We start from the raw sequence: 230,686 nt of genomic DNA, 5'->3' as shown, positions 1-230,686 counted from the left end.
CGCACGGACAGGTCGGCGGCGATGACCTCGACGTCGACCCCGTGCTCGGCCCGCAGCGCGGCCGCGGTCGACTCCAGCCGGGTCTCGTCGCGCGCGACGATCACCAGGTCGTGACCACGGCGGGCCAGTGAGTGCGCGAACCCCGCCCCCAGACCGGCGGTCGCCCCCGTGACGAGGGCGGTCGGACGCGGAGCGCGGGCAGGCGTGGAGCTGGTCACGAGGGGGGAGCCTACGGGGCGACGGCGACCGGGCGCCGACCCCACACGCGTTGCGCCGCCAGGCAGACCACCGCCGCCGTGAGCACCGCGCAGGAGGCCGTGGTGAGCGCTTCCCGCGGGCCCGCGGCGTCCAGGATCAGGCCGGCGGCGGCGTTGCCCAGCGCCGCGCCCGCGGTGATCGCCGTGGACAGCCACGCCTGCGCCTCCCCGAGCCGGTGGGCCGGTGCCAGCTGGTCCACCAACCCCTGAGCGGCGATGAGGTTCGGGGAGATGAAGAGCCCGGCGAAGAAGAGGACCACCATCAGGACGACGAGCGGCACGTCCGCCCCGGCACTCGTCGCGACGGCCAGGAGCAGGACCCCGAACAGGGCCAGGGTCACCAGCAGCCGACGCCGGTCCGGACTGCGCCAGTCCCGGCTGCCGTAGAGCAGACCGCCGATGGCCGAGCCGCCGGCGATCGGCGCGAACAGCACGCCCAGCCGGTCGGCCGATCCCAGCAGGTGCTCGGCCAGCCCGGCGATCGAGACGTCGAGGATGCCGAAGCCGATGCTCATGACGGCCATCACGACCAGCAGCAGGACGAACCCGGGGCTGTGCAGCAGCGCCGCTCCCGCACCGTGCGACCCGCCCTCCTCGAGGGTGGCCGGTGGCCGCCGCGCGCCGGGGGAGCGGACGTAGGCCATCGTCCCGCCGAACAGCAGCAGCACCGTCACCAGCAGGGGCAGCGCGGCGACCCCGAGCAGCAGCAACCCGCTGAGTAGCAAGGGGCCACCGACGAAGATCGTCTCCACCGCCGCCGCGTCGAGGGCGTACCCGCGCCGGCGCGGTCGTTCCTCCAGGACCACCACCCGCCAGGTCGAACGCATCGCCGGGCTCAGGGGCGGGAACGCGATCCCGGCGAGCAGGGCCAGCACGGGCAGGACCGGCTCCGGGACCGCCTGCCACACCGTGGCTCCGGTCAGGAGCAGCAGCAGCCCCCCACTCGCCGCCGCGGTGGGGACCAGGACGCGCGGTTGTCCCAGCCGGTCCAGCGCCCGACCCCAGAACGGCGAACCGAGCGCCAGCCCGACCGCGAACAGCCCCGTGACGATCCCGGCGAGGGAGTAGGAGTCGCGCTGGTCGCGCACCAGCAGCACCAGCCCCAGCGGGGCCGTGGCGATGGGGATGCGGGCCACCACCGAGGAGATGAACGGACGTGCCACCAACGGATCGCGCAACAGCGCGAAGTACCCCGACATCCCCACCAAGTTCCTTCTCGGCGCTCGCTGCACCGCGACCGCACCAGCCTTGGGGTCGAGCTTGTCAGACGGGCCAGATGCGCGCGCAGTGCCCACCGGCACGTCGGGCCGCGTCCAGCGCCGCGACGGCCTGCCGCTGCGCCTCCGCACCCGTGGCGGCCCGCGTCGGGGCGAGGCTCGCGCCGATGCTCACCGACACGTCGGGGTGGGTGTCCATCGACGTCTCCACCGCCATGAGCAGGGCGTCGGCGACGCGTTCGACGACACCCTCGCTGCCCGCCCGCGGCAACCCGGTCAGGAGGACGGCGAAGAGGTCGGGGCCGACCGGGATCCACCGGTCCACGGAGCGGACCGCCCGGCGCATCCGGGCCACGACCGTGGCGCGCGACGCCGTCGAGGAGCCTTCGGAGCCGTCGACGCCGACCACCAGCAGACCCGTCCCGGTGCCGACCCGCCGGTCGTCGTCGATCGCCTGCGACACCGTGGTCACCAGGTCCCGTTGCCCGGCCGGGGCCAGGTCCACGACCGCGGGGGACGCCGCGGGGGTCCGCTCCGGTGCCTGCTCCAGCAGCCCCGCCAGGACCGAGACCACGAGGTCACGGTCGTGGGAGACGACGAGGTCGAACTCCGCGCCCACGGGCCGGGCCAGCACGATCGAGGCGAAGTGCGGCCCCAGCACGACCGCGCCCACCTCGTCGGCGCCGGGCAGGGACAGCGAGAACCCGGCGCGCCGGGCCAGTTGCTCGTGCCGGGCGACGCGCTCGGCCGACGCCGTCCCGAGGCTGACGACCGCGGTGGGTTCGACGCTGCGCAGTGCGTGCCGTTCCAGGTGCCGGAGGGTGTCCTCCACGACGTCCTCGTCGACGCGTCGCGCGTCCCGTCGGCACGAGACCGCCGCGAAGGGCGACCCGGTGAGGGGCGCCGGTCGCGCGCCCGGCCGCAGCGGCTCGCGGGCCGCAGCCGTGGGGTCCTCGCTCGGCCGGCCGAAGAACCACCCCTGCCCCAGCGTGGCGCCCAGGGCGCGAGCGGTCCGCAGGTCCGCGGCGTTCTCGATCCGCTCGGCGAGCACGACCGAGCCGTCCCGTTCGGCCTGGGCGCCGACGGCCTGGACGATCGCGGCGACCTCGGCCTCGGGTCGGGCGGCCAGCAGGCGCAGGTCCAGCTTGAGGACGTCGGGACGCAGCACGGGCAGCAGGGCCAGCGCCGCCGGGTCCGCACCCAGGTCGTCCAGGGCGATCCCCCACCCGCGCTCGCGCAGGCGGGCCGCGAGCCGGAAGACGTCGCCCGGGCGCGTGGTGAGGGCCCGCTCGGTCAGGTCCGCCACGACGTGGGCGTGGCCTCCGGACGGGACGTCCACCAGGTCCGTGGAGACGTTGACGAAGACGGTGGCCGCGCCCGTCGAAGTGCTCAGCGCCGTGCGCAGGCAGGCGGCGTCCAGGTCGGCGAGCCGGCCGGCGTCCGCGGCCGCCGTGAACAACTGCTCCGGGGAGGCGAGGGCGGAACCGTGCGGACCGCGGACCAGGGCCTCCACGGCGACGGGTTCGCCGGTGGCCAGGTCGACCACGGTCTGGAACACCGAGCGGAGGGCGTTCTCGCGCAGCACCTGCCCGAGCGCAGGGCCGGGCGCGCTCGTGGGGTCGGTGCGCAGCGGGGTCACCCGGTCGACGTCGGCACGTTGGGCCACGAGCTTGAGCCCGAACGGGTGAACGGTGACGCACCGTCCGCTACCGGCGCAGATCGTTCGACATGGTCGAACCGGACGCGTTGACGCGGATCCTGCCCCCTCCTACCTTCCAGACCACGGCAACTTCGCCGTCTGCACGCCCGACTCAACGTGGAGTTCCCATGTCCCACAGTTCTTCGACGGAGTCCGCCGCGCCCGCGGCGACGATCCGTCGCAAACCCACGCTCGCGGGTGAGCTCCTCGCCGAGTTCGCCGGTACCGCGATCCTCATCCTCTTCGGCGTCGGTGTCGTCGCCCAGGTCGTGGCCGGCAAGAACGGCGGCGCCGACTCGATCCACTGGGCCTGGGGCCTCGGGGTCACCTTCGGCATCTACGTCGCCGGCCGCACGACCGGCGCCCACCTGAACCCCGCGGTCACCATCGCGCTCGCCGTGTTCCAGGGCTTCTCCTGGAAGAAGGTCCTGCCCTACAGCGTGGCGCAGTTCCTCGGGGCGTTCGTGGCCGCACTGCTGGTCCGCTGGGTCTACGCCGGCCCGATCGACGCGCTCGACCCGGGTCACACGTACACCAGCCAGGGCATCTTCTCCACCCTGCCCGGCGCCGACGTCAGCGTCGGTGGCGCGTTCCTCGACCAGGTCCTCGGCACCGCGATCCTCGTGTTCCTGATCTTCGCGGTCTCCCAGGCGAAGGCCATGCCCCCGGGCGCGAACCTCGCGCCGTTCATCGTCGGCCTCATCGTGGTCGGCATCGGGATGGCGTGGGGCAGCAACGCCGGCTACGCCATCAACCCGGCCCGCGACTTCGGCCCCCGGCTCGCCTCGTTCGTGACCGGGTACTCCACCGCCATGCGCGAACCCGGTGGGGCGTTCTACTTCTGGGTCCCGATCGTCGCCCCGATCCTCGGTGGTCTCATCGGCGGTGCGCTGTACAAGGTGCTCGTCGAGCGCCACCTGCCCGACGAGGACGCCCCGGAGCCCGAGGGCCGCGTCCTCACCGAAGACTGACCCGACCACTCAACGCAGAGAGACGGACGAGAAGACATGACGGACACCAGCGGACCTCAGTACGTCGGCGCGGTCGACCAGGGCACCACCTCCAGCCGTTTCATGGTCTTCGACCACGGCGGCAACGAGATCGCCAAGTACCAGCTCGAGCACACCCAGATCATGCCCAAGCCCGGCTGGGTCGAGCACGACCCGATCGAGATCTGGGAGCGCACCAGCTCGGTCATCCAGTCCGGTCTGCGCCAGGCCAACCTGACGTACAAGGACCTCGCCGCCCTGGGCATCACCAACCAGCGCGAGACCGCCGTCGTCTGGAACAAGACCACCGGTCGCCCGTACTACAACGCGATCGTCTGGCAGGACACCCGCACCGACCGGATCGCCTCCGCGCTGGACCGCGACGAGCGCGGCCAGAAGATCCGCCAGAAGACCGGGCTGCCGCCCGCCACGTACTTCTCCGGCGGCAAGATCCAGTGGATCCTCGAGAACGTCGACGGGGTGCGCGAGGCCGCGGAGAAGGGTGACGCCATCTTCGGCAACACCGACTCCTGGCTCATCTGGAACCTCACCGGCGGCCCGCGCGGCGGTGCCCACGTCACCGACGTCACCAACGCCAGCCGCACGATGCTGATGGACCTCGAGACCCTCGACTGGGACGACGAGCTGCTCGCGATCTTCGGCATCCCCCGCCAGATGCTGCCCGAGATCAAGCCGTCCTCCTACACCGAGGGCTACGGCGAGACCCTGGAGACCGGACCCCTGGGCGGCAAGGTCAAGCTGACCGGCATCCTCGGCGACCAGCAGGCCGCCATGGTCGGGCAGGTCTGCTTCGACCCCGGCATGGCCAAGAACACCTACGGCACCGGCAACTTCATGCTGCTGAACACCGGTGAGGAGCTCGTGCGCTCCAAGGCCGGGCTGCTGACCACGGTCTGCTACCAGTTCAACGACGAGAAGCCGGTCTACGCCCTCGAGGGGTCGATCGCCGTCACCGGTTCGGCCATCCAGTGGCTGCGCGACCAGCTCGGCATCATCTCCGGCGCCGGGGAGTCGGAGTCGCTGGCCCGCCAGGTGGAGGACTCCGGCGGCTGCTACTTCGTGCCGGCCTTCTCCGGGTTGTTCGCGCCGTACTGGCGCTCCGACGCCCGCGGCGCCATCGTCGGGCTCTCGCGCTACAACACCAACGCGCACATCGCCCGGGCCGCGCTGGAGGCGATCTGCTACCAGAGCCGCGACGTCACCGAGGCCATGACCGCCGACTCCGGCGTCGAGGTCGAGGTGCTCAAGGTCGACGGCGGCATCACCGCCAACCAGCTCTGCATGCAGCTGCAGGCCGACATCCTCGGCGTCCCCGTCTCCAAGCCCGTCGTGGCCGAGACGACGGCGCTGGGCGCGGCCTACGCCGCCGGCCTGGCCGTCGGGTTCTGGAAGAACCTCGACGAGCTGCGCGAGAACTGGAACGAGGGCGCGCGCTGGGAGCCGACCTGGAACGAGGAGCAGCGCAAGGACGGCTACACCGGCTGGAAGAAGGCTGTGGAGCGCACGCTGAACTGGGTCGACGTCGACTGACCCACCCCTGAACGCGTCGGGCGCGCGCGATGCGCGCCCGGCGCACACCATGGAGCAGAACCCGCAAGAAGAGGTTGAGGAGCAGGACGTGGAGATCAAGGCACTGTCACCGCAGGCACGGGAAGACGCGCTGCGCGAGATGGCAGAAGGTGAACTCGACGTCCTCGTCATCGGTGGCGGCGTCGTCGGGACGGGAGCCGCGCTCGACGCGGTGACCCGCGGTCTGCGCACCGCGATGGTCGAGGCACGGGACTGGGCGTCGGGTACCTCGAGCCGGTCCTCGAAGCTGATCCACGGTGGCCTGCGCTACCTGGAGATGCTGGACTTCGCGCTGGTGCACGAGGCGCTGAGCGAGCGCGGTCTGCTGCGCAACAAGCTCGCCCCGCACCTGGTGAAGCCGGTGCCGTTCCTCTACCCGCTGTCCAAGCGCCTCGTGGAGCGCCCCTACATCGGCTCGGGCATCGCGCTCTACGACGGCATGGCGATCTCGGGGGGCAACAACAAGGGCTTCCCGCTGCACCGCCACCTCACGCGGCGCGGTGTCGCCAAGGAGGCCCCCGGTCTGCGCAAGGACGCCATGGTCGGCGCGATCCAGTACTACGACGGCCAGGTCGACGACGCCCGCCACACCATGATGATCGCCCGCACCGCGGCGACCTACGGGGCCATGATCGCCAACCGCACCCGGGTGAAGGAGTTCATCCGCGAGGGTGAGCGCGTCATCGGTGCGGTGCTCGTGGACCTCGAGACCGGGGCCGAGATCAAGGTCCGCTCCAAGCAGGTCATCAACGCGACGGGGGTCTGGACCGACGAGACGCAGGAACTGGTGAACGCCCGCGGGCAGTTCAAGGTCCGCGCGTCCAAGGGCATCCACCTCGTCGTCCCGCGCGACCGCATCCAGTCCAAGACCGGTGTGATCCTGCGGACCGAGAAGTCCGTCCTCTTCATCATCCCCTGGGGCCGGCACTGGATCATCGGGACGACCGACACCGACTGGACGATGGACAAGGCCCACCCGGCCGCGACCAGCGCCGACATCGACTACGTCCTCGAGCACGCGAACTCGGTGCTGAAGTCCCCGCTGACCCGCAAGGACGTCCAGGGTGTCTTCGCGGGCCTCCGTCCGCTGCTGTCGGGGGAGTCGGAGTCGACCTCCAAGCTCTCCCGCGAGCACGTCGTCGGCCACCCCGTCCCGGGTCTCGTCGTCGTCGCGGGCGGCAAGTACACGACCTACCGCGTCATGGCCAAGGACGCCGTGGACGTGGCCGTCGACGGTCTCGACGGGAAGATCCCGGTCTCCACGACCGAGAACGTCCCGCTCGTCGGGGCCGAGGGGTACCACGCGATGTGGAACCGTCGTCACGCCCTGGCAGCGCAGGCCGGCATCCACGTCGACCACGTCGAGCACCTGCTGAACCGCTACGGCTCGGCGATCGACGAGGTCCTCGCGCTCATCGCGGCGGACCCGACGCTGGGTGAGGCCCTGCCGCACGCGGACGACTACCTGAAGGCCGAGGTCGTCTACGCGGTGACCCACGAGGGCGCCCGTCACCTCGACGACGTCCTCGCCCGCCGCACCCGGATCTCGATCGAGACCTACGACCGCGGCACCGAGACCGCGGAACTCGCGGCCGATCTGATGGCCGGGCCGCTGGGCTGGGACGACGAACGTCGTTCCACCGAGGTCAAGACCTACCAGCAGCGCGTGGCCGCCGAACGCGCCTCGCAGGAACAGCCGGACGACGCCTCCGCCGACGCCGTCCGGCTGCAGGCGCCGGAGATCGTCCCCGTCTGATCCGCTGAGCCCGCAGGCCCTCACCCCAACGGGGTGGGGGCCTGCGGCGTTCACCCTGCGGGGGCCGGGTGCGCGATCTAGGGTCACGTCCGTGAGACCGTTCCTGCTGCTGGCGACCCGTGCCGACGACGCCGTCGCGGCGTCGGAGTACGAGGCGTTCCTGCGCTACGGGGAGTTCGGGCCGGGGGAGTTGCGGCGGGTCCGGTTGGAACGCGACCCGCTGCCGGAGCTGGACCTGACGGAGTTCTCCGGGATCCTCCTCGGCGGCAGCCCGTTCTGCACGAGCGACCCGGAGGAGACGAAGTCCCCGGTCCAGCGGCGGGTGGAGCGCGAACTCTCCGGGCTGATGGACCGGGTGGTCGAGGAGGACGTGCCGTTCCTCGGCGCCTGCTACGGCGTGGGGACCCTGGGGGTGCACCAGGGTGGGACCGTCGACCACACCCACGGCGAACCCATCGGCACGGTCCCGGTGACGCTCACCGCGGCCGGTCGGGCCGACCCCCTCTTCGGTTCCCTGCCGTCGACGTTCGACGCCTTCGTCGGCCACAAGGAGGCGGTCCGGGACCTGCCCCCGCACGCCGTCGTCCTGGCGTCCTCCCCGACGTGTCCGGTGCAGGCCTTCCGCGTCGGGGACCACCAGTACGCCACCCAGTTCCACCCCGAACTCGACGTCGAGGGCATCCTGGAGCGGGTCGCGGTCTACCGGCACGAGGGGTACTTCGACCCGGCGGAGTACGACGAGGTCGTCGCGCAGTTGCGCCGCTCCGACGCCACGGCGGCGACGGCGCTGCTCCGGTGCTTCGTGCGGCGCTACCGGCGCGACGAGCGGGAGCTCAAGGCCACGTAGTAGGGCCGCAGGACGTCGGCGATCCCCGCGGCGCCGGGACCGAGGACGAGGTCGTCGAGGTCGTCGACCACGGTCCGGCCCGGGATCCGACGTGCGACCCCCAGCTCGGGCAGTGGCCCGCCGCTGCGGTGGAACGTCGCGACGTGGCGGGACAGGTCCTCCACGGGTTCGGAGGGTCCGGAGGCGGCGGTGGTGATGCGACGCACGAGGTCCCCGAGTTCCACCCCGCGCAGGGTCAGCGTCGTGGCGGGTTCGGCGTCGAGCCGTTCGGCCAGGGCGTAGACGACGGCCGCGGCGTGCTTGCAGGGTTCCCCGTCGTCGGGGCAGCTGCAGTCGTACTCGACCTCGGCGTCCTCGGGCAGGAGCTCGATGCCGATGCCGGACAGCAGGTCCACCAGTCCTGGCGGGACGTCACCCTCGAACAGCGGGGCCAGCAGCAGCGGGTTCTCGACGACGGTCGCGACGACGGCCTCGACCTCGGAGGCCGACCACCGGCGGACGAGGATCTCGACCAGGTAGGGCCGGGGCCGGGACCCCTGCACCCGGGCGCCGACCGCCCCTGGTCGCGGGGTCAGTTCGACGACCTGCCCCGCCCGCGCGTAGGTCCGGCCCCGGGCCAGCCTCCCGGCGTCACCGGTGCGTTCGAGCGCGGCGGTGAACCGCTGGGACCACCAGTTCTGCGCGATCCGGCCGCGTTGCGACCGCAGCTTCGGGCCCCCGCCCGCGCGGCGCCGGCCGTACTGCTCCCAGTCGGGCATCAGTCGCCCACCGCGTCGTCGCCGAGGCTGATGAGTTCGCGCAGGGCGTCCCCGTCGAGTTCGGTGATCCAGCCCTCGCCGCTGCCGACGACGGAGTCGGCCAGGTCCCGTTTCCGCGTGATGATGGCGTCCACCCGTTCCTCCACCGTTCCGACGCTGACGAGCTTGCGCACCTGGACCTGGCGGTGCTGCCCGATCCGGTAGGCCCGGTCGGTGGCCTGGTCCTCGACGGCGGGGTTCCACCAGCGGTCGACGTGCACGACGTGGTTGGCCGCCGTGAGGTTCAGCCCGGTGCCGCCCGCCTTGAGGGAGAGCAGCATGACCCCCGGACCGCCGGACTCGGAGAACTCCGCGACCATCCGGTCGCGGCCACGTCGCGAGACGCCGCCGTGCAGGAACGGCACGGGTTCCCCGGTGCGATCGGCGAGGTGCGGACCGAGCATGTGGCCGAACTCGGCGAACTGGGTGAAGCAGAGGACCTTCTCACCCTCGGACCGCGCCGACGTGACGATGTCGTCGAGCAGTTCCAGCTTCCCCGACCGGTGCCGCCCGCGGTGCAGGACCCCGGAGGAGTCGCCGAGGTAGTGCGCGGGGTGGTTGCAGATCTGCTTCAACCGGGTCAGCGTGGCGAGGAGCAACCCGCGACGGGACATCCCGCCCGGGTCGGAGTCCTTGTCCGCCAGACGTTTCACGAGTTCGTCGACGACACGCCGGTACAGCGCTGCCTGCTCCGGGGTGAGGTTGGCCCGGACGGTCATCTCGATCTTCTCGGGCAGGTCGCCGGCGACGGTGGGGTCGGTCTTGACCCGGCGCAGCACGAACGGGCGGGTGACGACGGCGAGCCGGCGGGCCGGTTCCTGCTGGCCGAGCTTCTCGATGGGGACGGCGAAGGTGTCCCGGAAGCTCGCGGCGCTGCCCAGTAGTCCGGGGTTCGTCGCGTCGAGCACGGCCCGCAGGTCCTCCAGCCGGTTCTCCACAGGGGTCCCGGTGAGGGCGACCCGGTGCGCGGCCGGGATCGCGCGCACGGCGCGAGCCTGTCGGGTGTTGGCGTTCTTCACGTACTGGGCCTCGTCGAGGGCGACCCGGTGCCACGTCGCCGCGGCGAGGTCGGGCACGTCGCGGACCAGCAGCCCGTACGTCGTGACGACCAGGTCGTGCTGCGCCGCGACCGCGGCGAACTCCGCGCCCCGGGGTCGTCCCGTCCCGTGCTGGACGTGCACCCGCAGCCCCGGCGCGAACCGGGATGCCTCCGCGGCCCAGTTCCCGACGACCGACATCGGGCAGACCAGCAGGGTCGGTCCCGGTTCGCGGGGTTTCTCGTGCAGCAGCAACGCGATCAGCTGCAACGTCTTGCCGAGCCCCATGTCGTCGGCGAGGACGGCACCGAGGCCGAGGTCGGACATCGTCGCGAGCCAGGTCAGACCGCGGCGCTGGTAGGGCCGAAGGACCGCGCGCAGCCCCTGTGGGTCGGGGAGTTCCGGCAACCGCTGGGCGGCGTCACCCGAGAGCACGTCCCCGAGGATCCCGCGGGCGTCGACTCCCGTGACCGGGGCCGGCAGGTCACGTCCGGCGCCGACCATGGCGAGGACGTCCAGCACCGACGCCTTGCCGTTGCCCCGGGTGCGGAGGAACGTCGCGCTGCGTCGCAACGTCTCGAGGTCGACCTGGACCCACTCGCCCCGGAACTGGACGAGCGAGGCCTTGGAGGCGGCCAGGGCCAGGAGTTCGGCCTCGGTGATCGGGGAGTCGCCGAGGGCGACCTGCCACCGGAAGGCGATGAGGTCGTCCTTGCGCACCTGCGGATCGGTGATCGCACCGGGTTGGGTGGCGGAGGCGTTGAGGGACAGCGACAGCGCCTTCTTGGTCCAGTGCCGTGGGAGCTGCAGCGCGATCCCCGCGGCGGCGAGCTTCGGACCACCGTTCTCGACGAGGTCGAGCAGTTCCTCGATCGAGAGTTCCACCCCGGCCTCGGCGGCCGCGTCCCCGCGTCCCGCCGTCCCGCCGAGGATGCGCCGCAACGGCGGGTGGACGGCACCGGCGCGGGCGGTCCCCGTGAGCATCAGCAGCAACGGGTCCTCGCCGTCGGGGGAACTCGCACCCTCGGCCCGCGCCTGGTCCAGGGTGAGGGTCAGACTCGGGTCGTCCAAGGGGCGCAGCCGGGTCTGGATCCGCCAGTTCAGGTCCGCGACCTGGTCGGACTCGCGGGTGTCGAGCTTCCCGTCGGCCAGTTCCTCGGGAACGTCCTCCCACGGTTCGGGTTCCACGACGCGCAGGACGACGTCGTAACCGGCGTCGTCACCGCTGCGGTGCCACTCGCGGACCCGCCGCGACAGCGCCCGCAGGTTCCCGCCGTCCGGGACGGGTTCCCCCCGCTGCAGTGCCCCGATCCACGCCTGCACGCTCGGGCCCTCCGGCACCTCGTGCAGCCGGACCCGCTCGGTGCGCTCGGCGGTGAGGACGTCGACGACGAGCGTGCAGACGTCGTCGAGCACCGCGGTGGCGGCCGGCGGTCCGTCGTGGCGTCCCGGTCCGGGCTCGGCGCGCAGCACCGGCGGGCAGGCTTCGGCGACGGCGGCGCGCCAGCGGTGGAACGCGCGGTCCGGGAGGGGGATCCAGTGGGCGGTGAACCGCTCACCGTCGCCGCTGAGGTCGGGGACGACGTGCCCCGCGTCGACGGCCGCCCGGGCGCCCCCCGCGACGTGCGCGATCCAGCGCAACCCGTCGGAGACGGGCGGCTGCTGCGCGGTGACCTCGGTGAGGACCTCGACGGCCCGGGCCCCCGGGAGTTCCACGACGTCCACCTCCACCGGGGCGAGCCGCAGGTCCTCGCGCGCTCGCCCCGTGGAGGCGGCCGGACGCCCCGCCGGGGTGCACGGGAGCAGCAGCGTCACCGTCCGGCTGGCCGGGCGGGAGAGGGCGTCGGCCAGCGCCGTGGCGCGGGGTGCGAGCGAGGCCAGGGCCGCCAGGTCGGCGGGCCGGGCGGTGCCGGGACGCCGGCGCGGCACCTCGACCCAGAGGGCGAGCGTCTGCGCGCGGGTCCAGAGCCCGTGGACGACCAGCACCGGGGCAGCCTACGGGCACGGCAGGTCCGCGACGGCTGGACGAGTTCTGTGGAAGTCACCCGTTCGGCCTAGTGGACGTGGCAGGCTGTTCGCCACGGCCACCGCCGGGGGGAGTGGTCGCCTGTCGTCCACACGTCTCTGGTTCCGGGGGGAATCTCATGTACCGCAAGGTCTTCGCCGCGCTCGCGGCCACGTTCGTCCTGCTCGTCGGGGTGGCGCCGGTGGCGTCCGCCGGCCCACGGTCCGGTCTCACGCTGTCGGCCGTGGACGTCGGCGTCTACGGTCCGGCCACCAACCCGGTCTTCTTCGGCTGCCAGTCGATCCACCCGCCGTCCTCGGACTGCGGCTACGTCTACGTCACCGCGACGGTCTCCGGTTTCGACGCCTACGGCGGCCTCAGCGACGACCCGTCGAGCCAGAACCAGCTCGGCGGCTTCGGCGGTCCCGGTTCCTCGGCCCGCCTCACCGAGCGCTACACGTGCGGGACGAGCACGCGGGTCCGGTGGCTGAGCACCATCCTCGCCCCGTCCACGATCTGGGGCGGCTACGGCGGCACCACGAACCGCTACACCCGGCAGGGCACGAACGCCGCCAGGCTGAACGCCGGCTTCCAGTTCCCGAACCCCCGCAGCACCTGCGACGACCTGAAGATCCGGGCCGCCTGGGTGAGCGACGTCCGCCTCGGCTTCGACGGGACCAACGGCGTCCCCGACCGGGTGTTCCGTCTGCGCGGGACGCACCGGGTTCCGCTGCCCGCCTGATCGCGCAGCGGGTCCAGGACGAACCACACGTCCTTGACCCGCGAACGCCAGAACGACGGGTCGGACCGCGTTGACGGGGAAACCCGTGGCGTCGGTGAACGGAGTGCTCATGCTCGGTCTTCCTGGCTGTTCCTGGAGAGGGGCCGCTCACCTGGGTCGGGCGGATCGCCGGCTCGGGGGGCGCAGGAGTTCCTCGCCCAGTTTCCACAGACGGTCCGCGGCCCGCGGGTCGATGGCGTGCGAGGCGACCTCCGACGGGATGCTGTCGGCCGTGACGGGCAGCGGTTGGTCGTTCACCGCCGAGACGTCGTTGTCCTTCAGGTAGACGCCGCCGACGTCGTGCAGCATCGGACTGGTCGCGGCGAAGGCGATGGTGCTGGCTCCTTGTTCCGGGGTCTTCTTGCCGACCACGGGATCGATGACCGGCCGACCGGCTCCATCGATGAGACCCATCACCCGCAGTGCGTCGTCCCCGACCGCGGCGTTCAGGTCGGTCCCGACGACGACCCCGGGGTGCACGGCGTAGCCGCGGATCCCCTCCGCGGCCCACCGACGGTCCAGCCCCACGGCGAGCAGCACCAGGGCGGTCTTGGACTGGGCGTAGGCGACGCCCGGGTCGTACCCGGCGGTGGCGTGCACGTCGTCCCAGCGGATGCCGGAGAACCGGTGCGCCCCGGACGTCACGTTGACGACACGCGCGCCGCGCGCCGCGCGCAGCGCGGGGTGCAGGGCCAGGGTCAGCTGGAAGTGGCCGAGGTAGTTGGTCGCGAACTGCGCCTCGTGACCCCGGTCGTCCTGCACGCGTTCCGCGGGCGCAGGCAGTCCGGCGTTGTTGACCAGGACGTGCAGGGGGCGACCCGAGTCGTTCCAGCGCTGCGCGAACGACGCGACGGAGGCGGGGTCCAGCAGGTCGAGCCGGTCGACCTGCACCCGCTCCACGCCCGGCAACGCAGCCGCGGCGCGCTGCGGATCGCGCGCCCCCACGGTGACCGAGGCCCCCGCGGCGGCCAACGCCCGCGTGAGGACGGCGCCGAGCCCGGTGTGCCCGGCGGTGACGATGACGTTCTGGCCGCTCAGGTCGATCCCGCGGAGGACGTCGTCGATCGTGGACGCGGCGTCGAACCCCGAACCCAGGGGACGCTGCCGGCGGCCGACCTCCTCGCCGGAACCGGTGCCGGTCACGCCGGCTGCCGCGAGATCGAGATGTTGAACGTCGCGGTGCCCAGCGCCCGGACGGTCGCGAAGAACAGCGGGGCGGCGTGTTCGGTGGCCAACGCGGTGTCCACGCCGCCCAGGTCCAGGACGCTGTCGTCCGGCCACCCGAGGTCGCCGAGCAGGGCGGTGACGACGGCCTTGGCTGCTGCGTCGTCTCCGCTGACGAAGGCGGTCACCTGCGTCAGCGACGCCGTCGGGTCGACCATGACGGTGTGGTTCATCGTGTTCAGCGTCTTGACCACTCGCAGTCGCGGGAACCGCTGCTGCACCTGCTGGGCCACGCTGTCACCGGGGTAGGCCATCGTCATCTGCGGGGTGAACGCCGCGGACGGGTCGAGCACGACCCGTTCTCCCAGGACGTCGTCACCGATCGCCTCCAGAGTGGCGACGACGTCGGTCCCGGGGACGGCGGTGATGACGACGTCGGCGTCGGCGACGGCCTGGCGGTGGGTCAGGAACCCGTCCTCACCGGCACGCGTGCGCGAGCCGTGGTGGACGGTGTGGCCGGCGGCGGCCAGGTGGGTGCCGAGAGCGGTACCGACCTTGCCGGTGCCGAGGACTGCGATGTTCACGCGTTTCTTCCTGTCGAGGTGGTGGACGGTTCGTGGCGGGGCCCGCTCACCAGGGGATGACGCCCGCGTCCTCGAAGAACCCACCGGTGGGCCCGCCGTCGGGCAGGGTGGCCAGACGGATCGCCGTCGCGGCGCCCTCCTGGGGGGTGCGCACCCCGCGGAAACCGTTGAGGTCGGTCGCCACGAAACCCGGGCAGGCGCAGTTGACGAGGATGTTCGTGCCGACCAGTTCCTGCACGTACTGCAGCGTGACCGCGTTGAGGAAGGTCTTGGAGGGGGCGTAGGCGACGGCGACGGGACCGGTCGTGGTCTCACCGCCGGGTCCGGACTGACGCGTCAGGGAACCGACGCTGCTGGACACGTTCACGATCCGCGGGGACGGCGCGTCGCGCAGCAGCGGCAGCATGGCGTTGGTGACCCGGACGACGCCGATGACGTTCGTCTCCACGACCGCGCGGATGACCGCGGGATCGACCGAACTCGGCTGCTGGGGGTGTCCTCCGGTGATGCCGGCGTTGTTCACGAGCACGTCCAGGCGGCCGTACCGCGCGGCGATGAAGTCGGCGGCCTCGCCGACGCTGGTGTCGTCGGTGACGTCGAGGGCCACACCGAAGGCGTCGACACCGGCCTCGTTCAGGGCCGCGACAGCCGCCTCGCGCCGTGTCTCGTCGCGGGCGCCGACGCCGACACGGTAACCCTGGGCACCGAGCCCGGCGGCGATCTCGTAGCCGATCCCCTTGTTCGCCCCGGTCACCAGGGCGATCTTGCTGGTGGTGCTCGTCGTGGTCATGGGTTCGATCGTGCGCCGGCACCGGCACTGGCGTCCAAGACCACCGAGGTCTCGAACGATACCGCAGCGGTATGGATCGGGATGGCCGTGGGCGTACCCTGGGGCGGTGGAGACCCGGGAGCTGCGCTACTTCATCGCTGTCGCGGAAGAACTGCACTTCGGGCGCGCGGCGCAACGCCTGGGCATCGCGCAACCGCCCCTGTCACGGGCCGTCGGCCAGCTCGAGCGCCGGTTGGGCTACGGGCTGTTCCAGCGCACCAGTCGTTCGGTGGTTCTCACCGAAGCCGGTGCGGTCCTGCTGCGCGAGGGACGCGCAGCGCTCGACGCGATGGAGGCCGCGGAGCACCGCGCCCGGCGTGCGGCCCTGGCCGCAGCAGGCCGGCCGAGCGTCGTCCTGGCCACCAAGGCCGGCGCCTCCAGCGAACTGCTGGCGAAACTCCTGCAGGCCTACGCCGCGGAACCCGGTTCCCTCGACGTCGACGTCGTGCTCTGCGGACCCGGGGAACAGGCACGCCTCCTGCGCAACGGCCGCGTGGACGTCGCGGTACTGCACCGGCCCTTCGACGACACCACGGGTTTCGACACCGAGGAACTCCTGACGGAGGGCCAGGTCGCCGTGCTGCCCGCCGGACACCCGCTGACCACCAGCCGGGGGCTCCGCCTGGCCGACCTGACGAACCTGCCAGACCTGCCGGTACCCCGCTGGCCCGCGGCGGACGGGACCTACGCAGCCGGTCCGGGCCCGGAGGTGCAGAGCCACAGCCAGCTGCTGCAACTCATCTCGCTGGGACGCACCCTGATGGTCGCGCCGGACTCCTGCCGCTCGCAGCTTCACGAGGACGTCGTCGCCGTGCCGGTCGTGGACGCGCCGACCGTCACCACCGTGATCGCCTGGCCGCCGCGCAGTCGTTCCCTCGCCGTCGCGGACCTCGTGCGAACTGCGTCGCGTCTCTGAGCCCGATCGCCCGGTGAGCACTCCTCGGCAGCGGAGCAGAGAACTCGGCCCTACCTCTCCGAGGCGGACCCCCCACCCGGATGCTCGCCCGGTCGCCGGCGGAGGAGGGGGTGGTGAGCACCGCCGTGTCGGCGACACTGTCGGGATGGACGAGAACCGCCGGGGACGACTCCGGGTCTTCCTCGGCGCGGCGCCGGGCGTGGGCAAGACCTACGCCGCGCTCGACGAGGCGCACCGCCGCGTCGCGCGGGGGACGGACGTCGTCGTCGCCCTCGTCGAGAGCCACGGCCGCGAGCACACCGCGGCGGCGGTGCGCGGCCTGGAGGTCCTGCCCCGCCGGACCGTCGTGCACCGCGGTGTCGAGTGCGGGGAACTCGACGTCGACGCCGTCCTGCGCCGCGACCCGCAGGTCGCGGTCGTCGACGAACTGGCCCACACGAACGCCCCCGGCTCGCGGAACCCGAAACGGTGGCAGGACGTCCAGGAACTCCTGGAGGCGGGGATCGACGTCGTCTCCACCGTGAACATCCAGCACCTCGAGTCCCTCAACGACGTCGTCGAGAACATCACGGGGATCCAGCAGCGCGAGACCCTGCCCGACGCGGTCCTGCGTGCCGCGGAACAGGTCCAGCTGGTCGACATGACCCCCGAGGCGTTGCAGCGCAGGCTCTCGCACGGCAACGTCTACGCCCCGGCCCGGGTCGACGCGGCGCTGTCGAACTACTTCCGCACGGGGAACCTCACCGCGCTGCGCGAGCTCGCGCTCCTCTGGCTGGCCGACCGGGTCGACGAGGGGCTGGAACGTTACCGGGCTCAGCAGGGGATCGAGGCGACGTGGTCCGCTCGCGAACGGGTCGTCGTGGCCCTCACGGGCGGGGCCGAGGGGGCCACGCTGGTACGGCGGGCCGCACGGATCGCGGGCCGGGGCGCCGGTGGGGAACTGCACGCCGTCCACGTCGCGAGCGGTGACGGACTCGTGCGGACCTCGCCGGCGCGCCTCGCCGACCAGCGGACCCTCGTCGAGAGCCTCGGCGGCACCTACCACCAGGTCGTCGGGGACGACGTCGCCGCGTCCCTGCTGGAGTTCGCCCGCGGCGTCAACGCGTCCCAGCTCGTCGTGGGGGCCAGTCGGCACCGGCCGATCGCCTCCCTCGTCCGCCGCGGGGTCGGGGACGCCGTCGTGCGCGGTTCGGGGGCGATCGACGTGCTCGTCGTGACCCACGAGGCGCAGGCCCGCCCGCTGCGGTTGCCCGGACGCTCTCGCGCGACGCTGCCCGCGGGGCGGCGGGCGTGGGGGTGGGTGCTCGCCGTGGCCGGGCCCGTGGTGGTCACCGGGTTGTTGCTCGCCGTCCCCGCGCAGGACCTCGCGACGGACCTGCTGGGTTTCCTGGTCGTCGTGGTCGCCGCGGCCCTGGTCGGCGGGTTGCTGCCCGCGCTGGCCGCGGCCCTGCTGGGGAGCTTCGCGGTGAACTGGTTCTTCACCCCGCCCTACCACCAGCTCGCGATCGCCCAGCCCACCAACGCGGTGGCCCTCGTCGTCTTCCTGCTGGTCGCCGTCGCCGTGTCCAGCACGGTCGACACGGCCGCGCGCCGCACGCGGGACGCGACCCGCAGCCGGGCGGAGTCGGAGGCGTTGTCCGTGCTCACCCGCACCGCGCTGCTCGCGGCCGACCCGCTGACCGAGGCCCTGCGCCACACCCGCGAGACGTTCGCCGTCGACTCGGTGTCGCTGCTCGAACGCGAGGGACCCACGTCCGCCTGGCGCCTCGTCGCCTCCGAGGGGGACCCGGTCTGCCTGCGCCCCAGCGACTCCGACGCCGAGGTCGTCGTCGACGACCTGACGTGCCTGGCGTTGCGGGGGCGGTTGCTCTCCGCCGACGACCGCCGGGTGCTGGAGGGTTTCGCCACCCAGGTCGCGGCCGTCCGCCAACGGCAGCGGTTGCGGGCCGAGGCCGCCCAGGTGCGGCGCCTGGAGGAGGGGGACGCCGTCCGGGGGGCGTTGCTGACCGCGGTCTCGCACGACCTGCGGACCCCCCTGGCCACGTTGAAGGCGTCGCTGGACAGCCTGCGGGCCACGGACATCGACCTCTCGCAGGACCTGCGGGACGAGCTCCTCGCCGAGGTGGGGAACTCCGCGGACCGGTTGCAGGCGCTGATCGACGACCTGCTGGACCTGACCCGGGTCCGCAGCGGGGTCGTCGAGGCCCTGGTCGTGGACGTGGACCTCGAGGAGGTCGTGGGTGCGGCGCTGCGCGACGTCGAACCCGGCCGGGTCCGCCTCGACCTGCCCGCGGACCTGCCGCCGATCGCGACGGACCCCGGGCTGCTGCAGCGGGTCGTGGCGAACCTGGTGCAGAACGCGGTGCGTCACGGCGGGGGCGTGGTCGCCCTCGGCGCGGCCGTGGCCACCGAGGACGCCCGCAGCGTGGTGCGGTTGCTCGTGGTCGACCACGGCCCGGGGTTGCCGGGCGCGGCGAAGGAACGGGCGTTCACCCCGTTCCAGCGGCTGGGCGACCGCTCCGGGGCCGGCCTCGGTCTGGGACTCGCCGTGGCCCGGGGACTGACCGAGGCCGTCGGGGGCAGACTCGAAGCGGTCGACACCCCCGGGGGTGGCCTGACGATGGTCCTCGACCTCCCCCTGGCAGGATCGCCGTCGTGAGCAGGGTGCTGGTGGTCGACGACGAACCGGGTCTGCGGCGGGCGTTGTCGATCAACCTGACCGCCCGCGGCTGGGACGTGACGGTCGCCGCCGACGGCGGGTCGGCCTTGGAGGCCGCCGCGAGCACCCACCCCGACGTGGTGCTGCTCGACCTCGGTCTGCCCGACCTCGACGGCCTCGAGGTCATCGCCGGGATCCGCGGCTGGAGCCGGGTCCCGATCATCGTCCTCACCGCGCGGACCGCGGCCGCGGACGCCGTGGACGCCCTCGACGCGGGGGCCGACGACTACGTGACGAAACCGTTCGCGATGGACGTGCTGCTGGCCCGGTTGCGCGCGGCGGTCCGGCGCGGGGAGGTGCCCGGTGGTGGTGCGGAGGAGGTGGTCGACGTCGACGACCTGCACATCGACCTGGCCCGGCGCACCGTGACCCGCGACGGCGTTCCGGTGAAGCTGACCCCGACCGAGTGGCACCTGCTGCAGGTCCTGGTCGGCAACGCCGGCCGGCTGGTCACCCAGACCCAGTTGCTGAAGGAGGTCTGGGGACCGGCCTACGGTCGTGAGACGAACTACCTGCGGGTCTACGTCGGGCAGTTGCGCCGCAAGCTGGAGAAGGTGCCGGGTTCTCCCGTGCACCTCATCACCGAACCGGGGATGGGCTACCGGTTCGAGGTCTGAACGGACCTACCGGTGCGCGTTCCGAACGAGCCCGCGGCGCCGAAGGCGACGAGCATCAGCACGGCGATGAGCCACAGCGCGGGCAGCAGACCCGTCGACTGGGCGAGGAAACCGACCCCGGGGGGCCCGGCGAGGTTGGCGAAGTAGCCGATCGCGGCGACGACGCTGACCCGGGCCGCCGGGTTCGGGCCGCTCTGGGCCGCGGCGGTCATGCCGAGCGGGAACCCCATCGACACCCCGACCGCCCACAGGAGCACGCCGACGAGGACGACGACCGGGTTGTCGACGAGGATGAACAGGACGACACCGACGACGCCGAGCGCGATGGTCGCGCGGGTGGTGGCGACCCGGCCGAACCGGTCGACGAGCGGGCCGCCCGCGATGCGGGTCAGCATCTCGGAGACGGCGAAGACGGTGAAGAACAACGCGGCCAGCGCGGGGTCGAGACCGTGCCCGTCCTCCGCGGCGAGCGTCAACCAGTTGTTCGCCGAACCCTCGCCGAGTTCCGCACCCAGCATGACGACGCCGATCATCAGCAGACGCACGTCCGTCCAGCCCCGCAGCCAGGCGCGGAGGCGTTGCGAGGCAGGTCCTTGCGGTGCCTCCTGCCCGGCGCGGACGCCGTCGGGGAGGTTGCGGGCCACGAAGGCCGCGGCCGCGGCGATGAGGACGGCCTCGCCGAGGAACTGCTTCGACGGGGAGACGTCGAGCGCGGCGCAGGCGGCCCCGATCCCGGAGCCGACCGCCGCCCCACCGGACCAGGCGGCGTGCATCAGCGGCATGAGGGTGCGCCCGGCGGCCTCCTCGGCCGCCGCTCCGTCGATGTTGATCATCACGTCGAGCGAGCCGATGCAGAACCCGGCCACGACGAAACCCACGCCGACGACGGGGACCGAGGGCAGGGCCGCGCCGAGGCCGACGAGGGCGATGCTCGCCGCCACGAGGACGATGACGGCGGGGATCGCCCGGCGGGCCCCGAACCGGGTGATCACCGGTGCGGCGCAGAGCAGGCCGGCGACGGAGCCGACGGTGACCCCGGCGAGCAGGACCCCCAGTCCGCCGGTGTCCAGCTGCAGGTCGGCCTTCAGGGCGGGCAGCCGCGGTCCCCAGGTGGAGAGGGCGATGCCGCCGAGGCCGAAGGAGACGGTGATGGCGTTGCGCCACCGGGAGATCGAGCTGGGCATCGCGTCCTGAACCTCGTTGTGATCGTTGTTGATGACCATTCGATCACAGATGAGGTACTTTGTGAACATGGATGTCGGAACCAGGCACCGCGTGATCCTCGACCTGCTGCACACCCGCGGCCGGGTCGAGGTGCCCGACCTGGCGCAACGGCTCGAGACCTCCACCATCACGGTGCGCCGCGACCTCGACGTCCTCGCCGGTCTCGGTGCCCTGCGCCGGGTCCGGGGCGGGGCGGTGCCCTCGACGTTGCGCGGCGAGGGGTTGCCCTTCGAGGTCCGGGCGGTCGACGAGGCACCGCTCAAGGCGCGCCTCGCGGCCGTCGTCGCCGGTCTGATCGGCGACGGGGAGGCCGTGGTGCTCGACAGCGGGACGACGGGTGCGGCCACCGCGCAGGCCCTGGCCGGTCGCCGGCTGACGGTGATGCCGTTGTCCGTGCAGGGCATCGCCGCCCTCGCCGGCAGCCCCAGCGTCTCCCTGCTGCTGCCCGGGGGCACCGTGCGCCACCCCGAGGGCAGCATCGTCGGCCCGCTCGCCGAACGGGCGCTGGCCGAACTCCGCTTCGACACGGCCGTGCTGACCTGCTGCGCGGCCGACCCCGACGCGGGGGTCACGGCGCACGACCTGGCCGACGCGGCGGTGAAGAAGGCGCTGCGCCGCAGTGCGCAGCGGACCGTCCTCGTCGCCGAAGGGGTCAAGTTCCACCGGACCGCCCTCGCCGTCGTCTGCGGTCTCGAGGAGGTCGACGTGCTGGTGACGGACTCCTCCGCCCCGGCCGAGGTCGTCGCGGGACTGGTGGCGGCCGGGGTCCGGGTGGAGGTCGTCCCGGCGTAAGGAACGCGTCAAGATCCGCGGCAGGAGGTGCGTCCTGGTTGCTCTCGTCGGCGCCCCCTGCGCTGATGGGAGCGTGCGTGCCGCTGAGGTCTGTCGTTCGTGGTTGATGTCGGGATCGGAGGAACGGGCGAGCCGCCACCCCGGACCGCACGGGAAGGGGCGCGTCGAGCACCCGGGTCACCCGTGGTGGAAGGTCGTCTGCCTCACCGGGGTCGACTACTTCTCCACCCTCGGCTACCAGCCGGCCATCGCCTTCCTCGCCGCGGGCGTCATCTCCCCGATCGCGACCCTCGTCCTGGTGGTCGTGACCCTCCTCGGTGCGCTCCCGGTGTACCGGCGCGTGGCGGAGGAGAGCCCGAACGGCGAGGGGTCCATCGCCATGCTGGAGAAGGTCCTGCCCTGGTGGGGCGGCAAGTTGTTCGTGCTCGTGCTCCTGGGTTTCGCGGCCACCGACTTCCTCATCACCATGACGCTGAGCGCCGCCGACGCGACGAAGCACGCCCTGCAGAACCCCTACGTCCCGCAGTTCCTCGAGGGGCACCAGGTGCTGGTGACCCTGGTGCTGCTCGCCGCGCTGGGGGCGGTGTTCCTGCGGGGTTTCTCGGAGGCGATCGGGGTCGCGGTGGTCCTCGTCGTGGCCTTCCTGGCGCTGAACGCCGTCGTCGTGGTCGACGCCCTCACGCACGTCGTGGGACACCCCGTGTCGGTGCAGGACTGGTGGAACGCCGTGCTGAACCAGGGGTCGTCGCCCTGGGCGGTGATCGGCGCGGCCCTCGTCGTCTTCCCGCAGCTCGCGCTCGGGTTGTCGGGTTTCGAGACCGGTGTCCTGGTGATGCCGCAGATCAGCGGTGACCGGATCGCCGGGGCGAAACGCCTGCTGACCGTCGCGGCCATCGTCATGAGCGTGTTCCTGCTCGCGTCCAGCTTCGCGACGAGCGTGCTCATCCCGGCCGCGGAGTTCCAGCCCGGCGGCGAGGCGAACGGCCGCGCCCTGGCCTACCTCGCCCACGAGTACCTCGGGGGAGCCTTCGGCACGGCCTACGACGTCAGCACCATCGCCATCCTCTGGTTCGCCGGTGCCTCGGCCATGGCCGGTCTGCTGAACCTCGTCCCGCGCTACCTGCCCCGCTACGGGATGGCCCCGCAGTGGGCCCGTGCGGTGCGCCCCCTCGTCCTCGTGTTCACGGCGATCGCCTTCCTGGTGACCTGGTTGTTCGACGCCGACGTCGACGCCCAGGGTGGTGCCTACGCCACCGGCGTCCTCGTCCTCATCACCTCCGCCACCGTCGCGGTGACGCTGTCCGCGCACCGCCGGGGCCGACGCGGGGCGACGGTGGCGTTCTCGGCCATCACCGTGGTGTTCCTCTACACCACCGTGGCCAACGTCATCGAACGTCCCGAAGGGGTGCAGATCGCCGGTTGCTTCATCACGGCGATCATCGTGGTCTCGCTGGTCTCCCGGGCCCGTCGCGCGTTCGAGCTCCGGGCCACCGGGGTCGAGTTCGACGAGGTGGCCCGGAGGTTCCTGGACGAGGCCGCGGCCCGGGGGGCGCTGAACATCATCGCCAACGAACCCGACGCCCGGGACGAGGCCGAGTACGCCGAGAAGATGTACGACGAACGCCGCGACCAGCACATCCCCTCCGACGAGCCCGCCGTGTTCCTCGAGGTCACCGTCACCGACGCCTCGGAGTTCGAGACCGAACTGGAGGTCCGCGGGGAGGAACGCTTCGGCCACCGCGTCCTGACCGTCCGGAGTTCGGCCGTCGCGAACTCCGTCGCCGCGGTCTCGCTCGCCGTCCGCGACCGGACCGGGGTCCTGCCCGACGTCTGGTTCGAGTGGTCGGAGGGGAACCCGCTGGTCAACTTCGCCCGCTTCCTGCTGCTGGGCCTCGGCGAGGTCGCACCCGTCACCCGCGAGGTCGTGCGCCGTGCCGTCCCGGAACCCGCGCAGCGTCCCCGGATCCACGCGGGCTGAGCGAGGTGCCGGACGTCAGCGCCGGACGTCAGTGCCGGACGTCAGCGCTGGACGTCAGCGCTGGACGTCAGTGCCGGATCCAGTCGAACGTCCGCTGGACGGCCTGCTGCCAGTACTCCCACCCGAGTTCACGTTCCTCCGGCGCCATCGACGGTGTCCACTGCCCGGCCCGGTGCCAACGTCGGCGCAGGGCGTCGAGGTCGGGCCAGAAACCCACGGCCAGCCCGGCCGCGTAGGCCGCACCCAGCGACACCGTCTCGCTGACCATCGGCCGGACCACGGGGGCGTCCAGGACGTCGGCCACGGTCTGCATCAGCAGGTTGTTCGACGTCATGCCCCCGTCCACCCGCAACGACGCCAGCCGCAGACCCGAGTCCGCGTCCATCGCCTCGACGACCTCGCGGGTCTGCCAGGCCGTGGACTCCAGCGCCGCGCGGGCGATGTGGCCCTTGGTCACGAACGAGGTGAGACCGATGACCAGACCCCGCGCCTCCGAGCGCCAGTGCGGCGCGAACAACCCCGAGAACGCCGGCACGAAGTAGCACCCCCCGTTGTCCTCGACGGTGCGGGCGAGGGTCTCGATCTCCGGTGCGGTCGAGATGAGACCGAGGTTGTCGCGCAACCACTGCACCAGGGCACCGGTGATCGCGATGGAACCCTCCAGCGCGTAGACCGGGGGTTCGTCGCCGATCCGGTGCGCGACGGTTGTCAGCAACCCGTGGGTCGACCGGGTGATCTCCGTACCGGTGTTCATCAGCAGGAAACTGCCCGTCCCGTACGTGCACTTCGCCTCCCCGGGGGAGAAGCAGGTCTGCCCGAACAGGGCGGCCTGCTGGTCGCCCAGGGCCGCGCCGATGAGGGCCCCCGGCACCACCGTGGTCGCCTTCCCGTAGACCTGCGAACTCGACACGATGTCCGGCAGCGCCCGGCGCGGGACGTCGAAGACCTCCAGCATCTGCGGCGAGTAGTCGAGCGTCTCCAGGTCCATCAGCATCGTGCGGCTCGCGTTGGTCACGTCGGTGACGTGCCGCCCACCGTCGGGACCGCCGGTCAGGTTCCAGACCAGCCAGGAGTCGATCGTCCCGAACAGCACCTCACCGTGCTCGGCGCGGCGCCGAAGGGCCGGGTCGTGGGCGAGCATCCACCCGATGCGCGGCCCGGCGAAGTACGTCGTCAGCGGCAGACCGCAGACGTCGGTGTAGCGGTCGGACCCACCGTCGGCCGCCAGACCCTCGACGAGTTCCGTGGTGCGGGTGTCCTGCCACACGATCGCCGGGCTCACCGGATCACCCGTGCGCCGGTCCCACGCGACGACCGTCTCGCGCTGGTTCGCGATCCCGATCGCCACCACGTCGGCCGCGGTGGCCTCCACCTGGGCCATGGCCTGCGGGACCAGTCGCGCCACGTTGCGCCAGATCTCCGCCGCGTCGTGCTCCACCCAGCCGGGTCTCGGGTAGTGCTGACGGTGTTCCCGCTGGGCGATCGCCACCAGCCGGCCGGCGTGGTCGAAGAGGATGCAGCGGGTCGAGGTCGTGCCCTGGTCGATCGCGATGACGTAACCGCGGTGTTCCGGGCGCTGTTCGGTCACTCCGGTCATCCTGCCCGATGCCGCCCGTTCAGCGGTCACGCGCGCCGAGCCCCCGCGAGATGGACCGCGCGGCGTGGCGGACGGCCGGTACCAGCCCGGCCCGCGGTCGGCCCTGGGGGTCCACGAGGCGGTCGGCGTCGCCGTCGATCCCGATCGCCCCCACGACCAGCCCGCCGAGGTCGCGGACCGGGGCGGCGATGCCCGCGCCGCCGACCTCGAGCTCCTCCACGTCCAGCGCCCAGCCCTGTTCCCGGACCGCGGCCAGGGTGCGGCGCAGCGCCGCCGGGTCCGTCGTCGTCCGCGCCGTCATCGCCGTGAGCCGTCCCCGGGGGCGGACCGGGGCCGAGGCCAGCAGCACCTTGCCGAGCGCGCACGCGTGGGCCGGCAACGAGGCGCCCGTGCTGAGTTCCTGCGCGCTGTCGTCGGGCCGGAACACGTGGTGCACGACGAGCGCCCGCCCCTCCGCCAGCATCGCCAACCGCACCGATTCCCCCGTCCGGCTGGCCAGGGAGTCGGCCCAGTTCACCGCCCGGGCGCGCAGGTCGTTCGCGTCGATGCGGGGTCGGCCCAGGTCCGCCAGCCCGGGGGAGGCGCGGTAGTCGCCCGACTCGTCCTGCTCGACGAAACCCACGTCGACGAGGGTGCGGACGATCCCGTGCGCCGTCGTCTTCGCCAGGCCCAGCGCGTTGCCGATGTCGACGACCCCGAGACCCTGCCCGGCGCTCGCCAGCAACCGCAGCACGGCCGCTGCGCGTTCGATGGACTGGATGGGCCCCGGCACGGGCTCATCCTGCACCCCGGGAGCGTTCCAGCCGGTCCCACGACCGCGACCAGACCAGTTCCGCGGCCCCCACGAGCGGACCGTCCGCGCCGAAGGCCCCGCTGGTGAGCACGGGGGGCGTGCTGCGACGCAGGGTCATCGACCCCTCCTCGAGCGCGGCGCGCACGGTGTCGGGCGCCGCGTCGTGCAGGCGTGCGGCCAACCCGCCGACGGTGACCAGGTCCGCGTCGAGCGCGTTGACCAGACCCGCGATGCCGCGGCCGAGGTTCGTCGCGATCTCCGCGACCGCGCGCAGCGCCTCGACGTCACCGCGCCGGGCGCGGTCCAGGACGCGGTGGCTGAAGGCGACCGGGTCGTGGGGTTCGTCCTGCCGCAGCGACCGGGCGAAGGCGGCTCCGTCCAGGGCCGTGCCCCAGCAACCGCGGGCACCGCAACCGCAGGAGCGGGCGGGATCCCCGAAGGGCAGGTGACCGAACTCCCCGGCGCTGCCGTGGGCGCCGTCGACGAGTTCCCCGTCGGCGGTCAGGGCACCGCCGAGACCGGCGTCGAGGTGCAGGTGGAGGGCGAGCCTCGCCCCGACGGCCCGGCCGCGGACGGACTCCGCCGCGGCGGCGCACCGGGCGTCGTTGCCCGCGAGCACGGCCTCGGCGGGCAGGTCCGGGGAGCGCGGCCAGGCGGTCCGCAGGTCGACGTCGCGCCAGCCCAGCAGGGGCGCCTCGAGGAGGTGGCCGTCGCGGACGACGCCCGGAGCGGCCAGTCCCGCTCCGCGCACCCGGCGGGGGAAGCGGCGCAGCATCGTGCGCGCCGCCGCCCGGACCGCGGTGAGCACGGGGTCGGGGGAGTGCGAGGGGTGCGGACCGCCCGCCTCAGCCAGGGTCGCCCCGCCGAGTTCGACGACCCGCAGCCGCCAGTCCTCGTGGGTGATCTCCGCGGCCAGCACGAGCGGGCCGTCCGGGTGGGGGAGCAGGGGGCGGGTCGGTCGCCCGCGCCGGCCCTCCGAGGAGGCCTCGCCCTCGGACAGGAGGTGGTCGGCCAGCAACCGGACGACGATCTCGGCGGTCGTCCCCGTCCCGGTGCCGAGTTCCCGGGCGGCGTCGGCGCGGGTGAGGCCCGGACGCAGGTGGGTCAGCCGCAGCAGTTCGCTGCCCAGGTTCCGCCGGTTCGACATCCCTCTCCTTTTGCTCGGTGCGCGAGTATATTACGGGTCGTGCCGTCCCCGCAGCGACTCCCCGTCGCACCGCTCGCCCTCCTGACGGCCTCCCTCTTCGGGGCTGTGACCACGGAAGTTCTTCCCGTGGGCTTGCTGCCGCAACTCGCCGAGGCGTTCGACGTCGACCGGTCCCGCATCGGCTGGTGGGTCTCGGCGTACGCGATCGTGGTGGCCCTGGGTGCGATCCCGTTGACGGCGTGGCTGGCCCGGTTCCGGCGACGACGGGTGCTCATCGGCCTGCTGAGCCTCTACGCCCTGAGCAACGCGGCGATCCTGTTCGCCCCGGGATACGGCTGGGCGGTCGCCGTGCGACTGCTGGGCGGGGTCGCGCACGCCGGGATCTTCTCGGTCGTCGTGGGCACCACCGTCGCGCTGGTCGCCCCCGGGCGCCGGGGCCGGGCCCTGGCCGTCGTCAACGGTGGCGTCGCCCTGGCGCTGGCCGCCGGGGTTCCGCTCGGCACCGCGCTCGGGGAGGCCGTGGGGTGGCGGTGGGCCTTCGGTGCCGCGTCGATCCTGCTCGCAGGGTTCGCCCTCGCCGCGCTGGTGGTCCTGCCGCGCGACGACGCCCGGTTCGCCGGTGAACCACCGCCCTCGGTGCTGACGGCTCTGCGCGGACGCCGCCTGCGCACCGTCGCCCTCGGCGCCGCGGTCGTCGCTCTCGGGCACTTCACGGCCTACACGTACATCACCCCGATCGTCCTGGCCGCCGGCGTCTCGCAGGGCGGTGTCAGTACCGTGCTCTTCGGTTACGGCGCAGCGAGCTTCGCCGGGCTGATCGTGTCCGGGAACCTCGTCGACCGCTACCCCGGTCGCTCGCTGGCGGGAACCGTCCTCGTGGTGACCGCGTGCCTGTTGGCGGCCGCGGCCGCCCTGGGGTCGCACGGTGCCGTGGTGGTCGTCCTGGTCGTTGTCTGGGGAGCAGCCTTCGGTGGGTTGCCGACGTTGACGCAGACCGCCGCTCTGCGGGCCAGTCGTGACAGCGACGCGGCCCCGGCGGTCATCAACGCCACCTTCAACGTCGGGATCGCTGGTGGTGCCTGGCTGGGCGGACTCCTGCTCATGGTCGACCTGCGGGTGGCGATGGTGGTCGGGGGAGTCCTCGCGGCTTCCGGGTTGTTGGCGTTCCGGCAGCGGCGCATGATGCTCGCGTGATCAAAACGTGGTTCATCACCGGAACGTCCCGAGGTTTCGGCCGCGAGTGGGCCGTCGCGGCCCTCGAACGCGGCGACCAGGTGGTCGCCACCGCCCGCAACGCCGCCAGCCTCGACGACCTGGCGTCACAGTACCCCGACCGCCTGCTCGCCCTGACCCTGGACGTCGACGACAAGGGGGCCGTCGAGGCCGCCGTGACCCAGGCCCTCGAACGGTTCGGGCGCATCGACGTCGCCGTGAACAACGCCGGGTACGGCCAGTTCGGGATGGTCGAGGAGATCACCGAGGCCGAGGCCCGCGCGCAGTTCGAGACCAACGTGTTCGGGGCGCTCTGGGTGACCCAGGCCGTGCTGCCCGTCATGCGGACCCAGGGCGGCGGGCACGTCCTCCAGGTCTCCTCCATCGGGGGGATCTCGGCGTTCCCCAACATCGGCATCTACAACGCCTCCAAGTGGGCGCTCGAAGGTTTCAGTCAGGCGCTGGCGGCCGAGGTCGCCGACTTCGGCATCAAGGTGACGCTCGTCGAACCCGGTGGTTTCTCCACCGACTGGGGCGGATCTTCCGCCAAGCACTCCGCACCGCTCCCGGCCTACGACGAGTTCCGGGTCAAGGCGGCGGAGGCCCGCGAGCGCCGGGTCTCCTCGCCGGGCGATCCCGCCGCCAGTGCCGCCGCCGTCCTCGCCCTCGTCGACGACCCGAACCCGCCGCTGCGGGTGTTCTTCGGCACCGCCCCGATCGGGATCGCCACCGCCGACTACGAGTCGCGGCTGGCGGAGTGGAAGCGGTGGCAGCACCTCTCGGAGCTCTCGCAGGGGTGAGGTACCTCGTCGGGTTGATCGGCAGCGGCATCGGGCCGTCCCTCACCCCGGCCCTGCACGAACGCGAGGCGGCTGAACTCGGGATGCACTGCGAGTACCGTCGTCTCGACCTCGACGTCCTCCGGGTGCCCGCCCGGGACGTCGGGCGGCTGCTGGACCGGGTCCGCTCGCAGGGGTGGGCCGGGGTCAACGTCACCCACCCGTGCAAGCAGCTCGTCCTCGCCCACCTCGACGAGCTCGACCCCGACGCCCGGGAACTGGGCGCGGTGAACACCGTCGTCTTCGACGGGTCGCGAGCGGTCGGGCACAACACCGACACGACGGGTTTTCAGCGATCGTCGGCCCGGTTCCTGCCCGACGCCGAACTCGACCGGGTGGTTCTCGTCGGGGCTGGCGGCGCGGGTTCCGCGGTCGCGCACGCCCTGGGGCGCGCCGGGGTGTCCTCGCTGGCCGTCGTCGACGTGGACCCCGCCCGGGCGGCGGCCGTCGCCGCGGTGGTCGGTGGTTCCGCCCACGGCCCGGCCGACCTGCCGGAACTCCTGACCGACGCCACCGGGATCGTGCACGCGACGCCGACCGGGATGGCCGCGCACCCGGGAGTCCCGTTCGACGTGTCGCTGCTGCGCCCCGCGCAGTGGGTCGCGGAGGTCGTGTACCGACCGCTCGAGACGCCACTCGTCGTCGCGGCCCGGTCCCGCGGGTGCCGGGTGCTGACCGGGGGAGGGATGGCCGTCTTCCAGGCCGTCGACGCGTTCCGCTGGTTCACCGGGGTGGAACCCGACGCGGAGCGGATGCTCCGCCACTTCGAGGAGATGGTGCGGTGATGACACCCCAGGTCGCGGTCTTCGACGTCCTCGGGACCGTGCTCGACGAACGGGGAGGTTTCCGCGCCGCACTCGCCGCCGCGGGAGCGACCGGGGCGGAACTGACGGAACTCACCGACCGGTGGCTGGGGGAGGTCGACGGTGACATCGCGGCCATCGCCTCCGGCGCGGCGGCCTGGCGTCCCTGGGAACAGGTGATCGCCGAGGCCCTCGCCCGCACCGTGCCCGACGACGTCCGGGTGGAGGACCCCGAGGCGTTGCGCTTCGTCGGGCGCCGGCTACCAGCGTGGGGCGACAGTGCGGCCGGGATCCGCGCGCTGCGGTCTCGTTGCCGGGTCGTGGCCCTCTCCAACGCCGGGTTGCTGCCCCTGGTGGAGTGTTCCCGCGCCGCCGGCATCGAGTGGGACGCCGCCCTCTCGAGCGAGATGGTCCGATCGGCGAAACCCGACCCGCGGGTCTACGACTTCGTCCTGGACCTGCTCCGTCTCGATCCTGAGGACGTCGTCATGGTCGCCGCCCACCCCTGGGACCTGCGGGCCGCTGCGGAACGCGGCCTGCGGACGGCGTTCGTCGAGCGTGCGGGGGAAGGGGTGGCGACGGTCGCTGACGCCTTCGACTGGACCGTGGCCGATCTGAGGTCGCTGTCGACCGTCGTCGGTGCCTGATCACCACCGCTCGGCGAGCGCGTCAACCTGGGTGCACCGACCGTGGCGGCGGTTGAGTCCGCAGGCTCCGCCGGGCGACCACCCACACCAGCAACGCCACGCCGTAGGCGATCACCCCGGCCAGGGTCACCGCGTTCCACCCCCCGGCCCGCCACAGGACGCCGGCGACGGCGGAACCGCACGCGGCCCCGACGAAGTTCGCCGTCACCAGGGCGGTGTTCAACCGGCTGCGGGCCTCGGGCGCGGCGGCGAACAACCGGGTCTGGCTCAGCACGTTCGTACCCTGGACCGCGACGTCGAAGACCACGATGGTCACCAGCAACGCGATGACGTGGTGCCCGAACCGACCGGCCGCCGCCATCGACAGCAGGGCCAGGGTCAGGGTGAACCCGTTGGCCGGTACCGACCAGCCCCTGTCGTGGAGTCGGCCCACCCCGCGGGCGGCGAGAGCCCCGAGCAGGCCGGCCACACCGACCAGGCCGATCGTGCTCAGGGAGTACGAGTAGGGCTCCGCCGAGAGCAGGTAGGTCAGGGCCGTCCAGAACATCGTGAAGACCCCGAAGTTCACGACGCTGAGGACGATCGTGACCTGGGCCGACGGTCGCCGGCGGACCTGGGTGAAGACCGAGGCGATGAGGCGCGGGTAGGGAACGCCCGGGCGGGTCGGTAGTTCGGGGATGGCGCGGCGCAGGGCCACGGCCAGCAGCAGCGCGGCGACGGCGGCGACGGCGTAGATGCTGCGCCAGCCCGCCAGGTCGGCGACCACCCCCGCGATGGTGCGCGAGAGCAGGATGCCGATGAGCCCACCGGAGACGACCGTGCCCACGACACGGCCGCGCTGGTCGGGTTCGGCGAGGTCTCCGGCCAGCGGGCCGAGGATCTGGGCGGAGACCGTCGTGCAGCCGACCAGCCCCAGTGCCCCCAGCACGAGGGGGAAACCGGGGACGGCGGCGACCAGGCCCAGCGCGACCGCCGAGACGGTCAGCACGATCGGCACCAGGCCGCGTCGATCCAGGACGTCACCGAGGGGCACCACGAGCAGGATGCCCAGCGCGTACCCGACCTGGGTGACGGTGAGCAGCGTTCCCGCCTTCGCGTTCGAGACCCCGAGGGAGCGGCCGATCTCCTCCAGCAAGGGCTGGGACCAGTAGAGGTTCGCGACGGCGGTACCGCTGGCGATCGCGAACAGCAGGGTCCTGGCGGGGGTCATGCCTGGCGTGGAGGGTCCGCTCCCGGCCGGCGTCCGTGCCGTGCTGGACAAGGGAGGTTCTCCTGGGCGTGTCGGGTGCGGGTCGATCGGTGGGGTCAGGTGGTGCCGCCGTCGTCGGGCGACGTGCTGCGGCGACCCCTGCGGGCCGTCCTCCACGGTAGGAGACGCCGAGCCCGGCAGGGAGTCCCTGTCAGTACCCGTCTCCGCTGCATGCCGCCGCAGCGCCGGAGGGGAGCCGAGGCAGAGGAGGAACCCGGGTGCTGTCCCCCTCTGCCCGATCCCTTCGTCCATCAGCCGAGCGTTGCGTTGCCCGTCGCGTCGGCCGGCTTCGCGGCGGCGCGCCAGGAGGTCAGCGAGCCCTTCTGGGCGGCAGGGGCCTGGGCGACGACGTGGTCGGCCAGCAGGTCGTAGAACTCCCGGGTCGTCCAGGGTTCCCAGCCGTGGGGCTGGTTGCGGCCGAACCGGTACGTGACGTTGGACCCGGCGAGCTTGTCGACGCGTTCCTTGAACAGGTTGACGCCGTCGTTGAGGAAGTAGGTGTCGGCGTCGCCCACGTAGATGGTCAGCTGGCCGTCGAGCTTCTCGCGCAGGTCGTCCCAGTGCTTCTCGACGTAGGTCGCGAGGTCGAAGTGGTCCTGCCAGTAGGCGGCGACGTCGTGGTCGATCTCACCCGTCGTCTTGTCCCAGATCGGCTTCGGGTAGCCGTCGTCACCGCGGGGGGAGAACACCGCCTGCCAGACGTCCCACTGCCCGAGTCCGGAGCGGCCGCGGCTGCCGAGCGCGCGCTCCCAGCCGTTCTCCTGCCCCATCGTGTACTGCGACTTGCCGCTGACCTCGCGCGCCGACGGCACGGGCACGTCGAGGTAGGCGTGGTGCGTGACGTAGGCGTTGTCGTCGCCGTAGACGTCGACGAGCTGGTGGGCGTGGAAGTCCAGCGGGTCGGGGTAACCGGCCCAGGCGCCCTGGTAGAGGTCGGGGTAGAAGATCTGCGTGGCCGCGGCTTCCCAACCGCCCGTCGAGCCGCCGGAGAGCACGCGGGCCCACGGCGCGCCGATGGTGCGGAAGCGACGGTCGACCTCCGGCAGCAGTTCCGTGTTCAGCGCGGTGCCGTAGGGGCCGATGTTCGCGGTGTCGACGGCGTAGGAGTCGTCGTAGTAGGGGTTCTCGTGGCGGAAGGTCACGGTGATGAACTTCGGTGCGGTGCCGGAGAGCCAGTACGCGCTGAACGCGTTGCTCCCGTCCTCGGTGAACCTCCGCGGTGCGTCACCGGGGAAGTGACCGTGGTTCAGCTCCATCGGGTAGCGCACGGTCCGGTTCGCCGCCTCGTCGTAACCCAGCGGCAGCAGGACGTCGGCGGCCACGTAGGTGTCGCGGCCCCAGAACTCCGAGAGCACCGCGCTGCGGATCTTCACGTGCTTGACGTGCTGCGACTCCTCGGGGTTGCCCTGCTGCGACGTGCCGCCCGCGGGGACCGGTTCGGAGGGTTGCACGGCCGTGTCCAGCGTGAGGTGCACGGTTCCCCGGCCCCCGGTCGCGGGGACGGTGACCTCCACGACGGGGCCGTAGAGGTTTCCGGTGGAGGCGAAGACGTCGTGGCCGTCGCCGCCGGGCAGGTGCAGGTCGATCTCCGCACCGTCGGAGCGGGAGAAGTGCGTGTAGACGTTGAAGAACGCCTGTGCGCGGTAGGTGCCGGGGGGCAGCGACGAGGCGTCGGCGAGGGGGAACCCGACGGCCGGGGCCGCCAGGGGGACGGTGGTGCTGCGGCCCGGGGCGAGGCCGGTGACGTCGAGGCCCCAGAACGGCACCCCGTCGGCGACGTCGCCGGCCTGCTCGCGCGGCTCGCTGCCGGCGTCCGTGGTGAGGATGACGTAGACGCGGCCGGTGACGGCCTTCGGCGTCAGCCCCGGCGCGAGGGTGACGGACGCGGTCAGGGGCGGTCGGCGGCGCGCGGTGGTCTCCTCGGCTGCCGAGGCGGCAGGTGCGCCGCCCACAGCGGCGGCGGCGGCACCCACCCCCGCGACCGCGGCGACGAACGAACGACGGGACGGTGCGGTCACGACGGCTCCAGGTTGTGGTGGGGCGAGCACGTGCAGTCGTGCGGAACGTAGCAGCGGTGCTGGGACGACACCAGGATCGGCCCGTGACCGCGGGGTTCCTCGTCCGACGTGCGCTCGTCGCCGACGCGCGGGCCGTGGCGCGGGTCCACGTCGACTCTTGGCGGCAGACCTACCGGGGTCTCGTGGCGGACGCGGTGCTCGACGACGCGGGGCTGCTGAGTTCCCGGGAACGGTTCTGGATCGGCGCCCTCACCGACGAACGGTGGAGCGCGAACCGGATCGCGGTCGCCGAGGTCGACGACGTGGTGGTCAGCATCGCGATGTCCGGTCCGTCCGACGCCGACATCCAGCGGCTGCACCTGATCTACCTGGACGCGGCCCACCACGGTTCGGGCGCGGGGTCGGCTCTCCTCGACGCCGTCGTCCTGCCGGCCGAACCCGCGGTGTTGGAGGTCGCAGAGCCGAACCGCCGGGCGCAGGCGTTCTACCGCAAGCGGGGTTTCGCACCCACCGGGTCCGGAGAGGTGATCGACGGGGTGCGAGAGGTCACGTGGGTGCGGAACGGTCCACCGGGTGCAGCCGACGAGAGTCGATGAAGCCCGAGTCTCCCCGGGGTCGCGGAGTTCTCGCCGGTTTCGACAACTCCGCGGACCTCGGTGGACTGCCGCTGCCGGACGGGTCCACCTGTGCCCGACCGGCGGGTCGTCCGCGCGAACACCCCGCCGCACCTGTACCCGGGCGACCGGACGGCCGCGGAAGGGTTCGGGTCCAGCGCCGGGTACCTGCGCTCGATCGGGCTCGACGGCGATCAGGTGCGCGCGTTGCGGCGACGGGTGACCCCGTGACCCGTCAGGGGACCCGGGGCGGTTCCTCGGCGGTGGCGTCGGCGTCCACGACGAGTTCGATCGCCCCGGTCCGCACGTCGTAGATCCCGCCGGCGACGGGCATCTTCGGCGGCAGGAACGGCCACGACCGGATGCGCTGCACGTCGTGGACGAGCGTCGTGCGCTGGTCGGAGATCGTGCGGAAGTCGATGCTGCGCGAGTCCACGCCCTGGGCGAGGACCTTCGCGTGCACGTCGCTGTCGGTGTTCTTCGTCATGCCGCAGTCGGTGTGGGCGAGGACGAGGACGCGGTCCACGCCGAGCAGGTAGTGCGCGAGGACGAGGGTGCGCAGCACGTCCTCGGTCACCCGGGCGCCGGCGTTGCGGAGGATCTTCGCGTCCCCCTTGGCCAGGCCCAGCACCTCCAGCGGGGAGATGCGCGAGTCCATGCACGTCAGCACGGCGAGGCCGGAGCCGGCCACCCCGGGACGGCCGTCGTCGACGAAGGTCTTCGCGTACTCGGCGTTGGCGGTCAGGACGTCGGTGAAGGGATCCACACCGCACATCTCACCATCCCGGCTCGACCTGCGGAACGGGCCCGTCCACGTCGGCCTGCGAGCGGGTGCCGTCGGCCCACCTCACCCGCACCCGGGCGCCGTCGAGGACGACCTCCGGGGCCGGGCCGGGGTCGACCCCGGAGAGCGAGACCGCGACCACGACCAGGCCGTCACCGGCGTGGCCGCGCGCTCGGGGGACGAGGGCCCAGGCTCCGAAGGCGTTGCCCGCGGGCGCGCGGACGACGTCGAGGTCGGGAACGCCGCGGACGGCGAGCAACCGGCTGCTCGGACCGGGTGCGGTGAGGGTGATCGACGTCGTGTCCAGCTGCTGCTCCAGCAGACCGGGGTGGTCCGCGGCCACCGCCCAGCCCGTGACCGTCACGGTGGTCCCGGCGGGGACGGCGTCGAGGCGGAAGACCCGGACCTCCCACGCGCCGTGGGCGAGGACGAGGGAGAGGACCTCCGCCTGGGGGAGTTCGGTGCCGACGAACTCCGGGTGGTGCCGGCTCGCGGCCCAGCCGGGACCGGTCCCGGCGGGGGTGAAGGCGTGCCGGACCCCTTCGACCCCGCGCGCGCCGAGGACGACGGTGTTGTCGGCGACGTTGTGGGCCGACGTCGGGCCGGTCCTCGTGGAGTAGGCGAGTCGGGCGTAGAACGGGTCGGGGCGCCCGTCGGGGCCGCCCGGCCGGTGGTGGTCGGACCCGTGGTTGTGCACGCGGACCAGGCCGTCGGCGGTGTTCTGGACGAGCCAGCCGGCGGGGGCGACCGGGGTCGTCCGCGACGGGGCGAGCGCGGGAACGGGTTCTTCGGTGGCCGTCCACAGCGGGTGGTCGGGACCGGCGAGGAGCGCGGAGAACGCCTTGGACGACCAGTACGGGGAACCGGGTCCGGAGTAGCCCTGGACGCTCGCGGGGTGCGGGCCGTGGAACCCGCGGGTGAGGAGCCCGTCGGTGGTGGCGCCGCGGTCCAGGAAGTAGCGGACCCCGGAACTCAGCAGCGTCCGGCTGACGCCGGGGGCCCACGGGGTGTTCCCGGTGACCGCCCCGAGGGCCACCGAACTGACGGTGGCGAACCGGTAGGTCAGCGACCGGCCCTGGTGCAGGGGTGCGCCGTTGCCGTCGAAGGTCAGGGCGAACGTCGTGAGGAACTCCCGCAGTCGCGCGCCGAACCGCTTCCCGAGGTCCTCGTCGCGGCGCAGGTGGGAGTACAGCACCGGGTAGAGGTGCATGGCCCAGCCGACGTAGTGGTCGAACATCCGGCCGTCGCCGTCGGTGTACCACCCGTCCCCGCGGTACCAGCCCTCCAGCAGGTCGAGGGCGCGCGAGATCGCTGCCTCCGTCTCGGCGTCCCCGCGTCCGGCGCCGGTCAGGAACGAGGCGACCGCCATCGGGAACAGGTACCAGTTGTTGGGTGCGGGTTCGTGGCGCAGACTGCCTCGCAGCCACGCCTCGACCCGGTCCTGCTCATCGTCGGACAGCCTGTCCCACAACCACTCGCGGGTGAGGTCGAGCGCCAGGGCGATGGAGGCGGACTCCACCATCGGCTGCCCGCCGGACCGGACGGAGCGGATCACCGGCCAGGACTCGGCGTCGTCGGAACCCGGGTCCCGGGTTCCGGCGAGGAGCCCTCGGCGGTAGTTCCCGAGGTGCCCGTGCGGGTCTGCGCCCCCCTCGCCCGCGACCCGGAACGCCGCGGTCAGGAACGTCCGGGCGAAACCCTCCAGACCGTCGGAGACCCACCCCGCACGGGCGGGTTCCCCCGGCAGGTCGATGCGCCCGAACCCCGGGGTCGCCCACGGCCGGACGGCCAGCAGCAGGTCGTCGGCCACGGCGAGCCAGTGGGCGCGGGTCCAGCCGGTGAGCGGGGAGAGGACGCGGTCCTCGGGGACGTTCTCGAGGAGGGACACCAGCGGAACTCCTTCAGGCGGTGCGGGACAGGGCGGGGTGGGCGACGGGGTGGGCCAGCGGCAGGCCGTCCGCGAGACGTTCGACCTCGTCGGCGGCGGCGGCGGTGAGCCGGCGCATCTCGTTGCCCAGCGATCCGGCGACGTGCGGGGTCAGCAGGACGTTCGGGCACGACCACAGGGGCGAACCCGGCGGCAGGGGTTCCGGATCGGTGACGTCGAGGACGGCGCGGAGCCGGCCGCTGAGGAGTTCGCGGGTCAACGCCTCGGGGTCCACGACGGCACCCCGCGCGGTGTTGACCAGGGTCGCGCCGTCCCGCAGCGACGCGAGGACCCGGGCGTCCACCAGACCGCGGGTCTCGGGCAGCAGGGGGGTGTGGACGCTGAACACGTCGCTGCGCCGGGCGAGTTCCGCCAGGCTCACGGGCTCGGCGCCCAGTGCCCTGAGTTCGGAGTCCGGGACGAACGGGTCGTGGACGAGGACCTCGAGGTCGTGCGGTTGCAGGAGCTCCAGCACCCGGCGACCGACGAGGGAGGCGGAGAGGATCCCGACGGTCGAGCGGTAGTTCCCGGCCGACTCGCTGAACCGCATCGCGGTCCGGGCGCGCTCGACGCGGAAGGCGTCGGCGGCGGGCAGGACGGCCTTGCCGGCGAGCAGGACCATGGCGAGGGTGTACTCCGCGACGGGGACGGCGTTCGCGGCCGCGGCCGAGGACACCTGGATCCCGCGTTCCCAGCAGGCGGCGCTCACGTGGTGACGCACCGACCCCGCCGCGTGCACGACGGCGCGCAACCGGGGCGCGGCGTCGAGCACCTCCGCGTCCAGGACCGGGCACCCCCACCCGGTGACGAGGACGTCCACCCCGGTGAGGACCCCGAGCGCCCGCGGGCTGGTGAACTCACTCAGCAGGTTCTCGTCGAGGTCCACGACCGCACGCAGCCGGTCGAGGAAGGTCCGGTCCACGACCCGGTCGCGACTGGCGGCGCTCATGGCGAGCGCGGCCCGCATCTTCGCTGGCACGGGGTCACCGTCCCGGCGGTGGGCCGGACAGGTCAAGACCGTTCGATCAACGGTGATCGATCGCTCGGACGCTGTGCCGTTCCACGAGCCGGGGTGCGATCTCCAGGTGGCGGCAGGGGGCGTCGGAGGCCGTCGTGCGCCACCCCAGCAGGTCCACCGCGGCCCGGCCGACCTCGCGCTTGGGCGGTGCGACGGCGGTGAGGCGTACCTCGCCGAGTCCCGCCACGACGTCGTCGTAGGTCACGATGCTGAGGTCGTCCGGCACCCGGATCCCCGCGCCGGCGAACCGCGGGAGCATGGACAGGGCGTCCGGGTCGGCGTGCACGAGGATCGCCGTCGCCCCGTGGCGGCGCACCGCCTCGACCGGGTCGGGAGCCGTCAGCCGGTGCTGCTGGTCGGCGTGGTCGGCCGACAGCAGCGGCTCGGCGAGCACCGGCAGACCGAGGGAGCGCAGGGCGTCGGGCAGGCAGGCGCGCACGGTGCGCGAGGTCGGGGAGTCGTCGCGGCAGAAGGTCAGGATCCGCCGGTGGCCGTGGGCGCGCAGGTGCGACAGGGCCAGGTGGACCCCCGTGGCGTGGTCGCTGCGGACGGCGTCCCGTTGCGCGAGTGCGGATCCGCGGGGAGCGAACCGCTCGAGCAGGACGAGCGGGGGTGACGTCGGCCAGGACGGGACGCTCACGTCCTCGCTCACCTCCTCGGGGGAGTGCCACCGCGGGGCGTAGAGGATGCCGGACACCCCGCGGGTGCTCGCCGCCCGTTCGATGGCCGTCCGCGTCGCCACCGGCCCCCGGGCGACCTCGAGGACGTAGCGGCCGCCGTGCGCGGCGACGGCTTCGCGCGCGCCGTGCAGGATCTCGCCGAGGTAGGCCCCCGAGGAGGACGACACCGCCACGACGGTGCCCAGGACCGGACCCCCGGGCAACGCGGCGGTCACGATCCCGTGCCGCCGGGTGAGTCGACCCTGCTCGGCGAGCGCCTCGACGTCGCGACGGACGGTGACCGCCGCCATGCCCAGTTCGAGGGCGAGGTCGCTGACCCGGGCGCTGCCGCGGGACGTGACCAGGGCGGTGATCCGTTCACGCCTGGCCACCGGGCCGTCGACCGTCATGGGGCATCTCCCGCCTCGTCGCGATGATCGAACGATCCTCACCCGTCGGACCCGACGGCACAAGGGGCGCGTATCGTCGCCCTGTGTCGATCCTCGTCGTCCGTCACGGCCAGACCGAGTGGAGCCTCTCGGGGCAGCACACCGGCAGCACCGACGTCCCGCTCACCGCAGCGGGCGAGGTGCAGGCCCGTGGACTCGCCCCCGTCTTCGCCGACCGCAGCGTCTCGGCCGTCCTCGTCAGTCCCCGCCAGCGGGCCCGGCGCACCGCCGAACTCGCCGGACTGAGCGACGTGACGATCGACGACGACCTCGTCGAGTGGGACTACGGCGGCTACGAGGGCCGCACCACGGCCGAGATCTCGGCCGAGCTCGGACGCGAGTGGTCGGTCTGGCACGACGGTGTCGTCCCCGGGCAGACGCCGGGGGAGACCGTGCACGCGGTCTCCGCCCGCGCCCGCGCGGTCCTGGACCGGGCGCAGGCCGCCGAGGGCGAGGGTGACGTGGTGCTCGTCGCGCACGGGCACTTCCTGCGCATCCTGCTCGCGACCTGGCTGGGGCTCTCGCCCACCGCCGGTGCGTTGTTCGCCCTCGAGGCGGGCACCTGGGGAGAACTCGGCCGTGAGCACGGCCGGCCCGTGCTGGTCCGCTGGAGCGTTCCGCCGCTCGGCTGAACCGGACGGCTCAAGTCGTCACTGCGCGTGCCGATGGTGCTCGTGTGACAGCCGCCTCGATCGCCTGGACCACCTCGGTGCTCGTGATCGTGGTGGCCTCCGTCCTCCTCACCGTCCTCGTCCGCCAACGCGACCGGGCCCGTGACGAACTCGCCCGCACCGACCCGCTCACCGGGCTCGGCAACCGCCGCGCGCTCGTCGAGTCGGGTGAACCGCTGCTGGCCTCGGGGCGCGGTCTGGGGCTGCTGCTCCTCGACCTCGACGGGTTCAAGGACGTCAACGACACCCTCGGGCACGCGGCCGGGGACGAGGTCCTCGTCCAGGTCGCCCGGGTCCTCACCGCCACCGTCGGCGACCGGGGTCCGGTGACCCGCCTCGGTGGTGACGAGTTCGCCGTCCTCGTCCCCGCGCCCGGCCCGGGCGACGACCTCGAGGTCGTCGCGAAACGCCTCCTCGCCGCCCTCTCCGTCGGGAGCTTCCACGCCGGGGTCGTCCCGATCGACCTCCAGGGCAGCATCGGGATCGCCGTCGCGGGGGTCGACGGGAACTCCCTCGGGGAACTCCTGCAGCACGCCGACATCGCCATGTACGCGGCCAAGCGGAGCCGGGTCGGGGTCCTGCGCTACGACGCCGCGAGCGACCCGCACTCGGCCGGCGGCCTGGAACTCCTCGGGCAGCTGCGCGGGGCCATGGACGCCGACCAGCTCGAACTGCACTACCAGCCCAAGGTCTCCGGTGACGGTTCCCGGTTGGTGGGTTTCGAGGCGCTGGTGCGCTGGAACCACCCGACGCGGGGTTTCCTGCTGCCCGCCGACTTCCTGCCGTTCGTCGAACGCACCAACCTCATCCACCCGCTGACGCGCTGGGTGCTCATCACGGCGTTGCGCCAGGCCGCGACCTGGCGGGCCCAGGGCGTCGACGTCTCGATGTCGGTGAACATCTCCGCGGTCACCCTCGACGCGGGCCTGCTGGGTGTGGTCGAGGAGGCCCTGGCCCTCACCCGGTGGACCCCGTCCGCGCTGGTGCTCGAGATCACCGAGACGGCCATCATCAACGACCCCGAGGGCGCGCGGGCCACGGTCGCGAAGCTGCGCGAGCGCGGGATCCGCGTCTCCGTCGACGACTTCGGGGCGGGCTCGACGAGCCTCGGCCACCTGCGCGGTCTCGCCGTCCACGAACTCAAGATCGACCGGCAGTTCGTCTCCGAGATGGTGGCGCACCCGGAGGACGAGGTCATCGTGTCCTCGGTCATCGCCCTGGCCCACCAGCTCGGACTCGTCGTCGTCGCCGAGGGCGTGGAGACCCTCGCCTCCGCGGACCGGTTGTGCGCGTTGGGCTGTGACGAACTCCAGGGCTTCTTCTTCGCCCGTCCGCTGCCGGCCGAGAAGGCGCTGGCCTGGGCCCGCACCGAAGGGATGGCCGGCGCCGCCGTCGAACTGCGGTAGGTCGTGGTCGGCGGGTCAGCGCTCCCGGCGCCACCCCTGCGACTCTCGTCCTGGGTCCACGAGGGCGGGTTGCGGCCCGAGTTGCCGGCGAAGTCGAGTCCTCGGTCGTGGACGGGTCGATCGACGACGCCACCGGCCACGACTCCGGCACGACCGAGCGTGACGGTGAAGCCCAGCTCTCCATCACCCCAGGCCAGGCTGGAGGGCTCGTAGCCGGCGGCGCTGACGCAGTCGCGTTCTGCGGCGAGAGCTCGCTCGTACTCGCGGCCGCTCACCTGGCCGTCGTCGAGGATCGCCGCCTGTGGGGCGGGAGCGTCCTGGGCCAGCTGCGCGATGGCCGCGGGGTCGTCGACCGCCTCCAGGGCCAGGGCGGTGGGACTGTCCGGGTCCAGGCCGTGGGAGCACGCGGTGACGGGCAGGAAGGCCGCTGCGGTGAGCACGAGCACAGCGAGGTGTCGCCGGGCGTGTCGCACGAGTCCGCGCACCGCGGGATGACCGCGCGGTCATCCGGTCTCTGGTGGCCGCAGGTCACGGGGTACCAGGTGGTGCGAGGCTGCGTACGTCGTCGAGGAGGCTCGCGTGAGAGATGTCCGAGTGGTCGGTGCGCTCGTCGTCGTGGCGGTCGTGCTCGTACTCCTCCTGGGTCAGTGGCTCGGAGGTGAGTTGTGGCCCGTGCGGGATGCCACGAACTGAGATCCCGCCCTCCGCGTCCTTCCCACCCGGTCCACCGGTTCGAGAGCGAGCCCGCGGTGGTGGCCTCTCCGCGCCGAAGATCGAACTGAGTCCCCCCTCGCGGGATCATCGCTGGGCCGGCGTCGTCCGATCAGGTGATGTCCGCCTGCTCCGGTTCACCCAGGGGGAACTCGTCCCGAAAACAGGTGGATGCGCACGGGCCCCACCCAGAACTACGGCGAAGCGGCCGGGCGGACCTGGCGACCCCGTCCCGTCCTCGCCCGCAGTGTGCGAGCCGTTGCCGTGCTCGGACCGCTGGTCTTCGCCCTCGTCGTCGGGGCCGCGGCCGCGCGGTGGGCACCAGCCGAGCGCCTCCGGCTGAACGCTGCGGTCTGGCTCGTGCTCGTCGTGGCGCTGTCCTCGGCGGTCATGGTCGTGGCGAACCGGTGGCTGCGCCGGCTGCTGCCGTTGGCCTCCATGCTGCGGTTGAGCCTGGTGCTGCCCGACCACGTCCCCAACCGGTTCGCCGTCGCCCGTCGCCGGTGGTCACCGGAGAAGCTCGCAGGCAGCGGGGGCGCCGAGCACGGGAGCGCGCAACAGCTCCTGGCCCTGATCAGCGCGCTGGCCGCCCACGACGCATCGACTCGTGCCCACGGCGAACGGGTGCAGGCCTACGCGGCCCTCATCGGCCGGGAGCTGGGGTTGTCCGGGGAAGACGTCGACCGCTTGAGCTGGGTGGCGCTCCTGCACGACGTGGGCAAGATCCACGTGCCGACCGAGGTCATCAACGCCAAGGGGCGGCCGTCCGAGGAGGGGTGGGCCCGTCTGCAGTCCCATCCCGCTCACGGCGGTGAGCTCGTCGAACCCCTGAGGTCGTGGCTGGGGCCGTGGGTGGACGGGGTGGTCCAGCACCACGAGCGTTGGGACGGACAGGGGTACCCGCGGGGCCTGGCGGGGGCGGACATCTCGTTGGCGGCCCGGGTCATCGCCGTCGCCGACACCTACGACGTGATCACGTCAGCCCGTTCCTACAAGAAGCCCATGTCAGCGGAGCAAGCCCGAGCTGAGATCACGCGCTGTGCCGGGGACCAGTTCGATCCGGACGTCGTCCGCGCGTTCCTCTCGGTGGGCCTGGGTCGTCTGCGGATCGTCGCGGGGCCCGCGACCCTTCTCGCGGCCCTGCCGTGGATGGGGTCCATCCCGGCGCAGGCCGTGTCGACGGCTTCGGCGGCCGCCCAGACCGCCGGTGGCCAGGTCGCCACCGTCCTCCTCGCCACCGGGATCGGGGTGAGTTCGAGCGTGACAGCGACGCACGCCGTCGCTGACGTCCTCCCCACCAGTGCCGCCACCTCCGCTCCCACCTCCACACCGGTGGCCACGCCGACGAAGACACCGCACCCGGCAACAGCGCACGAGGGAACGGCGCATCCGACGAGCGGGCAGCGGTCCTCCACGAGCAGCGGCCCTGTCGATCTCCCCGTTCTCGAGCCCGTCCCCACCTCGTCTCCGACGTCCTCGCCGGCCGAGGCCGGCAGCCCGACCAATTCGACCAGCCCGACCAGCCCGGTCGACACGCCGGAGGCCGGACCGACCAGCGTGGCGACGTCCTCCGCCCCGGGGGAGCCCGACACGGCCGTGCGGCCCGAGCGCACGACGTCCACGGAGAACGGCCCCATCGCGCCCGCGCCGGCCAAACCTGCGCCGGCCAAACCTGCGCCGGCCAAACCTGCGCCGGCCAAACCTGCGCCGGCCAAACCTGCGCCTGCCAAACCTGCGCCTGCGCCCGCCAAACCTGCGCCTGAACCCGCGCCCGCGAAACCTGCGCCCGCGAAACCTGCGCCCGCGAAACCCGCGCCCGCGAAACCTGCGTCGCCGGAACCCGGCCCTGAGAAGGCTCCGCCGGCCAAGCCTGCGGAGCGCTCCCCTCTCCAACCCGCGGCCGGTAGGGCTGGATCTGCTGAGACTGCACCGACCAGGGCTGCGCCCCCTGAGCCTGCGCCTGCCCAGCCTGCACCGGAACGGCCCCGCTCCTGAAGGCGTTGTCGATGACGGTCCACCGGCCGCGCGCAGCTCGGCAGGTCCGTGACGTCGTGGGAGGCGGCTGATGTGGTCCTGAACGAAGTGCACGCCGCACCGGGTGACCGCGACGAGTCGCCGCGGTCGTGGGTGGTGGTCGGTTCGCGCGCCGGCAGGCCTAGGGCTGCCGGCCCGCGGCGGACAGGACCGCGTCCGCGACGGCCTGGGGGGCCAGTTCGGGCACCCAGTGGCCGGTGTCGAGCTCGACGTGGCGGTAGGGACCGCGGACGTGGTCGGCGGTCCGGTCCACGGCGGCGCGGGCGTAGAACGGGTCCCGTCGACCGTGGAGGTAGGTCGTGGCCACCTCGACGTCGCCGACGGGACGGGCGAACGGCAGGGCCCGGTACCAACCCAGCGCTGCGCGCAGGCTTCCCGGCGCGCTGTGCCGGCGGGCGTACCCGGCGGCGAGGTCTGCGGGCAACCCGCTGCGCTGCAGGGAAGCTGACAGGAGGCCACCGCCCCGGGCCAGCAGCAACCGCTCGGGCAGCAGCGGCAGCTGGAAGAAGCCGACGTAGGTCGAGCGCAGCCCCTGCGTCGAGGACGTCACCGCGCGCCGGTAGGCGGCCGGGTGGGCCTGGGAGAGGACGGTCAGGGACGCGAGCCGTTCCGGGTGCGTCGCGGCCAGGGCCCAGGCGACCACCCCGCCCCAGTCGTGGCCGACGAGGTGCACCGGCCGGGCCGGCCGGGTCGGCGTGGCCGCGTCCAGCAACGCGACGACGTCGGCGACGAGCTCGGGCAGCGCGTAGTCGCGGCGGTGCCGGGGCCGGGCGCGCGCGCCGTAACCCCGCTGTTCGGGCACGAGCACCCGCAGCCCGCCCGCCACGAGCCGGGGCACGACGGCGTCGTAGGCCTCCGGGCCCTGCGGGAACCCGTGCAGGCAGACGACCACGTCCCCGTCGGCGGGGCCGTGGTCGCCGGTGGAGAACTCCAGGCCGGCCCGGGTGAAGGAGTCCACCGACGTGCCGGTCAGCAGGCGGTGACGCGGGTCCAGCCGCCGTCGACCTGGCGCAGCGAGACGACGTTGTAGCTGCTGGTCAGGCCCAGCGCGTCGCGGGAACCGCGGGCGTAGGCGTAGCCGTACAGGCTCACGGCGCGGTCGGCGGCGACGTGGGCCCGGGTGCTGTCGCGCACGCACGTGGTCGGGGTGGGGGTCGGGGTGGGCGTGGTGGGCCCGCCCCCGGCGCGCACCAGACCCGCGGCGAACCGGGCCCCCTCCGTCGTGGCCCCGTTGCTGGGGTAGCTGAGGTGGCTACCCGTCCCGGTCTTGGGGGCGCTGCCGCAGACGGTGTCGCTGCTGTTGCAGTAGTCCTTCGACTTCGGCCCGTAGGTGGTGCTGGCGGTGGCGATGGTGCGTCCGCTCAGCCCCAGCGGGTTGCCGAACACGACGACCGCGGCGACGCGACCGGACAGCTCGGCGGGGACGGGCGTGCCGGTGGTGGTTCCCGTGCGGATGCCCACGGCGATGTCGGTGACGGTCGCGCCCTGGGAGTAGCCCCCGAGGACGAAGCGGGTCGAGGGGCAGGCCGCGGCCACCTCGCGCACGTGGGCGCTCATGTCGGTGGCACCGGGGCCGGCGCTGGTCTGGGAGGAGTTGGCGGCGTAGTCCACGGCGTAGGAGGTGACGGTCCGGTCCGACAGCTCGCTCGTGAGGGCCCGCACGAAGGGTGAGCCGACGATGCCGAGGCCGGGCGTCTCGCCGGTGCCGCGTGCGAAGACGACCTCGACGTCGGAACAGGTGGCGGCGGAGGCCGGTGCGGCGGCGCTCAGCAGGGCGCCACCGGTGGCGGCGAGCGCGGTGAGGGTGGCGACCAGCCGGCGGGACGAGGGGATGCGCAGCACGGGTTCTTCCTCCACGACGTCGGGGCGCGGCGGCGGGTCGCCGCTCAGCCGGTGCACAGCATGCCCGGCCCCGCGGTCACCGGCAAGCACCTAGCGCGGGGTCGCGAGCCCGTGCTCGGAAGGGGTTCCCCGAGGTCGGCGGTCTCCGGGGGTCAGGAACGCGGCAGGTCCCCGAGGTCGGCGACCGGCGTCCGGCCGCTGACGACGTCCTCGGCCACCTCCTCCAGCGTCTGATCGCGGGAGTGGGCGTGGGCGCGCAGCAACGCGAAGGCACTCGGGGTGTCGGTCTGGAGCGTCGAGTTGAGGATCCCGACGGCCAGCCACACCCGGTAGCGCCGGCTCGCCGCGTGCGTGTCCAGCCACTCGGCGGGGAGGGTGAGTTCGACCTCCTCGTCCTCGCCGTCGACGGTCGCCGCCCGGGTGTGACCTCGCAGGGTGGCCTGCAGCAGCACCGAACAGGCCATGCCCGCCACGGCCTGGGCGGAATCCACGTCGAAACCCGGGCGCACCTGGGCATCCGTGGAGTAGAGGTCGATCGCACCGATGCCGCTGCCGCCGCTCCCCAGCACCAGGGGCACGGCGACCACGGAGCGGTAGGGACTGTCCCGACGGACCCGCTGGTGCAGAGCCGGCCAGCGGCGGGCGAAGGACGGTTCGTCGGCCACGACCGGCGCGGAGTGCTGGAACGCGGCGATGCAGGGCCCTTCGCCGAGGGTGTACTGCCACTGCTCGGCGGCGGCGGCCTCGGGGGTGCTGGCCCCCAGCAGGACCCGGTGGTCACCGCCGAAGAAGCTGATGCTCGCGGCGTCGACCGCCAGCACGCTGGCGACGGTCCGGGCCAGGGTCGTGGGCACCAGGTCGGCGTCGTCCCAGCCGGCGTGGAAGACGTAGGCCTCGCGGAAGTGGTCGGCGAGGGTCATGCGGGCCTGCGAGCGCCGTGACGGTCACCGTTGAGGCCCGCCGGGACCGAGGGGCGGAAGTAGTCACGGGCCGCGTCGCGGGCGTGGAGACGTCGCACCTCCTCGTCCAGGGTGTGGTGGCCTCCGAGGCTGCGCCAGGCGTCGAACTCCTCGAACACGTCCTCGACGGCGCCGTGGACTCCGGCCGCGCGCACGGCGTCACCTCGACGACGTGCCCGGCGTTCCGCGTCGAGCAGCACCGAGAGACCCTCTTCGTCCAACGCGGTGGTGCGGCTGAGGTCGATCACCAGGGACCGGGTCGTGGGCAACGTGGTGTCGAGGCACGCGGAGAGCCGGTCCGTGGTCTCGGTGGTCAGGCTGCCCTGCAACGAGATGACCGCGAGGTCACCCTCGCGGTGCTGGTCGACGGAGAAGTCCATGCGTGCCCTCGAGGTGGGTGTGACGGCGCGCCCGCTGCTGGACCGGTGACTGCGGCCGGCCACCCGACAGGTGGCGAGGCCCTACCCCGGAACCTACCCCCACCCGACGTCTTGAACCACGAGGATCTGCGGCGACCACCGAGGTGGTCCGGGCCCCTAGTCGTCCAGGACGGCGAGCGCGTCGATCTCGACGAGCATCTCCTCGCGGGGCAGACCGGTCATGACGGTCGTGCGGGCGGGCAGGACACCGGAGGTGCAGTGCGCGCCGACGTACTCGCCGTAGGCCTCGTTCATCGCGGCGAAGTCGTCGCGCGTGGTGAGGTAGACGCGGAGCATGACGACGTCGTCGAAGCTCGCGCCACCCGCGCGGAGGATCGCGTCGACGTTGCGCAGGGTCCGCAGGGTCTGCGCCTTCACGTCACCGGGGTGCAGGTACTCGTTGGTCACCGGGTCCACCGGGCCCTGACCGGAGACCTGCAGCAGCGGTCCCTTGCGGACGCCCTGCGAGAACGTGTGCGCCGGGGCGGGGGCGTCGGTCGTGGTGACGGCGGTGCGGGTGGTCATCAGGAGTTCTCCTTCTCGTCGGGGTGGTCGAGGAACCCGCAGGAGCGGGAGATGTCCGCGGTCGCGGACAACAGGGCGGGCACGAGGTCGAGGACGGCCTCGTGGGGGAGCAGGACGTCGGGCACCGAGATCGAGACCGCGGCGAGGACGCGTCCGTCGGCGCCGCGGACCGGGGCGCCGACGCAGTTGACGAAGGTCTCGTTCTCCGCGTGGTCCTGCGCCCAGCCCGCCTCGGCGACGGTGGCGACCTCCGCGAGCAGTTCCTCGGGACCGGTGAGGGTCCTCGTCGTCAGGCGGGGGAACTCCAGGGTCGCCACGAGTTCCGCCCGGTCGGGGGGCCGCAGGTCGGCGAGGAACACCTTCCCGACGGCGGTGCAGTGCAGCGCGGCGGTGTTCCCGATGCGTGAGGCCATCCGGACGGCGGCGCTGCGGGGTTCGAGCTTGTCCACGTAGGTGGCGACGGAACCGTCGAAGGCGGCCAGGTGGACGGTCTGTCCGACGTCGTCGCGCAGGCGCCGCAACCGGGGGGCGGCCACGGCCCGGACGTCGAAGGAGTCCAGGGCCTGCTGGGCGAGGCGGAACAGGTGGGAGCCGAGGGCGTAGCGGTGCTGCTCGTCGTGGTGGACGTAGCCCGCGTCCTCGAGGACCCGCAGCAACCGCAGGACGGTGCTCTTGTGGGCCCCCGTCGCCTCGGCGAGTTCCCCCAGGCTCGCCGTACCGCCGGCGACGAGGTCGAGCAGCCCGAGGGCGCGCAGCAGCGACTGGCTCACCCCGTCAACGCCGGGACCTCGGCGGGGCGGTCGCCCCGGGTCACGAGAGCGGCTGCGGCGCAGCGGTGACCGAACCCGACGGCGGCGTCGACGGCGAACCCGTGGGCGCGGCCGGCGAGGTAGCCGGCGGCGAAGGCGTCGCCCGCGCCGACGGGTTCGACGACGTCGACCGTCAGGGCGGGGACGTGGCGGTCCGGGTTCCCCGGTTCGAGCACGAGCACGCCGTGCTCCTCCTGCTTCAGCAGGATCCGCCGGGCGTCCGGCAGGGCCGCGCGCAGCGCGGCCGGGTCGTCGGTCCCGAACACCACCCGCGCCTCGTCGGCGCCGAGCAGGACCTCGTCGGCCGCGGCGGCCAACCGGCGCAGCGGTTCCTCGCTGCGTCCGCGCCACAGCGCGGGGCGGTGGTTCAGGTCCACCGACAGCGTCGTGGCGCTGCCCCGCACCCGGTCGGCGAGTGCGGCGCAGAACGCGGCCGCGGACTCCGAGAGGCCGGGCGTGATCCCGCTGACGTGGACGGTGTCGGCCTCGGCCAGGGCCGCGCGCGCGGCGGGCCGGTCGAGGAACTCGGGGGAGAGGGCCGAGGCTGCCGACCCGCTGCGGTAGTAGTGCATGCGCGAGCGCCGGGACCCGTCGGCGGCGACCCCCGGAGCCTTGACGTAGAGGCCGGTCGGCCGGTCCGGGTCGAGTTCGACGGCGCCGACGTCCACGCCGACCCCGTCGGCGAGGGCCAGGACGTGCTCACCGAACCCGTCGTCGCCCAGGCGCGAGAGCCAGCTCACGTCCACGTCGAGGCGGGCGAGGGTCAGGGCCACGTTGAGTTCCGCGCCGCCGACGGTGCGGACGAAGAGGTCCGCCTCGGCCAGGGGGACGTCCTGGGCGGGCGTCAGCACGACCATCGCCTCGCCGACGCACAGGACCTTTGACCGGGACACGGCGCGATGCTAGAACGGCGTCGACCGCTGCTGCAACGTCCGTTGCACAGCGCGCAACGCAGTCACGACGCAGTGGAGGTCGGTGTGGTGTACGACGCCCCGGAGATCGGCGCGCTCCCGGCCGGGGGCAAGGCGGTGCCGGTCGACGCCTGGGGGGTTCTGGCCGACGAGTTCGTGGCGACCCGCCCCGGCCTGGCCGACCTCCCCACCCCGCTCGTCACCCTCGACGCCACCGCCCTGACCCGCAACGTCGCGACGATGGCCGCCTGGGCCGCCGCGGTCGGTGTCGACCTCGCCCCGCACGGCAAGACGACGATGGCCCCCTCGATCTGGCGGACCCAGCTCGAGGCCGGCGCGATCGGGATCACCGTCGCGACGGGGTGGCAGCTCACCGTCGCCCTGCGCGAGGGGCTGGACTGGGTCCTGGCGGCCTACCCCGTCCTCGACCCGCAGGTGCTGCGGTTCCTCGGCAGGCCCCGCACCGCCCGCGTCCTCACCTGGGTGGACGGGGTCGACGTCGTCGAGGCGATGGCCCCGCACGTCGCCGACGCCGTCGCACCCGTCGACGTCCTCGTCGAACTCGGGGCCACCGGGGGCCGGACCGGCGCCCGCTCCCGCGGCGCCGCGGTGGAGGTCGCCCGGGCGGTCGCCGCGACCCCCGGTCTGCGGTTGGCCGGGGTCGCGGGCTATGAGGGGGCGCTGGCCCATGACGCGAGCCCCGCGAGCCTCGTCGTGGTCCGCACCTACCTCTCCGACCTCGCCGCGCTGCACCGGACGCTGCTGGAGGAGGGTCTCCACGGGGACGTGCCCGGTGGCCTCGTCGTCAGCGCCGGCGGCAGCGCCTACTTCGACGCCGTGGCCGACGTGCTCGCCGCGGTGCACGACCCCGACGGGGTGCGCGGAGCCCCGACGCGCGTCGTCGTGCGCGCCGGCGCCTACGTCGCCCACGACGACGGGTTCTACCGCGGGATCACCCCGATGAACCGCGGCAGCGAGGGGGAGTTGCGCGCCGCCCTCCACGGGTGGGTCCGCATCGTCTCCCGCCCCGAACCGGGCCTCGCGCTCGGCGACGCGGGCAAGCGCGACCTCGCCTTCGACGAAGGGCTCCCCGAGGTGCAGGCGGTGCGCCGCGCGGCCACGGGCGACACCGAACCCCTCGAGGGAGCCACCGTCACCGCGATGAACGACCAGCACACGTTCCTGTCCCTGACCGGGGACGCCCGGGAACTGCGGGTCGGTGACGTCGTTCGCCTCGGTCTGTCCCACCCCTGCACGACGTTCGACAAGTGGCAGCTCCTGCCCGTCGTCGACGACGCCCTCGCCCCGCAACCCGTGCTCGTCGACTGGGTGCGCACGGTGTTCGGGTGAACCTCGTCGTCCGCGGCGCCACCATCGTCGACGGCACGGGGAGACCCGGCCGCCGCGGAGACGCCCTCGTCGTCGACGGCCGGATCGCGGAACTCGGGGACGTCGGGACGACCGCCGGGGCGCGGGAACTGCGGGCCGACGGACTCGTGCTGTCGCCGGGTTTCATCGACATGCACGCCCACTCCGACCTCGCCGTGCTCACCGACCCGCAGCACCTCGCGAAGACCACCCAGGGGGTCACGACCGAGGTCGTCGGCCAGGACGGGCTGAGCTACGCCCCCGTCGACGCCGCCGCCCTCGCCGTCCTGCGCGAACAGCTCGCGGGGTGGAACGGGATCCCCGACGACGACCTCGGGTGGCCCGGGGTCGGGGCCTACCTCGACCGCGTCGACCGCGGCGCCGCCGTCAACGTCTGCTACCTCGTCCCCCAGGGCACGGTGCGGATGGTCGTCGTCGGAACCACCGACCGCCCCGCCACCGCGGCGGAACTCCGGCGCATGCGGGAACTCGTGGGACTCGGCATGGCCGAAGGTGCCGTCGGGATGTCGAGCGGACTCACCTACACCCCCGGCATGTACGCCGACACCGCGGAACTCGTGGCGTTGTGCGAGGTCGTCGGCGCGGCCGGAGGTTTCTACGCCCCCCACCAGCGTTCCTACGGCAAGGGCGCCCTCGAGGCCTACGCCGAGGTCGTCGACGTCGCCCGCCGCGCCGGCTGCGCCCTGCACCTCACCCACGCCACGATGAACTTCGGCGTCAACGCCGGCCGCGGCGGGGAACTCCTCGACCTCGTCGACGCGGCGCTCGCCGACGGTGTCGACGTGACCCTGGACTCCTACCCCTACCTGCCCGGGTCCACCACCCTCGCGGCGGTGCTGCCGAGCTGGGCGAGCGAGGGTGGCCCGGAGGCGACCCTGCTCCGCCTCGAGGACCCGGAGGCGTTGCGGCGCATCCGGTACGCCCTCGAGGTCGAGGGGTCCGACGGCTGCCACGGCGTCACGGCCGACTGGGACACGGTGCAGGTCTCCGGGGTCCGGCACCCGGAACTCCCGGACCTCGCGGACCTCGTGGGGCGGAGGATCACCGGTTTCGAGATGTTCGTCGACGTCCTGCGTCGCGACCGCCTCGGCACGACGATCCTGCAGCACGTCGGCCACGAGGAGAACGTCCGCGCCATCATGGCCCACCCGCGCCACACCGTCGGCAGCGACGGCCTCCTCGTCGGTGCCCGCCCGCACCCCCGGGCCTGGGGGACGTTCCCGCACTACCTCGGGCACTACGTGCGGGAGGAGGGGGTCCTCGGGCTGGAGGAGTGCGTCGCCCGCATGACCTCCCGTCCGGCCCGGCGACTGGGGCTGCGGGACCGCGGAGTCCTGCGGCCGGGCGCGGTCGCTGACCTCGTCCTTTTCGACCCGACGACGGTGGCCGCCGGGGCCACCTTCGAGCACCCCCGACGCCAGGCCGTCGGGATCCCGCACGTCCTCCTCGGCGGCGAGCCCGTCGTCGCCGACGGGCGGCGCACCGACGCGCTGCCCGGGCGGGCGCTGCGCCACCACCCCTCGACAGGAGTCACCGCATGAGCCTCGAGCAGTTGTTCACCGACCGGGTGGTGGCCGTCGTCCGCGCGCCGGAGATCCCCGACGTCCGGGCCCTGTGCGCGGCGTTGGCCGCGGGCGGGATCCGCACCGTGGAACTGACGTTCACCACCCCCGACGTCCTGCGCCACCTGCGGGAGGCCGCCGGCGCCGAGGGGATCTCCCTCGGCGTCGGCACGGTCCTGGACGACGACGACGCGCGGGCCGCGATCGACGCCGGAGCCCGCTTCCTCGTCACCCCGGGCCTGCGGCCCGCGGTGGCGACGGCCGCGGTGGCGGCGGGGATCCCGTTCCTCATGGGCGCGTTCACCCCCAGCGAGGTCCTGGTCGCGCACGAGTCCGGAGCGGCCGCGGTCAAGGTGTTCCCCGCGGGCCGTCTCGGGCCGGGCTACCTGACCGACCTGCACGGCCCCTACCCCGACGTCCGGCTCGTCCCCTCCGGTGGGGTCAGCGCGGGCAACGCCGCCGAGTACCTCGCCGCCGGTGCGGCCGCCGTCACTGCGGGCACCGGAGTCGTTCCGCCGCAACTGGTCGCCGCCGCGGACTGGGCGGGCATCACCGAGCGGGCCGCCGCCTTCGTCGCCGCGATGGGCTGACGGGAGGCCCGCACCGCGTCCCCGGGTCAGTCCGAACGGCTCCGGCGGTGCCGGGCGAGGAGGGCGAACCCGGCGATGCACGCCGCGAGCCCGACGCCCCGCACCCACCACGGCCAGCGGTAGTAGCCGGCGAAGGCGGCGAAGGCGTAGTACGCGACGAACGCGAGGACCGCCCAGACCCAGAGAGGCAGACGGCGGCGTCCGCTGGGGGAGGGCATGTCGTCAGGCTACCGCCGGGGAGGGGAACGTTCCGCGGCTCCCGTGAGCTTTGCGAGCCGCGGAACGTTCCCCTCGAGGGCCGGGTTCAGCGTGGGAGGACGGTGATCGCCGCTTCGGGGCGGTGCACGCCGCGGGGGCGGTAGCGCAGGACGTCGGAACAGCCGGCGAGGTCGGCCAGCAACCACACGATGGCCAGCCACATCTCGGTCCCCTGCAGGCCCGGTTCGCGGCCGACCATGAACGAGAAACCCCTGCCGTCCTGCCAGGTGCGCAACGCGTCGGCGAGCAGCCCCCGGGCCGCCGTGACCACCTCCTCGCGGCGGTGGTGGGTCTGCTTGCCCGCGAGCCAGAGGGGGTGCGCCACGTCGAGGACGTTGCAGGCGTTGCGGCGTTCGGGGGCGAACAGCTTCTGGTCGGCGAGGTGGGTCAGGACGGTGTCGACGACGCGTTCGGGGTGGGGGAGCGGAACCCCGAACTGGGCGAAGGTCCCACGGCTCGCGCGGTAGAAACCGTTGACGACCTGCAGCACCCCCTCGCCCGGGGCGGGCGTTCCCCACATCCCGGTACCGGGCGCGGCGCGCGTCGTGAGCCACCCGAAGAGCGCCTCCAGGGTTCCGGGGACCCCGCGCTCCCCGCGCGCCAGGTTCCAGCGGAACGCGGTCCCCGCCGCGTCGACCCAGGCCCCGGATCCCCACGCCCGGCCGTTCCACGGGAGGCCGTCGAGGTTCTCCAGGAGTTCTGGTGCGGTCATCCGGGCGAAGTACCCGATCGGGTGCGGGAACTCCTCGCCGAACACGTCGAGGGCGTAGCCCACGGAGAGTGCGTGGTAGAGCACGTTGCCGTCGCTGGGGTCCGGGGTTCCCGGGACGGGGAGGCCGTCGGCGCCGAACAACGGCACCAACCCCGTCTCCGGGTCCTGGAGCGCCGTGAGCCGGGCCAACTGCTCGTCGCGGGGGAGTTGCGGCGGGGCGTCGTCGAGCAGGTAGGCGGCGATCTCGAGGGCGTCGGCCTGGGCGCGGACGGTGGGGCCGGCGCCGGGGGAGTCGGTGAACTGGCCACCGGGCAGCGACGGGTTCCAGCACCTCGCCAGGACGTCGCCGGCCTGGGACCTGGCCCGTTCCTCGAACTGCCCCAGCGCGGTCGCCAGGTCGTCGCTCGCCCCGGCCGGCGGAACCCGCCAGCGGATCCGGCGGGCCGGGTTCCCGCCGACGATCGCTCCGGCGGGGACGTCCCGGGTCACGACCGCGCCCGCGGCGAGGACGGCGTGGTCCCCGACGTGGACGCCGTCGAGCACGACGACGTTGGAGCCGATCCACACGTCGTCGCCGATGACGATCCCGCGCGAACTCAACGGTTGCCGGAACACCGGCGTCCCGGGTTCGATGCCGTGGTTGAACCCGAGGATCGACGTGTGGGCCCCGATCCGGACACCGTCCCCGCAGCGCACGTCGCCGCGGACCACGGTGAAGACGTTCACGGTGCAGTCGGCGCCGAAGCGGACGTCGTGGCTGAGGTAGGCGTTCGCCGCGACGTAGGAACGGTCACCCAGGACCAGGGAGTCGGTCTCGACGGCGGCCAGCCGGCTGACGAACGCGTCGACGCCGAGCGACCACTTCGGGTGCTCGTCGTGGAAGGCCTGCTGCTCCTCCCGCTCGGCCGCGGTCGCCTCGCGGCGGAAACCCCAGGGTTCGACGTCGAACCTGCTCACCGGTCGTCCTCCCGTCACTGGAAAGCGCTTGCTCACACGCTAGCACCGTCGTCGCTCCCTTGACAGGCAAGTGCGTACTTGCCAATGCTAGGAGGTGTGGACGACGTGTTCAAGGCGCTGGCGGATCCCACCCGGCGCGCGATCCTCGACGAGCTGACGGAGGCCGGTGGTCAGACGCTCTCCGGGCTGCGGGCCCGGTTGATCGAGCGGCACGGGTCGGGCTCGACCCGCCAGGCCGTCTCGCAGCACCTCGCGGTCCTCGAAGGGGTCGGGCTCGTCGTGCTGCGCCGGGAGGGGCGCTGCACGTTCCTGGACCTGGACCCCGCTTCGCTGCGCAGGTTCCTGAGTGGGATCGAGGAGAGGTGGCGACCGGCAGGAGGACCCCTGCAGATCCGGCCGGCGAACTCCTGACCGCTCACCCCTTCACTTCTGAGCCATAGCGATATATCGTTGAGGCATCGCGACAGCACGAGGCTGCGCGATGACCCGGAGGTGCAGACATGAGAGGCAACCGATTCGCCGGCCCGTGGGGCGGCGCGTGGGAAGGTCGCCACGACGGCCGGGGGCACCACCCCGGCGGCGGCGGCCCGTTCGGTGGACCCGGACGGGGTTTCGGCCCCGGGTTCGCCGCGTTCGGCGAGATGTTCGAGGGACGGGGCCCCGGACGCGGTTTCGGGGGGTTCGGCCGGGGTGGTGGCCGTCGCCCCCGCGGTGACGTGCGCGCCGCGGTGCTCGTGCTCCTGGCCGAAGGGCCGAGCAACGGCTACCGGATCATCGGGGAGGTCACCCGCCGCAGCGACGGCGAGTGGAAGCCGAGCCCGGGGTCGGTCTACCCGATCCTGCAGCAGTTGCAGGACGAGGGGCTCGTCGCGGCGGACCCCGCGGACGCCAAGCAGTTCACCCTGACCGACGAGGGTCGCGCCTACGTCGAGCAGGAGTACTCCGAGACCCCGCCGCCGTGGGAGAACCTCGACGGCGGACCCGACCGGGAGCGCGCGCACCAGGTGCGCAGGCAGCTCGGCTCGATCGCGATGACCTACCAGCAGATCGCGATGTCCGGTCGCCCCGGTGACCTCCAGCGGGCCGGCGACGTGCTGGAGAAGGCACGCCGGGAACTGCTGGGGATCCTCGCCGAGGACCTCAGGGAAACGCCCGGAGGATGACCTGCGGGGTCGCCACGACGGGGGTCACCGCGTGGACGAGGTGGACCTGCCGCCAGCCGTCGGGCGCGAGCGCGCCGGTGGGCAGCAGGTCCGCCCGGACGGCGAGGTTGGCGCCCGGTTCGTGCGGACCCTCGGACCCGCGGACCGGACCGGTGCTGGCCTTCGCGCCCGCCCGGTGGTGACGGACGTGCTCGGTGATCCACCCGACGCTCACGCCGACGTCGCAGGTGGTGGTCAGGACGACGACCTCTGCCGGGTCCACGACGAGGGCGGCCAGGGTGCGGGCCGTCAGCTCGCGCAGTTCCCCGCGGGAGCGCGTGTCGCCGGGGTGGTGGTCGACGGTCAGCTCCACGTCGTCCAGCAGGTCGACCAACGGGCCCCAGTCGCCGAGGACGGGGGCCAAGGTGCCGGCGTCGCAGCACGTCGCGAGCACCAGGGTCGTGGGGATGCCGGCCGCGGAGGCCTCGTCGGCCGCGGCCGCCAGGTGCTCCAGGCAGGCGTCCAGCGCGGGCAGGTCGCCCGCAGGGACCGGGAGCAGCACGACAGCCCGCGTGACACGCACGAGAAATCCTCCTCCGTCGGCCCTGGACGTTCCTGTCCACTGAGCGTTCGTGTCGTCACGAGACGGCGATCCCTTGAGTCCCGGGCTTGCAGTTGTCGTGGCGTCAACTCCTACCGTCGTCCCGTGCACGCGAGAACACGGGAGTGGACGATCCACGAGGTCGCCACGGCCACGGGGGCGACGGCTCGGACCCTGCGCCACTACGACGACGTCGGACTGCTGACCCCCAGCCGCACCGGGGCCAACGGCTACCGCTACTACGACGCCGTCGCCCTGCGCCGGTTGCAGCGGATCCTGCTGCTGCGCGAGCTGGGTCTGGGCCTGGCGGCCATCGCCGACGTCCTCGAGGCCCGGGTCGACGAGGTCGCCGCCCTGCGGACGCACCTCGCCCTGCTGGAGGAGCAGGCGGACCGGATCGCCCGGCTCGCCGCGAGCGTGCGCACCACGTTGTCCCAAGGTGCCGACGGGGAGGAGATCGAGGTGACTCGGATGTTCGACGGTTTCGACGCAGGACGGTACGAGGAGGAGGTCGTCGAGCGCTGGGGGCGCCTCGCCCACGACGACGCCGGCCGGACGTGGTCCCAGCTCGGGGCGCAGGGCCGCGCGGAGCACCAGCGCGAGCACGAGGCGATCGCCGCCGGCCTGGCCGCCGCCGTGGGGGAGGACCCGGGCGCCCCGGCCGTCCAGGACCTCGTGCGGCGCCACCACGCCTGGGTCTCGGTGTTCTGGACCCCCGACGCGGCCGCGTACCGCGGGTTGGTGCGGATGTACGTCGAGGACGGGCGGTTCCGCGCCGTCTACGACGCCGCCGGACCGGGCACGGCCGACTTCCTGGCCCGGGCGGCGGACGTGTTCGCGGACCGTGCGTTGAGCTGACACCCTCCCGTCACCCGCAGGACGGCCCTCGTGTCGGAGGTCGGGTGCACCCTCGGAGGATGAGCGAGACGCAGACGGCGCAGGGACTGCAACTTCTCGGCCGGGCGGGGTTCGACCCCCGGTTCCTGGCGCCGGGTCCGCTGATCCCGATGCCCGAACCCCTCGACGGGGCCGAGGTCGTCGTCCTGCCGTACACGCACTTCTCCATCGTGCAGCGGCCGGACCGGCGCCTCGCCGCCGCGACGGTCGTCGCCGTCGACGGCGCCTCCCTGGTGGACGTCGAACGGTCGGGGGACCAGTGGTTCCTCGACCCGCGGCTGGGCCCCGACGACCAGGCGGGCGCCGAGCTCTACGCGCGCAACGACTTCGACCGCGGACACCTGGTGCGCCGCCGCGACCCCGGCTGGGGGGCGGAGGCGGTGCGGGCCAACGCCGACACGTTCTCCTACGCCAACGCGGCCCCGCAGGCCTCGACGTTCAACCAGTCGCTGGAGCTGTGGCTCGGGCTGGAGGACCACGTCCTGGCCTACGCCAGGCAGTGGGACCAGCGCCTCGTCGTGGTGAGCGGACCGGTGTTCGCGGACGACGACCCCGAGTACCGCGGCGTGCGGATCCCGCGCCGCTTCTACAAGATCGCGGCGTACCTGCTGCCGCAACCCCTCGACCTCGACCCCTCCGAGGAGGTGTCGGTGCTCGCCAGCGCCGGTTTCGTCCTCGACCAGACCCCGCTGGTGGAGGAGATCGTCGGGTCGCCGCGTTCCCGGGAGGTCCCCGAACTGGGCGGGTTCCGGATGTTCCAGGTCCCCGTCGCGGACGTCACTGACCTCACCCGGCTCGACTTCGGGCCGCTCGTCGCGGCGGACCGGATGCCGGGGCTGGTCCCGGTCTCCAGCGCTGAGGGCGAGGTCCCGCTCTGGCGCCCCGTTGGCCGGCCCGCGGACCTGCTGCTGTAGTGGCCGGGTGACGGCGGAGTGGTGGGAGCGCGCCCGGGCGGCCGAGACCGTCCGGGCGCAGGAACTGCTGCGCGACTTCGTCGGCGAACTGCGCCGCCGGGGGATCGCACCGGAGGCGCTGCGGGCCCGCGCCGGCTCGGCGCGGTACCGGACCGACCTCGTGGGGTGGTACCTGCGCGCCAACGGTTCGCTCGGGGTCGGGCCGGCGGGGGAGTACTACGTCCTCGACGTGGCGCCGAGCCTGGCCGGGCGGTTCCGGGGGGTCGTGATCGGCCCCTCGGAACCGCCCTTGCAGGTCGGTCGCGGCGCACGCGACGGCGAGTCCGTGGAACTCGCCGAACTGCTGCGCCTGCGGTTGGACGAGCTGTAGGTCAGCCCTTGCGGAGCTGGACGACGGCCCAGGACAGCGGGGGCAGCACGATCGTCGCCTGCTCGGCGGTCACGGTGACCTCCTCGAGGGTGCGCAGACCGACGGCCTGGTGGTCGCCCTCGAGGTTGGTGGTGTGGCGGTCCTGCCCCTCGGTGGCTGCGAGGACCTTCGCCGACACGAGGCGGTCCACGTCGAACCCCCGCAGCGGGACCTCGACCGAGGCCGGTTCGGTCTGGTCGCGGTTGGCCAGGAACAGCGTGAGGAACTCGTCGTCGTAGGTCGCCGCGGCGTCCACGACGTCGACGTCGCCGAACTGGTCCGTCTCGTACTTCTCGCTGGTCGTGACGACCTGCAGGACGTCGCCCGTCGCGAGGCGGCGCATCTGCTCGAAGGGGTGGGCGATGGACTGCTTCCACGCCTCCTTGCCGGGTTCGCTGCGCAGCAGGCCGATGACGTTCACGAGCTGCGCCTGCGCGCCGATGTGCACGCGGTCGGAGTGGCGGAGCAGGGAGTTCAGCAGGGTTCCGACGACGACGGCGTCGGTGATCGAGTACTCGTCCTCGATGACGCGCGGGGCGACGTCCCAGGGTTCGACACCCTCGGCGTGGTGGGGCTTCGACTGGTACCAGACGTTCCACTCGTCGAAGCTCAGGTTGATGCGCTTGGAGTGCTTGCCCTTGGCGCGCACCGCGTCCGCCGTCGCGACGACCTGGTCGATGAAGAGGTCCATGTCGACCGCGGAGGCCAGGAAGCTGGCGGCGTCGCCGTCGTGCTCCTGGTAGTAGGCGTGCAGCGAGACGTAGTCGACCGCGTGGTAGGAGAGTTCCAGGACGGTCTGCTCCCACTCGCCGAACGTCGGCATCGCGCGGCTGGAGGAACCCACCGCGACGAGTTCGATGTCGGGGTCGATCGAGCGCATCGCCATGCCGGTCTCGGCGGCGAGCCGGCCGTACTCCGCGGCCGTCTTGTGGCCGGTCTGCCAGGGGCCGTCGAGCTCGTTGCCGAGGCACCAGAGCTTGATGTCGAACGGGTCCTTGCTGCCGTGCGCCTTGCGCAGGTCCGCGAACTTCGTCCCGGAGTTCAGGTTCGCGTACTCCAGCAGGTCGCAGGCCTCCTGCAGCCCGCGGGTGCCGAGGTTCACCGCCATCATCGTCTCGGTCTCGACCTTGCGGGCCCAGGCGTCGAACTCCGCGAGACCGAACTGGTTGGTCTCGACGGAACGCCAGGCGCGGTCGATGCGGCGCGGGCGGTCCTCGCGGGGGCCGACGGAGTCCTCCCAGTCGAAACCGGAGACGAAGTTCCCGCCGGGGTAGCGGACGACGGTCGGGCCGATCTCCTTGGTGAGTTCGAGCACGTCGGTCCGCAGGCCGTCCTCGTCCGCGCTCGGGTGGTCGGGTTCGAAGATGCCGGTGTAGACGCAGCGGCCCATGTGCTCGACGAACGAGCCGAACAGCCTGCGCGGGACGGGACCCACGGTGAAGGCGGGGTCGAGGGCGAGACGAGCGGTGCGCACGGTTGGTCTCCTGTTTTGACGGTCACGACTGTGTGATGGCCACGGCGGTGTGAAGGGTCGGTCAGCGCGATTGCAACGTTGGAAGGCAGTCAACGCGAAAGCTGCAGCGCCGTCAAGGTGCTCGGTGCAAGAATGCGCCGGTGCCTCCCCGAAACGGTTCGCGACCCACGACGCTGCGGGACGTGGCCGAGGCGGCCGGCGTGTCCATCAAGACGGTGTCCAACGTCGTCAACGACCACCCGCACGTGCGGCCGGAGATGCGCGAGCGCGTCAAGGTCGTCATCGAGCGGCTCGACTACCGCCCCAACGGGATCGGGCGTCAACTGCGGCAGGGCCGGACGGGACTCGTCGCGCTCGCGCTGCCCAACGTGACGAGCCCCTACTACGGCGAGCTGACCTCCGCCCTGGTGACCGCGGCCCGGGCCCGCGGGATCACGCTGCTCGTGGAGCAGACCGACGGCGACCTCGAACGCGAGCGCGAGGTCGCCAACGGCTTCCCCGTGCGCCTGGTCGACGGCCTGGTCTTCGTCCCGCTGACCATGCCCGGGGGGGAGCTGGCGCAGCGCCGCGACTCGACGCCGGCCGTCCTGATCGGCGAGCACGGCGAGGGGTCGGGCTACGACCGCGTCACCATCGACTCCGTCGACCTGGGGGACATCGCCGTCCGCCACCTGACCGAGGTCGGCCGCCACACCATCGCCTTCCTCGGGGACAAGCTCCAGACGTCGACGCGGCCACCGGTGGTGGCCCAGCGCATCGAGGGCTACCGCAGGGCCTTGCGCCGGGCGAAGCTGAAGTTCGACCCCTCGCTGCTGTGGCCGCTGCCCGAGTGGGACCGCGTGTACGGCTACGAGGGGACCCTGGCGCTGATGGCCGCCCGCCCCGACGTCGACGCGATCTTCGCGGCCAACGACCTGCTCGCCTTCGGGGCGATGCACGCGCTGCGCGGGCTGGGGCTGCGGGTGCCGCAGGACGTCGCCGTCATGGGGGTCGACGACGTCGAGCAGTCCCGCTACAGCGCGCCCACCCTGACCACGATCACGCTGGACCGCTCCGAGATGGCCGACCTGGCCATGGGCCTGCTGGCCGACCGCCTCGCCGGGCACGACGGCCCGGAACGGCTGCTCACGGTGACCGGCCGGCTCGTGGTCCGGGAGAGTTCCGGCGGCTGACACCGGCCGCGCCGCCACCGGGGCGGGGTGGCAGCATCGGCCCGTGCGAGCCGTGCAGATCGAACGGACCGGGGGACCCGAGGTCCTCACCGTCACCGAGCTGACCACCCCGGAACCCGGGTCCGGCCAGGTCCTCGTCGACGTGGAAGCGGCCGGTGTGAACTTCATCGACACCTACCGCCGGAGCGGGGTGTACCCGCTGCAGCTGCCGACGGTGCTCGGCAGTGAGGGCGCGGGGCGGGTGGCCCGGCTCGGCCCGGGGGTCGAGGGGTTCACCGTCGGGCAGCTCGTCGCCTGGAAGGAGGCGCCCGGGAGCTACGCGGAACAGGTCCTGGTGGCCCAGGAGGAACTCGTCCCGGTGCCCGAGGGGGTCGAGGCCACCACGGCGGCCGCGGTGATGCTCCAGGGCCTGACCGCGCACTACCTCTGCACCGACACCTTCGCCGTCACCGAGGGCACCTGGGCGTTGCTGCACGCCGGGGCCGGCGGGGTGGGGTTGCTGCTGACGCAGATGCTGAAGCTGCGCGGGGCGAAGGTCCTCACCACGGTGTCGACGCCGGAGAAGGCCGAGTTGTCGCGCGCGGCGGGCGCGGACGACGTCGTCGGCTACGACGGGGCGAGCGCGCGGGCCCGCGAACTGACCGGCGGGCGCGGGGTCGACGTCGTCTACGACAGCGTGGGCAAGGACACCTTCGACGCGAGCCTGGACGCCTTGCGCCCCAGGGGGTTGATGGTGCTCTTCGGTGGTTCGAGCGGTCAGGTCCCGCCCTTCGACGTCCAACGGCTCAACACCGGGGGATCGCTGTTCCTGACCCGTCCGACGCTGGGTTCCCACACCCGGGACCGGGCGGAGCTGGTGTCGCGGACCGAGGAGGTCTTCGGCTGGATCGCGGCCGGGGACCTCGACGTGCGGATCGGGCACACCTACCCCCTGGCCGACGCCCGCCGGGCCCACGAGGACCTCGAAGCGCGGCGCACCACGGGCAAGCTCCTGCTGATCCCCTAGTCGACGGTGCCGCTCAGGACGCAGAACTCGTTGCCCTCGGGATCGGCCAGGACGGTCCAGCCCGCACCGTCGCCCTGACCGACGTCGGCGTGGCGGGCCCCGGCCGCGAGGGCGTCGGCGATGACGCGTTCCCGGCCGGGGCCGGTCCGGGTGGCGCGGACGTCGAGGTGCCAGCGGTTCTTCACCGTGTGCGGGGTGGGGGAGGAGACGAACTCCAGGAACGGGCCGCGGTTCCCGGCCCGCAGCGCGGACACCTGCGGGCTGGAACGGACCACGCCGAAACCGGCGACGGGGGCCCAGAAGTCGGCGAGGCCCCGCGGGTCGCGGGCCTGGCAGACGACGGCGGCGACGGTGCCGGTCCCGTCGTACTCCGGTCTCGGGTCGAGGACGCAGAACTCGTTCCCCTCGGGGTCGGACAGGACCACCCAGGGCGCCTCCCCCTGGCCCACGTCCGCGCGACGGGCTCCGAGGTCGAGCAGGAACTCCACGGTCTCCCGCTGCTCGGCGGTCGAGGAGGTGTCCAGGTCGAGGTGCACGCGGTTGGGGCCGACCTTCTCGTCCTGCACGTGCAGGAACACGAGTTCCAGCCCGGGTTCACCCGCCGGTGGGACGACGTCGATCTCGTCCGCGTCGGAGTACCCGACGCGCCACGAGAGGGCCTGCGCCCACCAGCGGGAGAGGTGGCCGGGATCGAGGGCGTCCACGACCACGTTCACCAGGCGGCTGTCCACGTCCGCGAGGCTAGCCGTTCAGGAGTTCCCGCGGCCGGTCTCCTGCTGCAGCTCGTCGATCATCTCGGAGGCGCGGGCCTTGTCGAGGTCCTCGGGGACCTCGCGTCCGGCTTCGCGGGCCAGGGTCTGCAGGTAGCTCTTCTGCGGACCGGTCATGGGCTCGTCGCCGGTGACCCAGGTCTCGGGGTCCTTCTCGGCGTTCTGGGTGGGGTCGGGGGTTTCGCTCACCGGCTGACCGTACGACGCCTGTACGAAGTGCGCGCGCCGACGGGTGACGCGAGTTCCCGGCCCCGCCACCGGCCGATACGGTGTGCCCACCGAACTGTCGTGGAGGGGGAATCGTGGCGTACGACGCCGCGGCGGAACGGGCCGTGAGGTCCCTGGTCGCTGCACCGCCACCGCGCGTGGCCTGGCCCGACGCCGCGAAGGCCGTCTGCATCCTGCTGGTCGTCCTGGGGCACGTGACGTACCTGCACGTGGAGGAGTCGCGCTGGTACGCGGCGGCCGGCGCCCCACCGCTCTGGGACCTCCTCGACGTCGTCCTGCGACCCGTGCGCATGCCGCTGTTCTTCGCGGTGTCGGGGTTCTTCGCCGCCCGGGCGCTGACGCGGCCCTGGCGCGCGTCGGTCCGAGGCCGGGTCGTGCAGAACTTCTACCTGCACGTCCTGTGGATGCTGGTGGGCTTCGGGGTCGCGCTCGCGGTCGGGATCCCGACCTTCATGGCCCCCGAGCACGCCTCCGGTCTGCCGGGCGCGGCGCTGACCGCCTCGACGGGACTCTGGTACCTCTACGCCCTCGCCGTGTACTTCGTGCTCGCGCGGGCCACCCGGTCGTGGCCGGCGCCGGTCCCCGTCGCGCTGGCCGCGGTGCTGGCCGTCGCCTCCTTCTCGGGTGTCCTGCCCGGGGCGGGCGACACCCACTCCGTCCTGGAGAACCTCGTCTGGTTCCTGGCCGGGGCGCGGTTCCCCGAGCAGGTCCGGCGGCTGTCGCGACGTCCCCGGCCGGTGGCCCTCGTCGCGGTCGTCGTCGTCCTGGTGGCGGTGCTCGGCGCCGTCCGGGTCCTGGACCTCCCGCGGGTGCCGGCCGCGGTGCTGGAGATCCCCACCCGGGCCGGGGCCGTGGTCGCCGGGATGCTGCTGGCCGTCCTGTTCGTCACGTGGTTCCCGCGGGCGGCGTCCCCGCTGCTGCGGCTGGGGCGACGGACCCTGCCGGTCTACGCCCTGCACGGACTCGTCCTCATCGTGGTGCAGCGACCGCTGGCCGCCGTCACCGAACCCCTGTTCGGGGCGTTGCCGCACCCGGCGCAGCTGCTGCTGGTGCTGGTGTACCCGCTCGTGCTGACCCTCGCGATCGCGTGGTGCTGCCTGGCGGCGCAGACGCTGGCGCAGCGGGTCGGGGCCGGCTGGCTCTTCGCCCTGCCGACGCGGAAGAGGTCGCCCGCCCGGCTCGTCCCGCCCGCCTAGACTCCTGACCATGACCCACGTCCTCTCCGCGGTGGCCTGGCCCTACGCCAACGGGCCCCGGCACATCGGCCACGTCGCCGGCTTCGGCGTCCCCTCCGACGTGTTCAGCCGCTACATGCGGATGGCGGGTCACGACGTCCTCATGGTGTCGGGCACCGACGAGCACGGGACGCCGATCCTCGTCCAGGCCGAGCAGGAGGGCGTGACCCCGCAGCAGCTCGCCGACCGCTACAACCGCGTCATCGCCGAGGACCTGCACGGCCTCGGCCTGTCCTACGACCTGTTCACTCGGACCACGACCGCGAACCACTACTCCGTCGTGCAGGAGATGTTCCGCACGGTCCACCAGAACGGCTACATGGTCGCGCGGAAGGGGATGGGGGCCATCTCCCCGTCCACGGGGCGCACCCTGCCCGACCGCTACGTCGAGGGCACCTGCCCGATCTGCGGCTACGACGGTGCCCGCGGCGACCAGTGCGACAACTGCGGCAACCAGCTCGACGCGATCGAGCTGAAGAACCCGCGCAGCCGGATCAACGGCGAGACGCCCGTCTTCATCGAGACCGAGCACTTCTACCTCGACCTGCCCGCGCTGGCCGAGGCCCTCGGCTCGTGGTTGCAGACGCGCGCCGACACGGGGCGCTGGCGCCCCAACGTCCTGAAGTTCTCGCAGAACCTGCTCGCGGACATGAAGCCCCGGGCCATGACCCGTGACATCGACTGGGGCATCCCGATCCCGCTCGAGGGCTGGGAGGACAACCCCGCCAAGCGGCTCTACGTGTGGTTCGACGCCGTCATCGGCTACCTGTCCGCCTCGGTGGAGTGGGCCCGGCGCAGCGGCGACCCGGACGCGTGGAAGGCCTGGTGGACCGACCCGTCCGCGGAGTCGTACTACTTCATGGGCAAGGACAACATCACCTTCCACTCCCAGATCTGGCCGGCCGAGCTGCTGGCCTACGACGGGCGGGGGGCGAAGGGCGGGGCTCCGGGCAAGTTCGGGAACCTCAACCTGCCGACCGAGGTCGTGGCGAGCGAGTTCCTCACGATGGAGGGCAAGCAGTTCTCCTCCAGCCGGGGGGTCGTCATCTACGTCCGCGACGTGCTGGCCCGCTACCAGCCGGACGCGTTGCGCTACTTCATCTCCGCGGCCGGCCCGGAGAACAACGACTCCGACTTCACCTGGCAGGAGTTCGCCACCCGGACGAACTCCGAGCTCGTCGCCGGCTGGGGCAACCTGGTCAACCGGACGGCGTCCCTCATCGCCAAGAACGTGGGGGAGATCCCCGCCGCCGGTGAGCTCACCGACGCCGACCGCGACCTGCTCACCACCACCCGTGGCGGGTTCGGGACGGTCGGGGACCTCATCTCCCACCACCGCCAGCGCGCCGGGATCGGCGAGGCCATGCGCGTCGTCGGCGAGGTCAACAAGTACCTCACCGAGCAGGAACCCTGGAAGATCAAGAACTCCGACCCCGAGCGGATGAAGTCGGTGCTGCACGTCACGGCGCAGGCCGTCTCCGACTGCCGGACGCTGCTCTCACCCTTCCTGCCGCACTCGGCGCAGAAGGTGCACGAGGCCTTCGGCGGCACCGGCACCGTCTCGCCGATGCCGGAGCTGCGCGAGGTCACCGACCTCGACGACGGCCGCGACTACCCGATCCTCACGGGCGACTACCGCCGCGGGGAGACGCTGCCGGAGTGGGCCTCGCACCCGGTCGTCCCCGGGACGCCGGTGGCCACCCCGACGCCGGTCTTCACCAAGCTCGACGTCGCGGCCGTCGTCGAGGAGGAACTGGCCCGGTTGCAGAAGTGAGGGGCGAACGCCCGCCCGCGCCGCAACCGCTGGCCGTCGCGGTGGTCGACAACCACACCCACCTGGACTCGGAGACCCCCGAGGACGTCGCGGTGCTGTTGTCCGCCGCGGCGGCGGCCGGGGTGCCGCGCAGCGTCCAGATCGGCTGCGACCTCGCCGCCGCGCGCTGGACGGTCGCGGCCCTCGACCGCCACCCGGAGCTGCTCGGGGGGATCGCGTTGCACCCCAACGAGATTCCCGACCTCGTGGCCGCGGGGCAGTACGAGGCCGCCCTCGAGGAGATCCGCACCCTCGCCGCGCACCCGCGCGTCCGGGTCATCGGCGAGACGGGCCTGGACCACTTCCGCACCGGCCCCGAGGGCGCCGAGGTCCAGCAGGAGTCCTTCCGCGCCCACATCCGCCTCGCCAAGGAACTCGGCCTCGCGCTGCAGATCCACGACCGCGACGCCCACGACGACGTCCTGCGCGTCCTGCGCGAGGAGGGGGCCCCGGAGAGGACGGTGTTCCACTGCTTCTCCGGGGACGCCGCGATGGCGCGGGTCTGCGGCGACGCCGGGTACTACCTGTCGTTCGCGGGGACGGTCACGTTCAAGAACGCCGACCCGTTGCGGGAGGCCCTGCGGGCTGCTCCGCGGGACAGGATCATGGTCGAGACCGACGCCCCGTACCTGACCCCGACGCCCCACCGCGGCCGGCCCAACGCCGGCTACCTGGTGCCCCTGACGGTCCGCTCGATGGCCGCGACGCTGGACTGCGACCTCGACGAGCTGTGCGCCGCGATCACCGCCACGACGGAGGCGGTCTACGGCCCCTGGTGAGGGGCCGAAGGGGTTCCGGCGGCTCAAGCGGTCACGGGGACTTGTCGAGAAGGTCTCGGAGCGGTTACGGTCCGCTCCTGTCGGCCGGATCGAGGTGGCCGGACCGAACGGTTCGACGTGGGGACGGGGGTCCCTCCGCGCGAGCCTGCGTCCGGGAACTCGTGCCCGGGCACATCGTCGAAGGATCCCTCGTGCCGTTCCCCCTCGCCTCCGCGGTCCGCCGCTCCTCCCGAACCGTGCGCATCGCCGCGGGAGGCACCTGCCTCGCCGCCGTGGTCGGTGGCACCGTGGCCTTCACGGCCTTCGACAAGGACGTCGTCATCGACGCCGACGGACAGCGGACGCAGGCGAGCGCCTTCGGCGGCACCGTCGCCGACGTGCTCGAGAAGCAGGGCATCACCGTCGGGGAGCACGACCTCGTCGCCCCCGCCGCGACCACCGACGTCTCCGACGGCCAGACCATCGTGGTCCGCTACGGCCGCCAGCTGACCCTCACCGTCGACGGTCAGACCAAGACCTACTGGACCACCGCGCAGACCGTCGACGCGGCGCTGTCCGACCTCGACGTTCGCGCCGACGGGGCCAAGCTCTCCGCCTCCCGCTCCGAACCGCTGGGTCGTGCGGGCCTCGCCCTCGACGTCACCACCCCCAAGGCCGTGACCGTCCTCGCCGACGGCCAGACCAAGAACCTCACCAGCACCGCTGCCGACGTCAACGGCCTGCTCGCCGAGGCCGGCGTCACGATGCGCCCGGGCGACGAGATGTCCAACGCCGGCGCCGACGCGCTGAGCGCCGGCATGGTCGTCACCGTCGTCCGCGTCGACCGCTCCGCCAGCACCGAGACCGTGGCCATCGCCCACGGCAGCCGCACCGAGAACACCGACACCCTCTTCACGGGCGAGAAGAAGGTCGTCACGCCCGGCGTCGACGGGTCCAAGACCGTCAGCTACGCCGACGTCTTCCGCGACGGCGTCCGCAGCCAGCACGACGTGATCGGTGAGGTCGTCGACGCCGCTCCCGTCGAGGAGGTCGTCCAGGTCGGGACGAAGGCCAAGCCCAAGCCCGTCCCGGTCGCCGCGCCGGCCGCGGCCCCCAGCTCCTCGGGCGGGGGCGGGGGCGGGTCCGTGGGCGGCAGCGCCGACGGCCTCAACTGGGGCGCGCTGGCCCGCTGCGAGTCGGGCGGGAACCCCTCGATCGTCTCCAGCAACGGCAAGTACCACGGCCTCTACCAGTTCAGCGTCTCCACCTGGAAGGCCGTCGGCGGCAGCGGGCTGCCGAGCCAGGCCTCCGCCGGCGAGCAGACCTACCGCGCCAAGCTGCTCTACCAGCGCGCCGGTGCCGGACAATGGCCCGTGTGCGGCAAGAACCTCTGAGTTCCCTCTTGTCGGCCAGGGACGTTCGCGACCTGGCCGACAAGCTCGACATCCGTCCGACGAAGACCCTCGGTCAGAACTTCGTCGTCGACGCCAACACCGTCCGGAAGATCGTGCGGGTCGCGGACCTGAGGCCCGAGGACGTCGTCGTGGAGGTCGGTCCGGGGCTCGGTTCGCTGACCCTCGCCCTGCTCGAGGCCGTCGACCGCGTCGTCGCCGTCGAGATCGACCCGGTGCTCGCCGCCGAACTCCCGGCCACCGTCGCGGCCCGCGGCCGCGCGGGCGCCGAGTTCGAGGTCGTCCTCGCCGACGCGCTCCAGGTCGCGGAACTGCCCGGCCCCGCGCCCACCGCCCTCGTCGCGAACCTGCCCTACAACGTCGCCGTCCCCGTCCTGCTGACGATGCTCGCGCGCTTCCCGAGCCTGCGCAGCGGTCTCGTCATGGTCCAGTCCGAGGTCGCCGACCGGCTCGTCGCACCCCCCGGCAGCCGCACGTACGGCGTGCCCAGCGTCAAGACGGCCTGGTACGCCGAGGCCCGGCGCGCCGGGTCCGTCCCCCCGCCGGTGTTCTGGCCCGTGCCCCGCGTCGACTCCGGTCTCGTCGCCTTCACCGCGCGCCCCGCCCCGGAGACGACCGCCACCCGCGAAGAGGTCTTCGCCGTCGTCGACGCCGCCTTCGCCCAGCGCCGCAAGACGCTGCGCGCGGCGCTCGCCGGCTGGGCCGGATCGCCCGCGCTGGCCGAGGAGGCGCTGCGGGCGGCGGGGATCGAGCCGTCCGTGCGGGGCGAGCAGCTCCGCGTGGAGGACTTCGCCCGCATCGCCGCGCACCGCGTGGGCTGAGGGCACCGTCGCGGCGGGGGAGCGGTCCCGGACACCGTAGGGTCGGACCTCGTGTCCGGCAGTCCCCGCAACGCACCCCCCGAGCTCCCCTCGGTCACCGTGCGTGCCCCCGCGAAGGTCAACCTGCTCCTGCAGGTCGGCCCCCGACGCGACGACGGCTTCCACGACCTCGTCACGGTCTTCCAGGCCGTCTCGCTGCACGAGGAGGTGACCGTCACCCCCGCCGAGGAGTTCGCCGTCACCGTCGAGGGCGTGGGCGGCACCGACGTCGGCGGCGTGCCGCTGGACGACACCAACCTCGCGGTGCGGGCCGCGCGACTGCTGGCCGAGCGTGCCGGCGTCACCGGGGCGGTCCACCTGCACGTGCGCAAGGAGGTCCCGGTCGCCGGCGGCATGGCCGGGGGCTCCGCCGACGCCGCCGCGGCCCTGGTGGCCTGCGACGCGCTGTGGCGGTTGCGCTCCGGCCTCGACGCGCTCGCCGAACTCGGCGCCGAACTCGGGTCCGACGTCCCCTTCGGCCTGCACGGTCGCACCGCCGTCGGCACCGGCCGGGGCGAACACCTCGTCCCCGTCCTGACCAACGCCTCCTTCGCCTGGGTCTTCGTCCTCGGCGAGGAGGGGTTGTCCACCCCCACCGTCTTCGCCGAGTGCGACCGGCAGCGCGCGAGCGGGTACGAACCCCGCCCCGGCCGGCTCGAGGCCGTCGAGACGGCGCTGCGCAGCGGCGACGCCGACGCCCTCGGGGCGGCGCTGTCCAACGACCTGCAGGACGCCGCCTTCGCCCTGGCCCCCGGTCTCGCCGCGACGATCGCCGTCGGCCGTCGCGCCGGGGCGCTCGCCGGGATCGTCTCCGGGTCCGGACCCACCGTCGCCCTCCTCGCCCCCTCGGCCCCCGCCGCCCGCCGGCTCGCGCTCGACCTCGCCCCCGTCTTCGGGACCGAGCGTCTGCGCACCGCCACCGGACCGGTCCCCGGCGCCCGGGTCCTCGAAGCCGTCTCCACACCCACTCCCGGAGGGAGGTCCTGATGGCCAACCTCATCAGCGCCGAACAACTCACCGTCGTCCACGGCTCACGCACCCTGCTGGACGGGGTGTCGCTGGGGGTCTCCGACGGGGACCGCATCGGCGTCGTCGGCCGCAACGGCGACGGCAAGTCGACCCTGCTGCGCCTGCTCGCGAAGTCCCAGGAGGCCGACGGCGGTCGCGTCACCCACACCGGGGGGCTGCGGATGGGGATGCTGTCCCAGACCGACACCCTCGCGCCGGGGGCCACCGTCCGCGAGGCCGTCCTGGGCGACCAGCCGGCCCACGCCTGGGCCTCGCAGTCGCGCATCCGCGACGTCGTCGCCGGGCTGCTGGGCGACCTCGAGGCATCCGACGTCGGGGGCCTGGAGGCCGTCGTCTCCACGCTGTCCGGGGGGCAGCGCCGTCGCGTCGCGCTCGCCGCGCTGCTCGCCGACGACCACGACCTCGTCGTCCTCGACGAACCGACCAACCACCTCGACGTCGAGGGCGTGGCCTGGCTGGCCGAGCACCTGCGCACCCGCTGGCCGCTCGGGTCCGGCGCGCTGCTGGTCGTCACCCACGACCGGTGGTTCCTCGACGCCGTCTGCGAGCGCGTCTGGGAGGTCCACGACGGGGTCGTCGACCCCTACGAGGGCGGGTACGCCGCCTACGTCCTGACCCGGGCCGAACGCTCCCGCGTCGCCGCCGTGACGGAGGAGCGCCGGCAGAACCTGCTGCGCAAGGAACTCGCGTGGCTGCGCCGCGGGGCCCCGGCCCGCACGAGCAAACCGCGCTTCCGCATCGACGCCGCCAACGCCCTCATCGAGGACGTCCCGCCGCTGCGCGACAGCGTCGAGCTCGCGAAGATGGCCACCACCCGCCTCGGCAAGGACGTCGTCGACCTCGAGGACGTCACGCTCGCCTTCCGCGGCAAGACGCTGCTCGACAAGGTGACCTGGCGGTTGGGGCCGGGGGACCGGATCGGGATCGTCGGCGTCAACGGCGCCGGGAAGTCCTCGCTGCTGCGCCTGGTCAACGACACGCTGGAACCGGACTCCGGGCGGGTGAAGCGCGGGTCGACCGTCGTCGTCGCCACGCTCACCCAGGAGGTGCTCGAGCTCGACGAGGTCGGCGAGCTGCGGGCCCTGGAAGCCGTGGACAAGGTCGCCAGCCACGTCCGCCTCGGGGACCGCGACGTGCCGGCGGGACAGCTGCTGGAGCGGCTCGGGTTCACGGCCCAGCGGGCCTGGACCCGCGTCGACGACCTCTCCGGCGGTGAACGTCGTCGCCTGCAGCTGCTGCGGCTGCTGATGGCCGAGCCGAACGTGCTGCTGCTGGACGAGCCGACGAACGACCTCGACACCGACACCCTGGCCGCCGTCGAGGACCTCCTCGACGGGTGGCCGGGCACGCTCGTCGTCGTCAGCCACGACCGGTACCTGCTCGAGCGGATCACCGACCGCCAGGTGGCGCTGCTGGGCGACGGGGCCGTGCGCGACCTGCCGAACGGGGTGGAGGAGTACCTGCAGCGCCGTGCCGTGCTGAAGGCCGCGGGCCAGGCTCGACCTGCACCTCAGACCCAGGGTGCGGCGGTGACCGTCGTCGACGGGGCCGCCGTGCGGGCCGCGCGCAAGGAGATGGGCCGCATCGAACGGCAGCTGCAGAAGCTCGACCGGCGTGAGGTGGAGCTGCACGCGCAGATGGTCGAGAAGGCCACCGACGTGGCCGCGGTGACCACGCTGGACGCCGAGCTGCGCTCCCTGAGCGCGGAGCGGGAGCACCTCGAGGAGAGCTGGCTGGAGGCCTCCGAGCTGGCGGAGTGACGCGCTGCGGGGCCGGCGAGCGTTTCGATCACCGACAGTTGCGTCTGGTGACCATTGCGTCGAACGGGTGACGCCAACCGGACGATTCCTGCACCAGGACGGTGACGCGACCTGCCATCCCTTGCGTCGTTCGGGTGGCTCTCCCCTACTCTGTGCCACGCACCGGTAGTCCACACGTGGGGGCGTCGACCGCCGGTGACGCGCCTGGCGATCAGGTGCGACGTACCAGTCCAGGGGGGACTTTGAGCATCAGCGACGTACCCGGCACCAGAACGTCACCGGGGGAGTTGGACGACCAGCTCCTCGGGACCTCGCCGGCGGACGACCTGTCCGATCCCGTCCGGCGTGAACGTCTGCTCGTCCCTCGTCAGCGGAACACCTTCGGCTTCGCCGAACGCACACCCGCCTGGCAGCGCACCTACGTCCAGAAGATCATCGCCGTCGACGCGCTGGCCGCCGCGTTCGCCGCCTTCGTCGGCTTCTTCGCCCGGTTCAACGACAGTCCCGCCAACCTCGCCACGACCTCCGGTCGGGCCGTCGTGGCCTGCGCGGTCCTGCTGCCCGTCCTCTGGGTCGTGGCCATGGGCGCCCTGCGCACCTACGAACCCCGCTTCCTGGGGGTCGGCTCCGAGGAGTTCCACCGCGTCCTGACGGCCGCGCTGGCCTTCGTCGCCCTCGTCGGGACGAGCTCGTGGGCCTTCGGCCTCGAGATCGCCCGCGGCTACGTCGTCGTCGCCTTCCCCATCGCGACGCTCCTCACGCTCATCGGCCGCTACGCGCTGCGCCAGCAGCTGCACGCCGCGCGCACCCGCGGTGAGGCCGGTCAGACCGTCGTCGCCGTCGGCCACCGCGCCGGCGTCGCGGCGATGGCCCGCCAGCTGCACCGCGCCAGCTACCACGGCATGCGGATCGTCGGGGCCTGCGTCCCGGGCGGCCAGGGCAGCGCCGCCGACGACGCCGAGCTCACCGAGCTGGGCATCCCGGTCATCGGCAGCCTCGACGACGTCCGGCACGCCGTCACCAGCGTGGACGCCGACGTCGTCCTCGTCACCGCCTCGCCCGAGCTCGACGGCCCGGGTCTGCGCCGCCTCGGCTGGGAGCTGGAGGCCACCCGCGCCGACCTCGTCGTGGCTCCCGCCCTGACCGAGGTCATCGGCCCGCGCGTCGCCATCCGGCCCGTCTGCGGCCTGCCGCTGCTGCACGTTGAGCGCCCCGAGCTCGAGGGTGTGCGCCGACTGGCGAAGACCACCGTGGACCGCGTCTCGGCCGCCACCGCGCTCGTCGTGCTCAGCCCGCTGATCCTGGTCCTCGCCCTGGCCATCAAGCTCGACAGCCGTGGCCCGGTGTTCTTCAAGCAGCAGCGCGTCGGCAAGGACGGCAAGACCTTCCCGATGATGAAGTTCCGCTCGATGGTCACCGACGCGGAGAAGCTGCTCATCGACCTGCGCGAATCCACCGACGGCAACGGCGTGCTCTTCAAGATGAAGGTCGACCCGCGGATCACCCGCATCGGCCGTGTCCTGCGCCGCTACTCCATCGACGAGCTCCCGCAGCTCATCAACGTCGTCCGCGGCGAGATGTCCCTGGTGGGCCCGCGCCCGCCGCTGCAGAAGGAGGTCGACGAGTACGGCTACGACATGCGTCGCCGCCTGCTGGTCAAGCCCGGTCTGACCGGTCTGTGGCAGATCAACGGCCGCTCCGACCTGGACTGGGACGAGTCGGTGCGCCTCGACGTCCGCTACGTGGAGAACTGGTCCTTCACGTTCGACTTCATGATCCTGTGGAAGACCGCCGGAGCCGTGCTCCGCGGTCGTGGGGCCTACTGAGCGCCTCGCTCACCGGAAGCTCACTCGAAGGGCGCCGACACCCGCCGCAGCAACGTGGCGAGTGCCCGGCGCTCTTCGCGTGGCAGCACGTCCAGCATGTGGTGCTCGGCGTCGACGAGGTCGGCCAGCGCGGCGTCGACGACGGCCGAACCGGCCGAGGTGAGCCGGACCCGGACGCTGCGCCGGTCGTCGGGGTCCGGTCGGCGCTCGACCAGACCCCGCGAGGTCAGCCGGTCGACGCGGTTGGTCATCGTGCCGCTCGTCACGAGGGTCTCCACCAGCAGCTGACCCGGGGACAGCTCGTGCGGGTGGCCGGCCCGGCGCAGGGCCGCGAGGACGTCGAACTCCCACGTCTCGAGCTCGTGGGCGCTGAAGGCGTTGCGACGCAACCTGTCCAGGTGGCGGGCCAGGCGCGCGACCCGGGAGAGGACCTCGAGGGGCTCGACGTCCAGCTGCGGGGCCTCGCGCCGCCAGGCGGCGACGATCAGGTCGACCTCGTCCGAGCTCCGCGTCAGGTCCTGCGTCGCGTCCGCACCCCGGTCAGGCGAGGTCACGGGGCGCCTCCTCCGGCTCGGCCGGTCGCGAGCGGGACGAGAGCCGCGGTTCGGCCTCCAGACCGGTCAGCCCGTTCCAGGCGAGGTTCACCAGGTGCGCGGCGACCTCCTCCTTGTCCGGCTCCCGGGTGTCCAGCCACCACTGGCCGGTCATCGCGACCATCCCCACCAGCATCTGGGCGTACATCCCGGAACGCTCCGGGGAGTACCCGCGCGCGGCGAACGCGTCGACCAGCAGGTGCTCGACCTGACGGGCGATGTCGGAGATGAGACTGGCGAAGCTCCCCGTCGCCTGGGTGACGGGGGAGTCGCGGACCAGGATGCGGAAGCCGTCGGTGGAGCCCTCGATGTAGTCGAGCAGCGCGATCGTCGCCCGTTCCAGCAGCGTGCGCGGGCTGCCGCGACCGGACAGGGACCGGGTGATCGCACCGAGCAGAGCGGCGATCTCGCGGTCCACGACGACCGCGTAGAGGCCTTCCTTGCCCCCGAAGTGCTCGTAGACCACCGGTTTCGACACGCCCGCCGCGGCCGCGATCTCCTCGACCGAGGTCCCCTCGACGCCCTTGGCGGCGAAGAGCGCCCGACCGACCCCGATGAGCTGCTCGCGACGTTCGCCACCGGTCATGCGGGACCGGGATCGTCCGCTGGGGGCTGGCGTCACGGGCCCATCCTGCCCTGCTGGGCCGAAGGGGTGGTCGCACGGGTGCGGACCGCGAGCCCGTGGAGGACTGGCATCATGGTCCGCGACAGCTGTCCCGGGTGGTGTAACGGCAGCACGGCGGGTTTTGGTCTCGTCCAGTAGGGGTTCGAATCCTCTCCCGGGAGCTCGTGCGGGTGTCCGTCGCAACCTGCAGGGGCCGATATCCTCGGCACCGTCCGCCGACGTCACCCCAGCCGCGAGGAGCGCGCCCCGCGTGACCACCCAGCCCGCCGCCGTCATCGTCCTCGCCGCGGGTGAGGGCACCCGGATGAAGTCGGCCACCCCGAAGGTCCTGCACCCCCTCGGCGGACGTCCCCTCGTCGGCCACGCCCTGCGCGCCGCGCGGTCCACCGGCCCCGGGCACCTCGTGCTCGTGCTGCGCCACCAGGCCGAGCGGGTCCGCGCGGCGCTCGCCGAAGACTTCCCCGAGGCGCGGGTCGCCCTGCAGGACGAGGTCCCCGGCACCGGCCGCGCCGTCCAGTGCGGGCTCGACGCCCTCCCCGACGACCTCACCGGCACCGTCCTGGTCACCTACGGCGACGTGCCGCTGCTGTCGGGGGAGACCCTGGAGCGGCTCACCCGGGTCCACACCGAGGGCGCCAACGCCATGACCGTCCTCACCGCCCTGCTGGGCGACCCCACCGGCTACGGCCGGGTGCTGCGCGACGAGACCGGCGTCAGCGCCATCGTCGAGCAGAAGGACGCCACCGAGGACCAGCGGGCCGTGCGCGAGGTGAACTCCGGCGTGTACGCCTTCGAGGTCACCGCGCTGCGGGCCGCGCTCGCCGGGGTCGGCCGCGACAACGCCGCCGGCGAGGTCTACCTGACCGACGTCCTCGCGCTCATCCGCTCCGCCGGCGGCCGCGTCGAGGCCCTCGCCCTCGAGGACGAGTGGGAGATCCGCGGGGTCAACGACCGCGTCCAGCTCGCCGACCTCGCCGCCGAGGCCAACCGCCGGACGCTGCGGCGCTGGATGCTCGCCGGCGTCACGATCGTGGACCCGTCGACCACCTGGATCGACGCCGACGTCACCCTCGAGCCCGACGTGACGATCCGCCCCGGCGTGCAGCTGCACGGGAGCACCCGCGTCGCCACGGGCGCCGTCGTCGGCCCCGACTGCACCCTCACCGACGTCGAGGTCGGCGCCGGCGCGGTGCTCGAACGCACCCACGGCTCCTCGGCCGTCATCGGTGCGGGCGCCCAGGTCGGTCCCTTCGCCTACCTCCGCCCGGGCACGCACCTGGGTGCGGACGGCAAGATCGGCACCTTCGTCGAGACGAAGAACGCCACCATCGGCCGGGGCTCGAAGGTGCCGCACCTGTCCTACGTCGGCGACGCGACGATCGGCGAGCACTCCAACATCGGGGCCGCGTCCGTCTTCGTGAACTACGACGGGGTCCGCAAGGCCCACACCACCGTCGGTGACCACGTGCGGATGGGCTCGGACAACATGTACGTCGCTCCCGTCACCGTCGGCGACGGCGCCTACTCCGGGGCCGGCACCGTGATCCGCAAGGACGTCCCCGCCGGGGCGCTCGCGATCAACGTGGCTCCCCAGCGCAACATGGAGGGCTGGACCCTCTCCAGGCGCCCAGGAACTCCCGCGGCCGAAGCGGCGCAGCGGGCGAACGAGCAGAGCAGCACGGACAGGGAGAGCCAGTCATGACCGGTATCACCACCACGGGCGAGAAGCGGATGGTGCTCATCTCCGGGCGAGCGCACCCGGAACTCGCGGAGGAGGTGTCGGCCGCACTCGGTGCCGAACTCGTCCCGACCAGCGCCTACGACTTCGCCAACTCCGAGATCTACGTCCGCTTCGAGGAGAGCGTCCGCGGCTCCGACGCGTTCGTCATCCAGAGCCACACCTCGAACGTCAACCAGTGGATCATGGAACACCTGATCATGGTCGACGCGCTGAAGCGGGCCTCCGCCAAGCGGATCACCGTCGTCGCGCCGTTCTACGGCTACGCCCGCCAGGACAAGAAGGGCCGCGGCCGCGAGCCGATCTCGGCCCGTCTCATCGCCGACATGTTCAAGACCGCCGGGGCGGACCGCCTCATGTCCGTCGACCTGCACACCGCGCAGATCCAGGGCTTCTTCGACGGTCCCGTCGACCACCTGTGGGCGCTGCCGCTGCTCGCCGACCACGTCGGCAAGCGCGTCGACCGCTCCAACATCACCATCGTGTCCCCGGACGCCGGCCGCGTGCGCGTCGCCGACCTGTGGTCGGACCGCCTGGGCGCCCCGCTGGCGATCATCCACAAGCGTCGCGACCCGAACGTGCCGAACCAGGTGAAGGTGCACGAGGTGGTCGGTGACGTCGAGGGCCGCACCTGCGTGCTCGTCGACGACCTCATCGACACCGCCGGGACCATCGTCCAGGCCGCCGAGGCCCTCATGGCCAACGGCGCCGCCGACGTCATCGCGACCGCGACGCACGCCGTGCTCTCGGGCCCGGCGATCGACCGGCTGAAGAACTCGCCGATCTCCGAGCTGGTCGTGACCAACACGCTGCCGATCTCGGAGTCCCAGCAGTTCCCGCAGCTGACCGTGCTGAGCATCGCCCCGCTGCTGGCCCGCGCGATCCGCGAGGTCTTCGACGACGGGTCGGTCACGTCGCTCTTCGACGGCCACAGCTGACGTCCGCGGGGTGGGATCGTTGCCTCCACGGTGTCGTCCAGCGGGACCGTGGAGGCAACGATCCCACCGCCGCGCGCCGAGGCCGCCGTCGACCGGTTAGACTGGTCGGCGGTTGCCTCGGCGAGGGTGACGCGTGAGCGTCACCGTGATCGACGCGGTGGATGAGTCGTTGTTCTCTCCCGGGGCCTGTGCACGCACCAGACCTGAGATCGAGGAGCCCCACCATGGCCGAGACCAAGCTCACCGCCGAGACCCGCACCAGCTTCGGCAAGGGTGCCGCCCGCACCATCCGCCGCGCCAACCGCATCCCCGCGGTCGTCTACGGCCACGGCGAAGCGCCGATCCACGTGTCCCTGCCGGGCCACGACACCATGATCGCGCTGCGCAGCGCCAACGTGCTGCTCGACATCGACCTCGACGGCACCTCGCACCTGACCCTGCCGAAGGACGTCCAGCGCGACCCGATCAAGGGCTTCATCGAGCACGTCGACCTCCTCGTCGTGCGTCGTGGCGAGAAGGTCACCGTCGACGTCCCCCTGCACGTCGAGGGCGAAGCCGCGCCGGAGACCGTCGTCCAGCAGGAGCTCACGACCCTCTCGGTCGAGGCGGACGCCGCGAACATCCCGACCGCCGTGGTCGCCAACGTCGAGGGCCTCACCGCCGGCTCGCACGTCGCCGCCTCCCAGGTCACCCTGCCCGAGGGCACGACCCTCGCGGGTGACCCCGAGCAGCTCGTGGTGGTCATCACCGCCGTCGCGACCGCCGCGCAGGCCGAGGCCGAGCTCGAAGCCCTCGAGGCCGACGCCGGCATCGTGCGTGAGGAGCACACTCCGGTCGAGGGCGAAGAGGCCTGAGACTCGACTGCTGAAGGATCGCTCCCGTGAGTGACGTCTGGCTCGTCGTCGGCCTGGGCAACCCCGGCGCCGAGTACGAGCGCACCCGGCACAACGTCGGTCAGATGGTGCTCGACGAGCTGGCGTCACGCACGCGGGTGTCCTTCAAGAAGCACCGTTCCGGGGCCAGGGTCGCCGAGGTCCGCCTCGGCGTCCTGCCCGGTGGTGCGCCGGGGCCGCGGGTCGTCCTCGCGGCCCCGACCTCCTACATGAACGTCTCCGGTGGCCCCGTCGCCGGACTGGCGAAGTACTTCGACGTCGACGTCGAGCACCTCGTCGTCGTGCACGACGAGCTGGACATCCCGTTCGGCTCCGTCCGCCTCAAGCGCGGCGGGGGAGAGGGCGGCCACAACGGGCTGCGCTCGATCTCGAAGTCGCTGGGGGACAAGGACTACGCCCGGGTGCGCGTCGGCATCGGCCGTCCGCCCGGTCGCCAGGACCCGGCCGACTTCGTGCTGAAGGAGTTCGCCACCACGGAGAAGAAGGACCTGCCCTTCCTGGTGATGGACGCCGCCGACGCGGTCGAGAAGCTCGTCGCCGAAGGACTCGAGGCGGCGCAGCAGAAGTTCCACGCCCCCGCCTGAGCGGGCGGGGTCAGCCGCGGCTCGGCCGTGGACGGTCGAAACGGTCCCTGACCATCCGGTAGTGGTCGTGCAGGCGGACCTTCAGACCCTCCGGCGGTTCGGGGTTCTCGTAGACCTCGGTCCGCCAGTTCGCCCCGTACTTGCGGCGCAGTCCGGTGCGCATCTCGGAGGCGGCGTACCACCGGTAGTTCGACATCGTCGCCTTGGCCGTCGTGCCCCGCGCGTGGGTGAGGTACGCCCGCCGGGTGACGACGTTCTTGCCCCCCGCACGGGTGTTCCGGATGACGTAGTCGGTCATCCCACCCCAGCCGCGACGGGCGAAGTTGCGCTCGTCCAGCGGGCCGAGTTCACGCCACCGGGACGCCGTCACCGCGAAGCAGGTGCCGTCGATGATGCCGGCCTCCACCTCTTCGGACGCAGGCGTGAAGTCCTGCGGGGCTCCCTTGAAGTAGCTGTTCTGCGGGCTGTAGACGTCGTCGTACGAGGGGGCGACCAAGTCGCCGGGACGGGCTTCCAGGGCGGTGAGGAGGCCGGAGAAGAAGTTCTCGCTCAGTCGGATGTCGTTGTTGAGGGCGACCAGGCTCGTGCTCCCCCGCTCGAGGGCGTGCTCCATGCCGAGGTTCGTCCCGCGCAACCAGCCCAGGTTCTCGCCCGGCGTCAGCACGACGCAGTCGGGGAACTCCGCGGGATCCAGATCACCGCCGTTGTCGACGATCACCACTTGCACGAGTTCGGATTCACGGCGGCAATCAGCGACAGCTTGTCTGGTGACGTCCTGCTTGTGGAAGACGGGCATGACAACTGCGGCTCGCTGCATGTTCGAGTCCTTTGAGTTACTTGAGGCAAGATCTGGTGACCCAACGTGGTCATGCTAGGTGGCGGTCCTCAAGATCCGCAAGAATCCTCCCGCAGCGAGGTGGCGGTCCAGGAGAACGTGCGGGCCGGCAGGGAATTTCGGTCACCGTGACGTCCTAGAACCAGCACACCGGGACGAGGCCGAGGTCAGCGGCGCGCTGCTGGCAGAGTCGCAGAGCGCCGATGGCGTCGGTGACGCCGGTGGCGTTCCCCTCGCCGGCGGTCACCCCGAAGGCAGTGGTGAGCTGGGCGAGGGGAGCAGGGTCCGCCGTCGGCGGTGCTGAGCTCCGTGCCGTCCAGCCACGTCGAGTACGCGACGGTCTCAGCGCGACAGGTCATGAAGCACCGGAAGTCCAGACTCTTCCTCACCTCGGGGGAACGGGTTGAGTGACGGGACAGCGCCGCGGCCATGGCGCCCTCGCATCCCCGGTTCGGACCCCGCCAGGCTGCTTCTCGTCGTCGTCGTCACCGGCGTGGGTGAAGTTGGTACGCCCGGGGAGCTTCCGTGCCGGGTCGCTGCTGCTCGTCGCCATCGGTGTCGTCGTCGTACGTCGTGACCTGCGCCCGCTCTCGCCGGTGGCGCGTGAGTGGTTGTGACTCATCATGGGGATGGACCGTTGAGCCGGGTGATCTTGCGCACGGTAGGCGGAGCAGCAAGCTTGTAGCTGCTGAATCAAAGCAGAGAGTGTCCTCTTGATTTCGTTACGTTATTTCATTAGGCCATTTCGGTGTACATGTGTCTTGGCTGTGCGTTTTCGGGTCGCGTTCAACTAACCTCACGCCGACCGCTCGTGCTCACGTGAGCGGGTTCATTGCGGACTCTCCTTCTGAGGGATGAGCCCTGAGTCACTGACAAATCACAGAAAGTTACTAGGATCCGCCAGTCGAGCAGCTCCGAACACGGGGTGTGAGAAGCCGTCCTACGACGGCTCGCCCGATGACGAGGAAGTGAAGAGGGCCGTGCTGACAGAACTCCCCTTCTCCGTACCCGAAAGGCGTGTTGGATGGTCTGCACGGCGCCCGCTCTTGGTGGCCTCATCCGGCGGTCACCTGGTCGAGCTCGTTGAGATCGCCTCGCGACTCCCCACGCTCGCCGACGCTGTCTGGCTCACCCCGACCACTCCGCAGAGCCGTGAACTCCTTCGCGGTGCACAGCACCTGGACGTGCCGAACGTGAAACCCCGAGACCTACGGGGTATGCGTCGAACGGCGCTCGTGGCGCGTCAAGTCCTGCGAACTGCACAGATCGACCTGGTGGTGAGCACCGGCGCAGGCATCGCGCTCGCGGTTCTGCCCCAGGCCGTGCTACGCGGTATCGAGACGCACTACGTCGAGAGTGCTGCGCGCGTGAACCAGCCAAGCCTGACCGGTCGCTTGCTGGTCGCGGTCCCCGGAGTCAAGATGTGGACGCAGTACCCTGAGAACACGACGAAGCGACGGTCGTATCTGGGATCGCTGTTTGAACACTTCGAAGTAGTTGCGCGCGACGTCGATCCGTCCAGGCCCCTTCGCATCGTGGTGACCCTTGGGACGATGCATCGCTTCAGTTTTCACCGACTCGTGACCAGACTGTTGAATGTCTTACCGGAGGGGTCGGAGGTGTTGTGGCAGTACGGATCTGCAGATGCGCGTGACCTCGGGATCGCTGATCCGCATGCTTGGGTCTCGCCGGTCGACTTGACTGCTGCGATGGAGTCGGCCGATGTCGTGGTCGCGCACGCGGGGGTCGGATCGGCCTTGGCCGCCATGCGTGCCGGTGCCTTTCCCATCCTGGTTCCTCGTCGGGTCGAGTTCGGTGAGCACATCGATGACCATCAGGTGCAGATCGGTACGCATTTCGCGGCCCGTGGCCTGGCCTTCAGCGTGGCAGTGTCCGATGTGACTCCGGAACTCGTCCACGCAGCGCGTCATCTGGCACTGCGTCGAGCGCGAACCGAACTCGGGGCATTGAGCCTGGCGGAGGTCGGGCCGTGAGACGAGCAGGAATGGCCGACATCCAGCACGTGGTGCTGACACGGTACAACCTCCCGATCCCCGGTAGCATCCGGGGTCTAGATCCTGAGTGGCTCGAAACGAGGTTGGAGCTCTTCCGCAGGTTCTGCGTACCGTCAGTGCTTTCCCAGCGCGAACAGCGGTTCACTTGGCTCGTTCTCATGGATTCACGGACGCCGCCCCCAGCCATCTCGGCGGTGGAGACGCTTCTTCCTCGCGGGTCTCGAGTGTTGTTGCTCGACGCACCGCTCGACGACTCGCCGCTGCACGAGAAGTTGATCGGCGTCGGATTCAGTCCGGAACTACCTCTCCTGAGTTCGCGTCTGGACAACGACGACTGCCTGGGTAGGAACTACACGCGGCTGGTCCGCGCCGCCGCCATCCGGTCGGGGGGGGCTGTCGCGGTGGCGATCAACCTTCCCCTTGGTGTGCAGGTCCAAGCCGGGCGCGCCTACGGACTCGTGGACTTCGACAACCCGTTCGTGAGTCTCCTGGAGACAGTTGCTCCTTGGCGTACTGTGCTTGCCGTCTCGCATCGCGAGGTTCGACGGCTGGGGCCATTGCGTCAGGTCGTTCGCCCTGCTGAATGGATGCAGGTCGTCCACCAGGACAACCTCGACAACCTCGTGCGGGGAGTTCGGATTCCCAGGAAGATCGCGCTCCCGATGTTCACGCCACCCGTTCGTCCGACCCTCCCCGCTGGGGAGCAGACCGTAGAGGTTGTCACCGATGCCTTCCGAGGAATCGTCCGTGTGGCACGACGAGGTGTCCGAAGAGTGCGCAGCGGATCCGGGGACTGCAGGTGAGTCCGGACCCTTGTTCTCGATCCTCTGCGCGACGCACGACCAGGCAGACTTCCTGCCGGACATGTTGAGCAGCGTGTTGAACCAGACCCGTGAGGACTGGGAGCTCGTGATCGTCGACGACGGCTCGACTGACGGGACTGGAGAGGTCCTCCGCTCGTGGCGAGCGGCGCTTCCACCCAGGGTCCGTGAGCGGATCACGGTCGTGAGAACTGAGCAGGGCGGCCAGTCAGCCGCCTACGAACTTGGTTTCGAGCGAACACGCGGGCAGTGGATCTGTCTGCTCGATTCCGACGACGCCTTCCAGCCGCACAAGCTCGAAACCGTGGCGCAGGCGGTTTGCGGCCGCGACGACATCGGTCTGGTGCAGCACCCCCTCATCGTGATCGACGCTGCGGGACGACCCACGGGGGAGATGAGGCCACAGGCGGCGAGCCTTTCGAGCGGCGATCTTCGGCACGAGATGCGCAGGGACGCCCGCCACGTGGCTCCTGGTGCCTCCGGTCTCGTCGTCCGTCGTTCGGTGTTCGAGCGGCTCGTCCCGTTTCCGACAAAGGCTTTTCGGTTCGCTGCCGATGCTTACATCTCCTTTGGCGCCACTGCGCTTGTCCCGGTGCTTTCCCTCAACCATCCGCTCGCCCTCTACCGGATGCAGCCTGGAGGCCAGTACCTTCGTCGCATGCTCGACGCCGATGGCTTGGCGCAGCAGGTCACGTTCCAGGAAGTGGTGGCCGCGCACTTCGGGCTGAGCGACGCCGCGCGTCGAAACTCGTTCTTTTGCCGCAACGCCTACGCAGCAGATCGCCTGGGGGGTGGTCATGAGAGATGGGAACTCCTCGCCAGGCTGCTGCGGGCCACCGCTGGTGACCGACACTTCTCGAGGAGTCGCAAAGTCGTCTTGATGGGGATCTGGACGTTCTCCGCGATGCTGCCCCGCCCGGGCTTCGCCCGACTCTGGCGCTCGTTCCAGATGCGCCAGACCGGGTGGCGTCGGATCCTCGCGACACGTTCTGCCGGTAGTGCCTCGTGAACCGACTACTCGGGCGGTCTCCGGGTCGAGGGTTGCGGCGGGTGGGAGCAGCTACGGCAGGGACCCTCGTCGGGAATGCCCTGAGTCTCCTACTGCCCTTCGTCATCACATCTTGGTACGCTGCGGGGCCGACGACGGACGCCTACTTCTTCGCCCTCGGTGCGATCCTGTTGTTGAACGTCACGTTGAGTGCCGCGGTGGAAGCGGGGACGACACCACAGATCGCCGTTCTTCTGCGGACCTCTCCCGACGATGTTCCCTCCTTCGTCCGACGGACCCAAGCCGTCGCGACGACGTTGTGCGGTCTTCTGACGCTCCTGGCCATCACGGTGGTCATCACGGTGCTGCTCCCCGCATCCGGGTTCACGCCGGGGCAGCTGCACGACGTGAACGTGATTCTGCTGCTGCTGAGTCCGCTACCGCCACTCATCACCTGGAACGCCGTCAACAGCGGCACCTTCTACGCCTTCGGCTCGTTCGGACTGCCGACCGCCAGTGTGGGCATGCGCACCCTCGTCGCCCTGATCTCGGGATTCTTCCTGCGCCAGGAGATCGGGATCGTCGCGGTCCCGGTGGGTCTGGTGGTGGGGGAGTTGGGTCGACTCGTCGTCCTCGAGCTCCGGGCGCGTTCTCTCCTGGGTGATCGGCCAGGGGACGGTCGTCGACCGAGTCACTCCACGTCGGTCCCCTCGCAGCGTCAGTTTTGGAGATCAGCTGGCCCACAGGCGGTTTCGACGTCACTGGGGGCCTTGAGCCCCTTCGTCGACAAAACCATCGCCATCGGCCTCGGCGCCGCCGCGATCACGACCGTCGAGTTGAGTCAGCGCATGGTCTACACGCCGATCCTCTTCCTCCTGTCAGGGGTCGGTCTCGTGCTGGGATCGCGGTGGGCCGGCCACGCGGCCGAGCAGAATTGGAATGATCTGCGAGTCGAGCACCTTCGCGCCCGACGTGTGGTCCTGGTCGTCGGAGGGGGAGTCGTGCTCGTAGCGGTTCCTCTCGTCTTCGTGTTCCGGCCTCTCATGAGTTCCGCGCTCTCCTTGGACGATCCTTCGATCTTGGCGTGGACCTTCACGACCGCTGCCCTGGGGATTCCGTTCGCGCTGGCAACACAGGTCTGCGTCCGGGTTCTGCTGGCGGTTCGCTCGACGCGGTGGATGCCACTGGTGACCGTGCTCGGGATCTCCCTCAACCTGGTCCTCGACCTGCTGCTGGTGCGCTTGCTGGGGGTGCCCGGGATCGGCTTGGCGACGGCTGCGGTGAATGTCCTGAATTGGATCGCTTATGGAGCCATCGCCGACCGGGCCCTCCGGTCTCGTCTCGGCTCCGTTGGGGCTGCCGAGTTCCCCGTCGACGCCTCTGGCGACCTCTCCCGTGAGGAGACCTCTTCGTGAGTGGCGGCCCGATTGCCTTGTGGAAGACGACGCTCCTTCCTCGTTCGGAAACGTTCGTTCGCACCCAGGGGGAGAGCCTGACGCGCTACCAGCCGCATTACGTCGGACTGACGGATGCTCGTGAGCTCGAACTGCCTGCCGATCGAACACTTCTGCTGGACCGACTTCACCGGCGTCCGCGACTCGCGGTGGCGGCGGCCAAAGTGACTGGGACTTCGGCTTTGCTGTCGGCCGAACTGGTGAAGAGACGTGTCGTCCTTCTGCACGCCCACTTCGGTACCGAGGCGTGGCGCGGACTGCAGTTGGCTCGTCGAGTCGGCGTACCGCTGGTCGTGACGTTCCACGGTGCTGACGCGACCACGAACGACCGTGCGCTGCGACGGATGAGCGCGAGCGGTCGTGAGTACGTGCGTCATCGCGCCACGATCTTTCGCGAGGCGGCTCTCTGCATCGCTGTGTCCGACTTCATCGCAGAACGGGTCGTGGCCGCGGGATGCCCACCGGAGAAGATTCGTAGCCACCAAGTTGGTGTCGACTTCTCCGCCTTCGCTTCGCCGGGACACGAACGGCTCCGAGCAGGCGTCCTCTTCGTGGGTCGACTCGTGGAGAAGAAGGGAGTCGCATACTTGCTCGAGGCTCTCGCGCTCCTGCGCGCGAGGGGTTGCGAGGTGTCGGCGGTCATCGCGGGGGACGGTCCCGACAAGGCTCAGCTCCAGGCGTTCGCCGAACGCCATTGCCCCACGGTGCTCTTCGTCGGCAGCTTGAGCCATGAGGATGTGCGGGCACACATGCAGCGCGCCAGCGTCCTCGTGGTGCCGAGCGTCCAAGCCCGCAACGGGGATTCAGAAGGCCTACCGACCGTCATCCGGGAGGCTCAGGCTGCGGGGCTTCCGGTCGTGGCCAGCCGGAGTGCGGGAGCGCCGGAGGCCATCGAGGACGGGATCACCGGGATCCTCGTCGACCCCCATGACGTGGTTGGGCTCGCGAGATCGATCCATCGAGTGGTCACGTCACCTCGCCTCCAGGACACACTCCGTCGGCGTGCGATGGACGCCGCGAGGGCGCACGACATCACCCACCAGGGGAACCTCCTCGAGTCCTTGTACGACCGTGTCCTCGCGGAGCACCTGTCGTGACTGCCGCGACCCCGTTGACGCGGAGGATCGCCGCCAGACAACGCAGCGCAAGCCTCTACGCCGGGATGGTCCTTCTTCTGCTGACCGGAGCCGTCGTGGTCTTGGCAGCGCAGCCGACACCGTTCTTCGACATCAACGCGGTCGCCCCGAGCGATACCCGGTTGCAGCTCGTGTTTCTCGGTACCTACGCAGTGATGGCGTGCGCCCTGGCGCCCCGATTGCCGGTCGCGCTCGAGATCGCCGCGAGGGATCCGGCGCTCGTTGCGCTCTTAGTCTTCGTCCTGGCCAGTTCCGCCTGGTCCGCAGATCCGGCGCTTTCGATTCGCAGAGGCGTGGCGGTGGTCCTCACCGCGACCTTCGGTCTGCATCTGGCTACGAGGTTCTCCTTTGCACAAGTCCTGCGCCTCTTGGTGCTCGTCCTCGGGGCGACCATGGTCTTGAGCGTCCTGACCATCTGGCTGCTGCCGGAATGGGGAACGTCCGCCCTCGGCTGGCGCGGTGTGTTCCTGTTCAAGAACAACCTGGGTCGCTTCGCGGGCTTGACCGCGGTAGCAGCTCTGGTTCTGGCGGGTGCCGATGGCGTGGTGAAGCGACAGCGCGTCGTCCTCCAACTGCTGGCTTTCGTCTCCGTAGTGCTCTTGGTGGGTTCGCAGGCACGGAGCGCCTTGGTCGTCTTCGTGATGTGTCTTGTCGGATTGTGGCTCTTCCCGAATCGGCGACGTCGTCCTGGTGTCACCCCGTCCATCGCGGTCGCTTTCGTAGCGGTGCTGTTGGTGGCCTATCTCGTCGGGCTCCGCCCGGCCGTCGTCCTGTCGCTCCTGGGGAAGGACTCCAGTCTCACGGGGCGTACTCCTCTGTGGCACTACGTGGTGCAGAGCATCGAAATGCATCCTTGGGTGGGTTTCGGATTCAGCGGCTTCTGGGGAGGTGCCGACGCTCCCAGCGCAGCGGTGTGGGCGCACATCTCGTGGCTGCCGCGACACGCGCACAACGGGATTCTCGACCTGTGGCTCGACCTGGGTGCCGTCGGTGTGCTGCTCTTGCTGGTCAGCCTCGGCACGACTGTGGTTGCTGCTGTCCGGGCCTACCAAGCCGGCGAGACTTCCATCGCCCGCTTCGGGATCGTGGTGGTGGTGTTCCTGCTGGCGAGTTCGTCGACGGAAAGCATCTTCCTCAAGTCCAACGTCATCTTCACGACTCTCGCGGCCTACACGTCGTTCGCGGTGAGGGACGCAATGCACAAGCGTCGCTCCGCCTCGTCGACAACGCGCCTCGGCGTCCTTCCTCCTACCACTGTCCAAGGAGTTCCTGTGCAGTTCTACCGTATGGCTCTGCGCCGCCACTGGCGGCTGATCGTTCTGCTGACGGGGGGCGGGATGGTGACGGCTTTCGTGTTCGCTGGTCTGTCACGGCCTGCGTATCAGGCTGAAGCTCAGCTCTTCGTCGGCACGACGAGCAACAGTGCGGACAGTGCGGGTCTGAACCAGAGTGGGCAGTTCGCGCAGCAGCGTGTGAAGTCGTACGTCGAACTGGTGAGCTCACCGCGGGTGCTCGAGCCAGTGATCAGTCGACTGGGGTTGCCCTTGACCGTCAACGAGTTCGCCGGGCGGGTCGAGGCGAGCGCTCCCCTGGACACGGTACTCATCAACGTTCGCGTCACCGATGCGGATCCGCAGCTCGCGGCGGAGGCGGCGAACCTCATCGCCGATCAGTTCGCCGAACTCGCCCCTCAGCTCGAGACCGAGCGATCGGGGGAGGCCTCTCCGGTGGCCGTCACCCTCGCCCGGCCGGCGACGGTGCCGACCTCTCCCATCGGAGAGAGCAGGCCGGAACTCCTCGTGCTCGGGGCACTCGCGGGCCTGGCGCTGGGGCTCGCCGGTGCTTTCACCAGACTGGCTTGGCGGGTCGGCTACACCGACGAGGACCAGATCAGGGATGGCGTCGGTCTGGAGGTCCTGCAGGAGGTCGACGCGTGTCTCCTCCGGGACGAGGACAGCCCTCAGGGTTACGCGGCTGCAGCCACCTACCGCTTCCTCATGACCCGACTTCAGGCGGCTGCCCCGGATCGTGCCGGGCGCGCCATCCTCGTGGTGACGGCCGACCAGACCCTCGACACCACGTCGATCACCGCAGGACTGGTCAGGCTTGCGGACGCCGCGCACAGTCGGGTTGTGGCGGTGGACGCCGACGTCGCTGCGGGTCGTCTCTCGCAGGTGCTCGCCATCGAGGCGAGTGGCAACCTCGCACAGGTCTTCGGGAACACCGCTGGTTTTCGCCGCGAGTCGACGGCCTCCGTCGAAGTGGTCGGGGCGGGAGCTCAGGAGGACGACAGATTGTTCCTGCCGTCCGCCGGTACCCTGCGGTCGCGCCTCCAGTCGCTGAGCGGTCCAGAGGACCGCCTCACTTTCGTGAACGGTCCAGCAGTGCTCGAGAACGCGGACGCATTGATGTGGGCCCAGGTCGTGGAGCAAACCGTCCTGGTGATCGGTGAAGGCACGCCGAGGCGCGACGTGGAACGTGCCGTCCGTCTGCTGCGGTCCACGTCCACGAGTCTCATGGGCGTCGTTGTCGTCCGCGGTCGACGTCCCGGAGTCCTGTCACGTGCGACGAGACGGCGAGCTGTGTCCCCTGAGCATCGAAACCTTGTCGGCCAGCCGTGAGCACCGGACGGCCGTCGCATCGCGCTTGGCGACGCTCACCAGCCTTCGCACACTTGCCGCCGCCAGGGTCTTCCTCCCTCCTTCGGTGAGCAACCGTGACAACTCCAGCGGGGTGGCCTGACCGATGAATTCAGCTCTGTGAGTCAATCCGTCGTTCAACGTCGGGGTCTTCGTGACCGGGTGGTCATCGCTGCGGAGGTTCGCCGAGCCGTGAGCTTGGCAGGTGGAGTCAACACCGCGCTCGTTCTGCTCGCTCTGTCGGCTGTTTCGGTCATCGCCATGTCTTGGCGGGAGCCGCTCAGCAGACCCATCGCCACAGTGATGATCATCCCAGCGGTCGGTTGCCTGCTCGTGGCCACGAGTAGTCGTGATCTTCGTGGTCGCAGTGGCCGCCTCACCGGTCGCGTCTGGACGATGTTGGGGAAGTGGTCCTTCGCGCTCTACCTGCTCAGCGGTCCGGTGCTCGGCCTGGCTGAGCGGCTGCTTCCGCTGTACCGGGACCTGGCCGGAATCGTGGCCGTCGTGCTCCTCGCAGTTTCCGCGTGGGCCCTGGCCGGTGTGGCTCACACCTGGTTCGAGCGCCCGCTCGAGAAGTGGCTCCGTCACTCTGCTCGGCGGTCGAGGTCGGTCTCCACGAATCGGTGATCGCTGAGGTGCGGGGGGTCTTCCTCGGATGTCGGCGTGAGTCAGGAAGACGGAAGCCGGCCGGGGATCCCCGGCCGGCTCCGTACGTCAGGAGCTACTAGACGTGGAAACAGCTCAGTGCGAGCGACCCGGCTTGCGGCGGCTCGCGACGACCATCGCGGCGCCCCCCAGCACCAGGACGGTGCCGGCGGCGGCCCAGGGCAGGACGTCGGCGCCGGTGTAGGCCAGCTCGTCGTTGGAGTTGCCCACGGCGGCCGGGGTGGTGGAGCGCGACGGGGTGGTGGAACCCCCGGTGGTCGGGCTCGCCGAAGGCGTCACGACGTCCGACACGGTCGGCGTCGGGGTCGACGGGGCGTAGTTGTCGGCGAAGGCCGCCCCGGAGGTGGCGCCGAGAGCGGCGACGGTCAGAACGCCGGCAGCAGCCAGCCGGGCGGTGGTCTTGCGCACGTGGTCCCCCCACTTTCGAATGCCCCGCAGAACCCAGTGATCGCGGAGCGGACCCCAGGATGACGGAACGTCACCCCTGTAGTCCAGTCAATCGGTCCATTCTCGGCCCGTGTTGTGACGAGAGTGACCACTTCTACACGTTCGGGTGAACCCTCACGGAGTACAGCTACCGGCGGTGAGGGTCGGCGCGGTTGCGGTGCTGGGTCCCGTGACCGTCCGCGGGAGGGTGTCGGCCGCACCGCTCAGCTCCCACCTCACGACCACCGGCGCACCCGGGGGGACGTCGACGGTCAGGCGCACCAGCCGCCAGCCCTCCTCGCCGTCCACCGCGGTCCCGACCACCTGACCGTCCACCGTCACCCGGTCCAGGCCGACCCACGGCGCGACCCAGAACGACACCGTGTCCTGCGCGGTGCGCTTGCCGATCGCCGAGCGGGCCGTCGCGTTGGCGACGTAGGCCGGGATCGTCTCGGGCACCGTGTTCGTCAGGGTCAGCTGCACCGAGGAGGTCGCCGGGCCGACCTTCGCGCACGGCGCGGAGACCTCGACCGCCGGCTGCAACCAGAAGTCCAGCTTGGACGGTTCGGTGTTGGTCAGCCCGATCCGCGCGACCGGTCCGGCGCTCGCCGGGTCGCCCAGCACGCCGGCGACCCCTGCCGCGACGAGCGCGTCCTGCTCCTGCGCCCGGGAGGACCACACCGCGAGGTGTCCGGAGCCGATCGCGGTGCGGGCACCGTCCAGGGCCGTCGTCGACAGCCCGTCGGAGAGCACGGCCTCGAACGCGGCGGCCGAGGTCGCCGCCAGGAACGCCTTGCGGGCGTCGTTGTCGGCGCCGTAGGTGACGTAGGCGTCGTACATCAGGGTCTTGGCGATGTCCGCGGTGGCGACGTCCCCGAACGGGCCGAGCCCCAGTGCGGCGTGGTCGGGGCCCAGCAGCTGGCCGAGCCCGACCGGGTCCACGAAGACGACGACGTCGGGGGTGGGGAGCCCACCGTCGGTGAAGAGCGAGGAGGTGAGGACACCCGCCTCGTCGGCACTGCCCCCCGCGGTGACGTTCTGGATGATCGCCGCGTCCTGCCCGTAGAGGGCCGCGAACTCCGCCCCGACCGCGGAGACGTCCGCGCGGGCGTCGTAGAGCTCGGCGTCGGTACCGGTCCGGGTGAGGGAGATCTTGCCCTGGTCCACGGTGAGGTAGGCGTAGGCGCCCACGATGCCCTGCACCGGCCGGATCTCCGCGGGGTTGGTGAAGGCCACGAGGAAGGTGCGCGCGCCGTCCGCCCCCAGCAGGGAGGGCAGCTGCGGCAGCACCTCCGCCGCGGTGTCCAAGGGGCCGGCGACGTCGTCGAGCTGCCGGGAGACCGGTTCGAGGCGGTCCGCGATGACGCCCAGCACCGCGGCGCGCTCGCCTTCCGCCAGCGCTGTCCGCGCGGCGGCGACCCGCGCCTGGTAGTCGGTGACGATCGGCGTCAGCTGCGCGATCGCGGCGACGTTCACCGTCTGGTCCGCCGAGACGAGACCGTCGCCCACGACGGCCTCGGCGCTCCCGAGGGCGTCCGGCAGCGGCTCGGTGAGCAGGGCCGCGGCGTGCGCGCCGCCGCGGACGGCCGCCAGCTGGGCGCCGAGCCAGGGGAGGTGCTCGGCGAGGCGGTAGGGGAGCTGACCGGTGGCCCGGTCCGCGGCGGCCGCGTCGTCCTTGACCCCTTCCGCGCGCTCCTGCGCGCCGGCGAAGTCCTTGTCGCGCACCTGCCGCTCCAGGGCGGGGGCGGCGTCGGCGACCTTCTGCAGGGACCGGCCGGCCTGCACGCCGGCGACAGCGACGGCGACGGCCCAGGCCAGGAGGAGCAGGACCAGGACGCCGAGCACGATCCGCAGCGGGCGCCGCCGCCGGCCGCGGCCCTCCCGGGGCAGTGCGCGGCGGGTCGGCGACGGCTCGTCGGGGGACTGCTCGGAGTAGCCGGACACGCCGCGACAGTAGCGAGTGCGGCGGCGCGGCCGGTCCGGCGACGCTCACGGAGGGCTCGTGTCGGAGGGCGGACGTAGGCTGGCCGCACCCCTCCCACCCCGATCTCTCCCTCTGCAAAACCCCCGCACCTGAAGACACGGAGTGTTCGTGAGCCTCAACGGCCTGCTCGACGTCCTGCGCACCGAATCCGCTGTCCGCGCCGCCGTCGAGACCGCGCACGAGGGCGGGAGTTCCGCGCTCGACGTCGTCGCCCCCCTCGGGGTCCGCCCCGCGCTGATCGCGGCCTTCGCCGCCGAACGCCCGCTCCTCGTCGTCACCGCGACGGGCCGCGAGTGCGAGGACATGGTCACCTGGCTGCGGTGCTACCTGCCGGCCGACCAGGTCGCGGAGTTCCCGGCCTGGGAGACGCTGCCGCACGAACGGCTCTCCCCGCGCAGCGACACCGTCGCCCAGCGCCTCGCCGTGCTCCGCCGCCTCGCGCACCCCTCCCCGGACGACCCGACGACGGGGGAGATCCGCGTCGTCGTCGCCCCCGTGCGCGCCGTGCTGCAGCCGCTGGTCAAGGGCCTCGCCGACCTCGAACCCGTCCGGCTGCGGGCCGGTGACGACGCCGGGCTGGACGCCTCCGTCGCGGCGCTCGCGGCCGCCGCCTACGCGCGCGTGGACATGGTGGAGCGGCGCGGTGAGTTCGCCGTGCGCGGCGGCATCCTCGACGTCTTCCCGCCGACGCGGCCGCACCCGCTGCGCGTGGAGTTCTTCGGCGACGAGGTCGAGGAGGTCCGGTCCTTCTCCGTGGCCGACCAGCGCACCCTCGAGGTCGAACCCGACGGGGTGTGGGCCCCGCCGTGTCGCGAACTGCTCCTGACGCCCCTGGTCCGCGAACGCGCCCGGGCCCTGATGGAGACCCTGCCCGGCGCGGCCGACGTCCTGGCCAAGATCGCGGAGGGGATCGCGGTCGAGGGCATGGAGTCGCTGGCCCCGGCCCTGGTCGACGGGATGGAACCGCTGCTCGACGTGCTGCCCGCGGGCACCCACGTCGTGCTGGCCGACCCGGAGAAGGTCCGCTCCCGCGCCCACGACCTCGTGGCGACCGGGGCGGAGTTCCTCGACGCCGCCTGGATGAACGCCGCCGCCGGTGGGGCGACCCCGGTCGACCTGGGCTCTTCCTCCTTCGCGACGCTGGCCGAGGTCCGCGGCCACGCCGAGCTCACCGGTCGTCCCTGGTGGTCGATTACCTCGCTGGACTCCGACGGGGACCTGCGCGACCTCGAGGACGTCCGGATCCTGCGCGTCGCCGCCCGCGACGTCACCGGCTACCGCGGCGAGACGGAGAAGGCGCTGGGGGAACTGCGCGACCTCGCCTCCGCGGGCTGGCGCATCGTCGTGACGACCGAGGGCCACGGCCCCGCGAAGCGCCTCGTCGAGATGCTCTCCGGCGAGGACGTCCCGGCCCGCCTCGTCGACGACCTCCTCGAGGAACCCGCGCCGTCGATCGTGACGGTCACGACCGCCACCGTCGAGCACGGGTTCGTCGCGGAGACGTTGAAGACCGCGCTGGTCACCGAAGCCGACATCACCGGCGTGGGCGGGCAGTCCACGAAGGACATGCGGCGGATGGCCCCGCGTCGTCGCCGCAACGCCGTCGACCCGCTCGCCCTGCGTCCTGGCGACTTCGTCGTGCACGAACAGCACGGCGTCGGCCGGTTCATCGAGATGGTGCAGCGGACGATCCAGGGCGCGACGCGGGAGTACCTCGTCCTCGAGTACGCGCCGAGCAAGCGCGGCCAGCCCGGGGACCGCCTGTTCGTCCCCTCCGACACCCTCGACCAGGTCACCAAGTACACCGGTGGTGAAGCGCCGACGCTGTCCAAGATGGGCGGTTCGGACTGGTCGAAGACGAAGAACAACGCCCGCCGGGCGGTCAAGCAGATCGCCGGCGACCTCATCAAGCTGTACTCGGCCCGGATGGCGACCAAGGGCTACCAGTTCGGCCCCGACACCCCGTGGCAGCGCGAGCTCGAGGACGCCTTCCCCTACGTCGAGACGCCGGACCAGCTGGCCAGCATCGACGAGGTCAAGGCCGACATGATGAAACCGGTCCCGATGGACCGACTCATCTGCGGTGACGTCGGGTACGGCAAGACGGAGATCGCCCTGCGCGCCGCGTTCAAGGCCGTGCAGGACGGCAAGCAGGTCGCCGTCCTGGTGCCGACGACGCTGCTGGTGCAGCAGCACTTCAAGACCTTCGCCGAGCGCTTCGCCCAGTTCCCCGTCGTCGCGAAACCGCTGTCCCGCTTCACCCCGGGCAAGGAGGCGAAGGAGACGATCGCCGGCCTGGCCGACGGTTCCGTCGACATCGTCATCGGCACCCACCGCCTGCTCAGCGGCGAGATCCAGTTCAAGGACCTCGGCCTCGTGGTGGTCGACGAGGAACAGCGCTTCGGCGTCGAGCACAAGGAGGCGCTGAAGACGTTGCGCACCAACGTCGACGTGCTGGCGATGAGCGCGACGCCGATCCCGCGCACGCTCGAGATGGCCGTGACGGGCATCCGCGAGATGTCGACGCTGGCGACCCCGCCGGAGGAACGCCACCCGGTCCTGACCTACGTCGGGGGCCAGGAGGAGAAGCAGATCACCGCGGCCATCAAGCGGGAACTCCTGCGCGAGGGCCAGGTGTTCTACGTCCACAACCGGGTGCAGTCCATCGAGCGCACCGCGGCCCGGCTGAAGGAACTCGTCCCGGAGGCGCGGATCGCGACCGCGCACGGGCAGATGGGCGAGCACCGCCTCGAACAGGTCGTCGTCGACTTCTGGGAGAAGCGCTTCGACGTCCTGGTCTGCACGACGATCGTCGAGACCGGTCTCGACATCTCCAACGCGAACACGCTCATCGTGGAACGCGCGGACGCCATGGGTCTCTCGCAGCTGCACCAGCTGCGCGGTCGGGTCGGACGTGGCCGGGAACGGGCTTACGCCTACTTCCTGTTCCCGCCGGAGAAGCCCCTCACCGAGACCGCGCACGACCGGCTCGCGACGATCGCCCAGCACACCGACCTCGGGTCGGGGATGGCCGTCGCGATGAAGGACCTCGAGATCCGTGGCGCGGGGAACATGCTCGGCGGCGAGCAGTCCGGGCACATCGCGGGGGTCGGTTTCGACCTCTACATGCGGATGGTGGCCGACGCCGTCGCCGACGCGCGCAACCAGGTGTCCGGGGCGGGGAGCAACGAGGAGCCGGAACCCACCGAGGTCAAGATCGAGCTGCCCGTGGACGCGCACGTGCCGCACGACTACGTGCCCTCCGAGCGGTTGCGCCTCGACGCCTACCGGCGGATGGCCGCGGCGAACTCCGACACCGACCTCGTCGAACTGCACGCGGAACTCGTCGACCGCTACGGCAACCCGCCGCAGCCGGTGCTCAACCTGTTCGAGGTGGCGAAGTTCCGCATCGCCGCCCGCAAGGCCGGGCTGCGCGAGGTGTCCTTGCAGGGCAAGCAGGTCCGGTTCGCCCCGATCGACCTGCCGGAGTCGCGCGAGCTCCGGTTGAAGCGGCTCTACCCGGGGACGCTGCTCAAACCCGCGTTGTCGGTGGCGCTGGTGCCGGCGCCGATGACCGCGCGGATCGGGGGCAAGCCGTTGCGCGACGCGGAGATGCTGACCTGGGCGACGGAGTTCGTGAACTCCGTGCTGCTGGAGCAGACGGCGGCGGTGGCGGCGGTCAACGCGCGCTGACCGGTCTAGGGCAGGAGGGCGGTCACGTCGATCGTCAACGAGGCGGGTCCGAAGGACAGCGGGACGGCGGCATCGCCGTCCCGCAGGACCCGGTCGGCCCGGAAGACCCCGCTGTCGTCGAGGACGTGAACGCTGATCGTGCGCTCCCGCGGGTCGACGATCCAGTAGTTCGGCAGGCCGGCCGCGGCGTACTTGGCCATCTTCAGGAGCAGGTCGTCGCTGCGGTTGGTCGAGAGCACCTCGACCGCGAGCGCCGGGACACCGGTGAAGCGCGCGTCCCCGCTCTCGTCCTCGCGGGCCCACACCATGACGTCGGGGATGAACTCGTCCTTCCCCGGTTTCCACGCCCAGGCGAAGGTCGCCGAGTGAGTCGCCGGCAGGACTGCTCGCAGCATCACCACCAAGGCCAGCGAGATGTTCTGGTGGCTGAGGCCCGGGCTGGGTGTCACGATCACGACTCCATCGATGTACTCACGACGAGGGCCTCCCGGCAGGGCTTCGTACTGCTCCCACGACATGGGCTCGCCGGCAGGGAGTGGTGTGGCCACGGTCATCGCGCTCGCCTCCTCAGGCCGTCGGCACGAGTCTAGGTCGGCCACCTACCTCGGTGCACTCGTATCGTGCAGCCCATGAGCGAGACCCCGGCCGGATCCCGACTCCTCGACCTCGTCGCCGTCATGGACCGCCTCCGCTCACCCAGCGGTTGCCCGTGGGACGCCCAGCAGACCCACGTCAGCCTGCTGAAGTACCTGGTGGAGGAGAGCTACGAGGTCGTCGACGCCGTCGAGAACGGGACGCGGGAGGAACTGCGCGACGAACTCGGGGACCTGCTGCTGCAGGTCGTCTTCCACGCCCGCGTCGCGCAGGAGTCCGCCGACGAGCCGTTCGACATCGACGACGTCGCGGCGGCCATCGTCAGCAAGCTCGAACGCCGCCACCCGCACGTCTTCGCCGGCGAGGCCGTCGCCGAGGACCTGCAGGCGGGGTGGGACGCGATCAAGGCGACCGAGAAGGCGCGCGAGAGCGTGCTGGACGGCATCCCGTTGTCGCTGCCGGCGCTGGCCCGCGCCGACAAGGTCCTGGGGCGGCTCCAGCGCAACGGGCTGGACGACGCGGTCCCCGACGAGGGTGGGGACGAGGAGTCGTTCGGCCGGGAACTGCTGGACCTGGTCCGCCGTGCCCACGCGTCCGGGGTGGACCCGGAGGCGGCGCTGCGCACGGCCACCCGGCGGCTGGAGACGACCGCACGGGCGGCCGAGCGCGAGGCGACCTCTCGGTAGGGTCCCCGACGTGACGAACGTGCTGGCCATCGACATCGGCGGGACGAAGATCGCCGCAGGCCTCGTCGGGGACGACGGGACCGTGCGGCTGGATCGCGAGGTGCCCACCGACCAGACGAGCGCGAACGCCGTCGCGTCGGCGCTGGAGGGCCTGGTCACCGACGTCCTGCGCTCGGCCCGGGAGCAGGGCCTCGAGGTGGCCGACGTCGTCGGCGTCGGGTCCGCCGGTCCCGTCGACACCGTGAGCGGCACCGTGCACCCGGTGAACATCGTCTCGTTGCGGGGTTTCCCGCTCGTCGAGCACGTCGCCCGGACCGCGTCGGAAGTCCTGGGCCGCAACGTCTCCGCCGCGCTCGCGCAGGACGGTCAGTGCTTCGCCGCGGCCGAGCAGTGGATCGGGGCCGCCGAGGGGTCGCACTCGATGATGGGTGTCGTCGTGTCCACCGGCATCGGCGGCGGGATCGTCCTGGACGGCCGCATCCTGTCCGGCAAGACCGGCAACGCCGGGTTCATCAGCCACGTCGGGGTCGTCCTGGACGGGGAACTGCTGCCCGGCTCGGGCGCCCACGGGGTCGTGGAGTCCTACGCCAGCGGGCCCGCGATGGTCCGCGCCGCCCTGGGCCGGGGCTGGCGCGCGGGCGAGCACGTCGACGCGAAGGTCCTCACCACCGACGCCCGGGCCGGCGACCCGATCGCCCTCGACGTCATCGCCCGCGGTACCCGCGCCCTGGCGTCGGCGTTCCTGTCCACCGCGGCCCTCTTCGACCTCGAGGACGTCGTCGTCGGCGGGGGAGTGGCCTCGGCCGGTGACGTCCTGATGGAGCCGCTGCGCCGCGCCTACGCCGAGCTCGCCGTCTACCCGCACCTCGCCGACGTGCGGATCAGCACGTCCGCGCTGCCCCGGATGTCCGGTCTCGTCGGGGCGGGCCGGCTGGGGTGGCAGACGCTCTCGCGGTGATCAGCGTCCGAGCCACTAGGCTCGGAGCGCAAAGCCCTGAACACGTTGTCGAGCATTACGAGGAGTGCGTGTGGCCACCATCGAGGCCGTCGGAGCCCGCGAGATCCTGGATTCGCGCGGAAACCCCACCGTCGAGGTCGAGGTCCTCCTCGACGACGGCACGTTCGCCCGGGCGGCGGTGCCGTCGGGCGCCTCCACCGGTGCCTACGAAGCCAACGAACGTCGGGACGGCGACAAGGGTCGCTACCTGGGCAAGGGCGTCGAGCAGGCCGTCGAAGCCGTCATCGAGGAGATCGGGCCGGCTCTCGTCGGTCACGACGCCCACGAGCAGCGGATCATCGACCGGGTCATGCTCGACCTGGACGGCACCCCCACCAAGAGCCGCCTCGGCGCGAACGCCATCCTCGGTGTCTCCCTCGCCGTCGCGAAGGCCGCCGCCTCGGCCGCGGACCTGCCGCTGTTCCGCTACCTCGGTGGCCCGAACGCGCACGTCCTGCCCGTGCCGATGATGAACATCGTCAACGGTGGTGCGCACGCCGACACCGGCGTCGCCATCCAGGAGTTCATGATCGCCCCGATCGGTGCGTCGTCCTTCCGCGAGGCGCTGCGCTGGGGCGCGGAGACGTACCACGCGCTCAAGGCCGTCCTCAAGGAGCGCGGTCTCTCGACCGGCCTGGGTGACGAGGGCGGCTTCGCCCCCGACCTGCCCAGCAACAAGGACGCCCTCGACCTGATCGTCGAGGCCATCGGCAAGGCCGGCTACACCGCCGGTTCCGACATCGCGCTCGCGCTCGACGTCGCCGCGACCGAGTTCTACGGCACGGACGGCTACGACTTCGAGGGCTCGAAGCGTTCCGCGGAGTGGATGACCGGCTACTACGAGGGCCTCGTGTCCGAGTACCCGCTGGTCTCCATCGAGGACCCGCTGTCCGAGGACGACTGGGACGGCTGGGTGCACATCAACAACGCCCTCGGCGGCAAGATCCAGCTCGTCGGCGACGACCTGTTCGTCACCAACCCGGAGCGTCTGCAGAAGGGCATCGACCTCGGCGCGGGGAACTCGATGCTGGTCAAGGTGAACCAGATCGGTACGCTCACCGAGACCCTCGACGCCGTGGACCTGGCCCACCGCAACGGTTTCAGCACCATGATGAGCCACCGTTCGGGCGAGACCGAGGACACCACGATCGCCGACCTGGCCGTCGCCGTGGGCTCGGGTCAGATCAAGACCGGCGCCCCGGCCCGTTCCGAGCGCGTCGCCAAGTACAACCAGCTCCTGCGCATCGAGGAGGAGCTTGACGACGCCGCGGTCTACGCCGGCGCCAAGGCCTTCCCGCGCTCGGCCGCCTTCACCGGGCGCGCCTGACCGGATACCGGCAGGACACGGGAGAAGCTGGACCCATGGGTTCGCGACGACCGGCTGCGCCTCGCGGCCCCCGCTCGGGCGGGACCGCGGGGCGCAGTGCTGCCTCCCGCCCCGGTCGGGGTCCGGGCAACACCCGACGCGCGGCCGGCGCCGCACCGGCCACCCGTCCCGCCGCTGCCGCCCGCGGTCGCAGCGGGGCCACCATGTCGGCGGCCGAGCGGCGGCGCACCCGCGGTCCGCGCGTCCTCGTACTCTCCGTCGTCGCGCTGCTGCTCGCGATCTTCCTCGTGCCCAGCCTGCAGAAGTGGCTCGAGCAGCGGTCCGAGATCGGCCGGCTGAACGCGCAGATCTCCCAGCAGCAGACCGACCTCAGCGCCGCGCAGGCCCAGGAGCAGCGCTGGAAGGACGACGCCTACGTCATCACCCAGGCGCGCGAGCGGCTGCGGTTCGTGATGCCCGGCGAGGTCCCCTACGCCGTCGACGGTTCGACCGACGCCGACGAGGTACCACCGCAGCAGGCCGCGACGACGGTGCCGAAACCCTCCGCCGCCTGGTACGAGAACATCTGGGAGTCGTTGCGCCTGGCGGGCAACCCCGACAACGCCGCCCCGGCCAAGACGCCGGGACTCTCCGGCAGTTCCAGCTCCACCACCTCGAAGTGAGCCCGAAGTGAGCCCGAAGTGAGATCGTCGTGACCGGTTCCACCCCCGCCACCCAGGCCGACCTGGACAGCATCGCCGAACGCCTGGGCCGGGTCCCGCGCGGAGTGGTCGCCATCGCCCACCGCTGCCGGTGCGGCCGCCCCGACGTCGTCGAGACCGCCCCGCGACTCCCCGACGGCACCCCGTTCCCCACGACGTACTACCTCGTCGACCCGACCGCCGCGGGTGCCATCAGCACCCTGGAGGCCGAGGGCGTCATGCGCGAGATGAGCGAGCAGCTCGCCGCCGACCCCGACCTCGCCACCGCCTACGCGGCCGCCCACGAGGACTACCTGCGACGCCGTGCCGCCCTCGGCGACGCCGACGTCCCGGAGATCGCGGGCATCTCCGCCGGGGGGATGCCCTCGCGGGTGAAGTGCCTGCACGCCCTCGTCGGCCACGCCCTGGCCGCCGGCCCGGGGGTGAACCCGTTGGGGGACCAGACCCTGCAACGACTCGCCGCCGACGGTGGCTGGCCCGCCGTCTGCCCGCACGGGCCGATCGCGTGAGCCGCCGCGTCGCCGCGATCGACTGCGGGACGAACTCGCTGCGCCTGCTCATCGCGGACATCGCCGACGTCGCCGAGCAGGGGGCCAGCGTGGAGCTCGAGCGGACGATGGAGGTCGTCCGCCTCGGCCAGGGCGTCGACCGGACCGGCGCGTTCGCCCCGGAAGCGTTGCAGCGCACGTTCTCCGCCGTCGACCGCGCCGCGGCGCTGATCGCGCGGCACCAGCCGGAGGCGATCCGCTTCGTCGCGACGTCCGCGTCGAGGGACGTCTCCAACCGTGACGAGTTCTTCGCCGGGATCCACGCGCGCCTGGGGGTCGAGCCCGACGTCGTCACCGGGGACGAGGAGGCCGCGCTGAGCTTCGCCGGGGCCACCCGTGAACTCGGCGACGCCGGCGCTCCCTTCCTCGTCGTCGATCTCGGCGGGGGGTCGACGGAACTCGTCCTCGGGGCCCGTGACGTCGAGGCGGCCCGCTCGCTCGACATCGGCTCGGTCCGGATGACCGAGCGGCACCTGCACGACGACCCGGCCGCGCCCGGGCAGATCGCTGCGGCCCGCGCGGACGTCGACGCGGCCCTCGCCGCCTGCGACGTCCCGCTGGCCCGGGCCCGCACCCTCGTCGGCGTGGCCGGCTCGATCACCACGATCACCGCCGCCGCGATGGAGCTCGCCGAGTACGTTCCCGGTGTCCTGCACGGGGTCCGGCTCCCGCTCGGCCAGGTCCGCGCGGCCTGCGACCGGCTGCTGCACGCGACCCGCGCCGAACGCGCCGCGATGCCCTTCGTCCACCCCGGTCGCGTCGACGTCATCGGTGCCGGCGCGCTGGTCTGGCGCGCGGTCCTCGACCGCGTCGAGGCCGAGGCCGGGATCACCGAGGTCGTCACCTCCGAGCACGACATCCTCGACGGGATCGCCGTCGCGCTGGCGGGTTCGGACCGTTGACGCATCGGGCCAATCAGTTCGGCCCGATGCGTCAACGGTCCACAACGGGCGCCGCGGGGAGGAGGGTCTTGAGGTGGTCGGGGAGGGTGACCTGCAGGCGTTTCGGCGCCGTGCGGCGCCAGGCCTCCAGCACGACGGAGTGCAGTTCGGTCGGGTCCGCGCTCGCCAGCGTCACCTCCACCCAGCCGAAGCGGCCGACGTGCGAGGCGACCCGGTAGGTCTCCGCGTCACCGGCGATGAGCTCGGCCTGGTCGGGTTTCGAGGCCTTGACCGAGGCGACACCGTCCTCGGCGCGGAGGATGACGAAGATCTTCGTCCGCACCCGGAACGTCGCCGCGCCCCACGTCTCCTCCTCGACGGCCTCGGGCAGCTCCAACGCCCAGCCGCGCAGGGTGTCGCTCGTCACCACGTGCAACAGCCAATCGCAGATCTGGCAGGGTGGGAAGCATGAGCACCGTGAGCGCAACGACCACCCGACGGATCGACGCGCCCGCCGAGCGCGTCCTCGCCGCGCTGGCCGACTACCGCGGCACGCGTCCCCGGTTGCTGCCCGAGCAGTTCACCGACTACGAGGTCGTCGAGGGCGGGGAGGGACCGGGCACCCAGGTCCGCTGGAAGCTGCACGCGACCAAGAAGCGCGTCCGCGACGTCCTGGCCGTCGTCTCCTCCACCGACCGCCACGCCCTCGTGGAGAGCGACGAGAACTCCTCGATGGTCACGACGTGGCGCGTGGAGACCGACGGTCCCGACGCCTCCGAGGTCGTCGTGACCAGCGAGTGGAACGGGGCGAGCGGCATCGGTGGATTCTTCGAGCGCACCTTCGCACCGCGCGGACTGGACCGGATCTACGGTGAACTCCTCGACAACCTCGCCGACGCCGTCGCTCGCTGAGCACCCCGCGACGGGTCGCCTCTTCGCCTCGCCCGTCCCGCCGGGGAGCGGCTGGCCGGGGGACCCCTCGGCCCCCGACACCCCGGTCGCGCACGACGCGGCGCAGGTGCGGGCGCTCGCCGTCACCAACCTCGCCGTCGCCGACCTCGTGGGGCGGGCCTGCGTCTGCCGGGCCTGCCCGCGGCTGGTGACCTGGCGCGAGGACGTCGCCCGGGAGAAGCGCCGCGCCTACCGCGACCAGCCGTACTGGGGTCGACCCGTCCCCAGCCTCGGCGTGGACGACCCCCGGGTGCTCGTCGTCGGCCTGGCCCCGGCGGCGCACGGCGGGAACCGGACCGGCCGGATGTTCACCGGTGACCGTTCGGGGGACTGGATCATCGCCGCGCTGCACCGCGCGGGTCTCGCGAACCAGCCCACGTCCGTGGACGCCGCGGACGGACTCGCCCTGCAGCGCACCCGGATCGTCGCGCCCGTGCGGTGCGCCCCACCGGACAACAAGCCCTCGACGGCGGAACGCGACACCTGCGCGGGCTGGCTGGACGCGGAGCTGGACCTCGTGACCCCGAGCGTGCGGGTGCTGCTCGCGCTGGGCGCGTTCGCGTGGGCGTCCGCGCTCGGGTCGGCCCGCCGGAACGGGTGGGTGGTGCCCCGGCCGCAGCCGAGGTTCGGGCACGGTGCCGAGGCCGTCCTGCAGGGCCCGCACGGTCCGGTGCACCTCCTCGCCAGCTACCACGTGAGCCAGCAGAACACCTCGACGGGGCGCCTCACCGTCGCGATGCTCGACGACGTCGTCGGACGCGCGGCGCAGCTGGGAGGTTAGGGTGCGCTCCGTGCCGACGTCCCCGACCCGCGTCCTCGTCGTGGGGGGTGGCTACGTCGGGCTCAACGCGACGCTGCGGCTGCTGCACCGGCTGCGCCCGGGCGAGGCGGAGGTCACCCTCGTCGACCCGCGCGGCTACATGACCTACCACCCGTTCCTGCCGGAGGCCGCGGCCGGCTCCATCGACGCCCGCAACGTCGTGGTCTCGTTGCGCCGCACGCTGTCGCACGTCGGGGGCGGGGCCGAGGTGGTCGCCGCCGACGTCGTGAAGATCGCCCACGGGGACCGCACCGCCCGCATCCGCTGCGCCGACGGCTCCGAACGCGACCTCGACTACGACGTGCTGGTCATGGCCCCGGGATCGGTCTCGCGCACCCTGCCGATCCCGGGCCTCGCCGAGCAGGCGATCGGGTTCAAGACCGTCGAGGAGGCCGTCCACCTGCGCAACCGGGTGCTCGCGCAGCTCGACCTCGCGGAGGCGAGCACCGAGCCGGACGGGCGACGTCGCGCGTTGACGTTCGTGTTCGTCGGGGGTGGCTACGCGGGGATCGAGGCCATCGCCGAGCTCGAGGACATGGCCCGCTACGCGACCCGCCTGCACCGCACGATCCGCCCCGCCGACCTGCGGTTCGTCCTCGTCGAGGCCACCGACCGGATCCTGCCCGAGGTCGGGTCGCGCCTGGGCCGCTACGCCGTCGACGTGCTGCGCTCGCGGGGCATCGACGTCGCGCTGGGCACCACGATGACGAGCTGCGTCGACGGCCGGGTCGTCCTCTCCGACGGCCGCGAGCTCGACGCCGCCACGATCGTCTGGACCGCGGGGGTGAAGGCGCACCCGCTGCTGGAGGCCACCGACCTCCCCCTCGACGAGCGGCGGCGCCTCGTCGTGGACGCCGACCTGCGGGTGCGGGGCGTGGCGGGGGCCTGGGGCGCGGGGGACAGCTGCGCCGTCCCCGACCTCACCCGGCCGGGTGGGTTCTGCGCCCCCAACGCCCAGCACGCCGTCCGGCAGGCCCGCCGCCTCGCCGACAACCTCCTCGCGCAGCTGCGGGGGAGACCCACCACCGACTACCGGCACACCTACGCCGGCTCCGTCGCCTCCCTCGGCCTGCACAAGGGCGTCGCGCAGATCTACGGGGTGCGCGTGCGGGGCTACCCCGCGTGGCTGGCGCACCGCGTCTACCACCTGTCCAAGATGCCGACCCGCTCGCGCAAGGCCGGCGTGCTGCTCGGCTGGGTGCAGGCGGCGCTCTTCCACCGCGAGGCCGTGGCGATGGCAGCGCTGTCCGACCCGTTCGCCGAGTTCGAGCGGGCGGCGCGTTCCTGAGAGGATGACCCCGCGCAGGCTGCGACACCGTGGCCTGTCCAGGCCCGGGTGGCGTAACTGGTAGGCGCACGGGGCTTAAACCCCCGGGCCGTTCGCGGCGTGCGGGTTCGATCCCCGTCCCGGGTACTTTCGTGACTGATCCGTGACCGGTGCAGGGAACCACGGCAGCTCCTCGGCCGTTGCCACCATCACTGAAGGTCTGCTCCGGAGGGGAGCCATGGAGAGCAAGAACCCGGTCTTCGCACGCAGCAAGGAATGGAAGAACAACGGCTACGCCACGTTCGACGCGCCCAGCAGCGCGCAGCGTCAGGCACCGCCGGCCGACGCTTCCGCCCGCACGCTGGAGGACTGGTACCAGAAGCCGTCCGCCACACCGGCGCAGTCGCGCCGGATGACCCTGGACGACGTCGTCGTCCGCACGGCCTCGCTGTTCGCGGTGCTGCTCGTCGGCGCGGCGCTCGGGTGGCAGGGCGCCAGCAACGGCATGGGCTTCGGGCTGGTCATCGTCCCGGCCCTCGTCGCGATGGTGCTCGGGATCTGGGCCCAGGTGTCCAAGAAGGTCCGCCCGGGCGTCATGTTCGCCTACGCGGCCCTCGAGGGCGTCTTCGTCGGCGGGATCTCGACGTACTACAGCTTCCTCTACGACGGCATCGTCGGGCAGGCCGTCATCGGCACCCTCGGGGCCTTCGCCGGGATGCTCATCGCCTACAAGACGGGCATCGTCCGCAACAGCCCGCGCTTCACCAAGATCCTGATGATCGCGGGGATCGGCTACCTCGTCTTCGGGCTCGCGAACCTCGCGTTCTCGCTGCTCGGCGGCACCAGTGTCTACTCCGTCGGCGGCCTGGGGATCCTCGTCAGCGCCTTCGGCGTCGTCCTGGCCTCGCTGTTCCTGGTCCTCGACTTCGACTACATCGAGCAGGGCATCAAGAACGGCCTGCCGGTGAAGGAGTCCTGGCGCGCGGGCTTCGGCCTGATGGTGACGCTGGTCTGGCTGTACCTGGAGATCCTCCGACTGATCTCCATCCTGCGCGGCAACAACTGACCGTGCCCGACCACGACGAGCTCGGTGCGCGGGACCTGCGGGTCCAGCGCACCGAGCTCTCTCGTTTCCTGGACCTGCAGGCCGACCGCGTCCGGGGCCTTCCCCTCGCGCGGCTCGACCGGCCGAGGTCCCCGGACGGGCCCAGCCCCGCGGACGCCGTCCGGTCCGCGGCCCAGGCGCTCGCCGACCTCGCCGCCGACGCCGAGGGTGAACCCCGTCGTCCGTTGCCGAGGCTGGCCACCCACGGGATCGGCGACCAGCTCGCCGTCGTCGGCCACGACGTCGTGCACTTCGGTGACGCCGCGGCGCTCGCCGCCGCGCACGACGTGGTCGTGGCGGTGCGCCGGGCGCTGTAGACCGCGACCGCCGCGTCGACTGGAGCGTTCCGCGGCTGGGCGAGCTCTTCGGAGACGCGCAACGCTCCAGTCGACGTCCAGCCGGCAGCTGGACGTCAGGCTGGCCCCCGAAGGGACGCGGCGCTCCCGGGCCGGGTTCCGTGCGGGATGATGGGGCCATGCGCTATGCCGAGACCGTCGTCGACCTCGTGGGCGGTACCCCGCTGGTCAAGCTCAACCGCGTCACCGAGGGCCTGGCCTGCACGGTGCTCGCGAAGGTCGAGTACCTCAACCCCGGTGGCTCCGTGAAGGACCGCATCGCGACCCGCATGATCGACGCCGCCGAGGCCGAGGGTCTGCTGAAGCCGGGCGGGACGATCGTCGAACCCACGAGCGGCAACACGGGGGTCGGGCTGGCGCTCGTCGCGCAGCAGCGCGGCTACAAGTGCGTCTTCGTCTGCCCGGACAAGGTCAGCGTCGACAAGCGCAACGTCCTCAAGGCCTACGGGGCCGAGGTCGTCGTCTGCCCGACGGCCGTCCCGCCGGAGGACCCGCAGTCCTACTACTCCGTCTCCGACCGCCTGGTCCGTGAGATCGAGGGCGCTTGGAAGCCGGACCAGTACAGCAACGTCCAGGGCCCGCGCAGCCACTACGAGACGACCGGTCCCGAGGTCTGGGCCGACACCGACGGCAGGATCACGCACTTCGTCGCCGGGGTCGGCACCGGGGGGACCATCACCGGCACCGGGCGCTACCTCAAGGAACAGGGCGACGTGAAGGTCATCGGCGCCGACCCGGAGGGCTCGGTCTACTCCGGGGGCACCGGCCGCCCCTACCTCGTCGAGGGTGTGGGCGAGGACTTCTGGCCCACGGCCTACGACCCCTCGATCCCCGACCAGATCATCGCCGTCTCCGACGGGGACTCCTTCGCGATGACCCGTCGCCTGGCCCGCGAGGAGGGGCTGCTCGTCGGGGGCTCCTGCGGGATGGCCGTCGTCGCGGCGCTGCGCGCGGCGAAGGACCTCGGTCCCGACGACGTCGTCGTGGTGCTGCTGCCCGACAGCGGCCGCGGCTACCTGGGGAAGATCTTCAACGACGACTGGATGTCGTCCTACGGGTTCCTCGACTCCGGCTCCAGCGGGACCGTCGGCGGGGTGCTGCGCGCCAAGTCGGCCGGGCTGCCCGCGCTGGTGCACACGCACCCGACGGAGACCGTCCACGACGTCATCGAGATCATGCGCGAGTACGGCGTCTCGCAGCTGCCCGTCGTCGGGGCGGAACCGCCGGTCATGGCCGGCGAGATCGCCGGCGCGGTGAACGAGCGGGAGCTGCTCGACGCGCTGTTCACCGGCAAGGCGAAGATGTCCGACGCCGTCAGCGCGCACATGGGCCCGGCCCTGCCGCTGGTCGGTGCGGGGCAGTCGGTCGAGGACGCCCGCGCGGTGTTCTCGAGCGCGGACGCGGCCGTCGTGGTGGAGGACGGGAAGCCCGTGGGCGTCATCACGCGCCACGACCTCCTGGCTTACCTCGCCATCTCGCACTGAACGACTTCTGGGGAACCTCCCACCCTTCCCGGTTCGCGGAAGGGTGGGAAGTTCCCCAGGAGTGGGTCGAGGGTCAGTAGCGGATCGCGTCGATGACCTTGGCGCGCACGGCCATCGTGGCGGGGACGAGGCCGGCGAGGGCGCCGACGGCGGTCGCGGCGACCAGGCCCTCGACGGCCGCCTCCAGCGGGAACGGCGGAACGTCCTCCAGGGTCACGCCCGCCGGCAGGACGGACTGCAGCGGGAAGTTCGAGATCAGGATGATCGAGAGCATCACCGCGAGGAAACCCGCCACGAACGTCGCCGCGACGGACTCGAAGAGCACGGCGAAGAACACCCGGCTCCCCGTCGCCCCGAAGCTGCGCCGCACCCCGATCTCCCGGATGCGCTGGCGCACGGTCACGAGGCCGACGTTCAGCACCCCGATCCCGCCGAGCAGCAGCGCGAAGATCCCGACGCCGCGGACCCCGTAGGCGAGGATCGTGTCGAGGATGTTCAGCTCGTCACCGGCGTCCTGGCGCTGCACCGAGACGGAGTACCCCGGCAGGCTGGCCTGGACCTCGGTCTGCAGGGCGGAGACGAGGGCGTCCGCGTCGGCGTTCGGGACCCACAGCTCCAGCCCCGGCGGGGAGGAGTTCGCCGGGTCGCCCAGCAGGTTCCAGCGCTGCGCGTCGGCGTTGAGGACGTAGGCGCCCGGGGTCGTCGCGTCGTAGCTCGCGGAGGACGAGATCCCGACGACGGTGGCGGTGACGGGGGTGTCGCCGCCGAGGACGACCGTCAACGGGTTCGCGGGGTCGAAACCTCCGAGCTGGTCGGCGAAGGCCTGGTTCACGACGAGGCGGGGCGAGAACGCGTCGTCGTCGCCCGCGGAGAACCAGCGGCCCTCGGAGGTGATGACCCGGTGCATCGTGCCGTAGCTCGGGTCGACCGTCGTGGCCGTGACGAGCTGGGTCCCGGCGGGGAAGCGGACGGTGAGCTGCCCGCCGCCGCCGTACTGGTAGGACGCCAGGCCCCACCAGGACACCTCGTGCCGCGTGGCGGCCTCGCGCAGGGCGGTCTCCACCGTCTGCACGCCGTCGGCGGAGTTCGTGCCGTTGCTGTAGGCGTCGACCCGCAGGGTGGCCGGGCGACCGCTGGAGCGTTCGGTGGTCTCGCCGACCATCTGGCGGGCCATGTTGCCGACGGCCGTGATCGTGGTCATCGCGAACACCGCGAGGAACACCCCGACCAGGGACAGCACGACGCGGGTCCGGTTGACGCGGATCTCGCTCCAGGCCTCGGAGATCGCCGCGAAGAAGCCCATCACATCGTCTCCCGGTGGGCCGTCGCGCTCGCCAGGGTGTCCGCCGTGATCTCGGTGAGGACGCCGTGGTCGAGACGGAACTGCCGGTCGGCGCGCGAGGCGACGGACAGGTCGTGGGTGATGGTGACCAGCGTCGTGCCGTCGTCGCGCACGAGTTCCTCGAGCACGTCCATCACCGCCGAGCCCGTGTCGACGTCGAGCGCACCGGTGGGTTCGTCGGCCAGCAGCACGCGGGGACGGCGGACCAGGCTGCGGGCCAGCGCGACCCGCTGCTGCTCGCCGCCGGACAGCTTCTCCGGCATGGTGTCGAGGCGGTGGCCGAGGCCGACGCGTTCCAGCATGGCGCGCGCGGTCTTCTTGCGTCGCAGGAAGTCTCGACCGGTGCCGTACATCAGCGGGTTGGCGACGTTCTCGGTCGCGGTGCGGCCGGGCAGCAGGTTGAACTGCTGGAAGACGAACCCGAACGTCGCGCCGCGCAGCTTCGCCGTGCGCCGGCCGGACAGCCCCGAGACGGGTCTCCCGTCGAGCAGGTACCGACCGCCGGTGGGCGCGTCGAGCAGGCCGACGATGTTGAGCAGCGTGGACTTCCCCGATCCGGAGCGCCCCACGACGGCGATGTGCTCGCCGCGCGCGATGTGCAGGTTCACCCCGGTGAGGATGTGCAGGTCCTTGCCGTCGGGCAGGCGGACCGTGCGACTGACGTCGGTGAGGCTCACCACGTCGTCCGATCCGGTGGTGGAGGTCTCCATCAGTAGCCCATCCCGAACATGCCCGAACCGTCGCTCGGGGTGTCGGTGTTCGGGACGAACTGCAGGATCTGCTGGTTCTCGGTGAGCCCCTGGGTGATCTCGACGTTCTGGCCGTCGGTCAGGCCGAGGCTGACCTCGGTCTCGACCTGGGAACCGTCGTCGGCGACGACCCAGACCTTGCCCTTCCCGACGCTGCCCTGGACCGCGGTGACGGGGGCCAGCAGGACGCCGGTCGCGTTGCCGGCCGTGACGTCGACGGTCGCGCTCAGCCCGGCGAAGACCTGGACCCCCTGCGGCACGGCGCAGGAGACGGTGGCGCCGGTCATCGACGCGGACGGGTCGGAGTAGGGATCGACGTAGCCGCCGGTGGCCGGGTCCGAGGGCGCGGGGGTGGTGGTGGGGGTCCCGGTGCGCAGGCCGGTGCACTCGAACGTGCCGGGGCCACCGGGCACGGTGACCTGCGCGGTCGTCGGCGGGGCGAGCAGGCGGAACTGCTGGGCCTGCGTCATGGGAGCGGAGATCGAGAGGGTTCCCGGGCTGACGGTCGCGACGGCGTCCCCGACGGTGACGGCCTGGTCGGCGAGCACGTCGAGGGTGGCGAGCTTCCCGGTGACGGTGGAGGTCACCGTCACCGTCTTCTTGGTGGGCTGGGCGGGCGGGGCCAGCGGGTCGGTGGAGACCGGCGGGTCGGCCGTGACGACGACGGTGAACAGCGGGGTGCCCTTGTCGACGGTGTCGCCGACGTCGGCGCGGACCTTGCCGACGACCCCGGTCGTGGTGTTCTTCACGGTGGTCGCGGGGTCGGCCTGGATGCTGCCCTGCAGGGACACGGTGTTGGTCACGTCCCCCCGGGTCACGGCCGCGGCGGGCGGGTCGACGACGGCGGAGGGACTGGCGGCCGCGTCGGCGTCGTTGCCGGACGGGCGGACGAAGGCGATGTAGAGCAGGGCGATCGCGATGACGGCCCAGACGACCAGTCTGAGGGCGGGGAACACGACAGTGCGGACAACGCCCACAACGGCACCTCCGGGTGTTCTCGGGGGTGGGTCGCTGGTGCACGCTGCAGGCTGCCGGTCCCCCGAACGGCTGGGCCGGAACCTAGCAGCGACTGTGTGATCTTCGTGGGACGTGGGAGAAACCTCCACGAACCGCGTCGACGGTCACGGGTTCAACCACCCCCGCAACGTCGCCGCCTCGCCCGCGAGCAGGTCGGGGTCGTCACCGGGGACGAACTCCAGGAGCACGTCGTGGTCACCGCCCGCCGCCCGCACCAGCTCGAACGCCCGGTGCCACAGCGAGTGCCGGGACCGCAGGGGGAGCCGGGTCGTGCCGGGCCACCAGGAGAACGCGTGCACGGTGCTGACCCGGTCCACCAGCGCCGCGAGTTCGGCGATGGCCGCGTCCTCGCCCGCGTCGACGCTTGGCTGCCAGTACGTCGTGAGGGTGCGGGCGCCGACGAGTTCGTCGACCTCGGCCAGCAGGCGCCGGGTCGAGTCGGTGGTGTCGGTGAGGGTGCCGCCGTGGGACTCCGTGCCGATCTCGACGCCCGCGTCGTGGGCACGCCGGACGGTCTCGGCCAGCGAGGCGACGACCCGCAGGCGGTCCACCGGGCTGGCTTCGCCCGACCCCTGGTCGCCGGCCCAGACCCGGATCCGGGGCGCGCCGAGGGCGGTCGCCGTCGCGATGACGGCGTCGGCGTCGTCGTGGACGCCCGCCCGGTGGTAGGAGCCGTAGGAGGCGACGGCCAGGCCGGCGTCGGCCGTGCGCCGCGCCACGTCGGCCGCGGTGGCGACGTCGCCGACGGGCACGTGGACGTCACCGCCCCACTCCACGCAGGACAGCCCAGCCGCCGCGGCGAGCTCCAGGACGCCGTCGACGTCGAGCTGTCGGTACGTGATCGAGCACAACCCGGGAACCAGCACGTCCGGATCCTTGCACGGGGCGACCGCCCTGGCCTAGCCTCTGGAAAGCGCATTCCCGAACTCTCTTGGAGGCAGCGATGGTGCACCGCCTCGGTGTGGTCATGAACGGCGTCACGGGCCGGATGGGGTACCGCCAGCACCTGCTGCGGTCCGTCCTCGCCATCCGCGAACAGGGTGGGGTGGAACTCCCCGACGGTTCCCGGGTCCAGCTGGAACCCCTCCTCGTGGGGCGTTCCGAGGACAAGCTCCGCGAGATCGCCGAACGTCACGACCTGCAGCACTGGACGACCGACCTCGACGCGGCGCTCGCCGACGACGACTACCCGCTCTACTTCGACGCGCAGGTGACCTCCGCGCGCGAACGCTCGATCCTGCAGGCGATCGCCGCAGGCCGCCACGTCTACACCGAGAAGCCCACCGCGGAGAGCGTCGAGGGAGCCCTCGAACTCGCCCGCGCCGCCGCCCGCGCGGGAGTCAAGAACGGCGTCGTCCACGACAAGATCTTCCTCCCCGGGCTGCGGAAGCTGAAGCGCCTCGTCGACTCCGGGTTCTTCGGCGAGATCCTCTCCGTCCGCGGGGAGTTCGGGTACTGGGTGTTCGAGGGCGACTGGCAGCCCGCGCAGCGCCCCAGCTGGAACTACCGCGCGGAGGACGGCGGCGGGATCGTGGCCGACATGTTCTGCCACTGGAACTACGTGCTGGAGCAGACCATCGCCCCCGTCGAGGCCGTGACGGCGAAGGCCGTCACCCACGTGCCGGTCCGCTACGACGAGAAGGGCGAGGCGTACAAGGCCACGGCCGACGACGCCGCGTACGCCATCTTCGAGCTCGAGGGCGGGATCATCGCCCAGCTCAACTCCTCGTGGGCGGTCCGCGTGGACCGCGACGAACTCGTCGAGTTCCAGGTCGACGGGACCCTCGGCAGCGCCGTGGCCGGGTTGTTCTCCTGCCGGGTCCAGCCGCGTTCGGTGACCCCGAAGGCCGTCTGGAACCCCGACCTGCCCGAGCAGCACCGCTACCGCGACGACTGGGCCGTCGTCCCGGACAACGAACCCGTGGACAACGGGTTCAAGGTCCAGTGGGAGCAGTTCGTCCGCCACGTCGTCGCCGACACCCCCCACCCCTACGACTTCCTCTCCGGCGCACGGGGTGTGCGCCTCGCGCAGGCCGGACTGGAGTCCTCGGCGCAGGGACGGCGCGTGGAGATCACGGAGCTGTCGCTGTGACCACGCTGACGCAGGGGCGTGCGCGGACGGGGCAGGTGCTCCGACTGCCCCGTCGGGGCAGCGACGGTTCCGTGGAACTCGTCGAGCACGCCGTGCACGAACCCGTCGCGTGGGAGGTCCCGTCCGGCCCGGCCCGGTCCAGGACGGTCTTCGCCGCGGCCCACGTCGTCCCCCGGGCCGGGGCCGAGAACGTCCCCGGCGCGGTCGCCGACCTCGACTGGGACGCGACGCTGGCGTTCCGGCGCCGGCTGTTCTCGCTCGGTCTCGGGGTGGCCGAGGCGATGGACACCGCGCAACGCGGGATGGGCCTCGACTTCGCCGCGACGACGGAACTCGTGCGCCGCAGCGCCGCCGAGGCCGCGGCCGTCGGCGGCGCCATCGCCGCGGGGGTGGGCACCGACCAGCTCGCCCCCGGCCCGCACGGCCTCGACGTCGTCCGCGCCGCCTACGAGGAACAGCTCGCGATCGTCGAGGACGCCGGCGCCCAGCCCATCCTCATGGCGAGCCGGCACCTCGCCGCGAGCGCCCAGGGCCCGGAGGAGTACCTCGCGCTGTACTCCGGCCTGCTGTCCCAGGTCCGCCGGCCCGCCGTGCTGCACTGGCTGGGGGAGGTGTTCGACCCCGCGCTGGCCGGGTACTGGGGCTCGCGCGACGTCGCCGCGGCGACCGACACCTTCGTCGAGCTGGTGCGGGCCAACGCCTCCCACGTCGACGGGGTCAAGGTGTCGCTGCTCGACGCGGACCACGAGAAGGCGTTGCGCGCCCGGCTGCCCGAGGGGGTCCGGCTCTACACCGGCGACGACTTCAACTACCCCGACCTCATCCAGGGCGACGGGCAGTTCCACTCCGACGCCCTGCTCGGCATCTTCGCGGGCATCGCGACCGTCGCCGCCGCGGCCCTGGTCCGCCTCGACGCCGGTGACGTCACCGGGTTCCGGGCGGCCCTCGACCCGACGGTCCCGTTGGCGCGGCACGTGTTCGGGGCGCCCACGCCCTACTACAAGGCCGGGATCGCCTTCCTGAACTGGCTGGACGGCCGCCAGCCCGGGTACGCGATGGTCGGGGGTCTGCACTCCGCCCGCAGCGCCGTGCACCAGGCCGAGACGTTCCGCCTCGCCGACGAGGCCGGCGTCCTCGGCGACCCCGACCTCGCCGCGCGTCGACTGCGCGACTACCTCGCCGTCCACGGCTTCCCCGTCTGAGCCCCACCCGCGCGGGGCCTCAGCGGGGTGGGCGCAGGTCCGCCCAGAGCGAACCTGCCCCGTCGAGCAGGTCGACCTCCGTCTCCACCGTGAGCGGGGTCCCGCGCAGTTCCGCCGCCCGCAACGACGTCGCCACCGCGTCGGCGTCGGCGGCGGAACCGTCGACGGACAACGTCGCGTGCCGCCCGCCCGGGGTGAGGCGCAGGGTGACCCGGGCGTCGGTGCAGACCCGCAGCGCGGGAGCCAGGACCGCCCGCACGGCGGCGACGAACTCGGGTGGGTCCTCGACCCCGGTGCCGCGGTCGTCGACGACGTCCACGGTGCAGCCGCGCGCCCGGGCCTCGCGCAGGCTGGCCCGGACGGTGTCGTCGAGGAGTTCGCGGGCGCGCAGGTCGTCGCGCAGCTGCCGTTCCAGCACCAGGGCGCCCCGGGACAGCAACGACCACGTCGGGGCCTCGGGCCGGGTCATCGCGACCCGGCGCAGGAGCGGTACGACACCGTGCTCCAGGTCCTCGCGGCGTTCCCGGGCGCTCGCGTCCCGGGCCTGCGTGCTCGCCTGCGCGGCGGTCGCCCGTCCGGTGTCGGCGTCGTAGCGGGCGACGTCGCGGGCGGTGCGGTCGAAGACGAACCGGACCCCGACCGAGGCGGTGAACCAGACGATGGCCGGCTGGTTCAGCGCCGCGAACACCACCGCCCGGTCCGGCAGGTCGGAGCCGGCGACGAGGACACCGAGCACCGCGGCGGAGGCGAGTTCGGCGATCAGCCCCGGCAGCCACTGCCGACGCATCACCAGCGCGGCGACGACGATCTGGGTCAGTCCCGGCCAGTAGTCGCCGTAGGTGCGCCACAACGACTCGTCGAGGAACGGGGTGACGGCCAGCCCGCTCAGCGGCACGACGAGCGCCATCCCCAGGGCGGCGCGGGTGGAGAGGTCCAGCGGCCGCCCGAGCAGGGGACGGACCGCGACGGCGCTCACGACGAGGACGACGGTCAGGGCCAGCAGCGACAGCGCGGGCGCCCGGTGCTGGTGCAGGGACAGCAGCGCCACCAGCGGCCCGTGCGAGAACAGCCAGATGACCGTGCCGATGAGACAGGCCCGCTGGACCCCGGTCACCCCACGACCTCGGCGGTGACGTCCAGCAACGGGACGCCGAGCAGGACGACGGTGCCGACCCCCGGGACCGAGCGCACCAGCGCCCGGCCGCCGACGACGTCGGCACGCCGACGCACCGAGACCGCCAGACCGAGGCGGGGGGTGGCGCGACGGGTGTCGAACCCGACCCCGTCGTCGCGCACCTCGACGCTGAGGCGGCCCCGCGGCACGTCCGCGCGGATCCGGACCCGGACGGTGGGCGCAGCCCCCGCCGACGACCCGTGCCGCACCGCGTTGCGCACGGCCTCCGCCGTCGCCGCGACGAGGGCCTCGAGGGTCTCCGGGGCGAGACGGCCGACGGGGACCCGTGGCGTGCTCAGCACCGCCTGCGGGTGCAGCGCGAGGACGGTGTCCTGCAGGCGCGACACCGTCTCTCCCAGCCCGACCGGTGCCGGGTCGCGCAGACCGGGGGAACCCGCGTCGATGCTCACGAGCGCCCGCTCCGCGGCGGCCGCGGCGCGCACCCGGTCGGCGACGTCGTCGCGGGCGTGCGCGGTCAACGACAGCGAGGCGAGCACGTCGTCGTGCACGATGCCGTCCCAGTGGGAGTTCTCCAGCTCCACCGCGCGGGCCGCGGCCGCGGCGGCCGCGGCGCGATCGGCGGTGGTGCGGGCCGACCCGACCTGGTGGGCCGCGTCGTGCACGGCCTGGACGGCGACGGACACGGCGATCGCGACGACGAGCAGTCCGACGGCCTCGAGGACGCCGACGTCGGGGGCGACGAACCAGACGCCGCTGACCTGCAGCAGCCCCCGCAGGGCGAGGTGCAGGACCGTCAGCCCCAGCGTCCCCCTCAGCGACGGCGCGGCCACCGCACCGGCGCCCACGGTCAGCGCGGAGAGCGCCAGCACCCACGGGACGTCGTCGTCGGCGCGGGTCGCCAGCAGCGGGTAGCCGGCCAGGGCCAGGTCGCCGAGGACGACCAGGCCCCACGCGGGGACCTGGCAGGAGCCCCGGCGGACGGCCTGGGTCAGCAGCACCGCCAGGATCACCAGGTAGCCGGCGCAGATCGAGGCGGACCAGGCGACGGGGAACTGCGAACGCCCGGCGAGCAGGTTCGTCACGACGGTCGGCGCGACCGAGACCAGACCCAGGGCCAGGACGAGCGCCAGGAGGCGCTGGACGCCGCGGCGCGTCACCTCAGGTCAGTCCCGCAGGTCACGGAGACCCGGGGCGGGGGAGGCCAGCGGGGCGAGGACGCCGTCCTCGACCGCACGGCGGTAGAGCTCCATGCGGGTGTAGGCGGGCCGGTCCAGCGCCGCGTACTTCGCGCGGATCCGTTTCAGGTAGCTCTTGGCCGTCTCGAGCGTGACGCCGAGGCGCAGGGCCACCGACCGGGCGGGCATGCCCCCCGCGTACAGCTCCAGGACGCGTCGCTCCTGCGGGGACAGGTGCGACGTGAGCGTCTCGTCGACCTGCAGCGCGGCCGCGGTCTCGGCGGACTGCAGGGTGTCGCCGTCCGCGATGGACCGCAGCGCCTCGGCGACCGTCGCCACCGGGCGGTCCTTGAGCAGGACGCCCTGGGCGCCGGCCTGCAACGCCTCCAGCGCCTCGGCGTGCGCGCGTCCCTCGGTGTAGACGAGGACGCGGCTGCCGGCCTCGAGGAGGGAGCGGACGTTGTCCGCCGGGCGCGAGTCGTCGCCCAACCTGAGGTCGAGCAGGACGACGTCCGGCCCGGGGGCCCCCTGCAGCTGGAACAGCAGGTCGGGGACGGTCGGTGCGGTGGCGACGAACTGCAGGGCCGCGTCCAGCCGGGCCAGCTCGAGCTGGAGACCGGTGAGGAGCGCGGGGTGGTCGTCGACCGCCGCGATGCGCAAGATGGTCACGTCGGTCCTCCTTCCGGGCCGAGGCTACCGGGATCTTGGACCGCCTGCTGCCGGGTGGGGACGACGGTGCACCCCGAAAGGGGGGTGTGCGGATGGTGCCGACCAGGCACCCCCCTCTGCGAGGATCGTCGCAGGCACCCCGCCGGGGGGACGGGTGGCCGAGCATGCGCTGGGGGGCGTACGCACACGAGGGGACGGTGCCCACGGGCACCGTCCCCTCGTGGCGTCAACGGGTCAGTCGCCCGTCGAGACCAGACCGATCTGGCAGGTCAGACCGTTCGGACCGTGGTTGCAGTAGCCGTTGGGGACCTTGTCCAGGTACTGCTGGTGGTAGTCCTCGGCGTACCAGAACGGGCCCGCGTCGGAGGCCTTGCGGATCTCCGTCGTGATCTGGCCGTGCTTGTGCTCGCTGAGCTCGCGCTGGAACGTCTCGCGCGTCTTCTGCGCGGCGTCCCACTGCTCGTCGGTGGTCGTGTAGATCGCGGAGCGGTACTCCGTGCCGCGGTCGTTGCCCTGGCGGAAGCCCTGGGTCGGGTCGTGGTTCTCCCAGAACGTCTTCAGCAGGACCTCGGGGCTGACCCGGGTGGGGTCGTAGGCGACCAGGACCGTCTCGGCGTGGCCGGTGCGCCCGGTCGTCGACTCGTCGTAGGTCGGGTTCTTCGTGAAGCCACCCTGGAAGCCCACCGCCGTCGTCACGACGCCCGGGACCTGCCAGAAGATGCGCTCCGCGCCCCAGTAGCAGCCCATGGCGAACGAGATCACCTCGGTGCCCTCGGGCCACGGGCCTTCGAGCGGGGTACCGAGGACCGTGTGGGTCGTCGGGACCTCGAAGCGTCGCGTCTCCGAGCCCTTGAGGGCCTCGTCCGCGGTCACCATCGTCGTCTTGAACGGGTTGCCGAACAGCACGTCACCAGCTCCTTCTCCGCCGTCGTGTCTTCCTCAACCACGGTCGCGGCCCGGACGTTCCCTAGTCTTGTCCTCGTGACTGATGCGCAGCTGCCAGGCTTCTCCACCCGAGCCATCCACGCCGGCCAGGAGGCCGATCCCTCGACCGGGGCCGTGGTGACGCCGATCTACCAGGTCTCCACCTACAAGCAGGACGGCGTCGGCGCGCTGCGGACCGGGCTCGGCGCGGGCTACGAGTACTCGCGCTCCGGCAACCCGACCCGCGCCTCGCTGGAGACCCAGCTCGCCGCCCTCGAGCAGGGGGCCGCCGGGTTCGCCTTCGCCTCCGGTCTCGCCGCCGAGGACGGGATCCTCCGGGCCCTGCTCAAGCCCGGCGACCACGTCGTCATCCCCAACGACGCCTACGGCGGCACCTACCGGCTGGTGAAGCGGGTCGTCGAACCGTGGGGCGTGGAGCACACCCCGGTCGACCTGGCCGACCTGGACGCCGTGCGCGCCGCCGTCCAGCCCGGCCGGACCCGCCTGGTGTGGCTGGAGACGCCGACCAACCCGCTGCTCACCGTCGGCGACATCGCGGCCATCGCCGAGATCACCCACGCCGCGGGGGCCCTGCTCGTCGTGGACAACACCTTCGCGACGCCCTACCTGCAGACGCCGCTGACCCTCGGCGCCGACCTCGTGATCAGCTCCACCACCAAGTACGCCGGCGGGCACTCCGACGTCGTCGGCGGGGCCGTCGTCGTGCGCGACGGCGAGGACGGGCGGGGGAACTCCCTCGCCGAGCGCATCGGCTTCCACCAGAACTCCCTGGGCGCGGTGCCCGGTCCCTTCGACTCCTGGCTCGTCCAGCGCGGGCTGAAGACCCTCGCCGTCCGGATGGAACGCCACTGCGACAACGCCGAACGCGTCGTCGAGTTCCTGCAGTCCCACCCGCGGGTCACGAGGATCCTGTACCCGGGCCTGCCCGAGCACCGCAACCACGACGTCGCCGCCCGGCAGATGAAGCGCTTCGGCGGGATGATCAGCTTCCGCCTGGCCTCGGTCGAGGACGCCCTGAGGGTCTGCGGGGCCACGCAACTGTTCACCCTGGGGGAGTCCCTCGGCGGGGTCGAGTCCCTCGTCGAGCACCCCGGCCGGATGACCCACGCCTCGGTGGCGGGTTCGCTCCTCGAGGTCCCCGACGACCTCGTCCGGCTCTCCGTCGGGATCGAGGACGCCGACGACCTCGTCGCCGACCTCGCGCAGGCGCTGGGCTGAGTCGCACGTGGGATCGTTGCCTCCCCGAGGACGCTGAGCGACCCCGGGGAGGCAACGATCCCACCCGTCCAGCCGCCCACCCAGCCGCCGTGGGTCAGTCGCCGTGGGCCACGTGGCGCAGCGGCCGCCAGATCAGGACGACGAAGACCGCCGACCCGGCGAAGGCGAACCAGAACGGCGCGGTCACGCCGAAGTGCTGCGACAGAACGGCTCCGAACCCGCTCCCGATGGCGAGACCACCGAACGTCCCGACGGTGTTGACGGCGCCGACCCGGCCCTGCAACCCGTGCGGGACGGCGCGCTGGCGCACGGTGATCGACGTCGAGCCCCAGACGAACGCGTGCGCGCCGAAGACGAAGAACACGGGGAGCGCCACCCACGGGGTCCGGGCCAGCGCGAGGCCGAGGTGGGTGAACGTCTCGACCACCAACCCGATCCGCATGAGGTTGCCCAGGGAGACGTGGCGGGTGATCCAGCCGTAGGCCAGGACGCCGACGATGCCGCCGGCCGCTCCGACGGTGGTCACGAGGCCGAAACCGATCTCGCCGAGCCCGATCCGCTCCCGCGCGTAGAGGACGAGGACCGACCAGGCGGCGCCGAAGGTGACGTTGAAGATGAAGATCGTCGCCACGAGGACCCGCACGGCCGGGTGGTGGGCGGTCCAGCGGATCCCCTCCGCGACGTCGTGCCAGGGCGTGGTGCTCGCGCGTTCCGCGTCCCGCGCGGGGAGGCGCATCCGGGCGACGAACACCGCGGCGAGGGCGCAGAGCCCGGCCTGGGCCGCGAACGGGGTCGCGTGGGCGAGCGTGAAGAGCAGGGCGCCCAGCGGTGGGCCGGCCAGCTGGTTCACCGTCACGAAACCCGTCTGGATGCGGGCGTTCGCGACCGCCAGGTCGTCGCGGGCGACGAGCACCGGCAGCAGCGTGCTCGCGGTGTTGTCCGCGAAGACCTCGGCGGTGGCGAGCAGGAACAGCGCGCCGAGGACGAGCGGGATGCCCGCGTTCCCGGTCGCGACGACGACGGCCAACGCCACCAGGACCAGCGCCCGCACGACGTCGACGGTGAGCACGATCAGGCGCCGGTCGACCCGGTCGGAGAGCACCCCGGCCCCCAGACCGAAGAGCAGGGGCGGCAGCCACGCCGCGAGCGCGGCCAACGCGACCGGGAACGCGTCGTCGGTGAGGGAGGCGACGAGCAGCGGCCCCGCCGCGAGCGCCAGCCCGTCGCCCAGGTTGCCGGCCCAGCTGGAGGCGATGAGCCAGCGGAAACCCGTCCCGAGCCGGCGGGGGAGGACGACCTCGACCACGCGGGCGGCGCTGCTCACCCGAGCACCGTGGCACACCCCTCCCGGTGGGGACCAGCGGGTTCTAGGAGGCCCGGCGGTTCCCCCGTCGCCCGGCCCGCGAGCGCAGGTAGTCGTCGACGACGTACTGCCCCAGCCGTTCGGGGCTGGGGGAGAGGACCCGCCCGCCGTTGCGCCGGGCCACGGCCTCGACGAAGCGGCGCAGCCCCGGGTCCTCGCCGAGCATGAACAGGTTGATCGTCGCGCCGAACCGGGTGAGCTGGTCGACCTCCTGCACGGTGGCCCGGATGGTGGCCTGCGTCGGCGGCCACTGGAACACCGCCTCGGGGGTGCCGTAGGTGTCGTCGAGGTGGGCGGTGGGTTCCCCGTCGGTGATGACGAGGACGACGGGTTCGGCGTCGGGGTGGCGCCGGACGTGGCGGCGGGCCAGGCTCAGCGCGTGCTGCAGGTTGGTACCCTGCACGAAGTCGGGTTCGACCTCGGCGAGTTCGCCGACCGTCATGGGCTGCGCGTGCAGCCCGAACCCGATGATCTGCAACGCGTCGTTGGGGAACTTCGTCGAGATCAGGTGCGACAGCGCCAGCGCCGTCTCCTTCATCGGACCCCAGCGACCCTCGGCGGCCATCGAGTACGACAGGTCGACGCACAGCGCGACGGCGGCCCCCGCGCGACGTTCGGTCTCGACGACCTCGAAGTCCTCCCAGGACAGCTTCACCGCCCCCGTGCGTCCCTGCGCCGCACCGCGCTTCAGCGCGTTCGAGACGGTCCGGACGACGTCGAGGGGTTGCTCGTCGCCGAACTCCCAGCCCCGCGTGGACCCGGTCGGTTCACCGCCCGCACCGGCGTCGCGGTTGTCGTGGTCGCCGCGACCACCCGCGTCGAGGCGACCCAGCACGTCGCGCAACGCCGTCTGGCCGAGCCGGCGCAACGCCTTGGGGGACAGCGTGAGTCCCTCGGAGGAGCGGGACAGCCACCCCTGCCGCTGGAGTTCCCGCTCGAGGTCGCGCAACCGGCGCAGGTCGTCGGCGGCGCCGCGGCCGAGCTGGCGTTCCAGGGTGTCGACGTCGACGTCGTCCAGCGTCGCACCGGGGTGCTCCTGGCCGAGCTGGTCGAGCAGGTCGTCGAGCTCGGAGATGTCCTGCAGCGCGTCGGCCGCCTCGCCGTAGCCGAGGGGTTCGCTGCCGCGCTGACCGCGGACCCGTTCCCCGCGGGAGAAGTCCAGGTCGGGGCGCAGGGCGCGCAGGTTGTCGTTGAGCTGGGACATCTGCGCCTGGAGGTCGACGTCGTCGCCCATGGCCTGCTGCATCAGCGAGGACAGCTCGTCGCGCTGCTGCGGCGAGAGCGAGCGCATCAACCGCGACGCCGCCGCGGCGCGGCGGGCGAGGGAGTCGACCAGGTCGTCGAGGTTCTCGATGCCCTCCTCGCCGAGGGTGTCGCCGTGCTTGGCCATGAACTCGTCGAAGTCGGCCTGGGTGTCCTCCCCCCGGGCCTTCTTGGCGAGGAGGTCGTTGAGGTCGCTCATCATGTCCTTGAGCGCCTGCACGCTGGACGGGTCACCGCTCTCCAGCGCCTGCTTCATGCCGCGGAACTGCTGGTCGAGCACGTCGTTGCGCAGGCTCTCGAGGATCTGCTGGTACTGCTGGCGGGCCGACTCGCTGGCCCACTGGTAGTCCTCGAGGTCGCGGACGGCCTGGGCGGTGGAGCGGGGGAGCGCGTCGAGGCGGGCCTCGCTGAAGCGGGCGTCGTCGCCGTCGCGGCCGGAGAGCTCGTCGCGTTCGGCGGCGAGGGCCTGGTCGAGCTGGGCACGGGCCTTGGTCAGGGCGCCGTCGAGGTCCCCGCGGCGGGCCGCGTCACGACGCATCCGGGCGGCCCGGGCGCGCAGGTCGTCCATGCCGGAGCGGCCGTCGGGGCCGTTGCGCAGCAGGTCGCGCAGGGCGTCGCGCAGCGATCCACCGCGCAGGACCTGCTGGCCGACCTCGTCCAGCGCCGCCCGGACGTCGTAGGGCGGGGCCAGCGGGTCGGGGCCGCCCGCCCACTCGCCGTAGCGGTACCGTCCGCCGCGTCGCCTGCTCCAGCTGTCCCGACCGCCCGCATCACGTCCTGCCACGCCTCAGAAGCTACGTCCGACCTCGGACATCCGCCACGGGCTTCTCGACGGAGCGTCGCCCGACCCCTGATTTCCATGACAGTTTGTCTGGACAAAGGGGGTCGTCCGGGTGGCATGATGGGCCGCGTTCGACACCTTGGCGGGAGTCGTCCCGCCGATGACGTCCGAGGAGGGCTTCGTGACCACCACCACCGCCAGCACCACCGCCGACGCTGGTGCGCTGGACCTACCGCTCGTGCCGCACTGGATCTCCGGTGCCGCGACGAACGGTTCCAGCGACCGAGCGGCGGACGTCTACGACCCGGCCACCGGCAAGCGCACCAAGACCGTCGCCCTCGCCTCGCCGCAGGACGTGGACGCCGCCGTCGCCGCCGCCAAGGCCGCGTTCCCGGCCTGGCGCGACACCTCCCTCGCGCGGCGCACCACGATCCTGTTCAAGTTCCGCCAGCTCCTCGACGAGCGCAAGGGCGAGCTCGCCGAGATCATCACCTCCGAGCACGGCAAGGTCGTCTCCGACGCCCTCGGCGAGGTCTCGCGCGGCCAGGAGGTCGTGGAACTCGCCTGCGGCATCAACCACCTGGTGAAGGGCGCGTTCACCGAGAACGCCTCCACCAAGATCGACGTCTACTCCATCCGCCAGCCGCTGGGCGTCGTCTCGATCATCTCGCCGTTCAACTTCCCGGCGATGGTCCCGATGTGGTTCTTCCCCGTCGCCATCGCGGCCGGCAACACCGTCGTCCTCAAGCCGAGCGAGAAGGACCCCTCCGCGGCGAACTTCATCGCCCGGCTCTGGAAGGACGCGGGGCTGCCCGACGGTGTCTTCAACGTCCTGCACGGCGACAAGGTCGCCGTCGACGGTCTGCTGACCCACCCCGACGTCGCCTCCGTCTCCTTCGTGGGTTCCACCCCGATCGCGAAGTACGTCTACGAGACGGGCACCGCGCACGGCAAGCGCGTCCAGGCCCTCGGCGGTGCGAAGAACCACATGCTGGTCCTGCCCGACGCCGACCTCGACCTGGCCGCCGACGCGGCCGTCAACGCCGGGTTCGGCTCCGCCGGGGAACGCTGCATGGCCGTCTCCGCCCTCGTCGCGGTGGACTCGGTCGCCGACGAGCTCATCGCCAAGATCAAGGAACGCGTCGCGACCCTGCGCACCGGTGACGGCCGGCGCGGGTGCGACATGGGCCCCCTGGTCACCGGCGCCCACCGCGACAAGGTCACCGGCTACGTCGACGCCGGCGTCACCGAGGGCGCGGAACTGGTCATCGACGGCCGCGAGGTCGTCCCGGACGCGCAGGACGACGAGGCTGCCGCGGACGGCTTCTGGCTCGGGCCGACCCTCTTCGACAAGGTCGGCACCGACATGTCGATCTACACCGACGAGATCTTCGGGCCGGTCCTCTCCGTCGTGCGCGTCGAGAGCTACGCCGAGGGTCTGGACCTCATCAACGCCAACAAGTACGGCAACGGCGTCGCCATCTTCACCAACGACGGCGGGGCCGCGCGGAAGTTCCGCAACGAGGTCCAGGTCGGGATGATCGGCATCAACGTGCCGGTCCCCGTCCCGGTCGCGTACTTCTCCTTCGGAGGCTGGAAGCAGTCGCTCTTCGGCGACACCCACGCCCACGGCGTCGAGGGCGTGCACTTCTTCACCCGCGGCAAGGTCGTCACCGAACGCTGGCTCGACCCCAGCCACGGCGGCCTGAACCTGGGGTTCCCGCAGAACGACTGAGTCTCACAGGGGGCGCGTCCACACTGGGTGGGTGCGCCCCCTCCGTCGTCACCTGCGGGGTGCCGAGATCGCCCTGGTCTACGCCGTCGTCGTCCTCGTGGTGTTCGCCGCCCTGCAGTTCCAGCCGGACCGCGACCAGGTGGCGTTCGTCCAGGACTCCAGCACCAACCTCGCGAACCTGCGCCGGTTCCCGTTCCGGGTGCTGCTGCTGTCCTCGATCGTCGTCCCGGACGGCGCGGGCCTGCTCATCCTCGTCCCGCTCGTCATCGCCCTGACCGCCTGCACCCGGTGGCTGGGCCGGGTTCCCACCCTGCTGGCGTTCGGGTTCGGCCACGTCGGCGCCACCCTGACGGTCGCCGTGGTGCTCGCCGCCCAGCTGACCCACGGCCGACTCGACCCGGGCGTCGCGCACGCGCCCGACGTCGGGGTCAGCTACGGGCTGGCGTGCGTCATCGGTCTGCTCGCGGCCAGGGTGCCGCGACGGGTGCGGCTGCCCTACGTCCTGCTGCCCGCCGCCGCACTCGTCGCGATCCTGGCCCTCGCGCCGGACTTCACCGCGGTGGGCCACCTCATCGCCCTCGGAATCGGCCTGACCTTCGCGCTCGTGGCCCACCGGGCCAGGCAGGCTCAGCTGCCGTAGACCGTCCGGCCGTCGTCGAGGACGAGCTTGTCGAGACGCCGCGTCAGGTGCAGGGACTCGAGGACGAACTCGACCCCCGACGCCGCACGACCCGCGGTGGCGTCTGCCAAGCCCAACCGGTCCAGGACGTGCGCGAGCCCCGCGATCGTCCCGACCTGTTCCAGCAGCTTCTCCGCCGGCACCAGGTCACCGGTCTCGACGGTGCGACCCTCGGTCACGAGTTCGGAGAACCCGGACAGTTCGGCCCCGCCCAGCAGCGAGCGGTAGGTCTCCGCGATCGCGGTGCGCAGCAGGTGCTCGAGGACCTCGACCTCCCGGCCCTCCTCACCCTGCTCGAACTCCACCTTGCCGCCGAGCACGCTGACGACGGTGTGCAGGTCCCCCACGCGGGCGACGGGGTCCCCGGTCTCGCCGGACAACGCGTGCCGGCGCAGGGCGGCCGCGGAAACCGTCTCGGCCGCCGCGATCGAGAACCGGGCCGAGACGCCGGAGGCCGGGTCGACGGCGGGCGACTCGCGCACCGCGCGGGTGAACCGGGCGATCACCTCGAGGAGGTGCTCCGGCACCTCCGCGACGACGTCGGCCTCCTGACGGACGAGGTCGATCTCGGTGGACACCTCCAGCGGGTAGTGCGTGCGCACCTCGGCCCCGAAGCGGTCCTTCAACGGCGAGATGATCCGGCCGCGGTTGGTGTAGTCCTCGGGGTTCGCGCTCGCCACCAGCAGCAGGTCCAGCGGCAACCGCAGCTGGTAGCCGCGGACCTGGATGTCGCGCTCCTCCAGGACGTTCAGCAGCGACACCTGGATGCGTTCGGCGAGGTCGGGGAGTTCGTTGACGGCGAAGATCCCGCGGTTGGTGCGGGGCACCAGGCCGAAGTGGATCGTCTCCGGGTCGCCCAGGGCCCGACCCTCGGCGACCTTCACCGGGTCGACGTCGCCGATGAGGTCACCGACGGAGGTGTCCGGGGTGGCGAGCTTCTCGCCGTAGCGCAGCGAGCGGTGCAACCAGGCGACCGGCAGGTCGTCGCCCTCGGCCGCCACCCGGCGCCGCGAGGCCGGCGTGAGGGGTGCGTAGGGGTGCTCGTTGAGCTCGCTGCCCTCGATGACGGGCGTCCACTCGTCGAGCAGACCGACGAGGGAACGCAGCAGCCGGGTCTTGCCCTGGCCGCGTTCGCCGAGCAGGACGACGTCGTGGCCGGCGAGCAGGGCCCGTTCCAGTTCGGGCGCGACGGTGTCCTCGTAGCCGACGACACCGGGGAAGCGGTCCTCACCCGCCCGCATGCGGGCGACGAGGTTGGTGCGCAGTTCCTGCTTGACCCCGACGTGGCGGTGCCCGGAGGCCCGGAGCGCGCCGAGGGTGCGGGGGAGTTCGGCAGGGGGTTCGAGGGGGAGCGTGGGAATCTCACTGGTGCTCACGAGGTGAAACCTACGTCCGGTCGCGACGATGCGCACCGGTGTTCGCGCCCAGCACGGGCTGAGCGGCCCACCGGGGGGCAGGATGATCCCGTGCAACGCGCTGTCGACCGCCCGGGCAACGACCCGGTCCACCACCCGTCCCGCCCCTACGTGTCGCCGGCGCTGCGCCTCGCGGCCGAGTGGTCCTGGCGGTTCCTCGCCGTCGTCGCCGCGGTCTACGTCCTGGCGAAGGGTCTGAGCTTCGTCAGCGAGATCCTCATCCCCGTCCTGGTGGCGCTGCTCATCACCGCCCTGCTCGGGCCGCTCGTCGGCCGCGCGCACCGCGTGGGGGTGCCGCGTCCCGTCGCCGCGCTCGTGATCCTGCTGCTGGCGCTCGCCATCGTCGCCGGTCTCGTCACGCTCATCTCCACCCAGGCCGCCAGCGGGTTCGGCGACCTGTCCGACTCCGCCACCGAGGGCGTCGGCGAGGTCGAGCGCTGGCTCTCCAGCGGCCCGCTGCACCTGTCGTCGTCGTCGATCTCGGGCTACGTCGACCAGGTGGAGACGGCGATCTCCGACAACCGCGACGCCATCGTCTCGGGGGCGACCTCGGTCGCCACCACGGCCGGGCACCTCGTGGCCGGCTTCTTCATCACCCTGTTCGCGACGTTCTTCTACCTGCTCGAAGGCCGTCGGATCTGGTCCTGGTTGCTGCACCTCCTGCCGCAGCCGGCCCGTGACCCCCTCGACGACGCCGCGCGCTCGTCGTGGCTGACCCTCGTGCACTACATGCGCGCCACCGTCATCGTCGCCTTCGTCGACGGCGCGGGAGTGGCGATCGGGGCGGCCATCCTGCAGGTGCCGCTCGCGGTGCCGCTCGGGCTCGTGGTGTTCCTGGGTGCGTTCATCCCGATCGTCGGGGCCCTGCTGTCCGGCATCGTCGCCGTGCTCGTCGCCCTCGTGGCCCAGGGGCCCGTCGTCGCGCTGATCATGCTCGGCGTGATCATCCTGGTCCAGCAGGTCGAGAGCCACCTGCTGCAGCCCTTCCTCATGGGCCGTGCGGTGGCCGTGCACCCGCTGGCCGTGATCCTCGCCGTCGCGGGCGGGGCGACCGTCTTCGGGATCGTCGGTGCCCTCTTCGCGGTGCCGCTCGTCGCGGTGCTGAACACCGGCGTCTCAGCGCTGGCCCGCGCGGGGAGACCCACCGAGGAGGTCGCCGAGATCGACGCCTCGGACGCGCCGCTGGCCCCCGACGCTCCCGCACCCAACGACGCCTCCGAGCACCTCGACGACGAGGGCGCGACGGACGTCAAGCGCTGAGGTGGGTCCCGAACGGTGGGATCGTTGCCTCAGGCGTGGAACGGCTCGCTGCTGAGGATCTTCACGGGCACCTTCTTGCCGCTCGGCGCGGTGTAGGCGACCTCGGTCCCGGGCTGCTTGCCGATGATCGCCGCGCCCAGCGGCGACTTCTCGCTGTACACGTCGAGACCGGCGCCGTCGCCCATCTCGCGGCTGCCGAGCAGGAAGACCATCTCCTCGCCGGCCAGCTCGACCGTCACGACCGAGCCGAGGGTGACCTCGCCGGCCACCGACGGCGGGGCCTCGCCGACCTGCGCGGTCTCGAGCAGGTGGCGCAGCTGACGGATGCGCAGCTCCTGCTTGCCCTGCTCCTCCTTGGCGGCGTGGTAGCCCGCGTTCTCCTTGAGGTCGCCCTCCTCGCGCGCCTGCTCGATGCGCTTGGCGAGCTCGGTGCGGCCTTCCCCGGCGAGGTGGTCGTACTCCGCCTTCAGCCGGTCGAAGGCGTCCTGGGTCAGCCACGTCACGCTGCCGGTGGTCGTCTCGCTCACGGTCTGCTCCCTGTCACGTGCCCCGGACGGGCCTGGTGCCCCCCCGCAAACAATCGAGCCGCCGGCCCCGCGACCGCGGGAGCGAGCGACTCGAACGGTCAAGCCTAGTCCTCGAAGCTGGACCGCTCCACCGCTACTCCACCGTGCTGCAGGACTCCACGCCCACCGTCACGGCCCGCGACGTCGTCCTGACCTGCACCGACTCCTGGACGTCGCGCTCGTTCGAGGCGGGGACGTCGACCTGCAGCAGCCCCACCTCGGAGGACCCGTCGTCGAGGGCGTGCACCTGGCAGCGCACGGCCGTCCCCGGCTCGCGGGTCACGCTGAAGCGGATCTCGGCGGTCCGGTCGTCGACGATGGTGTGGCTGATCTCCTGGTACGCCGCGCCCGAGGACTGCGCCACCGAGACCCACACGCCGTAGGCGATGACCAGCACCGCGCCGACGATCGCGGCGCCCAGTCGCACCGGACTGCGGTACCAGCGCCTGCCGGTGCGCCGGGGACGACGTCCGTAGCGTTGCGCGAGCACGTCGGGGGGAAGGTCCCGGGGCGCCTGGCGGCTGGACACGGTGAGCTCCTGGGGTGACGGGCGAGGGTGGTGCTCGCGGGGCGGGACGGATCGGCGAGGATGGACCCCGATCGTCCCACCCGCCCGGCGCGGGAGGGGACGCAGAGGGCGACAGGTACACGGGGAAGAGGGATCAAGGTGGCGGAGACGTTGCGGCTGATGGCTGTGCACGCCCACCCGGACGACGAGTCGAGCAAGGGTGCGGCCTCGATGGCGCGCTACGTCTCCGAGGGGGTCGAGGTGCTGGTCGTCTCGTGCACCGGTGGGGAACGCGGCGACGTGCTGAACCCGCGGCTGAAGGAGAACGCCTCCCTGCTGCGGGACATGGGGGAGTACCGCCGGCACGAGATGGCCGAGGCCGCACGCATCCTCGGGGTGCAGCACCGCTGGCTCGGCTACGTCGACTCCGGGTTGCCCGAGGGCGACCCGCTGCCGCCGCTGCCGAGCGGGTGCTTCGCGCTGACCCCGGAGGAGTTCACCGTCGACGCGCTGGTCCACGTCGTGCGCGAGTTCCGTCCGCACGTGATGACGACCTACGACGAGTCGGGCGGCTACCCGCACCCGGACCACATCATGACCCACGTCGTCTCCCGCGCCGCCTTCGACGCCGCCGCGGACCCGGCGAGGTTCCCGCAGGCCGGGGAACCGTGGCGGACCTCCAAGCTCTACTACCACGCGAACTTCTCCCGGGCCCGGATGCGCACCTTCCACGAGGCGCTGCTCGCTCAGGGCAAGGAGTCGCCCTTCGCGGAGTGGATCCAGCGCATGGACGACGAGGCGGCGAACCCCGACGCCCCCAAGCGCACCGAACTCGAGATCACCACGCGGATCGAGTGCGCGGACTTCTTCGAGACCCGGGACCGGGCGCTGCTGGCGCACGCCACCCAGATCGACCCCGACGGCTGGTTCTTCGGGGTCCCGCTGGAACTCCAGCGGGAACTGTGGCCGACCGAGGACTACCACCTCGCGCTGAGCCACGTCCCCACGACGACCCCCGAGGACGACCTGTTCGCCGGGCTGCGGGACGGCGCGTGATCACCGCTCTGCTCGTGGCGGCGACGCCGTCGCCCACGTCGACGACCACGAAGACGGTCGACCCGAACCTGGTGAACCCCGGGTTGTGGGGTTTCCTGGCGCTGTTCTTCCTGGCGCTCGCCGTGTACCTGCTGGGCCGCAGCATGGCCCGGCGGGTGCGCGCGGTGAACCAGCGCGCGCGCCTCGAGGAGGAGGCAGAGGCCGAACGCGCCGCCGCCGAGTCCGAGGAGGTCGCGGTGCGACGAGCCCACGCCTCCGACGCCCCCGCCGGCGACGAGGAACCCCCGGCTCAGGGCTGAGCCCGCACCACCGTCGCGTGGTCGGGACGGGCCAGGTGCTCCTCGACCGCGGCCAGCACCGCGACCACCGCGCGCGCGGTGGTGACGTCCAGCGGGTCGGCGACCCCGGTCTCCGCCGCGGCACGCAGCCGGTCCACGGCGCGGCGGAGACCCTCCTGCGGGGTCCCGTGGAAACGGGGTAGCTCGTGCCTGCCACCCGGTCCCCAGATCGTCGCGGAGGATCCGCCCGTTCCCGCGGGCGCGGTGAGGGTCAGCGACAGTTGCGTGCCGGCGCCGTGCGCGTGTTCCAGCGAGACGGTCACGGCGTCGCGCACGCCCCGTCCGGCGACGACGCGGCTCACCGGGCCGAAGAGTTCGTGGACGATCGACAGCGCGTGCGGTCCGGTGTCCCAGGACCCGAGGCTCGCCCGGCGCCACGGGGAGTCGCCGTACGGGTTCCCCGGGGTGTCGATGCTCCCCGCCCACCGGAACATCCCGCCCTCCCAGGGGCCGTGCTCGTCCGCGAGCCCCCGCATGCGCGCCAGCCAGTCCGTGATGTCCGGCTGGAACAGGTAGGTCAGGTAGGTGATCGAGGCGACGCCCGTCTCCCGGGTCGCCGCGACGACGTCGTCGGCCCCGACCAGGTCGAAGGCCAGCGGTTTCTCCAGGAGCAGGTGCTTGCCGCGCCGTGCCGCGGCGGCGGCCAACGGGGCCTGGACGTCGGGGGGCAGGGCGATGGTGACCGCGTCGACGGCGTCGAGGAACGCGTCGAGGTCGTCGAACCCGGAGCCGCCGAACTCGTCGGCCGCCGCGCGGGCCTTCGCGAGGTCGCGTCCGTGGAACCCCACCAGTTCCACGTCCGGGTGCTCCTGCAGCGCCGCGCCGTGACACGTGCGGGCCCAGTACCCGGTGCCCAGGACCCCGAAGCGCACCGGCGCGCTCACGGTGCCTCGACCAGTTCGACCAGCGTCATCGTCCGCAGCATGACGAAGCAGATCCGCCGGCCGCCGAACGCGACGGCCGGGACCGGCGGCGAGACCACCCGCGCCCCCACGGCCTGGAACTGCGCGACGCTGTCGTCGAAGGTGGGCGTCTCGTAGGCCTGCTGGTAGATCCGTGCCGGCCCCTTCAGCCACGGGTCCAGCGTCGTGCTGCCCTCGAGGTTCACGAGGAGCTCGACGCGCGGCTGTCCCGGCGCGACGAGGAAGCGGCCCCGGACGCCCTGCGTCGGGTCCTCGAAGTCGGGACCCTCCGGGGTGTAGCCGAGGAGTGCGTACCCGGCCTGTTCCCGGTCCAGGTCGCGGCAGGCGACGCCGACGTGGTGGAACGTGAGCCCGGCGACGGGGAGCGGATCGGTCACGGGGCGACGCTACCGGCTGCCCCGGGAGGCGGGTCGGGCCCCGCGCGCCCGCCCTTCCCCGCCGCCGTCGGCGAGCCCGCGGGGGAGGGGCGTGACACCGTGAACCCGTGCCGAACCGCCTCCACCGCTCCACCAGCCCGTACCTGCTCCAGCACGCCCACAACCCCGTCGACTGGCAGGAGTGGGGGCCCGAGGCCTTCGCCGAGGCCGCCGCGCGGGACGTCCCGGTGCTCGTCTCCACCGGCTACGCGGCGTGCCACTGGTGCCACGTCATGGCCCACGAGTCCTTCGAGGACCCCGAGACCGCGGCCGAGATGAACGCCGGGTTCGTGTGCGTGAAGGTCGACCGCGAGGAACGGCCCGACGTGGACGCCGTCCACATGGCCGCGACGACGGCCATGACGGGGCAGGGGGGCTGGCCGATGACGACGTTCTGCACCCCCTCGGGTGAGGTGTTCTACGCGGGCACCTACTTCCCGCCCCGGCCGCACCCGCAGCTCCCCTCGTTCCGGCAGGTCCTCGGTGCGGTCGGCGAGGCCTGGCGCGAACGTCGCGAGGAGGTCCTGGCCTCCAGCGGGCGGATCGCCGCGGCCCTCGGGTCGATGACCCCCTCCGCCGGGGAGGTGCCCGACGCCGACGCGCTGGACCGCGCCGTCGACGCCCTCGCCGCCGAGGAGGACGTCGTCCACGGCGGTTTCGGCGGTGCGCCGAAGTTCCCGCCGGCCATGGTGGTGGAGTTCCTGCTGCGCCACGCCGCCCGGACGGGGTCCGACGTCGCGGCCGGGCTGGCCGAGCGGACCCTCACCGCCATGGCCCGCAGCGGCATGGCCGACCAGGTCGGTGGCGGGTTCGCCCGCTACGCCGTCGACGCCGGCTGGGTCGTCCCGCACTTCGAGAAGATGCTGTACGACAACGCGTTGCTGGCCCGTGCGTACCTGCACTCCTACCGGGCCACGGGTTCCGCGGAGCACCGCCGGGTCGCCGCGCAGGCGTGCGAGTTCCTGCTCACCGACCTGCGCACCCCGCAGGGCGCGTTCGCCGCGTCCCTCGACGCCGACACCCCCGTGCTCGACGCCGACGGCACGGAGCACGCGGTCGAGGGCGCCACCTACGTGTGGACCCCGGGCGACCTCGTCGAGGTCCTCGGCCTCGACGACGGGCCCTGGGCCGTCACCCTCCTCGGCGTCACCGAGCAGGGGACCTTCGAGCACGGCACGTCGACGGCCCGGCTCACCCGGGAGCTCACCGGCGACGAGGCCGTCCGCTGGAACCGGGTGCGGGAACGGCTCGCCGCGGCCCGCACCGACCGTCCGCAACCCGCCCGCGACGACAAGGTCGTGCTGGCCTGGAACGGGTTGGCCATCGCCGCCCTCGCTGAGGCCGGCGCGCTCCTCGGTCGCCCGGACCTGCTGCTGGCCGCCGACGAGGCGGCCCGCTTCCTCCTCGAGGTCCACCGCACCGACGACGGCTGGCGCCGGGTCTCGCGCGACGGTGTCGTCGGCCGACCCGCCGCCGTCCTCGAGGACCTCGCCGACCTGGCCGAGGGGCTCCTCGCCCTGCACGCGGCGACGGGGGAGCGACGCTGGTTCGAGGTCGCGCGCGACCTGGGCGAGGAGGTCCTCGCCCGCTTCACCGGGGAGGACGGGTCGTTCCTCGACGTCGCCGACGTCGACCCGGCGCTGTCCGCCGCCCGCGGTGGGGCCGGTGCCCCGTCCGACCCCTCCGACGGGGCCACCCCGTCGGGGACGTCCGCGGCCGCCGGCGCCCTGCTCAGCCTCGGCGCCCTCACCGGCGAGGCCCGGTTCCGCGACGGTGCCCTGCGCGCCCTCGCCACCGTCGGGGTGCTCGCCGCGGCGTCCCCGAGGTTCGCCGGCTGGGGCCTCGCCGTCGCCGAGGCGTTGGCCGACGGTCCCCGCGAGGTCGCCGTCGTCGGCGAACCCGGGGACGCGGGAACCGCTGCGCTGCACCGCACGGCGCTCGCCGGAACCGCCCCGGGGCTGGTGATCACTCGCGGGGTTCCTGGCGGTTCCGTGCCGGAACTGCTGAAGGACCGGGGCCTCGTCGGCGGTCTCGCAGCGGCCTACGTGTGCCGCGGCCAGGTCTGCGACCTGCCTCGCACGGACGTCGCGGAGCTCGCGGCGGCGCTGGGGGTCAGGCGCTGACCCGGTAGGTCGCCAGCGAGATGGCGACGTAGTGGGCGGCGAAGGCGACGACGGTGAAGGCGTGGAACACCTCGTGGAACCCGAACCAGCGGGGACTCGGGTTCGGGCGCTTCGTGCCGTAGGCGAGGGCACCGAGGCAGTAGAGCAGCCCACCGACGGCCACCAGCACCGCGACGGCCACCCCGCCGCCCCTGCCGAACGCGGGCAGGTACCCGACGGCCACCCAGCCGAGCGCCACGTAGGAGGGGGTGTACAGCCACCGGGGCGCACCGATCCAGAACACCCGGAACGCCACCCCGGCCAGCGCCCCGGCCCAGACCAGGACGAGCAGGAACCGCGCCCTGCCCTCCGGCAGGGTGGCCACCGCCAGCGGGGTGTAAGTGCCGGCGATGAGCAGGAAGATGTTGCTGTGGTCCATGCGCCGCAGCACGGCCTCCGCGCGCGGCGACCACGTCCCGCGGTGGTAGACCGCGCTGGTGCCGAACATCAGGGCCGCGGTGAGCGCGAAGACCAGGGCGGCGACCCGGGTCCTCGGGGTCGGGGCCAGGCAGACGAGGGCGGTCCCCGCGACGAGCACCGCGGGGAAGGTCCCGGCGTGCAGCCACCCCCGCAGCCGGGGTTTCAGCCTGGCGCGCGCCGCCGCGGTCTCGTGGGGGAGGTCCACCGTCATGTCGCGACGGTACGTGCTCGACCCGTGCCCACGAGACCGCCCGGTGCTCAGGAGCCGAGAGCGGCGTTCATGTTGGCCGCGAACTCCTCGGGGGTGATCGCCAGGCCGAAGAGCTTCTCGATGTTGTCGAGCAGCGTCTCGGCCTCGGTGGGGGAGAGCGCCTGGTCCCAGGACTGCTGGAAGGTCTTCGCCCCGGACGCCGTGTCGTAGACGAACTGCAGCCACTCCTCGTCCTCCGACCCGGCGAACATGCTGTCCGAGCCGTTGACGATGGGGACCGATCCCGCCTCCACCCACGCCTTGGCCGTCGCGTCGGTGACCAGCCCCTCCGCGAAGAACTTCTTCGCCGCGGTCTTGTCCGCGTCGCTCGCCTTCGAGGAGAGCGCGTAGTACGAGGACGGGTTGCCGACGGTGTTCGACGGGTCGCCCGCACCACCCTCGACCGTCGGGAAGGTCGACCAGGCCAGGTTCCCCTTGGACACGAAGTCGCCGCCGTCGGTCTTCATCGACGAGTAGGTCCACGCCCCGTGCAGCATCATCGCGGCCTTGCCCGTGTAGAGCAGGGCCTGGTCGGCGTTGGAGTCGGCCGTGATGGAGGCGAAACCCTTGATGAACCCGTCGGCCTTCACCAGGTCCTGGACCTTGGTCAGGGCCTCGATCGCGGCGGGCTGCGACCAGGCGTCCGGCTTGCCCTCGTAGATCGACTGGAAGAGTTCCGCGCCGCCGATGCGGTCGAAGAGGAACTCCAGCCACATCATGTTCGTCCAGCGCGACTGCCCGCCCAGGGAGAACGGTGCGATGCCCGCGGCGTTGAACACGGGGAGGAGGGCCATGACCTCCTCCCAGGTGGTGGGGATGTCCTTGCCGACCTTCGCGAACAGGGTCTTGTTGTAGAACATGACGATCGGCGAGACGTTCTCGCAGGGGACGGCGTAGATCTTGTCGTCCACCGTCGCGGCCCCGAAGGCGCTCTCGAACAGCTTGCTCTTCAGGTCCGCGTTCTCGCTGAAGAACGACGTCAGGTCCTCGACCTGGGAGGCCTCGACGTAGTTGCGCAGACCGCCGCCGCCCCAGGTCCAGATGATCGTCGGGCCCTGGTTCGCGCCGATGGCGGTCCTGATCTTCGACTTGAACGCGTCGTTCTGGAACGACGACAACGTCAGTTCGCTGTCGGGGTTCGCCTTGTTGAACGCCTTCACCGAGTCGGTGCGGATCCCCTCGGCGGGCTGGCCGGTCAGGATCCAGATGGTGGCGCCGTCCCCGCCGCCGCTGCTGCCGGCGGCCTGCCCGGGGCCGCTGTCCCCGCAGGCGGCGAGCGCGCCGACGCCGAACGGGGCCGCGAGGGCGAGGGTGAGGAGCGAACGACGGGACGTCGTGGCCATGGGGTCTCCGGTGTGCCGAGCCGCGACGTCGCGGCTGTTGCACCTCCGTGGGCCGCGGCCCCTGGAGGACCGACGTCATCGTCGGTCGTGCGAGCGTAGTCGACGCTGTCGGCGCGCGGTCAAGGATCTCCACACGACCGGGCGTGGGAGCGTTCACGCCGAGGTATACGGTGAACGCCGATGGGCCTCCGTGATCTCCTCTACAGCGCGTACGGGCGGCGGCTGGAACGGTCGCTGGACTCCGACGCGCTGCCCCGTCACGTGGGGATCATCCTCGACGGGAACCGGCGCTGGGCGAAGGCCTTCGGCGCCCCCAGTTCGCACGGCCACCGCGCCGGCGCGGACAAGGTCGTCGAGGTCATGGACTGGTGCGCCGAGGAGGGCATCGAGGTCGTGACCCTCTACCTCCTCTCCACCGACAACCTCAACCGCGCGGCCGAGGAACTCGAACCCCTCATCGAGATCGTCGAGGACGCCGTGGCCCGGGTGGCCGCGACGACGCGCTGGAAGGTTCACCCGGTCGGCTCCCTGGACCTGCTGCCCGAGGCCAGCGCGGCCCGGCTGCGCGAGCTCGCCGAAGCCACCGCCGGCATCACCTCCGGGGTCGTGAACGTCGCCATCGGCTACGGCGGCCGGCAGGAGATCGCTGCCGCCGTCCGCGCGCTGCTGCTGGAGCACGCCGCGAAGGGGACCTCGCTGGAGGAGCTGGCCGAGGTCCTGGACGTCGAGCACATCGCCGCCCACCTCTACACCAAGGGCCAGCCCGACCCCGACCTCGTCATCCGGACGTCCGGCGAACAGCGGCTGTCCGGGTTCCTGCTCTGGCAGAGCGCGCACTCGGAGTTCTTCTTCACCGAGGTGCTCTGGCCTGACTTCCGCAAGGTCGACTTCCTGCGGGCGCTGCGCGCCTACGCCGCGCGCGAACGGCGCTACGGCGCCTGAGGGCCGGCGGTCGCCACGTCATCACGTCCCCACGTCACCGGCCGGTCACCGACTCGTCACCTCCGTTCGCGTGCCGGGCAGCGTGTTCGCCCCCGTTCGCCGGCCCGCGGGGGATAGCGTCGGCTCCAGCCGGGTGGCGTCCGCCACCCGCTCGGGAGGTCGCCGTGCGTGCTGTCCAGCGCAGCGGGGAGGCCCGGTCCCGGGTCGCCCGCAGGGTGACCTGAGGTCCCGGTCCGCCGCTGCTGAAGGGGGTCCGGGCGCGGACGCGCTCCGGGCTCCCGAGAACGGGAGACGTTCGTGGTCACCAGCTCCAGCCCCGCCGCGCCGCACACCGCAGTCCCGACCAGCGGGAGCCCCGCACGTGCCGGGGCGGTGAAGCCCGATCCGACCCGCCGGACCTTCGTCCTGGACACCTCCGTCCTCCTCTCCGACCCCGCCGCCCTGACCCGCTTCGCCGAGCACGACGTCGTCCTGCCGCTCGTCGTCGTCAGCGAGCTCGAGGGCAAGCGCCACCACCCCGAACTGGGCTACTTCGCCCGCGAGTCCCTGCGCCGCCTGGACGACCTGCGGGTGGAGTTCGGCCGCCTCGACGCCCCGATCCCCGTCGGCGACCTCGGGGGGACGCTGCGGGTGGAGCTGAACCACTCCGACGTCTCGAGCCTGCCGTCCTCGCTGCGCAACGGTCCGCTCGCCACGGCGGGGGACACCCGCATCCTCGCCGTGGCGCGCAACCTCGCCGACGAGGGGCACGACGTGACCGTCGTCTCCAAGGACGTCCCGCTGCGCATCAAGGCGTCCGCGGTCGGGCTGACCGCCGACGAGTACCGCGCCGAACTGGCCCCCGACTCCGGCTGGACCGGCGTGGTGGAGATGACCGCCACCGCGGAGGAGGTCGCGACCCTCTACGAGAACGGCGTCCTCGAGAACGCCGAGGTCCGCCAGCTGCCGGCCAACACCGGTGTCGTGCTGTCCTCCCCGCGCGGGCACGCGCTGGGCCGCGTCACCGCGGACAAGCAGCTGCGGCTGCTCAAGGGCGACCGCGAGGCCTTCGGGGTCCGCGGTCGCTCGGCGGAACAGCGCATCGCCCTCGACGCGCTGCTCGACTCCACCGTCAGCATCGTCTCCCTCGGCGGCCGGGCCGGGACGGGGAAGTCGGCGCTCGCGCTCGCCGCGGGGCTGGAGGCCGTCATGGAACGCCGCGAGCACCGCAAGGTCGTCGTGTTCCGCCCGCTCTACGCCGTCGGTGGCCAGGAACTGGGCTACCTGCCCGGCAGTGAGGCCGAGAAGATGGGGCCCTGGGGCCAGGCCGTCTTCGACACCCTCGAGGCGCTGGTCTCCCCGCACGTCCTCGAGGAGGTCGTGGAGCGGGGGATGCTCGAGGTCCTGCCCCTGACCCACATCCGTGGGCGGTCGCTGCACGACTCCTACGTCGTGGTCGACGAGGCGCAGTCGCTGGAACGCAACGTCCTGCTGACCGTCCTGTCCCGCATCGGGCAGAACTCCAAGGTCGTCCTGACCCACGACGTCGCCCAGCGCGACAACCTGCGGGTCGGGCGGCACGACGGGGTCGCCGCGGTCGTCGAAGCGCTGAAGGGGCACCCGCTGTTCGCCCACGTGACCCTCACCCGCTCCGAGCGCTCGCCCGTCGCCGCCCTGGTGACGGAGCTCCTCTCGGACTTCGGGGCCTGAGGGGACGGGAGTGACGGGTGGTTCCCGCCACAGGTCCGCCTTCGTGACGGGAACCATCCGGGCGCTCATAGCGTCAAACCCCCCGACAGGGGTACGCACCGTGTGAGATGTTCCACAAAAGTCTACGGATCGTTGTTGTCACGTGACCTCACCGTGACGAAACGGGTGATCGCGGTTTGCTTCGACCCCCGTCCGCGGGGCAGCGTCCTGGTCGACAGCACCTCCTGAGCGCTCGACCGACCGGACGCACGCAGCGTTCCACGGGTCGACCGGGTCCCACGGCGACATTCCCCAGCGGAACGACGCGACCCGACGCGGGAGGTGGACGTGCTCGACCGGGCGTGGGCCGGGCGATCGTCGGAAGGCCTGGCTTGCCGCCCCACCGCACCAGCGAGCTCACGGACGAGCAGACCCCCACCACCGGCACCACCGCACCGACGACCCGCAGGGAACGCCGCGCCCGTCCGTCGCGTCGGCGCTTCGCCTGGGTCGCAGCCCCCGGCGTCGTCGCGGTCTCCGCGTGCGTCCTGGCCGGCGCCGCCCTCACGTCGGGTCCGGCGCCCACGGCCGAAGCGGCCGTCCCGGACCGCATCCTGCAGGCCGCCGAGGCGCAGCGTCAGACGGCGACGTCGACCGCGTGGTTCGAGCAGGCCGGCGTCCGCGCGGGCAGCGACCAGCGCGTCGCCCAGGAGCAGGCGGCCGCGGAGGCCGCTGCCGCCGCCGAGGCCGAGCGCCTCGCGGAGCAGGCCCGCCAGCAGGCGGCGGCCGAGGCCACCCGCAACGCCCAGCGCGATCCGCAGTCCATCGCCAGGATCATGGTCGCCGACCGCGGCTGGGGCGAGGAGCAGTTCTCGTGCCTCGACTCGCTGTGGAACAAGGAGAGCGGCTGGGACTACACGGCCGACAACCCCGGCTCGAGCGCCTACGGGATCCCGCAGGCCCTCCCCGGCTCCAAGATGGCCTCGGTCGCCGCGGACTGGGAGACCAACCCGGTCACCCAGATCACCTGGGGCCTGAACTACATCGAGAGCCGCTACGGCTCCCCGTGCAGCGCCTGGTCGCACTCGAGGTCCAGCAACTGGTACTGAGCCCGACCCGCTGAACCACCCGTCACGCCCGACCCGCCCGGAACTCCGGGCGGGTCAGTCGTCGTGGGGGGCGTCGTGCGGGGTCGAGGTCCGTCCCGCCCCGCCGCAGGGGCACCGGAACAGCCCGCAGAGCGCACGGACGACGTCGTGCTCGTGGCGCACGGGCTCGGGGAACTCCGCGCGCAGCGTCGTCGTGCCGGAACCGATCGTCGCCAGGACGTCCAGGCCGTAGCGGTCGACGCCGACCACGGCGACCTCGCGGGTCTCGCGCGCCTGCTCGGCCGGCAGGGTGTCGAGCACCCAGCCGATCAGGGCGTCGCGGTGGTCGTCCTCCAGGTGGGCGACGATCCCGTCCTCGTCGTCGTAGAGCGGGTCCGGCGCGGCCGCGGTGAACTCCTCGTCCTCCAGCAGGTGCACGCCCGTGGCCGTCGTGACCCGCACGTCGGCGACCTCGAGGCGCCAGACGAGCCGGGTGCTGCCGACGTCCAGCAGGGCGCCCAGGGGCCGCACGGCGGCCGCGGTCTGCGCCACGCGCCGTTGGTCGGCGGGCAGGATCGACTCGACCCAGCCCGTCACGCAGAGCCGCGCACGGGGCAGGGCGGCCTGCCCGGGCGGCACGTCGAGCACGTCGAGGACGGCGGGGACGCCGCTCCAGCGGGCGTCGGTCTCCAGTTCGAGCAGGCGCCGGTGCAGGGCGGAGCCGTCCTCCAGGAGCAGCAGCAGGCCGCCCCAGGCGTCGGTGAGGTGCTGCACGGGGTAGGCCTCGGTGCGCGACGGCGTGGCCCGGCTGCGCCGCTGCGGGACGGCCGCGGCGAAGACCTCGGCCTCGTCCGTGCCGTGGCGGTGGTCGTGGCCCTGCTCGTGGCCCTGGTGCGGGTGGTGGGGGCAGCCCTGGTGGGTGCGCGGCAGGTGCAGCGTCCCGGTCACCGTCCCGACGGCGAGGGTGCGCGCCCACTGCGCGGGGGAGGGCCGGGTGAGCGCGCCGGGGGTCGGCGGGGCCTCCGTCGTCGGAGGCACCCCCTCGGAGGCCGTAAGGTTGGAGGCGGTGCGTTCCGAACCCCCCGATCCTCGGGGGGCTGGTGCCGTGGTCGGCTGGGTCCCCTGGATCCGGTGGTTCACAGTGCCTCCTCGTTGCGCGATCGTCCTGACCCTCTCGAGTGCTTCTCGACTGAGGACAGGCTCACCTTACGATCAGGAGAGTGGAATGAACAACGCCCGACCCAAGGTGCGCATCAGCCGCGCACTCGGGGTGGCCCTCACGCCGAAGGCCGCCCGCTTCATGGACCGCCGTCCGTACCCCCCGGGCATGCACGGCCGCAAGCAGAAGAAGGCGTCGGACTACGCGACGCAGCTGCGCGAGAAGCAGCGTCTGCGCTTCCAGTACGACGTCAGCGAGACCCAGCTGCGTCGTGCCTACGACCTCGCCAAGCGCAAGCCCGGCAAGACCGGTCAGAACCTGGTGCAGTTGCTCGAGACGCGTCTGGACGCCGTCGTGTGGCGTGCCGGCTTCGCCCGCACCATCTACCAGGCTCGCCAGATGGTCACGCACCGCCACATCGTCGTCGACGGTCGCCGCGTCGACCGTCCGTCGTTCCGCGTCGTCGTCGGTCAGACGATCGAGGTCGCCCCTCGCTCGAAGACCAAGACGCCGTTCATCGTCGCCCGTGAGGGCGGCTGGAGCGACAACGAGATCCCGGGCTGGCTGGCCGTGGAGCGCGAGGACCTCACCGCCACGGTGAACGCCCTCCCGGTCCGCGAGCAGATCCCCGTGACCTGCGACGAGCAGCTCGTCGTCGAGTACTACTCGCGCTGACCTGCCGCACCCTTCTCAGGGCGTCGATCCCCCCGGGGGTCGGCGCCCTGCGTCGTTCCCACCTGCCCGAGGTCGTCGCCGACGAGGGCGAGGTTCGCGATCGCGGCCAGGGAGAACTGGGCGGCGTCGTTCGTCGACAGGGTGGGCGCCTCGTCCACGGCCCGGAACACCTCCGGCGGTTCGAGGTGGACCCGGGCGAAACCCTCGTCGCGGAGGAACTCCCCGCCGCGGTGGAACTCCGACCAGGCGCGCCGGGCCAGGACGGGGTCGCGGGTACGGGCGGCGACCCACGCGGTCAGACGACGAGCCCCCGGGGCAGCGGAACCCCGAGCGTCGCCCGGTGGGCAGTTCCGCCGGGGGCTCGGGGTCGATCCAGCGCAGCGGGATCCGGTGCGTCACAACCTCGGGGAACCGCGGTGCGCGAGCGAGGCCTCGTCGAGGTCGAGCTGTTCCAGCGCCTCGCGCACGGCGTCCTCGGTGAGTTCGCCGTTGTCCTCCGCGCTGAGCAGCGCGCCGCGCTGCGCGGCGATCATCCGCCGGCGCACCTCGACGCTGCGCTTCGCGATCCGCCCCGTCCCCTCGTTCTCCTCCTGTTCCGAGGCGCGGACCTGCGCCAGCCGGTCGGCGCGCTCCAGGAGGGCGTCCACGACCGCGCGCTCGCTCGGGTCGGTCGCCTCCTCGCGGGCGCTGCGGAGCACCTCGAACATGGTCTGCCGGGCGACGTCACGGGCCTTGCGGCGTTGTTCCGCGCGCCAGTGCTGCTCCTGCGAGGTGTCGAGGTCGAGGCGGCGGATGAGCGGCGGCAGGGTCGACCCCTGCAGCAGCAGGGTGCCGACCGCGACGACGAACGCGAGCACCTGCAGGTCGGCCCGGTGCGGGAACGACTCGGGGATCCCGGCCGCGGCCGCCAACGTCACGACCCCGCGCATCCCCGTCCAGGCGATGACGACGTCCTCGGCCACGGTGAAGTGCTGACCACCCGCGGAGAACCTGCCGTGCAGCACGTTCCGCATGAGGAAGCCACCGGCCACGACCCAGACGACGCGGACGAGGACGACCGCGGCCAGCACCACCAGCCCCGCGGCGAGCAACGACCAGGCCCGGGCGCCGTCGGTCACGGCGTCCTGCAGCAGGAAGTGGAACTGCAGGCCGAGGTAGGCGAAGACGAAGGCCTCGAGCAGGACGTCGACGATGTTCCAGACCTCGCGTTCGGACAGCCTCGTCGCGTAGGCGGCGGCCAGCGAGTGCCGGGACAGCACGAAACCCGCGGTCACGACGGCGAGCACCCCGGAACCCTCGACGGCCTCGGCCACGGCGTAGGCGGCGAACGGGAGCAGGACGGCGAAGGCCGTCATGAGCGAGGGGTCGTGCAGGCGGGACCGCACTCCTGCCGCGAGGTGGCCCAGCGCCCACCCCACCGCGAGCCCGATCGCGGAGGTGACGAGGAAGAACAGGAACGGGTTCTGCACGATGTTGTCGTCGACGGCCGAGGCCGAGGAGATCGTCACGGAGAACAACGTGAGGGCGGCCGCGTCGTTGACGAGGCTCTCGCCCTTCAGTGTGTTGAGCACCCGCGACGGCAACCCCAGCCGCCCGCCGATCGCGACCGCGGTCACGGCGTCGGGCGGGGAGACGACGGCGGCCAGCACCAGGGCCATCGACAGCGACACCCACGGGATCATCAGGCTGGCGACGAACCCGACGACCGCGGTCGTGACGACGACGAGCAGCACCCCGAGGTTGGTGATCGAGCGCCACCGGCGCACGAAACCCCGCCAGGAGAAGTCCTGGGTGGTCGAGAACAGCAGCGGGGGCAGGACCACCGAGAGGATGACCTCGGGGGAGAGTTCGAGGCGCGGCAGACCGGGGACGAAGGAGATCCCGGCCCCCGCGACGGCCAGGGCCAGGGGCGCCTGCCACCCCCGCCGCGCGGCGACGATGGTCAGCGCGAGCGCGGCCAGCATGACGACGAGGACCTGGGCGAACACCACGCGATCCTCCGCGAGGACCGAGCCGACGGCCAGCGGGCCCGACGCCCGGGCAGGTGAGCCCGCCCGGGCGCCGGTGGGTCAGGGTGGGTCAGGGGTGGGTCATGGACATGACGTCGAGGGCCTGGTCGAGCTGCTCTTCGGTGACCTCGCCGCGTTCGACGAACCCGAGGTCGATCACGGCCTCGCGCACCGTCGCCCCCGTGGCGACGGCGTGCTTGGCGACCTTGGCGGCCGCCTCGTAGCCGATCACGCGGTTCAGCGGGGTGACGATCGAGGGCGAGGACTCCGCGAACCGGCGGCAGGCCTCGACGTCGGCCTCGAGCCCGTCGATGGTGCGGTCGGCCAGCAGCCTGGAGGCGTTGCCCAGCAGCCGTGCGGACTCGAGCACGTTGCGCGCCATCACCGGGATCTGGACGTTGAGCTCGAACGCGCCGCTGGCACCGGCCCAGGTCACGGTGGCGTCGTTGCCCACGACCTGCGCGCAGATCATCAGCGTCGCCTCGGGCACGACGGGGTTCACCTTGCCGGGCATGATCGAGGACCCGGGCTGCAGGTCGGGCAGGCGGAGTTCGCCCAGACCCGTGCGGGGACCGGATCCCATCCAGCGCAGGTCGTTGCAGACCTTCGTCAGGCTGACGGCGACCACCTTCAGTGCACCGGAGAGCTCGACGAGCGCGTCCCGGGCGCCCTGGGACTCGAAGTGGTCCTCGGCCTCGGTGAGCGGTAGTCCGGTGTCGGCGGCCAGCAGCTCGATGACCCGCTGCGGGAAACCGGGCGGGGTGTTGATGCCGGTGCCGACGGCCGTGCCCCCGAGCGGGACCTCGGCGACGCGGACGACGGTGGCCTCGACGCGCTCGATCCCGCGCTTGACCTGCGCGGCGTAGCCGGCGAACTCCTGGCCCAGCGTCACGGGGGTCGCGTCCATGAGGTGGGTGCGTCCCGACTTCACGACGTCGGCCCACTCGTCCGCCTTGCGGCGCAGCGACGCCTCGAGGTGGCGCAGGGCCGGGACCAGTTCGTTCACGACGGCGGCGGTGGCCGCGACGTGCACGGACGTCGGGAACACGTCGTTGGAGGACTGGGAGGCGTTGACGTGGTCGTTGGGGTGCACGGGGGAGCCGAGGCGCTCCGTGGCCAGCGTCGCGATGACCTCGTTGGCGTTCATGTTCGAGCTGGTGCCCGACCCCGTCTGGAAGATGTCGACGGGGAACTCCGCGTCCCAGCGCCCGGACGCGACCTCCTCGGCCGCGTCGGCGACGGCGCGGGCGAGGTCCTGCTCGAGGACGCCGAGCTCGGCGTTGGCCAGCGCGGCGGCCTTCTTGATGCGGGCGAGCGCCTCGATGTGGGCGCGTTCGAGGCCCGTCCCCGACAGCGGGAAGTTCTCGACCGCCCGCTGCGTCTGGGCGCGGTACTTCGCGGCGATCGGGACCTTGACCTCCCCCATCGTGTCGTGCTCGATGCGGAACTCGGTGTCGGACGCCTGAACGGGGGCTTCACTGGCCATGCCCCCATCCTGCCGGGTCGCACGCCGGCGGCTGCAGCCGGTGGCGGGGATCACGGGCAGCTCACGATCCGCCGACACCGTGATCTCCCACGTGCAACCTGTGGACAGCAGGTGTAGAGATGCTGCACAGCAACAACGGACGATGGGGTCGAAGGAGGGGCTGTGGCATCCCGAAGGCGCACCCGGTGGACGGCGTTGGGCGCAGGCGCCCTGCTGGCCGGGAGCCTCGCCGCGTGCGGGGGATCGAGTACGGCGTCGGGTCCTCCGACGCTCAACTGGTACATCAACCCCGACAACGGCGGGCAGCAGAAGATCGCCGAGGACTGCAGCGCGCAGTCCGGAGGGAAGTACTCCGTCAAGGTGTCCATCCTGCCCAGCGACGCCGCCCAGCAGCGTGAGCAGCTCATGCGTCGCCTGGCCGGGAACGACACGTCGATCGACATGATGAGCCTCGACCCGGTCTTCGTCCCCGAGACGTCCGAGGCGGGTTTCCTCGCCCCGGTTCCCGAGGACCTGCAGCAGAAGTGGTCCGACGGGGTCGTCGAGGGCGCGGTCACGGGCGCGACCTGGAAGGACCAGCTGGTCGCCGCCCCGTTCTGGGCGAACACCCAGTTGCTCTGGTACCGCAAGTCCGTCGCCCAGGCCGCGGGCCTCGACATGACGAAACCCGTGACCTGGGACCAGCTCATCCAGGCGGCGAAGGCGCAGAAGACCGCCATCGGCGTCCAGGGCCAGCGCGCGGAGTCCATGACGGTCTGGGTCAACGCGATGATCGCCTCCGCCGGGGGCAAGGTCATCGAGAACCCCGACGCGAAGGGCCCCGACATCCAGCTCGGGCTGGAGTCCGACGCGGGCGAGGCGGCCGCCAAGGTGATGCAGGACATCACCGCGGCCGGGGTCGGCGGACCCGGGATCGACAACCGCGACGAGGCCGCGACGGCGAACCTGTTCCAGCAGGGCGGCGCGGACTTCATGGTGAACTGGCCGTTCGTCTACGCGCAGGGCAAGTCCGCGGCCGACGAGGGCACGATGGACCAGGCGATCTTCGACGACTACGGCTGGACGACCTACCCCGCCATGGCGGAGGGGAAGGCCGCAGCACCGCCGCTGGGCGGGATCGACGTCGGCGTCAGCGCGTTCAGCGAGCACAAGGACGCCGCGTTCGCGGCGGTGTCCTGCATCGTCTCGGAGCAGAACCAGGCCGCCTACATGGTCTCCGACGGGAACCCGGCCGCGCTGGAGTCGGTCTACGACGACCCGACGGTCCAGGAGGCGTACCCGATGTACGACACCATCCGCACCTCCCTGCAGGCCGCGCAACCGCGACCGCAGACCGCGTACTACAACGAGGTCAGCCAGGGCATCGCCGACCAGTGGCAGCCGGTCTCCGGCGTCTCGGACAGCACCCCCACCTCGTCGCAGGAGTACATCGGCGAGGTCCTGAAGGGGGAGAAACTGCTGTGAGCACGACGGAGACCCGTTCCACAGGAGGGGTGTCGGTCACCAAGCAGGTGTCCGGCAAGCCCCGCATGACCGACAAGTCCCGCGCGGAGGCGCGACTCGGCTGGTACCTCGCCGGTCCCGCGTTCGTCATCCTCGTCGCCGTCACCGGCTACCCGATCCTGCAGGCGCTCTACGAGTCCCTGTTCAGCTACCGCCTGACCGCCCCGGGTGACCGGGAGTTCATCGGGCTGAAGAATTACGGGGTCATCCTCACCGACAGCCTGTGGTGGCGGGCCCTGGGCAACACGGCGATGATCACGGTCGTCACCGTGGCCGTCGAACTCGTCATCGGGTTCGCACTGGCCATGGTCATGCACAAGGTGCTCGGGTGGCTGCGCCCGATCGTGCGCACGGCCATCCTCATCCCCTACGCCGTCATCACGGTCGTCTCGGCCTACGCCTGGCAGTACGCGTTCGGGCTGACGACGGGGTTCATGAACACCGTCCTCGGCCTCGGCGACTACGACGTGTTCGCGAACAAGTGGAGTGCGCTCGCGGTCATCTGCCTCTCCGAGATCTGGAAGACCACCCCGTTCATCTCGCTGTTGCTGCTGGCCGGTCTCGCGCAGGTCCCCTCGGACATGACCGAGGCCGCGAAGGTCGACGGCGCGACCGCGTGGGAACGGCTGTGGAAGGTGACGCTGCCGAACATGAAGGCCTCGATCATGGTGGCCCTGCTGTTCCGCGCGCTCGACGCGTTCCGCATCTTCGACAACGTCTACATCATGACCAACGGCGCGGCGGGGACCGAGACGGTCTCCTCGCTGGCCTACAACCAGACGATCAGCCGGCTCGAGATCGGCCTCGGGTCGGCGGTCTCCGTGTTGTTGTTCGTGTGCGTCCTGGCGATCTGCTTCGTCGCCATCAAGGTGTTCAAGGTCGACCTGGCCCGGGCGAGAGGGGAAGGCTGATGGGTGCGATGTCCGCGAAGGAGAAGACCGGCTGGTACGTCGGTGCCCTCCTGATCGTGCTGTACGCGATCGTCCCGGTCGTCTACATCGTCTCGATGAGCTTCAAGTCCGAGACGGCGCTGAGCGACAAGCAGTTCTTCCCCTCGGACTGGACCTGGACGAACTACTCCGGCATCTTCGCCGGGAACGGGTCCGACCTGTTCCTGCCCGCGTTGCGGAACTCGATCATCACCTGCCTGGTGGCGACGCTGATCGCCGTCGTGCTGGCGATGTTCGCGGCCTACGCCATCGCCCGGTTGAACTTCCCCGGGAAGCGCATCGTCCTCACCAGCGCGCTGGCCGTCGCGGTGTTCCCCGTCATCACGATGGTGACGCCGCTGTTCAACCTGTGGCGCCAGATCGGCCTCTACGACACCATCCCCGGGCTGATCATCCCCTACCTGGCGCTCACGCTGCCGATCTCGATCTGGACCATGTCGGCGTTCTTCCGCGGGATCCCGTGGGACATGGAACAGGCCGCCCAGGTCGACGGGGCGACGAACTGGCAGGCGTTCCGCAAGGTGATCGTCCCGCTGGCGGCGCCCGGGGTCTTCACGACCGCGATCATCGCGTTCTTCATCGCGTGGAACGACTTCGTGTTCGGGATCTCGCTGACCTCGACCTCCCGGGCGCAGCCGGTGCCCGCGGCGCTGTCGAGCTTCACCGGGTCCAGCTACTTCGTCCAGCCGACGGGCGCCATCTCGGCGGCTGCCGTCATCGTCACCATCCCCGTCGTCCTCCTGGCCCTGGTCTTCCAGCGCCGGATCGTCGCGGGTCTCACCAACGGCGCCGTGAAAGGTTGATCAGGACATGGCTCGCATCGAACTGAAGAACATCGTCAAGCAGTACGGCGACGGGTTCCCGGCGGTCAACGACATCAGCCTGGACATCGCCGACGGGGAGTTCGTCATCCTCGTGGGACCGTCCGGCTGCGGGAAGTCGACGCTGCTGCGGATGATCGTCGGGCTGGAGGACATCACCTCCGGAGACCTGCTCATCGACGGCAAGCGCGTCAACGACCTGGCCCCGCGCGACCGCGACCTGGCGATGGTGTTCCAGAACTACGCGCTCTACCCGCACCTCACGGTGGGGGAGAACATCGCCTTCCCGTTGCGGCTGAACCACTCCAAGGTCCCCGAGAGCGAGATCAAGGAACGCGTCCAGCGGGCCTCGGACATGCTGGAGCTGAACGAGCACCTCGACCGCAAGCCGGCGAACCTCTCCGGTGGTCAGCGCCAGCGCGTCGCGATGGGGCGGGCGATCGTGCGCGACGCGAAGGCCTTCCTCTTCGACGAACCCCTCTCGAACCTGGACGCGAAGCTGCGCGGTCAGATGCGCACCGAGATCGCCCGCATGCAGCGTTCGCTGGCCACGACGACGGTCTACGTCACCCACGACCAGACCGAGGCCATGACCCTCGGTGACCGCGTGGCCGTCCTGCGCAAGGGGATCCTGCAGCAGGTCGCGAGCCCGCGGGAGCTCTACGAACAGCCCGTCAACCTCTTCGTCGCCGGGTTCATCGGCTCGCCGCCGATGAACTTCCTGCCGGCGCGGGTGGAGGGGGACGTGCTGAAGCTCCCGTTCTGCGACGTCCCGAAGCCGGCCGCGGTGGGGGCGGAGCACGACGGCAAGCTGCTCATCGTCGGGGTCCGCCCGGAGCACTTCGACGACGCCGACGTCACCGACGCCCCGGCCGGGGCCGTGACCTTCCAGGCGCAGGTCGACGTCACCGAGTGGCTGGGCAACGAGCTCTACGCCTACGTGCCCTTCGAGGCGGCCGACGAGACGAAGCAGCAGCTCGCCGAGCTCGACCGCGAGCTGGACGGGGAGAGCATGCGCAGCCAGCTCGTCGTCACCCTCGACGCCATGAGCGGCGTCCGGGACGGCGACACCGCGGAGCTGTGGTTCGACCCGCAGCGCATGCACGTCTTCGACCCCTCCAGCGGCGCCAACCTGACGCGCGACGAGGCGAAGGCGAAGAAGATCGGCGAGCAGTCCGAGGCTCTGCGCAGGCGTTCCCTGGAACGCGCCCAGAAGAACGCGCAGAAGACCCCCGCCCACGCCTGAGCCCCCATCCGTGATCTTGCTGGGGGACCCAGCAAGATCACGGATGGGTGGCGTTGAGTGATTGCGAGTCACGCTGCGTCGATAGTGGCGTGGCGCAGCCCGGGGCTGCCGGACGGGTCCGCCTCGCGCGGATATCGTGCGCACGGGTCCTCCACAGGGGAGGGCGGTCGCACGACGGAGGCCGGTGAGGGTGACGGACGCACTCGCCCTGCCCACGGAGGACGGCCGGCGCACCGACGGCCTCGTCCTCGTGCAGGACCCCGCCGAGGGCCTCTCGGTCACCGTCCGCCGCGGACTCGCGGGAGCCCCCGTCCCGGAGTGGCGCGTGCTGGCCACCCGCGCGGGACAGCCCCCCTTCACCGGTCCGGACTGGTTGCGCGCCGTCCACACCCACCTCGGAGTGGGCGAACCGCTGCTCGTCAGCGTGCGCCGCGACGGGCGGCTGCTGGCCTTCGGCGCCTTCGCCCTCCTCGGCGGACCCCGGCCGCTGCTCACCTTCCTGGGTTCCGGCGCCAGCGACTACGCCGCCGTGCTGGCCGACCCGGACGCCGGCATCCCCACCGGGCGCCTGCTGGCGGCCGTCGTCGACGGGGCGGTGCGCGAGGCCCCCGGCGCCGTGCTCGACCTCGAGCAGGTCCCCGCCGAGGGTGAGCTGCCCGGGCTCCTCACCGAGTGGGCCTACCGCCGCGGCTACGCCGTCCGCACCCTGCCCCAGGCGACGGTGCACGCGCTGGAACTGCCGGAGACCGTGGCCGAGCACGACGCCGCGCTGGGGCGTCACGCCCGGCACGAGGAACGGCGGCAGTGGCGTCGCCTCGCCGAACTCGGGGACCTCGTCGTCGTCGACGACCTCCTCGACGGCCTCTCCGAGCTGCGCGACCGCGACCCGGACGCCGCCGCCGACCGGCTCGACGAGCTCGTCGCGGAACTGGCCGAGGTCGACGACGCCCACCCCCGGGCTGCGTACCGGCGTCGGCCCTGGCGCGGGGCGTCGGGGCGCACGCTGACCGAGGTCCTGCGCACCACCCCTGCCGGGGTCGTGCAGCTCTCCGGGTTGCGCCTGGACGGCGAGCTCGTCGCCTACGCGTTCTGCCTGGCCGGCCCGAAGGCCCTGCACGGCTACGTCCAGTCCTACCGGGCCCGCTACGCCGCCACCGGCCCCGGCTCGCTGCTGCTGCTGCGCATCCGGCGTCGGGCCCTGCTCAGCGGGTACCGGGAACTGGACCTGCTGCGCGGGGACGAGGCCTACAAGCGTCGCCTGGAACCGACGACCCGGCACACCGTCCGGTTGCTGCTCGCCCCCGCCACGCGGGAACTCCTCCCGGGGCTGGTGGACCGGATCAGTCTGCTGCGCCGCACCTACCGCGACGAGCTGCGCCGCAACGAACGGCTCGGCCGGGGCTTCGACGCCGTCAGCGGGGCCGCCGAACGCCTGCGCGGCGACCTCGCCCGACGGCGGGCGGCGCTGCCCTCGCCGAAGCTCCCCACCCTGAGCCTTCCCCGCCCGAGCCTCCCCAGCCCGAGCTTTCCCGACCCGAGGGAGACGCTGCGCAAGGTCTGGCGCCGCCGCGGCTGATCAGCCCGCGAGTTCCGCCCGGGTCGGCGGGTTGGCCCCGGCGCGCGAGCAGGTGATCGACGCCGAGCGGATCGCCGTGGCCACCAGGGCCTCCAGCGTCCCCAGCCCGAGGTGACGCAGTCGCGGCAACCCCTGGGCGCCGAGCAGGTCGTGCTCGGCCAGGGCGTGCAGCAGCCCGGACATGAACGCGTCCCCCGCCCCGACGGTGTCGACGACGTCGACGTGCGGGGCCGGGACGTGCAGCGTGCCCGCGCCGGAGACGGCGATCGCCCCGGCGCCCCCACGGGTCACCACGACCAGGGCGGGGCCGCGGGTCTGCCAGCGGTGCGCGACGACCTCCGGGTCCTCACCGGGCAGCAGCCACGCGAGGTCCTCGTCGGAGGCCTTCACGACGTCGGCGGCGTCGACGAACCGTTCCACGAGGGCCAGGGCCTGCTCGCGGGAGTCGAAGAACGTCGACCGCACGTTCGGGTCGTAGCTCGTCGTCGCCCGACCGCGGACCCTGCGCAGCAGCTCCAGGACCGTCTCCGCGCCGGGGGAGACCGCGGCGCCGATGGACCCGGTGTGCACCAGGGCGACGTCGTCGGGGACGGTCACCTCGGGGACGTGCCAGACCAGGTCGAACTCGTAGCTCGCCTTGCCCTCGGCGTCGATCTCGGCGCGCGCCACGGAGGTCGGGTCGTCGTCCACCGTGCCCGGGAACAGCTGCACCGCAGCCTGTTCCAGGTGGCTGCGGAGGAGCTTGCCGTGGGCGTCGTCGCCGAACCGGGTGAGCAGCGTCACGTCGTGCCCGAGCCGGCCCAGACCGTAGGCGACGTTCATCGGCGAACCGCCCGGGTGCTCGGCGGTGGCCGAGGACCCGGCGGCGCGCACGACGTCGACGAGGGCCTCTCCGACGACGATGGTGGAGGGGCCCCCCATCAGCGCGGTCCGGTGAAGTCGACCGCGGAGTACGCGCGCAGCTTGGAGAGCTTGTGCTCGCTGTCGACCTTGCGGATCGTGCCGGACTTGGAGCGCATCACGATGCTGGACGTCGTGATGGTGTCGCCGAGGTAGCGGACACCGTCGACGAGCTCGCCGTCGGTGATGCCGGTGACGACGAAGTAGACGTTGTCGCTGTTCACCAGGGCCTGGGTGTCGAGCACGGCGTCGAGGTCGTGCCCGGCGTCGAGGGCCTTCTGCTTCTCGTCGTCGTCGCGCGGCCACAGCTTGCCCTGGATGGTGCCGCCGGTGCAGTGGATGGCGCAGGCGGTGATGATCCCCTCGGGGGTGCCGCCGATGCCCAGCAGCAGGTCGACCCCGGTGCCCTCGCGGGCCGCCATCACGGCGCCGGCGACGTCGCCGTCGGAGATGAACTTGATGCGGGCGCCCGCGTCGCGGACCTCCTCGGCCAGCTTCGTGTGGCGGGGGCGGTCGAGGATGCAGACGGTGATGTCCTCCGCGGAACGCTTCTTGGCCTTGGCCAGGCGGCGGATGTTCTCCTTCACCGGCAGCCGGATGTCGACGACGTCGGCGGCCTCGGGCCCGGCGACGAGCTTGTCCATGTAGAAGACGGCGCTCGGGTCGTACATCGTGCCGCGTTCGGCGACGGCGAGGACGGCCACCGCGTTCGGCATGCCGCGGGCGGTCAGGGTCGTGCCGTCGATCGGGTCGACGGCGACGTCGCACTCGGCGCCCGTGCCGTCGCCGACGCGTTCGCCGTTGAAGAGCATGGGGGCGTTGTCCTTCTCGCCCTCGCCGATCACGACGGTGCCGTTCATGCTCACGGTCCCGATGAGGGTGCGCATGGCGTTGACGGCGGCGCCGTCGGCCTTGTTCTTGTCCCCGCGCCCGACCCAGCGGCCGCCGGCCATCGCCGCGGCCTCGGTGACGCGGACGAGTTCCATGGCGAGGTTGCGGTCGGGAGCCTCGGTGCCGACGGCCAGCGCCGGGGGGAGCAGGGGCGAGGTGTTCTGCGACAAGGGAGACCTCCAGGAACATCGGCGCCCGCAGCCCCCTCTGGGCCGCCGGCCTGCCGGTGCGCGTCGTCGGGTGCCGATGCTATCCGTCACCATGGAGGGGTGAGCACGACCGGTTCTCCCGACGCAGGTACCTTCGCCGACTCCGGGGAGGACCCGCGCGGTGTGCCGCGCCCGCCGCGCTCGGGCGGGAACGTGCAGTCGATGGTCATCTCGATGGCCGTGATCCTCGCGCTGGTGGCCGTCGTCGTCCTGCTCCTGCCCCGTCCCAACCAGATCGAGCAGCCCGCCGTCGACGTCGCCAACGCCGCCGAGGGCAGCGCCGCGGCGCTGCCGTTCGCCCCGGCCGTCCCGAACGGTCCCGCGGGGTGGACGGCGACCTCGGCCAACGTCAACCGCTCCACCGACGGCGTCGTGACCTGGCACGTCGGCTACCGCAGCGACGAGGGGCAGTACCTGGCCCTCGAGGTCGCCGAGGACACCACGAAGACCTGGCTGAAGGCCCAGACCCAGGGCGGCACCGCCGACGGGACCCGGACCGTGCAGGGCCAGCCCTGGGACGGTTACCTGCAGCCGGACCGCAAGCGGTACAGCCTCGTCCGCACGCAGGACGGCGTGACCGTGCTCGTCACCGGTGAGGGCGGCTACGCCCCGATCACCGAGCTCGTCACGGCCACCCTGGACGGCTGGACGAAGGCCGGGACGCCCTGGGGCGCCAAGGCCTGAGGCTCAGTCCTCCGCGCCGGCCGGGTCGTCCCCGGAGGGTTCGGCGCGGGCGGCGTCCAGGCGCGCGCGGGCCCCGTCCAGCCACTGCTGGCACCGGTCGGCCAGCGCCTCACCGCGCTCCCAGAGCGCCAGCGCCTCCTCGAGCCCGGTGCCTCCCGTCTCCAGCCGGCGCACGACGTCGACGAGCTCGTCGCGGGCCTGCTCGTAGGTGAGTTCGCTGGGTTCGCTCGCTGCTGGCACCGGGCGAGGCTACCCAGCGGTGGCGCCGACCTCCCCGTCCGGCAGCCGGATCCGCAGTCGCGTCCCCTCGGGGGCGTCCTCGGGGGTGCGCACGAGTTCGCCGTCGGGGCGTTGCACGACGGCGTAGCCGCGCAGCAGCGTCGAGCGGGGCGAGAGGGCCGAGACGCTGGTCCGCAGGTGCTCCACGTCGACGCGGGCCCGCTCCAGGCGGTTCTCCAGAGCGCGTCGGGCCCGGTCCCGCTGGGCGTCGACCTCCGCGGCGCGCTGGTCCACCAGGACGTGCGGCGCGGCCAGCACGGGACGGCTGCGCAGCGCGGTGAGGGTGTGCTGCTCGCGCTCGACCCGGGCGGCGATGGCCCGTCGGGTCCGGTGGCGCAGGCCGTCCAGCTGGGCGAGTTCCTCGGTCACGTCCGGCACGACCCGGCGGGCGGCGTCGGTGGGTGTCGAGGCGCGGACGTCGGCGACCAGGTCCAGCAGCGGCGCGTCGACCTCGTGCCCGATGGCGGAGACGACCGGGGTGCGGGCCTTGGCCACCGCCCGGACCAGGGTCTCGTTGCTGAAGGGCAGCAGGTCCTCGACGGAACCGCCGCCGCGGGCGATGACGATGACCTCGACCTCGACCATCGCGTCGAGCTCGGCCAGCGCGTCGACGACCTCGGGCACCGCGTTCGGGCCCTGCACGGCCACCTCCCGGACCTCGAAGCGGACCGAGGGCCAGCGCTGACGGGCGTTCTCCACGACGTCGCGCTCGGCGGCGCTCGCGCGGCCGCAGACGAGCCCCACGGTGTGCGGGAGGAAGGGGAGGTCGCGCTTGCGGGCGGCGTCGAAGAGCCCCTCGCTGCGCAGGACCCGTTTGAGGTGCTCGAGGCGGGCGAGTAGTTCGCCGACCCCGACGGGGCGGACGTCGTCGGCCGCGAGGCTGAGGTTGCCGCGCTTGGCGAAGAACTCCGGCCGGGCGTGCACGACGACCCGGGTGCCGTGGCTCAGCCCGTCGGGGAGGGCGTCGCGCAGCCGGCCCATGACGCGCCGGGCGATGGTGACCGGCAGCGACATGTCGGTGTCGGCGTCGCGCAGGGTCACGAAGACGACGGAGGAACCGGGACGGTCGCTGACCTGGACGACCTGCCCCTCGACCCAGGTCCAGGGCATCTTGGCGATGTAGGCGTCCATCTTCGCGGCGAGGAGGCGGACGGGCCACGGGTTCTCCGCCGTCGTCTCGCCGGCGGTGGTGGGTCGGCGGCGCGGGGCGGGGTCGGCGGCGGGCACCTCCCCATCCTCTCCCACCCCCCCGCGGGCGGGTCGTGAGCACTCGGCGTACTGCGTTGGACACGGACCGTCCGGTGGCTGCTCCGTCCCGGCGAAGACCCTGCCGCGCGGGGAGAGATCCGGTGCCGGGAAAGTTTCCCGAGCGAACTCCTCGCGCGGCGACGCGTGCCACCATGAGTGTCGCTGTGTCGGCGGATCCCGTTCCGGTGCAGCGACTTTGCGTCACTCTGGGTAGTTGGCGGGGGACGCTCCGGGGGAGTTCAGGAAAGCAGAAGGTGGGGGCACCGCAGTGGAACGCACGGTGGGGATCGACGAGAAGGTTCCGGTCTACAAGCCGTACCTGGGCCAGGAGGTCCAGGACGCGGCGCGCGACGCGCTCGAGGTCGGCTGGCTGGGGATGGGCAAGCTGAGCAAGCAGTTCGAGGAGGCCATCGAGGCCAGGCTCGGGCTGACCGAGCGCCGGGTGGTGTCGACGAACTCCTGCACCGAGGCCCTGCACATCGCGGCGCGCCTCATCGGGCTCGGCCCGGGCGACGAGGTCATCGCGCCCGCGTTCACCTACGTGGCCGGTCACCAGGCGATCAGCCGCACGGGCGCGGAGATCGTCTTCTGCGACGTCGAGCCGGACTTCCTCACCCTCGACCCCGCCCGGGTCCGCGAACTCATCACCGAGCGGACCAAGGCGATCGTGGTCGTCGACTACACCGGGCTGCCCGCGCGGGTCGACGAACTGCTCGAGATCGCCCGCGAGCACGGCCTGCGCATCATCGAGGACGCCGCGCACGCCTTCGGGTCCTCCAGCGCCGGCCGTCCCGTGGGGTCCTTCGGCGACCTCGTCTGCTTCAGCTTCGGGCCGGTGAAGACCATCACCACCCTCGAGGGCGGCGCCGTCGTCACCCCGAACCCCGAGGACGTGCAGACCCTGCACGAGCTGCGTCACCTCGGCATCAACTCCGACACCGACGCGCGCTACAAGAACCAGCGCAACTGGGACTTCGACGTCGTCCGGCAGGGCTACCGCTGCCACCTCGGTTCGGTGCCCTCGGCGATCGGACTGGCACAGCTCGCCATGGTCGACGAGTTCGTGAAGAACCGGCAGGACTACTGCCGCTACTACGACGCCGCGCTGCGCGACGTCGAGGGCGTGCAGCTCTTCGACACCGACTGGGAGGGCGTGGCGCCCTACATCTACGTCGTCCGGGTCCGGGACCCCTCCCGCCGGGCGGCCCTCGTGGAGCACCTCGCCGAGCGCGGGATCGCCAGCGGCATCCACTACTACGGCGCGCACCAGTACTCGTTCTACGAGGACTGCCGGCGGGGAGACCTGAGCGTCACGGAGCTCGCCGCGCAGCAGGTGCTCACCCTCCCGCTGCACCCCTACATGGAGGACGGCGTCCTCGACCGCGTCGTCGAGGGGGTCAGGAGCTTCTTCGCCTGAGGGGCAGCGGCCCGGATCAGCGACGCGGGTCAGCGGCGAGGGTCAGTGGCGCGGGGCGAGGAACTCGCCCAGCGCGCGGGCCCAGCCCTCGGCCATCACGGAACGGTCGAAACCGTCGGCGTGGGCCGGCCCGAGCGCGGCGCGGGTGCGCAGGGCGCCCTGGTCGGCGAGGTGGTCGGCCAGCGCCTGCGCGAGGGCGTCGACGTCCCCGACCGGTACCAGCCGCCCCACCCGACCGTCGTCGAGGGCGACCCGGACCCCTTCGGCGCAGTCGGCCGCGATCACCGGCACGCCCAGCGCGACCGCCTCGAGCAGGGCCAACGGCAGTCCCTCGTGCCGCGAGGGCAGGCAGAACAGGTCGGCGTCGGCGACGCTGGGCAGCGGGGGGACCTCCGAACCCGCGAAGCGCACGGTGGCGGAGACCCCCAGCTCGTCGGCGAGCTGCTGCAGCGCAGCGAGTTCCGGCCCGTCGTTGAGCACCAGCACCTCGTGCGGGTGCCGGTCCACGACGCGCGCGTGCGCGCGGATCAACAGGTCGTAGCCCTTCTGCGGGGCCAGTCGCCCGGTCGCCACGACCACCGGCACGGACCGCCCGCTCACCAGGCTCCCCGGACCGTTCGCCGCCGCGCGCACGGCGGCGACGTCGATGCCGTTGCGGATGACCCGCACCTTCGACGCGGGCAACCCGTTGCGCACCAACGGGTCCACCAGGGCGGGGGCGACGGCGAGCGCCCCGTCGGCGTGGCGGTGCACCCAGTAGGAGAGCCGGTGCAACCGCGGGGAGACCCACTCCTGCAGCGCGTCGTCGAGGTCGGCGTGCACGGCGACGACGAAGGGCCGGCGCGTGAGCCGGGCCGCGAGGAACCCCAGCAGCAGCCCGGGACCGATCTCGGAGGCGCCGACGACGACGTCGGAGGCGGCGGCCCGGCGCAGCAGACGCGGTAGTCCGGTGGCCACGGCGGCGCGCAGGCGGGCACCGGGAGCGAGCTGCTCCACCGGGGCGCCGGCCGGGATCCTCGCCGTCTGCTCGGCGCTGCTCAGGACCAGCAGCCGGGCGCCCGCGCCCGCCCAGCGGCGGGCCAGGTCGATGGTGATGCTGACGGCGCCGTTGTTGCTGAGGGCGTCGACCACGAACAGGACCCGAGGGACGGGAGCGGTCAACTGCGGGGCCGGCGGGTCCAGGGTGCGGGGCTGCGACACCGCCACAGGGTAGGCGGACGGCGCCGTGCGGACGGGCCGCCGGCACCCGATCGACCCAGCACCTGCACGTGCGGCCGGGGCCGATCGGTGGGGCCGGGGCCGGAGTGCCGACTTACCATGGCCCGGTGACGCACGCACCGCTCGAGACCCCGGCTCCCGCCGACGACTGCAACGACACGCCGGTGCTGGGCTCGGCGCGCGAACGCGCGGCCTGGGACGGCGGCAAGCGGGTCCTGCTCGCGGCCCCCCGCGGGTACTGCGCGGGGGTCGACCGCGCCGTCATCGCCGTGGAGAAGGCCCTCGACCTGTACGGGGCGCCCGTCTACGTGCGCAAGGAGATCGTGCACAACAAGCACGTCGTGCGGACGCTGCAGGAGCGCGGCGCGATCTTCGTCGACGAGACCGACGCCGTGCCCGAGGGCGAGCACCTCGTCTTCTCCGCGCACGGCGTGAGCCCGGCCGTGCGCGCGGCCGCCGAGGCCCGCTCGCTGCAGACCATCGACGCGACGTGCCCGCTGGTCACGAAGGTCCACAAGGAGGCCGTCCGCTTCGCCAAGCAGGACGCCGAGATCCTGCTCATCGGCCACACCGGTCACGAGGAGGTCGAGGGGACCGCGGGCGAGGCCCCCGACCACATCACCGTCGTGGACAACCCCGACGTCGCCGACACCATCGTCGTGAAGGACCCCGACAACCTCGTCTGGCTGTCCCAGACGACGTTGAGCGTCGACGAGACGATGGAGACCGTCCGCCGGCTGCGCCAGCGCTTCCCGAACCTGCAGGACCCGCCCAGCGACGACATCTGCTACGCCACCTCCAACCGCCAGGTGGCCATCAAGAAGATCGCCCCCGAGGCCGACCTCGTCGTCGTCGTGGGCTCGGCGAACTCCTCCAACTCCGTGCGGCTCGTCGAGGTCGCCCTCGACGCGGGAGCCCGCTCGGCCCACCGCGTCGACACCGCCCACGAGATCCAGGACGAGTGGTTCGAGGGCGTCACGACCGTCGGCGTCACCTCGGGCGCCTCCGTCCCCGAGATCCTCGTCGACGAGGTGCTCGCCCAGCTCGCCGCCCGCGGCTACGGGCAGGTCGAGGAGGTCACCACCGCGCAGGAGGACCTGACGTTCTCGCTGCCCTCGGACCTGCGCCGCGACCTCAAGAGCGGCCTCACCCCAGGGGCCCGCCGTTCGCTGCCCGTGACTCCCGTCTGATCCGCACGACACCCTCCTCGGGGACGTCCTCGAGGAGCTCGGGCGCGGTGAGGGGGCGGACGCTCTCCTCCAGCGGCTGCGGCGTCGCCAGGTCCTCGTCGGCCAGGTCAAGGTCGCGGATCCGTCGGGCCGAGACCAGGACCCGCCGTTCCAGCGTCCCCACGAAGCGGTCGTGGTCCTCCACCGCGCGGTGCAGCGCCCGGCCCAGCGACGCGGTGTGCCCACCGAGGGTCCCCAGCCGTTCGCAGAGCTCGCGGCCGACCTCGAACAGCTCGCGCGCGTTGCCCGCCACGGCGTCCTGCTGCCAGGTGAGCGCCACTGCGCGCGTGGGCCAGCAGTTCGTGGCGGCGCCCGTCGTCGTCGGGGGCCTCGCCCGCCCGCAGGAACGCCGCGAGCGGTGCCTTCGCGTCGACGACGACGCGCTCGCCGCCCGGGAGGTTCACGACGAGGTCGGGCCGGACGGTGCGACCGTTGCGGGTCGTCAGCGTGGCCTGCTCGGTGAAGTCGACGCGGTCCAGCATCCCGGCGTGCTCGACGACCCGGCGCAGCTGCACCTCGCCCCAGGAACCGCGTGAGCTCGAGGCCCGCAGCGCGCCGGCCAGCGTCGCCGTCTGGTCGCGCAGGGCGTCGGTGCCGGCCGCGACGGCGGTCAGCTGCTCGCTGAGCGGGCGTACTGCGCGACGCGGTCGCGTTCGAGGGCCGCGACCTGGGCCTCGACGCGCTGCAGGCTCACGGTGACGGGCGTGACGGTGCTGGTCAGGGCGTGCCCGGTGCTGGTGCGTTCCTCGAGGTCGGCGACCCGGGCCCGCAGCAGGTCCCGCTCGGTGCTCAGCGCGGTGGTCTCGGGTGCGGTGCGGGTGCGGTGCACCCAGCGGGTGAGGAGCACGCCCACGACGACCCCGGCCAGCAGGCCGAGGACGAGGGTGAGGAGCAGAGCGGAGACGTCCGTGGCCCGGACTGTGCCAACCGGCTCCGACGCGGGCGGTCACCCAGGGTCGCAGGCCCTCTCCGCGTGTCGTGGTCGGCGCAGCCGGGTGATCTCGGCAGGCCCGGACGGCCGGTCTGCGAGAGGGTGCGCGCAGGGGAGGGAGGCGCGTCGGGCGGTGGTCGGGGTCGGAGTGCTTCCCGTGCGGCGCAAGCCGTCGGCGAGTGCCTGTGGAGGAGTTGTGCCCGCCTTCGCCACCGCAGGGCGCGGCCTCGCGCGGCGCCCGGACCGTGTCGGGGAGGGCGCTCCTCCCGCTACAGTGACGTTACGTGAGGGTTGTCGGAGGGGGCGTCGTGGGGCACGAGAGCACGAGCGGGGTCAGGCACGGGACCGGGCCGGGGGAAGCCGCCTCGACGGCACCGTTGCGGACGTTGCTGCGCGAGGACTTCGAGCGGCACTCCCGCTCGGTGGTGCACCCCGGGCTGCACGCACTGGTCGTCCACCGCGTCGGTCACTGGGGGCTGTCGCAGCCGGCCCCGGTCCGCCGCCTGGTCAAGGTCGTGCACCGCCTGGTGAACCGCCTCGTCATCCAGAACGTCTACGGGACCGAGATCGCCGACGAGGCCGTCATCGGGCGCCGCGTCGCCATCGGCCACCACCAGGCCGTGCAGATCCCCGCGTTCGCGGTGATCGGTGACGACTCGACGTTGCGTTCCGGGATCACCCTGGGGTTCACCAACGGCGAGACCCGCCGCGAGGCCGTGCCGCACATCGGGCGCGACGTCTCCATCGGCCCGGGCGCGGTGCTGCTGGGGGCCATCACCATCGGCGACGGAGCCTCCATCGGGCCCAACGCCACCGTGAGCACGGACGTCCCGGCCGGGGCCGCCGCGTTCGCGCCGCCCGCCCGGATCCTCAAACCCCAGCAGCCGCGACCGCAGTCGAACGACACGACCTCCACCGCGTCCTGAGCGCGGGCAGGTCGCAGTTCTCCAGGAGTTTCCAGTCGTCCTCCGCCGGGACGCCACGAGGGGATGGGCATGACGGTCGAAGAGTCGAACGCTCCACGCACGGACGACACCACGGACGGGACCACGGACGGAACCACGGACGAGGTCCGGGAAGCCCTCGCCGCGATCGGCGCCACCGCGGTGCCGACGTCGCGGGCCTGCCTGGCGCTGGCCAAGGCCCACCGCAGCGCCGGTTCGCCCCGTCGCAGCGCGCAGTGGGCGTTCGCCGCGACCGACGCCGCGACGAGCGGCGCCGGCGCCGACTTCGCCGCGTGGCTGGGCGCCGACCGGGTGTGGCGATCGGTGCGCGAGCAGCTGCCGCCCGCCCCGCGCGCGGCGCGGGTCGCGGTCCTGGGCAGCTACACCACGACGCAGTTCACCCAGCTCCTGCCGCTGGCCTGCGCGCGCGCCGGTGTCGACGTCGAGGTCTACGAGTGCGGGTACGGGTTGTTCCGCGCAGAACTCCTCGATCCCACCAGCGGGTTGCACGCCTTCGCCCCGGACGTCATCGTCCTCGCGGTCGAGGAGAGCGCCGTCGACCTGCCCGCGCGCAGCGACGACCCCGAGGCGAGCGTCGAGGCGGAACTCACCCGGTGGACGTCGCTGTGGGACACCGCGAGGTCCAGGTTCGGGGCCCGCGTCGTCCAGCACGACGTCGTCGTCCCGGCCGACGTGGCCCTCGGTCACCTCGCCGACCAGACCCCGGGGTCGCGGCACTGGATGCTCCGGCGCTTCTCCGAGCGCCTCGGTGAGCTCGCCGGAACCGCTGCGGGACAAGGGGTCGGGATCGTCGACTGCGAACGGCTGGCCTCCACGGTCGGCAAGCGCACCTGGACCGACGCGCGCTACGTCCACGCCGCGAAGCAGGCCGTCGCGCTGGGGTGCGTGCCGCTGCTCGCCCAGCACACCGCCGCCGTCATCGGCGCCCAGTACGGCCGCTCGCGCAAGTGCCTCGTCCTCGACCTCGACAACACCCTCTGGGGCGGGATCCTCGGTGAGCTCGGCCCGCACGGCATCGAGATCGGTCACGGCGCCCGCGGCGAGGCGTTCACCGCCTTCCAGCGCTACGTCCTCGACCTCAAGGAGAAGGGCGTCGTCCTGGCGATCTGCTCCAAGAACGACGAGGCCCACGTGCGCGAGGCGTTCGAGCAGAACCCCGAGATGCTGCTCTCCCTGGACGACGTCGCCGTCCTCGAGGCCGGCTGGGGCGACAAACCCACGGCCGTGCGCTCCATCGCCCGCACGCTGGGCATCGGCGAGGACTCCCTCGTGTTCGTCGACGACAACCCCGCCGAACGCGAGGCCGTCCGGGAACTCCTCCCCGACGTCGACGTGGTCGCGCTGCCCCGCGAACCCGCCGGCTACGTCGCGGCGCTCGCCGACTACCCGTTCTTCGAGACCGAGGCGCTCACCGCCGAGGACGCCGCCCGCACGGCGCAGTACAAGGCGCGGGCGCGGGCGGTGGAGGTGCGCGAGAACGCCGGGACCCTCGAGGAGTACCTGGCCTCGCTGGACATGCACGCCGACGTCGCGGACCTCGGGCCGGACGACCTGGCCCGGGTGGCGCAGCTGCTCGGCAAGACGAACCAGTTCAACCTCACGACCCGCCGCCACTCCCGTGCCGACGTCGAGGCGATGGCGCAGGACCCGGCGTGGACGGGGCAGGTCGTGCGGGTCCGCGACCGCTTCGCCGACCACGGGATCGTGGGGGTGCTCCTGGCCCGCCGGGACGGCGACGTCCTCGACGTCGACAGCTGGCTGCTGAGCTGCCGGGTCATCGGGCGCACGGTCGAGGACGAGATGTTCGGGGTGCTCGTGCGCACGGCGGACTCGCTGGGGTGCACGTCGCTGCGGGGCACCTACGTGCCCAGCGCGAAGAACTCCCAGGTGGCGGGGCTCTACGAGCGCCTCGGCTTCGAGCAGGTGGGCCGGGACGGATCGTCCACGGTGTGGACGCTGGAACTGCCGGCCGCGGTGAGCACGCCGGGGCTGGTGCGGGTCGAGGTGGCGCAGCGCGTCATCGACCTCAGGGACGTGCCGTCGGCACGTCTGGACGACGAGCAGAAGGTGGAGGTGTCGCGGTGAGCGAGCAGTCGAACCGAACGCTGGGTGGGGACGGCGTCGAGGGACGCGTGCTGCAGGTCTTCCGTGAGGTGCTGGCGGTCGACGACCTCCAGCTGAGCGACGCCAGCACGGCGGCCGACGTGCCGGGGTGGGACTCGCTCGCCCACATCAACATCATGTACTCCCTCGAGGCGGAGTTCGACGTGCAGTTCTCCGACGAGCAGCTGACCTCCTTCCAGGACGTCGGCGAGCTGCGGCGCTTCCTGGTCGAGCAGGCGGGCTGAGCGCAGCGGGTAGGGTCCTGTACCCGTGGCACTCACCATCGGCATCGTCGGCCTGCCCAACGTCGGCAAGTCCACCCTCTTCAACGCGCTCACCAAGAACGACGCGCTCGCGGCGAACTACCCGTTCGCCACGATCGAGCCGAACGTCGGGGTCGTCGCCCTGCCCGACCCGCGCCTCGACAAGCTCGCCGAGGTCTTCTCCAGCGAGAAGACCGTCCCGGCGATGGTCTCGTTCGTGGACATCGCGGGCATCGTCAAGGGCGCCAGCGAGGGGGAGGGGCTGGGCAACAAGTTCCTCGCCAACATCCGTGAGGCCGACGCGATCTGCCAGGTCACGCGCGCCTTCGCCGACCCCGACGTGGTGCACGTGGCCGGCGCCGTCGACCCGGCCGACGACATCGAGACGGTGCACACCGAGCTCGTCCTGGCCGACATGCAGACCCTCGAGCGCGCGATCCCGCGGCTGGAGAAGGAGGTCAAGGGCAAGAAGGCGGACCCCGCCGTGCTCAAGGCAGCCCTGGCCGCGCAGACCGTGCTCGACTCCGGGCGCACCCTCTACGCCGCGACGAAGGCCGACGACGTCGACCTCCCGCTGCTCAGGGAGCTCGGGCTGCTGACGACGAAGCCCTTCCTCTACGTCTTCAACGTCGACGAGACCGTCCTCGGCGACGCGGCCCGGATGCAGGAGCTGCGTGACCTCGTCGTGCCGGCCGAGGCCGTGTTCCTCGACGCCAAGCTCGAGTCCGAGCTCGCGGAGCTCTCGGCCGAGGAGGCCGCGGAGCTGCTGGAGTCCGTCGGCCAGAACGAGTCCGGCCTGGACCAGCTGGCCCGGGTGGGGTTCCAGACCCTCGGCCTGCAGACGTACCTGACGGCCGGGCCCAAGGAGTCGCGGGCCTGGACGATCCCGCAGGGCGCGACGGCCCCCCAGGCCGCCGGCGTCATCCACACCGACTTCCAGCGCGGCTTCATCAAGGCCGAGGTCGTCTCCTTCGAGGACCTGGTGTCGTTCGGGTCGATGGCGGAGGCCAAGTCCGCGGGCAAGGTGCGCATCGAGGGCAAGGAGTACGTCATGGTCGACGGCGACGTGGTGGAGTTCCGCTTCAACGTCTGACCTTTCCGCACCACGTCCGAAACACGTCCGAAACAATCCCGACACGCCCCGGAAACGGTTGTGTGACGGTTTGCTCTCGATGTCTGCCGGAGCTGGGCGGCGACGTCGGGATGTGCCACGGTGCGGGGACGCGGTGGGGTCGATGGGGATCCCACCGCTCCTCGGCCTCCGCCGCCGGCCGGTTCCCCGGACCGGAGCAACCAGCGACCAGACCGCAACAACATCGTTACCTCGCGTGCCCGAGAGGCCGCCCAATGCGCTGACCTGCGACTCTGCGTGGTTCCGTGGTCGCAGAACGTCCCGAAGAGGGTGCAGGCGTGGTCAGCGCGGGGGACACTGGAGGACGTGTGCTCGAGGCCACGACGTTTTCGGCCCGGCACGCGTCCGAAATCAGGTTGCCCCAGTGTTAGCGTGCGTTCCGACCTTTTGAGGTGGACATCCTGCTCGGCAGGAGTCGCCGAAGTTGGGCAACCTGCCCAAGAAGACATGCCCCGCGAGGAGGAGTTCCACCTTGAGCAGCTTCGAGAAGGACGACGAAGTGCAGCCCACCAAGCGTTTCGGGATCGTGAGCCGCGGACCCGTCCTCACCCGTCGTGACGGCCTCAAGGGCGCCCTGGGCGCCGCGGCCCTGGCGACCCTCGCCGCCTGCGGGGGCGGCGACGACGACAGCGGCTCCGGCGACGGTGCCAGCAGCAGCAGCGGCGGCAGCGGGGGCGACGTCGTCGCCAACGGCACCGAACCGCAGAACCCGCTGGTCCCGACCAACACCAACGAGGTCGGCGGCGGCCGCCTCCTCGACTCGCTGTGGGCCGGTCTCGTCTACTACAAGGCCGACGGGACCCCGGAGAACGACCTCGCGGACTCCATCGAGACCACCGACGCGCAGAACTACACGATCAAGATCAAGTCGGGCCAGAAGTTCTCCGACGGCTCCGCCGTCACCGCCAAGTCGTTCGTCGACGCGTGGAACTACGGCGCGCTGGGCACCAACGCGCAGCTCTCGAGCTACTTCTTCGAGCCGATCGCCGGCTACCCTGAGGTCCAGGCCGACCCGCCGACCGCGCAGACCATGTCGGGCCTGAAGGTCGTCGACGACACCACCTTCACCGTCGCGCTGCTGCAGCCGGAGTCCGACTTCCCGCTGCGTCTCGGCTACTCGGCGTTCTACCCGCTGCCGGACACCGCCTACGCCGACATCAAGGCCTACGGCGAGAACCCGGTCGGCAACGGCCCGTACAAGCTGAAGGAGACCGGCGCCTGGCAGCACAACGTCCGGATCGACTTCGTCAAGAACGACGGCTACGACGGCCCGCGCAAGGCCCAGAACGACACCCTGGCCTTCGTCTTCTACGAGACGTACGACGCGGCCTACTCCGACCTGCAGTCGGGCAACCTCGACGTGCTGGACAACATCCCGTCCTCCGCGCTGGCGACCTACCAGGACGACCTCGGCGACGGTGCGGTCAACCAGCCCGCCGCGATCTTCCAGTCCTTCTGCATCCCCGAGGGCCTGGCCGGCTTCAGCGGCGAGGAGGGCAAGCTGCGCCGTCAGGCCTTCAGCTACGCCTTCGACCGGGCCCAGATCTGCAAGACGATCTTCAACGACACCCGCACCCCGGCGAAGGACTTCTCCTCCCCGGTCATCGCGGGCTACTCGGAGACCGTCGAGGGCAACGAGGTCCTCTCCCTCGACGCCGACAAGGCCAAGCAGCTGTGGGAGCAGGCCAACGCCATCGCCCCCTGGAACGGCAGCACCTTCACCATCGCCTACAACGTCGACGGTGACCACCAGGCCTGGGTCGACGCGGTGACCGCGGCGATCCGCCAGGTCCTGGGCATCCAGGCCGAGGGCAAGCCGTACCCGACCTTCGCCCAGATCCGCACCGAGATCACCAACCGCACCATCTCGGGCGCGTTCCGCACCGGTTGGCAGGCCGACTACCCCGGTCTGTACAACTTCCTCGCCCCGATCTACGCCACGGGCGCGGGCTCCAACGACGGGGACTACACCAACCCGGCGTTCGACGAGCTGCTGACGAAGGCCTCCGGCACCACCGACCAGGACGCGGCCAACAAGATCCTGCAGCAGGCGCAGACGATCCTGTTCGCGGACCTCCCGGTCATCCCGCTCTGGTACTCCAACGCCAGCGGTGGGTTCGACAAGGACGCCAAGAACGTCCAGTTCGGCTGGAACAGCGTTCCGCTCTACTACCAGATCACCAAGTCCTGACGTGAGGTCCCGGGGGTGGGTCGGAGCTCTCCGACCCACCCCCGTTCGCGCGTGGACAGCCGGCCGGGGGCACACTGACCCGCCGGGACGGAATCGTGAAAGGCCGGGCCGGCCACGGATGGTCGTGCCCCGAGGAGGCTCGTGATGGGTTGGTACATCGGGCGCCGTCTGTTGCAGATGGTGCCCGTCTTCTTCGGAGCCACGCTCCTGATCTACGCGCTGGTGTTCCTGCTGCCGGGGGACCCGATCCTCGCGTTGTTCGGGGACAAGCCCGTCAGCGCGACGGCCCGGGCGACGCTGACCGCGCAGTACCACCTGGACCAGCCGTTCCTCGTCCAGTACCTGCTCTTCATCAAGGGCATCTTCACCCTGGACTTCGGGACGTCGTTCTCCGGTCAGCCGGTCATCAGCCAGATCGGTCGCGCCTTCCCCGTCACGATCAAGCTCGCGGTGGTGGCGCTGGTCATCGAGGCCGTCTTCGGCATCGTCTTCGGCTTCATCGCCGGCCTGCGCCGCGGGGGGATCTTCGACTCCACCGTGCTGTTCGTCAGCCTCGTGGTCATCGGCATCCCGGTCTTCGTCCTGGCCTTCATCGGGCAGTACGCCGTCGGGGTGAAGTGGGGGATCGTCCGCCCGACGGTCGGTGGCGATCCCGCGCTGACCGACCTGATCCTGCCCGGCGTCGTCCTGGGGGCGCTGTCCTTCGCCTACGTGCTGAGGCTCACCCGCAACTCCGTGGCGGAGGGCCTCTCCGCCGACCACGTCCGCACCGCGACGGCCAAGGGCCTCTCCGGTCCGCGCGTCATGACGGTGCACGTGCTGCGCAACTCCCTCATCCCCGTGGTGACCTTCCTCGGCACCGACCTGGGCGCCCTCATGGGTGGCGCCGTCGTGACCGAGGGCATCTTCAACATCCCCGGTGTCGGCAACCTGCTGTACCAGTCGGTGATCCGGCAGGAAGGGCCGACCGTCGTCTCGGTCGTGACGATCCTGGTCGTCGTCTACCTGGTGGCCAACCTCGTCGTCGACCTGCTCTACGCCGTCCTGGACCCGAGGATCCGTTATGTCTGAGCCCACGCACGCGACCGGCAACCCCGGCGGCACCCTGGTGCGCCCGGGGCAGGAGCACTTCGTCGCCCCGCTGGAGGAGACCCCTCTCGCGGCCGTCGACGCCGTCGACGAGTCCGCGCCCTCGGGCGGGTTGTTCGCCGACGCCTGGAAGCAGCTGCGCAAGCGGCCGATCTTCATCATCGCCTGCCTGATCATCCTGGTGCTGCTCGTCGTCTCGTTGTTCCCGACGTGGTTCACCTCGCAGAACCCCCGCTTCGTCGACCTCGCGCTCTCGCTGCAGGGACCGTCGTCCGCGCACCCGCTCGGGGTGACGAAGGCCGGTACCGACGTCTACGCCCGCTTGATCTACGGCGCCCGCGCCTCGGTGAGCGTCGGGCTGCTGACGACGGTGATCGTGGTGGTCATCGGCGGTGTCGTGGGGGCCCTGTCCGGGTTCTTCGGCGGCTGGCTGGACGCGGTCCTCTCCCGGGTCGCCGACATCTTCTTCGCGGTGCCGCTGATCCTCGGCGCGATCGTGCTCCTGCAGACCCTCAAGAGCCGCAACGTCCTGACCGTCGCGCTCACCCTGGCCCTCTTCGCCTGGCCGCAGGTCGCGCGCATCATGCGCGGGGCCGTGCTGCAGGTGCGCAGCGCCGAGTACGTCACGGCGGCGAAGTCCCTGGGGCTCAGCCGGATGGCCACGCTGGTGCGCCACGTCATCCCGAACGCGATCGGCCCGGTCATCGTCATCGCGACGATCTCGCTCGGGACGTTCATCGCGGCCGAGGCGACGCTGTCCTACCTCAGCCTCGGGTTGCCGCCCAGCATCGTGTCCTGGGGTGGCGACATCTCCAACGCCCGCGTCTCGTTGCGGACCGACCCGTGGATCCTGCTGTGGCCCTCGATCGGCCTCTCGGTCACGGTGCTGTCCTTCCTCATGCTCGGCGACGCCCTGCGCGACGCCCTCGACCCGAAGGGCCGCACCCGATGAGCCCCGAGAAGAACGCCCAGCCGGTCGACCGCAGCAAACCGCTGCTGCAGGTCAAGGACCTCCAGGTCGACTTCCGCTCCGGCGGGCGGGACGTGCACGCCGTGCGCAACGCCAGCTTCACCGTCTACCCGGGTCAGACCGTCGCCATCGTCGGCGAGTCCGGATCGGGCAAGTCGACGTCGGCGATGGCCGTCATCGGCCTGCTGGCCGGGACGGGCAAGGTCGTCGGCGGGCAGATCCTGTTCGACGGCAAGGACATCGCGCACGCCAGCCGGCGTGAGTACGTCGCCCTGCGCGGCAACCAGATCGGCCTCGTCCCGCAGGACCCGATGTCGAACCTGAACCCGGTGTGGAACATCGGGTTCCAGGTCAAGGAGGCCATCGAGGCCAACGGCCTGGCCAAGGGGGCGGCGGCCAAGAAGCGGGCCATCGAGGTCCTGGGCGAGGCCGGGCTCGGTGACGCCGCCCGCCGCTACAAGCAGTACCCCCACGAGTTCTCCGGCGGGATGCGTCAGCGCGCGCTCATCGGGATCGGGCTGGCCTCGCGGCCGCGCCTGCTCATCGCGGACGAGCCGACCTCGGCCCTCGACGTCACCGTCCAGCGCGGGATCCTCGACCACCTGGACTCCCTCACCGCCGACCTCGGCACGGCCGTGCTGCTCATAACCCACGACCTCGGCCTCGCCGCGGAACGGGCCGAGCACCTCGTGGTCATGTACAAGGGCCAGGTCGTGGAGTCCGGTCCGGCGCTGCAGATCCTGCGGGCACCGCAGCACCCCTACACGCAGCGCCTCGTCTCCGCGGCGCCCTCGCTGGCGTCGCGGCGCATGCAGTCCGAGCACCGGGCCCGGATCGTCGAGCAGGCCGAGGCGAAGGCCGTCGGCGCCCACGCCGTCGTCGCAGCCGAGACCCCCGTCGCGGTGCCGGACGCGGCGACCCCCGAGGTCATCGAGGTCCGCAACCTCACCAAGGAGTTCGTGATCCGCGGGGCCGGTCCGCGCGGGGAGAAGCTCCTCGCGGTGGACGACGTCAGCTTCTCCGTGAAGCGCGGGACGACGCTGGCCGTCGTCGGTGAATCGGGATCCGGCAAGTCGACGGTGGCGCAGATGGTCCTCAACCTGCTGCCGGCGACGAAGGGCAAGGTGCTCTTCGACGGCGTCGACACCACCACCCTCGACCGGCGCCAGTCCTTCGCGTTCCGCCGCCGGGTGCAGCCGATCTTCCAGAACCCCTACGGATCCCTGGACCCGAGCTGGAGCATCTTCTCCTCGATCGAGGAACCGCTGCGGGTGCACGGCGTCGGGGACGCCAAGAGCCGCGAGGCCCGGGTGCGCGACCTGCTCGACAAGGTCTCCCTGCCGCAGAGCTCGTTGCGCCGCTACCCGAACGAGCTGTCCGGTGGTCAGCGTCAGCGCGTGGCCATCGCCCGGGCGCTCGCGCTGCAGCCGGAGGTCGTGGTCTGCGACGAGGCCGTCTCGGCGCTCGACGTGCTCGTCCAGGGCCAGATCCTGCGGCTGCTGAACGACCTGCAGGCCGAACTGGGCCTGACCTACCTGTTCATCACCCACGACCTCGCCGTCGTGCGCGAGATCGCCGACGACGTCGTGGTGATGCAGCGGGGCAAGCTCGTGGAGCACTCCAGCGTCGACGCGGTCTTCGACAGTCCGCAGCAGGAGTACACCAAGGCCCTGCTCGAGGCGATCCCCGGAGCGCAGCTCGAACTCGGCGCCTGAGCCTGGCTCGACCTCCTGGGGAGATCCCACCCGCCGGTCCTCCGGAAGGGTGGGAATCTCCCCGGAAGTCGTCCGGGGGGACTGTGCGGCACGGGGTACCGGGTCTACGGTGGTCCGATGCAGTACGTCGTCCTCGTCGTCCTCGCCATCGCTGCCGGGTTCGCCGTCGTCTACTGGCGGACCAGTCCGCGGCACCGCGTCGCCGCTGTGGAGCGCGCCGACCACGGTGACCGCGCCCGTCGGGCCCGGGAGGCCTCGCGACACCCCCAGTGAGTCGCGCTGTGGTGTGCGTCACGCTGCGGAGTGTGCTCACGGTGAACCTTCTCCGCGTCTGCGACGTTGCAGACTGAGAGATGTCGCCACCCGCCGTGGCGGTGCCCCACCACGACGGGAAGGAACACCCCCATGGCCGGCTCGACCTCCGGGGAGCCCCCACGGAACTCCGCCAGCGACCGCGCCGCCCGCGTCGCCGCGATGCAGCGCCAGGAGAAGGCCCACGCACGACGCCGTCGGGCGGTGGTCATCGCCATCCCGACCGTCGTGGTCCTCGCCGCCGCGGGCGCTGTGACGGCCGTGCTGGTGAACCGGCCGTCCCCGCCCTCGCTGGACGCGGTGAAGACCTACTCCTACGAGGGGGGTGTCCACGTCAGCGACCCGGTCACCTACACGGAGGACCCGCCCGTCGGGGGCTCGCACTTCGACCGGTGGCTGAACTGCGGGGTCTACGACGCCCCCGTCCAGAACGAGAACGCCGTCCACAGCATGGAGCACGGCGCCGTCTGGATCACCTACCGCCCGGACCTGCCCGCCGCCCAGGTCGACCAGCTGAAGGACGACGTCGCCGACGAGACCTACACGGTGCTCTCGCCCTACGAGGGGTTGCCGGCGCCGATCGTGCTCTCCGCGTGGAACCACCAGTTGCCGGTGCAGAGCGCGGACGACCCGAGGATCGGCGCGTTCCTCTCCGAGTACGTCCAGGGCGCGCAGACCCCGGAGCCCGGCGCGTTGTGCTCCAACGGCGTCGGGACGCCCACGGGCTGATGCGAGCGCTCTCCGCCCGGACGGTGCTGCTCGGCCTCGTCGCGCTGCTGCTCGCGCTGGTCCTGGGGATCATCGCGGGCCGGGCCCTGCCGACCGCGCCGGGGGCCAACTCCGTCGACGTCGGCTTCGCCCGCGACATGGCGACCCACCACTCCCAGGCGGTCTCGATGGCCTACACGGCCATCGAGGCGGCCCCGAGCCCCGAGGTGCGCCTGCTCGCCGTGGACATCGCCTCCACCCAGGGCAACCAGGCGGGCCGGATGCAGCAGCTGCTCATCAGCTGGCACCAGCCGATCTCCGGCTCCGGCACGGCCGTCATGGCGTGGATGGCGGGCACCGACCTGCACGCCCGTCACGTCGTCGAGCAGCGGCAGGGACGGATCATGCCCGGCATGGCGACCCCGGCGGAGATGGCCCGGCTGAACTCCGAGACGGGGGAGACCTTCGAGGTCGACTTCCTCCAGCTCATGCTGCGCCACCACACCGGCGGCATCGAGATGGCCCGCTACGGTGCCGACCACGCCACCACCGACGAGGTCCGCGACCTCGCCGGGGCCATCGTCACCAGCCAGACCTCGGAGTCGCAGCTCCTCGAGAGCTACCTCGCCGCCCGCGGCGCGTCACCCCTACCGGCCGCCTCGGCGGTGACCTCGTGAGACTCGTCGTGGGTGCGGCGATCGTCGACTCCCTCGAGGGTCCCACCCGGCTGCTCGCCGCCCGTCGCAGCGCTCCGCCCGCCCTGGCCGGGCGGTGGGAACTCCCCGGCGGCAAGGTCGAGGCGGGGGAGACGCCGCTCGAGGCCCTGCACCGCGAACTGCGCGAGGAACTCGGCGTCCGCGTCGAGCTCGGCGCCGAGGTCGTCCACCCCGACGGCGCCTGGCCGCTGACCCCGGACCTGCAGATGCGGGTCTGGTGGGCCGTCCTGGTCGACGGCACCCCCGAACCGCTGCAGGACCACGACGACCTGCGCTGGCTGCCCCGCGGGCAGTGGCTGGGCGTGGACTGGCTCCCCGGTGACGTCCCGCTGGTGTCGGTGATGCAGGGCGGCTGACGCGGCCGCCGGGGGTGGACCGTTGACGCTGCGGGCCCGACCTGTTGGCCCGAAGCGTCAACGGTCCACCTCGCCGGGCCCGCTGACCGAGGGCCGAGCACGACGAGACCCCCGGGACCACGTCGGTCCCGGGGGTCTCGTCGTGCTCGCGGTGGGTCAGCGGGTCTCGTCCGCGGGGACCGGGCTCTCCCAGTCGTGGTCGACGGCCGTGATCCGCGGGTCCTTGGTGTCGCCGCGGCGACGCTTCGTGGCCGTGACGGCCGGGTCGCGCGTCAGGTCCTTCACCAGGGCCACGCACATCAGCACCATGATGACGAGGAACGGGGCGGCCGCGATGATCGTGATGTCCTGCAACGCTTCCAGACCGCCGGCGAAGAACAGGACGATCGCGACGAGCCCCATCAGCCCGCCCCAGAGCGCCACGAGCCACTTCTGCGGTTCGTCGACGCCGTAGGAGCTCAGCGAACCCATGACGATGCTGGAGGCGTCGGCACCGGAGACGAAGAAGATCGCGACGAGGAGGACGACGAGCACCGACGTGGCCCCGGCCCAGGGGAACTGCTGCAGGAACGTGAACATCTGCGACTCCTGGTCGGCGAGGCCCGCGATGTCGGCACCCCCGGTGCCCTCGACGAACTTGCGCTGCAGGTCGATCGCCGCCCCGCCCAGCACGGAGAACCAGATCAGGCTGACGGCGGTCGGGATGAGCATGACGCCGACGATGAACTCGCGGATGGTGCGGCCCTTGGAGATCTTGGCCAGGAAGGCGCCGACGAAGGGCGTCCACGACACCCACCACGCCCAGTAGAACAACGTCCAGGCGCTGAGCCAGTCCGTGCCGCCGAAGGCGCCGGTGCGGAAGGCCATGGTCGGCAGCGCCGACAGGTAGTTCCCGGCGGAGGCCGGGATCAGGTTGAGCACGAAGACGGTCGGGCCGACGACGAAGAGGAAGAACAGCAGCACCAGGGCCAGCACCATGTTGGTGTTGGAGAGCCACTTGATGCCGCGCTCGATCCCGCTGATCGCGGACAGGATGAAGCACACCGTCAGGACGGCGATGATGATCGCCTTCACGGTGGTGCTGTTCGGGATGCCGAAGACCTCGGTGAGGCCCCCGTTCATCTGGGCGGCGCCGAGGCCGAGGCTGACGGCCGAGCCGAACAGCGTCGCGAAGATCGCGAAGACGTCGATGACCCGGGCCGCACCCTTGCCGCGCTTCCCGCGCAGCAGCGGGGCGAAGGCGGCGGAGAACCCGCCGGCGCGTTCCTTGCGGTAGCTGGAGTAGGCCAGGGCGAGACCCACGACGGCGTAGATCGCCCACGGGTGCAGACCCCAGTGGAAGAGGGAGTAGTTCATCGCCTCGCGCGCCGCGTCCTGCGAGCCGGCCGGCGCGTCGTTCTGCGGGGCGGTCATGAGGTGGGTGACGGGCTCGGTCACCCCGTAGAACATCAGCCCGATGCCCATGCCGGCGGAGAACATCATCGCGATCCACGACGCCCGGGAGTGCTCCGGGCGGTCCTCGTCGCGACCGAGGCGGATGCGGCCGAAGCGGCTGAAGGCCAGGACGAGGGCGAGGACCACGAAGCCGGTCGCGCCGAGCACGAAGGCCCAGCCGAAGTCACCGACGACGACCTCGAGGACGGCGTCCGCGCCGGACTTCAGCTGGGTCGGCCAGATCGCCCCCACGAGGAGGAAGAGCACGACCACACCCGCGGCGACGGCGAAGGTCTTCCGGTCGACGGGAGGGTGCTTCGCACGACCGAGGTCGCGGGCGCCCAGCGTGCCGTCCGGGGTGGGTGACGACGTGCCGGGTCGGTGTTCAGGCGGTGCGGACATGGCCCCGAGAGTGACACGAAATGACTAGCCGGAGCCAACCGGGCATGACCAGAACGAGTCATCCTGGCGGTGTCGTCGCAGGTCAGAGCGGTGCTGCCCGGTTCAAGCACCAGGGTTCGACGCGGGTACCCACAGGCGCGGATAGACTGTGGTGTCAACCCTCACTAGCGCCCGCGCTGCGATCCAGCTGCGGGCGGTCGAGACCCCCGAGAGCGGATCGAGAACTTCATGCCCTTGAGCACCCGCGAAGACCTGCGCAACGTCGCGATCGTCGCCCACGTCGACCACGGAAAGACGACGCTCGTCGACGCGATGCTCTGGCAGTCCGGCGCCTTCCGCGCCAACGCCGACGTCAACGAGCGAGTCATGGACTCCGGTGACCTCGAGCGCGAGAAGGGCATCACGATCCTCGCGAAGAACACCTCGGTCCGCTACAGCGGCCCCGGGTCGCCCGAGGGCGGCATGACCATCAACATCATCGACACCCCCGGCCACGCCGACTTCGGTGGTGAGGTCGAGCGCGGCCTGTCGATGGTCGACGGTGTCGTCCTGCTCGTCGACGCCTCCGAGGGCCCGCTGCCGCAGACCCGCTTCGTGCTGCGCAAGGCGCTCGCGGCCGGCATGCCCGTCGTCATCCTCGTCAACAAGGTCGACCGCCCCGACGCGCGCATCAGCGCCGTCGTCGAGGAGACCATCGACCTGCTGCTCGACCTCGGCGGCGACGTCGAGGGCATCGACGTCGAGCGGCTGCTCGAGGTCCCCGTCGTCTACGCCTCGGCGAAGAACGGCCGCGCCTCGCTGAACCAGCCCGAGGACGGCGGTCTGCCGGACCACGAGGACCTCGTCCCGCTGTTCCAGACGATCATCGACACGATCCCCGCGCCGGTCTACGACCCCGAGACCCCGCTGCAGGCGCACGTCACCAACCTCGACGCCTCGCCGTTCCTCGGCCGCCTCGCGCTGCTGCGCATCTTCTCCGGTGAGCTGATCAAGGGCCAGCAGGTCGCGTGGTGCAAGCACGACGGCACCATCGAGCGCGTCAAGATCACCGAGCTCCTGGTCACCGAGGCCGTCACCCGCGTCCCCGGCGAGAAGGCCGGCCCCGGTGACATCGTCGCCGTCGCCGGCATCCCGGACATCACCATCGGCGAGACCCTGGCCGACCCGGACGACCCGCACCCGCTGCCGCTCATCACGGTCGACGAGCCCGCCATCTCGATGACCATCGGGATCAACACCTCCCCGATGGCCGGCCGGGTCAAGGGCGCGAAGGTCACCGCGCGTCTGGTGAAGGACCGCCTCGAGAAGGAACTGGTCGGCAATGTCTCGATCCGCGTCCTGCCGACCGAGCGTCCCGACGCGTGGGAGGTGCAGGGTCGCGGTGAGCTGGCGCTGGCCATCCTCGTCGAGCAGATGCGCCGCGAGGGCTACGAGCTGACCGTCGGCAAGCCGCAGGTCGTCACCCGCAAGGACGAGAACGGCAAGACCCTCGAACCCTTCGAGAACCTGACGATCGACTCCCCGGAGGAGTACCTGGGCGCGATCACCCAGCTGCTCGCCGCCCGCAAGGGCCGCATGGAGACGATGACCAACCACGGCACCGGCTGGGTGCGCATGGAGTTCTACGTCCCCTCGCGCGGGCTCATCGGCTTCCGCACCGAGTTCCTCACCGACACCCGCGGTACCGGCATCGCCCACGCGCTCTTCGCGCAGTACGACCACTGGGCCGGCGAGATCCGCACCCGTCAGTCCGGTTCGCTCGTCGCCGACCGCGCCGGTGCGGCCACCGCGTTCGCGATGACCAACCTGCAGGAACGTGGGCAGATGTTCATCGAGCCCACCTCCGAGGTGTACGAGGGCATGATCGTCGGCGAGAACTCCCGCGCCGACGACATGGACGTCAACATCACCAAGGAGAAGAAGCTCTCCAACATGCGTTCGTCCACCTCGGACGAGTTCGAGCGCCTCGTGCCCCCGCGTCACCTGTCGCTGGAGCAGTGCCTCGAGTTCTGCCGCGAGGACGAGTGCGTCGAGGTGACCCCGGAGTCCGTCCGCATCCGCAAGGTCGTCCTCGAGGCGAACATGCGCGCGAAGACGGCCTCCAAGGCCAAGAAGGCCTGACCGCAGCTTCCTCAGCGCTCGGCCATCACCCCGCGGGGTGGTGGCCGAGCGCTTCTGTGATCACGGGGCAAACTGGGGCCATGACGACGACCCCGCGACCTCCCGAGCAGCCCGACGAGACGCCCGAGGGCGCCGCCGGCGCGGCGACGGCCGGACGGGACCCGCTGGAGATCGCCGCGGACCTCGTCGACGACGTCTCGCGCGAGCTGGACCCGGCCGACCTGGCCTCCATGGAGCAGCTCGACCAGCCCCGTCGGATGCTCTTCGTGCACGCCCACCCCGACGACGAGACCATCGGCAGCGGCGCCACGATGGCCCGCTACGCCGAGGCCGGGGCGGGAGTCGTGCTGCTCACGGCGACCCGCGGTGAGCTGGGCGAGGTCATCCCGCCCGAGCTGGCGCACCTGGACCCCGATCAGCTCGCCGAGCACCGCACGGGCGAGCTGGCGACGGCCATGGAGGCCCTCGGCGTCACCGACCACCGCTTCCTCACCCGCGCCGACGGCAGCGGCTACCGCGACTCCGGGATGGTGTGGCTGGAGCCGGGTCGAGCGGGTCACGCGGCGCTGTCCGGGGACGACGTCGACCCGCGGGCGCTCGCGGCGGCCGACCTCGAGGAGGTCGCCGCCGACATCGCGACCGTCCTGCGCGAGGTCCGTCCGCAGGTCGTCGTGACCTACGAACCGGGCGGCGGCTACGGCCACCCCGACCACGTCCGGGTGCACGAGGCGACCATGCGCGCCCTCGTGCTCGCGGCGGGTGACCGACGCGACGGTGCCGCTCCGTGGCAGGTGGCCAAGGTCTACGAGATCGTCCAACCGGAGCAGCCCGTTCGGGACGCCCTGCGTCGCCTGGTCGAGGCCGGTGCGGCGGGTGCGGGGAATCCCGAGGGACCGCTGCCGAGCGTCGTCGTGCCGGCCGGTGAGGTCACCACCGTCGTCGACGGGACCGGCCAGATCCCGGCCAAGATCGCCGCGCTCCGCGCCCACGCCACCCAGGTCAGCCTCGACCTCGACGGTGACGTCCCGGCCATGCGGCTCAGCAACGGTGTGCCGCAACCGATCTGGCCGTTCGAGCACTACCGGTTGGTGCACGGCGTGCCCGCCGGCCCCTTCGACGCCGACGGCCTCGAGACCGACCTCTTCGCCGGCGTCGCCCCCTCCTCCTGACCCCCTCTCCGATCCGTGATCCCGCTGGGAATCCCAGCGGGATCACGGATCGGGGGGAGTGGTGTGTGTTCGGGGGATCACGCTCCGTTGCTCCAGGCGGGTGAACGCGATCGTCCGAACGCGTCACCGAGGGTGGTCGCCGGTAGCCATCGCCCGGACGACGGGGTTGGCTGGGACCACGTCCTGGCGCACCGGCCCGGACGTGACCGAGAGGAGCGGCCGTGGCTCACGTGAAGCACGCCCCGCGGACCGAGAAGGACTCCGAACGAGGCGCGCGTCCGCCGGCCCGCACCGGACGGGACAGCGCGGACGTCGGTCGCCAGCGCGAGCGCAACCGTCGCCGCCGCACCCGGTCGCTGCTCATGGTCGTGGCCCTGCTGCTGCTCGTCGTCGACCTGCGCCTGGCCTTCACCGGCTCGGTCCTGCCGCCGCTGCCGAGCGTCGACCCGATCTACGTCATGGTCTTCGTCTTCTTCCTCGCCATGATCGGCCTGCTCCTCGGGCAGACGCTGGTCTCCGGCCGCTCCCCGCACGTCGTCTACCGTCCCGAGCAGATCGACATCGGCCTCGACGACGTCAAGGGTCTGGCCGCGGTCAAGGAGGAGGTCGAGCGCAGCCTCGACCTGTTCCTCGCGGCCCGCACCTTCCGGACGCAGATGGGCGGACGGCCCCGGCGCGGACTCCTGTTCGAGGGCTCGCCCGGCACCGGCAAGACGCACATGGCCAAGGCCATGGCCCGTGAGGCGGGCGTCCCCTTCCTCTTCGTCTCCGCGACCAGCTTCCAGTCGATGTGGTACGGCGCGACGGCCCGCAAGCTCCGCTCCTACTTCAAGGCCCTGCGCAAGGCGGCCCGTCGTGAGGGTGGCGCCATCGGGTTCATCGAGGAGATCGACGCCATCGCCGGCGCCCGCGGCGGCATGAGCGCCATGACGCCCCTGGACGCCGACGCCGCCACCGGGATCGTCGGCTGCGGAGGGCTCACCAACCTCGCGATGTCCTTCCCCGCCACGGGCCGGCCGGCGCTGCGGACGGAACGCCTGGCCAGCAGCGAAGGTGCGAGCGGGGTCGTCAACGAACTGCTCGTGCAGATGCAGTCCTTCGACGAACCCACCACGTCCGAACGACTGCAGGGCTGGTTCATCGACACCGCCAACCGGTTCCTGCCCCAGCACCGCCGGCTGCAGCGGCCGAAGAGCGAACCCGTCGAGATCCTGCTCATCGCCGCGACCAACCGCGCCGACTCCCTCGACCCGGCCCTGCTGCGTCCCGGCCGTTTCGACCGCCGGCTCAGCTTCGGCCTGCCGGACAAGGTCGGCCGCCGGGAACTCGTCGACCACTTCCTGTCCCGCAAGGCCCACGAGGCCCCGCTCGAAGAGGACGAACGTCGCGACGCGCTCGCCGGGATCACCAACGGGTACTCGCCGGTGATGATCGAGAGCCTGCTCGACGAGGCCCTCGTCAACGCCGTCCGTCGCGGTGCCGACGGGATGAACTGGAGCGACGTCGAGCAGGCCCGCCTGGTGACCGAGGTCGGCCTCGGCCAGCCCGTCGGCTACACCGACCACGAGGCGCGGCTCATCGCGACCCACGAAGCCGGGCACGCCACGATCGCCTGGCTCGTCGCCCCGCAGCGCCGCCTCGAGGTCCTGACGATCATCAAGCGCGCCAACGCGTTGGGGTTGCTCGCCCACGGTGACGCCGAAGACGTCTACACCCGTTCCCGCAGCGAACTCGCCGGGCTGATCAAGATCGCGTTCGGCGGTCAGGTCGCCGAGGAGTTCTTCTTCGGCGACGTCTCGACCGGCCCGGCCGGCGACCTGCAGTCCGCGACGCAGGTCGCGGCGCAGATGGTCGGTTCGGCGGGCATGGCCGGGACCCTGGTCTCGTTCGCGGCCGTCCAGCAGGGCGCGTTCGCCGACGGGAACCTCGTCTCCCACGTCCTCGGCGACTCCGAGGGACGGCGGCTGGTGGAGAACCTGCTGACCGAGCAGAAGGAGTTCGTCCGCGAACTCATGGACCGCAACCGCCACCTGGTGGCGGCGCTGCGCGACGCGCTGCTGGAGCGGCACGAACTCATCGGTCACGAGATCACCGACGTGCTCGAGGCGGCGCAGGCCGCCCACGAGGCGCAGTCCGCACCGTCCCGGGTCATCGACCTGCGGGACACCACCTCCGGCGTCGTCCGGGGGATCTAGGACTCGTCGGGGTCGTCGCCGCAGGAGGGGAGCGACGACCGCGACGCAGGAACTCGCGCACCGTGGGAGGCCGGGGGGCCTCCGGGGGCGGTGGCGCGGGAACACAGGAACGGGAACGGTTGCTCCGGGGGGCTGGAGCAGACGTTCCCGTTCTGCTGTCCGCCGCCGCGCGATCGGCCACCCGCGGAGCGGGCTGGACCCTCCCTCCCCACCTGTGGTTCCCTGGTCCCAGGTCATGAGCGCCAGCGACAAGCCCCGGCTCGCTGGCCGGCAACCCTCCTCGTCGTGGGGTGCCCCGGGTGACGACCTGACCTGGTGCTCCGGCACGGGTAAGGACGCCGTCCCTCCCGTTCCGGACGCCGACGCGTCCACGATCGAGGAGAGCTCCGTGAGCACCACCCTGGAACCCACCGCCGAACCCGATGTGCGGGAACGCTTCACGCCGCTGCTGCAACGGATCGCGGCCGGTACCGTGACGCGCGAGCAGGACCACGAACTGCCACGGGACCAGGTCCGGGAACTCCTCGACGCCGGGTTCGGTCGGTTGCGCATCCCCGTCGAGGAGGGTGGTGGCGGTCTCGACCTCGTCGAGTTCACCGACCTGCTGGTCGACCTCGCGGCCGCCGACTCGAACCTGCCGCAGATCTTCCGCGGCCACATCGCCTGGGTGGAGCAGGTCCTGAGCCTGCCGGTGGGGGAGTACCGCTCGCGCTGGATCGCGCGGCTGGTCGCGGGGGAGATGGTCGGGAACTCCTGGAGCGAGGTCGGTGACGGGGTCACCGGTGAGCAGCAGACGATCGTCACCACCCGGGACGGACGCACCGCGATCTCGGGCCGGAAGTACTACACGACCGGCACGATCTACGCCGACTGGACCGACGCGACCGCCCGCCGACGCCTCCCGGACGGCACCTACGAGGTCGTGACCGCCCTGGTGCCCGTCCGGGGTCGAGGGGTTCGCGTCTCCGACGACTGGGACGGTTTCGGGCAGCAGCTCACCGGGACCGGGACCCTCGAGCTCGACGACGTGGAGATCGACGCCGACGACGTCTCCCCGTTCACCACCCGGTTCCGCTACCAGACCGCGCTGTACCAACTCGTCCTGCTGGCCGTGCACGCCGGGATCGCCGCGGCGGTCGAACGCGACACCGCGCACGAGGTCCGCACCCGGACCCGCAGCTACACCCACGGGTTGGCCCCGCTCGTCAGGAACGACGCCCAGGTGCTGTCGGTGGCCGGCGAGATCTCCTCGATCGCGTTCACCGCCCGCTCCCTGACCCGCGCTGCGGCGCAGGCGGTCCAGTCCGCCGCCGACACCGCACACCGGCCGGGGACGGCGGCGGACCGGGCGGCGAACGTCGAGGCCGAGATCCGGACCGCCCAGGCCCAGGTCGTGCTCTCGGACACCGTCCCGCGCGCCGCGACGCTGCTCTTCAACACCCTCGGCGCGTCGGGCACCTCACGGGCCCGCGACCTCGACCGGCACTGGCGCAACGCCCGCACGGTGGCCTCGCACAACCCGGTGATCTACAAGCAACGGATCGTCGGCGACTGGTCGGTCAACGGCACCGAACCGCCGTTCGTGTGGGACGTCGGCACCCACGCCTCCGTCGTTCAGGCGGAGGGCGCGACCCGGTAGTGGTAGGCGTGGTGGACGGTGAAACCGGCGCCCTCGTACAACGCGCGGGCGCCGGCGTTGTCGCCCTGCACCTGCAGGTAGGTCGAGGCCGCGCCGCGGTCGCGGGCCCAGTCGGCGACCTCCGCGAGCAGGCGGGCACCCAGCCCCCGCCGCCGGTGCGAGGGCGCGGTCTCGACGGCCGTCACCCCGGCCCAGCCGGGGGAGAGGGATCCGCGGGCGATCGCCACGGTCTCCTCGCCGTCGAGGACGCGCAGGAAGACCTGCTCGTCGGCGGAGACGAGGATCCGGCGGCCGGCGGGCGGGACGTCGGGACGACCCTGGTAGTGGTAGCGCGCCAGCCACGCGGCGTCGGGTTCCCCGCCGCGCTCGACGTGCAGGCCGATCGGGAGCGGCGCCTCGCCCGCCCCGGGCAGGTCGTCCGTGGCGGCCGTCATGACCACCGTCGGCGTGCGGACGCTCCAGCCGCGGGCCGCGAGGTCGTCGACCAGCGGCACGCCCGCTCCGAGCCCGTCGGCCGGGTGGGCCACCGCGACCACCGCCGGCAGACCGCGCTCGGCGTAGAAGCGCTCGACCCGCTCGATCGCGTCCGCCACCCCGGGCTCACCCAGCGCCAGCGCGGAGTTGCCCCGGCCGGTGAACCCCTCGCTCGCCCGCAACCGCCAGGTGCCGAGGTCGAGTCGTTCCAGCGGACGCCAGTGCTCCGCCATCACCCGCTCGAGGTCGTCGGTGCCGATCGCGGTGTGCGGGGGGCCCTTGCGGGCCGGCGGTGGCGGGACGACCTTGGCCGCGAGGACGTCCGCGCGGGCGAGCGTGACCTCGCCGCGGCGGGTCCGGACCCGCAGCGTGGTGTCGTCCGCGGCGACCAGGTCGCCCAGCGCGTCGGAGGCCGCGCCGTCGGGGAGGCGGTGTCGCACGACCACCCGGGAACCCACCTGGAGGTCCTCGATCACGTGCGTGCGGGTGACCTCGGCCACTGCGCTGCCCCCCGAGGTGGTGGTCGTGCACGACGATCGACGTGCGTCGGCGATACTAGGCAGCGCGTCCGGCCGCCCGTCCGCCGGAGGAGGAGGACAACCCGTGACCTACGTCATCGCGCAGCCCTGCGTCGACGTCAAGGACAAGGCCTGCATCGAAGAGTGCCCGGTCGACTGCATCTACGAAGGCAAGCGATCGCTCTACATCCAGCCCGACGAGTGCGTGGACTGCGGAGCGTGCGAGCCCGTCTGCCCGGTCGAGGCGATCTACTACGAGGACGACGTCCCCGACCAGTGGTCCGCCTTCACCGCCGCCAACGTCGAGTTCTTCGACACGGTCGGCTCGCCCGGTGGCGCCGCCAAGATGGGCGTCATCGACTCCGACCACCCGGTGGTCGCCGCGGTCCCGCCGCAGGGCGAAGGCCACTGAGGTGAGCGCGCCGACCCAGCAGCACCCGCCGCGCCGCCGGGTCGGCGCGTCCCTGCCCGACTTCCCCTGGGACTCCCTCGCGGGGGCCAAGGCCCTCGCGGCGGCCCACCCCGGGGGGATCGTCGACCTCTCGGTCGGCACCCCCGTCGACGCGACCCCCGAGGTCGTGGCCGAGGCGTTGCGCTCGGCCGCCAACGCCCCCGGGTACCCCCAGACCTACGGCACCGCCCCGCTGCGCGAGGCCGTCGCGGCCTGGTTCGCCCGACGCCGGGGTGTCGCGACCCTCGATCCCGACGGGGTCCTGCCCACGGTCGGTTCCAAGGAACTGGTCGCCTGGCTGCCCCTGCTCCTCGGCCTCGAGGCGGGTGACGTCGTCGCCCACCCGTCGGTCGCGTACCCGACCTACGACGTCGGGGCGCGCCTGGCCCGGGCCACCCCGCTGGGCGCCGACACCGTCGAGGAGCTCGACGCCGCCTGGGAGACCGGGTCCCGCATCCGGCTGCTCTGGCTGAACTCCCCGTCCAACCCGACCGGCGCCGTGCGCACGGTCGAGGAGCTCGCCGCCCTCGTCGCCTGGGCCCGGGCCCACGACGTGGTCGTGGCCTCCGACGAGTGCTACGCCGAACTCGGCTGGGACGAGGCGCACGACGTGACCCGCGGTGGTCTCGTGCCCTCCGTCCTCGACCCGCGGGTGTGTGACGGTGACCACACCGGACTGCTCGTCGCCTACTCCACCTCGAAGCAGTCGAACCTCGCCGGCTACCGCGCCGCGTTCGTGGCGGGTGACGTCGCGCTGGTGCGGGAACTGCTCGAACTGCGCAAGCACGCCGGGATGATCGTGCCCTGGCCCGTGCAGGTCGCCCTGCAGGCCGCGGTGAGCGACGACGGGCACGTCGCGGCGCAGCGCGAGCGCTACCGCGCCCGGCGCGACCTGCTGCGTCCGGCGTTGCAGCGCGCGGGTTTCCGGATCGACCACTCCGGCGCCGGGTTGTACCTCTGGAGCACCCGGGCGGAACCCAGCCGGACCACGATCGACCTGCTGGCGCAGCGGGGGATCCTCGCGGCCCCCGGGGACTTCTACGGACCGCCCGGGGCCCAGCACGTCCGGATCGCGCTGACGGCGACCGATGAACGCATCGCGGAGGTCCCCGCCCGTCTGGCGGACCTCGCCTGACCGTGCCCACGCGGGTGCCCTCCACAGGTGTGACGGACCTGTGTTGGGCACCGTCGGCGGGGGCGGGTACGGTCGGCGGCATGGCTGACTCCGTGACGCTGAAGCACGCAGGTGGCGAGCTCGACCTCCCCGTGACCCCTGCCACCGAGGGTGCTGCCGGCTTCGGCATCGGCAGTCTCCTCAAGGAGACCGGACTGGTCACCCTCGACTCCGGCTTCACCAACACCGCCTCCTGCACGTCGGCGGTCACCTACATCGACGGCGACGCCGGGATCCTGCGCTACCGCGGGTACCCCATCGAGCAGCTCGCCGAGAAGTCCACGTTCGTCGAGACGAGCTACCTGCTCATCTACGGGCACCTGCCCTCGGCGAGCGAGCTGTCCGGCTTCACCGAGCGGATCCAGCGGCACACGCTGCTGCACGAGGACCTCAAGCGGTTCTTCGACGGGTTCCCCCGCGACGCCCACCCCATGCCCGTGCTCTCCAGCGCCGTCAGCGCGCTGTCGACGTTCTACCCCAACTCCCTCAACCCCTTCGACGAGGAGCAGGTGGAACTCTCCACCATCCGCCTCCTCGCCAAGCTGCCGACGATCGCGGCCTACGCGCACCGCAAGTCGCTGGGCCAGCCCCTGCTCTACCCGGACAACCGCCTCGGCCTCGTCGAGAACTTCACCCGCCTCGCCTTCGGCAACCCGGCCGAGGACTACGAGGTCGACCCGGTGATGTCCAAGGCGCTGGACCAGCTGCTGATCCTGCACGCCGACCACGAGCAGAACTGCTCGACCTCGACGGTGCGTCTCGTCGGCTCCGGCCAGGCCAACCTCTTCGCCTCCGTCTCCGCCGGGATCCACGCCCTCTCCGGGCCGCTGCACGGTGGGGCGAACTCCGCCGTCCTCGACATGCTGGACGCCATCCGCACCTCCGACGACGACGTCGACACGTTCATGACGAAGGTCAAGAACAAGGAGAAGGGTGTGCGCCTGATGGGCTTCGGCCACCGGGTGTACAAGAACTACGACCCGCGCGCGGCGATCGTGAAGAAGACCGCCGACCAGATCCTCTCCGGCCTCGGCGTGCAGGACGAACTCCTCGAGATCGCCATGCGCCTGGAGGAGATCGCGCTGCACGACGACTACTTCGTCGAGCGCAAGCTCTACCCGAACGTGGACTTCTACACCGGCATCATCTACAAGGCCATGGGTTTCCCGACCAAGATGTTCACCGTGCTGTTCGCGCTCGGGCGTCTTCCCGGCTGGATCGCGCAGTGGCGCGAGATGATCAACGACCCCGCCACGAAGATCGGCCGTCCCCGCCAGGTGTACATCGGCGAGGGTGCGCGCGACTACACGGAGATCTCCGGCCGCTGACTCCCCGCTCCAACTCCTGGGGAGTCTTCCACCCTTCGAGAGCTCCGGAAGGGTGGAGAACTCCCCAGAAGTCTTCGCGGGGGCTCAGCCGACGCGGACCTGGACCTCGTCGTCGGGCAGGCCGGTGGCGGTCTGCACCCAGCCGCGGCCCGAGGTGTCACGGGTCCAGCGGTAGCCGTTCACGCTCACCTCGGTCACCGGGTGGGTGCCTGCGCTCGCGACGGCCCAGGCGGCGATCGCCCAGGCGGTGCGTCCGGCGTCGCTGCCCTCGACCTGGAACCGGAAACCCCGGCCGCCGGTCCCGGCCACGATCGACGGCGCCAGGGTCGTCACCTGGGCGGTGGCGGCGTCGGCGACCGACTGGGCGCTGGGGGTCAGCTGCTCGTCGCCCCCGACCTCGAGGCCCACGTCGAGCGAACGCAGGTGGCAGCTGAAACCGCGCGGGTCGTAGCCGGTCAGCGTCGAGGCCACGAGCCGGGCCTCGGGTTCGTGGTCGCCGTAGGCGAGGGGGAAACCGCTGCGCTGCACGCGCTGGGCCGCCTCGGTGACGGGCAGGTCGCGGTAGCCGTCGACCTTCTCCAGCGCGTCGTAGAACGCGTTGCTCGCGTAGACGGGGTCGCGGACCTGCTCGGGGGTGCCCCAGCCCTGGGAGGGACGCTGCTGGAACAACCCCAGGGAGTCGCGGTCGCCGTGGTCGAGGTTGCGCATGCCCGACTCCTGCACGATCGTCGCGACGGCGATGGTCGCGGCCCGGGCGGGCATGCCGCGCCGGACGGACAGGCCCACGACGGTGGCGGCGTTCGCCGCCTGCTCCGGGGACATCGAGGTGGACTCCCCGTCGACGCTCGCGGAGCAACGTTCGCGCACGACCGGGGCGTCCTCGTCGCGGGTGATCCACACCACCCCGGCCGTCGTGACCACCGCGACGACGGCGAGCGTCGTCACGAGTCGCAGACGCCGGGTGTGGCGTCGTCCGGGGGAGGCGCGTCGGGTGCGTCCGCGGGGGCTCGCGGGCACCTCAGTTGGCGTGCAGCGCAGGGTTGAGCTCGACCTTCACGCCCTTGCGGGGAAGAGCCTCGACCTGGCCGGAGACGGAGTTGCGGCGGAACAGCAGACCGTTCGCGCCGGACAGCGTGCGGGCGGAGACCACCCGGTCCGGAGCGCCGTCCTGGCCCAGCAGGGTCACCTTGGTACCGGCCGTCACGTAGGTCCCGGCCTCCACCACGCAGTCGTCGCCCAGCGCGATGCCGGTGCCGGAGTTCGCGCCGAGCAGGGTGCGTTCGCCGATGCTCACGACCTCCTTGCCGCCGCCGGACAGCGTCCCCATGATCGAGGCACCGCCCCCGACGTCGGAACCGTCGCCGACGACGACCCCCGCGGAGATGCGGCCCTCGACCATCGACACCCCGACGGTGCCGGCGTTGAAGTTCACGAAACCCTCGTGCATGACCGTCGTGCCCGGGGCGAGGTGCGCGCCGAGCCGGACGCGGTCCGCGTCGGCGATCCGGACACCGCTGGGCAGCACGTAGTCGACCATCCGCGGGAACTTGTCGATCCCGTAGACCGTCACCGGCCCGACGTTCGCGCGCAGCGCGAGGCGGGTGCGTTCGAAGTCCGTGACGGCGCAGGGGCCGTGGTTGGTCCACACCACGTTGGCGAGGACCCCGAACAGGCCGTCCAGCACGAGACCGTGCGGCGCCACCAGACGGTGGGAGAGCAGGTGCAGGCGCAGGTAGGCGTCGGCGGTGTCGACCGGTGCGGAGTCCAGGTCGACCTCGGTGGTCACCACGCGCTGCTTGACCCGGCGGTGCGGGTCGGAGTCCTCGAGGGAGGCGAGCTCGGCCGGGACGCCGTAGGAACCGGTGTGCGGGTTGGGTCCGAGCTCGGGGAACGGGTACCAGACGTCGAGCACCGTGCCGTCGGCGGCGACGGTCGCGAGGCCGTGGCCCCAGGCGCGTCGTGGCTGCTGCTCGGGGCTGAGGACGGGGCTCTGCTCGCTCACCCACGTGACCCTACAAGCGCCCGGGCCCTCGGTCCGACGTCGTGCCGGAGGGCGTGGCTAGGGTGAAGCACGTGACCGCCCCCACCCTCGCGCTCGACCTCTCGCCCGCTTCCCCGGGAGCTGCGCCGGACGTCGTCGAGCTGACCCGCAGGGTCTGTGACATCCCCTCGGTGAGCGGCGACGAGACCGCCCTGGCCGACGCCGTCGAGGCGGCGCTGGGCGCGCTGCCCGGTCTCGAGGTCACCCGGGACGGTGACGCCGTCGTGGCGCGCACGACCCTCGGTCGCGCCGAGCGCGTGCTGCTCGCGGGGCACCTGGACACCGTGCCGCTGACCGACCCGCCGAACCTCCCGGTGCGCCGCGAGGTCCACCCGACCGAGGGGGACGTCCTGGTGGGGCGGGGGACCTGCGACATGAAGGGCGGCGTCGCCGTCCAGCTGGCCCTCGCCCGCCTGGTCGCCGACGCCGGGCCGGGCGCCCCGCGCGACGTCACCTTCGTCTTCTACGACCACGAGGAGGTGGAGGCCGCCAAGAACGGGCTCGCCCGACTGGCCCGCAACCACCCCGACCTGCTGGCCGCCGACTTCGCGATCCTGCTGGAACCGTCCTCCGCGGTCGTCGAGGGCGGCTGCAACGGGACCCTGCGGGCCGAGGTCACCACGAGCGGCCGGGCCGCGCACTCGGCCCGGGCCTGGCGCGGTGCCAACGCCATCCACGCCGCCGCACCCGTCCTGGCCCGGCTGGCGGACTACGTCCCGCGCGAGCTGGAGGTCGAGGGACTGGTCTTCCGCGAGGGGCTCAACGCCGTCGGCATCACCGGGGGGATCGCGGGCAACGTCGTCCCCGACCGCTGCGTCGTGACGGTGAACTACCGCTTCGCCCCCGCGATCGACGCCGCCGGGGCGGAGGCCCACGTGCGCGAGGTCTTCGCCGGTTTCGACGTGCGGGTCACCGACGCCGCCGACGGCGCGAAACCCGGGCTGCACCTGCCGGCGGCCGCCGACTTCGTGCGGCGGACGGGGACGACCCCGCTGCCCAAGTACGGCTGGACGGACGTCGCCCGCTTCTCCGCGCTCGGTGTCCCGGCCGTGAACTACGGTCCGGGCGACAACGCGACGGCGCACGCCGACGACGAACGCTGCCGCACGGCGGAGGTCGAACAGTGCCTCGAGGTCCTCTCGGGCTGGCTGCTGGAGGGGGTGCAGTGAGCACGATCTGCTTGTACGGCAGCGCGTCCGGGGGCATCGACCCCGCGCACGTCGAACTCGCCGCGACCGTCGGGAGGCTCATCGGGGAACGCGGGCACGACCTCGTCTACGGCGGGGGCGGCACCTCCGTCATGGGGGCGGCCGAGGCCGCGGCCCGGGCCGCGGGGTCCCGGACCACCGGGGTCATGCCGCAGGCGCTCATGGACCTCGAACTCCCGCCCGAGGGGCTGAGCGAACTCGTCGTCACCGACGACATGCGCCAGCGCAAGGCGCAGATGGACGCCCGCGCCGACGCGTTCGTCGTCCTGCCCGGCGGGCTGGGCACGCTCGAGGAGCTCTTCGAGATCTGGGTCGCGCGGACCATCGGCCTGCACACGAAACCCCTGGCCGTGCTGGACTCCGGCGGGCACTACGCGGGGCTGCGGACCTGGCTCGAGGGACTCGTGGCGACCGGTTTCGCCCGTCCGCTCGTCTTCGACTGCATCCTCTGGACCGACGACCCGCTGGCCGCCCTGGAGCACCTCGAGCAGGCCCCGCGGGAACGGGTGTCGCTGCCGAGCTCCGAGATCGTGGGCACCTTCGTGGACTTCCCCAGCCAGCCGGGCGAGGACCGGCGGGAGTCCCCGACCGGGGGAGGCCCGTCGTGACGCTGGTGCTGCTGGTCCTGGTGCTGCTCGTCCTCGGCGCCGTGGTGGCCGTCGTCACCGGCCGGATCAGCGGCGGGATGGCACCCGCGACCTCCACCCGGCCCTACCGCGGCCTGCCCGAAGGGCCGGTCCTGGCCACCGACGTCGACGCCGTCCGCTTCTCGCTGGGCGTCCGCGGGTACCGCATGGACGAGGTCGACGCCGTCCTGGACCGGCTGCGCGAGGAGATCCGAGAACGAGACGAGGAGCTGGCCGCGTGGCGAAGCGTCGAGGACTGACCCCCCGCACGATCGACTTCACCTCCCGGGTGGTCGTCACCGGCCGCGTCCGGCACGTCTTCGACGTCCTCACCGACTGGCCCCGCCAGACCGCGTGGGTCCCCTCGACCGTCGTGGCCCGCCCCGAGGGCGGACCCGTCGGTGTGGTGGGTGAGCGCTTCGTCGGCACCACGACGCTCGGGCCGATCGTCCTGGTCGACCCGATGGAGGTCGTGGCCTGGCAGGCGCCGGACGCGGACCGGCCGGGTCGGGTCTCCATCGTCAAGACCGGTGACGTGTTCGGCGGCACGGTCGAGATCGTCGTGTCCGCGGCCGCCGACCGCGGGCAGGTGCAGGTCGAGTGGACCGAGCACATCGTCGTCCGCCCGCGGGGCCTGGGGCTGCTCGTCGCCTGCGGTGGGCCGATCCCCGCCCTGGTCGGCCGCGCCGCCTTCGAGCTGGTGCTCCGAGCGGCCCGCGAGGACCTGTCGGGTCCTTCGTGACCGCTCCCGCCGTCCCCGCCCACAGGCTCGGACTGCGGACCCGGCTGCTGCTGGGCTGGTTGCGCTCGCCGCCGGCGGTGCGGGTCCTCGTCGTCTACGCGCTGGCCCGGGTGTTCTCCGCGATCGTCCTCGCGGAGGTCGCCCGCTTCCAGGTGGCCAGCACTTGGACGCCCGCGCACCCCGGTTACGGCGACATGCTCGGGCTGTGGGACGCCACCTGGTACCGCCGGATCGCCGAGACGGGGTACCCGAGCGCGGTGCCCCTGGGGAGCACCGGCGACGTCCAGCAGTCGGCGCTGGCCTTCTACCCGCTGGCCCCCTTCCTGGCCCGGTTGCCCATGCTCCTCGGCCTGCCCTTCACCTGGGCCGGGTCGATCGTGTCGCTGGTGGCGGGGGCGGTCGCCGCGGTCGGGGTGCACGCCCTCGTCCTGCGGGCGCTGGGCGAGCGGTGCACGCCGGCGGTGGCCCGTCGCGGGGCCTGGAGCGCCGCCGTGCTGTTCTGCGTCTCCCCGACGGCGCTGGTCTTCCAGGTGCCCTACACCGAGGGGCCCGCGCTCGCGCTGCTCGTCGTCTTCCTGGGCTGCCTGCAACGCAGGCGGTACCTGCCCGCCGTCCTGGTCGCCCTGCTGCTCGGGGTGACCAGGCCCGTCGCCGTGCCGTTGTCGGTCGTCGTCGTGGTGCACCTCGCGGTGCGCGGGTGGCGGGGCCGACGGGCCGGCGCGGTGCTCGGTGGTCGGGAGGCGCTGCGGTGCCTGGTGCTGCTGGCAGCCTCCGGTGCGGCGGGTCTGCTGTGGCCCTTCGCCGCCGGGCGGATCGCCCACCGCCTCGACGCCTACACGGCGACGATGGGGGCCTGGCGGGTCGGGGGGCAGGTCGAGTTCCTCAAGCCGTGGTGGGGGATCTCGCAGTACGTCCTCGGCGACCACGCGGGGCCGCTGCTGCTGGTCGCCGGAGTCGTCGGCTACGCGGCGTGGCTGCTCTCGCGACGCACCGCCGTCCTGGGCCCCGAGCTGCGGACGTGGTGCCTGGCCTACGTCGGCTACCTGCTCCTCGTCCTGGACCCGTTCACCAGTCTCTTCCGCTACCTGATCTTCCTCTTCCCCCTCGGCGGCCTGGTCGCGCTCCGGCCCCGCAGCCGCCCCGTCCTGCGGGCTTGGGTCGTCTGTTCCCTTGCGCTGCAGGTGGTCTGGATCGCCTGGCTGTGGCGGTTCTCGCCCCCCGCCGACTGGCCACCGTGATCGTCGTCCCCGCAGCGCCCGGGTGGCCCCGAGATCACCGGTGAGCCCCTGCGCCCACCAGGGGGTCCCGGTGGGGGATGATGGACGCCTACACGCCGACCGCAGCACCCGGCCGCGGGCCCGGCGCGAGCACGAGACGACGAGAGGGAGCACGCCGATGGCGGCCATGAAGCCGAGGACCGGGGACGGTCCGCTGGAGGTCACCAAGGAAGGGCGCGGCATCGTCCTTCGCATGCCGCTGGAAGGCGGTGGTCGTCTCGTGGTCGAGATGACGCCCGACGAAGCCAAAGCCCTCGGAGAGGCCATCACCTCGGTCGTGGGCTGAGGCACGGACGCGGGGCGGGCACCAGGGGTGCCCGCCCCGCGTCGTCCAGCACCAGATCGCCGCACGAGAGTCAGGACGACACCGTGAGCACGCCGACCACCTCCGCCGCCCCCGACGTGCGGCGCTGGACCCCACCCGTCGTCGAGGTGCGCCGCGGCGCCCTGATCTCGGCCGACCTGTCCGGGGTGAGCGTCCTGGCCGTCGCCGTCGCCCCCGGTGAGGGGGACGACGCACCGCTGCAGCCGCGTCCCGGTGCGGCCGACGCCGCCGTCCGGTACGGCATCGACCTGACCGCGCTCTGCGCCGCCGAGAAGGTCAGCGGCAAGGCGGCGACCACGACCCGCCTGCCCGTCCCCGCCCCCGAGGGCAGCCCGCAGCGGCTGGTCGTCGTCGGTGTCGGGGACTCCTCCACCACCTCCCTGCGACGCAGCGGGGCAGCGCTCGCCCGCGCCGCGAGCACCGGTGACGTCGCGACGACGCTCGCGGACGGCGTCGGGTCGGCCGGCACGCGGGCGTTCGTCGAGGGCTTCCTGCTCGCCTCGTACTTGCCTCCCGTGACGGGCCGCAAGGCCGCGGCCGAGGCCCCCGTGCGCCGGCTGGTCCTGCTCGGCGAGGTCGCCGTGGCCGACGTCCGGCACGCCGAGGTGACCGCGGGCGCGACGATCCTGACCCGCGACCTCGCCGCGACCCCGTCGAACCTCAAGGACCCCGCGTGGATGGTCGCGCAGGTGCACGAGGTCGCCGCCCCGCTGCGCCTGAAGGTCGAGGTCCGCGACGTCGACCGGCTGCGCCGCGAGGGGTTCGGGGGGCTCGTCGCCGTCGGTGCGGGTTCGGCCTCCGACCCCGCGCTGGTGCAGGTCGGCTGGACGCCCCGCGCCCGCGCCGGCGTCCCGCACGTCGTCCTGGTCGGCAAGGGGATCACCTTCGACACCGGTGGCCTGGGCCTCAAACCCCGCGAGTCGATGGTCGCCATGAAGACGGACATGGCCGGCTCGGCCGCCGTGCTGGCGGCCGTCGCGGCCGTCGCGGCGCTGAAGCTCCCGATCAGGGTCACGGGCCTGCTGGCGCTCGCGGAGAACGCCCTCGGGGCCTCCTCCTACCGCCCGGGCGACGTCGTGAGGCACTACGGCGGGCGCACCACGGAGGTGAACAACACCGACGCCGAGGGCCGCATGGTCCTCGCCGACGCGATGGCCTACGCCGACGCGACCCTGGACCCCGACGTGATCGTCGACATCGCGACCCTCACCGGCGCGGCCGGCCTGGGCCTCGGCAAGCGGCACGCCGCGCTCTTCGCCAGCGACGACGCCCTCGCGGCCGAGCTGTCGGCCGCGGCCGAGGGCACCGGCGAGCGGGTGTGGCGGATGCCCCTCGTGGACGACTACCTGCCGGCGATCGCCTCCGACCTCGCCGACGCCCGTCAGGTCTCCACGACCCCCGGCCTCGGTGCGGGCTCGATCATCGCGGCGCTGTTCCTGCGCCCCTTCGTCGGTGAGCGGCGCTGGGCCCACCTCGACATCGCCGGGACCGGGCGGGCCGACGGCAACGAGCACGAGGTCACGCGCGGGGCGACGGGGTTCGGTGCGCGGCTGCTCGTGGAGTGGCTGGAAGGTCTCGCGCGCGCCTGAGCGACCCCGCGCGGCGGCGGTCAGCCGTGCTTGACGGCGAGCAGCAGACCGTCGCCGGTCGGCAGCAGCGAGGGGTACCAGTGACCGTCCTCGAGGACCGTCCGCCCGACCTCGCGCAGGGCGACGGTCGAGGCGTCCCGGGCGGCCGGGTCGGTGACCCTGCCGTGCCAGAGGGCGTCGTCGACGACGAGGAGGCCGCCGGGGCGCAGCAGGCGGAAGGCCTGCTCGAGGTAGGCGGAGTACTCGCGCTCGTCGCCGTCGAGCAGGACGAGGTCGTAGGCGCCGTCGGTGAGGCGGGGGAGCACCTCGAGGGCGCGGCCGTTGATGAGGCGGGCCCGGTTGGGGCGGATCCCGTCGTCGGCGACGGTCTCCCGGGCGGCACGCTGCGCCTCGCCGTCGGAGTCGATGGTGGTCACGACGCCGTCCTCGCCCATGCCGCGGAGCAGGCTGAGGGTGGAGACGCCGGTGCCGGTGCCCACCTCGACGACGGTGCGGGCGCGGGTCGCGGCGGTCAGGACGGTCAGGACCGCGGCGACGCCGGGGGAGACGGGGTCGACGCCCAGGTCGGCGGCGCGGGCGCGGGCCCGCTGCAGCACCTCGTCCTCGGGCACGAACTGCTCGGTGTAGGCCCAGCTGACGGGCTGCTTGGGCGGGCGGGACGTGGGCGTCGGCACGTGCGCAATGTAGTGCACGCCGCGATCTCACCCCGAGTGCTCACTCCACAACTCGCCGTGCACGAGAGTGGGAAGGACGGGTGAAGGGCACCGCCCAGGGGTGGGGTGGGAACTGCGCAGGTCAGACCTCCGTTGGAGCTTGTGACGCCGACCGGATGGATGTCCCGGTGGCGACTGGCTCGAGCGTGAGGAGTGGGAGACCATGGGAGCAGTGGCGGTGCCGTTCGCGGCCCCCTTCCCCGCCCGTTCCAGGAGGAACCCCGTGAGCGACGACACCGGCGACACCGCCGGGCGGTCCGTTCCACCGGCGATCGACCCGGCGGCGCTGTCGCCCTCGGCCGCGGCCTCGACGTGGGTCCCCCCCACCTGGGAGGAGGTCGTCCGCGACCACTCCGCCCGGGTCTACCGGCTGGCCTACCGCCTGACGGGGAACCGGCACGACGCCGAGGACCTCACCCAGGAGGTGTTCGTCCGCGTGTTCCGCTCGCTGTCGAACTACCAGCCCGGGACGTTCGAGGGCTGGCTCCACCGGATCACGACCAACCTCTTCCTGGACCAGGTGCGTCGCAAGCAGCGCATCCGCTTCGACGCGCTCGCGGACGACGTCAACGACAAGCTGCCCAGCACCGACGTCGGTCCCGAGCGCGCCTTCGAGCACCGCAACCTCGACGACGACGTGCAGAAGGCGCTCGACGCGCTGCCGCCGGACTTCCGCGCGGTCGTCGTCCTCTGCGACATCGAGGGCCTCTCCTACGAGGAGATCGCGGCGACGTTGGGCGTCAAGCTCGGCACCGTCCGCTCCCGCATCCACCGGGGTCGCGCCCAGCTGCGCGCCGCCCTCGCCCACCGCGCTCCCCGGCCCACCCCGCCGGGCACGCCGCAGCTCGCCTACGGAGAGGACGGCTCGTGAGCGGACCGCACCTCGGCGCGCGGGTCAGCCCGCTGGTCGACGGTCGGCTCGCCGCGGACGCCGAAGCCCGCGTCGCGGAGCACCTGCGCGGGTGCAGCGAGTGCGCCGACGCCGTCGAGACCGAACGCCTCGTCCGGGCGCGGGTCCAGGCCCTCGGCGTTCCCCGGATGTCCGACGACCTGGTGACCCGGCTGCTCGACATCGGCGGGCCCTCCGGCCCGCTGCACCCGCGCGACAAGCCGATGGCCGTGCCGGCCCGGCCCGTCGTCGGGGTCGCCCCGCCCTCGCGCACCGACGCCCGTCGCACCCCCGGATCGCGGGGTCCCGGTGCCCGTGAGGTCGTCCGCCGTGCGCGCCGCCGACCCGTGGCGGCCGCGTTGGCCGGCACCTTCTCCCTCCTCGGAGCGGGGATCGTCGGGGTCCTCGTCCTGGGCGGGATGCCCGGGGGGAGCTCCCAGGCGCCCGTCGCCGAACTGCGCACCACGCCGTCGGCCGCGCCGTCGGAGGTTCCCGTGAGCCGCCAGGTGCCCGCGGTGAGCCCCTCGGTGAGCGCGAGCACGACGCCCGGCGCGAGCGCACCGGCGAACGCCACACCCTGATGGCCACCCCGTCCCCACCCGGGGGTGGCTGGGACCGACCGCAGGAGGGCGCGCACCAGCCCCCGCCCGCCCGCGACCCCTGGTCGGGGCCGCCCACGAGCCCCGTCCCGACCCCGGGTGAGCAGGGCTGGTGGCTGCCTCCGGCGGGGCACGACGCCTTTCCGCCGCAGGCTCCCTCGGACCCCCACGCCGCCCCGCCCGCAGCTGCTCCCCGACGTGGATCGCCCGCCCGCTGGATCGGCGCGGGCAGTGCCGTCCTGCTCCTCGGTGTGGTCGGCGGGTTCGCCGGCGGGCTGGTGCAGGACGAGCTCTCCGACTCCGACGCGACCTACCCCGGCGTCGCGATCGCGTCCCCGTCGGCGGGCAGCACCGAACGTCCCGCGGGATCCGTCGCCGGGATCGCCGCGGCCGCGCTGCCCAGCGTCGTCGCCCTCCAGGTCGAGGGCCAGGACGGCTTCGGGACCGGCTCGGGGTTCGTCCTCGAGACCTCCGCCGGGCAGGGGACCTTCATCCTCACCAACAACCACGTCGTCGCGGGTGCGCTCGACGACGGCGTGACGGTCGTCTTCGAGGACGGGGTGCAGGTGAGCGGTGACGTCGTCGGGGCCGACACCTCCTACGACCTCGCCGTCGTGCGCGTCGAGCGCACCGGCCTGCGGGCGCTCCCCTTCGGGGACTCCGCGGGCGTCGTCGTGGGTGACCCCGTCGTGGCCGTGGGGGCCCCGCTGGGGCTCCAGGGGACGGTGACCGAGGGGATCGTCTCGGCGCTCAACCGGCCGGTCACGGCGGGCGACGGCGGCGGCGACTCCTCCTACATCCAGGCCATCCAGACCGACGCCGCGATCAACCCGGGCAACTCGGGTGGCCCGTTGCTCAACTCCACGGGCCAGGTGGTCGGCATCAACTCCGCGATCGCCAGCCTTCCGGGCGCCGGCGGAGCGACGACGACGGGCAGCATCGGCCTCGGCTTCTCGATCCCCTCGCAGCAGGCGCGCCGCACGGCCGAGCAGCTCATCCGGACCGGCCGGGCGGTGCACCCGATCATCGGCGTGTCGCTCGACAACTCCTACACCGGCGAGGGCGTGCAGATCGTGGACGCCGCGGGCGCCGTCACCGCCGGCGGCCCGGGAGAGCGCGCGGACCTGCGGCCGGGCGACGTCGTGCTCTCGATCGACGGTCGCCCGGTGACCGTGGCGGTCGAGCTCATCGTGGACATCCGGGCCCGGGAACCCGGCGAAGTGGTGGTCCTGAGCGTCCGCAGGGACGGCCGGACCATGGACGTGCCTGTCACTCTCGACGCCGACGGTTAGGATCGCCACGTGTTCGGCATCAACGGGGGCGAATTCCTCGTCCTGCTCGTCGTAGCGCTCGTGATCCTCGGACCCGAGCGGCTACCCCACTACGCCGAGCAGCTGGCCGGTCTGGTCAAGTCTGCCCGACGCTTCGCCAAGGGGGCTCAGGCGCAGATGCGCGAGGAGCTCGGGCCGGAGTTCGACGACATCGACTGGCAGAAGCTCGACCCGCGCCAGTACGACCCGCGTCGCATCGTCCGCGAGGCCCTCACCGAGGCCTGGAACGACGACGACGACGAGCCGCCGGTCAAGAAGTCCACACCCGCCACGGGCGGCGGACTCGACCTCGGCAAGAAGTCGTCGACGCCGGCCGCCACGCCGGCGCCCGTCCCCTACGACGAGGACGCCACCTGAGGTTCAGGCGACGCTGACGCCCAGCCGCCGGCCCGCCAGTCCCCGCGGGCGGCGGGCGAGCGTGCGGGCCAGGTCGCGCATCGCGATCGACGCGGGGGAGTCCGGGTGCGAGAGCACGACCGGAACCCCCACGTCGCCACCCTCGCGCAGGGCCACGTCCATCGGGATCTGCGTCATCAGCGGCACGTCCGTGCCCAGCTTCTGCGACAGCGACGTCGCGACGGTCTGGCCGCCGCCGGAGCCGAAGACCTCGAGGCGCTGCCCGTCGGGCAGTTCCAGCCAGCTCATGTTCTCCACGACGCCGACGACGCGCTGCTCGGTCTGGGAGGCCACCGACCCGGCGCGCTCGGCGACCTCGGCCGCGGCGACCTGCGGGGTCGTGACGACGAGGATCTCCGCCTTCGGCAGCAGCTGACCGACGCTGATGGCGATGTCCCCGGTGCCGGGGGGCAGGTCGAGCAGCAGGACGTCCAGGTCACCCCAGAAGACCTCGCTCGCGAACTGCTGCAGGGCGCGGTGCAGCATCGGTCCCCGCCACGCGACGGGCTGGTTGCCGGGGACGAACATCCCGATCGAGATGACCCGCACGCCGTGGGCGCTCGGCGGGATCATCAGGTCGTCGACCTTCGTCGGCTTCCCGGTCACGCCGAGCAGGCGCGGGATCGAGAACCCGTGGACGTCGGCGTCGAGCACCCCGACCCGCAGACCGTCGGCGGCCATGGCGGCGGCGAGGTTCGCGGTGACGCTGGACTTCCCGACGCCGCCCTTGCCGGAGGCGATCGCGTAGACGCGGGTGAGGCTGCCGGGTTCGTTGAACGGGATGGTGGGCGCGGCGCTCGTCGTCCCGCGGACCTTGGTGGTGACCTCGCGGCGCTGCTCGGGCGTCATCGTGCCGAAGTGCACGCGGGCGCCCCGGGTGCCCTCGACGGTCCGGACGGCGGCGGTGACGTCGCGGGTGAGGGTGTCGCGCATGGGGCAGCCCGCGATGGTCAGCAGCACGCGGACGTCGACCAGACCGTCGGGGTCGACGTCGACGCCGTCGACCATCCCCAGGTCGGTGATGGGGCGGTGCAGTTCGGGGTCGTTGACGGAGCCGAGCGCGTGCAGGACCTCCGCGCGCACGCTCTCGAGATCCTGCGTGGGCGACATGTGCCCAGGGTACGTGGCCCGTGCCGCCGTGCGAGGTCGCCGGTGCGGTTGACCGCTCGGGGCGACGGTGACAGGGTTCCGCAGGAAAGCGCTTGCCGCCTCACCGTGGAGGATCTCGTGTCCGCTCGCCGCCGCTACGCCCTCGTCGGGGCGGGTTCCCGCGCGTCGATGTACCTCGGCGCCCTCGCCGGTGACCACGCCGCCGACGGGGAACTCGTCGCGATCGGCGACACCAACCCCGGCCGTCTCGACGTCCACACCCGACGTCTGCTCGCCGCGGGAGCGCCTGCCCCGCAACGCTTCGCCCCGGCGGAACTGGGGGAGACCGTGCGCCGCCTCGGCGTCGACCGGGTCATCGTCACCACCCCGGACGTCTTCCACGCCGACCACGTCGTGGCCGCGCTCGAGGCCGGCGCGGACGCCGTCGTGGAGAAACCCCTGACCACCACCGAGGACGGTGTCCGTCGCATCGCCGACGCCGTCGAACGCACGGGTCGCGACGTGCTGGTGACCTTCAACTACCGCTACGCGCCCCGCAACAGCGCCCTCAAGCAGCTCATCTCCTCCGGTGAGATCGGTGACGTCACCTCCGTGCACTTCGAGTGGCTGCTCGACACGGCGCACGGCGCCGACTACTTCCGCCGCTGGCACCGGCAGAAGGAGAACTCCGGCGGGTTGCTCGTGCACAAGAGCTCCCACCACTTCGACCTGGTCAACTGGTGGATCGACGGGGTCCCGACCCGGGTGTTCGCCAGCGGTGGGCTGCGCTTCTACGGCGCGGAGAACGCGGCCGCCCGCGGGCTGGGACCGCGCCCGGAGCGGGGGAGCTCCGACTCCCCGCTGACCGACGAGTTCAGCCTCGACCTGCGCACGAACGAGAACTACCGCGAGCTCTACCTGGAGAACGAGGGGTTCGACGGCTACCGCCGCGACGCCGACGTCTTCGACGCGGGCATCACCATCGAGGACAACCTGTCCCTCGTCGTCGACCACGCGCTCGCGAGCGGGGGACGCTCGTCGATGTCGTACTCGCTCACCGCGCACGCGCCGTGGGAGGGCTACGTCGTCGGGGTCAACGGCACCCGCGGCCGGGCCGAGCTGACCGTCGTCGAACGGGGGTCCGTGCTGAGCGAGGGCGGCGCGGTGGACCCGAGCATGCACCCCGAGGAGGTGGCGCAGGAGGAGACCCGTCCGGTCTCCGAACGCCTCGTCGTCCAGCGGCAGTTCGGGACCGCCCGCGACGTCGAGATCCCGGTCGGGGCGGGCGGGCACGGCGGCGGCGACGCGCTGCTGCTGCGCGACGTCTTCCGGGGGCCCGCCGAGGACCCGCTGGGTCGCACCGCGTCCTGGCGCGACGGGGTGCGCTCGGTGGTCGTCGGGATCGCCGGGAACCGCTCCCTGGAGACGGGTGAGGCGGTCCGCACCGCGGACCTCGACCTCGGTGCCGGCCAGGCGGCGCTGGGAGCCCGCCGCACGCCGTCCTGACCGCTCTCCCGGACGGACGGTGAGGGTCGCGCGGACGACGGGTCGCGTGGCCGCGCCGCCGTGGCCCCATGCTGGGGCCGTGACCAGCACCACCAGCCGGACCTCCCGCGTCCCCGCCCCCCGACGACCCCGCCGGACCGCCCCCGCCGACGGGCGGACCCCGTGGGGCGCCGTCGTCGCCCTCGGGGTCGGGATCTTCGCCCTCGTCACCGCCGAGTTCCTGCCCGCGAGCCTGCTGCCACGACTCGCCGCCGACCTCGGGATCACCGAAGGGGTCGCGGGACAGGCGGTCACCGCGACGGCTCTGATGGGGATCGTCGCGGCGCCGACCGTCGGGCTGCTGTTCCCGCGGATGGACCGGCGGACCCTGCTGGCCGGACTGCTGGGGCTCGCGATCGTCTCCGACGTCCTCGTCGCGACGGCGCCCGCGTTCTGGGTCGTCCTCCTCTCCCGGTTGCTGCTCGGGATCTCGCTCGCCGGGTTCTGGGGGCTCGCTCCGTCGGTGACCGCGAAGCTGGCCGCCCCGCAGCACCTGGGGCGGGCCATGATGGTGGCCAACGCGGGCATGCCGCTGGCCACCGTCACCGCGGTGCCCGTCGGGACCTTCCTCGGGGAGACCTGGGGGTGGCGGCCCGTGTTCTGGCTCGCCGTCGGCGTGACCGCCGTGGCGCTCGTCCTGCTGCTGCTGCTCGTCCCGCGCAGCGCGCCGACGGGCTCGCCGAGCCTGCGCTCGCTGGGGGAGACGCTGCGCTCGCGGGTCCTGCTCCTCGGCCTGGGCGGGATCGTCCTGGTCGCCGGTGGTCACTTCACCGCCTTCACCTACATCCGCCCGGCGGTGGAGCGGGTCCCGGGGATCACCCCGGGGCAGATCGCCCTGCTGCTCTCGGTGCTCGGCGTCGCCTCCGTCTTCGGCAACCTCGCCGCCGGCGCGGCCGCCGACCGCCACCTGCGCGCCGCGCTGCTCACCTCGCCGCTGCTCATCGGCCTCGGGGTCGCCTCCGTCGGGCTGTTCTCCGGCGAGTTCGTCGCCGTCGTCGTCGCGACCGGGGTCTGGGGCCTCGCGTTCGGCTCGTTGCCGACGCTGGTCCAGACCTGGCTCGCCCGCACCGCACCCGACCGGGTGGAGCAGGGTGCCGGACTGGTCACCGCGATGTTCCAGGTCGCCATCGCCGTCGGTGCGGCCACCGGTGGGCTGATCACGGACTCCGCCGGGGTGCGGACGACCTACGTCGTCGGGGCCGTCGCCGCCATCGCCGGTGGGGCGCTGCTGAGGGCCGCGTCGACCTCGCGCCACTGAGAGGGGGCGGCGCCGGTGTGGCGGCGGAACGCCCGGCTGAACGCGACGTCGGAGGAGTACCCGAGCCGGACGGCGGTGTCGGTGACCCCGCCCCCGTCGCTCAGCAGGCGCTTCGCCGCCTCCATCCGCACCTGCGCCAGGTAGCGGACCGGCGTCTCCCCGACGACGCTGCGGAACCGCTGCGCGAACACGGAACGCGACGCGAACGTCAGCCGGGCCAGCCCCTCCACCGTCCACGGAGCCCCGGGGTCGTCGTGGATCGCCTGCAGCGCCCGCGAGACGTCGTCGGCGTGCAGGAAGCCCTCGAGCACCCGCGCGCTCTCGCAGCCCGACTCCACCCACCACCGGATCGCGGCGGTGGTCACGACGTTCGCCAGCTGGGCGAGCACGGGGACGGACCCCGGCCGCCCGGCGGCCGACTCCAGCGCCATCTGGCGCAGCGCGAGCTCCACGAACGGGTCCTCCACCAGCACCCCGCAGGTGACCACGGCCGCGGGCATCACCCGGACCAGCAGGACCGCGTCGCCGGTCTCCGCGACCAGTTCGCCCGCGTGCAGCTCGGCCCGCTCCAGCACCGTGACGGTGTGGGTGCCGCCGCGGGGCAGCAGCAGGAACCGTCCGCCCTCCAGCCGGCGTGGGCCCTCGCCCTCCAGGCCGTCGACGAGCACGGCACCGCTGAGGACGAACAGGAACCGGACGTCGTCGCCCGTCCCCGCCCGGACGGTGCCGGCGTCGAGGACCTCGTGCCGGTAGTCCAGGACCGACCACCGCACGCACCGCAGGACCCGGCTCAGCTCGTCACCCACACTCCGGCAACCCCCGGGTCCCACGGGGTTGTTCCGTCAGAGCGACGGCACGACCACGGCGCGCCCGTGCAGGGTGCCCGCGGCGAGCTTCTCGTAGGCCTTCGGGGCGTCGGCCATCGCGAACGTCTCGGTGTGCATGTCGAAGACCCCCTGGTGGGCGAGGTCGACCAGCTCGATGAGCTCGTGGCGCGCACCCCAGTACGGGACGGTGACGGAGGCCTCGTAGGCCTGGCGGAAGAAGCCGACCTGCGCGGCGGCGGGGGTGTTGGTGATCCCGACGATCGTCACGTCGGACTCCACGTCGGCCACCGACATCGCGGTGTCGATCGTCGGCTGCGCGCCCACGAAGTCGAGGACGAGCTGAGCTCCTCGGCCCCCGAGCAGCTTCCGCACGTTCTTCGCCGCGTCCGCGTCCGACAGCACGACGTCGTGGGCCCCGACCGACGAGGCCAGCGCGAGCTTCTCGTCGCTGACGTCGAGGGCGATCACGCGGGCGGGGGAGAGGGCGCGCAGGATCTGGATGGCGAGGTGGCCCAGACCGCCGGTGCCGATGACGACGGCGACGGAGCCGGCCCGCAGCTTCGGCAGCGAGCGCTTGATCGCGTGGTACGGCGTGAGACCGGCGTCGGTCAGCGGGACGGTCGCGACCGGGTCGAGGTCGCCGATCGGGACCAGGTGGCGCGGGGAGTCGACGACCATGAAGTCCGCCAGCGCCCCGGGGGCGCCGAGTCCCGGCGGGTTGATCCCGAGCTCCGCCGCCCGCGGGCAGTAGTTCTCCTTGCCCTGCGCGCACAGGTGGCAGGTGCCGCAACCCCACGGGCCGTAGACGACGACGTTCGTCCCGATCTCGATGCCCTCGGCTCCCGGGCCGAGCTCGACGACGCGACCGGCGCCCTCGTGGCCCAGGGTCAGCGGCAGGCCGTAGGTGTACTGCTCCGCCGGGAGGCTCATGACGAAGTCGTCGGAGTGGCAGATCCCGGCGGCGGTCACCTCGAGGAGGACCTGGCCGGGGCCGGGGACGGGCTTCTCGATCTCCACGACCTCGGGGGCTGCTCCGATGGTCCGGTACTGCACTGCGCGCACGGTGGGTCCTCCTCGACGAGTGGTCTGTCCGTCGAGAAGTTTACTCCTGAAGCACTTTTTGAACGACAGGTGTCGCGCAGATCACCCCGCGGTGACGCGGATGACCTCCTCGAACGTCGTCTCGCCGCGCATGGCCTTGTCCAGGGCCGACTGGCGCAGCGTCTTCATGCCGATCCGCTCGGCCTCGGCGAGCAGCGCGGCCTCCGTCGCGTCGTGCATGAGCACCTTGCGCACGCTCGGGGTGACGTCGAGGACCTCGTAGACGGCGGTCCGGCCGCGGTAGCCCGACCCGCCGCACTCGGGGCACCCGGTGCCCTTGAGCGGGGTGGCGTCCAGGATGTCCTCGATGGTGAGGTCCAGCAGGGCGAGGGTGTCCTCGTCCGGGATGTAGCCGTCGGCGCAGGAGTCGCAGGGTTTGCGGACCAGTCGCTGGGCGATCGCGGCGGTCAGCGAGCTGGCCACCAGGAACGGCGCGGCCCCCATGTCGACCAGACGGGTCAGGGCCCCGACGGCCGAGTTCGTGTGCAGGGTCGAGAGCACCAGGTGACCCGTCATCGACGCCTTGAGCGCGAGCTCGGCCGTCTCGGTGTCGCGGACCTCACCGATGAGGACGATGTCGGGGTCCTGGCGCAGGACGGAACGCAGACCCGCGGAGAACGTCATCCCGACCTTCGCGTGCACCTGCACCTGGGTGATGCCGGGCAGCTGGACCTCGACGGGGTCCTCGAGCGTGATGATGTTCTTCTCGGGGCTCATCGTCGCGTGGATCGCGGCGTAGAGGGTGTTCGTCTTGCCCGAACCCGTCGGCCCGGTGATGAGCACCAGGCCCTGCGGTACCGACAGCGCCTTGTTGAAGATCACCAGCTGGTCCGGTTCGAAGCCCAGCGACTCCAGGGTCGGGACGTCGTCGCCGCGGGTGAGCAGACGGATCACGATCTTCTCGCCGTGCAGGGCGGGCAGCGTCGAGACGCGGCAGTCGATGGCGGACCCGTCGACCACCACGCGGGTCCGGCCGTCCTGGGGGATGCGGCGCTCGGAGATGTCCAGGCCGGAGATGATCTTGATGCGGCTGATCACGCTGGGGGCGACGCGCTTGGGGGCCGACATCACGTCGCGCAGCAAGCCGTCGACGCGGAAGCGCACGCGCAGCTGGTCGCGCTGGGACTCCAGGTGGATGTCGGAGCAGCGCAGGCGGACCGCGTCGGAGAGGATCCGGTTCACCAGCTTGACGATGGGGGCGTCGTCGTCGACGGAGCCGTTGAGGGCCGCCAGCGGGTCCTCGTCGTCGTCCTCGGTCGCGTCCTCGACCATCCGCGAGACCTGCGAGGTGTCCTCGGTCAGCGACCACGCGCGGGCCAGCTGGTCGCGGATCTGGGAGTCCATCGCGACGACGACGTGCAGCTCGGGGGTGCGGGTGTACAGCTTCACGTCGTCGAGGGCGAGGACGTTCGTCGGGTCCGCGGCCGCGACGAGGAGGTACTCCGGCGTCTTGTCCAGCACCAGCACGCGGCAGCGCTCGGCGACGGCGCGCGGCAGCAGCCGCACGACGTCGGGGGCCAGGGTCAGGCGGGAGAGGTCGACGTGCTCGAGCTGCAGCAGCTCGGCGAGGCACTGGGCCAGCTCGGCCTCGGACACCATCCCGAGCTCGACGAGGATCTGACCGAGGCGGCGACGCGGGCCCTCCACGTTGCGCTGCTCGGAGAGCGCGACCTCGAGGTCCTCGGGGACCAGCAGGCCCTTCTCGACGAGGACGTCCCCGAGACGCTTGCGGACCTGGGTGGCCGGCGGGGCAGCGTGAGCACCGGGGGCCCCGGGCGATTCGTCGAGAGTCGTCACCCGTTGGGTGTCGGCACCTCACCCTCCGAACCTGAATCCGCGGACTCCGGTTCAGCCGGTTGCGCGTCCAGGACCTGCGGCGAGGGGTTCGGAGCGGGCGTCTCGGCGACGCGCTTGCGCTTCTTCCCGTTCTTGCGCTTGGCGTCGCGCGAACCGCGCGAGGCACTCGGATCGCCGTCCTCCTCGCGCAGCTCCTCGAGGATCGAGCGCAGCTCCGAACGGACGAAGTCGCGGGTGGCGACGTCACGCAGCGCGATGCGCAGCGCGGCGACCTCGCGGGTCAGGTACTCCGTGTCGGCCAGGCCGCGCTCGTCGCGGGAGCGGTCCTGCTCGTTGAGGACGCGGTCCCGGTCGTCCTGGCGGTTCTGCGCGAGCAGGATCAGGGGGGCGGCGTAGGACGCCTGCAGCGACAGGACCAGCGTCAGGAAGACGAACGGGTACTGGTCGAAGCGGAAGGCACCCGGGGTCAGCGTGTTCCAGAGCGTCCAGAGCACCACGAAGGCCGTCATGTAGACGAGGAACGTCCCCGTCCCCATGAAGCGGGCGAACTTCTCCGACGCGCGCCCGAACGCGTCGGGGTCGACCTGCGGACGGGCCAGCAGCTGACGACGCGCCTCGCGCGGGGTGTCCAGGGAGACGCTGTCGTTGCGCACCAGGCGGGGGCCGGTGCGGGACCGGCCGGGTTCGCGCTCAGCCACGGGTCACGCCCCCCGCGCTCGGCTCCTCGAAGACGGGTTCCTCGGCGTCGCGCCAGTCGTCGGGCAGCAGGTGGTCGAGGACGTCGTCGGCCGTCACGGCGCCCAGCAGGTGCCCGTCCTCGTCGACCACGGGTAGCGACACCAGGTTGTAGGCGGCCAGCTGGCGCGTCACCCCCTGCAGCGTCTCCTCGGGGGAGAGGGGGGTGATGTCGTTGTCGAGGATCTGGCCCAGCGGCGTCTGCGGCGGCTCGCGCAGCAGCCGCTGCAGGTGCGCCGTGCCGAGGTAGCGGCCCGTGGGCGTCTCCAGCGGCGGCCGGCAGACGTAGACGGCGGTGGCCAGCGGGACGCTCAGCTCGGTGCGGCGGACGTGGGCCAGGGCCTCCGCGATCGTCGCGTCGGGGGCCAGGACGACCGGGTCGGAGGTCATCAGACCCCCGGCGGTGCGCTCGTCGTAGGCCAGCAGCCGTCGCACCGGTTCGGCCTCGTCGGGGTCCATCAACGCCATCAGCCGCTCGGCCTGGTCCACCGGCAGCTCGCTCAGCAGGTCGGCCGCGTCGTCGGGCTGCATCTCCTCGAGGACGTGGGCGGCTCGGGCCCCGGCCAGGGCGGAGAGGATCTGGACCTGGTCGTCCTCGGGGAGCTCCTCGAGGACGTCCGCGAGGCGTTCGTCGTCCAGCGCCGCCGCGACCTCGAGCCGTCGCTTGGGCGTCAGCTCGTGGATGACCTCCGCGAGGTCGGCGGCCTTGAGCTCCTCGAAGGCGGCCAGCAGGTTCGTCGCGCCCTGGTCGAGGTCCGGGGCGGCGAGCCCGACGACCCCGCCGACGACGGCGTCGAGCCCGATGGTCATCGTCTCGCCGCGGCGGCGCAGGCGACCGGAGAGACCACGCGGCGCCCGGCCACGGCGGACGAAGAGCTTGGTCAACTGCCAGTCGCGCGGTCGGACCGGTTCCAGGCCGAGGTCCTCGATCGTCGCCTCGCCGCTGCCGTCGGCCAGGTCCACCGTGCGGTCCAGCAGTTCGGCCAGCAGCAGGGTCTCGGTGCCGCGCTGCTCGAAGCGGCGCATGTTGACGATGCCGGTGGTCAGGACCTGGCCGACCTCGACGTTGGTGACCCGCGTCATCGGGACGAAGACCCGGCGCCGGCCGGGGACCTCGACGACGAGGCCGATCACCCGGACCGGACCGCGGGGGCGGATCATGCCGACGACGTCACGGATGCGCCCGACCTGGTCGCCCTGGGGGTCGAAGACCGACGTTCCCGCCAGCCGGGCGGCGAAGACGCGTGTGGTGGGGCCGCTCACACCGTCCAATCTAGGCCCCGATCTTCAACGCGCGGCACCGCGGGCGGCCTCCTACCGTGACCACATGGCCAAGGAGAGCAAGAAGATGAAGTCGGAGGGTCTCCCCTCCTTCACGATCCCGGGCATGACGCTGGAACAGGGTGCCGAAGTGGCGGCCCTGCTGCAGGACCGGCTGAACGCCCTCACCGATCTGCACCTCACGTTGAAGCACGTCCACTGGAACGTCGTCGGCCCGAACTTCGTCTCCGTCCACGAGATGCTCGACCCGCAGGTCGACGCCGTCCGTGAGATGGCCGACACGACCGCCGAGCGCATCTCGACCCTGGGTCTCTCGCCCATCGGGACCCCGGGTGCGCTCGTCGCCGACCGCTCCTGGAACGACTACTCGATCGGCCGCGCCGGCGCGATCGAGCACCTCGGTGCCCTCGACCTCGTCTACGTCGGCGTCATCGAGGACTACCGCCGCGACATCGCGGCCACCGAGGAGCTGGACCCGGTGACCCAGGACATGCTCATCGGCCAGTCCAGCCAGCTCGAGCAGTTCCACTGGTTCGTGCGCGCCCACCTCGAGACCTCCGGTGGCGCGCTGTCCACCGCCGGGGCCTCCAGCGAGGTGGAGGCCCGCGGCCAGGCCCGGGCCGGGGTCAAGCGCAAGACCGCGTGAGGTTCGTCGGGGAGCCGCGGGGCACGTCCCGCGGCTCCCTGACGTTGTGCAGGGTGTCGATGATCTCCACCTGAGACCATCGACCGATCCCGCGCGAAGGTCACGGGACGGGTAGACCGGTGAGGATGTAGAGATGTCGAACCTCGGGCCCATGGGTGGTCCGCAGCGGATCACCACCCCCACCCCGCCGTCCGGGGACGCGATCGGCCGGTACGCCACCTACTCGGAGGCGCAGCGGGCCGTCGACTTCCTCTCGGACGAGCACTTCCCGGTGCAGAACGTCACCATCGTCGGCAACGGCCTGCAGATGGTGGAACGCGTCACGGGGCGCCTGACCTACGGTCGCGCCGCGGGCGCCGGTGCCGGGTCCGGAGCCTGGTTCGGTCTGCTCGTCGGCCTCATGCTGTCCGTCTTCGGCAGCGGCGGGTCCGGTGCGTTGTTCACCGGCATCCTCGTCGGGGCCGGGTTCGGGATGCTCTTCGGCGTCATCTCCTACGCGCTCACCGGCGGGCGCCGCGACTTCACGTCCTCGTCGCAGATCGTCGCCTCGGAGTACACCGTGCTCTGCCTGCCGCAACTGGCCGGTCAGGCGCGCGAGGTCCTCTCCAAGCTGCCCAACGGCCTCGGCCGCGGCACCGGCCCTGACTTCTCCAAGCCGACGGGCCAGTCGCAGTGGGGTGCCCCGGACCCGGGTGCGCGTCCCGCCCCGTGGTCGCCGCCGTCCAGCGGTGCGCACCTGCCGCCGCCGCAGCCCGGCAGCGCCCCGGCGGACCAGCCGCCGCCCCCGCCTGGTGAGCAGCAGCCCGCCCCGGAGCCGGTGATGGACCTCTCGGGTCCGACCTACGCCGAGAAGGTGGAAGAACAGCGCCGGGCCCGCCGGGCCGCCGAGCAGGCCGCGCACGACGCCTCGCAGAACCCCCCGGCGCGCGACCGGGAGTGATCTCCGCGCCCCTGGCGTGGGGACCGTTGACGCTTCGGGTCGATCGGTTCGGCCCGAAGCGTCAACGGTCCACTCCTGAGGATCAGCGCAGCGACGCCATCCACGCCTCGACGTCGTCGGGGGTGCGGGCCAGCCCGGCGGTGAGGTTCTCGACGCCGTCGGCGGTGACGAGGACGTCGTCCTCGATGCGAACGCCGATCCCGCGCAGTTCCGCGGGGGCGAGTTCGTCCTCGGTCTTGATGTAGATCCCGGGTTCGATGGTGAACACCATCCCCTCGCGCAGTTCCGCGTCGAGGTACATCTCCTTGCGGGCCTGCGCGCAGTCGTGCACGTCGAGGCCGAGGTGGTGGCTCGTGCCGTGCGGCATCCACCGGCGGTGGAACTGCCCGCCGGGTTCCATCGAGGTCGCGACGTCCACGGGGAGCATGCCCCACTCCGCGATCCGGTCGGCCACGACCTTCATGGCGGCCTCGTGGACCTCGCGGAACCTCACCCCGGGCTTCGCGACGGCGAAGGCGGCCTCGGACGCGTCCAGGACGGCCTGGTAGACCCGGCGCTGCGCGTCGGTGAAGGTGCCGTCGACGGGCAGGGTGCGGGTGACGTCCGCGGTGTAGAGGGAGTCGACCTCGACGCCGGCGTCGACGAGCAGCAGCTGGCCCGCGGTCACCGCGCCGTCGTTGCGGATCCAGTGCAGCGTGCACGCGTGATCGCCTGCGGCGGAGATGGTCTCGTACCCGACGGCGTTGCCCTCGACCCGGGCGTTGCCGTCGAAGACCGCCTCGACGAGACGCTCGCCGCGCGGGTGGCCGATCGCGCGCGGCAGCGACCGGACGATCTCCTCGAAACCGCGGATGCTGGCGGCGACCGCCGTCCGCATCTCGCCGATCTCGTGCTCGTCCTTCACGAGGCGGAGTTCGGAGAGCGCGGTGACGAGTTCGTCGTCGGCCTTGTCCAGCGCCTCGCCGGAGCGCAACGGCGCCACGAGGGCGGTGACGGCGGGGTCGGCGTCGGGCACCACGCGCAGGCCCGTCGCGGTCTCGTCGTCCAGCGAGGACCCGATCTCGTCGGTCAGGGTCGCGACGTCGTGGCAGGTGATCCCGGTCTGCGCGGCGAACTCCCGGAGCGTGGGACGGACCCCCACCCACAGTTCGCCGTAGCGGGCGTCGGCGAAGAACTCCTCGGTGTCGCGCGCGGCCTGCGGGCGGACGTAGAGGACGGCCTCGTGACCCTCGGCCCGCGGGTGCAGGACGAGGACGGCGTCGGCCTCGCGATCGCTGCCGAGCCCGGTGAGGTGCGCGAACGCCGAGTGCGGCCGGAAGCGGTAGTCGGTGTCGTTGGAGCGGCGGACGAGCGTCCCGGCGGGGACGACGAGCACCTCGTGCGGGAACAGCGAGGAGAGCACCTCGCGGCGTCGCGCGGCGAACGGCGCCGACGGGGCGGCGTCGAGGTCCTCGGCGGGGCGCGGCCCCCAGCCCTCGGAGATGAACCTGCGGAACGCGGCCGAGCGGGGCGTGGCCCGGTGCGACGACATGTTCTCGCCGTCGCCCTCCCCGTTGACCTCCCCGTCGCCCTGCGTGACGGTGGCGCCGTCGGTCTCGGGGGCCTGCACGTCGAAGGTCTCCTCGACGGATCCCTCGGGCCGCTGCGTCGTCTGCGAAGTCGCTCCTGGAGTCACCCGACCATCATCGCCCGCGGTGCCCGCGTTGTCCCGCCACCCCCACCGGTCATGACCCCCTGTGACCAGCAGTTGACGATTCCCGGGTCGGGGGGTCACGGTGGGGCATGGGCGGTACAGCGAGGTGCCCCCGCTGCGACGGAGCGGTGCGGGCACCCAGCATCTGGCACTCCTCGGCGACCTGCGCGGTCCACGGGGAGGTGGTTCCCCTGCAACCCGCGCAGCGCGCGGACGGCGAGCACCTGGCCTGGGTCGCCCGGCACTCCGACGTCCCCGTCTGGATGCCGTGGCCCCTCCCCGACGGCTGGCTCGTCACCGGGACGCGCTGCGTGCGGGACGAGAAGCACGAGGCGCAGGCCGTCGTGGTCGCGGTCTCGGGCCCCCACCACGGGGTCGGGGGGTCGCCCGTCGCGGACCTGCTGCTGGTCTCCGAACAACCGGGGACCGGTCTCGGTGCCCACCTCGCCGGCCGCGACGACGTCGACCCGGGGGAGGGGATCGTCAGCGGCCGTCCCGCGGCGCGTCCGCACGCCGGCGGTGCGGCGACGCCGCTGTGGGGGGTCGACGCCGACGGTGACCGCGCGGTCCTGGTCGGGGAGGCCGGCGGGGTCTGGCTGTGGGCGCTGCTCTGGCCCGCCTCCGCCGGGTTGACCCTCTTCGACGACCTGCAGCTCATCGACCTGCGCGATCCCGCCCACGAACTCGACGTGCCCTGCGGGGCGTTGTCGCCCCGGGTCTCCTGGACGGGACCCGAGACCGTCGCCCGCGGCGCCTGAACGGGCGCGCCACGCGTGTGGACGGGATCACCGGTCACGGCACGTAAGCTCGTGGGGTGCGCATCGATCTGCACACGCACTCCAACGCCTCCGACGGGACCCAGTCGCCGGCCGACGTCGTGGCCTCCGCCGCGCAGGCCGGCCTCGACGTCGTCGCCCTGACCGACCACGACACCAGTGACGGCTGGGTCGCGGCGGTCACCGCCGGCGAGCGGCTCGGAGTTCGCGTGGTTCCCGGGGTGGAGATCAGCTGCCTGCGTCGCGGCGTCTCCGTCCACCTGCTCGCCTACCGGCACGACCCGACCGACGAACCCCTCGTCCGGATGCTGGCCGAGTCGCGCACCTCCCGTGCCAGCCGCGCCCGGCAGATGGTCGAACGTCTCGGCCCCGACACCGGTCTGCGCTGGGAGGACGTCCTCGAGCACGTCCACGGCGACGCCACGATCGGGCGTCCGCACATCGCCGACGCCCTCGTCGGCCTCGGCGTCGTGGAGGACCGCGACGAGGCCTTCGCCACGTTGCTCTCCGGCCGCAGCCGCTACTTCGTCCCGCAGACGGCCCCCGACCCGGTCGAGGCCGTCCGGCGGGTCCGCGCGGCCGGCGGGGTGCCCGTCATCGCGCACCCCGCGGCGTCCAAGCGGGGCAGCTGCATCGGCGACACCGACATCGAGGCCATGGTCGAGGCCGGTCTCGCGGGCCTCGAGGTCGACCACCGCGACCACTCCGACGCGGAACGCGCCCACCTGCGCGACCTGGCCTCCTCCCTGGACCTGCTGATCACCGGGTCGAGCGACTACCACGGCACCGGCAAGCGGAACCTGTTGGGGGAGAACACCACCGACCCCGAGGTCCTGGTCCGCATCGACGAGCTCGCCGCTGCCCCGCACGAGGTCGGGAACGCGTGAACCTGCAGCTCTTCGGGGAGACCTTCGTCACCCTGTTCGTCATCATGGACCCGTTGGGGACCGTCCCGATCTTCCTCGGGCTGACCGCGACGTTCAGCGCCGCCGAGCGCTCCCGGGCGGCGCGCCAGGCCGTGTTCGTGGCCTTCGGCGTCATCGTCGCCTTCGCCCTCTTCGGTCAGCGGATCCTCGACTACCTGCACATCAGCCTGCCCTCGCTGCAGGCCGCCGGTGGTCTGCTGCTGCTGCTCATCGCCCTGGAACTGCTGACCGGCAAGAGCGACGAACCGACGAGCACCGTCGGGGTCAACGTCGCGATGGTCCCGCTGGGGACCCCGCTGCTGGCCGGGCCGGGCGCCATCGTCGCCACCATGGTCTTCGTCCAGCAGGCGCACGACTGGGGTGACCGGGCGGCGATCGCCGCCGGGGTCATCGCGGTGCACGTGACGCTGTGGCTCGCGATGCGCTTCGCCGGTCTGGTCCACAAGGTCCTCGGCGACTCCGGCGTCCTGCTCGTCACCCGGGTCGCGGGTCTGCTGCTGTCGGCGATTGCCGTGCAGCTGGTGGCGGACGCGGTCCGGACCTTCGTCGTCGAGAGCTGACCGGCTCAGAGCCCCCGCAACTGCGCCCTCAGGTCCGCCCCGCCCACCGGAGCAGGACCCCGGCGGGCCCACCACGGCAGCACGCTGACGGCGAGGCGGCAGGCCTGCGCCCAGGAACCGGGCAGGGCCTCGTCGTCGTAGCCGGTCAGCGAGCGGGCCGGGGCGTCCAGGTCGACCTCGGCCCGGACCGCGGCGACGTCGGCGGCGACCTCGTCCGACGTCGCGGACAGGTCGTCCGGTTCGGCACCGAGCAGGACGGCCGTGCAGCGCTGCTCCCGGACGTAGCGCTCCGCGGCCGCCCGGGTGGGCGCCTCGCCGGCGGCGGCGGCGGTCAGCAGCACGGTGTGCACCCGCAGCGCGTGCCGCAGGGCCGCCAGGTCGGGGTCGTGACCCTCGGCCCGGACGTGCCGACCGCCGTCGAGGGCGCGTTCGCGCGCCGCGAGCGCCATCGCCCTCACCGGGTCGCACGACGCCGCGCGCAGCAGTGCGGCCGCGTCGAGCACGCGTCGCCAGGGGTGGCGTTCGTCCTCGAGGACCGGCCGCAGCCGGGGGTGGCGTTCCTCGACCAGCGCGGCGGCCAGCAGCGCCACCTCGAGGGTCGGCCCGGCGTGCAGGACCTGCGACACGCTCGGTGGGGCCGCGGGTCGGGCGGTGACTGGTGCTCGCGTGGTTGCCGTCACCCCACCAGGGTGCGGTCGAGTCCGGGTGGTCGCAGCTCGGACGGGTCCCGCCGGTGGTGCGGCGGGACCCGTCCGACCGGGTCAGTCGACGGCGGGAGCGGGGACGGCGCTCTCGTCGCTGCCCTGCTCGGCACTCGCGTCGGCGGTCTTCGCGCGGCTGCGACGACGGCGACGCGGCCGCTCCGCGGTCTCGCCACCCTCGGCAGGTGCCGGGATCTCCTGGGTCTCGGCGACCGCGGGAGCCTCGGGGGTCACCGCCGCTCCGTCCGCCCCGACCGGGGTCTCCACGACCTGGGTCTCGTCGAGTTCGACCCCGCTGCGGGTCCGGCGGCGCTGACGGTCGCGGCGGGGACGCTCGACGCGTTCCTCGACGACACCTTCCTCGGCGGCGACAGCGGTGGGGCCGGCGTCGCGACGGGGACCACGGGCGCTGTCACGCCCACCGTCGCGCCCCGACTCCCGGCCACCGTCCTTGCGGGGGCGTCGGCCCTTGCTGGCGCCGACCTCCCCGAGGTCCTCGACCTGCTCGGCCTCGAGGCCGGCGCGGGTCCGGCTCGCGCGCGGGAGACGGCCCGTCGTGCCCGCGGGGATGTTCAGGTCGTCGAAGAGGTGCGGCGAGGACGAGTACGTCTCGACGGGTTCGCCGAAGCCGAGACCGAGCGCCTTGTCGATGAGGCCCCAGCGGGGGAGCTCGTCCCAGTCCACGAAGGTGACCGCGACACCGGTGTTCCCGGCGCGGCCGGTGCGACCGATGCGGTGCAGGTAGGTCTTCTCGTCCTCGGGGCACTGGTAGTTCACGACGTGGGTGACGTCCTCGACGTCGATGCCGCGGGCGGCGACGTCGGTGGCGACGAGGACGTCGACCTTGCCGGCGCGGAACGCGCGCAGGGCCTGCTCGCGGGCGCCCTGGCCGAGGTCACCGTGGATCGAGGCCGCCGCGAAACCGCGTTCCTCCAGCTGCTCCGCGACGGAGGCGGCGGTGCGCTTGGTGCGGCTGAAGACGATGGTCAGGCCACGGCCCTCGGCCTGCAGCAACCGGGCCAGGACCTCGACCTTGTCGAGGGCGTGGGTGCGGTAGGCGAACTGCGTGATGGCCGCGACGGTGGCTCCGTCGTCGGTCGGGTCCACGGCGCGGATGTGGGTGGGCTGACGCATGTAGGAGCGCGCCATCGCCACGACCGGGCCGGGCATCGTCGCCGAGAACAGCATCGTCTGCCGGCCCGGGTTGGTCTGCGAGAGCAGGCGTTCGACGTCGGGCAGGAAGCCGAGGTCGAGCATCTCGTCGGCCTCGTCCAGGACGACGCACTTGACGTTGGAGAGGTCGAGGTGACGCTGCTGCGCGAGGTCGAGGAGACGACCCGGGGTGCCGACGACGACGTCGATGCCCTTGGTCAGCGCGGCGATCTGCGGTTCGTAGGCCCGGCCGCCGTACACGGTGAGGATGCGGGCGGGGTAGTTGCGGCTCGCGGTCGTCAGGTCACCGGCGACCTGGGTGGCGAGCTCGCGGGTCGGGACGATGACCAGCGCCTGCGGCTTGCCGGGGTTCGGCAGGGCGTCGTAGTCGGGGTCACCCGGGACGGCGGTGCGCTGCAGGAGCGGGACGCCGAAGCCGAGGGTCTTGCCGGTACCCGTCTTGGCCTGGCCGATGATGTCGTGCCCGGTCAGCGCCACCGGCAGCGTCATCGACTGGATGGGGAACGGGGTGGTGATCCCGGCTCCGGCGAGGGACTGCGCGATGCGCGCGTCGACGCCGTGCTCGGCGAAGGTGCCGACGGGCGGGGCCACGTAGGGGGCCGCTGCGGGGGCGATCTGGTCGGACGTCTCGGTCTGGGCGTCCGTCGTGCTCGAGTCGGTCATGCGTCTCCCGTGCAGGGGGCGGCGGCGTCGACGACCCGCACGAGCTCACCGGGTGGGGAGCGCTCGAACCCTCCGTGAGGAGGTCGTCAGGCGGGACGTGCGGCCGCGTCGCGGCAATCGGCAGCCGATCGTGACTGGCGACCGGGCAACCATGAACCTGACCATGGTAACCGTGTCACCCCGCGTTCCGATGCGTGTCGCCCCGTCACATCGCGCCCGTCACGTCGCGCCCGGCGGGTGCGGCGCGACGTCGCGGTGGGTCTCCACCGCGACGTCACACCTCGTCACACCTCGTGCCCGCCCGTCAGGACAGGCCGAAGCCCACCTTGCGGACCTCCGAGGCACCGATGTCGATGTACCCCAGCGACGCCGCCGGGACCACCACGAGGCGTCCCTTCTCGTCCACCAGCCGCAGCACCGTGCCGCCGGACAGCGCCTCGGTGACCGCCGCGGTGATCTCCTCGCTGGTCTGGGCCGACTCGAACACCAGCTCGCGTGCGACGTTCTGCACGCCGATCCGAACCTCCACCGCAGTCCCCTCCCGGGTCTCGCCGTTCCTGAACCTCGCGTGGGGCGGTTGCCGCCCGCGATCGTCAGGCCACGCTAGCCGCCGCCGGGGCGCGACCGCGTTCCGGTTCGCCGCCAGCGGACGGGACGGAGGTGCGGGCCGGGTCGCTGCGCCCGGCTGTGCGGTACCGGTGCGAAGCTGACGCCGTGCTCCTGCGTGCTCACGACGGCGACCCCGCCCGCCCCCCGGTGACCTCCCGGCGGGCGGTCCTGCTCGGCGGAGCGGGGGTGCTGGCGGGACTCGCGGGGTGCACGGGCGACGCGGGTGGTGCGTCGTCGCAGGCCCCGGGGACCTCGGCACCCACCAGCTCGACGGCCACGCCGTCCCAGGTCGCGACACCCACGGTGACCCGGTCGACGCAGCCGCCGCTGCCCGAGGGCCTCACGGCGGCCGACGTCGGCGCCGGGGTCCTGCTGCGCCGGGTCCCGCAGTCCGGTGGGGGATCCCTCGTCGTCGTGCCGGGTTCCTCGCGAGCCCCTGCCTCGCAACGGGTCCGCACCCTCCGTGTCGAGGTGGAGCAGGACCTGGTCGACGCGGGCGTGCTGGACCCGGTCGCGTTCGCGGACTTCGCGCTGGGCGTCCTGAACGACCCGCGGAGCTGGGGCGCGGGCGGCACGACGAGCTTCGCCCGCACCGACGGCGACGCCGAGATCCGCCTCGTGCTGGCGACCCCCGACACCTCCGCCGCGCTCTGCCGGCCCCTGCGCACCGGCGGGACGCTCTCCTGCCGCAGCGGTGACGCGGCGATCCTCACGTGGTACCGCTGGGTGGAGGCGATCCCCGACTACGGCGAGGACCGTACCGGCTACCGGCAGTACGTCGTCAACCACGAGGTCGGCCACGCCCTCGGTCACGGCCACGCACCGAACCCCGGGGCCGGGAAGCTCGCGCCGGTGATGATGCAGCAGACGAAGGGGCTGAACGGCGCACTGCCGAACCCCTGGCCCAACCCCTGAGTCACGCGCGGTGGACCGTGGTGACGGTCCCGTCAGGGCGCAGCGTCCGGAGGCGCAACCGCTCCCCGTCGACCTCGGTCAGCACCACCGAGGTGAGCAGCAGCCGGAACAGCTGGAACGGCTCCGGCGGGTGCCGGTCCGCCGCGTAGCCGGCGAGCTCGCCCGCGTCGGTGACCTCCTCCGCGGTCCCGGCGACCTTCGCGTCGCCCTCGGCCAGCGAACCGTCGCCGGTGTGCGCGTGGAGGGCGAAGCGCGGGTCCCGCAGGAGGTCGACCCCCTTGCGCGAGCCCGGCATCGACCCCAGCGTCAGGTCTCCGCGCCACAGGTGCACCTCCGTCCCCGAGACCCGGGGTGAGCCGTCGCTCGTGAGCGTCGCGAGGACGTGGTGGCGCGCGGCGGTGAACCGCGCCAGGACGGCGGCAGCGAGGTCCGGGGCCCGCTCCTCGACGTCCCTCCAGTGCAACGGGGTCGGGTTCTCCTGCCTCACGGGTGCACTGTGTCCCGAGGGTCCGACAACGGGGCCCGGCGGGTGGTGCGGCACCCCGGGTGGGAGGCTGCGCCCGTGCCGAGCGAGCTTCCCGACCGCGCTGAGGAGGTCCTCGAGGTCGTGCACGCCATCCCCGCCGGGCGGGTCCTGACCTACGGCGACGTGGGTGAGCTCGTCGGTGACCGCGGACCGCGGTTCGTCGGGAACGTGCTGCGCCGCTTCGGGTCCGACGCCCCCTGGTGGCGCGTGCTGCGGGCCGACGGGAGCGCCGCCCCGCCGCTCGCGGACCGGGCCCTGCAGCACTGGCGGGCGGAGGGGGTCCCGCTGCGGCGCCTCGCCCACGACGCCGCCGACGTCCGGGTCGACCTGGGGCAGGCCCGTTGGGACGCCGCGGACTGGGTCGCCCCGTGGGCCCCGCGGTGAGCCTCCCCGAGGACCTGGCCCGCGCGCACCGGCGCTTCTCGGTGGAGTTCTCGCCCGCCCACGACGAGGCCTCGGCCACCCGGCAGTGGGCGACCGTCGAACGGCTCGCCCGGCTCCGGCCCGTCTTCGCCTCGGTCACCTACGGCGCCGGCGGCGGCAGTCGGGAGGGGACGGTCGAGCTTGCCTCCCGCCTCGCCGCCGAGACGTCCCTGCGTCCGCTCGCCCACCTCACCGCCGTCGGGGAGTCCGCGGACCGGCTGCGCGGTGTCGTCGGCGACCTGCTGGCGGGCGGGGTGCGCGACGTCCTCGCCCTGCGGGGGGACCCGGACGGCGACCCGCACGCACCCTGGACCCCGCACCCGGAGGGTCTGCAGCACGCCGACGAGCTGGTGCGGCTGGCCCTGGCCGAGGGCGCGTCCTCGGTGGGGGTGGCGGCCTTCCCGCTCGGCCACCCCGACTCTCCCGACCCCGACACCGACCTGCGGCACCTGCTGGGGAAGTTCCGCGCCGGAGCCTCGTTCGCGATCGCCCAGCTGACCTTCGACGTCGAGGACTTCCTCCGCCTGCGGGACCGCCTCGCCGCCGCCGGCTGCCAGGTGCCGCTGGTCCCGGGTCTGCTGCCCGTGACCAGCCCGCGGGTCCTCGAGGTGACCCGACGGCTCACCGACGGGCACGAACCCTCCTGGCTGTACCGTCGCCTCGACCCCTTCCTCGACGACCGGGGCGCCTTCCGCGAGGAGGGCCTGCGGGTCGCGGTCGAGGACGGCCGCCGGCTGCTGGCCGAGGGGGTGCCCCTGCTGCACCTCTACTCCCTGAACCAGGCCGCCAACGTCGAGGCGCTGGTGGCCGAGCTGGGACTGGCCGGCTGAGGCCGGAAGGAGTCCGCGTCCGCAGGGGGTGGGGGTCGTGTCGGAGGTCTGTGGTGCCATGACGAGGTGCTCGGGGAGAACGTGGACGACGGTGGTGCGGGCCGTGGGCCCGGTGGGGGCGGCGACGGTGCCCGCCGACGGCCGCGGCCGCCGCGGTTGCGGCGGGCCGCACCGGTCGGACCTCCTGCCGCACAGCCGGACCCGAGCCAGCAGCGGGTGCTCGACACCCGGCCCGGCAGCGGCCCGCTGGTCGTCCTGGGCGCCCCGGGGACCGGTCGTACCCGCACCCTGCGCGAACTCGTCGCGACCCGGGTGGAACGCGACGGCCTGGAACCGGACCGGGTCCTCGTCCTGGCCCCGACCCGTCGTTCCGCCGACCTGCTGCGCGACGACCTCTCGCAACGGTTGCGACGCACGACGGGCCAGCCCGCGGCCCGCACGCCCCAGTCCTACGCCTTCGGCGTGCTGCGCCTCGTCCACGTCCGCGAGGGGACCCCGCCGCCGCGCCTGATCTCCGGCGCCGAGCAGGACTCGATCCTGGCCGACCTGCTCCGCGGTCACCTCGCCGTCACCGCCGAGGAGGGCCCGGCCGTGACCGAGCTCTTCGACCTCGACGCCACCGGCGCGCTCACCGCCACGGGTGCCCTGCGGGTCCCGAGCTGGCCCAGCGACGTCCCCCGCGCGTCCTGGGTGCTGCGCAGCTTCCGCAACGAACTGCGCGACCTGCTGATGCGCGTCGTCGAACGGGGGCTGCGTTCCGCCGACCTGCTCGACCTCGCCCGCACCCAGGCCCGGCCCGAGTGGCGGGCCGCGGCCGCCCTCCTCGAGGAGTACCTCGACGTCAACGCCCTCAGCCGCTCCGAGGCCTACGACCCGGCCGCCGTGGTCGACGAGGCCGTCGTCGCCCTGCAGGCCCAGCCCGACCTGCTCGCCGCCGAACGCGCCCGCTGGGACCTCGTCGCCGTCGACGACGCCCACGACCTCTCCGACGCCGGTCTGCGCCTGCTCGAGGTCGTCGCCGGCGGGCGCGACCTCGTGCTGACCGCCGACCCGGACAGCGTCACCCAGGGCTTCCGCGGCGCCGACGCGCGCACCGCCGCCGGGCTGGCCCAGCGGTTCGGGCCGCGACCGGGCGTCGACGCGCCGACGTTCGTGCTCGGCACCGGCTGGCGTCAGCGTCCCGTCCTGCACGACGTGACCCGGGCGGTCTCGACCCGCATCGGCGCTCTCGGCGGCGCCGGGCAACGCGCGGCCCGCGCAGGTCGCGGACGCGGTGGGCACGTCGAGGTCGCCGTCCTCGGCTCACCCACCCAGGAGGCCGCCTGGATCGCCCAGCGGTTGCGCCGCCGCCACCTGCTGGACGGGATGCCCTGGTCGCAGATGGCCGTCGTCGTCCGCTCCGCCGGGCACACCGCCGCGCTGCGCCGGGGGCTCGCGCACGCCGGGGTCCCGCTCGCGGTGCCGCTCGCGGAGGTCCCCGTGCGCGACGAGCCGTCCGTCCGCCCGCTGCTGACGGCGCTTGCCGTCGTCCTCGACCCGGAGGCCCTCGACGACGCCACGGCCAGGGACCTCGTGACCTCGCCCGTCGGCGGGGCCGACGTGGTCGCCCTGCGGCGCCTGCGGCAGTCGTTGCGCCGCAGCGAGGTCGCCGCCGGTGGTGGTCGCAGCAGCGACGCCGTGCTCACCGGGGCGCTGGCCGGGGCGCTCGCCGCGCCGGAGGCCGGTGACCTCGCCGCGGCGGACGGTGACCTGGCGATGCTCGGCGTCGAGGACCCGGCGTTGCGCCCGGCCGTGCGGGTGGCGGTCGTCCTCCAGGCCGGTCGACGGGCGGCCGCGGCACCCGACGCGAACGCCGAGACGGCCCTCTGGGGGATCTGGGAGGCCAGCGGTCTGGCGGAGCGCTGGCAGCGGGCCGCCCTGGCCGGGGCCGTCGTCGAGGGGGCCGACGCCGGACGCGCCGACCGCGACCTGGACGCCGTGCTCGCCCTCTTCGAGGCTGCGGGTCGCTTCGTGGACCGCTTCCCCGGGTCCGGCAGCGCGCAACGCTTCCTCGACCAGCTGATGGCGGCCGAGGTGCCCTCCGACACCCTCGCCGACCGCGCCCCCGACGCGGGGGCCGTCACGCTGACCACCCCGCAGGGCGCGGTGGGACGCGAGTGGGACCTCGTCGTCGTCGCCGGGGTGCAGGAGGGGGTCTGGCCCGACCTGCGGTTGCGCGGTTCCCTCCTCGGCGCGCAGGCGTTCGTGGACGTCCTCGAGGGCCGCGACTCCGACGGCCCCGGCGCGCGGCGCGCCGTGCTGGAGGACGAGCTGCGGCTCTTCCACGTCGCGGTCTCCCGGGCGCGCGAGGAGCTGGCGGTGACCGCCGTGCGGGCCGAGGAGGAACGCCCGTCGGCCTTCGTCGACGTCGTCGCCGACGCGGCCGGGCTGCACGAGGGCGCGCAGGACGAGGAGCGCGAACTGGCGACCGTGCCGCGGGCGGTGTCGTTGCCGGCACTGGTGGCCCGGCTGCGCCAGGTCGTCTGCGCGCCGGACGCGCTCGAGTCCCCGCAGCGCAAGGCCGCCGCGGCGTCCCGGCTGGCGGAGCTGGCCCGCGCCGGGGTCGGCGGCGCGGACCCGGCGCAGTGGTACGGCGTCGACGACCTCACCGACGACGGCCCGTTGCGCGCCCCGCACGAGGAGGTCGCCGTCTCGCCGTCGCGGGTCGAGAGCTTCGAGCGCTGCGGGCTGCGCTGGCTGCTGGAGAGCTCCGGCGCCCGTGCGGGCGACTCGACGAGCCAGTCGATCGGCAACCTCGTGCACCGCATCGCCTCCGAGGCTCCCGAGGCCGACGCGTTCGAGCTGCGTCGTCGCCTGGGGGTGCTCTGGCCGACCCTCGGACTGCCGGACGGGTGGGTCGCGGACACCGCGCGCGCCCGGGCCGAGCGGATGGTCGACAAGCTCGCGGAGTACTACCGCGAGGCCCGCCGGGAGGGCCGCACGCTGGCGGGCGTCGAGCTCGACGTCGACGTCCTGGTCGGTCGCGCCCGCATCCGCGGCCGGGTGGACCGGCTCGAGGTCGACGGCGAGGGTCGAGCCGTGGTCGTCGACCTCAAGACGGGCAGGACCCAGCCGTCGAAGGCCGACCTGGAGCGGCTGCCGCAGCTCGGGGTCTACCAGCTCGCCGCCCAGGAGGGCGCGTTCCCCACGGTGCCCGGCACGGGGGGTGCCGCCCTCGTCCAGCTCGGCGGGAGCCAGAAGAAGGCCCCGCAGCAGCGCCAGCGCGCTCTGGACGAGGACCAGGAACCGGACTGGGCCGCCGACCTCGTCGCCCGTGCGGCCGAGGGGATGGCCGCAGACCGCTTCGAGGCGGTCGTCGGCCCGCACTGCGGGTACTGCCCGGTCTACAGCAGCTGCCCGGCCCAGGACGCCGGTCGCAGCGTCGTCGAGGAGGGTGGCCGGTGAGCGAGCTGCTGGGAGCCGTGGAGATCGCGCACCGGCTCGGACGGCCGACCCCGACCCCCGAGCAGGTGGCCGTGATCGAGGCCCCCGTGGAGCCGATGCTGGTCGTCGCGGGGGCCGGCTCGGGCAAGACGGAGACGATGTCCTCGCGCGTCGTGTGGCTCGTCGCCAACGGCCTGGTGGCTCCCGAGGACGTCCTCGGCCTGACCTTCACCCGCAAGGCCGCCGGGGAGCTCGCCGAACGCGTCCGTCGCCGGCTGCGGGGGCTGCGTGCGGTCGGCCTGGGCGGGGACACCGCCGACGACGCGCTGGGCGAGGGGGAACCGGTCGTCTCGACGTACCACGCCTACGCCGCGTCGCTCGTGATCGACCACGGGCTGCGGATGGGCATCGAACCGCAGTCCACCGTGCTCTCCGACGCGGGTGCGTGGCAGCTGGCCTCCGACGTCGTGGAGACCTGGCGCGGCGACCTGCCCGGGGTCGAGGCCGCACCGAGCACCCTGGCCGCGGCGCTGCTCCAGCTGGCGGGGGAGTGCGCAGAGCACCTCGTCGACCCCGCCGACGTGCTGTCCTTCGTCGACGGGATCGACGCCCGCGTCAAGACGCTGCCCAAGGACGACAGGAGCATCGCGAAGCTCGGCGCGCACGTCCCGGGGGAGCCCTACGCCAAGGTCCGCGACCTCCTGGCCGTCCAGCAGGCCCGCAAGGTCGTCGTCCCGCTGCTCGCCGAGTACGAGCGCCGCAAGCGCGACGCGGAGCAGCTCGACTTCGGTGATCAGGTGCTGCTCGCCGCCCGCCTGGCCCGCGAGGTCCCGGCTGTCGCCGCGGCGGAGAGGGCGAAGCACCGGATCGTGCTGCTGGACGAGTACCAGGACACCTCCTACGCCCAGCTGGCCCTGCTGCGTTCGCTGTTCGGGGACGGGCACCCGGTGACGGCCGTGGGCGACCCGCACCAGTCCATCTACGGCTGGCGCGGCGCCAGCGCGGGGAACCTCGTGAGCTTCCCCGCCCACTTCCGCCGCCTCGACGACACCCCCGCCGCCCAGCTGCCGCTCGCGACGAGCTGGCGCAACGACGAGGGCGTCCTCGCCGCCGCCAACGTCGTCGCCGAGCCGCTGAACGCCGCGCTCACGGCGGGGACGGTCGCGGTGCTGCGCCCGCGTCCGGGCGCCGGGACCGGCCGGGTGCGGGCGACGTTCGCCGCGACGGTCGAGGAGGAGGCCGCCGAGGTCGCCGCCCGCCTCGCCGAGGTGTGGCGCGCCGACTCCGAGCGGCTCGCCGTCCAGCGCCGGGTGGAGGGGGCCGACCCCAGACCCCGTCGCACCGCGGCGGTGCTGTGCCGCAAGCGGAGCCAGTTCGTGGTGCTGCAGCGCGCGTTGCGCGACGCCGGGTTGCCCGTCGAGGTCGTCGGGCTCGGGGGACTGCTCTCGACCCCGGAGGTCGTCGACGTGGTCGCGACCCTGCACGTCCTGCACGACCCGGGTCGTGGCGACCACCTCGCGCGGTTGCTGACCGGTGCGCGCTGGCGCCTCGGCGCCCGCGACCTCGCGGCGCTGGGGGTGTGGGCCCGTCAGCTCCAGCGGCAGCGCAACGCGCTGCCGCAGGACCCGCACGAACCGGGCGAGGACGTCGTCGTCCTGCCCGACGAGGTCGAGTCGGTGAGCCTCGTGGAGGCCCTGGACGACCTCCCGGGCGCCGGCTGGACCGGGCCGGACGGTCGCGGGTTGTCCGCCCGGGCGCACACCCGGCTGTCCCGGCTCGCCGCCGCCCTGCGCCGGTTGCGTGGCCGGACCCACCTGCCCGTCGCCGACCTGGTCGGCGAGGTCGAACGTGCCCTGCTGCTCGACGTCGAGGTGGCGGCCCGGCCGGGTAGTTCCCCGGCCTTCGCCCGCAGCAACCTCGACGCCCTCGCCGACGCGGCCGCGTCGTTCTCGGCGGGGTCGCAGCGGCCGGGACTGGGGGGTTTCCTGTCCTGGCTGGACGCGGCCGAGGTTCGCGAGCGCGGACTGGAACCCGGAGCCTCCGACGTGGCGACCGACGCCGTCCAGCTGCTCACCGTGCACGCCAGCAAGGGGCTGGAGTGGGACGTCGTCGCCGTGCCCGGGCTCGTCGAGAAGTCGTTCCCCGCCACGGGGGAGACCGCACCGGGGTGGTTGGGCGGCATGGGTTCGCTGGGTGTCCTGCCCTACCCGCTGCGCGGGGACCGCTCCAGCCTGCCGCACTTCGACATCGAGGGCGCCGACACCCAGAAGGAGCTCGACACCGCCCGCGAGCAGTTCCTCGCCGCCTGCGGTGAGCACCAGCTCGCCGAGGAACGCCGTCTCGCCTACGTGGCGTTCACCCGGGCCAAGGAGGAGCTCCTGCTGTCCGGGGCCTACTGGGACGACGCGACGAGGCCCCGGGAGCCCTCCCGGTTCCTGCGCGAGGTCCTCGAGGCCCCGCCCGGCGCCGTTCCCGGGCTCGTGGTGCTGCCGCGGGTGGCCCCGCCGGAGCCCGACGCGCCGAACCCGCGGACGGCGAACCCGCAGCGCGTCGTCTGGCCGGTCGATCCGCTCGCCTCCCGACGCGGCGACGTGGACGCGGGGGCGGCGCTCGTCCGTGCCGCGATGGCCGCGACGACCACCCTGGACGAGGTGGACGGGGTCGACGAGGAGACGCTGTCCTGGGGCGAGCAGAGCCGGTTGCTGCTGGCCGAGCGCGCCCGAGCCCACGACGCCCCCGCGGTGCTCCTCCCCAAGCACCTCTCCGCGTCGCGGCTGGTGGCGCTGGCCCAGGACGCCGACGCGTTGGCCCTGCAAGTGCGACGGCCCGTCCCGCTGGAACCCCGTCCGGCGACCCGTCGGGGGACGGCGTTCCACGCCTGGCTGGAGCAGCGCTTCACCGCGAGTTCGCTGCTCGACCTGGTCGACCTCCCCGGTGCGGCCGACGAGGACGCCGCCGACGACGCGGAGCTCGTGGCGCTGCAGCGTCGCTTCCTCGCCTCGGAGTGGGCCTCGCGGGATCCGGTCGCCGTCGAGGTGTCGGTGGAGACCCCCGTCGCCGATCTCGTGGTGCGGGGCCGGATCGACGCGGTCTTCTCGACGGTCTCGGCCGGGAGGACCCGGTGGGACGTCGTGGACTGGAAGACGGGCCGACCGCCGGAGGGGGACGGGGCGCGTGCCCGCGACGTCCAGCTCGCGGTCTACCGCCTGGCCTGGTCGCGGTGGCAGGGAGTTCCGCTGGAGGACGTCAGCGCGGCGTTCTTCTACGCCTCGACGGGTGCGACGGTCCGGCCCGTCGACCTGCTGGGCGCGGACGACCTGGAACGTCTGGTCCGTTCCGTCCCGGTCGGGTAGTCGCCCAGGGTGGCGAGGAACTGCCGGAAGGCGCGGTCGGTGCGGTCCCGGTCGCCGGTGGCGTGCAGGTCGGTGATCAGTCCGCGGATCACGGCCAGGACGAGGGTCGCGAGCTCCGGGCGCTCGAGGGTCCGCAGTCCGTCCTCGAGGGGTTCGAGCCAGTCGGTCGTCGCGGCCCGGCGCAGTTCCGGCCACAACGGCTCGACGGTGCTCTCGCGCAGTTCCCCGAACATCCGCAGGTAGGGCTGCCCGTCCGCTCCGGTGATCGCGGTCCACGCCCGGGTGAGGGTGTCGCGGTACGGCTCGCCGGGTCGTGGCCGGAGCAGGTCGCGGAACCCGTCGAGCTGTCGCTGCCGGGCCCGCCCGAGGACCGCGCGCAGCAGGGCGTCGCGGGTGCCGAAGTGGTAGATCAGCATCCGCGCCGAGGTCCCGGTGGCGGTGACGAACGGTCCGAGCCGGTCGGGGAGGCCGTGGGCGAGGGCGTGGTCGGCGCAGGCGTCGAGCAGTTCCTCCTTCACCTGTGGCTGCGGTCGACGGCCCATCCCCGGATCTTTTCGCGTAACGATCGCTACGTCTAGCGTTGGTCGCCGGACGAGCGTGGAGGTCGGGATGAGGGTCGTGTTCGTGCACGGGGCGTGCGTGAAGGACGGGTCGTGGTGGTGGCGCCGGACCGCGGACCTGTTGCAGGAGAACGGTGTCTGCAGCGTCTCGCCACTGCTGCCCAGCTGTGGCGAGGGTGGCTCGGGTGGTTTCGCCGAGGACGTCGCCGCGGTGCGGGGGGTGCTGCAGGACAGCGACGAACCGACGGTGGTCGTCGCCCACAGCTACGGCGGGATCGTCACCGCGCAGGCGGCCGCCGGGATCGGTCCCGTCCGCCACCTGCTGCTGATCTCCAGCTACCTGCCCGAGGTCGGCCAGGGCCTCGCCGACTTCGGCGAGGGGCTCTCGCCCTTCCTCGACGTGGACGTCGACGCCGGCACGTTCGGGGTGCGCCCGGAACTCCTCGTCGACACGTTCCTGCACGACTGCGACCCCGAGGTCCGGGCCGAGGGCGAGCGCCACCTCGCCCGGCAGAACGTCGAGGTGACCTCGGCAACCGTCACCGCCGCCGCGTGGAAGGCCCTACCCACCACCTACCTCGTCTGCGCCCAGGACCGCGGGACCCCGCCGCGGCGGCAACGCGAGCACGCCGCCCGCGCGGACACCGTCGTCGAGATCGACGCCGGCCACCACCCGTTCCTGTCCCGGCCGGCCGAGGTGCGCGACCTCGTCCTCCGCCTCGCGCCGCGGTCCTGACCCGTCCCGGTGCTCACGGGACGTAGCGGAACTCGTTGCCGTCGGGGTCGGCCAGCTCCACACCCTCCCCGGCCCTCCCGAGGCGGCCCCCGGTGGGACACCCATCGGTGTCACCACGTGGAGTGAGGTGTGGGTGCGACGAACCGGGCGCCCTGGCGACGAGATCGTCACATCCACGCCTCACTCGACGCCGCCAGGCGCCGGGATCCCACCCTCGTGTGACCCGTGTCTCACAGGAGGTGGTGACACCGGTGGGTGCGACGGGTCAGGCGGGAGCGGCCTCGCTGTCCTCGTCGTCGGGGACGCGGCACCGGCGATCGACGAGGAGATCGGCGCTCCGCTGCTCGGGACGAACCAGGGACCCGGCCGGGTGGCCGAGCCGGGGAGGAGGGCGTCCGGCGTGGCGGGTCGGTCCAGCAGGCCGCTCCAGGACGCGGCGAGGCGCGTCGGGTCGTGCGTGTCCAGGGTGGGAGCGACGAACTCGAGGTGGGCTCCGCGCCCGGGACCCGTCGGCGGGGCATCAGTCGAAGCTCAGGTCCACGACCACACCCCGGTGATCGCTCCCACCCACCTGCTCGATGCGCGCCGTGACCCGCACGGAGTCCGGCAGCCCGTCGGCGAGGGCGTGGTCGAGCTGCACCTTCGGCGCGGGGGCGGGGAACGTCGGGCCGGTGACGAGGGGCCGCCAGGGCAGGACCCGGTGGACGACGCCCGGCGGCAGGTTCAGGTCCCCGAGCAGGACGAGAGGACGCGGCAGCGACTCGGCGAAGCGCCGGACGGCCCGCAACTGCGCGACCGAGCGGAGCGGCGAGAACGAGAGGTGGGTCCCGAGGACGCTCACCGGTCCGATCGCCGTCTCCACGACGGCCGCGACGACGGCCCGCGGCTCGTCCGGGATCCAGCGCAACCCGGCGCCCGGGACGGGCAGCGGCAGCTTCGCGCGACCGGGAGCCATCCGTTCCTCGTGCCACTCCAGGACCGGCAGCCGCGACAGCAGGGCGATGCCGTAGGACGGTTCCTCGACCACGGTCGCGTCGGCCGGGTAGAAGCCCTGCGGCGTGCCGGGAGTGCCGTGGACGGTGGCGACGAAGCGCCCGGTGGACCCGGTGGCCTGCGCGAGCAGCGCCGTCTGGTCCGCCCGTGCGCTGCGGGGGAGCAGGTGGTCGACCTCCTGCACCGCGACGACGTCGGCGTCCAGCGCCGCGACCGCCGTGGTCAGGACGAAGGAGTCGACGGCGCCGGAGGCGAGGTCGCGACCGGAGGCCGCGTTGACCGAGGCGATCCGCAGGTGCACGGGGTCAGGAACCCAACGGGTTCGCGTCCGCGTGCGCGTCGAGGTCGTCCAGCATCCGTCGGGCGTCCTCGATGATCTCGGCGTCCTCGATCCGCAACCCGAGCAGCAACCAGCGGGCGAGGGCGAGCTCGCCGGCGAGGCGGGCCCGCAGCAGCAGGTCGGGGTCCGGCGGTTCGTGGCGCGCGTGGGCGTAGGCCTCCAGGACCGACTCGAGCGCGTCGGGGTCGGCCCCGACGGCCAGCCAGGCGAAGTCGTCGGCGGGGTCGGCGATCTTCGCGTCGACCCAGCCGGTGATGCCGGTGAGCCGGGAGCCGTCCGTGCGCACGTGCTCACCGACGAGGTCGCCGTGGATCGGGGTGGCCGCGAACCGCCAGTGCGAGACGTCCTCCATGAGGACCTCCCAGCGGGTCAGCAACCGCGGCGGGACGTGACCGGTCGAGGCGGCGCGGTCGAGTTCGGACAGCCGCCGCTTGCGGTACTCCTCCGCGTCGTAGACGGGCACCCCCGCGTCGCTGAAGACCCCGGTGTCGATCTGGTGCAGCGCAGCGAGTCCGATGCCGATCGAGGCGGCCAACCCCGGGCCCGGCCGCAGGTCACCCGGGTCGAGCGGGGAACCCGGGAGCTCGCGGTGCACGACGCACCGCCCACCCTCGGGCAGGGCCAGGGTCCCGGCGGGTTCGGGGACGGCGAACGGCAACGGTTCGACGAGGCCGGCGAGCAGTTCCACCTCGGCGTCCAGCGCGGCGGCCGCCGCGGGCCGGCGCGGGGTGCGCACGACGAACCTGCGGCCATCGCCGTCCACCACGACGGCGACGTCGAAGTCCGCGCCGTCGGCGTCGGTGGGACCGGTCGCGACCACGTCCAGACCCCGCACGGCAGCGGTGGCGAGGGCGGCGAGGACACGGGGCGAGCGGACGGGCACACCCCCACGGTATTGCGCGAGGGCCTGCATAAGGTGCAGGTGTGACCCCAGTGCCCCTCCCGAGTCCCCCCCTGCGCAACCTGGCGCTGTCCCGACAGCACGTCGACCGGGCCGGAGTGAACCGGGTCCCGGCCTCGCACCTGCAGGAGCTCTGGGCCTCGCCGGACACCCGCGTCCTGCAGGTCCACGCCGGACGCGCCCCCGTCGTGAGCACCCCGGAGGGGTTGGAGCTGGTGCTGCGCGCCCCGGCCCAGGTCCCCACCCCCGGCCCCGACGACCTGCAGCTCTACCTCGGCGTCGACGAGGGCGTCCACCACGTCGCGGTCGTCTCGGCCGACGCCGAACCCGAGGCCACCGACGGCGCCGGCGGTGGCGAGGAGTGGCGGGGACTGCGCGAGGTCGGTGAGGAACTCTCCGCCCGCGACGCCGGGCTGTTCACCGAGGCGCTCTCGATGGGCAACTGGCACGCCGTGACGCGGTTCTCCCCGCGCACCGGTCAGCCGCTGACCGCCGCGTCGTCGGGCTGGGTGAAGGTCGAACCCGACGGCAAGGAGCACTTCCCGCGCACCGACGCCGCGGTGATCATGGCCATCATCTCGCCCGAGGACGAACTCCTGCTGGGCCACCAGCCGGTCTGGCCGGAGAACCGCTACTCCGTCCTCGCCGGTTTCGTCGAACCGGGGGAGTGCTTCGAGGACACCGTGCGCCGCGAGGCGTTCGAGGAGGCCGGCATCGTCATCGGCTCCGGCCTCGAGGACGTCGTCTACCTCGGCAGCCAGCCCTGGCCGTTCCCGGCGAGCCTCATGGTGGGTTTCGCCGCCCGCGCCACGACCCGGGAGATCAAGGTCGACGGCGACGAGATCGCCCTCGCCCGCTGGTTCACCCGCGACGAACTGGCCGAGGAACTCGCCGCCGGACGGGTCCTGCCGCCGCCGGGGGTCTCCATCGCCCGGCGCCTCATCGAGGCCTGGTACGGCGGGCCGATCCCCGTCTCCGACGACAAGCCCTGGGCCTGATCCGCTACTCCCGCACCAGTTCCGCCGGGTGCCGGGGGTCCTCGCACCGCAGCACCGCGGTCGCGAGGTCGACGGGCCCGCTGGAGTCCAGGTAGCGCTTCCACCCGCCGAGGACCCGGTCGACGTCGTCGGCCGGGACCCGGCGACGGATCGCGTTGTCCGAGGTCGACAGGTGCAGCACGGCGTCGAAACCCCAGCGGGTGTCCTCGCGCAGCAGGAACGGGCCGGTGAACACCAGGACGGCGTCGTCGGGGACGTCGCGACGGGCCGCGCGGGAGGACCGGTCGGTGCCGGGGTCGTACAACGACGGGACCCACCACCGGTCGTGCTCCGCGCCGAGGGGTTCCAGGACCTCCCGGTAGAGCCCCGGCACGTCCAGCCAGGTGTCGTGGAACGCGTCGGGGTCGTCACGACCGAACTCGTAGCGCAGCGAACGGGGACGCCAGAAACCCGACCAGTCCGCCTGCAGCACCGGACGGGCCCGCTCGCGCAGCGCCGCCACCAGGTGCTCCGCGAACCAGGCGCGGTCGGCGTCGACGGCGCCGTCGACCCCGACGCAGGCGCCCGCGGGCAGCGAAACGGCCCACCGGTCCGCGAACTCGCGGGGACCGGTGGGCCGGAAGCTCGTGGTCAGGAGAGCTTGGCCTTGACCTCGGCGAGGGAGGGGTTCGTCGCGGCGGTCCCGTCCGGGAAGAG

211 protein-coding genes, 2 tRNA genes, 2 pseudogenes and 1 riboswitch (2 of these 216 running past the window's edge) are annotated in these 230,686 nt (G+C 72.5%); of the genes and pseudogenes, 127 read left to right on the top strand and 88 right to left on the bottom strand.

From position 1 onward, the window contains the following. The 3 genes from ACFQ46_RS08525 to ACFQ46_RS08515 form a co-directional block, all read right to left on the bottom strand. Positions 1–218, bottom strand: the start of a protein-coding gene (locus ACFQ46_RS08525; RefSeq protein WP_380259065.1) for an SDR family NAD(P)-dependent oxidoreductase. The gene continues 613 nt to the left of window position 1, outside the view; only the first 218 of its 831 coding nucleotides appear in the window; the start codon lies at positions 216–218; the stop codon falls past the left edge of the window. Positions 219–229: 11 nt separating this feature from the next. After that, positions 230–1,420, bottom strand: coding sequence for an MFS transporter (locus ACFQ46_RS08520; protein WP_380259064.1), 1,191 nt, complete (start codon positions 1,418–1,420; stop codon positions 230–232). A 100-nt stretch (positions 1,421–1,520) separates the two neighbouring features. Further along, positions 1,521–3,140 carry an EAL domain-containing protein gene (locus tag ACFQ46_RS08515; protein ID WP_380259063.1) on the bottom strand — a complete coding sequence of 540 codons (1,620 nt, stop codon included), beginning with the start codon at positions 3,138–3,140 and terminating at the stop codon, positions 1,521–1,523. Between the two features lie 161 nt (positions 3,141–3,301). Here ACFQ46_RS08515 and ACFQ46_RS08510 point away from each other — a divergent pair, with 161 nt between their 5' ends. The 4 genes from ACFQ46_RS08510 (at position 3,302) to ACFQ46_RS08495 (ending at position 8,355) form a co-directional block, all read left to right on the top strand. After that, the gene (locus tag ACFQ46_RS08510) at positions 3,302–4,144 is read left to right on the top strand and encodes an MIP/aquaporin family protein (RefSeq protein ID WP_380259061.1); all 843 of its coding nucleotides are present in this window, start codon (positions 3,302–3,304) and stop codon (positions 4,142–4,144) included. Positions 4,145–4,180: 36 nt separating this feature from the next. Beyond that, positions 4,181–5,713, top strand: coding sequence for a glycerol kinase GlpK (gene glpK, locus ACFQ46_RS08505; protein WP_380259059.1), 1,533 nt, complete (start codon positions 4,181–4,183; stop codon positions 5,711–5,713). An 88-nt stretch (positions 5,714–5,801) separates the two neighbouring features. Continuing rightward, a complete protein-coding gene (locus ACFQ46_RS08500) occupies positions 5,802–7,508 on the top strand; it encodes a glycerol-3-phosphate dehydrogenase/oxidase (RefSeq protein WP_380259057.1) in 1,707 nt (568 codons plus the stop codon). A gap of 91 nt (positions 7,509–7,599) precedes the next feature. Beyond that, a complete protein-coding gene (locus ACFQ46_RS08495) occupies positions 7,600–8,355 on the top strand; it encodes a glutamine amidotransferase (protein ID WP_380259055.1) in 756 nt (251 codons plus the stop codon). Here the strand turns inward: ACFQ46_RS08495 and ACFQ46_RS08490 are convergent. Together ACFQ46_RS08490 and ACFQ46_RS08485 are read right to left on the bottom strand one after the other, a co-directional pair. Further along, positions 8,319–9,113, bottom strand: coding sequence for an SWIM zinc finger family protein (locus ACFQ46_RS08490; protein WP_380259053.1), 795 nt, complete (start codon positions 9,111–9,113; stop codon positions 8,319–8,321). The two genes, ACFQ46_RS08495 and ACFQ46_RS08490, sit on opposite strands and share 37 nt — an antisense overlap. Beyond that, positions 9,113–12,175: a DEAD/DEAH box helicase gene (locus tag ACFQ46_RS08485; RefSeq protein WP_380259051.1), complete on the bottom strand. Its 3,063-nt coding sequence runs from the start codon at positions 12,173–12,175 to the stop codon at positions 9,113–9,115. Before ACFQ46_RS08485 ends, ACFQ46_RS08490 begins: the two co-directional genes overlap by 1 nt. Positions 12,176–12,333: 158 nt before the next feature. Here ACFQ46_RS08485 and ACFQ46_RS08480 point away from each other — a divergent pair, with 158 nt between their 5' ends. After that, entirely contained in the window at positions 12,334–12,936 is a 603-nt protein-coding gene (locus ACFQ46_RS08480) for a hypothetical protein (protein WP_380259049.1), read from the top strand. Between the two features lie 147 nt (positions 12,937–13,083). On the opposite strand, the gene ACFQ46_RS08475 is transcribed toward ACFQ46_RS08480, so the two are convergent. Genes ACFQ46_RS08475 through ACFQ46_RS08465 form a run of 3 tightly spaced genes read right to left on the bottom strand, consistent with a single transcriptional unit; the run spans position 13,084 to position 15,513 of the window. Beyond that, positions 13,084–14,118 (bottom strand): SDR family NAD(P)-dependent oxidoreductase, encoded by a 1,035-nt coding sequence (locus tag ACFQ46_RS08475; RefSeq protein ID WP_380259047.1) that lies wholly within the window; start codon positions 14,116–14,118, stop codon positions 13,084–13,086. Further along, positions 14,115–14,723, bottom strand: coding sequence for an NADPH-dependent F420 reductase (locus ACFQ46_RS08470; protein WP_380259045.1), 609 nt, complete (start codon positions 14,721–14,723; stop codon positions 14,115–14,117). The genes ACFQ46_RS08475 and ACFQ46_RS08470 overlap by 4 nt, the downstream gene beginning before the upstream one ends. A gap of 46 nt (positions 14,724–14,769) precedes the next feature. Beyond that, on the bottom strand, positions 14,770–15,513 hold the full coding sequence (locus tag ACFQ46_RS08465; protein WP_380259043.1) for an SDR family oxidoreductase: 744 nt from the start codon (positions 15,511–15,513) through the stop codon (positions 14,770–14,772). A 106-nt stretch (positions 15,514–15,619) separates the two neighbouring features. Here ACFQ46_RS08465 and ACFQ46_RS08460 point away from each other — a divergent pair, with 106 nt between their 5' ends. The 3 genes from ACFQ46_RS08460 (at position 15,620) to ACFQ46_RS08450 (ending at position 19,804) form a co-directional block, all read left to right on the top strand. Continuing rightward, on the top strand, positions 15,620–16,468 hold the full coding sequence (locus ACFQ46_RS08460) for a LysR family transcriptional regulator (RefSeq protein ID WP_380259041.1): 849 nt from the start codon (positions 15,620–15,622) through the stop codon (positions 16,466–16,468). A gap of 145 nt (positions 16,469–16,613) precedes the next feature. Beyond that, on the top strand, positions 16,614–19,127 hold the full coding sequence (locus ACFQ46_RS08455; RefSeq protein WP_380259039.1) for a DUF4118 domain-containing protein: 2,514 nt from the start codon (positions 16,614–16,616) through the stop codon (positions 19,125–19,127). Beyond that, positions 19,124–19,804, top strand: a complete 681-nt coding sequence (locus tag ACFQ46_RS08450; protein WP_380259037.1) for a response regulator — start codon at positions 19,124–19,126, stop codon at positions 19,802–19,804. The genes ACFQ46_RS08455 and ACFQ46_RS08450 overlap by 4 nt, the downstream gene beginning before the upstream one ends. On the opposite strand, the gene ACFQ46_RS08445 is transcribed toward ACFQ46_RS08450, so the two are convergent. Continuing rightward, on the bottom strand, positions 19,786–20,988 hold the full coding sequence (locus ACFQ46_RS08445) for an MFS transporter (RefSeq protein WP_380259035.1): 1,203 nt from the start codon (positions 20,986–20,988) through the stop codon (positions 19,786–19,788). The genes ACFQ46_RS08450 and ACFQ46_RS08445 overlap by 19 nt on opposite strands. A gap of 67 nt (positions 20,989–21,055) precedes the next feature. Here ACFQ46_RS08445 and ACFQ46_RS08440 point away from each other — a divergent pair, with 67 nt between their 5' ends. Beyond that, complete coding sequence (locus ACFQ46_RS08440) at positions 21,056–21,820, top strand: DeoR/GlpR family DNA-binding transcription regulator (RefSeq protein ID WP_380259033.1); 765 nt, start codon at positions 21,056–21,058, stop codon at positions 21,818–21,820. A 106-nt stretch (positions 21,821–21,926) separates the two neighbouring features. Then, complete coding sequence (locus ACFQ46_RS08435; protein WP_380259235.1) at positions 21,927–23,798, top strand: amino acid transporter; 1,872 nt, start codon at positions 21,927–21,929, stop codon at positions 23,796–23,798. A 67-nt stretch (positions 23,799–23,865) separates the two neighbouring features. Here the strand turns inward: ACFQ46_RS08435 and glpK (ACFQ46_RS08430) are convergent, their stop codons facing one another. From glpK (ACFQ46_RS08430) to ACFQ46_RS08420, 3 genes are read right to left on the bottom strand one after another with little or no spacing between them, the layout of a single operon-like run. Continuing rightward, entirely contained in the window at positions 23,866–25,395 is a 1,530-nt protein-coding gene (gene glpK, locus ACFQ46_RS08430; protein ID WP_380259031.1) for a glycerol kinase GlpK, read from the bottom strand. A gap of 19 nt (positions 25,396–25,414) precedes the next feature. Beyond that, positions 25,415–26,167: an IclR family transcriptional regulator gene (locus tag ACFQ46_RS08425; protein ID WP_380259029.1), complete on the bottom strand. Its 753-nt coding sequence runs from the start codon at positions 26,165–26,167 to the stop codon at positions 25,415–25,417. 4 nt (positions 26,168–26,171) lie between these two features. Beyond that, entirely contained in the window at positions 26,172–27,335 is a 1,164-nt protein-coding gene (locus tag ACFQ46_RS08420; RefSeq protein WP_380259027.1) for an ROK family protein, read from the bottom strand. Positions 27,336–27,374: 39 nt separating this feature from the next. Between ACFQ46_RS08420 and ACFQ46_RS08415 the strand changes: the two genes are divergently transcribed. From ACFQ46_RS08415 to ACFQ46_RS08400, 4 genes are read left to right on the top strand one after another with little or no spacing between them, the layout of a single operon-like run. After that, positions 27,375–28,529, top strand: a complete 1,155-nt coding sequence (locus ACFQ46_RS08415) for an MFS transporter (RefSeq protein ID WP_380259025.1) — start codon at positions 27,375–27,377, stop codon at positions 28,527–28,529. After that, positions 28,526–29,347, top strand: coding sequence for an SDR family oxidoreductase (locus tag ACFQ46_RS08410; protein WP_380259023.1), 822 nt, complete (start codon positions 28,526–28,528; stop codon positions 29,345–29,347). The genes ACFQ46_RS08415 and ACFQ46_RS08410 overlap by 4 nt, the downstream gene beginning before the upstream one ends. Next, positions 29,344–30,171, top strand: coding sequence for a shikimate dehydrogenase (locus tag ACFQ46_RS08405; protein WP_380259021.1), 828 nt, complete (start codon positions 29,344–29,346; stop codon positions 30,169–30,171). Before ACFQ46_RS08410 ends, ACFQ46_RS08405 begins: the two co-directional genes overlap by 4 nt. Continuing rightward, a complete protein-coding gene (locus ACFQ46_RS08400) occupies positions 30,171–30,836 on the top strand; it encodes a haloacid dehalogenase type II (RefSeq protein ID WP_380259019.1) in 666 nt (221 codons plus the stop codon). The genes ACFQ46_RS08405 and ACFQ46_RS08400 overlap by 1 nt, the downstream gene beginning before the upstream one ends. A 22-nt stretch (positions 30,837–30,858) precedes the next feature. Here ACFQ46_RS08400 and ACFQ46_RS08395 read toward each other — a convergent pair whose 3' ends face one another. After that, positions 30,859–32,046: an MFS transporter gene (locus ACFQ46_RS08395; RefSeq protein ID WP_380259017.1), complete on the bottom strand. Its 1,188-nt coding sequence runs from the start codon at positions 32,044–32,046 to the stop codon at positions 30,859–30,861. A 290-nt stretch (positions 32,047–32,336) separates the two neighbouring features. Further along, a complete protein-coding gene (locus ACFQ46_RS08390) occupies positions 32,337–34,103 on the bottom strand; it encodes an enterochelin esterase-like enzyme (protein WP_380259015.1) in 1,767 nt (588 codons plus the stop codon). An 83-nt stretch (positions 34,104–34,186) separates the two neighbouring features. Between ACFQ46_RS08390 and ACFQ46_RS08385 the strand changes: the two genes are divergently transcribed. Beyond that, complete coding sequence (locus tag ACFQ46_RS08385; protein ID WP_380259013.1) at positions 34,187–34,699, top strand: GNAT family N-acetyltransferase; 513 nt, start codon at positions 34,187–34,189, stop codon at positions 34,697–34,699. A gap of 90 nt (positions 34,700–34,789) precedes the next feature. Beyond that, complete coding sequence (locus ACFQ46_RS08380) at positions 34,790–34,948, top strand: hypothetical protein (RefSeq protein WP_380259011.1); 159 nt, start codon at positions 34,790–34,792, stop codon at positions 34,946–34,948. Positions 34,949–34,952: 4 nt separating this feature from the next. On the opposite strand, the gene ACFQ46_RS08375 is transcribed toward ACFQ46_RS08380, so the two are convergent. Genes ACFQ46_RS08375 through ACFQ46_RS08360 form a run of 4 tightly spaced genes read right to left on the bottom strand, consistent with a single transcriptional unit; the run spans position 34,953 to position 39,515 of the window. Then, positions 34,953–35,492 carry a beta-class carbonic anhydrase gene (locus tag ACFQ46_RS08375; protein WP_380259009.1) on the bottom strand — a complete coding sequence of 180 codons (540 nt, stop codon included), beginning with the start codon at positions 35,490–35,492 and terminating at the stop codon, positions 34,953–34,955. Between the two features lies 1 nt (position 35,493). Next, the gene (locus tag ACFQ46_RS08370; RefSeq protein ID WP_380259007.1) at positions 35,494–37,389 is read right to left on the bottom strand and encodes a DUF2264 domain-containing protein; all 1,896 of its coding nucleotides are present in this window, start codon (positions 37,387–37,389) and stop codon (positions 35,494–35,496) included. Between the two features lie 13 nt (positions 37,390–37,402). Beyond that, complete coding sequence (locus ACFQ46_RS08365) at positions 37,403–38,395, bottom strand: hydroxyacid dehydrogenase (RefSeq protein ID WP_380259234.1); 993 nt, start codon at positions 38,393–38,395, stop codon at positions 37,403–37,405. Between the two features lie 58 nt (positions 38,396–38,453). Continuing rightward, positions 38,454–39,515, bottom strand: a complete 1,062-nt coding sequence (locus tag ACFQ46_RS08360; protein WP_380259005.1) for a substrate-binding domain-containing protein — start codon at positions 39,513–39,515, stop codon at positions 38,454–38,456. Positions 39,516–39,598: 83 nt separating this feature from the next. On the opposite strand from ACFQ46_RS08360, the gene ACFQ46_RS08355 reads away from it, so the two are divergent. The 3 genes from ACFQ46_RS08355 to ACFQ46_RS08345 all read left to right on the top strand — a co-directional run bounded on the left by ACFQ46_RS08355 (position 39,599) and on the right by ACFQ46_RS08345 (position 44,337). Continuing rightward, complete coding sequence (locus ACFQ46_RS08355) at positions 39,599–40,186, top strand: histidine phosphatase family protein (RefSeq protein ID WP_380259002.1); 588 nt, start codon at positions 39,599–39,601, stop codon at positions 40,184–40,186. 44 nt (positions 40,187–40,230) lie between these two features. Continuing rightward, positions 40,231–41,631: a putative bifunctional diguanylate cyclase/phosphodiesterase gene (locus ACFQ46_RS08350; protein WP_380259000.1), complete on the top strand. Its 1,401-nt coding sequence runs from the start codon at positions 40,231–40,233 to the stop codon at positions 41,629–41,631. Positions 41,632–42,513: 882 nt separating this feature from the next. Continuing rightward, positions 42,514–44,337 (top strand): HD domain-containing phosphohydrolase, encoded by a 1,824-nt coding sequence (locus ACFQ46_RS08345; RefSeq protein WP_380258998.1) that lies wholly within the window; start codon positions 42,514–42,516, stop codon positions 44,335–44,337. A gap of 160 nt (positions 44,338–44,497) precedes the next feature. Here the strand turns inward: ACFQ46_RS08345 and ACFQ46_RS08340 are convergent, their stop codons facing one another. The 7 genes from ACFQ46_RS08340 to ACFQ46_RS08310 all read right to left on the bottom strand — a co-directional run bounded on the left by ACFQ46_RS08340 (position 44,498) and on the right by ACFQ46_RS08310 (position 49,823). After that, positions 44,498–45,334, bottom strand: coding sequence for an alpha/beta fold hydrolase (locus ACFQ46_RS08340; protein WP_380258996.1), 837 nt, complete (start codon positions 45,332–45,334; stop codon positions 44,498–44,500). A gap of 11 nt (positions 45,335–45,345) precedes the next feature. Then, entirely contained in the window at positions 45,346–46,218 is an 873-nt protein-coding gene (locus ACFQ46_RS08335; protein ID WP_380259233.1) for a cutinase family protein, read from the bottom strand. 152 nt (positions 46,219–46,370) lie between these two features. Continuing rightward, positions 46,371–47,138: a GAF domain-containing protein gene (locus ACFQ46_RS08330; RefSeq protein WP_380258994.1), complete on the bottom strand. Its 768-nt coding sequence runs from the start codon at positions 47,136–47,138 to the stop codon at positions 46,371–46,373. After that, positions 47,135–47,557: an STAS domain-containing protein gene (locus ACFQ46_RS08325; RefSeq protein ID WP_380258992.1), complete on the bottom strand. Its 423-nt coding sequence runs from the start codon at positions 47,555–47,557 to the stop codon at positions 47,135–47,137. Before ACFQ46_RS08325 ends, ACFQ46_RS08330 begins: the two co-directional genes overlap by 4 nt. A 156-nt stretch (positions 47,558–47,713) precedes the next feature. After that, complete coding sequence (locus tag ACFQ46_RS08320) at positions 47,714–48,121, bottom strand: RidA family protein (protein ID WP_328292531.1); 408 nt, start codon at positions 48,119–48,121, stop codon at positions 47,714–47,716. After that, positions 48,121–48,891: an IclR family transcriptional regulator gene (locus ACFQ46_RS08315; RefSeq protein WP_380258990.1), complete on the bottom strand. Its 771-nt coding sequence runs from the start codon at positions 48,889–48,891 to the stop codon at positions 48,121–48,123. Before ACFQ46_RS08315 ends, ACFQ46_RS08320 begins: the two co-directional genes overlap by 1 nt. Next, positions 48,888–49,823: a sugar kinase gene (locus ACFQ46_RS08310; protein WP_380258988.1), complete on the bottom strand. Its 936-nt coding sequence runs from the start codon at positions 49,821–49,823 to the stop codon at positions 48,888–48,890. The genes ACFQ46_RS08315 and ACFQ46_RS08310 overlap by 4 nt, the downstream gene beginning before the upstream one ends. Before the next feature lie 87 nt (positions 49,824–49,910). On the opposite strand from ACFQ46_RS08310, the gene ACFQ46_RS08305 reads away from it, so the two are divergent. The 3 genes from ACFQ46_RS08305 to ACFQ46_RS08295 are packed head-to-tail and all read left to right on the top strand — an operon-like array spanning position 49,911 to position 53,382. Continuing rightward, positions 49,911–51,191, top strand: a complete 1,281-nt coding sequence (locus ACFQ46_RS08305; RefSeq protein WP_380258986.1) for an amino acid deaminase — start codon at positions 49,911–49,913, stop codon at positions 51,189–51,191. Beyond that, on the top strand, positions 51,188–52,771 hold the full coding sequence (locus ACFQ46_RS08300) for an amidohydrolase family protein (protein ID WP_380258984.1): 1,584 nt from the start codon (positions 51,188–51,190) through the stop codon (positions 52,769–52,771). The genes ACFQ46_RS08305 and ACFQ46_RS08300 overlap by 4 nt, the downstream gene beginning before the upstream one ends. Then, entirely contained in the window at positions 52,768–53,382 is a 615-nt protein-coding gene (locus ACFQ46_RS08295; protein WP_380258982.1) for a bifunctional 4-hydroxy-2-oxoglutarate aldolase/2-dehydro-3-deoxy-phosphogluconate aldolase, read from the top strand. The genes ACFQ46_RS08300 and ACFQ46_RS08295 overlap by 4 nt, the downstream gene beginning before the upstream one ends. A 26-nt stretch (positions 53,383–53,408) precedes the next feature. On the opposite strand, the gene ACFQ46_RS08290 is transcribed toward ACFQ46_RS08295, so the two are convergent. Continuing rightward, positions 53,409–53,600, bottom strand: coding sequence for a hypothetical protein (locus ACFQ46_RS08290; protein WP_380258980.1), 192 nt, complete (start codon positions 53,598–53,600; stop codon positions 53,409–53,411). Positions 53,601–54,775: 1,175 nt separating this feature from the next. Beyond that, positions 54,776–54,934 (bottom strand): annotated as a pseudogene (locus tag ACFQ46_RS08285) (DapH/DapD/GlmU-related protein); the annotation flags it as partial. A gap of 459 nt (positions 54,935–55,393) precedes the next feature. Here ACFQ46_RS08285 and ACFQ46_RS08280 point away from each other — a divergent pair. Both ACFQ46_RS08280 and ACFQ46_RS08275 read left to right on the top strand, forming a co-directional pair. Next, entirely contained in the window at positions 55,394–55,720 is a 327-nt protein-coding gene (locus ACFQ46_RS08280; protein ID WP_380259232.1) for an ArsR/SmtB family transcription factor, read from the top strand. Between the two features lie 89 nt (positions 55,721–55,809). Beyond that, the gene (locus ACFQ46_RS08275; RefSeq protein WP_380258978.1) at positions 55,810–56,472 is read left to right on the top strand and encodes a PadR family transcriptional regulator; all 663 of its coding nucleotides are present in this window, start codon (positions 55,810–55,812) and stop codon (positions 56,470–56,472) included. Here ACFQ46_RS08275 and ACFQ46_RS08270 read toward each other — a convergent pair. Then, positions 56,450–57,034 (bottom strand): hypothetical protein, encoded by a 585-nt coding sequence (locus ACFQ46_RS08270; RefSeq protein WP_380258976.1) that lies wholly within the window; start codon positions 57,032–57,034, stop codon positions 56,450–56,452. The two genes, ACFQ46_RS08275 and ACFQ46_RS08270, sit on opposite strands and share 23 nt — an antisense overlap. Positions 57,035–57,157: 123 nt before the next feature. On the opposite strand from ACFQ46_RS08270, the gene ACFQ46_RS08265 reads away from it, so the two are divergent. Genes ACFQ46_RS08265 through ACFQ46_RS08255 form a run of 3 tightly spaced genes read left to right on the top strand, consistent with a single transcriptional unit; the run spans position 57,158 to position 59,233 of the window. After that, on the top strand, positions 57,158–57,910 hold the full coding sequence (locus tag ACFQ46_RS08265) for a TipAS antibiotic-recognition domain-containing protein (RefSeq protein WP_380258974.1): 753 nt from the start codon (positions 57,158–57,160) through the stop codon (positions 57,908–57,910). 59 nt (positions 57,911–57,969) lie between these two features. Further along, positions 57,970–58,863 carry a DNA/RNA non-specific endonuclease gene (locus tag ACFQ46_RS08260; RefSeq protein WP_380258972.1) on the top strand — a complete coding sequence of 298 codons (894 nt, stop codon included), beginning with the start codon at positions 57,970–57,972 and terminating at the stop codon, positions 58,861–58,863. Positions 58,864–58,870: 7 nt separating this feature from the next. Next, entirely contained in the window at positions 58,871–59,233 is a 363-nt protein-coding gene (locus tag ACFQ46_RS08255; protein ID WP_380258970.1) for a hypothetical protein, read from the top strand. Position 59,234: 1 nt separating this feature from the next. Here ACFQ46_RS08255 and ACFQ46_RS08250 read toward each other — a convergent pair whose 3' ends face one another. Further along, a complete protein-coding gene (locus tag ACFQ46_RS08250) occupies positions 59,235–60,746 on the bottom strand; it encodes an alpha-N-arabinofuranosidase (protein ID WP_380258968.1) in 1,512 nt (503 codons plus the stop codon). Between the two features lie 140 nt (positions 60,747–60,886). Here ACFQ46_RS08250 and ACFQ46_RS08245 point away from each other — a divergent pair, with 140 nt between their 5' ends. After that, positions 60,887–61,918, top strand: a complete 1,032-nt coding sequence (locus tag ACFQ46_RS08245) for a LacI family DNA-binding transcriptional regulator (protein ID WP_380258966.1) — start codon at positions 60,887–60,889, stop codon at positions 61,916–61,918. A 43-nt stretch (positions 61,919–61,961) separates the two neighbouring features. Then, positions 61,962–62,924: a quinone oxidoreductase family protein gene (locus ACFQ46_RS08240; RefSeq protein ID WP_380258964.1), complete on the top strand. Its 963-nt coding sequence runs from the start codon at positions 61,962–61,964 to the stop codon at positions 62,922–62,924. On the opposite strand, the gene ACFQ46_RS08235 is transcribed toward ACFQ46_RS08240, so the two are convergent. Together ACFQ46_RS08235 and ACFQ46_RS08230 are read right to left on the bottom strand one after the other, a co-directional pair. After that, positions 62,921–63,655: a VOC family protein gene (locus tag ACFQ46_RS08235; protein ID WP_380258962.1), complete on the bottom strand. Its 735-nt coding sequence runs from the start codon at positions 63,653–63,655 to the stop codon at positions 62,921–62,923. The two genes, ACFQ46_RS08240 and ACFQ46_RS08235, sit on opposite strands and share 4 nt — an antisense overlap. A gap of 18 nt (positions 63,656–63,673) precedes the next feature. Next, the gene (locus ACFQ46_RS08230; protein ID WP_328292512.1) at positions 63,674–63,883 is read right to left on the bottom strand and encodes a DUF3072 domain-containing protein; all 210 of its coding nucleotides are present in this window, start codon (positions 63,881–63,883) and stop codon (positions 63,674–63,676) included. A 113-nt stretch (positions 63,884–63,996) separates the two neighbouring features. Between ACFQ46_RS08230 and ACFQ46_RS08225 the strand changes: the two genes are divergently transcribed. The 8 genes from ACFQ46_RS08225 to ACFQ46_RS08190 all read left to right on the top strand — a co-directional run bounded on the left by ACFQ46_RS08225 (position 63,997) and on the right by ACFQ46_RS08190 (position 74,615). Further along, positions 63,997–65,118 (top strand): acyltransferase family protein, encoded by a 1,122-nt coding sequence (locus ACFQ46_RS08225; protein ID WP_380258960.1) that lies wholly within the window; start codon positions 63,997–63,999, stop codon positions 65,116–65,118. A gap of 10 nt (positions 65,119–65,128) precedes the next feature. After that, complete coding sequence (metG, locus tag ACFQ46_RS08220) at positions 65,129–66,931, top strand: methionine--tRNA ligase (RefSeq protein WP_380258958.1); 1,803 nt, start codon at positions 65,129–65,131, stop codon at positions 66,929–66,931. Next, the gene (locus ACFQ46_RS08215) at positions 66,928–67,749 is read left to right on the top strand and encodes a TatD family hydrolase (RefSeq protein ID WP_380258956.1); all 822 of its coding nucleotides are present in this window, start codon (positions 66,928–66,930) and stop codon (positions 67,747–67,749) included. The genes metG and ACFQ46_RS08215 overlap by 4 nt, the downstream gene beginning before the upstream one ends. 191 nt (positions 67,750–67,940) lie before the next feature. Beyond that, positions 67,941–69,122, top strand: a complete 1,182-nt coding sequence (locus ACFQ46_RS08210; RefSeq protein ID WP_380258954.1) for a ubiquitin-like domain-containing protein — start codon at positions 67,941–67,943, stop codon at positions 69,120–69,122. Then, the gene (rsmA, locus tag ACFQ46_RS08205) at positions 69,095–69,961 is read left to right on the top strand and encodes a 16S rRNA (adenine(1518)-N(6)/adenine(1519)-N(6))-dimethyltransferase RsmA (protein WP_380258952.1); all 867 of its coding nucleotides are present in this window, start codon (positions 69,095–69,097) and stop codon (positions 69,959–69,961) included. Before ACFQ46_RS08210 ends, rsmA begins: the two co-directional genes overlap by 28 nt. Positions 69,962–70,012: 51 nt before the next feature. Then, positions 70,013–70,987 (top strand): 4-(cytidine 5'-diphospho)-2-C-methyl-D-erythritol kinase, encoded by a 975-nt coding sequence (locus ACFQ46_RS08200; RefSeq protein ID WP_380258950.1) that lies wholly within the window; start codon positions 70,013–70,015, stop codon positions 70,985–70,987. Beyond that, positions 70,987–72,789: an ABC-F family ATP-binding cassette domain-containing protein gene (locus tag ACFQ46_RS08195; protein ID WP_380258948.1), complete on the top strand. Its 1,803-nt coding sequence runs from the start codon at positions 70,987–70,989 to the stop codon at positions 72,787–72,789. Before ACFQ46_RS08200 ends, ACFQ46_RS08195 begins: the two co-directional genes overlap by 1 nt. Positions 72,790–73,076: 287 nt before the next feature. After that, a complete protein-coding gene (locus ACFQ46_RS08190; RefSeq protein WP_328292504.1) occupies positions 73,077–74,615 on the top strand; it encodes a sugar transferase in 1,539 nt (512 codons plus the stop codon). Positions 74,616–74,635: 20 nt separating this feature from the next. Here ACFQ46_RS08190 and ACFQ46_RS08185 read toward each other — a convergent pair whose 3' ends face one another. Next, positions 74,636–75,130: a MarR family winged helix-turn-helix transcriptional regulator gene (locus ACFQ46_RS08185; protein ID WP_380259231.1), complete on the bottom strand. Its 495-nt coding sequence runs from the start codon at positions 75,128–75,130 to the stop codon at positions 74,636–74,638. A gap of 25 nt (positions 75,131–75,155) precedes the next feature. Then, positions 75,156–75,794, bottom strand: a complete 639-nt coding sequence (locus ACFQ46_RS08180; protein ID WP_380259230.1) for a TetR family transcriptional regulator — start codon at positions 75,792–75,794, stop codon at positions 75,156–75,158. A 128-nt stretch (positions 75,795–75,922) separates the two neighbouring features. On the opposite strand from ACFQ46_RS08180, the gene ACFQ46_RS08175 reads away from it, so the two are divergent. From ACFQ46_RS08175 to pth, 5 genes are all read left to right on the top strand, one after another. After that, positions 75,923–75,994: transfer RNA gene (locus ACFQ46_RS08175), tRNA-Gln, on the top strand. Between the two features lie 89 nt (positions 75,995–76,083). Then, positions 76,084–77,535 carry a bifunctional UDP-N-acetylglucosamine diphosphorylase/glucosamine-1-phosphate N-acetyltransferase GlmU gene (gene glmU / locus ACFQ46_RS08170; RefSeq protein WP_380258946.1) on the top strand — a complete coding sequence of 484 codons (1,452 nt, stop codon included), beginning with the start codon at positions 76,084–76,086 and terminating at the stop codon, positions 77,533–77,535. After that, a complete protein-coding gene (locus tag ACFQ46_RS08165) occupies positions 77,532–78,509 on the top strand; it encodes a ribose-phosphate diphosphokinase (protein ID WP_328292500.1) in 978 nt (325 codons plus the stop codon). The genes glmU and ACFQ46_RS08165 overlap by 4 nt, the downstream gene beginning before the upstream one ends. Positions 78,510–78,733: 224 nt before the next feature. Then, positions 78,734–79,363, top strand: a complete 630-nt coding sequence (locus ACFQ46_RS08160; protein ID WP_380258944.1) for a 50S ribosomal protein L25/general stress protein Ctc — start codon at positions 78,734–78,736, stop codon at positions 79,361–79,363. A gap of 26 nt (positions 79,364–79,389) precedes the next feature. Beyond that, positions 79,390–79,986: an aminoacyl-tRNA hydrolase gene (gene pth, locus ACFQ46_RS08155; RefSeq protein ID WP_380258942.1), complete on the top strand. Its 597-nt coding sequence runs from the start codon at positions 79,390–79,392 to the stop codon at positions 79,984–79,986. A gap of 10 nt (positions 79,987–79,996) precedes the next feature. Here pth and ACFQ46_RS08150 read toward each other — a convergent pair whose 3' ends face one another. Beyond that, on the bottom strand, positions 79,997–80,803 hold the full coding sequence (locus ACFQ46_RS08150; RefSeq protein ID WP_380258940.1) for a glycosyltransferase: 807 nt from the start codon (positions 80,801–80,803) through the stop codon (positions 79,997–79,999). Positions 80,804–81,801: 998 nt separating this feature from the next. On the opposite strand from ACFQ46_RS08150, the gene ACFQ46_RS08145 reads away from it, so the two are divergent. From ACFQ46_RS08145 to ACFQ46_RS08120, 6 genes are read left to right on the top strand one after another with little or no spacing between them, the layout of a single operon-like run. Then, complete coding sequence (locus ACFQ46_RS08145) at positions 81,802–82,815, top strand: glycosyltransferase (protein WP_380258938.1); 1,014 nt, start codon at positions 81,802–81,804, stop codon at positions 82,813–82,815. Positions 82,816–82,826: 11 nt separating this feature from the next. Continuing rightward, positions 82,827–83,639 (top strand): glycosyltransferase, encoded by an 813-nt coding sequence (locus ACFQ46_RS08140; RefSeq protein ID WP_380258936.1) that lies wholly within the window; start codon positions 82,827–82,829, stop codon positions 83,637–83,639. 10 nt (positions 83,640–83,649) lie between these two features. Next, the gene (locus ACFQ46_RS08135) at positions 83,650–84,666 is read left to right on the top strand and encodes a glycosyltransferase (RefSeq protein WP_380258934.1); all 1,017 of its coding nucleotides are present in this window, start codon (positions 83,650–83,652) and stop codon (positions 84,664–84,666) included. Between the two features lie 41 nt (positions 84,667–84,707). Beyond that, positions 84,708–86,060 carry a lipid II flippase MurJ gene (locus ACFQ46_RS08130; protein ID WP_380258932.1) on the top strand — a complete coding sequence of 451 codons (1,353 nt, stop codon included), beginning with the start codon at positions 84,708–84,710 and terminating at the stop codon, positions 86,058–86,060. Next, positions 86,057–87,196 carry a glycosyltransferase gene (locus ACFQ46_RS08125; RefSeq protein WP_380258930.1) on the top strand — a complete coding sequence of 380 codons (1,140 nt, stop codon included), beginning with the start codon at positions 86,057–86,059 and terminating at the stop codon, positions 87,194–87,196. Before ACFQ46_RS08130 ends, ACFQ46_RS08125 begins: the two co-directional genes overlap by 4 nt. Further along, on the top strand, positions 87,193–89,856 hold the full coding sequence (locus tag ACFQ46_RS08120) for an O-antigen ligase family protein (RefSeq protein ID WP_380258928.1): 2,664 nt from the start codon (positions 87,193–87,195) through the stop codon (positions 89,854–89,856). The genes ACFQ46_RS08125 and ACFQ46_RS08120 overlap by 4 nt, the downstream gene beginning before the upstream one ends. 759 nt (positions 89,857–90,615) lie before the next feature. On the opposite strand, the gene ACFQ46_RS08115 is transcribed toward ACFQ46_RS08120, so the two are convergent. Both ACFQ46_RS08115 and ACFQ46_RS08110 read right to left on the bottom strand, forming a co-directional pair. Then, a complete protein-coding gene (locus ACFQ46_RS08115) occupies positions 90,616–90,948 on the bottom strand; it encodes a hypothetical protein (RefSeq protein WP_380258926.1) in 333 nt (110 codons plus the stop codon). 153 nt (positions 90,949–91,101) lie between these two features. Next, on the bottom strand, positions 91,102–92,910 hold the full coding sequence (locus ACFQ46_RS08110) for a DUF4012 domain-containing protein (RefSeq protein WP_380258924.1): 1,809 nt from the start codon (positions 92,908–92,910) through the stop codon (positions 91,102–91,104). Positions 92,911–93,058: 148 nt separating this feature from the next. Here ACFQ46_RS08110 and mfd point away from each other — a divergent pair, with 148 nt between their 5' ends. After that, positions 93,059–96,643, top strand: coding sequence for a transcription-repair coupling factor (gene mfd, locus ACFQ46_RS08105; RefSeq protein WP_380258922.1), 3,585 nt, complete (start codon positions 93,059–93,061; stop codon positions 96,641–96,643). Between the two features lie 5 nt (positions 96,644–96,648). On the opposite strand, the gene ACFQ46_RS08100 is transcribed toward mfd, so the two are convergent. Then, entirely contained in the window at positions 96,649–97,161 is a 513-nt protein-coding gene (locus ACFQ46_RS08100) for a Uma2 family endonuclease (RefSeq protein ID WP_380259229.1), read from the bottom strand. Between the two features lie 111 nt (positions 97,162–97,272). Here ACFQ46_RS08100 and ACFQ46_RS08095 point away from each other — a divergent pair, with 111 nt between their 5' ends. The 6 genes from ACFQ46_RS08095 to ACFQ46_RS08070 all read left to right on the top strand — a co-directional run bounded on the left by ACFQ46_RS08095 (position 97,273) and on the right by ACFQ46_RS08070 (position 102,398). Continuing rightward, positions 97,273–97,923 carry a MazG family protein gene (locus tag ACFQ46_RS08095; protein WP_380258920.1) on the top strand — a complete coding sequence of 217 codons (651 nt, stop codon included), beginning with the start codon at positions 97,273–97,275 and terminating at the stop codon, positions 97,921–97,923. A 10-nt stretch (positions 97,924–97,933) separates the two neighbouring features. Further along, on the top strand, positions 97,934–98,881 hold the full coding sequence (locus ACFQ46_RS08090; RefSeq protein ID WP_380258918.1) for an ROK family protein: 948 nt from the start codon (positions 97,934–97,936) through the stop codon (positions 98,879–98,881). Positions 98,882–98,951: 70 nt separating this feature from the next. Next, positions 98,952–100,247, top strand: coding sequence for a phosphopyruvate hydratase (gene eno / locus ACFQ46_RS08085; RefSeq protein ID WP_380258915.1), 1,296 nt, complete (start codon positions 98,952–98,954; stop codon positions 100,245–100,247). A 35-nt stretch (positions 100,248–100,282) separates the two neighbouring features. Beyond that, on the top strand, positions 100,283–100,909 hold the full coding sequence (locus ACFQ46_RS08080; RefSeq protein WP_380258913.1) for a septum formation initiator family protein: 627 nt from the start codon (positions 100,283–100,285) through the stop codon (positions 100,907–100,909). A gap of 23 nt (positions 100,910–100,932) precedes the next feature. After that, positions 100,933–101,457, top strand: coding sequence for a DUF501 domain-containing protein (locus tag ACFQ46_RS08075; RefSeq protein ID WP_380259228.1), 525 nt, complete (start codon positions 100,933–100,935; stop codon positions 101,455–101,457). Continuing rightward, a complete protein-coding gene (locus ACFQ46_RS08070; protein WP_380258911.1) occupies positions 101,454–102,398 on the top strand; it encodes an exopolyphosphatase in 945 nt (314 codons plus the stop codon). Before ACFQ46_RS08075 ends, ACFQ46_RS08070 begins: the two co-directional genes overlap by 4 nt. Positions 102,399–102,429: 31 nt before the next feature. On the opposite strand, the gene ACFQ46_RS08065 is transcribed toward ACFQ46_RS08070, so the two are convergent. Then, positions 102,430–102,804: an MmcQ/YjbR family DNA-binding protein gene (locus tag ACFQ46_RS08065; protein ID WP_380258909.1), complete on the bottom strand. Its 375-nt coding sequence runs from the start codon at positions 102,802–102,804 to the stop codon at positions 102,430–102,432. 41 nt (positions 102,805–102,845) lie between these two features. Here ACFQ46_RS08065 and ACFQ46_RS08060 point away from each other — a divergent pair, with 41 nt between their 5' ends. From ACFQ46_RS08060 to ACFQ46_RS08030, 7 genes are all read left to right on the top strand, one after another. Continuing rightward, entirely contained in the window at positions 102,846–103,289 is a 444-nt protein-coding gene (locus tag ACFQ46_RS08060) for an SRPBCC family protein (RefSeq protein WP_380258907.1), read from the top strand. Next, positions 103,249–104,109 carry a uracil-DNA glycosylase gene (locus ACFQ46_RS08055; RefSeq protein WP_380258905.1) on the top strand — a complete coding sequence of 287 codons (861 nt, stop codon included), beginning with the start codon at positions 103,249–103,251 and terminating at the stop codon, positions 104,107–104,109. The genes ACFQ46_RS08060 and ACFQ46_RS08055 overlap by 41 nt, the downstream gene beginning before the upstream one ends. A gap of 1 nt (position 104,110) precedes the next feature. Then, positions 104,111–105,436, top strand: a complete 1,326-nt coding sequence (locus tag ACFQ46_RS08050) for an NAD(P)/FAD-dependent oxidoreductase (RefSeq protein WP_380258903.1) — start codon at positions 104,111–104,113, stop codon at positions 105,434–105,436. A gap of 42 nt (positions 105,437–105,478) precedes the next feature. Next, positions 105,479–105,562: transfer RNA gene (locus ACFQ46_RS08045), tRNA-Leu, on the top strand. 91 nt (positions 105,563–105,653) lie between these two features. Next, positions 105,654–106,481 (top strand): Bax inhibitor-1/YccA family protein, encoded by an 828-nt coding sequence (locus ACFQ46_RS08040; RefSeq protein ID WP_380258901.1) that lies wholly within the window; start codon positions 105,654–105,656, stop codon positions 106,479–106,481. A 2-nt stretch (positions 106,482–106,483) separates the two neighbouring features. Further along, on the top strand, positions 106,484–106,837 hold the full coding sequence (locus tag ACFQ46_RS08035; RefSeq protein ID WP_380258899.1) for a hypothetical protein: 354 nt from the start codon (positions 106,484–106,486) through the stop codon (positions 106,835–106,837). 158 nt (positions 106,838–106,995) lie between these two features. Further along, a complete protein-coding gene (locus ACFQ46_RS08030) occupies positions 106,996–108,360 on the top strand; it encodes a cystathionine beta-synthase (protein WP_380258897.1) in 1,365 nt (454 codons plus the stop codon). A gap of 73 nt (positions 108,361–108,433) precedes the next feature. Here the strand turns inward: ACFQ46_RS08030 and ACFQ46_RS08025 are convergent, their stop codons facing one another. The 4 genes from ACFQ46_RS08025 to ACFQ46_RS08010 all read right to left on the bottom strand — a co-directional run bounded on the left by ACFQ46_RS08025 (position 108,434) and on the right by ACFQ46_RS08010 (position 112,334). Next, positions 108,434–109,663, bottom strand: a complete 1,230-nt coding sequence (locus ACFQ46_RS08025) for an ABC transporter permease (RefSeq protein WP_380258895.1) — start codon at positions 109,661–109,663, stop codon at positions 108,434–108,436. After that, positions 109,663–110,412, bottom strand: a complete 750-nt coding sequence (locus ACFQ46_RS08020) for an ABC transporter ATP-binding protein (protein ID WP_380258893.1) — start codon at positions 110,410–110,412, stop codon at positions 109,663–109,665. Before ACFQ46_RS08020 ends, ACFQ46_RS08025 begins: the two co-directional genes overlap by 1 nt. Then, entirely contained in the window at positions 110,412–111,428 is a 1,017-nt protein-coding gene (locus ACFQ46_RS08015) for a secretion protein HlyD (RefSeq protein ID WP_380258891.1), read from the bottom strand. The genes ACFQ46_RS08020 and ACFQ46_RS08015 overlap by 1 nt, the downstream gene beginning before the upstream one ends. A 144-nt stretch (positions 111,429–111,572) precedes the next feature. Continuing rightward, the gene (locus tag ACFQ46_RS08010) at positions 111,573–112,334 is read right to left on the bottom strand and encodes a sugar phosphate isomerase/epimerase family protein (RefSeq protein WP_380258889.1); all 762 of its coding nucleotides are present in this window, start codon (positions 112,332–112,334) and stop codon (positions 111,573–111,575) included. Between the two features lie 77 nt (positions 112,335–112,411). Between ACFQ46_RS08010 and ACFQ46_RS08005 the strand changes: the two genes are divergently transcribed. Both ACFQ46_RS08005 and ACFQ46_RS08000 read left to right on the top strand, forming a co-directional pair. Next, positions 112,412–113,560, top strand: a complete 1,149-nt coding sequence (locus ACFQ46_RS08005) for a Gfo/Idh/MocA family protein (protein ID WP_380161319.1) — start codon at positions 112,412–112,414, stop codon at positions 113,558–113,560. Positions 113,561–113,604: 44 nt separating this feature from the next. Next, positions 113,605–114,762 (top strand): dihydrodipicolinate synthase family protein, encoded by a 1,158-nt coding sequence (locus tag ACFQ46_RS08000; RefSeq protein WP_380259227.1) that lies wholly within the window; start codon positions 113,605–113,607, stop codon positions 114,760–114,762. Between the two features lie 19 nt (positions 114,763–114,781). On the opposite strand, the gene ACFQ46_RS07995 is transcribed toward ACFQ46_RS08000, so the two are convergent. From ACFQ46_RS07995 to msrA, 4 genes are all read right to left on the bottom strand, one after another. Beyond that, a complete protein-coding gene (locus tag ACFQ46_RS07995; RefSeq protein WP_380258886.1) occupies positions 114,782–115,876 on the bottom strand; it encodes a hypothetical protein in 1,095 nt (364 codons plus the stop codon). Continuing rightward, the gene (locus ACFQ46_RS07990; RefSeq protein WP_380258884.1) at positions 115,873–117,054 is read right to left on the bottom strand and encodes a sensor histidine kinase; all 1,182 of its coding nucleotides are present in this window, start codon (positions 117,052–117,054) and stop codon (positions 115,873–115,875) included. Before ACFQ46_RS07990 ends, ACFQ46_RS07995 begins: the two co-directional genes overlap by 4 nt. A 6-nt stretch (positions 117,055–117,060) precedes the next feature. Next, positions 117,061–117,741 carry a sigma factor-like helix-turn-helix DNA-binding protein gene (locus tag ACFQ46_RS07985; RefSeq protein WP_380258882.1) on the bottom strand — a complete coding sequence of 227 codons (681 nt, stop codon included), beginning with the start codon at positions 117,739–117,741 and terminating at the stop codon, positions 117,061–117,063. A gap of 234 nt (positions 117,742–117,975) precedes the next feature. Further along, positions 117,976–118,617, bottom strand: a complete 642-nt coding sequence (gene msrA, locus ACFQ46_RS07980; protein ID WP_380259226.1) for a peptide-methionine (S)-S-oxide reductase MsrA — start codon at positions 118,615–118,617, stop codon at positions 117,976–117,978. 105 nt (positions 118,618–118,722) lie between these two features. Between msrA and ACFQ46_RS07975 the strand changes: the two genes are divergently transcribed. Continuing rightward, positions 118,723–119,904, top strand: coding sequence for a cystathionine gamma-synthase (locus ACFQ46_RS07975; protein WP_380258880.1), 1,182 nt, complete (start codon positions 118,723–118,725; stop codon positions 119,902–119,904). Positions 119,905–119,998: 94 nt separating this feature from the next. Here ACFQ46_RS07975 and ACFQ46_RS07970 read toward each other — a convergent pair whose 3' ends face one another. After that, a complete protein-coding gene (locus ACFQ46_RS07970) occupies positions 119,999–121,228 on the bottom strand; it encodes an MFS transporter (RefSeq protein ID WP_380258878.1) in 1,230 nt (409 codons plus the stop codon). Between the two features lie 43 nt (positions 121,229–121,271). Further along, entirely contained in the window at positions 121,272–123,314 is a 2,043-nt protein-coding gene (locus ACFQ46_RS07965) for a VWA domain-containing protein (protein ID WP_380258876.1), read from the bottom strand. Between the two features lie 157 nt (positions 123,315–123,471). Between ACFQ46_RS07965 and ACFQ46_RS07960 the strand changes: the two genes are divergently transcribed. After that, positions 123,472–125,046, top strand: coding sequence for a CoA-acylating methylmalonate-semialdehyde dehydrogenase (locus ACFQ46_RS07960; RefSeq protein WP_380258874.1), 1,575 nt, complete (start codon positions 123,472–123,474; stop codon positions 125,044–125,046). A gap of 31 nt (positions 125,047–125,077) precedes the next feature. Continuing rightward, positions 125,078–125,686: a rhomboid-like protein gene (locus ACFQ46_RS07955; protein WP_380258872.1), complete on the top strand. Its 609-nt coding sequence runs from the start codon at positions 125,078–125,080 to the stop codon at positions 125,684–125,686. On the opposite strand, the gene ACFQ46_RS07950 is transcribed toward ACFQ46_RS07955, so the two are convergent. Further along, positions 125,674–127,101: a sigma 54-interacting transcriptional regulator gene (locus ACFQ46_RS07950; protein ID WP_380258870.1), complete on the bottom strand. Its 1,428-nt coding sequence runs from the start codon at positions 127,099–127,101 to the stop codon at positions 125,674–125,676. The two genes, ACFQ46_RS07955 and ACFQ46_RS07950, sit on opposite strands and share 13 nt — an antisense overlap. A gap of 90 nt (positions 127,102–127,191) precedes the next feature. Here ACFQ46_RS07950 and ACFQ46_RS07945 point away from each other — a divergent pair, with 90 nt between their 5' ends. Then, positions 127,192–128,400 (top strand): AI-2E family transporter, encoded by a 1,209-nt coding sequence (locus tag ACFQ46_RS07945; protein WP_380258868.1) that lies wholly within the window; start codon positions 127,192–127,194, stop codon positions 128,398–128,400. 29 nt (positions 128,401–128,429) lie between these two features. On the opposite strand, the gene greA is transcribed toward ACFQ46_RS07945, so the two are convergent. Further along, on the bottom strand, positions 128,430–128,927 hold the full coding sequence (gene greA, locus ACFQ46_RS07940; RefSeq protein WP_328292458.1) for a transcription elongation factor GreA: 498 nt from the start codon (positions 128,925–128,927) through the stop codon (positions 128,430–128,432). Between the two features lie 133 nt (positions 128,928–129,060). After that, complete coding sequence (locus ACFQ46_RS07935) at positions 129,061–129,495, bottom strand: DUF4307 domain-containing protein (protein ID WP_380258866.1); 435 nt, start codon at positions 129,493–129,495, stop codon at positions 129,061–129,063. 159 nt (positions 129,496–129,654) lie between these two features. Here ACFQ46_RS07935 and mca point away from each other — a divergent pair, with 159 nt between their 5' ends. Both mca and ACFQ46_RS07925 read left to right on the top strand, forming a co-directional pair. Further along, a complete protein-coding gene (gene mca / locus ACFQ46_RS07930) occupies positions 129,655–130,530 on the top strand; it encodes a mycothiol conjugate amidase Mca (RefSeq protein ID WP_380258864.1) in 876 nt (291 codons plus the stop codon). Next, positions 130,527–130,829 carry a hypothetical protein gene (locus tag ACFQ46_RS07925; RefSeq protein WP_380258862.1) on the top strand — a complete coding sequence of 101 codons (303 nt, stop codon included), beginning with the start codon at positions 130,527–130,529 and terminating at the stop codon, positions 130,827–130,829. Before mca ends, ACFQ46_RS07925 begins: the two co-directional genes overlap by 4 nt. Here ACFQ46_RS07925 and ACFQ46_RS07920 read toward each other — a convergent pair. Beyond that, positions 130,820–131,752 (bottom strand): Gfo/Idh/MocA family protein, encoded by a 933-nt coding sequence (locus ACFQ46_RS07920; protein WP_380258860.1) that lies wholly within the window; start codon positions 131,750–131,752, stop codon positions 130,820–130,822. The two genes, ACFQ46_RS07925 and ACFQ46_RS07920, sit on opposite strands and share 10 nt — an antisense overlap. Then, positions 131,749–132,168 carry a VOC family protein gene (locus tag ACFQ46_RS07915; RefSeq protein ID WP_380258858.1) on the bottom strand — a complete coding sequence of 140 codons (420 nt, stop codon included), beginning with the start codon at positions 132,166–132,168 and terminating at the stop codon, positions 131,749–131,751. Before ACFQ46_RS07915 ends, ACFQ46_RS07920 begins: the two co-directional genes overlap by 4 nt. 107 nt (positions 132,169–132,275) lie before the next feature. On the opposite strand from ACFQ46_RS07915, the gene ACFQ46_RS07910 reads away from it, so the two are divergent. Further along, positions 132,276–134,330: a thioredoxin domain-containing protein gene (locus tag ACFQ46_RS07910; protein WP_380258856.1), complete on the top strand. Its 2,055-nt coding sequence runs from the start codon at positions 132,276–132,278 to the stop codon at positions 134,328–134,330. Here the strand turns inward: ACFQ46_RS07910 and ACFQ46_RS07905 are convergent. Continuing rightward, the gene (locus tag ACFQ46_RS07905; protein WP_380258854.1) at positions 134,320–135,000 is read right to left on the bottom strand and encodes a hemolysin III family protein; all 681 of its coding nucleotides are present in this window, start codon (positions 134,998–135,000) and stop codon (positions 134,320–134,322) included. The genes ACFQ46_RS07910 and ACFQ46_RS07905 overlap by 11 nt on opposite strands. A gap of 47 nt (positions 135,001–135,047) precedes the next feature. Beyond that, on the bottom strand, positions 135,048–136,382 hold the full coding sequence (locus ACFQ46_RS07900; RefSeq protein ID WP_380258852.1) for an extracellular solute-binding protein: 1,335 nt from the start codon (positions 136,380–136,382) through the stop codon (positions 135,048–135,050). A gap of 180 nt (positions 136,383–136,562) precedes the next feature. Between ACFQ46_RS07900 and ACFQ46_RS07895 the strand changes: the two genes are divergently transcribed. From ACFQ46_RS07895 to ACFQ46_RS07885, 3 genes are all read left to right on the top strand, one after another. Further along, entirely contained in the window at positions 136,563–137,324 is a 762-nt protein-coding gene (locus tag ACFQ46_RS07895; protein ID WP_380258850.1) for an isoprenyl transferase, read from the top strand. A gap of 372 nt (positions 137,325–137,696) precedes the next feature. Next, positions 137,697–139,013, top strand: a complete 1,317-nt coding sequence (locus tag ACFQ46_RS07890; RefSeq protein ID WP_328292448.1) for a PhoH family protein — start codon at positions 137,697–137,699, stop codon at positions 139,011–139,013. A 371-nt stretch (positions 139,014–139,384) separates the two neighbouring features. Then, a complete protein-coding gene (locus tag ACFQ46_RS07885) occupies positions 139,385–140,101 on the top strand; it encodes a lytic transglycosylase domain-containing protein (protein ID WP_380258848.1) in 717 nt (238 codons plus the stop codon). Positions 140,102–140,155: 54 nt separating this feature from the next. On the opposite strand, the gene ACFQ46_RS07880 is transcribed toward ACFQ46_RS07885, so the two are convergent. Next, positions 140,156–141,118: a DUF2470 domain-containing protein gene (locus ACFQ46_RS07880; RefSeq protein ID WP_380258846.1), complete on the bottom strand. Its 963-nt coding sequence runs from the start codon at positions 141,116–141,118 to the stop codon at positions 140,156–140,158. Positions 141,119–141,305: 187 nt separating this feature from the next. Between ACFQ46_RS07880 and rpsD the strand changes: the two genes are divergently transcribed. Continuing rightward, entirely contained in the window at positions 141,306–141,914 is a 609-nt protein-coding gene (gene rpsD / locus ACFQ46_RS07875) for a 30S ribosomal protein S4 (protein WP_328292445.1), read from the top strand. Here rpsD and ACFQ46_RS07870 read toward each other — a convergent pair. The 3 genes from ACFQ46_RS07870 to ACFQ46_RS07860 form a co-directional block, all read right to left on the bottom strand. Beyond that, the gene (locus ACFQ46_RS07870; protein ID WP_380259225.1) at positions 141,902–142,213 is read right to left on the bottom strand and encodes a hypothetical protein; all 312 of its coding nucleotides are present in this window, start codon (positions 142,211–142,213) and stop codon (positions 141,902–141,904) included. The two genes, rpsD and ACFQ46_RS07870, sit on opposite strands and share 13 nt — an antisense overlap. Before the next feature lie 96 nt (positions 142,214–142,309). Continuing rightward, the gene (locus tag ACFQ46_RS07865; protein ID WP_380258843.1) at positions 142,310–143,905 is read right to left on the bottom strand and encodes a cation:proton antiporter; all 1,596 of its coding nucleotides are present in this window, start codon (positions 143,903–143,905) and stop codon (positions 142,310–142,312) included. 88 nt (positions 143,906–143,993) lie between these two features. After that, positions 143,994–145,409, bottom strand: a complete 1,416-nt coding sequence (locus ACFQ46_RS07860; protein ID WP_380258841.1) for a class II fumarate hydratase — start codon at positions 145,407–145,409, stop codon at positions 143,994–143,996. 162 nt (positions 145,410–145,571) lie between these two features. On the opposite strand from ACFQ46_RS07860, the gene ACFQ46_RS07855 reads away from it, so the two are divergent. From ACFQ46_RS07855 to ACFQ46_RS07835, 5 genes are all read left to right on the top strand, one after another. Next, positions 145,572–146,873, top strand: a complete 1,302-nt coding sequence (locus ACFQ46_RS07855) for an extracellular solute-binding protein (protein WP_380258839.1) — start codon at positions 145,572–145,574, stop codon at positions 146,871–146,873. Beyond that, positions 146,870–147,823 carry a carbohydrate ABC transporter permease gene (locus ACFQ46_RS07850; protein ID WP_380258837.1) on the top strand — a complete coding sequence of 318 codons (954 nt, stop codon included), beginning with the start codon at positions 146,870–146,872 and terminating at the stop codon, positions 147,821–147,823. The genes ACFQ46_RS07855 and ACFQ46_RS07850 overlap by 4 nt, the downstream gene beginning before the upstream one ends. Before the next feature lie 8 nt (positions 147,824–147,831). After that, positions 147,832–148,665 (top strand): carbohydrate ABC transporter permease, encoded by an 834-nt coding sequence (locus ACFQ46_RS07845; protein WP_380259224.1) that lies wholly within the window; start codon positions 147,832–147,834, stop codon positions 148,663–148,665. A 7-nt stretch (positions 148,666–148,672) separates the two neighbouring features. Continuing rightward, a complete protein-coding gene (locus ACFQ46_RS07840; protein WP_380258835.1) occupies positions 148,673–149,929 on the top strand; it encodes an ABC transporter ATP-binding protein in 1,257 nt (418 codons plus the stop codon). 190 nt (positions 149,930–150,119) lie between these two features. Next, complete coding sequence (locus ACFQ46_RS07835) at positions 150,120–151,505, top strand: GNAT family N-acetyltransferase (RefSeq protein WP_380258832.1); 1,386 nt, start codon at positions 150,120–150,122, stop codon at positions 151,503–151,505. On the opposite strand, the gene ACFQ46_RS07830 is transcribed toward ACFQ46_RS07835, so the two are convergent. Beyond that, positions 151,506–152,426, bottom strand: coding sequence for a carbohydrate kinase (locus ACFQ46_RS07830; RefSeq protein WP_380258830.1), 921 nt, complete (start codon positions 152,424–152,426; stop codon positions 151,506–151,508). It abuts the gene before it with no gap. Further along, on the bottom strand, positions 152,426–153,391 hold the full coding sequence (gene glpX, locus ACFQ46_RS07825) for a class II fructose-bisphosphatase (RefSeq protein WP_380259223.1): 966 nt from the start codon (positions 153,389–153,391) through the stop codon (positions 152,426–152,428). The genes ACFQ46_RS07830 and glpX overlap by 1 nt, the downstream gene beginning before the upstream one ends. Positions 153,392–153,565: 174 nt before the next feature. Here glpX and ACFQ46_RS07820 point away from each other — a divergent pair, with 174 nt between their 5' ends. Next, positions 153,566–154,189, top strand: coding sequence for a DUF4245 domain-containing protein (locus tag ACFQ46_RS07820; RefSeq protein WP_380258828.1), 624 nt, complete (start codon positions 153,566–153,568; stop codon positions 154,187–154,189). A gap of 3 nt (positions 154,190–154,192) precedes the next feature. Here the strand turns inward: ACFQ46_RS07820 and ACFQ46_RS07815 are convergent, their stop codons facing one another. Both ACFQ46_RS07815 and xseA read right to left on the bottom strand, forming a co-directional pair. Next, positions 154,193–154,429, bottom strand: a complete 237-nt coding sequence (locus tag ACFQ46_RS07815; RefSeq protein WP_380258826.1) for an exodeoxyribonuclease VII small subunit — start codon at positions 154,427–154,429, stop codon at positions 154,193–154,195. A 9-nt stretch (positions 154,430–154,438) separates the two neighbouring features. Further along, on the bottom strand, positions 154,439–155,695 hold the full coding sequence (xseA, locus tag ACFQ46_RS07810) for an exodeoxyribonuclease VII large subunit (protein ID WP_380258824.1): 1,257 nt from the start codon (positions 155,693–155,695) through the stop codon (positions 154,439–154,441). Positions 155,696–155,984: 289 nt separating this feature from the next. On the opposite strand from xseA, the gene ACFQ46_RS07805 reads away from it, so the two are divergent. Then, positions 155,985–157,133: a DegT/DnrJ/EryC1/StrS family aminotransferase gene (locus ACFQ46_RS07805; protein WP_380258822.1), complete on the top strand. Its 1,149-nt coding sequence runs from the start codon at positions 155,985–155,987 to the stop codon at positions 157,131–157,133. Between the two features lie 42 nt (positions 157,134–157,175). Here ACFQ46_RS07805 and ACFQ46_RS07800 read toward each other — a convergent pair whose 3' ends face one another. Then, the gene (locus ACFQ46_RS07800) at positions 157,176–158,333 is read right to left on the bottom strand and encodes a glycosyltransferase (protein WP_380258820.1); all 1,158 of its coding nucleotides are present in this window, start codon (positions 158,331–158,333) and stop codon (positions 157,176–157,178) included. Between the two features lie 182 nt (positions 158,334–158,515). Between ACFQ46_RS07800 and ACFQ46_RS07795 the strand changes: the two genes are divergently transcribed. Then, positions 158,516–159,541, top strand: coding sequence for a 4-hydroxy-3-methylbut-2-enyl diphosphate reductase (locus tag ACFQ46_RS07795; protein ID WP_380259222.1), 1,026 nt, complete (start codon positions 158,516–158,518; stop codon positions 159,539–159,541). Here the strand turns inward: ACFQ46_RS07795 and rmuC (ACFQ46_RS07790) are convergent. The 3 genes and pseudogenes from rmuC (ACFQ46_RS07790) to ACFQ46_RS07780 form a co-directional block, all read right to left on the bottom strand. Beyond that, positions 159,498–159,860, bottom strand: a complete 363-nt coding sequence (rmuC, locus tag ACFQ46_RS07790) for a DNA recombination protein RmuC (protein ID WP_380258818.1) — start codon at positions 159,858–159,860, stop codon at positions 159,498–159,500. The two genes, ACFQ46_RS07795 and rmuC (ACFQ46_RS07790), sit on opposite strands and share 44 nt — an antisense overlap. A gap of 66 nt (positions 159,861–159,926) precedes the next feature. Next, positions 159,927–160,164, bottom strand: a pseudogene (gene rmuC, locus ACFQ46_RS07785) (DNA recombination protein RmuC); the annotation flags it as partial. A 26-nt stretch (positions 160,165–160,190) separates the two neighbouring features. Then, complete coding sequence (locus ACFQ46_RS07780) at positions 160,191–160,433, bottom strand: hypothetical protein (RefSeq protein WP_380258816.1); 243 nt, start codon at positions 160,431–160,433, stop codon at positions 160,191–160,193. Positions 160,434–160,795: 362 nt separating this feature from the next. Here ACFQ46_RS07780 and ACFQ46_RS07775 point away from each other — a divergent pair, with 362 nt between their 5' ends. The 12 genes from ACFQ46_RS07775 to ACFQ46_RS07720 all read left to right on the top strand — a co-directional run bounded on the left by ACFQ46_RS07775 (position 160,796) and on the right by ACFQ46_RS07720 (position 173,031). Then, complete coding sequence (locus ACFQ46_RS07775) at positions 160,796–161,437, top strand: serine O-acetyltransferase (RefSeq protein ID WP_380258814.1); 642 nt, start codon at positions 160,796–160,798, stop codon at positions 161,435–161,437. A gap of 69 nt (positions 161,438–161,506) precedes the next feature. Further along, positions 161,507–163,561, top strand: coding sequence for an HAD-IIIC family phosphatase (locus ACFQ46_RS07770; protein WP_380258812.1), 2,055 nt, complete (start codon positions 161,507–161,509; stop codon positions 163,559–163,561). Further along, positions 163,558–163,824 (top strand): acyl carrier protein, encoded by a 267-nt coding sequence (locus tag ACFQ46_RS07765; RefSeq protein WP_380258810.1) that lies wholly within the window; start codon positions 163,558–163,560, stop codon positions 163,822–163,824. The genes ACFQ46_RS07770 and ACFQ46_RS07765 overlap by 4 nt, the downstream gene beginning before the upstream one ends. Before the next feature lie 25 nt (positions 163,825–163,849). Further along, positions 163,850–164,935 (top strand): redox-regulated ATPase YchF, encoded by a 1,086-nt coding sequence (ychF, locus tag ACFQ46_RS07760; protein WP_380258808.1) that lies wholly within the window; start codon positions 163,850–163,852, stop codon positions 164,933–164,935. A gap of 565 nt (positions 164,936–165,500) precedes the next feature. Then, on the top strand, positions 165,501–167,165 hold the full coding sequence (locus ACFQ46_RS07755; protein WP_380259221.1) for an ABC transporter substrate-binding protein: 1,665 nt from the start codon (positions 165,501–165,503) through the stop codon (positions 167,163–167,165). Positions 167,166–167,309: 144 nt separating this feature from the next. Beyond that, positions 167,310–168,236, top strand: a complete 927-nt coding sequence (locus ACFQ46_RS07750; RefSeq protein ID WP_380258806.1) for an ABC transporter permease — start codon at positions 167,310–167,312, stop codon at positions 168,234–168,236. Beyond that, complete coding sequence (locus tag ACFQ46_RS07745) at positions 168,229–169,206, top strand: ABC transporter permease (protein ID WP_380258804.1); 978 nt, start codon at positions 168,229–168,231, stop codon at positions 169,204–169,206. The genes ACFQ46_RS07750 and ACFQ46_RS07745 overlap by 8 nt, the downstream gene beginning before the upstream one ends. Further along, positions 169,203–170,939, top strand: coding sequence for a dipeptide ABC transporter ATP-binding protein (locus ACFQ46_RS07740; protein WP_380258802.1), 1,737 nt, complete (start codon positions 169,203–169,205; stop codon positions 170,937–170,939). The genes ACFQ46_RS07745 and ACFQ46_RS07740 overlap by 4 nt, the downstream gene beginning before the upstream one ends. A gap of 117 nt (positions 170,940–171,056) precedes the next feature. After that, positions 171,057–171,212 (top strand): hypothetical protein, encoded by a 156-nt coding sequence (locus ACFQ46_RS07735; RefSeq protein WP_328292418.1) that lies wholly within the window; start codon positions 171,057–171,059, stop codon positions 171,210–171,212. Between the two features lie 132 nt (positions 171,213–171,344). Then, positions 171,345–171,980, top strand: a complete 636-nt coding sequence (locus ACFQ46_RS07730) for a DUF3105 domain-containing protein (RefSeq protein ID WP_380258800.1) — start codon at positions 171,345–171,347, stop codon at positions 171,978–171,980. Beyond that, positions 171,980–172,636, top strand: a complete 657-nt coding sequence (locus ACFQ46_RS07725) for a DUF305 domain-containing protein (RefSeq protein WP_328292416.1) — start codon at positions 171,980–171,982, stop codon at positions 172,634–172,636. The genes ACFQ46_RS07730 and ACFQ46_RS07725 overlap by 1 nt, the downstream gene beginning before the upstream one ends. Beyond that, complete coding sequence (locus ACFQ46_RS07720; protein WP_380258798.1) at positions 172,633–173,031, top strand: (deoxy)nucleoside triphosphate pyrophosphohydrolase; 399 nt, start codon at positions 172,633–172,635, stop codon at positions 173,029–173,031. The genes ACFQ46_RS07725 and ACFQ46_RS07720 overlap by 4 nt, the downstream gene beginning before the upstream one ends. A gap of 156 nt (positions 173,032–173,187) precedes the next feature. Here ACFQ46_RS07720 and ACFQ46_RS07715 read toward each other — a convergent pair whose 3' ends face one another. Next, positions 173,188–174,867, bottom strand: a complete 1,680-nt coding sequence (locus ACFQ46_RS07715; protein ID WP_380258796.1) for a BCCT family transporter — start codon at positions 174,865–174,867, stop codon at positions 173,188–173,190. Between the two features lie 228 nt (positions 174,868–175,095). On the opposite strand from ACFQ46_RS07715, the gene typA reads away from it, so the two are divergent. The 4 genes from typA (at position 175,096) to ACFQ46_RS07695 (ending at position 181,991) form a co-directional block, all read left to right on the top strand. Beyond that, positions 175,096–176,988 (top strand): translational GTPase TypA, encoded by a 1,893-nt coding sequence (typA, locus tag ACFQ46_RS07710; protein ID WP_380258794.1) that lies wholly within the window; start codon positions 175,096–175,098, stop codon positions 176,986–176,988. A gap of 230 nt (positions 176,989–177,218) precedes the next feature. Next, entirely contained in the window at positions 177,219–178,157 is a 939-nt protein-coding gene (gene mshB, locus ACFQ46_RS07705) for an N-acetyl-1-D-myo-inositol-2-amino-2-deoxy-alpha-D-glucopyranoside deacetylase (RefSeq protein WP_380259220.1), read from the top strand. A gap of 221 nt (positions 178,158–178,378) precedes the next feature. Then, positions 178,379–180,352, top strand: a complete 1,974-nt coding sequence (locus tag ACFQ46_RS07700; protein WP_380258792.1) for an AAA family ATPase — start codon at positions 178,379–178,381, stop codon at positions 180,350–180,352. 231 nt (positions 180,353–180,583) lie between these two features. Then, positions 180,584–180,694, top strand: a riboswitch (SAM riboswitch). A 46-nt stretch (positions 180,695–180,740) separates the two neighbouring features. After that, positions 180,741–181,991, top strand: coding sequence for an acyl-CoA dehydrogenase family protein (locus ACFQ46_RS07695; RefSeq protein WP_380258790.1), 1,251 nt, complete (start codon positions 180,741–180,743; stop codon positions 181,989–181,991). Here ACFQ46_RS07695 and ACFQ46_RS07690 read toward each other — a convergent pair. After that, the gene (locus tag ACFQ46_RS07690; protein WP_380258788.1) at positions 181,967–182,941 is read right to left on the bottom strand and encodes a GNAT family N-acetyltransferase; all 975 of its coding nucleotides are present in this window, start codon (positions 182,939–182,941) and stop codon (positions 181,967–181,969) included. The two genes, ACFQ46_RS07695 and ACFQ46_RS07690, sit on opposite strands and share 25 nt — an antisense overlap. A 127-nt stretch (positions 182,942–183,068) precedes the next feature. On the opposite strand from ACFQ46_RS07690, the gene fdxA reads away from it, so the two are divergent. The 3 genes from fdxA to ACFQ46_RS07675 all read left to right on the top strand — a co-directional run bounded on the left by fdxA (position 183,069) and on the right by ACFQ46_RS07675 (position 185,936). Beyond that, entirely contained in the window at positions 183,069–183,395 is a 327-nt protein-coding gene (gene fdxA / locus ACFQ46_RS07685; protein WP_380258786.1) for a ferredoxin, read from the top strand. 1 nt (position 183,396) lies between these two features. Continuing rightward, a complete protein-coding gene (gene dapC, locus ACFQ46_RS07680) occupies positions 183,397–184,569 on the top strand; it encodes a succinyldiaminopimelate transaminase (RefSeq protein ID WP_380258784.1) in 1,173 nt (390 codons plus the stop codon). 80 nt (positions 184,570–184,649) lie between these two features. Then, on the top strand, positions 184,650–185,936 hold the full coding sequence (locus tag ACFQ46_RS07675; protein WP_380258782.1) for a citrate synthase: 1,287 nt from the start codon (positions 184,650–184,652) through the stop codon (positions 185,934–185,936). 84 nt (positions 185,937–186,020) lie between these two features. On the opposite strand, the gene ACFQ46_RS07670 is transcribed toward ACFQ46_RS07675, so the two are convergent. Both ACFQ46_RS07670 and dapD read right to left on the bottom strand, forming a co-directional pair. Continuing rightward, a complete protein-coding gene (locus ACFQ46_RS07670) occupies positions 186,021–186,953 on the bottom strand; it encodes a hypothetical protein (protein ID WP_380258780.1) in 933 nt (310 codons plus the stop codon). A 1-nt stretch (position 186,954) separates the two neighbouring features. After that, a complete protein-coding gene (gene dapD, locus ACFQ46_RS07665) occupies positions 186,955–187,938 on the bottom strand; it encodes a 2,3,4,5-tetrahydropyridine-2,6-dicarboxylate N-succinyltransferase (protein WP_380161362.1) in 984 nt (327 codons plus the stop codon). 71 nt (positions 187,939–188,009) lie between these two features. Between dapD and dapE the strand changes: the two genes are divergently transcribed. From dapE to ACFQ46_RS07630, 7 genes are all read left to right on the top strand, one after another. Then, on the top strand, positions 188,010–189,146 hold the full coding sequence (gene dapE, locus ACFQ46_RS07660) for a succinyl-diaminopimelate desuccinylase (protein WP_380258778.1): 1,137 nt from the start codon (positions 188,010–188,012) through the stop codon (positions 189,144–189,146). Continuing rightward, on the top strand, positions 189,143–189,793 hold the full coding sequence (locus ACFQ46_RS07655; protein ID WP_380258776.1) for a TIGR00730 family Rossman fold protein: 651 nt from the start codon (positions 189,143–189,145) through the stop codon (positions 189,791–189,793). The genes dapE and ACFQ46_RS07655 overlap by 4 nt, the downstream gene beginning before the upstream one ends. After that, positions 189,790–190,071 carry a DivIVA domain-containing protein gene (locus ACFQ46_RS07650; RefSeq protein WP_380258774.1) on the top strand — a complete coding sequence of 94 codons (282 nt, stop codon included), beginning with the start codon at positions 189,790–189,792 and terminating at the stop codon, positions 190,069–190,071. Before ACFQ46_RS07655 ends, ACFQ46_RS07650 begins: the two co-directional genes overlap by 4 nt. Continuing rightward, a complete protein-coding gene (locus tag ACFQ46_RS07645; protein WP_328292398.1) occupies positions 190,050–190,553 on the top strand; it encodes an SRPBCC family protein in 504 nt (167 codons plus the stop codon). Before ACFQ46_RS07650 ends, ACFQ46_RS07645 begins: the two co-directional genes overlap by 22 nt. Continuing rightward, positions 190,550–191,791 (top strand): hypothetical protein, encoded by a 1,242-nt coding sequence (locus ACFQ46_RS07640; RefSeq protein WP_380258772.1) that lies wholly within the window; start codon positions 190,550–190,552, stop codon positions 191,789–191,791. The genes ACFQ46_RS07645 and ACFQ46_RS07640 overlap by 4 nt, the downstream gene beginning before the upstream one ends. 157 nt (positions 191,792–191,948) lie before the next feature. After that, a complete protein-coding gene (locus ACFQ46_RS07635) occupies positions 191,949–192,116 on the top strand; it encodes a DUF3117 domain-containing protein (protein ID WP_106210338.1) in 168 nt (55 codons plus the stop codon). 83 nt (positions 192,117–192,199) lie between these two features. Next, entirely contained in the window at positions 192,200–193,744 is a 1,545-nt protein-coding gene (locus ACFQ46_RS07630) for a leucyl aminopeptidase family protein (protein WP_380258770.1), read from the top strand. Positions 193,745–193,764: 20 nt separating this feature from the next. Here ACFQ46_RS07630 and ACFQ46_RS07625 read toward each other — a convergent pair whose 3' ends face one another. After that, positions 193,765–194,418, bottom strand: coding sequence for an O-methyltransferase (locus tag ACFQ46_RS07625; protein ID WP_380258768.1), 654 nt, complete (start codon positions 194,416–194,418; stop codon positions 193,765–193,767). A 202-nt stretch (positions 194,419–194,620) separates the two neighbouring features. Here ACFQ46_RS07625 and sigE point away from each other — a divergent pair, with 202 nt between their 5' ends. The 4 genes from sigE to ACFQ46_RS07605 are packed head-to-tail and all read left to right on the top strand — an operon-like array spanning position 194,621 to position 197,633. After that, a complete protein-coding gene (gene sigE / locus ACFQ46_RS07620) occupies positions 194,621–195,328 on the top strand; it encodes an RNA polymerase sigma factor SigE (RefSeq protein ID WP_380258766.1) in 708 nt (235 codons plus the stop codon). Next, complete coding sequence (locus tag ACFQ46_RS07615) at positions 195,325–195,927, top strand: anti-sigma factor family protein (protein ID WP_380258764.1); 603 nt, start codon at positions 195,325–195,327, stop codon at positions 195,925–195,927. The genes sigE and ACFQ46_RS07615 overlap by 4 nt, the downstream gene beginning before the upstream one ends. Continuing rightward, positions 195,927–197,237 carry a S1C family serine protease gene (locus ACFQ46_RS07610; RefSeq protein ID WP_380258762.1) on the top strand — a complete coding sequence of 437 codons (1,311 nt, stop codon included), beginning with the start codon at positions 195,927–195,929 and terminating at the stop codon, positions 197,235–197,237. The genes ACFQ46_RS07615 and ACFQ46_RS07610 overlap by 1 nt, the downstream gene beginning before the upstream one ends. A gap of 9 nt (positions 197,238–197,246) precedes the next feature. After that, on the top strand, positions 197,247–197,633 hold the full coding sequence (locus tag ACFQ46_RS07605) for a Sec-independent protein translocase TatB (RefSeq protein ID WP_380258760.1): 387 nt from the start codon (positions 197,247–197,249) through the stop codon (positions 197,631–197,633). 3 nt (positions 197,634–197,636) lie between these two features. Here the strand turns inward: ACFQ46_RS07605 and ACFQ46_RS07600 are convergent, their stop codons facing one another. After that, entirely contained in the window at positions 197,637–198,782 is a 1,146-nt protein-coding gene (locus tag ACFQ46_RS07600) for a P-loop NTPase (RefSeq protein WP_380258758.1), read from the bottom strand. A gap of 117 nt (positions 198,783–198,899) precedes the next feature. Here ACFQ46_RS07600 and ACFQ46_RS07595 point away from each other — a divergent pair, with 117 nt between their 5' ends. Both ACFQ46_RS07595 and ACFQ46_RS07590 read left to right on the top strand, forming a co-directional pair. Further along, positions 198,900–200,267, top strand: coding sequence for a Gfo/Idh/MocA family protein (locus ACFQ46_RS07595; protein ID WP_380258756.1), 1,368 nt, complete (start codon positions 198,900–198,902; stop codon positions 200,265–200,267). A 79-nt stretch (positions 200,268–200,346) separates the two neighbouring features. Next, entirely contained in the window at positions 200,347–201,564 is a 1,218-nt protein-coding gene (locus ACFQ46_RS07590; protein ID WP_380258754.1) for an MFS transporter, read from the top strand. Here ACFQ46_RS07590 and ACFQ46_RS07585 read toward each other — a convergent pair. From ACFQ46_RS07585 to ACFQ46_RS07565, 5 genes are all read right to left on the bottom strand, one after another. Then, positions 201,492–202,370, bottom strand: a complete 879-nt coding sequence (locus ACFQ46_RS07585; RefSeq protein WP_380258752.1) for an AraC family transcriptional regulator — start codon at positions 202,368–202,370, stop codon at positions 201,492–201,494. The two genes, ACFQ46_RS07590 and ACFQ46_RS07585, sit on opposite strands and share 73 nt — an antisense overlap. Before the next feature lie 36 nt (positions 202,371–202,406). Next, entirely contained in the window at positions 202,407–203,453 is a 1,047-nt protein-coding gene (locus ACFQ46_RS07580) for an NAD(P)-dependent alcohol dehydrogenase (RefSeq protein ID WP_380258750.1), read from the bottom strand. 81 nt (positions 203,454–203,534) lie between these two features. After that, positions 203,535–205,289 carry an ATPase, T2SS/T4P/T4SS family gene (locus ACFQ46_RS07575; RefSeq protein WP_328292385.1) on the bottom strand — a complete coding sequence of 585 codons (1,755 nt, stop codon included), beginning with the start codon at positions 205,287–205,289 and terminating at the stop codon, positions 203,535–203,537. After that, positions 205,286–205,987 carry a DUF1003 domain-containing protein gene (locus ACFQ46_RS07570; protein WP_380258748.1) on the bottom strand — a complete coding sequence of 234 codons (702 nt, stop codon included), beginning with the start codon at positions 205,985–205,987 and terminating at the stop codon, positions 205,286–205,288. Before ACFQ46_RS07570 ends, ACFQ46_RS07575 begins: the two co-directional genes overlap by 4 nt. Beyond that, positions 205,980–207,287, bottom strand: a complete 1,308-nt coding sequence (locus ACFQ46_RS07565) for a magnesium transporter MgtE N-terminal domain-containing protein (RefSeq protein ID WP_380258746.1) — start codon at positions 207,285–207,287, stop codon at positions 205,980–205,982. Before ACFQ46_RS07565 ends, ACFQ46_RS07570 begins: the two co-directional genes overlap by 8 nt. Positions 207,288–207,351: 64 nt before the next feature. On the opposite strand from ACFQ46_RS07565, the gene ACFQ46_RS07560 reads away from it, so the two are divergent. Both ACFQ46_RS07560 and ACFQ46_RS07555 read left to right on the top strand, forming a co-directional pair. Then, positions 207,352–207,951 (top strand): Dps family protein, encoded by a 600-nt coding sequence (locus ACFQ46_RS07560; protein ID WP_380258744.1) that lies wholly within the window; start codon positions 207,352–207,354, stop codon positions 207,949–207,951. A gap of 133 nt (positions 207,952–208,084) precedes the next feature. Next, positions 208,085–208,891 carry a general stress protein gene (locus ACFQ46_RS07555; protein ID WP_380258742.1) on the top strand — a complete coding sequence of 269 codons (807 nt, stop codon included), beginning with the start codon at positions 208,085–208,087 and terminating at the stop codon, positions 208,889–208,891. An 82-nt stretch (positions 208,892–208,973) separates the two neighbouring features. Here ACFQ46_RS07555 and ACFQ46_RS07550 read toward each other — a convergent pair whose 3' ends face one another. Next, positions 208,974–210,566 carry an aminopeptidase P family protein gene (locus ACFQ46_RS07550; RefSeq protein WP_380258740.1) on the bottom strand — a complete coding sequence of 531 codons (1,593 nt, stop codon included), beginning with the start codon at positions 210,564–210,566 and terminating at the stop codon, positions 208,974–208,976. 107 nt (positions 210,567–210,673) lie between these two features. Between ACFQ46_RS07550 and ACFQ46_RS07545 the strand changes: the two genes are divergently transcribed. Genes ACFQ46_RS07545 through ACFQ46_RS07535 form a run of 3 tightly spaced genes read left to right on the top strand, consistent with a single transcriptional unit; the run spans position 210,674 to position 212,846 of the window. After that, positions 210,674–211,342 carry a DUF6758 family protein gene (locus ACFQ46_RS07545; RefSeq protein ID WP_380258738.1) on the top strand — a complete coding sequence of 223 codons (669 nt, stop codon included), beginning with the start codon at positions 210,674–210,676 and terminating at the stop codon, positions 211,340–211,342. 56 nt (positions 211,343–211,398) lie between these two features. After that, complete coding sequence (locus tag ACFQ46_RS07540) at positions 211,399–212,247, top strand: PHP domain-containing protein (protein WP_328292378.1); 849 nt, start codon at positions 211,399–211,401, stop codon at positions 212,245–212,247. Next, positions 212,244–212,846 carry a MarC family protein gene (locus tag ACFQ46_RS07535; RefSeq protein WP_380258736.1) on the top strand — a complete coding sequence of 201 codons (603 nt, stop codon included), beginning with the start codon at positions 212,244–212,246 and terminating at the stop codon, positions 212,844–212,846. The genes ACFQ46_RS07540 and ACFQ46_RS07535 overlap by 4 nt, the downstream gene beginning before the upstream one ends. Before the next feature lie 5 nt (positions 212,847–212,851). Here ACFQ46_RS07535 and ACFQ46_RS07530 read toward each other — a convergent pair whose 3' ends face one another. From ACFQ46_RS07530 to ACFQ46_RS07520, 3 genes are all read right to left on the bottom strand, one after another. Further along, positions 212,852–213,526, bottom strand: a complete 675-nt coding sequence (locus tag ACFQ46_RS07530) for an oxygenase MpaB family protein (RefSeq protein WP_380258734.1) — start codon at positions 213,524–213,526, stop codon at positions 212,852–212,854. An 81-nt stretch (positions 213,527–213,607) separates the two neighbouring features. After that, positions 213,608–215,383, bottom strand: a complete 1,776-nt coding sequence (locus ACFQ46_RS07525; protein ID WP_380258732.1) for a DEAD/DEAH box helicase — start codon at positions 215,381–215,383, stop codon at positions 213,608–213,610. 304 nt (positions 215,384–215,687) lie between these two features. After that, on the bottom strand, positions 215,688–215,912 hold the full coding sequence (locus ACFQ46_RS07520; protein WP_328292374.1) for a DUF3107 domain-containing protein: 225 nt from the start codon (positions 215,910–215,912) through the stop codon (positions 215,688–215,690). Positions 215,913–216,097: 185 nt separating this feature from the next. Between ACFQ46_RS07520 and ACFQ46_RS07515 the strand changes: the two genes are divergently transcribed. Beyond that, positions 216,098–216,907: a DUF3152 domain-containing protein gene (locus ACFQ46_RS07515; RefSeq protein WP_380258730.1), complete on the top strand. Its 810-nt coding sequence runs from the start codon at positions 216,098–216,100 to the stop codon at positions 216,905–216,907. Between the two features lies 1 nt (position 216,908). Here ACFQ46_RS07515 and ACFQ46_RS07510 read toward each other — a convergent pair whose 3' ends face one another. After that, the gene (locus ACFQ46_RS07510) at positions 216,909–217,394 is read right to left on the bottom strand and encodes a pyridoxamine 5'-phosphate oxidase family protein (protein ID WP_380258727.1); all 486 of its coding nucleotides are present in this window, start codon (positions 217,392–217,394) and stop codon (positions 216,909–216,911) included. 75 nt (positions 217,395–217,469) lie between these two features. On the opposite strand from ACFQ46_RS07510, the gene ACFQ46_RS07505 reads away from it, so the two are divergent. From ACFQ46_RS07505 to ACFQ46_RS07490, 4 genes are all read left to right on the top strand, one after another. Further along, positions 217,470–217,817 carry an MGMT family protein gene (locus ACFQ46_RS07505; protein ID WP_380258725.1) on the top strand — a complete coding sequence of 116 codons (348 nt, stop codon included), beginning with the start codon at positions 217,470–217,472 and terminating at the stop codon, positions 217,815–217,817. Then, complete coding sequence (locus ACFQ46_RS07500) at positions 217,814–218,686, top strand: methylenetetrahydrofolate reductase (protein ID WP_380258723.1); 873 nt, start codon at positions 217,814–217,816, stop codon at positions 218,684–218,686. Before ACFQ46_RS07505 ends, ACFQ46_RS07500 begins: the two co-directional genes overlap by 4 nt. 66 nt (positions 218,687–218,752) lie before the next feature. Next, complete coding sequence (locus ACFQ46_RS07495; RefSeq protein ID WP_380258721.1) at positions 218,753–222,130, top strand: ATP-dependent helicase; 3,378 nt, start codon at positions 218,753–218,755, stop codon at positions 222,128–222,130. Further along, positions 222,127–225,462, top strand: a complete 3,336-nt coding sequence (locus ACFQ46_RS07490) for a UvrD-helicase domain-containing protein (RefSeq protein WP_380258719.1) — start codon at positions 222,127–222,129, stop codon at positions 225,460–225,462. The genes ACFQ46_RS07495 and ACFQ46_RS07490 overlap by 4 nt, the downstream gene beginning before the upstream one ends. Here the strand turns inward: ACFQ46_RS07490 and ACFQ46_RS07485 are convergent. Then, entirely contained in the window at positions 225,372–226,004 is a 633-nt protein-coding gene (locus ACFQ46_RS07485) for a TetR/AcrR family transcriptional regulator (protein WP_380258717.1), read from the bottom strand. The genes ACFQ46_RS07490 and ACFQ46_RS07485 overlap by 91 nt on opposite strands. A 67-nt stretch (positions 226,005–226,071) precedes the next feature. Here ACFQ46_RS07485 and ACFQ46_RS07480 point away from each other — a divergent pair, with 67 nt between their 5' ends. Next, positions 226,072–226,758 (top strand): alpha/beta hydrolase, encoded by a 687-nt coding sequence (locus ACFQ46_RS07480; RefSeq protein WP_380258715.1) that lies wholly within the window; start codon positions 226,072–226,074, stop codon positions 226,756–226,758. A gap of 520 nt (positions 226,759–227,278) precedes the next feature. Here ACFQ46_RS07480 and ACFQ46_RS07475 read toward each other — a convergent pair. Both ACFQ46_RS07475 and ACFQ46_RS07470 read right to left on the bottom strand, forming a co-directional pair. After that, positions 227,279–228,052 (bottom strand): endonuclease/exonuclease/phosphatase family protein, encoded by a 774-nt coding sequence (locus tag ACFQ46_RS07475; protein ID WP_380258713.1) that lies wholly within the window; start codon positions 228,050–228,052, stop codon positions 227,279–227,281. A 4-nt stretch (positions 228,053–228,056) separates the two neighbouring features. After that, positions 228,057–228,974: a macrolide 2'-phosphotransferase gene (locus tag ACFQ46_RS07470; RefSeq protein ID WP_380258711.1), complete on the bottom strand. Its 918-nt coding sequence runs from the start codon at positions 228,972–228,974 to the stop codon at positions 228,057–228,059. A gap of 41 nt (positions 228,975–229,015) precedes the next feature. Between ACFQ46_RS07470 and nudC the strand changes: the two genes are divergently transcribed. Then, positions 229,016–229,990: an NAD(+) diphosphatase gene (nudC, locus tag ACFQ46_RS07465; protein WP_380258709.1), complete on the top strand. Its 975-nt coding sequence runs from the start codon at positions 229,016–229,018 to the stop codon at positions 229,988–229,990. Positions 229,991–229,994: 4 nt separating this feature from the next. Here nudC and ACFQ46_RS07460 read toward each other — a convergent pair whose 3' ends face one another. After that, positions 229,995–230,492, bottom strand: coding sequence for a uridine kinase (locus ACFQ46_RS07460; protein WP_380258707.1), 498 nt, complete (start codon positions 230,490–230,492; stop codon positions 229,995–229,997). 128 nt (positions 230,493–230,620) lie between these two features. Further along, positions 230,621–230,686 carry the 3' portion of a mycoredoxin gene (locus tag ACFQ46_RS07455; RefSeq protein ID WP_380162441.1) on the bottom strand. It continues 186 nt past the right edge of the window, so only the last 66 of its 252 coding nucleotides appear in the window; the start codon falls outside the window, past its right edge; its stop codon occupies positions 230,621–230,623.

This window comes from Kineococcus sp. GCM10028916 (assembly GCF_042674865.1).
Taxonomy (GTDB): domain Bacteria; phylum Actinomycetota; class Actinomycetes; order Actinomycetales; family Kineococcaceae; genus Kineococcus.
The sequence above is the reverse complement of the archived record's forward strand: the minus strand, read 5'-3'. Positions and strand labels throughout refer to the sequence as shown.

Coding starts and splice junctions, on each gene's coding strand:
- ACFQ46_RS08440 (WP_380259033.1), top strand. CDS start 21,056: ATGGATGTCGGAACCAGGCACCGCGTGATCCTCGACCTGCTGCACACC.
- ACFQ46_RS07895 (WP_380258850.1), top strand. CDS start 136,563: ATGGGCCTCCGTGATCTCCTCTACAGCGCGTACGGGCGGCGGCTGGAA.
- ACFQ46_RS07600 (WP_380258758.1), bottom strand. CDS start 198,782: ATGTCGCCCACGCAGGATCTCGAGAGCGTGCGCGCGGAGGTCCTGCAC.
- ACFQ46_RS07905 (WP_380258854.1), bottom strand. CDS start 135,000: ATGACGGTGGACCTCCCCCACGAGACCGCGGCGGCGCGCGCCAGGCTG.
- glpK (WP_380259059.1), top strand. CDS start 4,181: ATGACGGACACCAGCGGACCTCAGTACGTCGGCGCGGTCGACCAGGGC.
- ACFQ46_RS08330 (WP_380258994.1), bottom strand. CDS start 47,138: ATGACCCTCGCCGACCACTTCCGCGAGGCCTACGTCTTCCACGCCGGC.
- ACFQ46_RS08080 (WP_380258913.1), top strand. CDS start 100,283: ATGGGTTCGCGACGACCGGCTGCGCCTCGCGGCCCCCGCTCGGGCGGG.
- ACFQ46_RS07840 (WP_380258835.1), top strand. CDS start 148,673: ATGGCTCGCATCGAACTGAAGAACATCGTCAAGCAGTACGGCGACGGG.
- ACFQ46_RS08020 (WP_380258893.1), bottom strand. CDS start 110,412: ATGGAGACCTCCACCACCGGATCGGACGACGTGGTGAGCCTCACCGAC.
- ACFQ46_RS08510 (WP_380259061.1), top strand. CDS start 3,302: ATGTCCCACAGTTCTTCGACGGAGTCCGCCGCGCCCGCGGCGACGATC.
- ACFQ46_RS07560 (WP_380258744.1), top strand. CDS start 207,352: ATGGCCAAGGAGAGCAAGAAGATGAAGTCGGAGGGTCTCCCCTCCTTC.
- typA (WP_380258794.1), top strand. CDS start 175,096: ATGCCCTTGAGCACCCGCGAAGACCTGCGCAACGTCGCGATCGTCGCC.
- ACFQ46_RS07610 (WP_380258762.1), top strand. CDS start 195,927: ATGGCCACCCCGTCCCCACCCGGGGGTGGCTGGGACCGACCGCAGGAG.
- ACFQ46_RS07525 (WP_380258732.1), bottom strand. CDS start 215,383: ATGACCGACTCGAGCACGACGGACGCCCAGACCGAGACGTCCGACCAG.
- ACFQ46_RS08140 (WP_380258936.1), top strand. CDS start 82,827: ATGGCCGACATCCAGCACGTGGTGCTGACACGGTACAACCTCCCGATC.
- ACFQ46_RS08395 (WP_380259017.1), bottom strand. CDS start 32,046: ATGACCCCCGCCAGGACCCTGCTGTTCGCGATCGCCAGCGGTACCGCC.
- ACFQ46_RS08030 (WP_380258897.1), top strand. CDS start 106,996: ATGCGCTATGCCGAGACCGTCGTCGACCTCGTGGGCGGTACCCCGCTG.
- ACFQ46_RS07750 (WP_380258806.1), top strand. CDS start 167,310: ATGGGTTGGTACATCGGGCGCCGTCTGTTGCAGATGGTGCCCGTCTTC.
- ACFQ46_RS07485 (WP_380258717.1), bottom strand. CDS start 226,004: ATGGGCCGTCGACCGCAGCCACAGGTGAAGGAGGAACTGCTCGACGCC.
- ACFQ46_RS08040 (WP_380258901.1), top strand. CDS start 105,654: ATGGAGAGCAAGAACCCGGTCTTCGCACGCAGCAAGGAATGGAAGAAC.
- ACFQ46_RS07715 (WP_380258796.1), bottom strand. CDS start 174,867: ATGTCCGCACCGCCTGAACACCGACCCGGCACGTCGTCACCCACCCCG.
- ACFQ46_RS08195 (WP_380258948.1), top strand. CDS start 70,987: ATGGCCAACCTCATCAGCGCCGAACAACTCACCGTCGTCCACGGCTCA.
- ACFQ46_RS08005 (WP_380161319.1), top strand. CDS start 112,412: ATGGTGCACCGCCTCGGTGTGGTCATGAACGGCGTCACGGGCCGGATG.
- ACFQ46_RS07730 (WP_380258800.1), top strand. CDS start 171,345: ATGGCCGGCTCGACCTCCGGGGAGCCCCCACGGAACTCCGCCAGCGAC.
- ACFQ46_RS08150 (WP_380258940.1), bottom strand. CDS start 80,803: ATGCAGCGAGCCGCAGTTGTCATGCCCGTCTTCCACAAGCAGGACGTC.
- ACFQ46_RS07725 (WP_328292416.1), top strand. CDS start 171,980: ATGCGAGCGCTCTCCGCCCGGACGGTGCTGCTCGGCCTCGTCGCGCTG.
- ACFQ46_RS08295 (WP_380258982.1), top strand. CDS start 52,768: ATGAGCCTCGAGCAGTTGTTCACCGACCGGGTGGTGGCCGTCGTCCGC.
- glpX (WP_380259223.1), bottom strand. CDS start 153,391: ATGGAACTCGTCCGCGTCACCGAGGCCGCGGCGATGGCCGGCGGCCGC.
- ACFQ46_RS07830 (WP_380258830.1), bottom strand. CDS start 152,426: ATGGGGGGCCCCTCCACCATCGTCGTCGGAGAGGCCCTCGTCGACGTC.
- glpK (WP_380259031.1), bottom strand. CDS start 25,395: ATGACCGGAGTGACCGAACAGCGCCCGGAACACCGCGGTTACGTCATC.
- sigE (WP_380258766.1), top strand. CDS start 194,621: ATGGGAGCAGTGGCGGTGCCGTTCGCGGCCCCCTTCCCCGCCCGTTCC.
- ACFQ46_RS08025 (WP_380258895.1), bottom strand. CDS start 109,663: ATGGGCTTCTTCGCGGCGATCTCCGAGGCCTGGAGCGAGATCCGCGTC.
- metG (WP_380258958.1), top strand. CDS start 65,129: ATGACCCACGTCCTCTCCGCGGTGGCCTGGCCCTACGCCAACGGGCCC.
- ACFQ46_RS08320 (WP_328292531.1), bottom strand. CDS start 48,121: ATGACCACCCGCACCGCCGTCACCACGACCGACGCCCCCGCCCCGGCG.
- ACFQ46_RS08275 (WP_380258978.1), top strand. CDS start 55,810: ATGAGAGGCAACCGATTCGCCGGCCCGTGGGGCGGCGCGTGGGAAGGT.
- ACFQ46_RS07770 (WP_380258812.1), top strand. CDS start 161,507: ATGACGGTCGAAGAGTCGAACGCTCCACGCACGGACGACACCACGGAC.
- ACFQ46_RS08455 (WP_380259039.1), top strand. CDS start 16,614: ATGGACGAGAACCGCCGGGGACGACTCCGGGTCTTCCTCGGCGCGGCG.
- rpsD (WP_328292445.1), top strand. CDS start 141,306: ATGAACAACGCCCGACCCAAGGTGCGCATCAGCCGCGCACTCGGGGTG.
- ACFQ46_RS08290 (WP_380258980.1), bottom strand. CDS start 53,600: ATGCCCTCCCCCAGCGGACGCCGCCGTCTGCCTCTCTGGGTCTGGGCG.
- mca (WP_380258864.1), top strand. CDS start 129,655: ATGGCTGTGCACGCCCACCCGGACGACGAGTCGAGCAAGGGTGCGGCC.
- ACFQ46_RS07545 (WP_380258738.1), top strand. CDS start 210,674: ATGGGCGGTACAGCGAGGTGCCCCCGCTGCGACGGAGCGGTGCGGGCA.
- ACFQ46_RS07740 (WP_380258802.1), top strand. CDS start 169,203: ATGAGCCCCGAGAAGAACGCCCAGCCGGTCGACCGCAGCAAACCGCTG.
- ACFQ46_RS08325 (WP_380258992.1), bottom strand. CDS start 47,557: ATGGACTTCTCCGTCGACCAGCACCGCGAGGGTGACCTCGCGGTCATC.
- ACFQ46_RS07960 (WP_380258874.1), top strand. CDS start 123,472: ATGACGTCCGAGGAGGGCTTCGTGACCACCACCACCGCCAGCACCACC.
- ACFQ46_RS07900 (WP_380258852.1), bottom strand. CDS start 136,382: ATGGCCACGACGTCCCGTCGTTCGCTCCTCACCCTCGCCCTCGCGGCC.
- ACFQ46_RS07745 (WP_380258804.1), top strand. CDS start 168,229: ATGTCTGAGCCCACGCACGCGACCGGCAACCCCGGCGGCACCCTGGTG.
- mshB (WP_380259220.1), top strand. CDS start 177,219: ATGGAGCAGCTCGACCAGCCCCGTCGGATGCTCTTCGTGCACGCCCAC.
- ACFQ46_RS08480 (WP_380259049.1), top strand. CDS start 12,334: ATGTACCGCAAGGTCTTCGCCGCGCTCGCGGCCACGTTCGTCCTGCTC.
- ACFQ46_RS08490 (WP_380259053.1), bottom strand. CDS start 9,113: ATGCCCGACTGGGAGCAGTACGGCCGGCGCCGCGCGGGCGGGGGCCCG.
- ACFQ46_RS08435 (WP_380259235.1), top strand. CDS start 21,927: ATGTCGGGATCGGAGGAACGGGCGAGCCGCCACCCCGGACCGCACGGG.
- ACFQ46_RS07860 (WP_380258841.1), bottom strand. CDS start 145,409: ATGGCCAGTGAAGCCCCCGTTCAGGCGTCCGACACCGAGTTCCGCATC.
- msrA (WP_380259226.1), bottom strand. CDS start 118,617: ATGGTGACCGCGGACGAGGCCCTCAAGGGCTCGGAGACGCGACGCTTC.
- ACFQ46_RS08375 (WP_380259009.1), bottom strand. CDS start 35,492: ATGTGCGGTGTGGATCCCTTCACCGACGTCCTGACCGCCAACGCCGAG.
- ACFQ46_RS08165 (WP_328292500.1), top strand. CDS start 77,532: ATGACCGGTATCACCACCACGGGCGAGAAGCGGATGGTGCTCATCTCC.
- ACFQ46_RS08445 (WP_380259035.1), bottom strand. CDS start 20,988: ATGCCCAGCTCGATCTCCCGGTGGCGCAACGCCATCACCGTCTCCTTC.
- ACFQ46_RS08465 (WP_380259043.1), bottom strand. CDS start 15,513: ATGACCACGACGAGCACCACCAGCAAGATCGCCCTGGTGACCGGGGCG.
- ACFQ46_RS07735 (WP_328292418.1), top strand. CDS start 171,057: ATGCAGTACGTCGTCCTCGTCGTCCTCGCCATCGCTGCCGGGTTCGCC.
- ACFQ46_RS08360 (WP_380259005.1), bottom strand. CDS start 39,515: ATGACGGTCGACGGCCCGGTGGCCAGGCGTGAACGGATCACCGCCCTG.
- ACFQ46_RS07845 (WP_380259224.1), top strand. CDS start 147,832: ATGTCCGCGAAGGAGAAGACCGGCTGGTACGTCGGTGCCCTCCTGATC.
- ACFQ46_RS08400 (WP_380259019.1), top strand. CDS start 30,171: ATGACACCCCAGGTCGCGGTCTTCGACGTCCTCGGGACCGTGCTCGAC.
- ACFQ46_RS07675 (WP_380258782.1), top strand. CDS start 184,650: ATGGCTGACTCCGTGACGCTGAAGCACGCAGGTGGCGAGCTCGACCTC.
- ACFQ46_RS08280 (WP_380259232.1), top strand. CDS start 55,394: ATGCTAGGAGGTGTGGACGACGTGTTCAAGGCGCTGGCGGATCCCACC.
- rsmA (WP_380258952.1), top strand. CDS start 69,095: ATGGCCCGTGTGCGGCAAGAACCTCTGAGTTCCCTCTTGTCGGCCAGG.
- ACFQ46_RS08180 (WP_380259230.1), bottom strand. CDS start 75,794: ATGACCGGTGGCGAACGTCGCGAGCAGCTCATCGGGGTCGGTCGGGCG.
- ACFQ46_RS08420 (WP_380259027.1), bottom strand. CDS start 27,335: ATGTCGAACCGGCGGAACCTGGGCAGCGAACTGCTGCGGCTGACCCAC.
- ACFQ46_RS08365 (WP_380259234.1), bottom strand. CDS start 38,395: ATGCGGGCCGCGCTCGCCATGAGCGCCGCCAGTCGCGACCGGGTCGTG.
- ACFQ46_RS08060 (WP_380258907.1), top strand. CDS start 102,846: ATGAGCACCGTGAGCGCAACGACCACCCGACGGATCGACGCGCCCGCC.
- ACFQ46_RS08100 (WP_380259229.1), bottom strand. CDS start 97,161: ATGTCGTGGGAGCAGTACGAAGCCCTGCCGGGAGGCCCTCGTCGTGAG.
- ACFQ46_RS07480 (WP_380258715.1), top strand. CDS start 226,072: ATGAGGGTCGTGTTCGTGCACGGGGCGTGCGTGAAGGACGGGTCGTGG.
- ACFQ46_RS08345 (WP_380258998.1), top strand. CDS start 42,514: ATGCGCACGGGCCCCACCCAGAACTACGGCGAAGCGGCCGGGCGGACC.
- ACFQ46_RS08095 (WP_380258920.1), top strand. CDS start 97,273: ATGAGCGAGACCCCGGCCGGATCCCGACTCCTCGACCTCGTCGCCGTC.
- ACFQ46_RS07635 (WP_106210338.1), top strand. CDS start 191,949: ATGGCGGCCATGAAGCCGAGGACCGGGGACGGTCCGCTGGAGGTCACC.
- ACFQ46_RS07555 (WP_380258742.1), top strand. CDS start 208,085: ATGTCGAACCTCGGGCCCATGGGTGGTCCGCAGCGGATCACCACCCCC.
- ACFQ46_RS08260 (WP_380258972.1), top strand. CDS start 57,970: ATGAGCGAGACGCAGACGGCGCAGGGACTGCAACTTCTCGGCCGGGCG.
- ACFQ46_RS08160 (WP_380258944.1), top strand. CDS start 78,734: ATGGCCGAGACCAAGCTCACCGCCGAGACCCGCACCAGCTTCGGCAAG.